This is a genomic window from Methylophilus rhizosphaerae, assembly GCF_900100975.1.
In the GTDB taxonomy this organism is placed as follows: domain Bacteria; phylum Pseudomonadota; class Gammaproteobacteria; order Burkholderiales; family Methylophilaceae; genus Methylophilus; species Methylophilus rhizosphaerae.
In genome coordinates this window covers 170198-400883 of sequence record NZ_FNFX01000003.1, presented here as the reverse complement: position 1 = coordinate 400883, position 230686 = coordinate 170198, and the positions used below count along the sequence as shown (strand labels likewise).

General features: G+C 50.9%; 231 protein-coding genes, 1 other RNA gene and 1 pseudogene (2 of these 233 cut by a window edge). 106 read left to right on the top strand and 127 right to left on the bottom strand.

Translation table 11 applies throughout. The annotated features are described in order from the left end of the window. Both pcnB and BLP53_RS08825 read right to left on the bottom strand, forming a co-directional pair. On the bottom strand, nucleotides 1–65 hold the start of the coding sequence (gene pcnB / locus BLP53_RS08830; protein ID WP_091471782.1) for a polynucleotide adenylyltransferase PcnB. Its footprint begins 1288 nt before the window's first position; 65 of the gene's 1353 nt are visible here — the first part of the coding sequence; its start codon is at nucleotides 63–65; its stop codon lies off the left edge, out of view. Between the two features lie 32 nt (nucleotides 66–97). After that, nucleotides 98–649, bottom strand: a complete 552-nt coding sequence (locus tag BLP53_RS08825; protein WP_176755241.1) for a cob(I)yrinic acid a,c-diamide adenosyltransferase — start codon at nucleotides 647–649, stop codon at nucleotides 98–100. Nucleotides 650–711: 62 nt separating this feature from the next. On the opposite strand from BLP53_RS08825, the gene murI reads away from it, so the two are divergent. Then, nucleotides 712–1494, top strand: coding sequence for a glutamate racemase (gene murI / locus BLP53_RS08820; RefSeq protein ID WP_091471780.1), 783 nt, complete (start codon nucleotides 712–714; stop codon nucleotides 1492–1494). 51 nt (nucleotides 1495–1545) lie between these two features. Here murI and BLP53_RS08815 read toward each other — a convergent pair whose 3' ends face one another. Together BLP53_RS08815 and BLP53_RS08810 are read right to left on the bottom strand one after the other, a co-directional pair. After that, nucleotides 1546–1734 (bottom strand): zinc-finger domain-containing protein, encoded by a 189-nt coding sequence (locus tag BLP53_RS08815; protein ID WP_091471779.1) that lies wholly within the window; start codon nucleotides 1732–1734, stop codon nucleotides 1546–1548. Nucleotides 1735–1766: 32 nt separating this feature from the next. Beyond that, nucleotides 1767–2684, bottom strand: a complete 918-nt coding sequence (locus BLP53_RS08810; RefSeq protein ID WP_091471778.1) for a branched-chain amino acid transaminase — start codon at nucleotides 2682–2684, stop codon at nucleotides 1767–1769. A 128-nt stretch (nucleotides 2685–2812) separates the two neighbouring features. On the opposite strand from BLP53_RS08810, the gene BLP53_RS08805 reads away from it, so the two are divergent. From BLP53_RS08805 to BLP53_RS08785, 5 genes are all read left to right on the top strand, one after another. Further along, nucleotides 2813–3406 (top strand): SCO family protein, encoded by a 594-nt coding sequence (locus tag BLP53_RS08805; protein ID WP_091471931.1) that lies wholly within the window; start codon nucleotides 2813–2815, stop codon nucleotides 3404–3406. Nucleotides 3407–3570: 164 nt separating this feature from the next. Then, on the top strand, nucleotides 3571–4062 hold the full coding sequence (gene bfr / locus BLP53_RS08800) for a bacterioferritin (RefSeq protein WP_091471777.1): 492 nt from the start codon (nucleotides 3571–3573) through the stop codon (nucleotides 4060–4062). Nucleotides 4063–4071: 9 nt separating this feature from the next. Next, entirely contained in the window at nucleotides 4072–4548 is a 477-nt protein-coding gene (bfr, locus tag BLP53_RS08795; RefSeq protein ID WP_091471776.1) for a bacterioferritin, read from the top strand. 132 nt (nucleotides 4549–4680) lie between these two features. Beyond that, complete coding sequence (locus tag BLP53_RS08790) at nucleotides 4681–4908, top strand: (2Fe-2S)-binding protein (protein ID WP_091471775.1); 228 nt, start codon at nucleotides 4681–4683, stop codon at nucleotides 4906–4908. A gap of 118 nt (nucleotides 4909–5026) precedes the next feature. Then, a complete protein-coding gene (locus BLP53_RS08785) occupies nucleotides 5027–5962 on the top strand; it encodes a DMT family transporter (RefSeq protein ID WP_091471774.1) in 936 nt (311 codons plus the stop codon). Nucleotides 5963–5965: 3 nt separating this feature from the next. On the opposite strand, the gene BLP53_RS08780 is transcribed toward BLP53_RS08785, so the two are convergent. Genes BLP53_RS08780 through glyQ form a run of 5 tightly spaced genes read right to left on the bottom strand, consistent with a single transcriptional unit; the run spans nucleotide 5966 to nucleotide 10994 of the window. After that, on the bottom strand, nucleotides 5966–6679 hold the full coding sequence (locus BLP53_RS08780) for a M48 family metallopeptidase (protein ID WP_091471773.1): 714 nt from the start codon (nucleotides 6677–6679) through the stop codon (nucleotides 5966–5968). Next, complete coding sequence (locus BLP53_RS08775; protein ID WP_091471772.1) at nucleotides 6676–7389, bottom strand: lysophospholipid acyltransferase family protein; 714 nt, start codon at nucleotides 7387–7389, stop codon at nucleotides 6676–6678. The genes BLP53_RS08780 and BLP53_RS08775 overlap by 4 nt, the downstream gene beginning before the upstream one ends. Continuing rightward, nucleotides 7389–7931 carry a D-glycero-beta-D-manno-heptose 1,7-bisphosphate 7-phosphatase gene (gmhB, locus tag BLP53_RS08770; protein WP_091471771.1) on the bottom strand — a complete coding sequence of 181 codons (543 nt, stop codon included), beginning with the start codon at nucleotides 7929–7931 and terminating at the stop codon, nucleotides 7389–7391. The genes BLP53_RS08775 and gmhB overlap by 1 nt, the downstream gene beginning before the upstream one ends. 25 nt (nucleotides 7932–7956) lie before the next feature. After that, nucleotides 7957–10056 (bottom strand): glycine--tRNA ligase subunit beta, encoded by a 2100-nt coding sequence (glyS, locus tag BLP53_RS08765; protein WP_091471770.1) that lies wholly within the window; start codon nucleotides 10054–10056, stop codon nucleotides 7957–7959. Then, nucleotides 10053–10994 (bottom strand): glycine--tRNA ligase subunit alpha, encoded by a 942-nt coding sequence (gene glyQ / locus BLP53_RS08760; protein ID WP_176755257.1) that lies wholly within the window; start codon nucleotides 10992–10994, stop codon nucleotides 10053–10055. The genes glyS and glyQ overlap by 4 nt, the downstream gene beginning before the upstream one ends. A 153-nt stretch (nucleotides 10995–11147) precedes the next feature. On the opposite strand from glyQ, the gene BLP53_RS08755 reads away from it, so the two are divergent. The 4 genes from BLP53_RS08755 to BLP53_RS08740 all read left to right on the top strand — a co-directional run bounded on the left by BLP53_RS08755 (nucleotide 11148) and on the right by BLP53_RS08740 (nucleotide 17094). Then, nucleotides 11148–11579, top strand: coding sequence for a hypothetical protein (locus BLP53_RS08755; protein ID WP_091471768.1), 432 nt, complete (start codon nucleotides 11148–11150; stop codon nucleotides 11577–11579). A 143-nt stretch (nucleotides 11580–11722) separates the two neighbouring features. Continuing rightward, nucleotides 11723–12919: a TolC family protein gene (locus BLP53_RS08750; protein WP_245652738.1), complete on the top strand. Its 1197-nt coding sequence runs from the start codon at nucleotides 11723–11725 to the stop codon at nucleotides 12917–12919. Continuing rightward, on the top strand, nucleotides 12916–14004 hold the full coding sequence (locus tag BLP53_RS08745; RefSeq protein ID WP_091471766.1) for an efflux RND transporter periplasmic adaptor subunit: 1089 nt from the start codon (nucleotides 12916–12918) through the stop codon (nucleotides 14002–14004). Before BLP53_RS08750 ends, BLP53_RS08745 begins: the two co-directional genes overlap by 4 nt. A 3-nt stretch (nucleotides 14005–14007) precedes the next feature. Next, nucleotides 14008–17094 carry an efflux RND transporter permease subunit gene (locus tag BLP53_RS08740; protein ID WP_143001360.1) on the top strand — a complete coding sequence of 1029 codons (3087 nt, stop codon included), beginning with the start codon at nucleotides 14008–14010 and terminating at the stop codon, nucleotides 17092–17094. 487 nt (nucleotides 17095–17581) lie between these two features. Here BLP53_RS08740 and lnt read toward each other — a convergent pair whose 3' ends face one another. From lnt to phoB, 6 genes are all read right to left on the bottom strand, one after another. Continuing rightward, entirely contained in the window at nucleotides 17582–19135 is a 1554-nt protein-coding gene (gene lnt, locus BLP53_RS08735) for an apolipoprotein N-acyltransferase (RefSeq protein WP_091471765.1), read from the bottom strand. Then, the gene (locus BLP53_RS08730) at nucleotides 19057–19890 is read right to left on the bottom strand and encodes a ChbG/HpnK family deacetylase (protein ID WP_091471764.1); all 834 of its coding nucleotides are present in this window, start codon (nucleotides 19888–19890) and stop codon (nucleotides 19057–19059) included. Before BLP53_RS08730 ends, lnt begins: the two co-directional genes overlap by 79 nt. A gap of 8 nt (nucleotides 19891–19898) precedes the next feature. Beyond that, nucleotides 19899–20273: a GtrA family protein gene (locus tag BLP53_RS08725; protein ID WP_091471930.1), complete on the bottom strand. Its 375-nt coding sequence runs from the start codon at nucleotides 20271–20273 to the stop codon at nucleotides 19899–19901. Between the two features lie 7 nt (nucleotides 20274–20280). Continuing rightward, nucleotides 20281–21297, bottom strand: a complete 1017-nt coding sequence (locus tag BLP53_RS08720; protein ID WP_091471763.1) for a glycosyltransferase family 2 protein — start codon at nucleotides 21295–21297, stop codon at nucleotides 20281–20283. Between the two features lie 47 nt (nucleotides 21298–21344). Further along, nucleotides 21345–22973 (bottom strand): ArnT family glycosyltransferase, encoded by a 1629-nt coding sequence (locus tag BLP53_RS08715; RefSeq protein ID WP_091471762.1) that lies wholly within the window; start codon nucleotides 22971–22973, stop codon nucleotides 21345–21347. 122 nt (nucleotides 22974–23095) lie between these two features. Continuing rightward, the gene (gene phoB, locus BLP53_RS08710; protein ID WP_091471761.1) at nucleotides 23096–23800 is read right to left on the bottom strand and encodes a phosphate regulon transcriptional regulator PhoB; all 705 of its coding nucleotides are present in this window, start codon (nucleotides 23798–23800) and stop codon (nucleotides 23096–23098) included. Nucleotides 23801–23973: 173 nt separating this feature from the next. Here phoB and BLP53_RS08705 point away from each other — a divergent pair, with 173 nt between their 5' ends. The 3 genes from BLP53_RS08705 to nusB all read left to right on the top strand — a co-directional run bounded on the left by BLP53_RS08705 (nucleotide 23974) and on the right by nusB (nucleotide 26717). Then, a complete protein-coding gene (locus BLP53_RS08705) occupies nucleotides 23974–25638 on the top strand; it encodes an OFA family MFS transporter (RefSeq protein WP_483819045.1) in 1665 nt (554 codons plus the stop codon). Nucleotides 25639–25782: 144 nt separating this feature from the next. Beyond that, nucleotides 25783–26232, top strand: coding sequence for a 6,7-dimethyl-8-ribityllumazine synthase (gene ribH / locus BLP53_RS08700; RefSeq protein WP_091471760.1), 450 nt, complete (start codon nucleotides 25783–25785; stop codon nucleotides 26230–26232). Then, complete coding sequence (gene nusB, locus BLP53_RS08695) at nucleotides 26229–26717, top strand: transcription antitermination factor NusB (RefSeq protein ID WP_091471759.1); 489 nt, start codon at nucleotides 26229–26231, stop codon at nucleotides 26715–26717. Before ribH ends, nusB begins: the two co-directional genes overlap by 4 nt. Before the next feature lie 62 nt (nucleotides 26718–26779). On the opposite strand, the gene BLP53_RS08690 is transcribed toward nusB, so the two are convergent. The 5 genes from BLP53_RS08690 to BLP53_RS08670 form a co-directional block, all read right to left on the bottom strand. Beyond that, nucleotides 26780–27523, bottom strand: a complete 744-nt coding sequence (locus tag BLP53_RS08690; RefSeq protein ID WP_091471758.1) for a UDP-2,3-diacylglucosamine diphosphatase — start codon at nucleotides 27521–27523, stop codon at nucleotides 26780–26782. Between the two features lie 3 nt (nucleotides 27524–27526). Then, nucleotides 27527–28021: a peptidylprolyl isomerase gene (locus BLP53_RS08685; RefSeq protein WP_091471757.1), complete on the bottom strand. Its 495-nt coding sequence runs from the start codon at nucleotides 28019–28021 to the stop codon at nucleotides 27527–27529. A 32-nt stretch (nucleotides 28022–28053) separates the two neighbouring features. Beyond that, entirely contained in the window at nucleotides 28054–28623 is a 570-nt protein-coding gene (locus BLP53_RS08680) for a peptidylprolyl isomerase (protein WP_091471756.1), read from the bottom strand. Continuing rightward, nucleotides 28623–29870 carry a L,D-transpeptidase family protein gene (locus tag BLP53_RS08675; protein WP_091471755.1) on the bottom strand — a complete coding sequence of 416 codons (1248 nt, stop codon included), beginning with the start codon at nucleotides 29868–29870 and terminating at the stop codon, nucleotides 28623–28625. The genes BLP53_RS08680 and BLP53_RS08675 overlap by 1 nt, the downstream gene beginning before the upstream one ends. A 69-nt stretch (nucleotides 29871–29939) precedes the next feature. Further along, nucleotides 29940–31019, bottom strand: coding sequence for a tetratricopeptide repeat protein (locus tag BLP53_RS08670; protein ID WP_091471754.1), 1080 nt, complete (start codon nucleotides 31017–31019; stop codon nucleotides 29940–29942). 254 nt (nucleotides 31020–31273) lie between these two features. Between BLP53_RS08670 and cysS the strand changes: the two genes are divergently transcribed. Together cysS and argJ are read left to right on the top strand one after the other, a co-directional pair. Beyond that, nucleotides 31274–32635 (top strand): cysteine--tRNA ligase, encoded by a 1362-nt coding sequence (cysS, locus tag BLP53_RS08665; RefSeq protein ID WP_091471753.1) that lies wholly within the window; start codon nucleotides 31274–31276, stop codon nucleotides 32633–32635. Between the two features lie 60 nt (nucleotides 32636–32695). Next, entirely contained in the window at nucleotides 32696–33922 is a 1227-nt protein-coding gene (gene argJ / locus BLP53_RS08660) for a bifunctional glutamate N-acetyltransferase/amino-acid acetyltransferase ArgJ (protein WP_091471752.1), read from the top strand. 156 nt (nucleotides 33923–34078) lie between these two features. On the opposite strand, the gene arfB is transcribed toward argJ, so the two are convergent. Continuing rightward, nucleotides 34079–34480 (bottom strand): alternative ribosome rescue aminoacyl-tRNA hydrolase ArfB, encoded by a 402-nt coding sequence (arfB, locus tag BLP53_RS08655; RefSeq protein WP_091471751.1) that lies wholly within the window; start codon nucleotides 34478–34480, stop codon nucleotides 34079–34081. 9 nt (nucleotides 34481–34489) lie between these two features. Then, on the bottom strand, nucleotides 34490–36445 hold the full coding sequence (gene yoaA, locus BLP53_RS08650) for a DNA repair helicase YoaA (protein ID WP_091471750.1): 1956 nt from the start codon (nucleotides 36443–36445) through the stop codon (nucleotides 34490–34492). A gap of 182 nt (nucleotides 36446–36627) precedes the next feature. On the opposite strand from yoaA, the gene BLP53_RS08645 reads away from it, so the two are divergent. Further along, the gene (locus BLP53_RS08645) at nucleotides 36628–37173 is read left to right on the top strand and encodes a C40 family peptidase (protein WP_091471928.1); all 546 of its coding nucleotides are present in this window, start codon (nucleotides 36628–36630) and stop codon (nucleotides 37171–37173) included. Nucleotides 37174–37185: 12 nt separating this feature from the next. Here the strand turns inward: BLP53_RS08645 and BLP53_RS08640 are convergent, their stop codons facing one another. Then, complete coding sequence (locus BLP53_RS08640; protein WP_091471749.1) at nucleotides 37186–37482, bottom strand: Rdx family protein; 297 nt, start codon at nucleotides 37480–37482, stop codon at nucleotides 37186–37188. 178 nt (nucleotides 37483–37660) lie between these two features. Between BLP53_RS08640 and BLP53_RS08635 the strand changes: the two genes are divergently transcribed. The 3 genes from BLP53_RS08635 to BLP53_RS08625 all read left to right on the top strand — a co-directional run bounded on the left by BLP53_RS08635 (nucleotide 37661) and on the right by BLP53_RS08625 (nucleotide 40152). After that, entirely contained in the window at nucleotides 37661–39088 is a 1428-nt protein-coding gene (locus BLP53_RS08635) for a S41 family peptidase (RefSeq protein WP_091471748.1), read from the top strand. A 67-nt stretch (nucleotides 39089–39155) separates the two neighbouring features. Then, nucleotides 39156–39809: a 2-polyprenyl-3-methyl-6-methoxy-1,4-benzoquinone monooxygenase gene (coq7, locus tag BLP53_RS08630; protein ID WP_091471747.1), complete on the top strand. Its 654-nt coding sequence runs from the start codon at nucleotides 39156–39158 to the stop codon at nucleotides 39807–39809. Nucleotides 39810–39834: 25 nt separating this feature from the next. Further along, a complete protein-coding gene (locus BLP53_RS08625; RefSeq protein ID WP_091471746.1) occupies nucleotides 39835–40152 on the top strand; it encodes a DUF2322 family protein in 318 nt (105 codons plus the stop codon). A gap of 70 nt (nucleotides 40153–40222) precedes the next feature. On the opposite strand, the gene BLP53_RS08620 is transcribed toward BLP53_RS08625, so the two are convergent. From BLP53_RS08620 to bioA, 5 genes are all read right to left on the bottom strand, one after another. Further along, nucleotides 40223–40645: a VOC family protein gene (locus tag BLP53_RS08620; RefSeq protein ID WP_245652732.1), complete on the bottom strand. Its 423-nt coding sequence runs from the start codon at nucleotides 40643–40645 to the stop codon at nucleotides 40223–40225. Between the two features lie 18 nt (nucleotides 40646–40663). Next, a complete protein-coding gene (locus BLP53_RS08615; RefSeq protein ID WP_091471745.1) occupies nucleotides 40664–41089 on the bottom strand; it encodes an OsmC family protein in 426 nt (141 codons plus the stop codon). A 78-nt stretch (nucleotides 41090–41167) separates the two neighbouring features. Continuing rightward, entirely contained in the window at nucleotides 41168–41599 is a 432-nt protein-coding gene (locus BLP53_RS08610; protein WP_176755255.1) for an FKBP-type peptidyl-prolyl cis-trans isomerase, read from the bottom strand. 102 nt (nucleotides 41600–41701) lie between these two features. Beyond that, the gene (dacB, locus tag BLP53_RS08605; protein WP_091471744.1) at nucleotides 41702–43111 is read right to left on the bottom strand and encodes a D-alanyl-D-alanine carboxypeptidase/D-alanyl-D-alanine endopeptidase; all 1410 of its coding nucleotides are present in this window, start codon (nucleotides 43109–43111) and stop codon (nucleotides 41702–41704) included. After that, complete coding sequence (bioA, locus tag BLP53_RS08600) at nucleotides 43111–44427, bottom strand: adenosylmethionine--8-amino-7-oxononanoate transaminase (protein ID WP_091471743.1); 1317 nt, start codon at nucleotides 44425–44427, stop codon at nucleotides 43111–43113. Before bioA ends, dacB begins: the two co-directional genes overlap by 1 nt. 86 nt (nucleotides 44428–44513) lie before the next feature. Between bioA and BLP53_RS08595 the strand changes: the two genes are divergently transcribed. From BLP53_RS08595 to BLP53_RS08575, 5 genes are all read left to right on the top strand, one after another. After that, on the top strand, nucleotides 44514–46448 hold the full coding sequence (locus tag BLP53_RS08595) for a peptidase U32 family protein (RefSeq protein WP_091471742.1): 1935 nt from the start codon (nucleotides 44514–44516) through the stop codon (nucleotides 46446–46448). Between the two features lie 71 nt (nucleotides 46449–46519). Then, nucleotides 46520–47158, top strand: coding sequence for a YchE family NAAT transporter (locus tag BLP53_RS08590; RefSeq protein WP_091471741.1), 639 nt, complete (start codon nucleotides 46520–46522; stop codon nucleotides 47156–47158). Between the two features lie 100 nt (nucleotides 47159–47258). Next, nucleotides 47259–47744, top strand: coding sequence for an NUDIX hydrolase (locus tag BLP53_RS08585; protein WP_091471740.1), 486 nt, complete (start codon nucleotides 47259–47261; stop codon nucleotides 47742–47744). Continuing rightward, nucleotides 47741–48835 (top strand): tRNA 2-thiouridine(34) synthase MnmA, encoded by a 1095-nt coding sequence (gene mnmA, locus BLP53_RS08580; protein WP_091471739.1) that lies wholly within the window; start codon nucleotides 47741–47743, stop codon nucleotides 48833–48835. Before BLP53_RS08585 ends, mnmA begins: the two co-directional genes overlap by 4 nt. 76 nt (nucleotides 48836–48911) lie before the next feature. Continuing rightward, nucleotides 48912–49244 (top strand): hypothetical protein, encoded by a 333-nt coding sequence (locus BLP53_RS08575; protein ID WP_091471738.1) that lies wholly within the window; start codon nucleotides 48912–48914, stop codon nucleotides 49242–49244. A gap of 3 nt (nucleotides 49245–49247) precedes the next feature. Here the strand turns inward: BLP53_RS08575 and BLP53_RS08570 are convergent, their stop codons facing one another. Next, nucleotides 49248–49871, bottom strand: a complete 624-nt coding sequence (locus tag BLP53_RS08570) for a glutathione S-transferase N-terminal domain-containing protein (protein ID WP_091471737.1) — start codon at nucleotides 49869–49871, stop codon at nucleotides 49248–49250. A gap of 149 nt (nucleotides 49872–50020) precedes the next feature. On the opposite strand from BLP53_RS08570, the gene nadC reads away from it, so the two are divergent. Further along, nucleotides 50021–50893, top strand: coding sequence for a carboxylating nicotinate-nucleotide diphosphorylase (gene nadC, locus BLP53_RS08565; RefSeq protein ID WP_091471736.1), 873 nt, complete (start codon nucleotides 50021–50023; stop codon nucleotides 50891–50893). 774 nt (nucleotides 50894–51667) lie between these two features. Beyond that, entirely contained in the window at nucleotides 51668–53458 is a 1791-nt protein-coding gene (tfpB, locus tag BLP53_RS08555; RefSeq protein ID WP_091471925.1) for a type IV pilus assembly ATPase TfpB, read from the top strand. 35 nt (nucleotides 53459–53493) lie between these two features. On the opposite strand, the gene BLP53_RS08550 is transcribed toward tfpB, so the two are convergent. From BLP53_RS08550 to BLP53_RS08535, 4 genes are all read right to left on the bottom strand, one after another. Further along, the gene (locus BLP53_RS08550; RefSeq protein WP_091471735.1) at nucleotides 53494–54717 is read right to left on the bottom strand and encodes an ABC transporter permease; all 1224 of its coding nucleotides are present in this window, start codon (nucleotides 54715–54717) and stop codon (nucleotides 53494–53496) included. Nucleotides 54718–54786: 69 nt separating this feature from the next. Beyond that, complete coding sequence (locus tag BLP53_RS08545; protein ID WP_091471734.1) at nucleotides 54787–55506, bottom strand: ABC transporter ATP-binding protein; 720 nt, start codon at nucleotides 55504–55506, stop codon at nucleotides 54787–54789. A gap of 8 nt (nucleotides 55507–55514) precedes the next feature. Then, entirely contained in the window at nucleotides 55515–56852 is a 1338-nt protein-coding gene (locus BLP53_RS08540) for an efflux RND transporter periplasmic adaptor subunit (RefSeq protein WP_091471733.1), read from the bottom strand. 41 nt (nucleotides 56853–56893) lie between these two features. Beyond that, nucleotides 56894–58351 (bottom strand): TolC family protein, encoded by a 1458-nt coding sequence (locus tag BLP53_RS08535; RefSeq protein WP_425412902.1) that lies wholly within the window; start codon nucleotides 58349–58351, stop codon nucleotides 56894–56896. Between the two features lie 424 nt (nucleotides 58352–58775). Here BLP53_RS08535 and BLP53_RS08530 point away from each other — a divergent pair, with 424 nt between their 5' ends. The 8 genes from BLP53_RS08530 to BLP53_RS08495 all read left to right on the top strand — a co-directional run bounded on the left by BLP53_RS08530 (nucleotide 58776) and on the right by BLP53_RS08495 (nucleotide 67686). After that, on the top strand, nucleotides 58776–60995 hold the full coding sequence (locus tag BLP53_RS08530) for a catecholate siderophore receptor Fiu (protein WP_091471732.1): 2220 nt from the start codon (nucleotides 58776–58778) through the stop codon (nucleotides 60993–60995). 65 nt (nucleotides 60996–61060) lie between these two features. Next, the gene (locus BLP53_RS08525; protein ID WP_091471731.1) at nucleotides 61061–61738 is read left to right on the top strand and encodes a Fe2+-dependent dioxygenase; all 678 of its coding nucleotides are present in this window, start codon (nucleotides 61061–61063) and stop codon (nucleotides 61736–61738) included. After that, entirely contained in the window at nucleotides 61738–62835 is a 1098-nt protein-coding gene (locus BLP53_RS08520) for an alpha-hydroxy acid oxidase (protein WP_091471923.1), read from the top strand. The genes BLP53_RS08525 and BLP53_RS08520 overlap by 1 nt, the downstream gene beginning before the upstream one ends. Before the next feature lie 212 nt (nucleotides 62836–63047). Further along, on the top strand, nucleotides 63048–63671 hold the full coding sequence (locus BLP53_RS08515) for a PepSY-associated TM helix domain-containing protein (protein WP_091471730.1): 624 nt from the start codon (nucleotides 63048–63050) through the stop codon (nucleotides 63669–63671). A 20-nt stretch (nucleotides 63672–63691) separates the two neighbouring features. Next, on the top strand, nucleotides 63692–64222 hold the full coding sequence (locus BLP53_RS08510) for a DUF2271 domain-containing protein (RefSeq protein WP_091471729.1): 531 nt from the start codon (nucleotides 63692–63694) through the stop codon (nucleotides 64220–64222). A gap of 73 nt (nucleotides 64223–64295) precedes the next feature. Continuing rightward, nucleotides 64296–65096, top strand: coding sequence for a DUF4198 domain-containing protein (locus tag BLP53_RS08505; RefSeq protein WP_091471728.1), 801 nt, complete (start codon nucleotides 64296–64298; stop codon nucleotides 65094–65096). A gap of 3 nt (nucleotides 65097–65099) precedes the next feature. Further along, entirely contained in the window at nucleotides 65100–66107 is a 1008-nt protein-coding gene (locus tag BLP53_RS08500) for an FAD:protein FMN transferase (protein ID WP_245652728.1), read from the top strand. A 58-nt stretch (nucleotides 66108–66165) separates the two neighbouring features. Next, a complete protein-coding gene (locus tag BLP53_RS08495) occupies nucleotides 66166–67686 on the top strand; it encodes a flavodoxin domain-containing protein (protein WP_091471727.1) in 1521 nt (506 codons plus the stop codon). Here the strand turns inward: BLP53_RS08495 and BLP53_RS08490 are convergent, their stop codons facing one another. From BLP53_RS08490 to BLP53_RS08440, 11 genes are all read right to left on the bottom strand, one after another. After that, a complete protein-coding gene (locus BLP53_RS08490; protein ID WP_091471726.1) occupies nucleotides 67687–68001 on the bottom strand; it encodes a PepSY domain-containing protein in 315 nt (104 codons plus the stop codon). It abuts the gene before it with no gap. A gap of 90 nt (nucleotides 68002–68091) precedes the next feature. Beyond that, nucleotides 68092–70173 (bottom strand): TonB-dependent siderophore receptor, encoded by a 2082-nt coding sequence (locus tag BLP53_RS08485; RefSeq protein WP_091471725.1) that lies wholly within the window; start codon nucleotides 70171–70173, stop codon nucleotides 68092–68094. Between the two features lie 333 nt (nucleotides 70174–70506). Then, complete coding sequence (gene azu / locus BLP53_RS08480) at nucleotides 70507–70980, bottom strand: azurin (RefSeq protein ID WP_091471724.1); 474 nt, start codon at nucleotides 70978–70980, stop codon at nucleotides 70507–70509. Nucleotides 70981–71063: 83 nt separating this feature from the next. Further along, complete coding sequence (locus BLP53_RS08475) at nucleotides 71064–71279, bottom strand: hypothetical protein (RefSeq protein WP_245652726.1); 216 nt, start codon at nucleotides 71277–71279, stop codon at nucleotides 71064–71066. A gap of 9 nt (nucleotides 71280–71288) precedes the next feature. Further along, nucleotides 71289–72437, bottom strand: coding sequence for a PepSY-associated TM helix domain-containing protein (locus tag BLP53_RS08470; RefSeq protein WP_091471722.1), 1149 nt, complete (start codon nucleotides 72435–72437; stop codon nucleotides 71289–71291). A 24-nt stretch (nucleotides 72438–72461) separates the two neighbouring features. Beyond that, the gene (locus BLP53_RS08465) at nucleotides 72462–72881 is read right to left on the bottom strand and encodes an ExbD/TolR family protein (RefSeq protein WP_176755239.1); all 420 of its coding nucleotides are present in this window, start codon (nucleotides 72879–72881) and stop codon (nucleotides 72462–72464) included. Next, nucleotides 72878–73615: a MotA/TolQ/ExbB proton channel family protein gene (locus BLP53_RS08460; RefSeq protein ID WP_091471721.1), complete on the bottom strand. Its 738-nt coding sequence runs from the start codon at nucleotides 73613–73615 to the stop codon at nucleotides 72878–72880. Before BLP53_RS08460 ends, BLP53_RS08465 begins: the two co-directional genes overlap by 4 nt. A gap of 26 nt (nucleotides 73616–73641) precedes the next feature. Beyond that, a complete protein-coding gene (locus BLP53_RS08455; RefSeq protein ID WP_091471920.1) occupies nucleotides 73642–74502 on the bottom strand; it encodes an energy transducer TonB in 861 nt (286 codons plus the stop codon). Between the two features lie 198 nt (nucleotides 74503–74700). Continuing rightward, a complete protein-coding gene (gene hemP, locus BLP53_RS08450; RefSeq protein ID WP_245652725.1) occupies nucleotides 74701–74925 on the bottom strand; it encodes a hemin uptake protein HemP in 225 nt (74 codons plus the stop codon). Nucleotides 74926–75130: 205 nt separating this feature from the next. Next, nucleotides 75131–75748: a 30S ribosomal protein S4 gene (rpsD, locus tag BLP53_RS08445; protein WP_091471719.1), complete on the bottom strand. Its 618-nt coding sequence runs from the start codon at nucleotides 75746–75748 to the stop codon at nucleotides 75131–75133. An 80-nt stretch (nucleotides 75749–75828) separates the two neighbouring features. Further along, a complete protein-coding gene (locus BLP53_RS08440) occupies nucleotides 75829–76137 on the bottom strand; it encodes a hypothetical protein (RefSeq protein ID WP_091471718.1) in 309 nt (102 codons plus the stop codon). 208 nt (nucleotides 76138–76345) lie between these two features. On the opposite strand from BLP53_RS08440, the gene ilvB reads away from it, so the two are divergent. The 4 genes from ilvB (at nucleotide 76346) to asd (ending at nucleotide 80767) form a co-directional block, all read left to right on the top strand. Beyond that, complete coding sequence (gene ilvB / locus BLP53_RS08435; RefSeq protein ID WP_091471717.1) at nucleotides 76346–78109, top strand: biosynthetic-type acetolactate synthase large subunit; 1764 nt, start codon at nucleotides 76346–76348, stop codon at nucleotides 78107–78109. Further along, nucleotides 78109–78600 carry an acetolactate synthase small subunit gene (gene ilvN, locus BLP53_RS08430; protein WP_091471716.1) on the top strand — a complete coding sequence of 164 codons (492 nt, stop codon included), beginning with the start codon at nucleotides 78109–78111 and terminating at the stop codon, nucleotides 78598–78600. The genes ilvB and ilvN overlap by 1 nt, the downstream gene beginning before the upstream one ends. Before the next feature lie 56 nt (nucleotides 78601–78656). Then, entirely contained in the window at nucleotides 78657–79673 is a 1017-nt protein-coding gene (gene ilvC, locus BLP53_RS08425) for a ketol-acid reductoisomerase (RefSeq protein ID WP_091471715.1), read from the top strand. Nucleotides 79674–79918: 245 nt separating this feature from the next. Further along, the gene (gene asd / locus BLP53_RS08420; protein ID WP_091471714.1) at nucleotides 79919–80767 is read left to right on the top strand and encodes an archaetidylserine decarboxylase; all 849 of its coding nucleotides are present in this window, start codon (nucleotides 79919–79921) and stop codon (nucleotides 80765–80767) included. 79 nt (nucleotides 80768–80846) lie between these two features. Here asd and BLP53_RS08415 read toward each other — a convergent pair whose 3' ends face one another. Further along, entirely contained in the window at nucleotides 80847–81695 is an 849-nt protein-coding gene (locus BLP53_RS08415; RefSeq protein ID WP_091471713.1) for a LysR family transcriptional regulator, read from the bottom strand. A gap of 97 nt (nucleotides 81696–81792) precedes the next feature. Here BLP53_RS08415 and BLP53_RS08410 point away from each other — a divergent pair, with 97 nt between their 5' ends. The 5 genes from BLP53_RS08410 to BLP53_RS08390 are packed head-to-tail and all read left to right on the top strand — an operon-like array spanning nucleotide 81793 to nucleotide 86381. Beyond that, nucleotides 81793–83526: a diflavin oxidoreductase gene (locus BLP53_RS08410; RefSeq protein WP_091471712.1), complete on the top strand. Its 1734-nt coding sequence runs from the start codon at nucleotides 81793–81795 to the stop codon at nucleotides 83524–83526. Nucleotides 83527–83532: 6 nt separating this feature from the next. After that, nucleotides 83533–85233, top strand: coding sequence for an NADPH-dependent assimilatory sulfite reductase hemoprotein subunit (locus BLP53_RS08405; RefSeq protein WP_091471711.1), 1701 nt, complete (start codon nucleotides 83533–83535; stop codon nucleotides 85231–85233). Nucleotides 85234–85248: 15 nt separating this feature from the next. Next, the gene (locus BLP53_RS08400) at nucleotides 85249–85578 is read left to right on the top strand and encodes a DsrE family protein (RefSeq protein ID WP_091471710.1); all 330 of its coding nucleotides are present in this window, start codon (nucleotides 85249–85251) and stop codon (nucleotides 85576–85578) included. A 10-nt stretch (nucleotides 85579–85588) separates the two neighbouring features. After that, nucleotides 85589–85999, top strand: coding sequence for a DsrE family protein (locus BLP53_RS08395; RefSeq protein ID WP_091471709.1), 411 nt, complete (start codon nucleotides 85589–85591; stop codon nucleotides 85997–85999). A gap of 1 nt (nucleotide 86000) precedes the next feature. Next, nucleotides 86001–86381 (top strand): hypothetical protein, encoded by a 381-nt coding sequence (locus BLP53_RS08390; RefSeq protein ID WP_091471708.1) that lies wholly within the window; start codon nucleotides 86001–86003, stop codon nucleotides 86379–86381. A gap of 121 nt (nucleotides 86382–86502) precedes the next feature. Here the strand turns inward: BLP53_RS08390 and BLP53_RS08385 are convergent, their stop codons facing one another. Continuing rightward, on the bottom strand, nucleotides 86503–87246 hold the full coding sequence (locus tag BLP53_RS08385; protein WP_091471707.1) for a hypothetical protein: 744 nt from the start codon (nucleotides 87244–87246) through the stop codon (nucleotides 86503–86505). A gap of 48 nt (nucleotides 87247–87294) precedes the next feature. Further along, nucleotides 87295–87834 (bottom strand): DUF4755 domain-containing protein, encoded by a 540-nt coding sequence (locus BLP53_RS08380; protein WP_091471706.1) that lies wholly within the window; start codon nucleotides 87832–87834, stop codon nucleotides 87295–87297. A 119-nt stretch (nucleotides 87835–87953) separates the two neighbouring features. Here BLP53_RS08380 and BLP53_RS08375 point away from each other — a divergent pair, with 119 nt between their 5' ends. Beyond that, nucleotides 87954–88133, top strand: a complete 180-nt coding sequence (locus BLP53_RS08375; protein WP_091471919.1) for a helix-turn-helix domain-containing protein — start codon at nucleotides 87954–87956, stop codon at nucleotides 88131–88133. Between the two features lie 97 nt (nucleotides 88134–88230). Here the strand turns inward: BLP53_RS08375 and pepN are convergent, their stop codons facing one another. Then, a complete protein-coding gene (pepN, locus tag BLP53_RS08370; protein ID WP_091471705.1) occupies nucleotides 88231–90837 on the bottom strand; it encodes an aminopeptidase N in 2607 nt (868 codons plus the stop codon). 167 nt (nucleotides 90838–91004) lie between these two features. Between pepN and BLP53_RS08365 the strand changes: the two genes are divergently transcribed. Together BLP53_RS08365 and BLP53_RS08360 are read left to right on the top strand one after the other, a co-directional pair. Beyond that, on the top strand, nucleotides 91005–91292 hold the full coding sequence (locus tag BLP53_RS08365; protein ID WP_091471704.1) for a BrnT family toxin: 288 nt from the start codon (nucleotides 91005–91007) through the stop codon (nucleotides 91290–91292). Further along, entirely contained in the window at nucleotides 91258–91536 is a 279-nt protein-coding gene (locus tag BLP53_RS08360; protein WP_091471703.1) for a BrnA antitoxin family protein, read from the top strand. Before BLP53_RS08365 ends, BLP53_RS08360 begins: the two co-directional genes overlap by 35 nt. A 72-nt stretch (nucleotides 91537–91608) precedes the next feature. Here BLP53_RS08360 and BLP53_RS08355 read toward each other — a convergent pair whose 3' ends face one another. From BLP53_RS08355 to tkt, 4 genes are all read right to left on the bottom strand, one after another. Next, nucleotides 91609–91947 carry a zinc ribbon domain-containing protein YjdM gene (locus BLP53_RS08355; RefSeq protein WP_091471702.1) on the bottom strand — a complete coding sequence of 113 codons (339 nt, stop codon included), beginning with the start codon at nucleotides 91945–91947 and terminating at the stop codon, nucleotides 91609–91611. A gap of 121 nt (nucleotides 91948–92068) precedes the next feature. Next, complete coding sequence (locus tag BLP53_RS13925; RefSeq protein WP_091471701.1) at nucleotides 92069–92332, bottom strand: type II toxin-antitoxin system RelE family toxin; 264 nt, start codon at nucleotides 92330–92332, stop codon at nucleotides 92069–92071. Further along, the gene (locus BLP53_RS08345) at nucleotides 92319–92552 is read right to left on the bottom strand and encodes a CopG family transcriptional regulator (protein ID WP_091471700.1); all 234 of its coding nucleotides are present in this window, start codon (nucleotides 92550–92552) and stop codon (nucleotides 92319–92321) included. Before BLP53_RS08345 ends, BLP53_RS13925 begins: the two co-directional genes overlap by 14 nt. Before the next feature lie 212 nt (nucleotides 92553–92764). Continuing rightward, a complete protein-coding gene (gene tkt / locus BLP53_RS08340; RefSeq protein WP_091471699.1) occupies nucleotides 92765–94747 on the bottom strand; it encodes a transketolase in 1983 nt (660 codons plus the stop codon). Between the two features lie 273 nt (nucleotides 94748–95020). On the opposite strand from tkt, the gene fae reads away from it, so the two are divergent. Further along, nucleotides 95021–95572, top strand: coding sequence for a formaldehyde-activating enzyme (gene fae / locus BLP53_RS08335; RefSeq protein ID WP_091471698.1), 552 nt, complete (start codon nucleotides 95021–95023; stop codon nucleotides 95570–95572). Nucleotides 95573–95610: 38 nt separating this feature from the next. Here the strand turns inward: fae and BLP53_RS08330 are convergent, their stop codons facing one another. Then, nucleotides 95611–96531, bottom strand: coding sequence for a LysR substrate-binding domain-containing protein (locus tag BLP53_RS08330; RefSeq protein WP_091471697.1), 921 nt, complete (start codon nucleotides 96529–96531; stop codon nucleotides 95611–95613). Between the two features lie 55 nt (nucleotides 96532–96586). Here BLP53_RS08330 and BLP53_RS08325 point away from each other — a divergent pair, with 55 nt between their 5' ends. Both BLP53_RS08325 and BLP53_RS08320 read left to right on the top strand, forming a co-directional pair. After that, entirely contained in the window at nucleotides 96587–97066 is a 480-nt protein-coding gene (locus tag BLP53_RS08325) for a VOC family protein (protein ID WP_218119031.1), read from the top strand. Then, nucleotides 97053–97649, top strand: a complete 597-nt coding sequence (locus BLP53_RS08320) for a glutathione S-transferase family protein (RefSeq protein WP_091471696.1) — start codon at nucleotides 97053–97055, stop codon at nucleotides 97647–97649. The genes BLP53_RS08325 and BLP53_RS08320 overlap by 14 nt, the downstream gene beginning before the upstream one ends. A gap of 24 nt (nucleotides 97650–97673) precedes the next feature. On the opposite strand, the gene BLP53_RS08315 is transcribed toward BLP53_RS08320, so the two are convergent. After that, nucleotides 97674–98687, bottom strand: coding sequence for a Gfo/Idh/MocA family protein (locus BLP53_RS08315; protein WP_091471695.1), 1014 nt, complete (start codon nucleotides 98685–98687; stop codon nucleotides 97674–97676). Between the two features lie 140 nt (nucleotides 98688–98827). Here BLP53_RS08315 and BLP53_RS08310 point away from each other — a divergent pair, with 140 nt between their 5' ends. Then, complete coding sequence (locus BLP53_RS08310) at nucleotides 98828–100042, top strand: NnrS family protein (RefSeq protein ID WP_091471694.1); 1215 nt, start codon at nucleotides 98828–98830, stop codon at nucleotides 100040–100042. Nucleotides 100043–100065: 23 nt separating this feature from the next. On the opposite strand, the gene BLP53_RS08305 is transcribed toward BLP53_RS08310, so the two are convergent. Next, a complete protein-coding gene (locus BLP53_RS08305; RefSeq protein ID WP_091471693.1) occupies nucleotides 100066–100617 on the bottom strand; it encodes a thioredoxin family protein in 552 nt (183 codons plus the stop codon). 98 nt (nucleotides 100618–100715) lie between these two features. Between BLP53_RS08305 and BLP53_RS08300 the strand changes: the two genes are divergently transcribed. From BLP53_RS08300 to BLP53_RS08250, 11 genes are all read left to right on the top strand, one after another. Continuing rightward, nucleotides 100716–101450 (top strand): 16S rRNA (uracil(1498)-N(3))-methyltransferase, encoded by a 735-nt coding sequence (locus tag BLP53_RS08300; protein ID WP_091471917.1) that lies wholly within the window; start codon nucleotides 100716–100718, stop codon nucleotides 101448–101450. A gap of 32 nt (nucleotides 101451–101482) precedes the next feature. Next, nucleotides 101483–101950, top strand: a complete 468-nt coding sequence (locus BLP53_RS08295) for a nuclear transport factor 2 family protein (protein ID WP_091471692.1) — start codon at nucleotides 101483–101485, stop codon at nucleotides 101948–101950. A gap of 20 nt (nucleotides 101951–101970) precedes the next feature. Next, nucleotides 101971–102888 (top strand): AEC family transporter, encoded by a 918-nt coding sequence (locus BLP53_RS08290; protein ID WP_245652724.1) that lies wholly within the window; start codon nucleotides 101971–101973, stop codon nucleotides 102886–102888. A 144-nt stretch (nucleotides 102889–103032) separates the two neighbouring features. Then, nucleotides 103033–104205 carry a cyclopropane fatty acyl phospholipid synthase gene (gene cfa / locus BLP53_RS08285; RefSeq protein WP_091471690.1) on the top strand — a complete coding sequence of 391 codons (1173 nt, stop codon included), beginning with the start codon at nucleotides 103033–103035 and terminating at the stop codon, nucleotides 104203–104205. A gap of 114 nt (nucleotides 104206–104319) precedes the next feature. Beyond that, on the top strand, nucleotides 104320–105891 hold the full coding sequence (gene argA, locus BLP53_RS08280; RefSeq protein ID WP_091471689.1) for an amino-acid N-acetyltransferase: 1572 nt from the start codon (nucleotides 104320–104322) through the stop codon (nucleotides 105889–105891). Between the two features lie 253 nt (nucleotides 105892–106144). Next, nucleotides 106145–107029, top strand: a complete 885-nt coding sequence (argB, locus tag BLP53_RS08275) for an acetylglutamate kinase (protein WP_091471688.1) — start codon at nucleotides 106145–106147, stop codon at nucleotides 107027–107029. Between the two features lie 33 nt (nucleotides 107030–107062). Further along, complete coding sequence (locus BLP53_RS08270) at nucleotides 107063–107734, top strand: pyrimidine 5'-nucleotidase (protein ID WP_091471687.1); 672 nt, start codon at nucleotides 107063–107065, stop codon at nucleotides 107732–107734. 48 nt (nucleotides 107735–107782) lie between these two features. Beyond that, nucleotides 107783–108376, top strand: coding sequence for a nucleoid occlusion factor SlmA (gene slmA / locus BLP53_RS08265; protein ID WP_091471686.1), 594 nt, complete (start codon nucleotides 107783–107785; stop codon nucleotides 108374–108376). Nucleotides 108377–108415: 39 nt separating this feature from the next. Beyond that, a complete protein-coding gene (locus BLP53_RS08260; RefSeq protein ID WP_091471685.1) occupies nucleotides 108416–108640 on the top strand; it encodes a DUF2788 domain-containing protein in 225 nt (74 codons plus the stop codon). Nucleotides 108641–108660: 20 nt separating this feature from the next. Then, nucleotides 108661–108996 (top strand): excalibur calcium-binding domain-containing protein, encoded by a 336-nt coding sequence (locus BLP53_RS08255; protein WP_091471684.1) that lies wholly within the window; start codon nucleotides 108661–108663, stop codon nucleotides 108994–108996. A 130-nt stretch (nucleotides 108997–109126) separates the two neighbouring features. Continuing rightward, nucleotides 109127–110071, top strand: a complete 945-nt coding sequence (locus BLP53_RS08250; protein WP_091471683.1) for a sensor domain-containing diguanylate cyclase — start codon at nucleotides 109127–109129, stop codon at nucleotides 110069–110071. 4 nt (nucleotides 110072–110075) lie between these two features. Here BLP53_RS08250 and BLP53_RS08245 read toward each other — a convergent pair whose 3' ends face one another. The 22 genes from BLP53_RS08245 to rnpB form a co-directional block, all read right to left on the bottom strand. After that, nucleotides 110076–111284, bottom strand: a complete 1209-nt coding sequence (locus BLP53_RS08245; RefSeq protein ID WP_091471682.1) for a multifunctional CCA addition/repair protein — start codon at nucleotides 111282–111284, stop codon at nucleotides 110076–110078. 14 nt (nucleotides 111285–111298) lie between these two features. After that, nucleotides 111299–112258, bottom strand: coding sequence for a complex I NDUFA9 subunit family protein (locus BLP53_RS08240; protein ID WP_091471681.1), 960 nt, complete (start codon nucleotides 112256–112258; stop codon nucleotides 111299–111301). A 61-nt stretch (nucleotides 112259–112319) separates the two neighbouring features. Continuing rightward, nucleotides 112320–114308, bottom strand: a complete 1989-nt coding sequence (locus BLP53_RS08235; protein WP_091471680.1) for a lytic transglycosylase domain-containing protein — start codon at nucleotides 114306–114308, stop codon at nucleotides 112320–112322. Between the two features lie 46 nt (nucleotides 114309–114354). Further along, on the bottom strand, nucleotides 114355–114537 hold the full coding sequence (locus tag BLP53_RS08230) for a hypothetical protein (RefSeq protein WP_091471679.1): 183 nt from the start codon (nucleotides 114535–114537) through the stop codon (nucleotides 114355–114357). 22 nt (nucleotides 114538–114559) lie between these two features. Further along, nucleotides 114560–115498 (bottom strand): UDP-3-O-acyl-N-acetylglucosamine deacetylase, encoded by a 939-nt coding sequence (lpxC, locus tag BLP53_RS08225; protein WP_091471678.1) that lies wholly within the window; start codon nucleotides 115496–115498, stop codon nucleotides 114560–114562. 55 nt (nucleotides 115499–115553) lie between these two features. Next, nucleotides 115554–116711 carry a cell division protein FtsZ gene (gene ftsZ, locus BLP53_RS08220; RefSeq protein ID WP_091471677.1) on the bottom strand — a complete coding sequence of 386 codons (1158 nt, stop codon included), beginning with the start codon at nucleotides 116709–116711 and terminating at the stop codon, nucleotides 115554–115556. A gap of 83 nt (nucleotides 116712–116794) precedes the next feature. Beyond that, a complete protein-coding gene (gene ftsA, locus BLP53_RS08215) occupies nucleotides 116795–118033 on the bottom strand; it encodes a cell division protein FtsA (protein WP_091471676.1) in 1239 nt (412 codons plus the stop codon). A gap of 39 nt (nucleotides 118034–118072) precedes the next feature. Continuing rightward, entirely contained in the window at nucleotides 118073–118777 is a 705-nt protein-coding gene (locus BLP53_RS08210; RefSeq protein ID WP_091471675.1) for a cell division protein FtsQ/DivIB, read from the bottom strand. After that, nucleotides 118767–119756 carry a D-alanine--D-alanine ligase gene (locus tag BLP53_RS08205; RefSeq protein WP_245652722.1) on the bottom strand — a complete coding sequence of 330 codons (990 nt, stop codon included), beginning with the start codon at nucleotides 119754–119756 and terminating at the stop codon, nucleotides 118767–118769. Before BLP53_RS08205 ends, BLP53_RS08210 begins: the two co-directional genes overlap by 11 nt. After that, nucleotides 119753–120658 carry a UDP-N-acetylmuramate dehydrogenase gene (murB, locus tag BLP53_RS08200; RefSeq protein WP_091471674.1) on the bottom strand — a complete coding sequence of 302 codons (906 nt, stop codon included), beginning with the start codon at nucleotides 120656–120658 and terminating at the stop codon, nucleotides 119753–119755. Before murB ends, BLP53_RS08205 begins: the two co-directional genes overlap by 4 nt. Continuing rightward, nucleotides 120655–122049, bottom strand: a complete 1395-nt coding sequence (murC, locus tag BLP53_RS08195) for a UDP-N-acetylmuramate--L-alanine ligase (RefSeq protein WP_091471673.1) — start codon at nucleotides 122047–122049, stop codon at nucleotides 120655–120657. The genes murB and murC overlap by 4 nt, the downstream gene beginning before the upstream one ends. After that, the gene (gene murG / locus BLP53_RS08190) at nucleotides 122046–123146 is read right to left on the bottom strand and encodes an undecaprenyldiphospho-muramoylpentapeptide beta-N-acetylglucosaminyltransferase (RefSeq protein ID WP_091471672.1); all 1101 of its coding nucleotides are present in this window, start codon (nucleotides 123144–123146) and stop codon (nucleotides 122046–122048) included. The genes murC and murG overlap by 4 nt, the downstream gene beginning before the upstream one ends. Continuing rightward, the gene (ftsW, locus tag BLP53_RS08185) at nucleotides 123143–124309 is read right to left on the bottom strand and encodes a putative lipid II flippase FtsW (protein ID WP_091471671.1); all 1167 of its coding nucleotides are present in this window, start codon (nucleotides 124307–124309) and stop codon (nucleotides 123143–123145) included. Before ftsW ends, murG begins: the two co-directional genes overlap by 4 nt. After that, a complete protein-coding gene (murD, locus tag BLP53_RS08180) occupies nucleotides 124303–125664 on the bottom strand; it encodes a UDP-N-acetylmuramoyl-L-alanine--D-glutamate ligase (protein ID WP_091471670.1) in 1362 nt (453 codons plus the stop codon). Before murD ends, ftsW begins: the two co-directional genes overlap by 7 nt. Before the next feature lie 28 nt (nucleotides 125665–125692). Further along, entirely contained in the window at nucleotides 125693–126796 is a 1104-nt protein-coding gene (gene mraY, locus BLP53_RS08175; RefSeq protein ID WP_091471669.1) for a phospho-N-acetylmuramoyl-pentapeptide-transferase, read from the bottom strand. Between the two features lie 7 nt (nucleotides 126797–126803). Continuing rightward, nucleotides 126804–128174 carry a UDP-N-acetylmuramoyl-tripeptide--D-alanyl-D-alanine ligase gene (locus tag BLP53_RS08170; RefSeq protein WP_091471668.1) on the bottom strand — a complete coding sequence of 457 codons (1371 nt, stop codon included), beginning with the start codon at nucleotides 128172–128174 and terminating at the stop codon, nucleotides 126804–126806. Next, nucleotides 128171–129598: a UDP-N-acetylmuramoyl-L-alanyl-D-glutamate--2,6-diaminopimelate ligase gene (locus BLP53_RS08165; protein WP_091471667.1), complete on the bottom strand. Its 1428-nt coding sequence runs from the start codon at nucleotides 129596–129598 to the stop codon at nucleotides 128171–128173. Before BLP53_RS08165 ends, BLP53_RS08170 begins: the two co-directional genes overlap by 4 nt. Further along, complete coding sequence (locus BLP53_RS08160) at nucleotides 129595–131322, bottom strand: peptidoglycan D,D-transpeptidase FtsI family protein (RefSeq protein ID WP_091471666.1); 1728 nt, start codon at nucleotides 131320–131322, stop codon at nucleotides 129595–129597. Before BLP53_RS08160 ends, BLP53_RS08165 begins: the two co-directional genes overlap by 4 nt. Nucleotides 131323–131346: 24 nt before the next feature. Then, complete coding sequence (gene ftsL, locus BLP53_RS08155) at nucleotides 131347–131625, bottom strand: cell division protein FtsL (RefSeq protein WP_091471665.1); 279 nt, start codon at nucleotides 131623–131625, stop codon at nucleotides 131347–131349. An 8-nt stretch (nucleotides 131626–131633) separates the two neighbouring features. Further along, complete coding sequence (gene rsmH, locus BLP53_RS08150) at nucleotides 131634–132620, bottom strand: 16S rRNA (cytosine(1402)-N(4))-methyltransferase RsmH (protein WP_091471664.1); 987 nt, start codon at nucleotides 132618–132620, stop codon at nucleotides 131634–131636. Then, nucleotides 132617–133063, bottom strand: coding sequence for a division/cell wall cluster transcriptional repressor MraZ (mraZ, locus tag BLP53_RS08145; RefSeq protein ID WP_091471663.1), 447 nt, complete (start codon nucleotides 133061–133063; stop codon nucleotides 132617–132619). Before mraZ ends, rsmH begins: the two co-directional genes overlap by 4 nt. A gap of 612 nt (nucleotides 133064–133675) precedes the next feature. Further along, an RNA gene (gene rnpB, locus BLP53_RS08135) (RNase P RNA component class A) lies at nucleotides 133676–134018 on the bottom strand. 67 nt (nucleotides 134019–134085) lie between these two features. Between rnpB and ung the strand changes: the two genes are divergently transcribed. After that, nucleotides 134086–134772, top strand: coding sequence for a uracil-DNA glycosylase (gene ung / locus BLP53_RS08130; protein WP_091471661.1), 687 nt, complete (start codon nucleotides 134086–134088; stop codon nucleotides 134770–134772). On the opposite strand, the gene BLP53_RS08125 is transcribed toward ung, so the two are convergent. Genes BLP53_RS08125 through rsmI form a run of 3 tightly spaced genes read right to left on the bottom strand, consistent with a single transcriptional unit; the run spans nucleotide 134773 to nucleotide 137200 of the window. Beyond that, the gene (locus tag BLP53_RS08125) at nucleotides 134773–135270 is read right to left on the bottom strand and encodes a BON domain-containing protein (protein ID WP_091471660.1); all 498 of its coding nucleotides are present in this window, start codon (nucleotides 135268–135270) and stop codon (nucleotides 134773–134775) included. A gap of 24 nt (nucleotides 135271–135294) precedes the next feature. After that, complete coding sequence (pyrC, locus tag BLP53_RS08120; RefSeq protein WP_091471659.1) at nucleotides 135295–136329, bottom strand: dihydroorotase; 1035 nt, start codon at nucleotides 136327–136329, stop codon at nucleotides 135295–135297. 22 nt (nucleotides 136330–136351) lie between these two features. Beyond that, complete coding sequence (rsmI, locus tag BLP53_RS08115; protein ID WP_091471658.1) at nucleotides 136352–137200, bottom strand: 16S rRNA (cytidine(1402)-2'-O)-methyltransferase; 849 nt, start codon at nucleotides 137198–137200, stop codon at nucleotides 136352–136354. A gap of 82 nt (nucleotides 137201–137282) precedes the next feature. Here rsmI and BLP53_RS08110 point away from each other — a divergent pair, with 82 nt between their 5' ends. The 3 genes from BLP53_RS08110 to BLP53_RS08100 all read left to right on the top strand — a co-directional run bounded on the left by BLP53_RS08110 (nucleotide 137283) and on the right by BLP53_RS08100 (nucleotide 138619). Then, entirely contained in the window at nucleotides 137283–137639 is a 357-nt protein-coding gene (locus tag BLP53_RS08110) for a YraN family protein (RefSeq protein WP_091471657.1), read from the top strand. A 69-nt stretch (nucleotides 137640–137708) separates the two neighbouring features. Then, nucleotides 137709–138293, top strand: coding sequence for a BON domain-containing protein (locus tag BLP53_RS08105; protein ID WP_091471656.1), 585 nt, complete (start codon nucleotides 137709–137711; stop codon nucleotides 138291–138293). 38 nt (nucleotides 138294–138331) lie between these two features. Continuing rightward, nucleotides 138332–138619 (top strand): DUF3579 domain-containing protein, encoded by a 288-nt coding sequence (locus tag BLP53_RS08100; RefSeq protein WP_091471655.1) that lies wholly within the window; start codon nucleotides 138332–138334, stop codon nucleotides 138617–138619. A 7-nt stretch (nucleotides 138620–138626) separates the two neighbouring features. Here BLP53_RS08100 and BLP53_RS08095 read toward each other — a convergent pair whose 3' ends face one another. Next, entirely contained in the window at nucleotides 138627–139115 is a 489-nt protein-coding gene (locus tag BLP53_RS08095; protein WP_245652721.1) for a TlpA disulfide reductase family protein, read from the bottom strand. A gap of 244 nt (nucleotides 139116–139359) precedes the next feature. On the opposite strand from BLP53_RS08095, the gene trxA reads away from it, so the two are divergent. From trxA to BLP53_RS08075, 4 genes are all read left to right on the top strand, one after another. Then, nucleotides 139360–139686: a thioredoxin TrxA gene (gene trxA / locus BLP53_RS08090; RefSeq protein ID WP_019883507.1), complete on the top strand. Its 327-nt coding sequence runs from the start codon at nucleotides 139360–139362 to the stop codon at nucleotides 139684–139686. Between the two features lie 77 nt (nucleotides 139687–139763). Then, entirely contained in the window at nucleotides 139764–141023 is a 1260-nt protein-coding gene (rho, locus tag BLP53_RS08085; RefSeq protein ID WP_091471653.1) for a transcription termination factor Rho, read from the top strand. A 103-nt stretch (nucleotides 141024–141126) separates the two neighbouring features. Beyond that, nucleotides 141127–141327, top strand: a complete 201-nt coding sequence (gene rpmE, locus BLP53_RS08080) for a 50S ribosomal protein L31 (RefSeq protein ID WP_018987393.1) — start codon at nucleotides 141127–141129, stop codon at nucleotides 141325–141327. 121 nt (nucleotides 141328–141448) lie between these two features. Next, complete coding sequence (locus tag BLP53_RS08075; RefSeq protein WP_091471652.1) at nucleotides 141449–143116, top strand: ArnT family glycosyltransferase; 1668 nt, start codon at nucleotides 141449–141451, stop codon at nucleotides 143114–143116. Nucleotides 143117–143151: 35 nt separating this feature from the next. On the opposite strand, the gene BLP53_RS08070 is transcribed toward BLP53_RS08075, so the two are convergent. The 5 genes from BLP53_RS08070 to BLP53_RS08050 are packed head-to-tail and all read right to left on the bottom strand — an operon-like array spanning nucleotide 143152 to nucleotide 149248. Then, nucleotides 143152–143370: a formate dehydrogenase subunit delta gene (locus BLP53_RS08070; protein ID WP_091471651.1), complete on the bottom strand. Its 219-nt coding sequence runs from the start codon at nucleotides 143368–143370 to the stop codon at nucleotides 143152–143154. A 20-nt stretch (nucleotides 143371–143390) separates the two neighbouring features. Further along, a complete protein-coding gene (gene fdhD, locus BLP53_RS08065) occupies nucleotides 143391–144299 on the bottom strand; it encodes a formate dehydrogenase accessory sulfurtransferase FdhD (RefSeq protein WP_091471650.1) in 909 nt (302 codons plus the stop codon). After that, nucleotides 144299–147190, bottom strand: a complete 2892-nt coding sequence (gene fdhF, locus BLP53_RS08060; RefSeq protein ID WP_091471649.1) for a formate dehydrogenase subunit alpha — start codon at nucleotides 147188–147190, stop codon at nucleotides 144299–144301. Before fdhF ends, fdhD begins: the two co-directional genes overlap by 1 nt. 20 nt (nucleotides 147191–147210) lie before the next feature. Then, entirely contained in the window at nucleotides 147211–148776 is a 1566-nt protein-coding gene (locus tag BLP53_RS08055) for a formate dehydrogenase beta subunit (protein WP_091471648.1), read from the bottom strand. Then, nucleotides 148769–149248, bottom strand: a complete 480-nt coding sequence (locus BLP53_RS08050; protein WP_091471647.1) for a formate dehydrogenase subunit gamma — start codon at nucleotides 149246–149248, stop codon at nucleotides 148769–148771. Before BLP53_RS08050 ends, BLP53_RS08055 begins: the two co-directional genes overlap by 8 nt. A gap of 121 nt (nucleotides 149249–149369) precedes the next feature. Here BLP53_RS08050 and moaA point away from each other — a divergent pair, with 121 nt between their 5' ends. From moaA to lplT, 8 genes are all read left to right on the top strand, one after another. Then, nucleotides 149370–150380, top strand: coding sequence for a GTP 3',8-cyclase MoaA (moaA, locus tag BLP53_RS08045; RefSeq protein ID WP_091471646.1), 1011 nt, complete (start codon nucleotides 149370–149372; stop codon nucleotides 150378–150380). Then, nucleotides 150380–150940: a molybdenum cofactor guanylyltransferase MobA gene (mobA, locus tag BLP53_RS08040; protein ID WP_091471645.1), complete on the top strand. Its 561-nt coding sequence runs from the start codon at nucleotides 150380–150382 to the stop codon at nucleotides 150938–150940. Before moaA ends, mobA begins: the two co-directional genes overlap by 1 nt. A 74-nt stretch (nucleotides 150941–151014) precedes the next feature. Next, nucleotides 151015–152274, top strand: coding sequence for a molybdopterin molybdotransferase MoeA (gene moeA / locus BLP53_RS08035; protein ID WP_091471644.1), 1260 nt, complete (start codon nucleotides 151015–151017; stop codon nucleotides 152272–152274). Between the two features lie 88 nt (nucleotides 152275–152362). Further along, nucleotides 152363–153130, top strand: a complete 768-nt coding sequence (locus tag BLP53_RS13875) for a TonB family protein (protein ID WP_091471643.1) — start codon at nucleotides 152363–152365, stop codon at nucleotides 153128–153130. Nucleotides 153131–153148: 18 nt separating this feature from the next. Next, entirely contained in the window at nucleotides 153149–154609 is a 1461-nt protein-coding gene (locus tag BLP53_RS08025) for a sensor histidine kinase (protein ID WP_091471642.1), read from the top strand. 98 nt (nucleotides 154610–154707) lie between these two features. Further along, nucleotides 154708–155169 carry a peroxiredoxin gene (locus tag BLP53_RS08020; RefSeq protein ID WP_091471641.1) on the top strand — a complete coding sequence of 154 codons (462 nt, stop codon included), beginning with the start codon at nucleotides 154708–154710 and terminating at the stop codon, nucleotides 155167–155169. A gap of 11 nt (nucleotides 155170–155180) precedes the next feature. Next, on the top strand, nucleotides 155181–156575 hold the full coding sequence (locus BLP53_RS08015) for a PhoH family protein (protein WP_091471640.1): 1395 nt from the start codon (nucleotides 155181–155183) through the stop codon (nucleotides 156573–156575). Between the two features lie 21 nt (nucleotides 156576–156596). Then, nucleotides 156597–157763, top strand: coding sequence for a lysophospholipid transporter LplT (lplT, locus tag BLP53_RS08010; protein ID WP_091471639.1), 1167 nt, complete (start codon nucleotides 156597–156599; stop codon nucleotides 157761–157763). A gap of 66 nt (nucleotides 157764–157829) precedes the next feature. Here lplT and BLP53_RS08005 read toward each other — a convergent pair whose 3' ends face one another. The 5 genes from BLP53_RS08005 to BLP53_RS07985 form a co-directional block, all read right to left on the bottom strand. Then, a complete protein-coding gene (locus BLP53_RS08005) occupies nucleotides 157830–159155 on the bottom strand; it encodes an NAD(P)/FAD-dependent oxidoreductase (protein ID WP_091471638.1) in 1326 nt (441 codons plus the stop codon). Between the two features lie 71 nt (nucleotides 159156–159226). After that, complete coding sequence (locus BLP53_RS08000) at nucleotides 159227–159736, bottom strand: c-type cytochrome (RefSeq protein ID WP_176755253.1); 510 nt, start codon at nucleotides 159734–159736, stop codon at nucleotides 159227–159229. A gap of 142 nt (nucleotides 159737–159878) precedes the next feature. Beyond that, nucleotides 159879–160361, bottom strand: coding sequence for a c-type cytochrome (locus BLP53_RS07995; RefSeq protein WP_091471637.1), 483 nt, complete (start codon nucleotides 160359–160361; stop codon nucleotides 159879–159881). Between the two features lie 230 nt (nucleotides 160362–160591). Continuing rightward, on the bottom strand, nucleotides 160592–161470 hold the full coding sequence (locus BLP53_RS07990; protein ID WP_091471636.1) for a quinoprotein dehydrogenase-associated putative ABC transporter substrate-binding protein: 879 nt from the start codon (nucleotides 161468–161470) through the stop codon (nucleotides 160592–160594). Between the two features lie 245 nt (nucleotides 161471–161715). Next, on the bottom strand, nucleotides 161716–163581 hold the full coding sequence (locus BLP53_RS07985) for a PQQ-dependent dehydrogenase, methanol/ethanol family (protein ID WP_091471635.1): 1866 nt from the start codon (nucleotides 163579–163581) through the stop codon (nucleotides 161716–161718). 295 nt (nucleotides 163582–163876) lie between these two features. On the opposite strand from BLP53_RS07985, the gene pip reads away from it, so the two are divergent. From pip to BLP53_RS07955, 6 genes are all read left to right on the top strand, one after another. Further along, nucleotides 163877–164824 (top strand): prolyl aminopeptidase, encoded by a 948-nt coding sequence (gene pip / locus BLP53_RS07980; protein WP_091471634.1) that lies wholly within the window; start codon nucleotides 163877–163879, stop codon nucleotides 164822–164824. A gap of 26 nt (nucleotides 164825–164850) precedes the next feature. Beyond that, nucleotides 164851–166149: a YhjD/YihY/BrkB family envelope integrity protein gene (locus BLP53_RS07975; RefSeq protein WP_091471633.1), complete on the top strand. Its 1299-nt coding sequence runs from the start codon at nucleotides 164851–164853 to the stop codon at nucleotides 166147–166149. 97 nt (nucleotides 166150–166246) lie between these two features. Beyond that, entirely contained in the window at nucleotides 166247–167752 is a 1506-nt protein-coding gene (locus tag BLP53_RS07970) for a tetratricopeptide repeat protein (RefSeq protein ID WP_091471632.1), read from the top strand. A gap of 573 nt (nucleotides 167753–168325) precedes the next feature. Beyond that, nucleotides 168326–170404: a bifunctional diguanylate cyclase/phosphodiesterase gene (locus BLP53_RS07965; RefSeq protein ID WP_091471631.1), complete on the top strand. Its 2079-nt coding sequence runs from the start codon at nucleotides 168326–168328 to the stop codon at nucleotides 170402–170404. Nucleotides 170405–170460: 56 nt separating this feature from the next. Continuing rightward, entirely contained in the window at nucleotides 170461–171729 is a 1269-nt protein-coding gene (locus tag BLP53_RS07960; protein WP_091471630.1) for an OmpP1/FadL family transporter, read from the top strand. 119 nt (nucleotides 171730–171848) lie between these two features. Continuing rightward, complete coding sequence (locus BLP53_RS07955; protein ID WP_091471629.1) at nucleotides 171849–173324, top strand: porin; 1476 nt, start codon at nucleotides 171849–171851, stop codon at nucleotides 173322–173324. A gap of 80 nt (nucleotides 173325–173404) precedes the next feature. Here the strand turns inward: BLP53_RS07955 and BLP53_RS07950 are convergent, their stop codons facing one another. From BLP53_RS07950 to BLP53_RS07930, 5 genes are all read right to left on the bottom strand, one after another. Next, nucleotides 173405–174064: a pyridoxamine 5'-phosphate oxidase family protein gene (locus tag BLP53_RS07950; RefSeq protein ID WP_091471628.1), complete on the bottom strand. Its 660-nt coding sequence runs from the start codon at nucleotides 174062–174064 to the stop codon at nucleotides 173405–173407. A gap of 129 nt (nucleotides 174065–174193) precedes the next feature. After that, nucleotides 174194–175537 (bottom strand): diguanylate cyclase domain-containing protein, encoded by a 1344-nt coding sequence (locus tag BLP53_RS07945; RefSeq protein WP_091471627.1) that lies wholly within the window; start codon nucleotides 175535–175537, stop codon nucleotides 174194–174196. Nucleotides 175538–175883: 346 nt separating this feature from the next. After that, on the bottom strand, nucleotides 175884–176048 hold the full coding sequence (locus BLP53_RS07940) for a DUF3309 family protein (RefSeq protein WP_091471626.1): 165 nt from the start codon (nucleotides 176046–176048) through the stop codon (nucleotides 175884–175886). Nucleotides 176049–176230: 182 nt separating this feature from the next. After that, on the bottom strand, nucleotides 176231–176665 hold the full coding sequence (locus tag BLP53_RS07935; protein ID WP_091471625.1) for a DUF6496 domain-containing protein: 435 nt from the start codon (nucleotides 176663–176665) through the stop codon (nucleotides 176231–176233). A gap of 56 nt (nucleotides 176666–176721) precedes the next feature. Next, on the bottom strand, nucleotides 176722–177153 hold the full coding sequence (locus BLP53_RS07930; RefSeq protein WP_091471624.1) for a CBS domain-containing protein: 432 nt from the start codon (nucleotides 177151–177153) through the stop codon (nucleotides 176722–176724). A gap of 219 nt (nucleotides 177154–177372) precedes the next feature. Between BLP53_RS07930 and BLP53_RS07925 the strand changes: the two genes are divergently transcribed. From BLP53_RS07925 to BLP53_RS07915, 3 genes are read left to right on the top strand one after another with little or no spacing between them, the layout of a single operon-like run. Next, the gene (locus tag BLP53_RS07925; protein WP_091471623.1) at nucleotides 177373–177552 is read left to right on the top strand and encodes a hypothetical protein; all 180 of its coding nucleotides are present in this window, start codon (nucleotides 177373–177375) and stop codon (nucleotides 177550–177552) included. 22 nt (nucleotides 177553–177574) lie between these two features. After that, entirely contained in the window at nucleotides 177575–178852 is a 1278-nt protein-coding gene (locus BLP53_RS07920; protein WP_091471622.1) for a cytochrome P450, read from the top strand. Beyond that, a complete protein-coding gene (locus BLP53_RS07915) occupies nucleotides 178842–179264 on the top strand; it encodes an HhH-GDP family DNA glycosylase (protein WP_218119030.1) in 423 nt (140 codons plus the stop codon). Before BLP53_RS07920 ends, BLP53_RS07915 begins: the two co-directional genes overlap by 11 nt. A gap of 40 nt (nucleotides 179265–179304) precedes the next feature. Here BLP53_RS07915 and BLP53_RS07910 read toward each other — a convergent pair whose 3' ends face one another. Together BLP53_RS07910 and BLP53_RS07905 are read right to left on the bottom strand one after the other, a co-directional pair. Next, nucleotides 179305–179604 carry a hypothetical protein gene (locus tag BLP53_RS07910; RefSeq protein ID WP_091471620.1) on the bottom strand — a complete coding sequence of 100 codons (300 nt, stop codon included), beginning with the start codon at nucleotides 179602–179604 and terminating at the stop codon, nucleotides 179305–179307. A 2-nt stretch (nucleotides 179605–179606) separates the two neighbouring features. Continuing rightward, on the bottom strand, nucleotides 179607–179759 hold the full coding sequence (locus tag BLP53_RS07905) for a DUF3309 domain-containing protein (RefSeq protein ID WP_091471915.1): 153 nt from the start codon (nucleotides 179757–179759) through the stop codon (nucleotides 179607–179609). A 234-nt stretch (nucleotides 179760–179993) separates the two neighbouring features. Between BLP53_RS07905 and BLP53_RS07900 the strand changes: the two genes are divergently transcribed. From BLP53_RS07900 to BLP53_RS07885, 4 genes are all read left to right on the top strand, one after another. Further along, the gene (locus BLP53_RS07900) at nucleotides 179994–180476 is read left to right on the top strand and encodes a DUF421 domain-containing protein (protein WP_245652719.1); all 483 of its coding nucleotides are present in this window, start codon (nucleotides 179994–179996) and stop codon (nucleotides 180474–180476) included. Nucleotides 180477–180770: 294 nt separating this feature from the next. Further along, complete coding sequence (locus tag BLP53_RS07895; RefSeq protein WP_245652718.1) at nucleotides 180771–182417, top strand: EAL domain-containing protein; 1647 nt, start codon at nucleotides 180771–180773, stop codon at nucleotides 182415–182417. 250 nt (nucleotides 182418–182667) lie between these two features. Then, nucleotides 182668–183120 carry an RrF2 family transcriptional regulator gene (locus BLP53_RS07890; RefSeq protein WP_091471619.1) on the top strand — a complete coding sequence of 151 codons (453 nt, stop codon included), beginning with the start codon at nucleotides 182668–182670 and terminating at the stop codon, nucleotides 183118–183120. Between the two features lie 74 nt (nucleotides 183121–183194). Then, a complete protein-coding gene (locus BLP53_RS07885; protein ID WP_091471618.1) occupies nucleotides 183195–184376 on the top strand; it encodes a globin domain-containing protein in 1182 nt (393 codons plus the stop codon). 169 nt (nucleotides 184377–184545) lie between these two features. Here the strand turns inward: BLP53_RS07885 and BLP53_RS07880 are convergent, their stop codons facing one another. Then, nucleotides 184546–185472, bottom strand: coding sequence for a hypothetical protein (locus BLP53_RS07880; RefSeq protein WP_245652717.1), 927 nt, complete (start codon nucleotides 185470–185472; stop codon nucleotides 184546–184548). A 242-nt stretch (nucleotides 185473–185714) separates the two neighbouring features. On the opposite strand from BLP53_RS07880, the gene BLP53_RS07875 reads away from it, so the two are divergent. Then, entirely contained in the window at nucleotides 185715–187574 is a 1860-nt protein-coding gene (locus tag BLP53_RS07875) for a GGDEF domain-containing protein (RefSeq protein WP_245652716.1), read from the top strand. 44 nt (nucleotides 187575–187618) lie between these two features. Here the strand turns inward: BLP53_RS07875 and BLP53_RS07870 are convergent, their stop codons facing one another. Further along, complete coding sequence (locus BLP53_RS07870; RefSeq protein ID WP_091471617.1) at nucleotides 187619–187996, bottom strand: hypothetical protein; 378 nt, start codon at nucleotides 187994–187996, stop codon at nucleotides 187619–187621. Between the two features lie 319 nt (nucleotides 187997–188315). On the opposite strand from BLP53_RS07870, the gene BLP53_RS07860 reads away from it, so the two are divergent. Then, nucleotides 188316–189545 (top strand): EAL domain-containing response regulator, encoded by a 1230-nt coding sequence (locus BLP53_RS07860; protein WP_091471615.1) that lies wholly within the window; start codon nucleotides 188316–188318, stop codon nucleotides 189543–189545. A 112-nt stretch (nucleotides 189546–189657) separates the two neighbouring features. On the opposite strand, the gene BLP53_RS07855 is transcribed toward BLP53_RS07860, so the two are convergent. Continuing rightward, entirely contained in the window at nucleotides 189658–190254 is a 597-nt protein-coding gene (locus BLP53_RS07855; RefSeq protein WP_091471614.1) for a short chain dehydrogenase, read from the bottom strand. A gap of 110 nt (nucleotides 190255–190364) precedes the next feature. Here BLP53_RS07855 and BLP53_RS07850 point away from each other — a divergent pair, with 110 nt between their 5' ends. After that, nucleotides 190365–191255, top strand: a complete 891-nt coding sequence (locus tag BLP53_RS07850) for a LysR family transcriptional regulator (RefSeq protein WP_091471613.1) — start codon at nucleotides 190365–190367, stop codon at nucleotides 191253–191255. 66 nt (nucleotides 191256–191321) lie between these two features. On the opposite strand, the gene BLP53_RS07845 is transcribed toward BLP53_RS07850, so the two are convergent. From BLP53_RS07845 to BLP53_RS07835, 3 genes are all read right to left on the bottom strand, one after another. Continuing rightward, complete coding sequence (locus BLP53_RS07845) at nucleotides 191322–193889, bottom strand: bifunctional diguanylate cyclase/phosphodiesterase (RefSeq protein WP_091471612.1); 2568 nt, start codon at nucleotides 193887–193889, stop codon at nucleotides 191322–191324. Continuing rightward, nucleotides 193873–194292 (bottom strand): hypothetical protein, encoded by a 420-nt coding sequence (locus tag BLP53_RS07840; RefSeq protein ID WP_091471611.1) that lies wholly within the window; start codon nucleotides 194290–194292, stop codon nucleotides 193873–193875. The genes BLP53_RS07845 and BLP53_RS07840 overlap by 17 nt, the downstream gene beginning before the upstream one ends. 106 nt (nucleotides 194293–194398) lie before the next feature. After that, nucleotides 194399–194749, bottom strand: a complete 351-nt coding sequence (locus tag BLP53_RS07835; RefSeq protein ID WP_091471610.1) for a helix-turn-helix domain-containing protein — start codon at nucleotides 194747–194749, stop codon at nucleotides 194399–194401. A 189-nt stretch (nucleotides 194750–194938) separates the two neighbouring features. Here BLP53_RS07835 and BLP53_RS07830 point away from each other — a divergent pair, with 189 nt between their 5' ends. Further along, the gene (locus tag BLP53_RS07830) at nucleotides 194939–195703 is read left to right on the top strand and encodes a S24 family peptidase (RefSeq protein ID WP_091471609.1); all 765 of its coding nucleotides are present in this window, start codon (nucleotides 194939–194941) and stop codon (nucleotides 195701–195703) included. A gap of 487 nt (nucleotides 195704–196190) precedes the next feature. On the opposite strand, the gene BLP53_RS07825 is transcribed toward BLP53_RS07830, so the two are convergent. From BLP53_RS07825 to BLP53_RS07810, 4 genes are all read right to left on the bottom strand, one after another. After that, on the bottom strand, nucleotides 196191–196382 hold the full coding sequence (locus BLP53_RS07825) for a hypothetical protein (RefSeq protein ID WP_091471608.1): 192 nt from the start codon (nucleotides 196380–196382) through the stop codon (nucleotides 196191–196193). A gap of 90 nt (nucleotides 196383–196472) precedes the next feature. Further along, nucleotides 196473–196709 (bottom strand): DUF2171 domain-containing protein, encoded by a 237-nt coding sequence (locus BLP53_RS07820; protein WP_091471607.1) that lies wholly within the window; start codon nucleotides 196707–196709, stop codon nucleotides 196473–196475. Between the two features lie 343 nt (nucleotides 196710–197052). Continuing rightward, a complete protein-coding gene (locus BLP53_RS07815) occupies nucleotides 197053–198150 on the bottom strand; it encodes a mechanosensitive ion channel family protein (protein WP_091471606.1) in 1098 nt (365 codons plus the stop codon). Nucleotides 198151–198427: 277 nt separating this feature from the next. Next, on the bottom strand, nucleotides 198428–199462 hold the full coding sequence (locus BLP53_RS07810) for a sulfite exporter TauE/SafE family protein (RefSeq protein ID WP_091471605.1): 1035 nt from the start codon (nucleotides 199460–199462) through the stop codon (nucleotides 198428–198430). 532 nt (nucleotides 199463–199994) lie between these two features. On the opposite strand from BLP53_RS07810, the gene BLP53_RS07800 reads away from it, so the two are divergent. The 5 genes from BLP53_RS07800 (at nucleotide 199995) to BLP53_RS13905 (ending at nucleotide 205074) form a co-directional block, all read left to right on the top strand. Further along, the gene (locus BLP53_RS07800) at nucleotides 199995–200513 is read left to right on the top strand and encodes an RNA polymerase sigma factor (protein WP_245652713.1); all 519 of its coding nucleotides are present in this window, start codon (nucleotides 199995–199997) and stop codon (nucleotides 200511–200513) included. A gap of 50 nt (nucleotides 200514–200563) precedes the next feature. Continuing rightward, complete coding sequence (locus BLP53_RS07795) at nucleotides 200564–201418, top strand: FecR family protein (RefSeq protein ID WP_245652711.1); 855 nt, start codon at nucleotides 200564–200566, stop codon at nucleotides 201416–201418. An 82-nt stretch (nucleotides 201419–201500) separates the two neighbouring features. Then, the gene (locus tag BLP53_RS07790; protein ID WP_091471603.1) at nucleotides 201501–203876 is read left to right on the top strand and encodes a TonB-dependent receptor; all 2376 of its coding nucleotides are present in this window, start codon (nucleotides 201501–201503) and stop codon (nucleotides 203874–203876) included. A gap of 98 nt (nucleotides 203877–203974) precedes the next feature. Beyond that, nucleotides 203975–204835: a PepSY-associated TM helix domain-containing protein gene (locus tag BLP53_RS07785; RefSeq protein WP_342670210.1), complete on the top strand. Its 861-nt coding sequence runs from the start codon at nucleotides 203975–203977 to the stop codon at nucleotides 204833–204835. Continuing rightward, the gene (locus BLP53_RS13905; RefSeq protein WP_342670209.1) at nucleotides 204814–205074 is read left to right on the top strand and encodes a PepSY domain-containing protein; all 261 of its coding nucleotides are present in this window, start codon (nucleotides 204814–204816) and stop codon (nucleotides 205072–205074) included. The genes BLP53_RS07785 and BLP53_RS13905 overlap by 22 nt, the downstream gene beginning before the upstream one ends. Before the next feature lie 143 nt (nucleotides 205075–205217). Here BLP53_RS13905 and BLP53_RS07780 read toward each other — a convergent pair whose 3' ends face one another. From BLP53_RS07780 to BLP53_RS07765, 4 genes are all read right to left on the bottom strand, one after another. Further along, a complete protein-coding gene (locus tag BLP53_RS07780; RefSeq protein ID WP_091471602.1) occupies nucleotides 205218–206324 on the bottom strand; it encodes a PepSY-associated TM helix domain-containing protein in 1107 nt (368 codons plus the stop codon). 53 nt (nucleotides 206325–206377) lie between these two features. Continuing rightward, nucleotides 206378–208813 carry a TonB-dependent receptor gene (locus BLP53_RS07775; protein ID WP_091471601.1) on the bottom strand — a complete coding sequence of 812 codons (2436 nt, stop codon included), beginning with the start codon at nucleotides 208811–208813 and terminating at the stop codon, nucleotides 206378–206380. Between the two features lie 85 nt (nucleotides 208814–208898). Next, entirely contained in the window at nucleotides 208899–209879 is a 981-nt protein-coding gene (locus tag BLP53_RS07770; protein ID WP_091471600.1) for a FecR domain-containing protein, read from the bottom strand. A gap of 2 nt (nucleotides 209880–209881) precedes the next feature. After that, nucleotides 209882–210397: a sigma-70 family RNA polymerase sigma factor gene (locus BLP53_RS07765; protein WP_091471599.1), complete on the bottom strand. Its 516-nt coding sequence runs from the start codon at nucleotides 210395–210397 to the stop codon at nucleotides 209882–209884. A 915-nt stretch (nucleotides 210398–211312) separates the two neighbouring features. On the opposite strand from BLP53_RS07765, the gene BLP53_RS07755 reads away from it, so the two are divergent. From BLP53_RS07755 to BLP53_RS07740, 4 genes are all read left to right on the top strand, one after another. Continuing rightward, the gene (locus BLP53_RS07755) at nucleotides 211313–212041 is read left to right on the top strand and encodes a DUF5131 family protein (protein WP_091471598.1); all 729 of its coding nucleotides are present in this window, start codon (nucleotides 211313–211315) and stop codon (nucleotides 212039–212041) included. A 21-nt stretch (nucleotides 212042–212062) separates the two neighbouring features. Then, nucleotides 212063–213322 (top strand): three-Cys-motif partner protein TcmP, encoded by a 1260-nt coding sequence (locus tag BLP53_RS07750; protein WP_091471597.1) that lies wholly within the window; start codon nucleotides 212063–212065, stop codon nucleotides 213320–213322. A gap of 88 nt (nucleotides 213323–213410) precedes the next feature. Further along, nucleotides 213411–213935 (top strand): hypothetical protein, encoded by a 525-nt coding sequence (locus tag BLP53_RS07745; protein ID WP_091471596.1) that lies wholly within the window; start codon nucleotides 213411–213413, stop codon nucleotides 213933–213935. Continuing rightward, nucleotides 213928–214818: a Kiwa anti-phage protein KwaB-like domain-containing protein gene (locus BLP53_RS07740; protein ID WP_176755238.1), complete on the top strand. Its 891-nt coding sequence runs from the start codon at nucleotides 213928–213930 to the stop codon at nucleotides 214816–214818. The genes BLP53_RS07745 and BLP53_RS07740 overlap by 8 nt, the downstream gene beginning before the upstream one ends. A gap of 316 nt (nucleotides 214819–215134) precedes the next feature. On the opposite strand, the gene BLP53_RS07730 is transcribed toward BLP53_RS07740, so the two are convergent. From BLP53_RS07730 to BLP53_RS07675, 12 genes are all read right to left on the bottom strand, one after another. Beyond that, entirely contained in the window at nucleotides 215135–215689 is a 555-nt protein-coding gene (locus BLP53_RS07730) for a hypothetical protein (RefSeq protein ID WP_091471593.1), read from the bottom strand. Beyond that, nucleotides 215689–216267, bottom strand: coding sequence for a ComF family protein (locus BLP53_RS07725; RefSeq protein WP_091471592.1), 579 nt, complete (start codon nucleotides 216265–216267; stop codon nucleotides 215689–215691). The genes BLP53_RS07730 and BLP53_RS07725 overlap by 1 nt, the downstream gene beginning before the upstream one ends. A 218-nt stretch (nucleotides 216268–216485) precedes the next feature. Then, nucleotides 216486–217673 (bottom strand): site-specific integrase, encoded by a 1188-nt coding sequence (locus BLP53_RS07720; protein WP_091471591.1) that lies wholly within the window; start codon nucleotides 217671–217673, stop codon nucleotides 216486–216488. 118 nt (nucleotides 217674–217791) lie between these two features. Then, complete coding sequence (locus BLP53_RS07715; RefSeq protein ID WP_091471590.1) at nucleotides 217792–218142, bottom strand: DUF1413 domain-containing protein; 351 nt, start codon at nucleotides 218140–218142, stop codon at nucleotides 217792–217794. 107 nt (nucleotides 218143–218249) lie between these two features. Beyond that, on the bottom strand, nucleotides 218250–219728 hold the full coding sequence (locus BLP53_RS07710) for a hypothetical protein (RefSeq protein WP_091471589.1): 1479 nt from the start codon (nucleotides 219726–219728) through the stop codon (nucleotides 218250–218252). 115 nt (nucleotides 219729–219843) lie between these two features. Next, nucleotides 219844–220485 (bottom strand): hypothetical protein, encoded by a 642-nt coding sequence (locus tag BLP53_RS07705; protein ID WP_091471588.1) that lies wholly within the window; start codon nucleotides 220483–220485, stop codon nucleotides 219844–219846. 123 nt (nucleotides 220486–220608) lie between these two features. Continuing rightward, nucleotides 220609–221019, bottom strand: a complete 411-nt coding sequence (locus BLP53_RS07700) for an antirestriction protein (protein WP_091471587.1) — start codon at nucleotides 221017–221019, stop codon at nucleotides 220609–220611. A 147-nt stretch (nucleotides 221020–221166) separates the two neighbouring features. After that, nucleotides 221167–221322 carry a hypothetical protein gene (locus tag BLP53_RS13655; protein ID WP_176755237.1) on the bottom strand — a complete coding sequence of 52 codons (156 nt, stop codon included), beginning with the start codon at nucleotides 221320–221322 and terminating at the stop codon, nucleotides 221167–221169. A gap of 322 nt (nucleotides 221323–221644) precedes the next feature. Next, on the bottom strand, nucleotides 221645–222115 hold the full coding sequence (locus BLP53_RS07695; protein ID WP_091471586.1) for a hypothetical protein: 471 nt from the start codon (nucleotides 222113–222115) through the stop codon (nucleotides 221645–221647). 96 nt (nucleotides 222116–222211) lie between these two features. After that, nucleotides 222212–222682, bottom strand: a complete 471-nt coding sequence (locus BLP53_RS07690; protein WP_091471585.1) for a hypothetical protein — start codon at nucleotides 222680–222682, stop codon at nucleotides 222212–222214. Between the two features lie 76 nt (nucleotides 222683–222758). After that, complete coding sequence (locus BLP53_RS07685; protein WP_091471584.1) at nucleotides 222759–223154, bottom strand: hypothetical protein; 396 nt, start codon at nucleotides 223152–223154, stop codon at nucleotides 222759–222761. Between the two features lie 514 nt (nucleotides 223155–223668). Continuing rightward, nucleotides 223669–224310: a hypothetical protein gene (locus BLP53_RS07675; RefSeq protein WP_091471582.1), complete on the bottom strand. Its 642-nt coding sequence runs from the start codon at nucleotides 224308–224310 to the stop codon at nucleotides 223669–223671. Between the two features lie 129 nt (nucleotides 224311–224439). Between BLP53_RS07675 and BLP53_RS07670 the strand changes: the two genes are divergently transcribed. After that, a complete protein-coding gene (locus tag BLP53_RS07670; RefSeq protein WP_091471581.1) occupies nucleotides 224440–224757 on the top strand; it encodes a helix-turn-helix domain-containing protein in 318 nt (105 codons plus the stop codon). Nucleotides 224758–224780: 23 nt separating this feature from the next. Further along, a pseudogene (locus BLP53_RS13900) lies at nucleotides 224781–224945 on the top strand (helix-turn-helix domain-containing protein); the annotation flags it as partial. Nucleotides 224946–225244: 299 nt separating this feature from the next. Here the strand turns inward: BLP53_RS13900 and BLP53_RS07660 are convergent. The 3 genes from BLP53_RS07660 to BLP53_RS07650 form a co-directional block, all read right to left on the bottom strand. Next, the gene (locus BLP53_RS07660) at nucleotides 225245–226657 is read right to left on the bottom strand and encodes an argonaute/piwi family protein (protein ID WP_091471580.1); all 1413 of its coding nucleotides are present in this window, start codon (nucleotides 226655–226657) and stop codon (nucleotides 225245–225247) included. Then, on the bottom strand, nucleotides 226654–228318 hold the full coding sequence (locus BLP53_RS07655) for an SIR2 family protein (protein WP_218119029.1): 1665 nt from the start codon (nucleotides 228316–228318) through the stop codon (nucleotides 226654–226656). Before BLP53_RS07655 ends, BLP53_RS07660 begins: the two co-directional genes overlap by 4 nt. A gap of 146 nt (nucleotides 228319–228464) precedes the next feature. After that, nucleotides 228465–229349 carry an FRG domain-containing protein gene (locus BLP53_RS07650; protein ID WP_143001359.1) on the bottom strand — a complete coding sequence of 295 codons (885 nt, stop codon included), beginning with the start codon at nucleotides 229347–229349 and terminating at the stop codon, nucleotides 228465–228467. 292 nt (nucleotides 229350–229641) lie between these two features. Here BLP53_RS07650 and BLP53_RS07645 point away from each other — a divergent pair, with 292 nt between their 5' ends. Continuing rightward, on the top strand, nucleotides 229642–230686 hold the 5' portion of the coding sequence (locus BLP53_RS07645; RefSeq protein WP_091471578.1) for an HNH endonuclease signature motif containing protein. It continues 239 nt past the right edge of the window; only the first 1045 of its 1284 coding nucleotides appear in the window; the start codon lies at nucleotides 229642–229644; the stop codon falls past the right edge of the window.

Here is a 230686-nt window from a genome sequence, read left to right as displayed (position 1 = left end):
GAAGGTGTTTGCGCATTGGCAGCGCCACGACGGCGAAATACTTTGTTCAGTAATTGTTTAATCATTGGTCAATATTCAGGCGCCCACTACTACGGCGCTACAGTTTATGTTGGTTATTCCACAGCACATCAGGAACGCCGGCATGCTGATTGAGGGTACGACAGAGGACAAACAACAAGTCCGACAGGCGATTGAGGTATTGCAGGGAAATCGGTGTCACCGGCGAATGTGCATGCAGGGCATGTAACGCACGCTCGGCACGGCGGCAAACCGTACGTGCCAGATGGCAGACAGCCGCCGCGCGGCTCCCGCCAGGCAGAATAAACTCTTTCAGCGGGCTGAGTGCCTCGTTCCATGCATCCAGCGTCAACTCCAGGAATGTCACACGTCCGGCCTGGATGAAATGATGCCCAGGCATGCACAACTCACCGCCCAGGTCGAACAAGTCATGCTGGATCGCCAGCAAGCTGTCACGCACATCGTCGTCCAGTTCTTCCACCAGCAGCATGCCGAGCACCGCATTCAGCTCATCGACATCACCCATGGCTGCCACACGCAGGTCGGATTTCGCCACGCGCGAGCCGTCGCCCAGCCCGGTCGTGCCGCTATCACCGGTACGCGTGTAAATCTTGCTCAGCCGATTGGCCATTCCTGATACCTGTATAAAATCCGATATAATCCGGTCATTATAAATCATACCGTGCCATTTCGATGTGCCCAGCGATTGCAGTCAATGCCCCGGTCGGGGTGATGGATTCCGGGGTTGGCGGCCTCAGCGTGCTCAAGCACTTAACCCGCCAGCTGCCACACGAGCATTTCCTCTATTTTGCTGACAGCGCCCATGCGCCCTATGGCAACAAATCTGCCAGCGAAATCCGGCAGCGCTGCTTCACCATTGCCGACAGGCTGATCGTCCAGGGTGCCAAGGCGCTGGTCGTTGCCTGCAACACGGCCACTGCCGCCGCCATCGGCGCCATGCGCGAGCATTACACTTTACCCATCATCGGCATGGAACCCGCCGTCAAACCCGCTGCCGCGGCCAGCAATAACGGCATCATCGGCGTACTCGCCACCACTGGTACCCTGAAAAGTGCCCAATTCGCCGCCCTGCTGGAGCACTACGGCCAGGGCGTGCAAATCGTCACACAAGCCTGCGTTGGATTAGTGGAATGCATTGAACAAGGTCAACTGGATACGCCGCAAACACTATCCCTATTACAACAATACTGCCAACCGCTGATGGCAGCCGGCGCGGACACCATCGTGCTCGGCTGTACACACTACCCGTTTGTGCGTAAATATATTCAGGAAATAGTGGGGCAGAATGTGATATTGATCGATACTGGAGCAGCAGTGGCGAAGCGCCTGCAGCAGATATTGGAACAACGGCAGATGCTTAATGCCGCCAGCGAAACTGGAGATTATGTGTTTCTAACGAGTGGGACGGAAGAGACGCAACGGGTTATGCAGCAGTTGTGGGCATTCGCTAGATAGCATTGCCGCTAATCATCAACAAAAAACCCACGCTTTGCGTGGGTTTTCTACTTAATGATGATGCACCTGCGTCCCAGGCTTCAACCTGTATTTCGTCCCGCAATACGGGCACGAAACTTCACCCGTTTTTACTACATCCAGGAATACCCTGGGATGTGAGGCCCACAATGCAACTTCATTTGTCGGGCAATGCAATGGCAAGTCTTTGCCGTCTACTTCAAACACTTTGACATCAGACATTCAAATTCTCCCGCAAACCGGCACACAATCGATTAAACCAACGTCAGCCAGTGCTGGTATTTGGCGTTTTTACCTTTAACCACATCGAAATACAGGCTTTGCAGTTTTTCGGTGATTGGACCACGTGAGCCCGCGCCAATCGCACGGTTATCCAACTCGCGGATAGGCGTGACTTCAGCCGCAGTACCGGTGAAGAAAGCTTCATCTGCACTATATACCTCATCACGCGTGATACGTTTTTCAATAATTTCCAGGCCCAGTTCTTCTTTCGCCAGGTGAATGATGGTATCGCGGGTAATACCTTCCAGTGCCGATGTCAGGTCCGGCGTAATCAATTTACCGTTACGCACGATAAAGATATTCTCGCCAGAGCCTTCAGCCACAAATCCGTCTACGTCCAGCAGCAATGCTTCCTGGTAACCATCCTGTGCCGCTTCCTGGTGGGCCAGGATACTGTTCATGTAGTTGCCGTTAGCCTTGGCTTTACACATGGTGATATTTACGTGGTGACGTGCGAAGGAGGAAGTTTTTACGCGGATACCTTTGGTAATCGCTTCTTCGCCCATGTAAGCGCCCCAGCTCCAGGCACCGACGATCACATGGGTGGACAAGGTCTTGGCAGAGATACCCATGGCTTCGGCACCGTAAAATGCCATCGGGCGCAGGTAAGCCGATTCGAGGTTGTTTTCGCGTACCGCTGCTTTTTGTGCCTCGGAAATGGTCGCTTTATCAAATGGCATTTTCATGCCCAGGATATGCGCACTGCGGAACAGGCGGTCTGTATGCTCCTGCAGGCGGAAAATCGCGGGACCCTGCTCGGTTTTGTAGGCACGCACCCCTTCAAACACGCCCATGCCATAGTGCAGGGTGTGGGTTAATACGTGGGTGGTGGCATCACGCCAGTTGACCATTTTGCCGTCGTACCAGATAACGCCGTCACGGTCTGCCATCGAACTCGGTATTGCCATTTAAACTCGCCTCAATCCGTCAGTCATGAAAAACTGGTATTGTAAACCAAACTGCGTCTTTTTCGCCTATGCTAGAATTCATTTCAATGCTGATTTACAAGGATTTTTATATGCGTGCACATTTTATGTGGCGATGGGTCATGGGATTTATGTTGCTAGGACTGCTGGCTGGCTGCCAACCTGGCGGCTCACACGCCAGTTTTATCGGCACCGACCTGACCGGCACCCATTTTGGCAAACCGCTGACATTGACCGACCACACCGGAAAGTTACGTAGTATCAATGATTTCAAAGGCAAGGTGGTTGTGCTGTTTTTCGGCTACACGCATTGCCCGGACGTGTGCCCCACAACCATGAGTGACCTGAAGCAAACCATGAAATTGCTGGGTGATAAGGCCGATGATGTACAGGTATTGTTTGTGACTGTCGATCCTGAACGTGATACGCAGGAAGTGCTGGCACAGTTTGTACCTGGCTTCGATGCACGTTTTATCGGTTTGCGCGGTACGCCAGCTGAAGTGGCTGCCAACCTGGCCGAGTACAAGGTATATGCCGCCAAAGTCACCGAACCTGGCCAGTCGGGCTATACCATGGATCATAGTGCAGGCCTGTATGTGTTTGATAAAACCGGGGCACCACGTATTTATCTTGGTTATGGCGAAAAGCCGGCAAACATTGCACATGACTTGAAACTGCTGATGTAAACACGTTTGTACCGGTCACCGGCGCTTGTAGTCAAGAACGATTTTCATTTATGTTACTATTTAAAATATCATTTTAAATCAATAAGTTACATTAATTTTATTATTGCACTCCTTGCTATTTCCTGTATCATAGCCAGCATCAAAACTGCATACAGGAGCCGGCAATGAGAGGCGATAAGAAAATTATAGATATTCTGAATGATTTACTGGCAGGCGAGCTCACCGCCACCGACCAGTACCTGATTCACGGCGAAATGTATGCCGACATGGGACTAGGCACGATTGCGCAACACATCTTGCACGAATCCCTGCACGAAAGAGAACATGCCCGCGCGCTCATTCAGCGTATCCTGTTCCTGGAAGGCACACCCAACCTCGCCAAACGCGATCCTATCCATATCGGCAAAGACGTTAAATCCATGCTGGAATCAGACCTGGCACTGGAATACACCGTGGTCAAACACCTGAAAAGCGCTATCGAAGCCTGCGAACAGGCGCAGGATTTTGTCACACGCGAAATGCTGCTGGTGCAACTGGATGACACCGAAATGGATCATGCCTACTGGCTGGAAAAACAACTGAACCTGATCAAATTGATCGGCATTGAAAACTACTGCCAAAGCCAGATGGGCGACAGCCCGGCGGCAGCCGTATAAGGAGCTGCTATGAAAGGCGGAAAACATATTATCAGCACACTGAACAAGGTGCTCAAAAACCAGCTGACATCTATCAATCAGTACTTTCTGCATGCGCGCATGTTCAGGAAATGGGGCCTGGAAAGACTCAACGACTACCAGTACAAACAATCCATCCGCGTCATGAAAGAAGCGGATGAGGTGATTGAGCGCATCCTGTTCCTGGATGGCCTGCCTAACCTGCAAAACCTTGGCAAGCTACTGATTGGCGAAGATGTAGTGGAATGCCTGCAAGGTGACCTCAGCTTTGAAAAAGAGGTGCAGCGCCCGCAACTGGTGGAAGCGATTGCAGAAGCCGAAAAACTGCAGGACTATGTCACGCGCGACCTGCTGACCGAATTGCTGGAAGCCTGCGAAGAGGCCATAGACTGGCTGGAGACCCAGCAACGCCTGATTACAGACGTCACCTTGCCGAATTACCTGCAATCCCAGATTGAATCCGACTAATCCCGGTACCCACATCAACCGTTGAATCAAGCCGCGAAAGCGGCTTTTTTCTTGGCTGCAGGGAACCAGTTTAACCTTGACAAGCTCTCAATAAATGATAATAATTATCATTAGTAACTTTAGAGAGGCAATATGTACGTTTGCGTGTGTAATGCAGTCACTGAGCGTCAAGTTCACCAGGCGGTGAGAAATGGTGCAAAAACCGTGAAGGACCTGAAAGAACAATTAGGTGTTGGCGCGGAATGCGGCAAATGTGCCAGCTGTGCCAAAGCCTGCCTGAAAGAAGCACACACAGAACAACATCCTGGCCTGGTGAAAAAACTGATCCAGTTAACACCGGTACAATTAGGCGCCGCCTGATCACCTCCAGTTTCAAAAAAAGGGGCTATCAGCCCCTTTTCTATTTCACAAAACATGCTTTGCCGGTAGCTGCATTGCCTACTACAATCATGCGCTTATCCCTCATTCATCCATCGGCATGGCAAATCACTCAAGCACCAAACCAGACTGGCACATCTTAGTATTACTGCTGCTACCGCCGTTGCTCTGGGCCGGTAATTTCATCGCCGGGCGCGCCGTCAGCGCCTCGGTACCACCCGTGGCGCTATCGCTTATCCGCTGGGGGCTTGCCACGCTCTGCCTGCTACCGTTCGCACTCAAGCCTTTTTTGCGTGACCGCGCCCATTACCTGACTTACCGCTGGCATGTGCTAGGCACGGCCATTACCGGCGTGGCTACATTTAACCTGATGGTGTACTGGGGCTTACACACGACCAGTGCGACTAACGGTATCATCCTCAATTCCTTCATCCCCTTTCTGGTCGCGATCTTCGGCTTTTTGTTTTATCGCCAGCGACTAGCTGTTTACCAATTGCTGGGGCTGCTGGTTTCGCTCGCAGGCGTCCTCACAGTCGTCTCGCGCGGGGAATTGCAGGTGTTGCTTACGCTGGCTTTCGCTCCGGGTGATGTGATTATTTTCCTGGCCATGATTTGCTGGGCCTTGTTTACTTTGTGGACCAAGGAGATTCCGGCCACGATAGACCGCACAGGACTTATGCTATGCCAGGTGCTGATTGCATTATTATTCCTGCTGCCACTGTATGCCTGGGAAAGCCAGGTCAGCACGATACATATCACAGACACCCGGACCTGGTGGATATTGGCCTATATCGGGATTTTCCCTTCCGTGATTGCCTTCCTGGCCTATTCAAAAGCCGTCACACTTGTAGGCTCGGTGCGCGCGAGCGTATTTATTCATGCCATGCCCGTGTTCGGCTCGCTGCTTTCCAGCCTGCTGTTACGTGAAGCATTGCATGCCTACCAGTTGCTGGGCATGCTGACAATCTTCACCGGCATCTGGTTAGCCAACAAAGCGATGCATCAGCCAGTGGTGACACCCACTTCCCGGCGTTAGCGGTCAGGCCATGCGATGCAAAATCGCAGACAAGGCCTTGAGTTCTTTTTCGGCTTGCAGGTGATGGGGAAACAGGCTTTCCTGTACGGCATAGAACCTGGCGGAATGGTTCATTTCCCTGAGATGGGCCATTTCGTGGCAAACCACATATTGAATGATATGCGGCGGTGCTTGTATCAGCCGCCAGTTGAGGCGGATTTGCTTGCGGCTGTTACAGCTACCCCAGCGCGATCTGGCATTAGAAAGCGCAACAGAAGTAATCTTTTCGCCCATCTGCGCAGCGATCAACTCAACCCTGCGCTTAAAATCCGGCAACGCCTGCTGCGCATACCATTGCAGCACTTTGCGTGCGACGAACGCTGGCTGGTCGCTCTGCGGCGACCGGACCAGCAACTGGTTGCCTTGCAGTGTCACCGCTTTATTGGTGGCATGCTGTTGCAGCGTCAGCACAATATCCTGCCCCATAAACAGCAAGGGTTCACCATCCAGCCACTGCATGGGCGCCACCTGGTTCGCTTCACGCAAAGCCAGTTTTTGCTGTATCCAGCCCGATTTTTCCAATAAGACTTGCTGTAGCTGCGTGGCTGAAATACGTTTGGGGGCATGCACCACCAGGCCATTGGCCGTGATTTTAAGGCCTATGGTTCTGCGTGCACGCAGGTCGAGCAGGTATTGGATGCTTTGCCCATTGGGCAATTGCAAGCGTTGCTCGATCACAGGTTTAACATCTCGGCTTCAATCCAGTCTTCGACCTGTTTATTGATAGCATCTGGCTTGAGGCCTTTGGTATCAATGGGCTGGCCAATGACCACCTGGATGACGCCTGGATATTTAAGGATGGAATTTTTGCGCCAGAAGCGGCCAGCATTATGCGCCACCGGCACCACGGTAGTTTCGCTATGCGATGCCAGCCAGGCACCACCGATGTGATACTTGCCACGCTGACCAGGCGCCGTGCGGGTGCCTTCCGGGAAAATCACCACACTTAATCCCTGTCGCAATCTGTCTTTGCCATTGTTGACCAGTTTCTTCAATGCCTCGCGACCAGCACTGCGATCAATCGGAATCGCATCCAGCGCCCAAAATGCCCAGCCCAGGAAAGGAATCATCAGTAATTCTTTTTTCATTACCCAGATTTGCGGCGGGAAAATACACTGCAACCCTATGGTTTCCCAGGCCGACTGATGTTTCGCCAGGATAATATGCGCACCGGCAGGAATATGTTCACGCCCGGTCACCTCATAACGCAGATTGCACGTCACTTTGAGCCACCACAACACGCCATACGCCCAGCCACTGACCCAGCGCGAACGCGTCACTGCCGGTAGCGGCGTCAGCAAAATCGCCAGTAAGGAAAATGGAATCGTCAGTGCAACCAAGCCGGTATAAAACAGCAAAGCCCGCACATACAACACGGCTTTCTGCATTATCTGTCACCTGCAATAATGTCTTGCACAGCCGCTGCCAGATCGGCAACCACGATGGTATTCTCGGGGACGTCAGACAGGTTATAGGTTTCTTCACCTTTCCCAGTACGCACCAGATAAGGCTGGCAGCCGGCGTTGGCAAATGCCTGCAAGTCACGCAGTGCATCGCCTACACCGGGCACTTTATTCAACTCGATGTTAAAACGGCGGCTGATTTCTTCCAGCATGCCAGTTTTTGGCTTGCGGCAACTACAATGATCATCGGCCGCATGCGGGCAATAAAACACCGCATCAATACGGCCACCTACTTGTGCCAGCGCTTTATGCATTTTGTCGTGAATGGCATTCAGCGTGGCCATATCGAAATAGCCACGCGCAATGCCCGATTGATTGGTCGCCACTGCCACGCGGTACCCATGCTGGTTGAGCAGCGCAATCGCTTCCAGGCTGCCAGGAATCGGAATCCACTCATTGGGATTCTTGATAAAGGTCGCGCTGTCGCGGTTAATCACGCCGTCACGGTCAAGAATGACTAATTTCATGCATAAACTCCTGACGGCAACTTGATCAACTTGCCAGTTTGGACAAATCTGCCACGCGGTTCATGGCCTGGTGCAGGGTTGCCAGCAGGCCCAGGCGATTGGCCTTGAGTGCAGGATCATCGGCATTCACCATCACTTCATCAAAGAAGGTATCAACCGGTGCCTTGAGGTTTGCCAGTGCCTGCAATGAAGCTGTGTAATCGCCAGTTTCAAACAGCTGGTCGGCTTTAGGCTTGGTTGCAGCCAGCGCCTGGTGCAGGGCCTTCTCGGCAGGCTCTTGCAGTAACTCAACCTTTACTTCGGCTTTTACTTCGCCTTCCACTTTTTTCAGGATGTTAGATACGCGCTTGTTGGCAGCTGCCAGCGCAGGTGCTTCCGCCAGGTTGGCAAATGCCTGCACTGCGCTTAAGCGGCGTGGCACTTCGGCTAATTGATTCGGTGACAATGACAGTACCGCATCCACCTCTTGCGCGCTCGCCCCCTGGTCACGCAGGTTCACGGCCAGCCGGTCAAAGCAGAATGCCTTGATGGCTTCAGCTACTTCCTGGCCACCATTAAATACGCTCAGTGTTTGTGCGATCAACTGGTCAAAGGCCAATGGCAAGTCGGTTTCCATCAGCATGCGCAAAATGCCCAGTGCCTGGCGACGCAAGGCAAACGGATCCTTATCCCCAGTCGGTTTTTCACCGATGCTGAACAGGCCCGCCAAAGTTTCCAGCTTGTCCGCCAAGGCCACCACCACACCGACCTGGCTACGCGGCAGTTCGTCACCGGCAAAGCGTGGACGGTAATGATCTTCAATCGCATACGCCACGTCATCAGCCATGCCTTCGTGCTGGGCGTAGTAACGACCCATGATGCCTTGCAGCTCCGGGAACTCACCGACCATATCAGTCAGCAAGTCAATCTTGGACAAACGTGCGGCTTGCGCCACTTTGGCGACAAAACCGTCACCACCAATGTGCTGGGCAATGGCAGAAGCAATCGCCACCACGCGCGCATTGCGCTCCCCTTGTGAACCCAGCTTGTTGTGGTAAACCACTTTACCCAGGCCAGGCAAACGGCTTTCCAGCGTCTTTTTACGGTCCTGGTCAAAGAAGAATTTGGCATCGGCCAGACGTGGACGCACCACGCGCTCGTTGCCACCAATGACCTTGCTGGCATCGGCCGGGTTGATGTTGGATACAATTAAAAACTTATTAGTCAGTTTGCCGCTTGCATCCAGCAACGGGAAATATTTCTGGTTGGCCTTCATGGTCAGAATCAGGCACTCTTGCGGCACCTGTAAAAACTCTTCTTCAAACTGGCCCAGCAATACGTTAGGGCGCTCCACCAGCGCAGTCACTTCGTCCAGCAAGGCATCGTCATCAATCGGTTTCAAGCCTTGCTTGGCGGCCGCAGCTTGCAGTTGCTTCACAATCTCGGCACGACGCGCATCAAAACCGGCAATTACGGCACCTTCATCATTCAATTGCTGCGCATAGGTGTCGGCAGAAGTAATCGTGACCACTGGATTTTTTGCTTCAAAACGGTGACCTTGTGTCGTATTTCCAGCCGTTAAACCCAGCGTGGAAACAGGCACGATTTCGCTACCATGCAAAGCCACCAGGCCATGCGCCGGACGCACAAAGTTCACGCTCTGCCAGCCATCATTAATCTGGTAAGTCATGACCTTGGGAATAGGCAATTTGGCCAGCGTCTCATCCAGCGCTTTTTGCAGGCCTTCCTGCAAGGTGGCACCTGCTTGCGTCGCATCCAGGAACAACACATCCGCCTTGCCATCATTTTCTTTGCGCAGTTTGGCAACGGCACTTTCATCTTCGCCCAAGGCCTGCAATTTTTTCAGCAAGGCTGGAGTGGCATGACCATTGGCATCCAGGCCAACCGTCGCTGGCATCAGTTTTTGCGCGACTTGTTTATCGGCCGCTTTTGCAGACACCTGCGTGATATGCGCCGCCAGACGGCGCGGGGATGCAAAAGTAGTCACCGCGCTGCCATCCGCCAACAGGCCGGAGGCTTGCAGGCTCTCAGCCAGCACACCACTGAAAGACTCACCCAGCTTTTTCAATACCTTGGGCGGCAGTTCTTCTACAAATAATTCAACTAACAGGTTGCGGGTACTCATGCGGCGGCTTTCTTGTTTTGTTCGGCTTGTTCGCTCTCAAGTTTGGCGATAACTTCATCAGCCCATTCTTTTGGCGCCATCGGGAAGCCCAGGCGGGCGCGGCTATCGAGGTAGCTGGCAGCCACGGCGCGGGCCAGGGTACGGATACGGCCAATGTAGGCCGCACGCTCGGTGACGGAAATCGCACCACGCGCGTCGAGCAGGTTAAAAGTGTGTGCCGCTTTCAGCACTTGTTCGTAAGCAGGCAAGGCCAGCTTCACTTCCATCAGGTGCTTGGCTTGTTTTTCGTGCGCATTAAACGCCGTGAACAGGAAATCGGCATCGGAATGCTCAAAATTATAAGTCGATTGCTCAACCTCATTCTGGTGGAACACGTCACCATACTTCACACCCGGCGAATATTCGAGGTCATAGACATTTTCCACGCCTTGCAGGTACATGGCCAGGCGCTCCAGGCCATAGGTGATTTCACCGGTGATCGGTTTACAGTTGATGCCGCCCACTTGCTGGAAATAGGTGAATTGTGTCACTTCCATGCCATTGAGCCAGACCTCCCAGCCCAGGCCCCAGGCGCCCAGTGTCGGGTTTTCCCAGTCATCCTCTACAAAGCGGATATCGTTTTCCTTGAGGTTAAAGCCCAACGCTTCAAGCGAGCCGAGGTACAGTTCCAGGATATTGGCCGGGGCCGGTTTGAGCACTACCTGGTATTGGTAGTAATGCTGCAAGCGGTTAGGGTTTTCGCCGTAGCGGCCATCTTTGGGGCGGCGGCTGGGTTGCACATAGGCAGCCTTCCAGGGTTCAGGGCCCAGTGCGCGTAAAAAAGTGGCGGTATGGCTGGTGCCTGCACCGACTTCCATATCGTAAGGTTGCAGCAACGTGCAGCCTTGTTTGTCCCAGTATTCCTGAAGCTTTAAAATAATCTGTTGAAAGGTCAGCACCATGACGCCTGATCGGATTGATTGTAAAACGAATATTTTACCTGATTCAGACTAGGTTAAGAAATCGCATTGCTGTCCCGTTAAGAGCATGAGATGGGTTTTTTACGGTTTTTTGCGATTGTGGCATCCCGCAAAATTTGATAGATTAGGCGCATGAAATCCTACCGCACATGGGTGTTGTTGCTGACGTTATGGTTTGCCTTGCTGCAAACCATTGCGCCACTCTTGCATGCCCATGCTGCAGGCGATACCGCTGCCGATGATGGCCCGCACATGCATATGGTCGATATTCCGGCCTTGCATACAGAAACGGAAGCATCCAGGCATCCGTTTCACTGGCATATGCACTCAGGAAAATCGCATGGGCAGATCATAGAGTTGGGCCAGGCCATCAGTGAAAGCAATACCTTATTATCGCTGATTGATGCGCACGCCAATTTTTTCGTAGCCATCCTGCCCGGCCTGCTCTTGCTGTCATTGTGCCTGCTGCTGCCACGCCGCCAGTGCCAGCGACCGCAGAACGATCACCCGCAACACGCCTTTCCCCTCACGCGCCACAGCCCGCGCGGCCCTCCACACGCCTGAACATTCACCTGTTGCACCGGCGGCATTAGCCATCGGTTTGCCTGTTTTGTTCAGGAGTATGTATGTTTCATTTATGCAGGGGGGCGTATCGCTTCCTAATCATATGGTTTGCATGGCTCACGGTTTGCCATGTAGTGCCTGTCATGGCCGAAAGCATGAGCCAGCAGGGTAATGACCATAACGATACCGTTTCAGCCAATCCACATTTAAGTTTGCACCAAGTATTGCAGCAGGTAGTGGCTATCCATCCGCAGCAAGCCTTGCTGGCCGCGCACCAGCACATGGTGCAGGCACGCAAGATTATGGCCAACAGCTGGCTGCCACAAGCCCCTTCGGTGGGATTCTCCCACCAGAACGACGCACTGCTCAGCAACCGCGACGAGCGTGAGTGGCAGGCGCAGGTACAAATCCCCATCTGGCTACCCGGGCAGCGGCAGGCGCGCGGTCAGGTGGCCAGCCTGGCCGATGACAGCCTGTCGCAAGACCGCGCTGGCTTGCAGCAACTGGCCGCAGACCTGTTACGCAATGCCGTGTGGGAGATTGCCATGCGCCGCAACGATGTCGGGCTGGTTGAAAACCGCCGTAACACCATGCGCAGCATTGCCGAAGATGTGCAGAAACGCTTTAAGGCAGGCGAAGTGGCCCGGCTGGATATCATGCAGGCCGAGCAGGAAACCCTGCAGGCCGAACGCCAGCGCGTCACGGCGCAGGCCGAACTCATGCATGCGCAATTCCGTTACCAGCAACTCACGGGGCTCAACGAAATGCCAGCCAGGCTGGAAGAGCCGCTGTCCACTCGCGAAGATTATGCCGACTCGCCTTACTGGCAAGCCGCGCAAGCCAGGCTCAAGCTGGCAGAAGGCCAACGCGACCTGACCATGATAGAGCAGCGGCAGAATCCGCAACTCACGCTCAGCACGCGCACTATCCAGGGTGGTTTTGACTATGCCTATAACGCCAGCATGGGCGTGGCTATCAATATTCCGCTGCAAAGCGAAGTGCAGCGCGCGCCCTTGCTGGCCAATGCCGAGCAAAACATAGGCGATGCGCGTACCCAGCTGGAAACCTTGCGCCGACAGTTGGAGAACAACCTGCACGAAGCCGAGCATAACCTGCATGTCAGCCGCCAGGAACTGACACTGATCCAGCAACAGCAAGCCATCGCCAGCGAGAATGCCAGCCTGGCCCGCAAAGCCTATCGCCTGGGCGAACTCGATCTCAACCAATTATTACGCCTGCAATTACTGGCCTTTGAAGCTGAACGCAGCTTGAGCAGCCAGCAGCTACAAGTGCAATGGAACATTGCCAGATACAACCAGGCCGTAGGAGTCCTGCCATGAAAAGAATTCTTTTTTTAATCAGCTTGTTTTGCCTGTCGCTGAACACCTCAGCAGCCACCCTGTTACCGCTCTCACCGGCACAATTGAAACAGATGCAGGTGCAATGGGGTCATTTACAACCCCAGCAAGAGGGCCTATCCGCCAGCTACCCGGCAGAAGTGGTGTTACCGCCGACGCAAACCCGCGTCGTCACGGCGCCACAGGGCGGCTTGATTACGCGACTCACCGTCAGCGTGGGCGACACCGTCAAACAAGGCCAGGTCATCGGCCAACTCAGCAGCCCGGACCTGGTGGCCTTGCAAAGCAACTATTTGCAGAGTGACACCCAAGCCAGGTTGCACGAGCAGGCGCTCAAACGCGATCAGGAATTGTTTAAAGATGGCATTATTGCCCAGCGCCGCCTCCAGGAAACACAAAGCGCGTATGAAACCAGCCAGGCGCTGATGCACGAGCGCAAACAGACCTTGAAACTGGCGGGCATGAGTGAGCGCCAAATCCAGCAACTGGCGCAAAGGCGCAGCATGCAAAACGGCATGGCGATTATCGCGCCTATCAGCGGCCAGATTATGGAGCAACAACAGCCAGTCGGCGCGCGTGTGGATATGGCGATGCCGATCTACACCATCAGCAACCCGACACCGCTATGGCTGATGATACAAGTGCCGATCGCACAGGCACAGCAACTAAGCCCCGGTGCCATGGTGCGCTTGCCCAAACAAAACCTGACCGCCAGGGTCGATACCGTGTTGCGGCAGTTGAACAAAAACAACCAGACCACACAAGTGCGGGCCTCTATCAGCCAGGGCGCCGAACAATTATCCGTCGGGCAGATGGTCGATGTGGCGCTGGTCGAACAGACTACGCAAGGCAGCTTTGCCGTGCCCAGAAGCGCGGTCGCCAGGCAAGGCGAGCAAGCGGTGATATTTGTGCAGCAGGCCAGGGGGGTGGCCGTGACGCCGGTGAAAGTCATGCTGGAACAAGACCAACAATTAACCGTACAAGCAGACTTGCGTGGCAATGAGGCCATCGCCGTGCAAGGCGTGGCCGCCTTGAAAGGCCACTGGCTTGGCTTGGGCGGGGAGTAGCACATGCTAAACTGGCTCATAGAAACCTCACTCAAGCAAAGGTTGCTGATCTGCGTATTCGCCATCGGTTTGTTGTTCGCAGGCTGGACCGCTTATCAAACCATCCCGATTGACGCTTTTCCGGACGTCTCGTCGACGCAGGTCAAAATCATCATCAAATCACCAGGCATGACGCCGGAAGAAGTTGAGGCGAGGATTACCGCACCGGTTGAGGTCGAGATGCTTGGCATCCCCAAACAGAGCAGTTTGCGCGCAGTCGCCAAATACGCGCTGACTGACATCACCATCGACTTTGAGGACGGCACGGACATTTACTGGGCACGCCAGCAAGTCACCGAGCGGCTGAATAACGCCTGGCCCAATTTACCCGACCAAGTATCGGGCGGCATTGCGCCCATGACCACACCGCTGGGTGAGATGTTTATGTTCACCATTGAATCAGACAGCCTCAGCCTGCAGGAAAAACGCTCCCTGCTGGACTGGGTCATCCGTCCGCGCCTGCGCACGGTGCCCGGCGTCGCCGACGTCAATGCGCTGGGCGGGCTGGTGCGTAGTTTTGAAATCGTGCCCGACAATGCCAGACTGCAGGCACGTGGCATCGCCCTCAGTGAGTTACAACAAGCCATCAGCGACAATAACCACAATGATGGCGCAGGCCGCCTGCAAGATGGCGAAGAGTCATTGCTGGTGCGCGCCGAAGGCGCCTTCAAGACGCTGGACGATGTGCGCAACACCGTCCTCAAAGGTCACCAAGGCAGCCCGGTACGCATAGGTGATGTAGCGGAAGTACGTATCGGCGAACTAACGCGTTATGGCGCCGTCAGCCGCAATGGCAAAGGCGAAGCTGTCGAGGGCCTGGTGTTGGGCCTGCGTGGTGCCAACGCACGGCAAGTGGTAGAAGGCGTGCGCGCCAAGCTGGCGGAAATCGCGCCAGCATTGCCCAAAGGCGTCAAGATTGAAGTGTTTTACGACCGCGGCGACCTGGTCGAACGTGCCGTACACACCGTGAATAAAGCATTGCTGGAAGCCATCGTGCTGGTGCTGGTATTACTGGTATTGTTCCTGGGCAACCTGCGCGCAGCGCTCACCGTGGCCTGCGCGCTGCCATTGTCCATGCTGGCGACGTTCTGGCTGATGCAGCGATACGGCATGTCAGCCAACCTGATGTCATTGGGCGGCCTGGCGATTGCCATCGGCATGCTGGTCGACTCTGCCGTCGTGGTGGTGGAAAACATCGTCGAGCATCTGGTCCACGCGCAACAAACACCTGCCCAAGGCAAGCTCAGTATTATCCTTGCCGCCATGCGTGAGGTCAGCGTCCCCGTCAGCGCAGGCATCGTGATTATTATTACGGTGTTTTTACCCTTGCTGACCTTGCAAGGACTGGAGGGCAAACTGTTCGCGCCGGTTGCGTTGAGCATCATGTTTGCGCTGGGTTCCTCGCTGCTGCTATCGCTCACCATCATCCCGGTGCTGGCATCCTTCCTGATCCAGGGCCATGCCGCTGAAGAGCCATGGCTGATCCGCCACCTCAATTGCTGGTATGCCCGCAGCCTGAGCACCACCATGCAACACAAACGTCCCGTGCTACTGGTAGCGGCCATCCTGCTGGCGCTGACAGTCGTGGTCTACCCACGCATAGGCAAAACCTTTATGCCGACCATGGACGAAGGTGATGTCATTATCGGCACCGAAAAACTGCCGTCTATCGCCTTGTCGCAAAGCGTGGCCACGGATAGCCATTTGCAACAAACCCTGTTGCAACAAGTACCGGAGATCCAGGGCGTATATTCGCGTGCCGGGTCGGATGAGCTGGGGCTGGACCCCATGGGCATCAACCAGAGTGATAATTTCCTCGTCCTCAAACCCCGCGACCAATGGCAGGTGCCAGACAAGGCCGCCCTGATCGAAAAACTGCGCAAAGTCATGCAGAGCGTCCCCGGACTGGATTACAACTTCACGCAACCCATCGAAATGCGCGTGAATGAAATGATCCTTGGCGTACGTGGCGACCTGGCGTTGAAAATCTTTGGTGCCGACCTCAATGTACTTAACCAGAAAGCGCAGGAAATCATCAAGGTGCTGGAATCCGTGCCCGGCAACCAGGATGTCTACACGCCGCAAAACAGCGGCGTGCAATACCTGCAAATCAGGATAGACCGTGTGGCCGCTGGCAGGCTGGGACTCAGTGTGGCCGATATTAACGCCCTGCTGCAAAGCCAGCTCGAAGGCAAACCGCTGGGCATCGTGCTAGAGGGCAACCGTCGCACCCCGGTATTGCTGCGCGGTAGCCAGGTTGTACGCGAATCCGCCTCGGACTTCAGCCAGCTCGTGCTCACGCTGCCGCAAGGTGGTACCGTGCCGCTCTCCAGCGTCGCCAATATCGTCCGCGAAGAAGGCCCGGTCAAGATAGACCGTGAACGTGGCAATCGCATGGTCGTCGTCACCGCCAACGTCAAAGACCGCGACCTGGTCAGTTTTGTTGAAGAAGCCCGGCAGAAAGTCGAGCAACAAGTCAAATTGCCAGAAGGCTACTGGCTGGTCTGGGGTGGCCAGTTCGAGAACCAGCAACGCGCCGCGGCACGCCTTAGCATCGTCATCCCGATCGCCATCGTCCTCATCGCCCTGCTGTTATTCATGACTTTTGGCTCCCTGCCCAAAGCGTTACTGATACTGGCCAATATCCCGTTCGCCATGATAGGCGGCGTATTTGCGCTGTGGCTGTCAGGAGAATACCTGTCAGTGCCTGCCTCGGTTGGCTTTATAGCGCTGCTAGGCATTGCTGTGCTCAATGGCGTGGTCATGGTGAGCCATTTCCAGCATCTGGCAGCACAAGGCATGCAAGCCAGCAACATTGCCTATGAAGGCGCCAGGCGACGGCTGCGGCCCGTGCTGATGACAGCCAGTATTACGGCATTTGGATTGATTCCATTGCTGTTTGCCACGGGGCCAGGGGCGGAGATTCAACGGCCACTGGCGATTGTGGTGATTGGTGGGTTAATTACGGCAACATTTTTGACGTTGTTTGTATTGCCGATTTTGTATCAGCATTTTTTTGGCAATGAGGAAACGGAACCCGTCAGAAAATAATTCTTCACTAACAACATCAAAGTTTGCAAGGTCTCAACCTGTGGTTTGCTGCTAACAACCAAAAATGGTGGCGCTCACTGGGTTTCAGGGGCCCCATCTGCCGCGCCGAGTAGCGCAGGCAAAATAAGGTGAAGGGAGCGTCTGTCCGAATCCCGCGGTGGGCTGCGGGGTGGGCAGCCCGCTAGGTTGAGTTTCGCGACCGCTTATTTTGACGGGCAACGCAGGGAACAAGCGGAAGTTGGGGTGTCCTGTTCTTTGCCTTCTTTCTTATGGACAAGCATAAGAAAGAAGGTCGCCTACAGACGAAACGCATGCTCTCAACAACAAAAACCAATTCTATTAGCCGCCGATGAACGCAAATACACGCAGATAAAAACAGATTCAAAAAACCTAACAATCAACCAGTGGTTCAATTGCACCCTGCCTGGATTCTGGCCTGCGCCAGAATGACAGGCTTACCTCACAAAGCAATCACAAATAAAAAGAATTACCTTCTAAACCCAATCCACAACAACCCACCAACACTCAACACCAGAAACGCCCAGTTCCTCCACCAAACATAAGGCGTCTGTCCACGATAACTCTGCGCTTCACCCGTTAATATCACCGCCTGGTCATGTACCGCATGCTGCAATACCTGGCCATTCTTATCGATAATCGCCGTCGCCCCGGTATTGGTACTGCGTAACACCATACGCCCGGTTTCCAGCGCGCGCACCTGGCTGAACTGCATATGCTGCTCTGCCGCAAACGATTGCCCGTACCAGGCATCGTTGCTGATATTCACCAGTAACTCGGCCTGCGGCAGTTGCCGGGCAATCTCCTCACCGAATACATCCTCGTAACAGATATTCACACCAACTTTTTGCCCGGCGATAAGCAGGGGCTCTTTGGAAGTACCGCGGGATAAATCACTAAGCGGCATATGCAACCAGTCGCGGTAAATCCAGCCGAATATGCTTTTAAGGGGGATATACTCCCCAAACGGCACCAGGTGGCTTTTAGAATAGGCTTGCGAAGGTGATGCCCCCAGGCTCAGCGCACTATTGAAGTATTCACCCTGCCTGGATTCCACGACCCCGACCAGCAAATCACCCTGCTGCTGCCGGGCATGTTGCTTGAGCGCATCCAGGTACGCTGGGGCCAGTTGTTCCACCAAAACGGGCAGCGCGGTTTCGGGCAATACAATCAATTGCGCCTGCGCCTGCCTCACCATATCCAGATATTGTTTCAGGGTCTGCTCGGCATGCTCGGGAGACCATTTGATGGTCTGGCCGATATTGCCTTGCAATAACGCGACGCTGACAGGCGGGCCGACGGGTCGGGTCCATGGCACCATGGTCAGCGCGCTGCCCCCTATCAGCAAAACAGCCAGGATAACCGCAGCAGGTACACGGTCACGCTGCATGGCAATCGCTACGATATTCGCCGCAACCAGCATGACCAGGGCTGAGACACCGTATACGCCCATCACCGGCAAAAAACCCGCTAGCGGGCTATCAGGCGCCTGGCTATAGCCCAGCGTGAGCCAGGGGAAACCGGTGAAAATCCAGCCACGCACCCAGTCTGAGAGTGCCCACAGCACGGGAGCCGTCCACAACAGCTTGCCCAGGCGTGTTGCCAGGTAACCGGCCAATGCCGGGAACAATGCCATAAATGCACACAGGCAGAAGGTACTAAATCCGGCAAACCACCATGGCATGCCACCAAAGGTATGCAGGCTGATGTAGATCCAGTAAATGCCTGCGCAATATAGACCAAGGCCGAAGGCGAAACCTAATTTAAAGACTTGCCCGGCGGTACTGGCGTGTTGCCATAGCCATAGCAATATAGCCAAAGACAGCCATGGCAACCAGAATAAATAATAGGGTGCGAAACCCAATACCGTGAGTGCGCCGAGCAAGACGGCGAGGATGGCACGCTGCCAGCTTGGCGCAGATTGCGCCCAATGAATCCACTTGTTCAATGCGACCCTTTCACTGCTTGAATATCGGCTTGCGACAGCCAGGTAGCAAAATCCGCAGATTGCATCACTTGCCATTCAATCACCCTGGCATTGGCAATCGCATCCTGCTCATCCACCCCATTTTCAGGGTTGGATGGGTGGCACATTAGTACTGGCGGCAGACTGTTCCCCTGTGCATGCACATATTGATGCAACTGCCTGGACCAAGTTGCCCAATGCGCCTGGTATGCAGTCATATCCCCCTGGAAATCGTACACCCCCAGCAAACACGGTGAAACGCGGAAACCGGCAGCCGTGGCTGCGCGCTGTAAAGCACTGGCACCCAGCCAGTGAATCATGCGCGCCTTGAAACCACTCCCAGCCGGCGGGCTGGAGATACGTAACCACGGCCGTTGTGATGCAGGCATCGCCCCATAGCGCTGCTGCATTTCCGTTAATAGCGCATGCCGGATGACAGGCAGCTGATGCACATGCAGGTGGCCATCGACATAATCGGGTGGCGTGCCGGTCGCCTGCTCAAAGGCATCCAGTTGCTGCCGGATATTGGCACGTATCGCGCTTGCATCGAGTAACCGCAATAAACTGCGTAATACCAGTTGTGGATGCGGCAAGCGGATAGTGCGGGAGAACTGGGTGAAGTCCAGGTGCAGGCCGATATCGGCTCGGGCACGAATGCCCGCGGTTAGCTGTCCGGCGCTTTGCCGCCATGCAGGACTCAGCGTCATGCAGGAGGTGGCGGTGACGATACCTTTTTCAATCAATGCAAGAATCGCGGCATTGATCGCCGCAGATTGCGCAAAGTCATCCGCACAGATAATGACCTTAGCCATGGCATCCTTTAAACATGGTGAAACGCCCAGAATCGACTTAATAGCCAGGTGCTGGCTGCCACTACCACCATAATGGCGCCTAACACAAGCCAGAACGGCAGTGACGTGTAAGTAAGCACCAACCACAATAATGCCTGGTTCCCGAGGAAGCCCAGCAAAGCAACGCTAAAAAACCTGGGAAAGGCTTGCTGATGGCTGGCTTGCGTGCCGCGGAACGACCACACGCGATGCCCGCTATAGCTGACGGGGAATGCGCAAAAGAATCCCAGCCAGTTGGCATTGGCCGGTTGCAACCCCAGGCCATGCGCAAGTAATGCCACCACATAATGCACACCCGCGGCCAATGCGCCGACACCGATAAAACCCAGGACCGAAGCACGCATGGATGGCTCAGGCATCAGTAGCCGGTTTGCGGCGACGTGCAGGCCTGACGGCTGGTTGGGCAGCCTCCTCCGGCTGCACTACTTCTGCCACGATATAGGGCGGGCGGCCTTTCACCTCGTCATAGACACGTGCCAGGTATTCGCCCAGTACACCAATAAACAATAGCTGTACGCCAGCAAAGAACATCATGCTCGCCACCACTGTCGGCCAACCGGGCACGGACTCATGAAAGAACAAGGTATCAATCACCACCACTGCGCCATAGGCAAAGGCAATGATCGCAAGAATGGCGCCGGTCAGGCTGGCCAGGCGCAAGGGCAAGACCGAGAATCCGGTAATGCCGGTCCAGGCCAGGGCAATCAGCTTGAGTTTGGAATAGGCACTTTCGCCATGCAATCTGGGTAATGGAATGTAGGGAATACCTATCGATTTGTATCCCACCCAGGCATAAATGCCTTTCATAAAACGGTTGCGCTCGGGCAATGCGCACAAGGCATCCACCACTTTGCGGTCCATCAGGCGGAAATCGCCGGCATCACGTGGAATATCAATATGGCTGCTGGCACTCATCATGCGGTAAAACAGGCGGGAACCCCATAACTTGAAGGAAGATTCCTGTGCCCTGTCCTGGCGTACCGCGTACACCATGTCATAACCTTCACGCCATCTTTTCAGCATGGTCAGCATCAACTCTGACGCGTGCTGGCCATCGGCATCCATGCAAATCACCAGATCACCTTTGGCGTAGTTAAACCCGGCACTGATGGCATTTTCCTTGCCGAAATTGCGCGAGAACCTGACCAGTGTCACACGGCAGGACGCGACCAGCGACTGCACCACGTGCGCCGTCCGGTCATGGCTGCCATCGTCGACCACGACAATATCCCAGTGCGATGACATTTGCTGCAATACGTCGCAAATATTCCGCAATGTCTGCGCAATGTTTTTTTCCTCATTGTAAGCCGGCACCATGACCGTAATATGTGGCTGGGCGGTTAGGCGGGCAGAATCGGTAATGGTCATGGCATGACGTCCGGCAGTGAACTGATTGAGATTGTAGCGGATTGCGCTTAATTTTTGGCAGGGGTTGCCGAACGATCTGCACCATTCAGCATGCGGCGGTCTTTCACCACGGCCAGTGACATGCCCTGCCGCTGGATATTGATGATTACTTTGCCCTGCATGACTTCATGGCAATGCATATTGGTGGTAGACAGGTAAAAATCGGCTTCATCCCATTTGCGCGTGACACTGAAGCGCCCGTCAAGATAAGGTTCAATTTGCGGCGTATCCACGCATGCACCCACCCAGTAAGGCTGCGAGCGCACAGGTAACTTCATCTCCAGCAACTGGTCGGTGGCTTCACGCAAGGCGCTGGACCAGTAATCGCCCTCCCACTTGAACTGAGCCTGTTTCTGGTCACCCGCCAGGCGGTTGAGTCGCACGTATTCATAAGGATGTAACTGGATAATATCCACCAGTGTCACCAGCATCAAACCAGCCACAATACCAGCCCACACTGCCCGATAAGCCAGACGGCCATGCAGGCGGCTATTGGTCAATGCCTGCCAGGTGGCCAACACCCCCCAGGCAGACAATATTGCCAGTAATGGCAGCAGGAAGGTGAAGTGTCGCACGCCGTTATAAAGCGCAGGCCTGTCTTCCATGACAAACAGTAACGGAAACAGGATGCCCAGCAATAGCGTATGCATGGTCATGCGCGTTTTCATGTCTACCAATGCCAGGCATCGCCTGCAGGCCAGCCACAGCACAGGCAGGCTAGCCAGGCCTAACAATCCCGCTTCCGGCAGCTTCACGGCTAAATACTGAAGCAAATAAGTGCGCGGCACATCACTGATGTTGTACACCACACCATTCGCAATGGTCTGCATATTAAAATCAAAATGCGAGAAGGACTTGGCTGCTTCCAGCAGGTTATCGGCTTCAATCACGCTCCATGGCCAGCAGATGGCCATAAAGACAAACGCCAGCACCGCAGCTGGCAACAATATCAGCACCATGCGAAACAAGCGTGACCATACGGGGGAACCGGTATGCCGGTGATCCAGCCACACCCGCCACATCACCAGCAGGATAAGATAGATGACGGCAAATGCGCCACCGACCCGCAAACCCAGTGCGCCGCCGACAGAAAATCCCAGCAGGACAATCGCCTTGCCACTGACATTTTCCATCTCGCGCACCACGAGTGCGGTCGCATACAGCGTCCATAGCATGCATGCAGCAAATGGCACGTCTTTGGTGTGTGTAAACATGGTGCCAGACCACGAAACCGTCAGGAACAGCATCCACATGGAAAGCAAGGCCAGGCGCTGGCCGCCTAACAGGCTGGCAAAACGGGAAACGCCATAAAAACCGAGCAAGCCAAACAAGGCTGACAACAGGTGACGGATATCCCAGATCATGATGGGAATATAAGGATCCAGCGCGGCGGCAATAATATCGAACAGGCCGCCATAGAGATGCAGGTTACGGTAGTGGAATGCATCCTGGTCGGTAAAACCGGAGTGGTACCAGTCCAGCAGCATCTGCCCGTAAGTATGCTGCACATACTCGTCATTACTGATACCGTGCTGGCGGAAGGTCAAAGCAATCCACACAATCAGTCCCAGCCAAAAGCAGCGCATCGCCCATGGCAGGATGGCAGCAGGAAAAGACCGGGCAGGAGGAGGCATCATAGGCAGTGTGATCGTGAAAAACGAATTCGGAAGCGTATCACGACACCACACCAGTAAGATAGGTGTGCGAACGCCTCCTGACAAAAAAATTATGTCACTGCCGGAGGCGCCTCAACAAATGGCTAACTGGCCGGATCTGTATGCACTGAAAATCGGTAACCTGAACCACGTACCGTCTGGATCATGTCCTGGTGGCTGGAGGCAATCAGCGCATTACGCAAGCGGCGGATATGCACGTCCACCGTACGGTCTTCCACAAAAACGCGATCACCCCAGACTTTATCCAGCAATTGTGTGCGGCTGTGTACACGTTCAGGATTGGTCATAAAAAAGTGCAGCAACTTGAACTCGGTGGGTCCAAGCGGAATATGGACATTATGACCGGTCACGCGGTGTGTCGTAGGATCCAGGTGCAGCCCAGCCACCTCAATCGGGTCATCGGTCATTTGCGGCGCACGACGACGCAATACGGCCTTGATGCGTGCATTCAGTTCACGCGGACTGAATGGCTTGGTCACATAATCATCTGCGCCCACTTCCAGGCCGCGCACTTTATCGAATTCGTCACCCCGGGCGGTCAGCATGATAATCGGGACTTCTTTGGTCAAGCCATCGGACTTGAGGCGGCGGGCAAACTCAATGCCACTCATCCCTGGCAACATCCAGTCCAGCAAGATCAGGTCCGGCATGGTTTCGCGCAATAGCATTTGCGCATGCTCCACACTGGTGGCACGGATAGCATGGTGCCCCGCCTGTTTGATGTTCAATGCCAGCAATTCCTGAATGGCCGGCTCATCTTCTACTACCAAAATATTTGCTGCTGCCATGAGACTCCTTTTAAGCAATATTCACACAATGTGCTTTTGTATTTGCTCGCCAGTTTATGAATGTATTATGACATTTTCATGACAAGCTCACATAAATTTAAATTTGTGTACATTGCCTTTTGCAACAAATTGTAACAAGATGTTACAGCATAAAAATAAAGGGGCAGAGCATCTTGTTTAACTTATCAAAAGAACATATCACAGCAGGCAAGAACTTTAACCGCTGGCTGGTTCCGCCAGCGGCACTGGCCGTGCATTTATCCATCGGCATGGCCTATGGCTTCAGCGTGTTCTGGAAACCGCTGGGCACTGCGCTCACCAATGCGGATGGGTCGCCAGTCGCAACCTGCGCCGCAGGGGCAACCACGTTCAGCGAAAAGATCGCCGGCACCGGCACGGCCCTGTTCGCCACAGATTGCAACTGGACCCAGTTCGACCTGGGCTGGATGTATACCTTATTCTTTGTATTACTCGGCTGCTCGGCAGCACTGTGGGGAGGTTGGCTGGAACGCGCAGGTCCGCGCAAAGCCGGCCTGGTCTCCATGCTTTGCTGGTGTGGTGGCTTGCTGATTTCAGCGCTGGGCGTTTACCACCACCAGCTCTGGATGATGTGGCTGGGTAGCGGTGTCATCGGTGGCATCGGCCTCGGCCTCGGCTATATCTCGCCGGTTTCCACCCTGATTAAGTGGTTTCCCGACCGGCGCGGCATGGCAACCGGCATGGCAATCATGGGATTTGGCGGCGGCGCCATGATAGGCTCGCCGCTGGCGACAAAACTGATGAACCTGTTTGCCACGCCGACTGAACCCGGCGTCTGGCAAACGTTCGTGGTACTGGCCATCGTCTATGCCATTTTCATGACCTGCGGCTCATTGGGTTACCGTATTCCGGCAGCCAACTGGAAACCGGAAGGCTGGACACCGCCAGATCAACAGCACCATCGCATGGTCGTTAACCGCCATGTACATTTGGACAAGGCACATAAAACGCCGCAATTCTGGCTGCTATGGCTAATGCTTTGCATGAATGTGTCCGCGGCGATTGGTATTATTGGTGCGGCGGCCCCCATGCTACAGGAGACCTTTGGCGGGCAACTGGTTGGCCAACCGGCACTGGGGTTTGCCGATATCAAGGCGGATGAGTCTTTGACAGTTGCCGCTGCAGCCATGGGTGCAGGGTTTGTTGGACTGGTTTCCGTCTTCAATATTCTCGGCCGCCTGGGGTGGGCCACTTCGTCAGACAAACTGGGCCGCCGCAATACCTACTTCATATTCTTCGTGCTGGGTGCCCTGATGTATGTCACGGCAACCTATGCGGCGAACCAGCAGCATCTGGGACTGTTCCTGGTCGTCCTCTGCGTGATTGCTTCCATGTACGGCGGGGGATTTTCGACCATTCCCGCCTATCTGGCCGACCTGTTTGGCACGCAGTTTGTCGGCGCCATTCACGGCCGCATCCTCACCGCCTGGTCTACCGCCGGTATTGTGGGGCCAGTCATCGTCAATTACATGCATGATATGCGCCTGGAGGCAAAAGTCCCTTTCGCTGACATTTATGGCCCTATCTTTCTGACTCTGGCAGGATTGCTGGGCATCGGATTTATCGCCAACTTGCTGGTGAAGCCGGTGGACAGTAAATACTTTATGACCGATGCCGAACTGGCAGCCGAGCAAGCGGCAAGCAAGCCTAAAGAGGCGAGTGTCAAGGTAGCCAAACCCCTCAATGGCGCACCGCAAGGCACTGACTGGCTGGTCAGGTTCGCCTGGCTGGCGGTGCTGATCCCCATTGCTTATGGTATCTGCATGACCGGGCAGAAAGCCTGGGCATTATTTGCCTGACAGGCACCGTGCAGGCAAATGATGGTTTTTAACCACTCATTTGCCTGTACCCCCTCCCCTTTTAGCTGACTCTGCACCCTCAGGCGCGGGGCAGGCCGTTTTGAGTTAAAATAGCGGTTTCAGTATTAGCCCACGGATTCCCAAGTGAACAAAATCTCCCCCAACCTGGATGGTACCGGCAAAAAAATCGGTATCGTTCTTTCCCGCTTTAACGACAATATCGGTGCCGGCCTGCTGCAAGCCTGTGAACAGGAACTGTTGAAACTGGGCGTCAAAGCCGACGATATCACGCTGGCGACGGTACCAGGTGCGCTGGAAAGCCCCCTGATTTTGCAACACATGGCGCTCAGCGAATCCTATGATGGCCTGATTGCCCTGGGAGCGATTATCCGTGGCGAAACTTACCACTTTGAAGTGGTCGCCAACGAATCTGCGCGCGGCATCTCTGAAGTGCAACGCGATACCGGCGTACCGGTCGCCAATGCTATCCTGACCACTGAAAACGACGAACAGGCAGAAGCCCGCATGGCCATCAAAGGGGCGGAAGCTGCGCAGGTCGCCATTGAAATGGTTAACCTGGTGAACGCACTATGAGCCAGGACCAAGCGGCTGACAAAAGCCAGGCCTCGCCGGCAAAAAACAGGGGCAGCAAAAACCGCCGTAAATCGCGCGAACTTGCGCTAAAGGCGCTGTATCGCAACCGCATGAATGCCGGCGACGTCAAGCAACTGCGCCTGGATAGCCTGGATGATCCGGATTACTCCAAGGCGGATGAAGCCTACTTCAAACAGTTGCTGACAGGCGTACTGGATCATACCGCCGACGTCGATGCCATGATCGGCCAGTTTATAGATCGCCAGCTGGACGAACTGAGCCCGATTGAACATGCGGTGTTACGCATTTCTGGCTATGAATTAATGTTTGATGTCAGCATTCCATACCGCGTCGCCATTAACGAAGGCGTGGAACTCGCCAAATCCTATGGCGGTATTGACGGTCACAAATACATCAATGGCGTCCTGGATAAAATTGCGGCGCAGGTACGTCCGCACGAATTCGGCAACCAGGCCAAAAAGTAATACGGATCATGTCTGATAATAAAAAAGCGCCTGTGGGCGCTTTTTTATTATCTTTTCATGGCTTAATTCAACGGCAGGGTAAGCAGTTGGATATGTTCAGCATCTAAACGACACACGACTGCTGTTTCATGCCAGTCTCCCAGCACCCAGCGCTGGCAAACATGCCTGTCAATCTCCAGTGTATGGATATATGGCCTATGCGTATGTCCATGCACCAGAATTTCAGGATAGCCATTATCCCGAATCAGCGCTGCAACAGCGTGTGCATTCACATCCATAATTTCCATGGATTGCATGGCTTTATTTTCTGCGCTTTGACTGCGCGCCTGTTCGGCAAAGGCAATACGCGCAGCCAGGGATTGTGCCAGAAATGCTTGCTGCCATTGTGGATCGCGTACCTGTTGGCGGAACTGCTGGTAAGCAATATCGTCAGTACATAGCGCATCGCCATGCGCCAGGAGAATGCGTTTATTACCTGAGACCAGCATGGTTGGATCAGCCAGTAGCTGCAAGCCACAAGCCTGTGCAAACCGTTCGCCAATCAGGAAATCCCGGTTGCCATGCATGAAATAAAGCCTGACACCGCTGTCTGACAATGTGCGCAAGGCGTGCACCACAGACTGGTACTCAGCGCCATACTGCGCGTCGCCCAGTACATCATCCCCTACCCAGGCTTCAAAGAAATCGCCCAGGATATACAGTGCTTCTGCCTGGCTGGCTTCGGTTTCCAGCCAATGCAAAAAAGCCTGCGTTACCGCAGGCCTTTGCGCACACAAGTGCAGATCGGAAATGATCCAGGTGGTCATGCCTTAAGCGACAACAACCGCTTTTTCAATGATGACCGCATCAACAGGCACATCCTGGTGACCCGCACGGCTGGTCGTCGCCACGGCCTTGATCTTATCGACTACCTCAGTTCCTTCCACCACTTTACCAAACACACAGTAGCCCCAGCCTTGCGTGGTGGGGGCAGTGAAGTTGAGGAAGTCATTATCTTTCACATTGATAAAGAATTGGGCAGAAGCAGAATCCGGGATCATGGTACGCGCCATGGCAAGCGTGTATTTGTCGTTGGACAAGCCATTGTCGGCTTCATTCTTGATTGGCGCATCAGTCGCCTTTTGCTTCATATTGGCATCAAAACCGCCGCCCTGGATCATGAAGTCGTTGATGACGCGATGAAAAATCACGCCATCATAAAAACCTTTTTCCACATAGCTCAAAAAGTTGGCTACGGTCACTGGGGCTTTATCCGCATACAGTTCGATAGTGATATCGCCAAAATTGGTCGTGAGTTTTACCAAAACATTCTCCGTTTATTTAAGGACTGCAAAAATTACTTACCGCTGACAATGGTGGCGCGTTTGATGATCACGCTACGAATCGGTACATCAGACATGCCACGCTGAGTATTGGTCGGCAGGTTACTGATTTTGAACACCACATCCATGCCGGAAATGACTTTGCCGAACACGCAGTAGCCAATCATGTCCGGCTCCGGGCTGGTGTAATTCAGGAACTGGTTATCCGCCACGTTGATAAAAAACTGTGCAGTGGCCGAGTTAGGGTCCGGCGTACGTGCCATGGCAATGGTACCGGTCTGGTTGATCAGGCCATTATTAGATTCATTGATAATGGCGGCGCGGGTTGGCTTCTCATTCAGTTCACGGTCAAATCCGCCACCCTGGATCATGAAGCGACCAATCACGCGGTGGAAAATGGTATTGGTATAAAAGCCGTCTTTCACATATTGCAGAAAGTTCTCCACCGTCTTGGGTGCCTTATCGGCGTAAACTTCCACCGTAAAACTGCCCTGGTTGGTTTCAAATGCTACCTGGGTCGCGGCATTGGCTGCCGATACCGCCAGCAACATGCTCGCGCCGATGGCCCATGTCAATAATTTCATCAAGCTGATCCTTCGTATAAAATTTTCCATTGCCCGTTTTCCTGCACCCAGTACTGGCGTTTTTTCATTACATTGCGTAAGGCAGGGCTGATATATTCCTGTTCGAAATCGACCACCACCATGTTCTGTTTGGCATTGGGGTAAGTGAACATGCTGATGTCGGCCAGGTTAATGCTCACCTTGGGTTTGGCTGCCTGTATCTGGCGCTTGTAACTGGACCACTTGGCCAGGTCGCCTTCCGAATAGAAAAAGTCACGGGTGTAATGCGACAGGTATGCATCCGTATTCTGCGATACCCAGTCCCTGCGCCAGCTTTCCAGCGCATTTGAAAGTTCAGCCTTGGTTTGCGCCTGCTGTTTGAGTGCATCGGCCCCTACCCACTGGAAATTGACCCCAATCACCACCGGCGTGCCCCCTGTTTGCAGGATATTCTGCAAGGCCTGGACATCCGGGTTGGACAAGACCACGCATCCATCGCTGGCGCGTGGCGGGCGGCTGTAGGTATCGCGCGGAGTGCCATGAATCCAGATACCGGAACCGGTTTTGCGCTCATAGCTGTCGATTTCGTTCGGGTAATTGAGCGGATAAGCCGCATCCCCATACAAATCAGGCAAAGGACGATTGAGTTTGCGGGCAGCAAAATAAACACCTATCGGCGTACGTTTATCACCCTGGTCCTTTTTGCCAGTGCCGTTTTTGCCAATGGTGACATAATAATCGGCAACATATTTCAATGTATCCCGCTGGCTTTTCTCATATACATACAGGCGGGAGCGCGCAGTATCGACAAACAGGACATGATTTTGCTTTTCAGACAGCTCGACCAGCAGGTTAGGCTGAGTCAGGCCGCGATTACGGTCGAAGTAATTGCGGATACGGGTTTCCGCTTCATCCTTGAAATCCTGGATCCTGGTCACATCTGCGGCATTCACATCACCGAATCCATGCAGGATACGCGTTTTGGCAGACAACAGATCGCCGTGAATCAAGTGCGCCAGTGCAAAATTGGGGGAAATCGTCAGTAATTGATTGACATAATCCAGCGCCTGTTGCAGGCGCCCTTCCTTAATGGCTTCCAGGGTTTGCACCAGCATGCGCTCAACCGCGTTGGTGTTTTTATTTTGCACAAACAACCGGGCGGTTAACGCATCCTGGTTAACCGCTGTGGCATTCCAGGGCAGTAATGCCATGCTGACAAATGCAATACAGCAGTATTTTCTCAAACTTCTCATACCCATATTATACATTTGTTTCAATCAAACCCTGTGCCGCCACTCCACCCCTTTTTAGCAACGGCGCCATCCAGATGAAGCAGATTAAAACTTGCCAACGCGCTCCTGCTTGATCAGCCAGCGCGAACCTTCCTTGACCATATTCAATGTCTTGTTGGAGTTGGCATCCAGGCCCGTGGCTTTATAGACTTGCCGGAAAGTCACCTTCGCCGCATTGTCGCCTTCCATCTTCACGACCATATTATTCAAGGTCACCGAAATTTTGGATGGCTTGCTCACACGATCACGGCGGGTAGATTCCCATTGCTTGCGGGACTCACCGCCTGGTGTCTTGAAGTCTTTGGCATAACTCGCCAGATAGCGATCTACATTCTGTGCAGCCCAGGCATTTGCCCAGGCATTCACGGCATCCGTCACCGCTTGCTGCTGATTGTCGGCCGCAGGTTTGGATTCAGCGATTTTGGTTTCCGCTGGCTTGGCCTCTGCGGGTTTGCTTTCTACCGTCGCCGGTTTTTTCGCTTCCACGGCTGGCGGTGTAGAAGTAGCAGGCGGCGTGGTTGCTGGCGGGGTTGCCGGCATCGTTGTTGCTGGAGAGCTTAATGCCCCCGTCGCCACGGATTGGGAAACAGTTCGCTTGCCGCCAAACAGATCGGTAATCATTGCCAGTTTATTTTGCGCACGGCTGTTGGAGGTATCCAGTTTCAATGCCTTGTCATATGCTTCCGAAGCCAGGCGGGCATAAATATCGCCCAGGTTTTCATGCGCTGTCGCATAGCTTGGATGTGTTTTAATCGCGGCTTCCAGCGCTTTTCTGGCTTTGTCATACTGGCCTTGGTCTGCATACAACACAGCCAGGTTATTGTAAGGCTCCGGCAAATTCGGGAACTTCTCGGTCAGGTCGGTAAAGGCTTTAATTGCGTCATCACGCTTGCCCAGTTCGACCAGGATCACGCCACGCATGAACATCGCTTCCGCATTCTTGGGATTGGCCGACAGATAGCTGTTAATTTTGTCCAGTGCCGCTGCCTGATTACCCTGTTCCGACAGCTGGTTGATTTCGCGCAACTCGACGTTTGTTTGTTCGGCGATTGCCATGTGGGGGAGCGCAGCCTGAGTGAAAATGACACCTAAAACCAGCAAATATTTTTTTAATGTTGCGTTCATGAGTTTATGACCTGAGCAATCGTTGATTTTTAGCAATATGTTATACTTGGATTGTACAAGAGAGCGTACATAATTAGGTGAATATTACGCAATGATTTGCATATCAATGTGCGTTTTACAGCAGTTACCTGACAACCAATAATTCGGATTCATCACGACCAGCCGCCAGCTATTGACAGCATCACCTTCACATTCGTCAATCATTACACTACTTCTGCTAATTTTATCACGCATTAATCCACATCTTTATTAGCATGTTAAAACTATACAATACCCTGACCCGCAGCAAACAAGATTTCCAGCCCATCCAACCGAATAAAGTGCGCATGTATGTCTGCGGCATGACAGTCTACGACTTTTGCCATCTGGGGCATGCCCGCGTGATGGTGGTATTTGACATGGTCGCCCGCTGGCTTCGCACCAGTGGCTATGACGTCACTTATGTGCGAAACATCACCGATATTGATGACAAAATCATCAAACGTGCCCAGGAAAACAACGAATCCATCCAGAGCTTGACCCAGCGTTTTATTACCGCCATGGATGAGGATTCCGCCAAACTCGGCATTATCCGGCCGGATCTGGAGCCACGTGCGACCGAACATATACAGGGCATGCTGGATATGATCGGCACACTGGTCGCAAAAGGCTTTGCCTACCAGGCCGGCAATGGCGACGTGTTTTACAAGGTACGCAGCTTCAGCGATTACGGCAAACTCTCGGGCAAGAGCCTGGATGACCTGCGCGCAGGGGAACGGGTGGATGTCGATAACCACAAGCAGGACCCGCTGGACTTTGTGCTGTGGAAATCGGCCAAACCCGGCGAACCTTACTGGGAATCGCCGTGGGGCAATGGCCGCCCAGGCTGGCACATCGAATGTTCAGCCATGAGCGCCGAACAGCTGGGTGAACATTTTGATATTCATGGCGGTGGCCAGGACCTGCAGTTCCCGCACCATGAAAACGAAATCGCACAATCCGAAGCCACGCATGGCTGCACCATGGCCAACTACTGGATGCATAACGGTTTTGTGCGCGTGGATGACGAAAAAATGTCCAAATCACTGGGCAACTTTTTCACCATCCGTGAAGTGCTGGAAAAATACGATCCGGAAGTGGTGCGCTTCTTTATTCTGCGTGCCCATTATCGTAGCGCGCTGAATTATTCGGACAAACACCTGGATGATGCCAAGGCATCGTTAACGCGCTTGTATACCGCATTGCGAGGTGTAGGCAGCCCTGAAATTGCCATCGACTGGCAGGACCCGCATGCAGCCAAATTCCAGGCAGCCATGGATGATGACTTCAATACCGCCGAGGCATTAGCTATCCTGTTTGAACTGGCCAGCGAGTTGAACAGGGATAAATCCCCGACCACTGCCGCACTGCTGAAACAATTGGCCGGTATTGTAGGCCTGTTACAGCGTGACCCGGAAAGCTTTATGCATGGCGAAACCAGCGCAGGTGGACTGGATATCGAAGTCCTGATTGCCGCGCGTATTGCAGCCAAAAAAGCCAAGGACTACGCTGAAGCTGACCGTATCCGCCAAGCACTGGCTGATGCCGGTATAGTGCTGGAAGATACGCCACAAGGCACGACCTGGCGCCGCGCCTGAAGTATTCCCCATCTCATAGTCATACATTGAAATAACAATTTAAAAATCAAAGGAAAACGGATGCCCGTCAAATTGTCTGCTCCCGCTGCCGAAACATTACTGCCTGTCAAAGGCGTACAACTGGGGTACGCGCAAGCGCACATTCGCAAACCTAACCGCAAAGATGTGCTGGTCATGACTTTGCCCGAAGGCAGCAGCGTTTCCGGCGTATTCACCCTGAATCGTTTCTGCGCCGCACCCGTGACCGTGTGTAAGGAACACCTGCAACAAGGCAAAGGCATACGCGCGCTACTCGTCAACACCGGCTGTGCCAATGCAGGCACAGGCCAGCAAGGCCTGGACGATGCACGCGCCAGCTGCATAGCCGTGGCACAGGCATTGAACATCAGTCCCGAACAAGTGCTGCCGTTTTCCACCGGCGTGATTCTGGAAACCTTGCCTATGGAAAAATTACTGGCGGGCATTCCTGCCGCGGTGGCCAATCTGCAAACCGACAATTGGCTGAATGCGGCGGAAGCCATCATGACCACCGACATCGTAGCGAAAGGCACCTCACGCACACTAACCATTGATGGCAAAACCATCACCATTACCGGCATCAGCAAAGGCTCCGGCATGATTCACCCCAACATGGCCACCATGCTGGGTTATATCGCTACCGACGCGGCAATTGCGCAATCCGCACTCGACGCCATCATTCAGCACGCCGTGAATAAATCTTTTAACTGCATCACGGTCGATGGCGACACCAGCACCAATGACAGCCTGATCCTGATGGCGACTGGACAGGCGGGCAATACGCAGATTGACGAGAAAAGTGCTGGTTTTGTTGCGCTGCGTGACGCATTGACAGAGGTCGCCATTGAACTGGCGCAAGCAATTGTGCGCGATGGCGAAGGCGCCACCAAATTCATGACTATCCAGGTAGAAGCTGGCAAGGATGAAGAAGAGTGCCGTAAAGTGGCTTACGCAATTGCGCATTCACCTCTGATTAAAACTGCCTTCTTCGCTTCTGACCCTAACCTTGGCCGCATTCTGGCGGCGATTGGCTATGCAGGCATTGAAGATTTGGATGTGAACACCATGCAGCTTTACCTGGGCAATGTACTGGTGGCGGAAAAAGGTGGCCGTGCCGCCAGCTATGTCGAAGAGCAAGGTGCGGCAGTCATGAAAGAAAGTGATATTCTGGTGCGGGTGGTGCTGAATCGCGGAGCGGCCAATGCGACAGTTTGGACTTGTGACTTCTCGTATGATTATGTGAAGATTAATGCGGACTACAGGTCATAAATAAATTTTAGTGCGTTGAAATTACGCTCCTTTTCGCCTCTCTTTGGTTACTTTCTTATGGACAAGCACCAGAAAGTGACTCGCCGAGAGGCGAAACAAAACGCCACATCAAAACACAAGCATCCGCCAAGCTCTCAAAACCTAAAAGCTCCTCTCCTACTCATCCCCCACCACTCTCCCGCGTCCCCGCTTAATCACTCCTCGCTGCATCTTCCCTGTCACACGACGTTTCTTGGACGCTAACGTCGGCCTGGTCGCATACCTCACCGCATGCACTTCCCCGGCAGCTTCCACAATGGCATGTAATCTGGCAATGGCATCCCGTTTATTGGCTTCCTGCGTACGATATTGCTGGGCCTTGATCACCAGCACACCTTCCGCGGTAATGCGCTGATCTTTGCTATGCAGCAATCTGGATTTAATAAACTCACCCAGGCTGGAAGCCCGGATATCAAAACGCAGGTGAATGGCGGAAGAGACTTTATTGACGTTCTGGCCGCCTGCGCCTTGCGCACGGATGGCTGTCAGGGTGTACTCATACTCGGGAATCATCACCATTTCAATGACTTAAAGTGATGCACTGCTCTCGTCGGCATGCTGAAAGAATGCCTGCACCTCATCCAGTTTTCGTGTGCGTTTAAAGGGAGGCAGGCTTTGCCAGATGCGCCTGCCGTAAGGTTTATCCACCAATCGAGGGTCGCAGATCATCAGTACACCGGAATCGCGTTCATCTCGGATCAAGCGTCCTGCACCCTGTTTCAGGGTAATGACGGCATACGGCAACTGGTATTCCATAAAAGCATTTTTGCCTTCGGCATTCATTTTGTCGATGCGGGCAGCCAGTACCGGATCATCTGGCGGTGCAAACGGCAATTTATCGATAATGACACAGGAAAGTGCTTCGCCGCGTACATCCACGCCTTCCCAGAAACTTTGCGAGCCGACCAGTACCGCATTGCCGTGGGTACGGAACCTATCCAGCAATTCGGTACGGTTACTTTCTCCCTGCATGAGCAAAGGATAATCCATACCCTGCTCTTCAAACGCCTGTTTCAACAAGGCATGCACTTCGCGCATCGCTTTCAGCGAAGTGCACAACACAAATGCGCGGCCGCGGCTGGCTTGCAATACCGGCAATGCCACGGCGGCAACAGCGGCCGGATAAGCAATACTATTGGGTTCCGGCATGCCTTCCGGTACATACAGCAGGGCTTGCTGCCCGTAATCGAACGGACTTTGCCAATGCCTGGTTTCGGCTGCCAGCAAACCCATTTGCCCCTGGTAATGACTGAAATCACTTTTGACTGCCAATGTCGCCGAGGTGAAAATCCAGGCGCGCGGCTGCGCACTTAACTGCTTGCCAAAGCCATCGGCCACGCTGAGTGGTGTGGCATGCAATTGCACGCTCTGGCTGAACACTTCCACCCAGCGTACCAGGTTGGCATGATCGCCCTTAAGCCAGGCCGCCAGCAGCATCAGCAGGCTTTCACCGCGCTGCCAGCACTTTTCCAGCATGGGATCGCGCCCGGCCTGGGTTTCCAGCACTTTGGCCAATACCTCCAGCGTTTCCAGCATGCGCTGATAGGCTTCGTTGAAGTTTTTCAATGCCAGCGCTTTCTGCGCGGGCATACGCGAACCTTCAAACTGGAAAACCAGGCGAAAATCGCGACAGGCCTTTTCCAGTGGCGGTACTGCTTCGCTAAGTGCGACGCAATCTTTGGCCAGCGTCAGGTAAGCCATCTGGCTATCTCGTGCCAGGTCCATCAATTGCGAAGTGGAAATATCTTCACCGAAAAACAGGCCAGCCACTTCCGGTAGTTGATGCGCCTCGTCAAACACCACCGTGTTGGCACTGGGCAGCAGCTCTGCCACCCCTTCATCACGTAACATGACATCAGCAAAAAACAGGTGATGATTGACCACCACCACATCGGCTGCCAGTGCCTGCTTGCGTGCCTCCATGACAAAGCATTGCTTGTAAAACTGGCAATCCTGGCCGACGCAATTATCGCGGGTGGAAGTCACCTGCTGCCAGACCGTGGCCTGTTCCGGCACTTCCACCAGTTCGGCTTTATCGCCGGACTGGCTATTTTCGGCAAAGCTTTGCAGAATGGGGATATATTGCGCATCTTCCCGTGACTGGAAGCGACCTTCCTGGCTGGCACGTTGCAAGTGGTAGTGGCAAATGTAATTGGCACGCCCCTTGAGCATCGCTACCGAAACCGGCACCTTGAGTGCTTCACGTACGGCGGGTAAATCACGTTGATACAGCTGGTCCTGCAAGGTCTTGGTGCCGGTCGAAATAATGACTTTACCGCCGGACAACAACGCAGGCACCAGGTAAGCGTAGGTTTTACCTGTGCCCGTGCCTGCTTCGGCCACCAGTTGCTGCTGGCTATTGATGGCTTCGGCAATCGCCTGCGCCATGGCTTGTTGTTGCGGGCGGCTCCTGAAATCAGGCATGGCCTGTACCAGGCACCCGTTTTCTGAAAATGCTGAACTGACTTGCTGCACTAAAGACATCCGGCAATTATCCCATGTCCGCATACAAAGTACAGCGACAAAACCGGCAGCTTTCTGCTAATCTGGCACGTTCATCGGCCTCAGAATGGCGTCTATGCTTGCATCTGCCGTTAAAATATGGCAAGGTTTAGGTCGCCGTCGTCCATGCAACCGCCCATTTAGTAACCAACCTTTTGATTATGATGAATAAATCAGTGATTAAAATTGCTGCATTAGCAATCAGCGTACTGCTTTTTCCATACAAAAGCATGGCTGCGCCTACCGATGATAACCGTTTGCAAACAACCTATACGCTCTCTCAGCCAGAGGCGCAGGAAAAACCTGCTGATACATGGTCAGAGAAAGTGGAAGAGATCATGATTCGCGCGCTCAGCCTGACTGGCGTTGGCTACAAATATGGCGGCCGCAGCCCTGAAACCGGCTTTGACTGCAGCGGTTTTGTGCAATATGTGTTCAAGCATGCAGCGCAGATTTCCCTGCCACCATCCGCGCGCACCATTAGTGAGATGGGCGATGCCGTCAAACGGGAAGACTTGCAGCCTGGCGACCTGGTTTTTTTCAACACGCTGAAATCCACGTTTTCGCATGTCGGCATCTATGTCGGCAACAACCAGTTTATCCATGCACCGCGTGCCGGATCCAAAGTACGCGTAGAAAGCATGGATGAGCGCTACTGGAAGACGCGCTATAACGGTGCCAAACGCCTGGAAGCCGAAGCAGGCAACTAAGCGAATAGCACTCTACCCACCTGCTCCCTTGACCGGACTATCACTGTGCCCCAGTGAGCGTTCAGGGTCGATCAAATCCCGGATGAGCTGTTTCAACTCTTTGGCTTCAGGAAAACGCCCGGCCTGTTTGCGGGAAAAAATCACGACCCCATTGCAGCGTACCTCCAGGATGCCGCCGGTGCCCGGCACCAGGTTCACTGATCCCAGATCGGCTTCAAACGTCGTCAACAGCTCCTGCGCCAGCCATGCAGCACGCAATAACCAGCGACATTGTGTACAAAATTCAATTTCTACGATAGGCTTTGGCATCTACTCATTCTTCCGTTAAATTTGTATGAAAAGTATAGTCAATTTTACCGAAATAGCGGAAAATGAACTTAAGGTAATATTGCCTACTCTCTAAAACAGATTAACCTCAATAGAAGCTTTTTTGGCTCTAATACACACCATCCTTAAATATCGCTTTATCGATCACACAAGGCATTTTATGCGCTCCAAATTAGAAAAATTCAGCTTGCTTGCTGCAGGCATCTTTGTTGGCATTCTGGTTAGCATCAATATCTCTGCCTGGGCAGACAGGACTTCTGTATCCCAGTTGCCGATTGACGAATTACGTGTGTTCGCCGAAGTATTTGCCAAGGTCAAATCCGACTACGTCGAACCGGTGGAAGACAAGAAGCTGATTAATGAAGCCCTGGCCGGCATGTTGCAAGGCCTGGATCCGCACTCCACCTTTATGGATGCCGATGCTTATAAGGAACTGCAAGCCGGTACACAAGGCGAATTTGGTGGCCTGGGCATAGAAGTGGCCATGGAAGACGGCCTGGTAAAAGTCGTCACGCCGATTGAAGACAGCCCCGCTTACAAGGCTGGCCTGAAATCCGGTGACCTGATCATGAAACTGGATGACGCCCAGGTACGTGGCATGACATTGAACGACGCAGTGAAACGCATGCGCGGCACACCTGACACCAACATCACACTGACCGTATTGCGCAAAGGTGAAGACAAGCCACTGACATTCACGCTGACCCGCGCCATTATCAAAGCACAAAGCGTGAAAAACAAATGGATTGAACAGAACTATGGCTATGTGCGTATTACTCAGTTCCAGGAACGCACCGGGGAAGACCTGGCCAAAGCACTGAAAAGCCTGCGTGCCGAAAACAAAGGCCCGCTCAAAGGCCTGGTGCTGGACCTGCGCAACAACCCTGGTGGCCTGCTGGATGCAGCGGTGGGTGTTTCTGCAGCTTTCCTGCCTAAGGATGATCTGGTGGTGTATACCGAAGGCCGCGTCGCCGATTCGAAAATGCGCCTGACCGCGACGCCCATGGATTACGCCCGCCGCGGCAAGTCCGACTACCTGAAAGACCTGCCGGAAGAGTTCAAATCGGTGCCGATTGTGGTACTGATTAATGCAGGCTCTGCTTCTGCTTCAGAAATCGTGGCTGGCGCATTGCAAGACCACAAACGCGCGACCATTATGGGCATCCAGAGTTTTGGTAAAGGGTCTGTGCAAACCATCCTGCCAATGAACAACGGTAGTGCCATTAAATTGACGACAGCACGCTACTTCACGCCTAATGGCCGCTCTATCCAGGCAAAAGGTATTGTGCCTGACATTACGGTGGATGATGGTTCGGATCCAAGCTTGAGCCTGCATGAAGCGGACCTGAAGCGTCATTTATCCAATCCGAATGATGCCAAAGCAAATGCCGATAAAGCGACCGAAGAGGCGAAAGCACGTGTGGGCGGCGAGAAGGCCAAAGATGAAAAGTTTGCGGAAACCAAAGGCCCGATTGAGCCAACCAGCAAAGATGACTTCCAGTTCCAGCAAGCCATGAACCAGCTTAAAGGCTTGCCAGTGCAAAAAGTACCTGAAACCGCTAAAGTAAGCGAGGCAGTAAAACCATGATGCATTCCCCCCTGTCTGCACGATTAACCGTTAACGGCAGCCAGGGGTGTTTCACAGGGAGCACACAATGTTGACACTACCGCCACTGACCCTGGACAAGGTAATTGCCGTCATAGATATGGGCTTGCGTACAGTATTCAGCCCGGCCGTGGCCAGCCGTCCCTATCCCCGACCCGAAACACCCGCTGCAAGCACGGACACAACATTGTCCGAGCAGGAGCGCAGGCATGCGGCCGCACTGATGCGTATCAACCATGTTGGTGAAGTCTGTGCCCAGGCCCTGTACAGCGGCCAGGCACTGGTATCGCGTGACCCCCCCAATGTAGAAGCATTGAAACAGGCATCCCGCGAAGAAGTAGATCACCTGGCCTGGTGTGAAAGGCGCATGACCGAACTAGGCGGCCGCAAAAGCCTGCTTAATCCTTTGTGGTTCGGGGCAAGCTTTGGCCTGGGGGTCACCGCCGGCCTGCTGGGTGACAAGTGGAACCTGGGGTTTCTGGCCGAGACCGAACACCAGGTATCTTCACACCTGAATAGCCATTTACAGCAGCTGCCTGCACAGGATCACGCATCTCGTGCTATCGTGGCGCAAATGAAGGAAGATGAAGAGCAGCATGCCCGCACGGCTGAACAACTTGGCGGCGCAGCCTTGCCTGCCCCAGTCAGGCTGGCGATGCGGCTTGCTTCCAAAGTGATGACGCAAACAGCCTATCACTTGTAAGATTTGTAGTAACCTAGAGTCAACCATGCAAAAATTTAGTGACAACTTACTCGCGCTGGACAGTGCCGATCATGTGAAACGCATTGAACTGTATGATGAAAAACATCAGTCAGCCGGTGTCCTTGAAAACAAACCCGGTACACAGGGTTCCATCAAGGTCTACCACCATCTGTTCAAGGTCTATGGCGAAATCAACAGTGATGCCGCAGTGGAAGGCCTGGCGCTGTATGCGGAACACACCGAAGATGCCGAGAACCATCCGGGCAAGCACCCGAACATAGACCGCCTGCTCAATGTGCTGGACAGGGAGCAAACGCTTTCCATGAAAGTGGTGACCGAGTAAATAAATTACTTTACCCAAACAAAAAAGCCTCCGTGATGGAGGCTTTAATTTTTCATGCGCGATATTCCCGCTATGAAGCTTCCAGGTGCCGGGCGATAGGCGGATGATAAATGAACTCCAGCAAATGCCCGACACTGTCCAGGCAATAAAACCCGCGCGAGCCATCCCTGTGCGTTTTAGGGGCCTCCGTAATCCGCACACCATTCTCCATCATATGTGCATACCAGCCATCGACTGCTTTTTCGTCAGTCAAGGCAAAGCCAATATGATCCAGGCGCTGCAAAGGATCAGCCTGGTAATTCACACGGTGCAGTGCAAATACGTCGCCATGATTGCTTAAATAGACATTATCCGGGTCCGGCTGCCATTCAATATGCATGCCGACAATCCGTGTGTAAAAATCGATCGCCGCTTCCAGGTCTTTGATAAACAAGGCCACATGGCGGATGCCTATCATGCCTGCCGGAATACTTGTCTGCATTTGCTCCGACATCTCAACCCCTCAACCACATTATTCGAAACTGGGTGCCTGAATGGCAAAATCATGCGTAATTTCACAAGCTTTTTGCAGCATGATGCTGGCCGAGCAATATTTCTCCGCCGACAGTTTCACCGCGCGCTCTACTTGTGACTCGTTCAGGCCTTCACCAGTGACCACGAAGTGCACATGTATTTTGGTAAATACCTTGGGAATGGTATCGGCGCGCTCGGCAGATATCTCGGCCACGCAATCCACAATCGGCTGGCGTGCTTTTTTAAGAATGGTCACCACATCAAACGCAGTACATGAACCCATGCCGATCAGCAGCATTTCCATGGGGCGCATGCCAATATTGCGGCCGCCATTTTCAGGTGCGCCGTCCAGCACGACAGCATGACCAGTCTCAGACTCACCGACAAAACTGACGCCGTCTATCCATTTCACTTTGACTTGCATCGTGACTTTCCAATCAATGATTTAATTCATTAAAAAATCTGTTGGGCGCAGCACTTAACTGCCCCTGATGAATAACGTTTATTTGACGTTCAGCAGTTCAACATCAAACACCAGCGCCGCATTCGGTGGAATCACGCCACCAGCACCACGCGCGCCATAACCCAGTTCGGAAGGGATAATCAGCGTACGTTTACCACCGATTTTCATGCCCTGCACGCCTTCGTCCCAACCCTGGATCACCTGGCCGCCTCCGAGAAAGAAATTGAATGGGGAGTTGCGATCCAGGCTGCTGTCAAACTTTTTGCCTTTGTGATCTTTGGCATTGGCATCATATAACCAGCCGGTGTAATGCACGGTCACGTTAAATCCGATCTCGGCTTCGCGGCCTTCACCCACCACGGTATCAATTTTTTGCAGTTCGGTGACATTGGCAGACATCTGTGTATTTTCCTTTGCATTGGTAGCATTTGATTGCGCCTGGCAACCGGCAATCGCCAGCAGTAATAGCATGCCCAGGCTGAGTTTCCTGATTCCGAATTTCAATTGTGCTCTCCTTGAAAACGCCCGTTATGATACGCGTTTTTTATTAAAAATGCCTGATTCAACCGCCACTCAGCGGCCTTCGACAATACCTTTAATCAAGCCGTCCTGCACGGCGCGCGCGGCTGAGGCATGCGGATGATTCACCATCATGACCAGCACATAGCGTTTTCCCTGCCGGTCCTGCACATAGCCGGCAATACTGCTGACACCTTCCAGTGAGCCGGTTTTCAAATACGCCATGCCTTGGCTGGGAGGCTCCGGCAACCGCTTTTTCAGCGTGCCATCCAGGCCCAGAATCGGCAACGACGCCATCAACACCGGCATCACCGGGCGCTGATAGGCTGTGACGAGTAACTGTGCCAGATGTTCCGCACTGATACGCTCGTTGCGCGACAATCCGGAGCCATTCTCCAGTACCAGTTCGGGAAAAGATAACCCGCGCATACGTAAGGTATTTTTCAGTGCCAGTGCCGCAGCGTTTTCATCCACTGGTGCCAGCCCTGCTTCCAGCCCGATGGTCAGCATGACCTGGCGCGCCATGACATTATTACTCCATTTGTTAAGGTCGCGGATGACCGCATCCAGCGGCGCTGACCACCAGGTAGTGACCAAATTGGCATTGGGGGGCGTTACGCCAGTGGCAGCCTGGCCGTTAAACTGCCCGCCCAACTGTGCCCACAGTTTTCCAAAAGTAAACAAGGTGTATTGCGTGTCATTGAGTACACTCAACTCTAAATAGCGTTCATCACATTGCTCCGGCAAAGTCCCGCTAAATGTGACAGTAGCGCCTTCTGCCGTGGGCGACACGGCATAACGCAAATCACTGCGCCAGTCTCCGCAGGCGCCTTTACGCACCTGCATCAAGTTCACAATGCTGATTTGTGACAACTCAAATTCCTGCGCAATGTTGACGGCAGGCTTGATGCTCGTTGTGGATACACCGAACCGGAAACTGGTATGACGGCCATTAATCAGCAAGGCATTGGGATTCGCGTTATAGGCACGCCATGGCTCATCATCCAGCACCGGGCGCTGGCTGACTTCAGGTGCATACACCGAGGTATCCAGTATCAGATTGCCCTTGATCTGGCGAATGCCCTGCTGCTGCACCTGTTGCAGCAGTTGCCAGAACTCAGCGACATTGAGTGAAGGATCACCATAGCCTTTAAGGATAATATCGCCATCCAGCACGCCCTGGCTGACCGGCCCGTTGCGATATACCTCGGTTTTCCAGCGATAGGCCGGCGTCAATGCTTCCAGTGCGGCATAAGTGGTGACCACCTTCATCACACTGGCCGGATTCATGGGCTTGCTGGCATTGTGACTGATCAGCGGTACGTTGCCGTCCAGTGGTTGAATCACAATCGCCACACTCTCAGCGGGCAATTGCGCCTTGGTGAGCGCTTCCTGCAGGGAAGCCGGCAAAGCCGCGTGTGCCAGTGATACACACAAAAACAAGCCAGATAGCAGCCAGCGCATTACATACTCTCCGCAACAGCCATGTACGTCGCTTTCGTTAAATGCGCAATATCGGCTTCATTTAAACAGTACGGCGGCATCCAGTACACGGCATTAGCAATTGGCCGCAACAATAAACCATGCTTCAAGGCGGCTGCATAACAATCACGTGCGAATTGCGGATTAACCGTTTCCACCTCAAAAGCGGTAATCATGCCGCGCTGGCGCAGATACTTTAGCGGCAGGTCGTATGCCTGCACAGTTGACCAAAGCTGCTGCGCAATCTGTTGGTTATGGCCTAATACATCAGACGCTTCAAATAAATTAAGCGTTGCCAGTGCCGCGCTACAGGCCAGCGGATTACCGGTGTAACTGTGGCTATGCAAGAAACCTTTCACGGTCTGGTCATGGTAAAACGCCTGATACACCTCGTCCGTCGTCAGCACGACAGACAATGGCAAATAACCGCCGGTAATACCTTTGGACAGGCAAATAAAATCGGCAATATCACTGACTCTCCCGCCAGCCTGCTCACACGCAAACAGGGTACCGGTACGGCCAAAACCAACCGCGATTTCATCAGCGATTAAATGTACCTGGTAGTGGCTGCAAATCTCGCGCGCACGCTGTAAATACACTGGGTGATACATCGCCATGCCTGCCGCGCCCTGCACCAGCGGTTCGATAATAAATGCAGCCAATTCCGCATGATGTTGTGCGATATAAGTTTCCAATGCCGCCGCACAGCGCAAGGCATAAGCTTCTTCTGATTCACCCGTCTCAGCCAGACGGCTATCCGGGCTAGGCATTTGTGCCGACTGCAAAATCAGCGGTGCGTACATATCTTTAAAAATGGCCACATCCGTCACACTGAGCGCACCCAATGTTTCACCGTGGTAACTGTTCTGCAGGCTGATAAACCTGGTTTTTTGCGGCTGCCCGATATTGCGCCAGTAATGAAAGCTCATCTTGAGTGCGATCTCGGTCGCACTGGCCCCATCGGAACCGTAAAACGCATGACCCAAACCCGTCAAAACAGAAAGCTTTTCCGACAACGCTACGACTGGTTCATGCGTAAATCCGGCCAGCATGACGTGTTCCAGCTGGTCGAGCTGAGCTTTAATCGCGTTTTTAATGTCTGGCTGGTTGTGTCCAAACAAATTAACCCACCAGCTACTGACCGCATCCAGATAGCCTTTACCTTCGCTATCGAACAACCAGGCACCTTCGCCGCGTGTGATAGGCACCAGAGGGTAACGTTCATGATGTTTCATTTGTGTGCAAGGGTGCCACACGCTGTGCAAACTGCGTTGCAATAAATCCTGACTTTCACTCATAGCGCTATTTTAAACCAAGCGCAAACTACACGCTTCGTTTAAAATAGCGTCTTAAATCAAGTTGTTATACGAATATACCTTCTGGCATGCAAAAAAACCGCAAACACCTCGAACTGCTCGCCCCCGCCAAAAATGCCGATTACGGCATTGAGGCCATCAATCACGGCGCCGATGCCGTGTATATCGGCGGCCCGGCCTTTGGTGCGCGTGCCAAGGCACCGAATACCGTGCAGGATATTGCGCGCCTGGTGCAACATGCGCATAGGTTCCATGCTGAAGTGTTTGTGGCGCTGAATACCATTTTTCATGACAACGAGCTTGAAGGCGTGCGCCAGCTCGTGCACCAGCTTTACGACAGCGGCGTCGATGCACTGATTGTGCAGGATATGGGTTTGCTGGAACTGGATCTGCCACCGATTCAACTGCATGCCAGTACGCAAACCGATATCCGGACTGCCCAAAAAGCACAATTCCTGGATCAGGTTGGCTTTAGCCAGATCGTGCTGGCGCGCGAACTGGATATTGCCACGGTGAAGAAAATCGCCGATGCCACCACCGCCAACCTGGAATACTTTATCCACGGTGCGTTGTGCGTCGCTTTCAGCGGCCAGTGCTTTATCAGCCATGCGCATACCGGTCGCAGCGCCAACCGCGGTGAATGTTCGCAGGAATGCCGCCTGCCTTATACGCTGGAAGACCAGAAAGGCCGCATTATCGGCAAAGACAAGCATTACCTGTCCATGAAAGATAATGACCAGAGTGCCAATTTGCGCGCATTGATTGCGGCAGGTGTCAGCAGCTTCAAGATTGAAGGCCGCTACAAAGACCTGCCCTATGTGAAAAACGCCACCGCGCATTACCGGCAGTTGCTGGATGAGATTCTGGAAGAGTTACCGGAATACGCCAAATCCTCCGCCGGACATGCCAGTTACACGTTTACGCCACAGCCGGAAAAAACCTTTAACCGCAGTGCGACAGATTATTTTGCCAATGGCCGCCAGGCCGATATTGGCGCATTTGATACACCGAAGTTTTCGGGGGAGGCGCTGGGGAAAGTACGCAAGGTCGGCAAAGACTTTATCGATGTCGCGACGGATATTGAGCTGCACAACGGAGATGGCGTGTGCTTTTTTGATGTGCACAAAGAGCTGGTCGGCTTGCGTATCAATACCGTGCAGAAACTGGATATGCATACCCAGCGCCTGTTCCCGAACGAAATGCCGGCCGATATCCGCAATAACACGCAGCTGTACCGCAACCGTGACCATGCATTTATGCGCTTGCTGGAGAAAGATTCGGCTTCACGCAAAATCGTGCTGGATGCCGTGTTGTATGAAACACCTGATGGATTTGCACTGACGCTGACCGATGAGCAGGGGTTTAGCGCCACAGCACAAATCGCGGCAGAGAAACAACCAGCCAATGATGTGCAAAAAGCGGAAGCTTCACTCAGGGAAAACCTGGCCAAACTTGGCAATACCGATTTTGTCGCGCGTGAAACCAGCCTGGAACTGACGCAATTCTGGTTTTTACCAGCCTCTGTCGTCAATCAACTGCGTCGTGATGCGATAGAACAATTAACCGAAGTCCGGACACTGGGTTATGAGCGTCCCGCATTACGTGCGGCTGCGGAACCAGCCGCCATTTATCCGCAAGACACCCTGAGCTACCTGGCCAATGTCTATAACCAGAAAGCGCGTGATTTCTACCACAAACACGGCGTAAAACTGATTGCCAGCGCCTATGAAGCGAACGAGGAACTGGACGAAGTGCCCGTGATGATCACCAAGCACTGCCTGCGTTTCAGCCATGGCTTGTGCCCCAAGGAAGCAAAAGGCGTGATTGGCGTGCAAGGCACGGTGACTGCCGAACCAATGACACTGATCAGCGGCAACGACAGATACACGCTCAAATTCGACTGCAAACCGTGTGAAATGCATGTGATGGGCAAGGTACGCAAACATATCCTGCAGATGCCGCCTCCGCAACCCATCGCTTTCTTTGATAAACGCCCCGCCTAGTTCAGCCTGACCTGGAATTGCCAGGGCCGCTCTTTTCAGGCAAGCTGGAGCCTGTCGTACTGGACGCAAACATGACTGAATACACCTACCTGCTCAAAGTCGCCATCGCCCTGCTTGCGATTGTCAACCCGGTTGGCTGCCTGCCTATCTTCATGAGTGCAACCAGTGGCTGGAAAAAAGCAGAGCGCGCGCGTACCGCACGCACGGTCGCAATTACCGTGCTGATTGTATTAAGCGTGTCAGCCTTTATCGGTGAGAGTATCCTCAACTTCTTCGGCATCACCATTCCCTCCTTCCAGGTGGGTGGCGGCATTTTGCTGTTACTGATTTCCATCTCCATGATGCACGGTAAACAGGGCGGTACCCGCCAGACGGCTGAAGAAGCACATGACATGGCTGAACGCGAAGTCATTGCCATTGTGCCGCTCAGTATTCCGCTGCTGGCCGGCCCTGGTGCGATTTCCAGCATGATTCTTACTGCGCAGCAACATCCCGGGTTCTGGGGGCATATCAGCCTGGTAATTCCGGTGGCATTGATTTCACTGTTTATCTGGGCCTTGCTGCAGTTAGCCGATGGCATTACCCACTACCTAGGCACCATAGGCATCAACGTCGTCACGCGCCTGATGGGGCTGGTGCTGGCGGCGATGTCAGTAGAGTTTATTGCACATGGATTGACAGGGTTATTTCCGCAACTGGCAGCAGCCTGAAGCCACTTCCGCCGGGCGCCGCATATCCCTTTTAAAAAACGATCTTTTCCCCAATCAATCACTTAGCGGTAAAATAGCGTTTTTACTGAAACCCGTTATTTTGAATACATCTGCCTCTTCTACCGCCTCCCGACACTGGAAACCAAACGTCACCGTCGCTGCCATCATTGAGCAGGATGGCAAATTCCTGCTGGTGGAAGAAACCACCGATAGGGGCAACCGTTTCAACCAGCCAGCCGGACACCTGGAAGAAGGCGAGACGATTATCGACGCAGCCATCCGCGAAACGCTGGAAGAAACCGCTTATGATTTCACCCCGCAAGCCCTGGTCGGCATTTACCACTGGCAACATCCGCTGAATGGCGTGACTTACCTGCGTTTTGCCTTTAGCGGCATACTGGGGGCACATCATGCCGAACGCGCGCTGGATACGGGCATTATCCGCACGGTATGGAAAACCGAAACAGAGATCGCCACTGAAGGTGAGCTGATGCGCAGCCCGCAGGTCTTGTTGTGCGTGCAGGATTACCTGGCGGGAAAACGTTATCCTTTAGATATTTTGAAGCATTTGGGCCAAGCATTATGAGTAAGCCACATGTCATCGTCGGGTTGTCCGGCGGTGTTGATTCCTCCGTCACCGCCTTGCTGTTGAAGCAGCAAGGCTATCACGTCACCGGTCTGTTTATGAAAAACTGGGAAGATGATGATACTGATGAGTATTGCTCTTCCAAGCAGGATTTGATTGATGCGGTTTCTGTCGCAGATAAAATCGGTATTGATATCGAAGCCGTGAATTTCAGCGAAGAATACAAAGAGCGCGTATTCACCAACTTCTTGCAGGAGTACCAGGCCGGACGCACACCCAACCCGGATATCCTGTGTAATGCCGAAATCAAATTCAAGGCGTTCCTGGATCATGCCATGAGCCTGGGTGCAGACCTGATTGCAACCGGCCATTACGCACAAGTGCGTGAAAACCCGATTCAACCAGGTAATTACCAGTTGCTGAAAGCCGATGATGGCAGCAAGGACCAGAGTTACTTTTTGTCCCGCCTGAACCAGGCGCAACTGTCAAAAACGCTGTTTCCGCTGGGCACATACCTCAAACGCGAAGTGCGTGAGATTGCACGCGAGCATGGCCTGATCAATGCCGAGAAAAAGGACTCCACCGGCATCTGCTTTATCGGCGAACGGCCGTTCCAGGAATTCCTGCAACGCTACCTGCCACGCCAGCCCGGCATCATGCGCACACCGGAAGGCAAAGTGGTCGGCGAACACGAAGGACTGATGTACTACACCTTAGGTCAGCGCCAGGGCCTGAAAATCGGTGGCAGCCGCGATAGTAATGGCGAGCCCTGGTTTGTCGCCGCCAAACATATGGCGAGCAATGAACTGATTGTGGTGCAGGGCCACGACCATCCGTTGCTGAAAAGTGATGGCCTGAAAGCAGGGCAACTGCACTGGATCAGTGGGGAGCAACCGCGTACCAACTGGGTCTATGCCGCAAAAACGCGCTACCGCCAGCCGGATGCGCCATGTGAAGTCGATGCGATTGATGACGAAGAAGTCACCATCCGTTTTGGCCAGCATCAGTGGGCCATTACGCCCGGCCAAAGTGTGGTGGTGTATGAAAGCAACGTCTGTTTGGGTGGCGGCATTATCAACGGGGCAATTTAGCCCCTGAGGCATGGTTATTGCTTGCGCTTGCCTGATAAAGACAATACTCACGCAAAGTGACAAGGAATGACACCTGATGGCCTACATCTTAAAAAATAAACAAGGGACAATTATTGCAGCCAGCCCGGATACACCAGTCTCCGACGAGTGGGAGCTGATAGAAAATACGGATACGGACTATCTGAATTTTCTGGATGAGGAGTTGAAAAAACACCACACTTTTCGCGAGAGTGATATCCAGCTGGCACGGGTGCTGGAGGATTTAATCGGCATCCTGATTGACCGCAGCCTGATCAGCTTTACCGACTTCCCCAGCGCGGCACAGAAACGCCTGAACGAACGCCAAACGCTACGCCACAAAAACAATCTGCACAGCCTGCTGGGAGACGATGACGTCACACCGCTTTAAGAATCAGGGTTGCGGCATGGTTTGCTTGAAACTGGGCCGCTTGACCAGCACGCCATAGTGCTTGGCCAGGTTGGGAAATTTCTCCTGCCAGTATTTGCCATCCCATTGCGCACTTTTGAAGCGCAGGTCGATATAACCCAGGGTCGTGCCCAGTGCGATATCCGCCAGGCTGAAAGTTTCATTCACACACCACTTTTTCTTGAGCAGGTCATTGTCCAGCACCGTCAAACCAGCCGTTACCTTGGCCATCTGCTTTTCAATCCATGCAGCAGATTGCTGCGCTTCCGGTTTACGCTGTTCCTGCATCACGGCTACCGCCGCATCACACACGCCATCCGCCAGCGCTTCCCAGCGACGCACTTTAATTTTGGCAGAATGATCCTGTGGGATTAAATGCGCCACCGGCGTACGGTGGTCAAGATATTCCACAATCACGCGTGAATCGTACAAATCCTCACCATCATCCAGCACCAGCACAGGCACTTTGCCCAGCGGATTGTGCTGATTCACGGGACAATCCGCCGCCGACAGCACCACTTCAGTCAACGTGAGATCAATGTGTTTTTCAATAGCGACAATGCGGACTTTGCGCGCATAAGGACTGTTGACCGTATAAAGAAGCTGCATAGTGTGATGTTAGCCAGAATGAAGGGGTTACTTGTTCCGAAAAAATGCCCCGCAACGAAAAGCTGATGTCCGGGGGCACTATTTATTATAATAGCTTTTGGCATGGGCTTAGTGGCACATGCAGAATTTTTAATCATGCAGACAACCGGATGACTCAATCAACACTCTACCAGGGCCTGCCCGCCTATTTAACCGCCAGCCAGATTGCCGAACAGGTCAAAGCCACTTTGGCTGAAGATATTGGCAAAGGCGACCTCACCGCTGCCCTGATTCCCGCTGGCACGCGTGCCTCCGCCACCATTATCAGCCGTGAAGAAGCCATTGTGTGCGGCTACGCCTGGGTACAGCAATGCTTCGAGCAACTGGACCCAGGCGTTGTATTGCACTGGCAGGTCAAAGACGGCGACCGCCTCCAGCCGAACCAAACGCTGGTCACCATTGATGGCGATGCGCGCGCCATGCTCAGCGCAGAACGTCCTGCACTCAACTTTATCCAGACTCTATCGGCAGTTGCCACGCATACGCGCCGCTATGTCGATGCCATCACCGGTTTGCCCGCAAAAATACTGGATACCCGCAAAACCATGCCGGGGCTGAAACTGGCACAGAAATATGCCGTCCTGGCAGGCGGCGGTGCCAACCAGCGGCTGGCGCTTTATGATGGCATCCTGATCAAGGAAAACCATATTGCTGCCGCCGGTTCGATTGCTGCCGTTCTCAAGGCCGCATTTGCCATGCAGCAAACCGATAATATCCAGATTGAAGTCGAAACCCTGGATGAGTTACAGCAGGCGCTGGAGGCAGGGGCAAAAAGCATCTTGCTGGATAACTTTACCCTGGATGAACTGCGCAATGCCGTTGCCATCAATCAGAAACGTGCCTTGCTTGAAGCATCCGGCAATGTGACCCTGACCACGGTCCGGGCAATTGCAGAGACGGGCGTGGATCGTATTTCAGTGGGGGCGTTGACCAAGCATATACAAGCGACAGATTTTAGTATGCGGATTCAGATGATTTTGTAATCATCAAACTAAATTGTTATTGCTAAATACATTAGCGGGTGAATGTAAATGCGTATTTTTAAGGGACGCTTTGTTTCGCCTCTCGGCGAGTGACTTTCTGGTGCTTGTCCCCCAGAAAGTCACCAAAGAAGAGGACACCCACCATCACGGCCTGCAGCTGCCTTGCGTTGCTCAACAAAGTAAGCGGTCACGAAACTCGCCCTAGCAGCTTGCACACTTCGCAAGCTGCTGCGGAACTCAGACAGTCGCTCCCTTCTTCCTTACTTTGTTTCCGCTACTCAGCGTGATGGGATGGGATTTGTCTCATCTAACCAGCAGCGCAGAAATTTAATCAGTTCAAAAAGCAAAATGGTTTATTAAAAGCACTAACCGTGGCGCTCATTGGTGTTTGGGGTCCCCATCTGCCGCGCCGAGCAACGCAGGGTTGACGGGAGTTTTCGGCCATCGCTTGTTTGAGCTCCGCAGCAGCTTGCGGTGTGTGCAAGCTGCCAGGGCGAGTTCCGATGGACGCCCGGCAAGCCGAGTAGCACAGGAAACAAGCGGAAGTTGGGGTGTCTTGTTCTTTGCCTTCTTTCTTATGGACAAGCATAAGAAAGAATGGTCGCCTAAAGGCGAAACAAATCTCCACATAAAATCACTAAAATCTCATATCCTCCCCCACTTCACAGTTCACCCTTACCAAAAACCAAAAGTTCACTGGTTAAGTGACCATTTCTGCCACTTCCCAATGGCATGAGTTTTGCATCATCCCCAAACTCCCTGCCCATATATGCCATGAACACCCCTAGCCAATTCCCACTGCCAAAAACCATACACACGCTACGCTTGTCAGACCTGCTGCGCCTGCTGCTCACCCATGGCCGTGTAGACAAATCCCTGGCAGAAAAACTGCATCAGGACCGCAAGCGCGACACTTCCAGAATTCACCCGATTGTGATCGTGGCAGAACAAAAATGGCCAGACCTGCAAGCGCCAACGCAACTGCTGACGGTGGAGTCATTAAGCCGGTTCGTTGCCGAACAGGCGGATGTGCCTTATTACCAGATTGACCCGCTGAAACTGGATTTCAGCACGGCGGCGCAAATCATGTCGCAGGCATATGCCGAACGTTTGCGCATTATGCCAATTACCGTGAAAGACGGCGTGGCGACCATTGCAACAGCCGATCCGTTTCACCAGGAATGGTTGCCAGACCTGGAGCGCATGCTGAAATTGCGCATTCAGGTGGTAATGGTGAATCCGCTGGATTTACAGCGCTACCTGCCGGAGGTTTACCAGCTTTCTGCTGCCATCCAGTCTGCCAATGCCGCCAAGGCCGGGCAGATTGTCGGCGTACAGAATTTTGAACAGCTGATTGAGCTGGGCAAAGACCGCCAGCTAGACGCCAATGAGCAGCATGTGGTCAATATTGTCGACTGGTTGTTTAAATATGCGTTTGAACAACGCGCCAGCGATATCCACCTGGAGCCACGCCGCAGCCTGGGCTTGATGCGTTTCCGCATCGACGGCGTATTGCACCAGGTCTACCAGCTACCCGGCAATATCATGAACGCCATCACCAGCCGTATCAAGTTGCTGGGACGTATGGATATGGTAGAAAAACGCCGTCCGCAGGATGGCCGTATCAAAACCGTCAGCAGTGATGGCAAGGAAATCGAATTACGCCTTTCCACCATGCCGACCGCCTTTGGCGAGAAACTGGTGATGCGGATTTTCAAACCGGATATCCTGGTGCAGGATTTCCAGTTGCTGGGGTTTTCCAAACGCCAGAGTGAACAATGGTCGCAATGGACGCACCAGCCGAATGGCATCATCCTGGTCACCGGTCCGACCGGCTCCGGTAAAACCACGACCTTGTACACCACGCTCAAGCAGTTAGCGACCAGCGAAGTCAACGTCTGCACCGTGGAAGACCCGATTGAAATGATAGAACCTGCTTTCAACCAGATGCAGGTGACGCAAAACATAGGTTTGGGCTTTGCCGAGGGTATACGCACGCTAATGCGCCAGGACCCTGACATCATCATGGTGGGTGAGATCCGCGACCAGCAGACGGCCGATATGGCGATCCAGGCAGCCTTGACCGGCCACCTGGTACTGTCTACCCTGCATACCAATGATGCGCCTTCCGCTATCACCCGTTTGCTGGACCTGGGTGTGCCGGCCTACCTGATTCACTCCAGCCTGCTGGGGATTATGGCGCAACGCCTGGTGCGTACCCTGTGCCCGCATTGCAAAACCGAAGCAGAAATTTCAGACGCTGAGTGGGCCAGCGTCACGCGCCCGTTCAAGGCCACCAAGCCAGCTAAAGTCATGCAAGCCGTTGGCTGCCAGGAATGCCGTCACACCGGCTATCGTGGCCGTACCGGCATTTATGAAATGCTGACGCTGACATCGGCAATCCGCAAGTTGATTACGCCGGAGACGGATTTGCTGCAACTGCGCCAGGCCGCCACCCAGGCGGGTATGCAGCCATTGATGCTGAATGGTGCAGAAAAAGTGGCTGCCGGGCTGACCACGGTGGAGGAAGTGTTAAAAGTCGCCCCTCCACTGGAAATGGACTAATAACTCGACTTCCCGGCAAGGGGTTCAATTATCAGTTACTGGTAGCGTAACGCTTCAATCGGGTTAAGTTTGGCCGCTTTCCTGGCCGGGTAAAAGCCGAAGAAAATACCTATCGTGGCCGCAACGCTAAAAGCAATCAGCATCGAATCAGTGGAGACAATGATTTCCGCCTGCGTCAGGAAATTCACCAGGATCGCACCACCCACGCCAATCACAATACCGATCAAACAACCGACGATGGAAATCATCACCGCTTCCAGTAGAAACTGCAGCAGGATATCGCGCTCGCGGGCACCAATTGCCATACGGATACCGATTTCGCGTGTACGTTCGGTCACCGAAACCAGCATGATATTCATGATGCCGATGCCACCAACCAGCAATGATACCGATGCAATCGCCCCCAGCAGCAACGACATGGTGCGGGCGGTTTCCGCCGCCGAATTGGCAATCGCAGTCAGGTTACGTACCGAGAAATCACTGTCAGTGCCTTCGCGGATATTGTGCCGCTGGTTCAGCAAGCCATTCATGGCCTCTTCCACCATACCCATCACTTTATCCGAACTGGCCTGCACAATGATCTGCCGCACACTGCCGGGCAACTGGTTGCCAAACAGTTTCCGCTGCGCGGTCGTCAACGGTACGATAATGGTGTCATCCTGGTCGCGGCCATCCAGCGTCTGGCCTTTGGTTGCCAGCACGCCCAGCACAACGAAAGGCCGCTGGTTGATACGGATGGTCTGGCCGACCGGGTCCACATCATCGCCAAAGACATTCTGCACCACCGTTTTGCCGACCAGGGCGACGCGGGTGGCAGAGCGCACGTCAGAATCGGAAAATGCGTATCCTGCCGTCACACTCCACGAACGCACATCAAAGTAGCTAGGCGTGGTACCGATAATATCCGTGTTCCAGTTATTGCTGGCATACACAATCTGCGCCTTGCCCATGGTGACAGGCGCTACGCCCGCCACATCATTCAGCTCGGCAATCGCGTCGGCATCTTTCACATTGAGCGAAGGCGCATTGCCGGTCGCCGAGCGTACACCGGCCACTCGCGGCGGGCCGGACAGCACCACAAACAGATTACTGCCCATGGCACTGATGGAACGTTTCACCGAGGCTTCGGCCCCCTGGCCAATCGCCATCATCAGCACCACAGCCCCTACCCCGATCACCATGCCCAGCATGGTCAAAAAGGTGCGCAGGCGATTGGCGCCCATGGCATGCCAGGCTTCCCCTAACATGGCGCTAAACATGGCGAACTCCTGCTATGTCCAACGGTAATTCACCGCGATGGCAATTTTGCCCATCCTTCATGAAATCTGTCATTGCGCCACCCCATCCACTGGCACTGCAGCGCTCAGCGTATCCTGCACAATCTCACCATCCAGGAACCGTACCTGCCGCTTGGCATGGTCGGCGATGTCATGTTCATGCGTGACCAGCACAATGGTGATCCCTTCCTTATTCAACTGGCCAAACAGCGCCATGATTTCTTCACTGGTCACACTGTCCAGGTTACCGGTCGGTTCATCTGCCAGGATCAGGCGCGGGTTATTCACCAGCGCACGCGCAATGGCGACGCGTTGCTGCTGGCCACCGGAAATCTGGTTGGGATGGGAATGCAAATGCCTGCCCAGCCCCACTTTTTCCAGCAGCACTTTGGCGCGCGCATGCCGTTCGGCTTTTTCAATGCGCGAATACACCAGCGGCAAGGCCACGTTATCCAGCAGGCTGGAACGTGCCAGCAGGTTAAAGCCCTGGAACACAAAGCCTATGGTCTGGTTGCGCACGCCGGCAACCGCATTCGCTTCCATACCAGCAACCGCATGCCCATCCAGCACATAGGTGCCGGAAGTAGGCATATCCAGGCAACCCAGGATATTCATAAAGGTGGATTTCCCTGACCCTGACGGCCCCATGATGGCGACATATTCCCCCTGGTTGATACGCAGGTTGACATCTTTCAGCACCGGAAACGGCCCTGCGGCCGTCTGGTAGGCTTTGTAGAGGTGGCTGACCTCAATCACACTTTTCTGTGTCATGGCATGCCCTAGAACATTCTCGGACCACGGCGGTTATTATTGCCACCCGCATCGACCGGGCTGCCCGGCAGCAACTCGCTGACGATCACTTTATCTCCTTCAGCCAGGTCGCGGCTGTGAATGGCAGTTGAGCGGCCATCCGTAATCCCCACGCGCACACTGACAAGCACGGGTTTACCATCCCTGAGCACATACACTTTGCCCATATTGCCGCCGCCGGCACGTGGCCCGCGTCGCTGGCCTTTGCCAGCTTCTGCGCCGGTATGCTCTCCGCCATTTCCGCTGGCATGGTCACCACGACGGGCACCATTCCAGTTACCGCGCCCTTCGCTACGAGGGCCGTGTTTTTCATCGGCCGCACCTGCTTTCGCTTTGCTATCACCTGCATTATCTTTTGACTGTTCTTCCTTGCCAGTATCCACCGCCTGTTTCGGCTTGTAGCGCAAGGCGGCATTCGGCACCAGCAAGGCATGTTTCGCCTGCTCCACCGCAATATTCACATAGGCCGTCATACCAGGCAGCAATGTCAGGTCCTCGTTATTAACGGATACCACCACGTTGTAAGTCACCACATTCGAGGTATTGGTTGAGTTCAGGCGCACCTGTTTCACCACACCTTCAAAATTACGGCTGGGGAAGGCATCCACATTAAAGCTGACCTGCTGGCCCTCCTTGATTTTGCCGATATCCGCCTCGGCAAAACTGGTATCAATCTGCATTTTGGATAAATCCTGCGCAATCTGGATCAAGGTCGGGGTCTGGAAACTGGCGGCCACGGTTTGCCCCACATCCACCACGCGGTTGACCACCACGCCGGATACAGGTGAACGGATAATGGTGAAGTTCAGGTTGGTCTGGTCACGCGCCAGCAAGCCGCGCGCACTTTCCAGTTGTGCCTTGGCCGACTTCAGCACCTGCACGGCGGTATCCAGCTCCTGCTTTGAAACATAATCCTGTTCATACAGTTCACGCATGCGTTTTTCATTGGCCACCGCCAGCTCAAGACTGGCCTGGTTATTGCGTACGCTGCTTTGCGACTGGGTGATCTGGGCATTGAACAGGGCACTATCCAGTTCCAGCAGCACCTGGTCCTTCTTCACCTGGTCATTAAAATCCACATACAATTTGCGCACAATGCCGGACACCTGCGTACCCACGCTGATCAGGCTGACCGGGTTCAGCGTGCCATTGGCTGACACCGACTGCTCAATATCGCCACGCGTCACCACATCCAGCCGATACATATCCTCCGGTTTGAGCTGATGCGTTTTCTGGTAATAGTAATAAGCGCCTGCAGCTGCGGCCGCCACTACAATGAACACAATAATTTTTCTGAGTAGTTTCATAATGAAAGTCGGGCGTTCTGTTGAGTTGCTGAATGTTCGGTTTAATTGTTGGATGAGGCGGTAGCGTTAGGCAAGGACTGGATCATGGCATTATCCAAAGCCCCCATGGCCTGCGCCAGCGTCGCGCGCGCAATGTTGGAGCCCAGTGCGGCCTGGATATGTTGCTGGCGTGCGGTAGCCAGTGCGCTTTGTGCATTCAGCGTATCAATAATATTGCCCACGCCCGCTTTATAACGCCCCAATGCCACGCGATAAGACTGCTCTGCGCTGTCCAGCAACACTTTGGTCGCGGTAATCGACTGCAAGGCCGTGCGTAAACTCTGGTAAGCATTCCAGACATCCAGTGAAATCTGCAAGCGTAACTGGTCACGCTGCGCTGCGCGTAAATCTGCTGTGGCTTCTGCCGCCCGGATGCGGTAAGTCGGCGCATAACCGGCAAATAGCGGAATGGATACCGTGAACCCCACGGTAGAACTATTGCTGGAACTGAGTTGTGAGCCATCCTGTACGCTATTCGACATGGAGACAGAAATAGTCGGTTTCGTCGCCGCCTTGCTGGCATCAATGCTGGCCTGTGCGGCTTTCACCTGTGCTTCGCTCGCTACCAGGTCCGGCCTGCGCATCCCGGCCTGCTCAATCAGCAGGCTGACATCTTCCAGGATGGATGGCGGCGCCTCATGCGCAGTGTTGACCACTTCGACTTTTTGCTGTGCGGGCAGGCCCATCACGTTCCCCAGGTTGCCATAGGCGATCTGCAAATTGCCCTCGCTGGTAATGCGTGCCAGCGTAAATTGCGCAAAGGCAGTTTGTGCCTGCAACATGTCTGCCGGCGTCGCCACACCGGCGCGGTAACGCGCACTCGCCGCCTTGAAACTCTCTTCCCCCGCGCGCTCGGTTTCACGCGCCGCATTCAGGGCCGCGATATTGGCCTGCACCTGGTAATAAGCCACCGTCGCATTCAGCAACACATTCTGTATCACGCTACTCTGGCTGGCGCTGGCGGATAGCAGTAACTGGCGCGCATTTTCCAGGTTGGCCCGGCGGTTACCAAAGTCATACAACAGATAGCTGGCCACCAGGCTGTTGCCCAAATTCAGGGAAGGATTCCCGCGCGTGGCGGATTCCGGATGCAATACATTAAAACTGGTAGAGACATTATCCGTCACCGTCGGCAGGTAGGCAGATTTGGCAACGCCCAGTTGTGCAGCCTGCACGCGTACACTCGCCCAGACTTCACTGGTTTGCGGGTTATGGCACAAACTGGCATCTGCCACCTCTGCCAGTGTCAACGGTTTACCCAGGTCAAGTTGTGCACACGGCGACCCCAGACCACGGTAACCATCAGGAATCCGCGGCATCGTCTCCAGCCCGGTATCCAATGGATCACCATCCTTATACCAAAGCGATTCCGCAGCTTGTGCGCCCAGAGATAACTCAAGGCACAAGCCAAGACACAGCCATTGGCACAGCATGGCAATTAAACGCAAACGCTTGTTCATTTAAACTTATTCACCCTGTTAAACGCTAAAACAGCCAGCGCAATCACGCCAGCTGCAAATTCATATCATACTAATTATCATACCGAAGGCTTGTAATTATAAATGAGAACTGTTATCATTCGCATGCCTTGATACATATTTATACATTTCGATACGTTTTGAAAAACTGCACTTTCCCGCAATGTGCTAGCTAACAAAACAAACCGTAGCAAATTAATCACAGCCCCCGAAAAGGCTGAAAGCAGTCAAACCAATTAACAATTTGCAAGCAATAGGGGCTGATGCAGCCTCCCACGCGGAATGATGCACCAGGCAACACGATAAATATATAAATATTCATCTAAACATTATTAACAATCCATCAAGCAAGCCAACGGACACTCCTTGTAGCCAGCGAGATATCACTTTAATAGAGGAAAGAACCGTGAGTTATATTCGCAGTCGCAAGCACAACCCCGTGCGCATTGCAGCCCTGGTAGCTGCCACTTTTTCCATGACAGCCATGGCCGCCGATGAGGTATCCCAGCTTCCTGAAGTTGCCGTCAAATCCAAAAAAGAAGTTGAAAGCTTCAAAACGGACGAATCTGCCAACACCAAATTCACCAAACCGTTGCTGGATACCACGCAAACCGTACAAGTGATTAAAAAAGAACTGCTGCGCGATCAAGGCGTATTTACACTGACCGATGCCTTGCGCAACACACCCGGTATTACCATGCAGTTGGGTGAAAACGGCAACACCTCCGCCGGCGACACTTTCTCCATGCGTGGTTTCAATGCCTCCAACCAGTTGTTCGTGGATGGTATTCGCGATCTCGGCGCCGTGACAAGAGACGTGTTTAACACTGAACAGGTAGAAGTGGTCAAGGGCCCTGCCGGTAGCGACATCGGTCGTGGTGCAGCGTCCGGTTATATCAACCTGATTACCAAATTACCAACCTTGACCAACAGCAACTATGCGACTGCCGGTTATGGTACAGGCAACAAGAAACGTGCCACCCTTGATATGAACCAGGCACTCAGCGATACTATCGCCGTGCGCTTGAACGGTTTAATCACCGAAAGCGACGTCCAGAAACGCGATAACGTGGATAACCAGAACTTCTCGATTGCACCTTCGATTGCCTTTGGTTTGGGTACTGACGCACGTGGTTATTTCTACAGTCAGCATATCCGTCAGGACAATACACCGGATGGCGGTATTCCTTCGATTGGCATGAGTGGCTTTTATAACTCCAACGCGAACTTGAATGCAGGCCGCAAAGTAGACCGCAGTAACTTTTACGGTAGCAAAAATGACTACGAGCGCGTCGATGCGGATATGTTTACTGCCAAACTGGAATATGACTTGTCTGACAAAACCACTGTTCGCAATATTACGCGCTATGGCCGCTCCTCCATTGACCGGGTTTTAACAGGGATCAATGGGCTCAATCCGGCAGGGTCAGGCGCGGTTGCTACAGACCCAAGTACATGGACTGTGGCAAGAACTCGCCAGCGCATTGACCGTGATGACCAGATTCTGATTAACCAGACCAGCCTGAATAGTATTTTTGATATTGGTGGTTTTAAGAACTCATTTACAGGCGGTATTGAGCTGATCCACGAAGAACAAAAGAACAGAACATTTGCGGCCGCAACGCCTATCACAGCAGCTAATTTGTACAATCCTGATGACAATGATTACCTGCCCAAACCTACGGCAACAGGGGCTAAAACCGATGGCCGTACTGCAACGATAGCAGCATATGCATTTGATACAATAGATTTAACCGATAAATGGCAAGTGAATGGTGGTGTGCGCTTTGAGCGTTATGATACAAGAGCGAATGCATTGGCAGCCACCGGTGTCAGAACTTCCCTCAGTGATTCAGACAACCTGAGCAGCTACAAAGCTGGCATATTGTATAAGCCAGCGACTAACGGCAGTGTGTATCTGGCCTATGGCAGTTCATATACCCCGCCAGCCAGTGCAAACTTTGCTTTATCTGCTGATCCGGATAACCAGAACAGTGGCGCACTGGATCCACAAAAAACGGATAATGTGGAACTTGGCACCAAGTGGAACCTGTTGAACGACCAGCTGAATGTCACTGCAGCATTATTCAGGACTGAAAACGATAAACAGACTTCATTTGACCCTGTGACCGCCCAAGCCACGCAAATGGGTAAAACCCGCGTCACCGGTTATGAGTTGATGGCAGTGGGTAACCTGACCGAGTATTGGCAAGTGTCTGCTGGGTTGACCAAAATGAATGCGAAAGCGCTTGACCAGAACAGTCAAAACAATGCAGGTGTAGTATCAACTTCAACAGGTGTACGCTGGATTCCTGAATACAGTGCAACCCTGTGGACACAATATTCGTATAACAACTTCACCATTGGTGGTGGCGCACGTTATATGGGTGAGCAGAAACGCCTGGTGACCACGGTTGACCCGTCTATCAACAATATGCCGGAAATCCAGTCTTACACTGTATTCGACGCCATGCTGGCCTATGCCGTGAACAAGAGCGTGAACCTGCGCCTCAATGTATACAATATCTTCAATAAAGAATATATCAATACAATGAACAACAGCGGTGCCCGTGTACAAATGGGCCTGCCACGTGCTGCGATGGCAACTGCAGAAATTAAGTTCTAAATGCATTAAACTAAACGCCCGCCAGTTGATTCTGGCGGGCTTTTTTATTGGTTGCGAGATCACCCATGCTGCTACATATCCCTGAAGTATTCACACCAGAACAAGTACAGACACTACGCCAGACGTTACAGGCCGGGCCGTGGCTGGACGGGGCTGTCACGGCCGGGCCACTGGCGGCGGAAGCAAAACGCAATCTGCAATTTTCCACCGAAGCGGCTGAATACCCATCGCTCGCGCAAGCCGCTGCTACCGCACTGGAACGGCATCCGCTATTTCTCTCTGCCGCGTTACCGCAGTCGATACTGCCGTTCATGTTCAACCGCTACACCGATGGCGGCACCTATGGTGACCATATTGATAATGCCATCCAGTTGAACAAATATAGCGGGCAGCGGGTACGCACGGATATTTCGGTCACGGTATTTTTGTCTGACCCCGACAGTTATGAAGGGGGCGACCTGATTATTGAAGATACTTACGGCAGTCATGAAGTGAAACTGCCGGCAGGAGATGCGATTATTTACCCTTCTTCCAGCCTGCATCGCGTGGAACCGGTCACTGCGGGTGAGCGTATCGCGGCTTTTTCCTGGGTGGAAAGCCTGGTGCCCGACGCCTGGCAACGCAGCATGCTGTTCAACCTGGATATGACGCTGATCAAATTGCGTAACCAGCTTGGCAATTCGGAAGAAATCGTGGCCTTGACCGGCCACTACCATAACCTGTTAAGGCAATGGAGCCGCTGATGGCAGCCGCGCCTTTAACTGCGATTCCGGCAGATATTGTCTGTGCCGCCGACTATGAGCGTTATGCCAGGCAACACCTGCCAGAACAGGCCTGGGCCTATCTTCAGGGCGGCGCAGCCGATGAACTGACCCTGCAAGCTAACCTGGCAGCCTGGCCAGCGTTGAAACTATGGCCACGTGCGCTGACCGATGTGCGTGGCGGGCATACTCGCTGCACCCTGTTTGGCGATACGCTGGCCCACCCGATTCTCCTGGCCCCCGTGGCCACCCAGCGTTTATTCCACGAGCAAGGCGAATTGGCGACCACGCTGGCAGCCAGCGTGATGGGCGGCGTGGCGGTGGTTTCTACCCAGGCCTCTCTCCCGCTGGAAGACATTGCCAGCCAGGCACAAGGCCCGTTATGGTTCCAGCTCTACTGGCAAGGCAATCGCGATGCCACACTGGCGCTGGTCAAACGCGCAGAAGCAGCAGGCTACCATGCACTGGTACTGACCGTAGATGCACCGGTATCCGGTGCGCGCAACCGTGAGCAGCGCGCCGGGTTTAGCGTGCCTGCCGCGGTGGCGCAAAGCAATGTTGCCCCCATCGCCATGCCAGCGTTGCAGGAACACATGAGCCCGGTTTTCGACGGCCTGATGACTCTGGCCCCTACATGGGAAGATATTGCCTGGCTCATCCGTCAAACATCGTTGCCATTACTGTTCAAAGGCGTAATGCACCCTGATGATGCTGTGAAAGCCGTGGATAGCGGCGCTGCAGGCGTGGTGGTTTCCAATCATGGCGGACGCGTACTGGATTCTGCACCAGCCACACTCTCCGCATTGGGCGAGGTAGTGGCTGCCGTGAATGGTACAGTGCCTGTGCTGGTCGATGGCGGTATCCGTCGTGGTACTGATATCCTCAAGGCACGCGCACTGGGCGCAACTGCGGTGATGATAGGCCGCCCTTATATTCATGCCCTGGCAACTGCCGGAGCACTGGGTGTGGCGCATTTAATCCGCTTATTGCGCGAAGAACTGGAAATTGCCATGGCGCTGACCGGTTGCCAGACGCTGGACACCATTCATCCCGGTGTATTGGCAGAAAACAAAGACTAATCAGCGAAATGCAACGTTTTTTTGCAAAGACAGGATTCAGCAAACCGTATGGCAGATACAAAAAGATACACAGCCGCCAGGTCTTCACTGGTGAGCGTACCCCTTAATTCTGCTATAATGATATTGGTTCTCATTTACACAAAGACTGTTTTGTGACTGCCTGGTTAATCCGCAATCACATTTAACCGGGCTCACACTCAACATTGCCAGAGATGCAAACACAATTTAATTCCAACCGGGCATTCTGGCTCAAGCATTTATATCGCTGGCACTGGATCAGTTCCGCCGCCTGCCTGGTTGGCATGCTGTTATTTGCCTTGACCGGCATCACCCTGAATAACGCAGGCCATATCGAATCTTCGCCAGTCGTCTCCAAAAAATCGGCTACGGTACCTGCTCCGTTACTGAAACAGATCCAGGCCGAACCGGCTGACGACAAGGCGCCCTTGCCTAAAGCGACGGCTGACTGGATAAGCAATGCCTTGCAGGTGGAACTGGCAGGGGTTCCGGGCGAATGGTCCGACGCGGAAGTGTATGTCTCGCTCCCCCGCCCTGGTGGCGATGCCTGGCTGGTGGTAGACCGCAATAGCGGCGAAGTTAACTACGAGTTAACTGACCGCGGCTGGATTTCCTATTTCAATGACCTGCATAAAGGTCGCAATACCGGCACCGCCTGGAGCTGGTTCCTGGACATTTTTTCAACGGCTGCACTCGTGTTTTCCATCACAGGCCTGTTCATGTTGAGCATGCACGCCAGTAACCGGCCATCGACTTGGCCGCTGGTTGGCCTCGGCGTTGTGATTCCACTGGTGTTGGTCATTTTATTTATTCATTAAGTTATTAGGAGAATTCGTCAATGCGCAAGTGGGTTCCTGCTCTTATTCCGGCACTGGTGGCCGGTTTGTTCAACAACCAGGCAAACGCCGGTGAAATCAATATCAAGGCGACAATTCCGCAAATCAATACTGCAGAATACCATCGTCCTTACGTGGCAATCTGGATTGAGAAACCGGATCAAAGTGTAGAGAAAAACCTGGCAGCCTGGTACAGCCAGAAAAAAGCGGCCAACGGTGACGAAGGTAACAAATGGCTGAAAGATTTACGCCAGTGGTGGCGCAAAAGTGGCCGTGAACAGTCGCTGCCGATTGATGGCGTATCAGGTGCGACCCGGCCAGTTGGTGAGCAATCACTGACTTTCACGGAAGGCAAGGCCCCGCTGGGAACCTTGCCGCCAGGCCAATACAATATTGCGGTGGAAGCCGCGCGTGAAAAAGGTGGCCGCGAGATCGTGCGCGTGCCATTCACCTGGCCGGTACAAAAAGCAGAGCAGGTCAAAGCGGCTGGCCAGCAGGAGTTGGGCGACATTATCATTGACTTGAAACCCTAAGTCTTGAAACCCAGGGCCTTGAAACCTTGGGCCCTGAACCCCTGATTAAAAAATACTCATGAGGAATACACCGATGAAAAAAATGCTTGCTTTAGTTTCGCTGGCGCTGGGCATGTCCGCGCCTGGTGCACAGGCGCATGGTTTCTGGATTATGCCATCCAGTACCGTATTGTCTGCCACGCAGTTTGTGACATTTGATGCCGCCACTTCCACCGAACCGTTCCAGATTGACCATCGCCCGCTGGCGATTGATGGACTGGTCATCCTGGCGCCAGATGGCAGCCAGATGACGCCGGTGAATGTGCTGAAAGGCGAATTGCGCACCGTGTTTGATGCCAAGTTCGACAAAAAAGGCACTTATCGCGTGGAACTGGTACGCTCCGGGTTCCGTGCCAGCTGGAAAGACAGCGACAACAAGCCCAAACGCTTTATGGGTACCGCAGAAGCGCTGGCCAAAGAAGTCCCTGCCGATGCCAAAGACCTGAATATTTCTGAAACCGAAAGCCGCCTGGAAAACTATATTACGCTGGGGAAACCGTCAGCTCTCAAGCCATCCAACAAAGGGCTAGAACTGGTAGCGAGCACTCACCCCAATGACCTGGTGACCGGTGAGCCTGTAGAGCTGACCTTCCTGGTGGACGGCAAACCCACGGCAGACGTAGAGGTTGCCATTGTGCGCGGCCAAATCCGCTACAGAAACAATCCGGAAGAACAAAGCTACAAAACAGACAAAAACGGCAAAATCAAAGTGACCTTTGACCAGGCCGGCATGTACTGGCTGGATGCCGATTTCAAAGACGGCCATGTATCAAACAAGATCGCCAAAGAGCGTACCTTGTCGTATGTGCTGACCCTGGAAGTCTTGCCGCAATAAGCAATGCGCCGTGTCCTGATTCCCCCACACCTGCACACGCTGCCTCCGGCGCTACCCAGCGGGGAGCAGGCCACTTTAAGCGGACAGTCCATGGGCACGACCTGGACTGTCCGTTACATTCATACACCGCCGCACGCGCCAGAAACAGTGCGCGCACTGATACAGAACGAGCTGGATCTCGTGGTCAGCCAGATGAGCACCTGGCAGGCAGATTCAAACCTGAGCCTGTTTAACACCGCCGCTGCCGATACCTGGCACACACTGCCTGACGCATTTTTTACGGTCATGGATTGTGCCCTCCGCATCGCGGCAGACACCCACGGTGCCTTTGACCCGACCATAGGCCCGCTGGTGAATTTGTGGGGCTTTGGCCCGCACGGCCAGCGTACCGTACCGCCCGATACCAGCGAGATCAGCGAAACACAAAGCCGCTGTGGCTGGCGACGCCTGCAGCTGGATCGTGATGGCAAACGGTTGGGGCAGCCAGGTAACGCCTATGTGGATTTTTCTGGTATCGCTAAAGGTTATGGCGTGGACAGGGTGGCCAACGCGCTACGGCAGGCAGGGATAGAAAATTACCTGGTGGAAGTGGGTGGCGAGTTGTATGGAACCGGCCTCAAACCAGATGGCCAGCCATGGTGGGTGGCCCTGGAAACACCGCCTGATATAGCACAGGCCACGGAATCCATTGTGGCATTGCATGGCATGGCCGTCGCAACTTCCGGTGATTACCGGCGCTATTTCACGCACGACAACCAGCATTACGCGCATACCATAGACCCCAGGACTGGTTATCCGGTAGACCGTAGTGTCAACGCACTGATCTCGGTCACAGTGATGCACGATACCTGCATGCAGGCAGATGCGTTAGCCACCGCTTTCACGGTCATGGGCGTATCCGCAGCGCTTGATTACGCCAGCAGGCACAATATTGCCACGCTGCTAACCGAGCAACAGGCAAACGGTCCGCAAGAACACCTTTCCCCGGCGCTGAAAGCCATGCTGGAATAAATAGCGGTCATTCAGGCAGCATGTTTATCCTGATATTTTTTATGCACACCCTCTTCAAATGACTCATACGTCAAAAGCACTTGGCATTATTTTCCTCTACCTGTTGTTTTGCACCTGGATATTCTGGCGCCATCAGAAGAAAAACATGGCTTCCGGCACGGGGCAAACAGATAACCGCTTGCGTGATCACAACAGCCTGCTGGTGGCTTATGCCAGCCAAACCGGTCACGCCGAGGCGCTTGCCAGGAAAACTGCCGAATCGCTCAAGTCGGCAGGGGTTGACACCGAAATATTGCCGCTCTCCGCTATGGAGGCTGCCACCTTGCAGACGTTCAACCGTATCCTGTTTGTGGCCAGCACTACCGGCGAAGGAGATGCACCGAATAATGCGGCCGACTTCCAGCAAAGCGTGATGCAAAGTGACATCAAGCTCCCTCACTTGCAATACGGAATACTGGCGCTGGGGGATTCTGGCTATAGCTTTTTCTGTGGCTTTGGCCATGCGCTGGATGCCTGGCTGCAACATGCGCATGCCATGCCATTATTCGACCTGATTGAAGTCGACCACCTGGATGATGGTGCACTGCGGCACTGGCAATACCAGTTGGGTTTGCTGGCGCACAATACGGAGATGCCGGACTGGGAAGCACCGGCTTACCAGCCATGGTCGCTGACCGCACGTATACTGGTCAATCCGGGCAGCGCCGGCGCACCAGTGTTCCACTTAACCTTGTCGGCACAGCCTTCTGTCATGCAATGGCAGGCGGGAGATATTGCGGAAGTCGGGCCGCGTAACTCGCCACAGGCAGTCGCGCAGTTTCTGGCAACACTGCCCCTGGATGGCAATGTACCCGTCAACGGCGAAGGCTTACCGCTGAAGGAGGCATTGCTGGATAAATTATTGCCACATGACGAGGCTGACTGGAAAATGCTGTCTGGCCTGGATGCTGCGACCATTGTGCAAACTCTCAAACGGCTACCACATCGCGAATATTCGATTGCCTCTATCCCGCAGGATCAACAACTGGAATTACTGGTTCGGCAGACACATTACCCGGATGGCAGGTTAGGCATAGGTTCAGGCTGGTTGACCAGTTATGCGGACATAGGCAACGAGGTTGCGCTGCGTATCCGTGAAAACAGTGCGTTTCATGCACCAGCCACCGATATGCCGTTAATCCTGATCGGTAACGGCACCGGGATCGCAGGGCTCAGGGCTCACCTCAAGGCACGGATTGCACAAGGCCATCACCGGAACATGCTGATTTTTGGTGAGCGCAATGCCGCCCATGACTTTTACTTTCAGGAAGAACTGCGCCAATGGCAGGCACAAGGCGTACTCACAACATTGGTCACGGCATTTTCGCGTGACCAGGCAGAACGTGTTTATGTGCAGGATAAGGTAAAATCACTGGCAGGAGAGATCAGGCAATGGGTACAACAGGGGGCGGCCATTTACGTGTGCGGCAGCGCCAGTGGCATGGCGCCTGCTGTCCATCAGCAATTGCTAGAAATACTGGGTGACGCGACCATGGCAACGTTAACAGCTTCTGCCCGTTACCGTCGCGACGTCTACTAATCACTTCACCAAAGGCGTGCTCTTTCTGGCAGCCTGCCAGAACATCATGGCCGCAGATATCTTTCTGGCTTTGCGCTTCTTCCACCACAGATAGAGACCTGTGACAGACAATATGGCCACGACCAGGCCCATGACAGAAATCAGGATACGCCCCGGCAGCCCAAGAATCCTGCCCGAATGTAGCGGGAACTGCGCCTGCACGATAAGATCACCGGCCGTCCCTTGCCAGGGAATGCGCTGCCCCAGAAACCGCGCATCTGTCGCATCATAGTAAAGACGTTTATGTAATGAACCAAGAAAATGGATTGCGCTCATCAAGCCAGTCAGTAACAGAAAGACGAACGCAAATCACATTATCCTAAGAACCAAGATAAGCACCCACTTGCGTAGGGTGGGTGCTCTGAGTTACCACAAATAGCTTAACTGCGCATCGACAGTACGGGAAGTACCGTAGTAGCAATAAAAGTCACACGCACTGAGGTATTCTTTGTTGAATAAGTTAGTCGCATTAACCTGCAAGTTCCAGTGTTGTGAAACTGGATAACTTGCCATGGCATCCACCAGGGTATAAGACGGTACTTTCTGACCAGGATAATAGCGTTGATCCTCGGTACTTCCATTGTAGCGAATACCAAACGTCAACTTGAGACCATTCAATATATCGCTCTGAAGGCGCTTATAACTGATTTTGACAGCCGCCTGGTTATCAGGGATGAGTGGGGCTCTCACTGTTTGGGTTACACTGAGATCCTGTTCAGCATTGTTACGCGTATAACTTACTCTGGCAGAAACGCTATCACTAAGCAGCCAATCAGACTGTAGTTCTATACCGCGGTTACGTCGCTCACCTGCTTGTATCTGAATATTTGACGCATCTGCAATCAAGGCATTTTTTTCTGTTAAATCAAACAATGCCAGATTGAAACTGGCCTTCATCCAGGTGGGCTCATATTTCATCCCGACTTCCCATTGCTTCCCTTCAAATGGTTTGTATCCTCGGCCATATCCATCTGAGCCCAATTGTGGGTTAAAGGAAGTTGAGTGACTAACATAAGGGGATAAGCCAAGCGGCGTGCGTACCATAATGCTGACATTATGAGTATTCTTGTCGCCGTCATCAGCATTACGCACTAATCCAATATAGGAGCTATTGTCATAGCGATCGTGTCGAAGACCTAAATTGACTAAAACCGTATCGTTCCAATCTAGTTTATTGAATATATAGGTACCCTGTTGCTTCAAACTGAGATCATATGGATTGCCAGTAACGGTAAAAGGTGCACCGTAAACAGGATTAAACATGTCAATATCCGGCACAAACCCAAAGCCGTTATTCTTTGCGTCCGCTTTGCTGCGCTTATAGTCAAGCCCGACCATAAAAGTATCTATAAATTCGCCAAAGGCAAATGTTTTGCTTAGGCGATTATCTATACTATGAACTGTTGAGTTCCCATTGAGATAGGAATAACCGCGATGGGCAAGCCTATCATTATCTGACCCCCAGGCAAATACTCCCACGAAATCATGATCCATCTTGCCATAGCGATAGTTTTGCGTAAATTTGAACTGTTGCCCGAAATCGTGACTAAATTCATAACCAAGCGAATATTGCTTGCGGTCAAAATAATCGCGGTCAGGTTCCCCAAGATTGGTGTGGTAACCGATTTTGCCGTATGGTGTTCCAGTTAGAGAACCATAAGCTGGCATAAAGCCATTGGTCGGCGTGCCCTTTTTCTTGAGCATGCTTGCTAAAACGGTGAGGCTAGTGTGATCTGTAATATCCCAAGTGAGGCTAGGTGCAAAATAAAATTGCTCCATCCCAGTATAATGGATTGGAAAGTCGCCTTTGGAATAGAGACCAACTAAGCGATAACGTACCGAGTCATTAATAATGCCATTGTAATCACCACTGACTGTTCTTCTGTCGAAATTACCAACACTGACATTGAGTTCACCTGCAACATCTGTCATAGGACGCTTGGATACCAAGTTAATAGTGCCGCCAGCATCCGTCGCGCCATAATTGAAAGAGTTAGCTCCTTTAAGAACCTCCACCTTCTCCAACCCGTAAATTTCCTGTTCCCAAACGAAGAATCCATTGTTCGATATGGAAGTGCCATCTAATGTGGTATTGGCATCAAAACCTCTGACCTGGAACCAGTTGGATTTGTTATCAGCACCAAACTGTTTTGATAGCACCCCCGCCTCATAACCCAGCAAATCATCCAGTTTTTTATTGGCACCAATGCTTCTAATATCTTGCTCATTAATGATAGAAACAGATTGGGCAGATGATTTGAAATTGTCTCCGGATTTATCTGCTGACCCGACGACAGCCACCTCATCCAGGGTCACAGTTCCTTTTTGTTCTGCTTCCGCATCCGCCGCGAGTACCGGGCTTGCTGCAAAAGCCAGTAACACCGCCACTACACTTCTCTTGGGTAATAAATATGTGCCGGATTGTTTATTTTTATTGATAAAAGTCATTGAGATCCTCTGCATTCAATTGAAGGTCAGGGTTAACAGGAAGGCCACTATTTTTGTAGTCATTTAATTGCTCTAATTGACTTTAATGATAATAATTATCATTCGTGAAATCAACCGATTTTACACAAAAATACTGTCTTGATATGGATTCGCCACGTGTACTGTTATTCGCAACATCCCCGTAAAGCAATGCTGGCAGCCTGACTGGCCAGCGTATTCAATAATAGTCATTATTGTTAATAAGGAAGTGGCACCTCCCCAAAGCAAATGGCCGGCACAGAAAAATCCATGCCGGCCATTCACTTCAATCTCGTTTATATGATCAGATCAGACTTAAATGAGTTTGAGGGTACCCTTCATCATGGAAGCATGGCCAGGGAAGGAACAGAAGAACACATAGCTACCGGCGGCGTCTAGTTGCGATGGCGCAAATGAGGTACTGGCACTTTCACCACCACCCACGATGGTCGTCGCAGCGACTACACGCGCATCTTGTGGTTTGACAAATGACTGTGTAACGCCTACTTTACTGCCGTCTTGCAGCACCGCTTGTTCATCGGCTTGTTTGCTGATGACCAGGTTATGGCCCATGATGTTTTTGCTCATCTTGCCAGTGTGCTTAAGATTGACCGTAAAAGCCTTGCAGCTTTTGGGCACCGAAATTTCTTTGGTGTTGAAGGTCATGGCATCCGTGGCTTCTACTGTCACATCACAGCGGTCTGCTGCATGTGCGGTTGCTTGCATCAGACACATTGTGCTTGCCAATATTGCCAGCCCTTGTGACCATTGTGTTACTTTTTTTCGCATGATTTCTCCATTTCGTCCAGATGAAAATATTGGCTAGCTACTGGAGTGAAACACTCGATGGCTGGCTGGGTTAAAAAGCGATCTTACTGTCTGTTCTTTAGCGCTGATTTTGGGGTTGATTGACGGTCAGGCTTTAAGTAATAGTAATAAAAAGCCACGGCAACGGGCAGTGCTACAGCGGCATTGGCCACTATTTCCAGGCCGTCATCATAAACGAGCGCGAAGATCAGCCCAGCCAGTGAAATAACAGCGATCACGGCTGGCCAGAAAAATATTTGGGTGAGGGATTGATGTTTCATACGGATCATTTACCCCTGATGCGGCTGCATCCTGTGCGCCATGCTGTCAACATAAATGGCCGGCATGACCTGATGGCGTTTTTTCCACCAGATTTTGAGGCCGGTCCATAACACCACGATACTCAGGATATCGAGCACCAGCCATATCCACTTCAACGACATGCCACCGTAATCACCAAAATGCAAAGGCTGTGAAACCAGCAATGCCACCAGGTACCACGGTAAAGGTCGGCTGTCAGTCAATGTGGCCGTTTGTGCATCAATTAACACGGGTTTGAACAAGCGTTTGGTCAACGGCGTATCCCCGCGCATAAAAATGCCGTAATGATGCTGGCTGGTATAACCGGTACCGGGAAATGCAATAAATCCCAGTTGCATATCGGGCTCAGTTTTTTGTGCCACATCCATGGATTGTTGTAGTGATGCAAACTGTGTCGGTGGCGGTAAATTCTTATAAGGCGCAATCATTTGCGCCATCTGGTCGGACTGCCAGTAGGTCACCAGCAGGTCTGCCCAGGTATTGATCACACCGGTAGCCCCCACCACGAAAAACCAGCTCAGGGTAACGATGCCCAGCATATTATGGATATCCAGGCGCTTCAGCTTCTCCCCGCGCTGATGCCGTATATCGCCAAAAGACAGTTTGTGCATAAAAGGCGCGTACAGCACCACACCGGAAATAATGGCGATCACCAGAAGAAGCCCCATTACCCCCAGAAATAGCATGCCCGGCAACCCAGCAAATAAATCGGTATGCAGCTTGAACATCACATACATAAAGCCTTGCTCTGCCGGCGGCTCACCCAGTACCTGCGCAGTGCGTGCATCCATGACCACATACCGGATGCCAGTGGTGGCATCGGCTGTTTTGCCCATGCTGATGGTCCATTGCAAAGGCTCGTCTTCGTCACGGAACATATACAGCGGCACGTAGCCAGGATTCCGTGATTTTGCAGCCGCCAGCAAGGTATCCATGCTGGCCATAGGGCCGGTATGCTGAATCTCGGGTGTGGCAATATGATCACCCACCCAGTCATGAATTTCGTCACTGAAAACGAGTGGCAGGCCGGTCAGGCACAACAGCAGCATGAACACGGTACAGACAAGGCTGGACCATTTGTGAACCCATGCCCAGCGCCGGATGGTTTTCCGTTGCATATGTGTGACTACCTGCGAATTTATTTATGGCTGTGGCTGGCTGACAAAGCCGACTTTTTTCATACCAGCAGTTTGCGCTTTTGCCAGCACGTCTGCCAATACCTGGTAGCGGGTATTTTTATCGGCACGGATTTGCAATTCAGGTTGCTGCTGTTTGGCGCTCTCATCCTGGAAGCGTGCAGCCAGCACATCGTTAGCGACTTCCACATCATTCCAGTAAAGCTTACCATCAGCATCCACGGCCAGGTCAATCACTTCCGGCTTCTCTTCCAGCGGTTGTGAGGTGGCTTGTGGCAGGTCAATTTTGACTGCATGCGTCAACAAAGGCGCCGTAATAATGAAAATAACCAGCAGCACCAGCATGACATCGACCAAAGGGGTCGTGTTGATCTCGCTCATCGGTTGGGTGTGCTCACCCGCGCTGAATGGGTTGCTGCCTATCATACGTTGCCTTTACTCATCACTTTGGCGTGGATATCCGTCACGTTAGATTTCTGGCCAGGCTTTATCATTAAAGGCGCACCGGTTGTCAGCAGCGTATGCAGATCCTGGGCAAAGCTTTCCAGCTCGGCCATCACGCTACGGTTGGCCTTGATATAAGCGTTATACGCCAGCACGGCCGGAATCGCCACTGCCAGGCCAATCGCAGTCATAATCAAGGCTTCACCGACCGGGCCGGCCACTTTATCAATGGTAGCCACGCCAGACTGGCCAATCGCAGTCAGCGCATGGTAAATCCCCCATACGGTACCGAACAAGCCAACAAAAGGAGCCACGCTGCCCACGGAAGCCAGCACAGACAAGCCGCTTTCCAAACCGGCTTGCTCTTGTGACAACGTGCGGCGCAATTGGCGCGCTATGAATTCATCCTGGCTGCAGGCCGCGCCTAAAGACTGGCTGGCATATTGCTGGTGGTGCTGGGTGGATTCGACCGCAGTCAGTACCAGCCTGAATGCCGGAGATTGCAGCTGTGCATCCTGCAAAGCTTCCTGCAGGGTGGATTTACGCCAGAACTGGCGCACATAGGCTGTCACCTGGCGCTTGTTCTTGAGTACTTGCCAAGCCTTCACCAGGATAAAATACCAACTCAAAACTGACATGGTCAGCAACGTTAGCGCCACAATGACTGAGACTGCACCGCCTCCGGTGATAAATGCCAAACCGCTCGTAGATTGCATGTAAAAACTTCCTTTCCTGTTAAATCTTAATTCAATGTGAATGTCAGTGGCACAATCACGAAAGCACTTAATGCCTTACCACCCTTACGCGCCGGCTCAAACCGCCATTGCCTGACCGCATTCAGGGCAGCCGTATCCAAACGCTCAAAACCACTGCCTTTTGAAATTTCCACCGAATCCGGGCGGCCTTCAGCGGATACCAGGACCTTTAACAACACACGGCCTTCCTCGCCTGCACGCCTGGATAATCTCGGATATTCCGGTGGGGGGTTCTTTAAATAGGCGACACCGAACTTGGGTGGCTCCTCTTTTTCCTCCACGACTTCCTGCTTGGGTGGCGCTGCCGGGACTGGTGCAGGGGTGGCGGATGCCGCTGCCGGCGCTTCCATCGGTGGTGGTGAAGATTGTGTACTTGCCTCAAAACGTGGCTGGTCTGGCGCAGGCTCTACAATACGCTCCACCACAGGCGCAGGCCGCTCAACAGGTTTCATCGGGGTTTCTTTAGGTTTGACGACAGGTTTAATGACTGGTTTTTGCTTGATTATCGGCACAACCTCAGGCGCAGGTGCTTCTTCTTTCTTGGCTGGCAGGGTAATCAAAGATACCGTCATCGGCGTCAGTTCAGGCGGTTTAATCAATGCTTCATGATGTGCAAACACCCACCATACCAGTGCAGCATGCAGAGCGACCACTGCCAGCATACCCACCCCATACCAGCGCTGGCTCCGGTTTTGCAGGAGCCACTCTTCCGTGGCCAGCACGGACCAGCGGAACGCCCCCGCCAGTTGCCCAGGCTGCTTGTGATGCAGGCTCAGGGGCGGCACGGGCGAGCTGTGTGGCACAGCAGGCTTTAACGACAACGCATTGATTGATTCACGCGGCAACATCAGCACAAACCTCGCTCATTTCTGTTAGGGAATCATTCACCTAAAGGTGAACGATTTTCATTACACTTCTTTTCGACAGTTGTTGATTGTTCATATAACTTTCGTAAAGGCAGGTAGTGATTATTTCGTAAAGATTTCCGGCAAAACCGGATTCAATTGCCCGGGGGCATCAAACAGCCCCAGGAGCACATGGATAAATCATGGATGCGGATCAAGCTTATGCGTACTCTCAAATGCGCTGATATTGCGGCATTTTGTCAGCAGCAACTTATTCTGCTTGGTACGCGTTAACCTATATGTTTCGCCACCATGCAAAATGGCCAGCTCACCGGCATCTCCCAACAGGTGGGCTGCATCGACCACAGAGACATCAGCACGTGCAACACTTGTCACTACGTCCGTCTCGTTTGATAACGATTGCAATTTGCCACCCATCCTTATATCATTCAGACTTAGAAAAAAGCCGACTTACATGCAGAAGCAATGCGGCATCAGATTTCAAGGAACACCCTTACCAGGGGTATTTGGCGTCTAAATAAAACAACGCCTATTTGAGCAATGACATGTTGGGGTTAGGAGCATTGCTCAAATTCTTTACAAGCAGCCAGATGGCTGCTTTTTTCATGCATTAAACGCGGTTAGCGTAATATTCAACCACCTGTTGCACATCCAGCGGGAACGGCACATCTTCAATCGAAGGCAAGTGACCGACTTTCACGCTCGCTGTTGTGCTATCCACGGACAGCCACTCAGGCTGAGTCAGGCTTGGTGTTGCCAGTGCTTCAACCACGATAGGAATCTTGCGGCTTTTCTCTTTCAAGGTCACCACGTCACCCACTTGCAAACGGATGGATGGAATATTGGCCGATTTACCATTCAGCAGGATATGTCCGTGATTAACCAGCTGGCGGGCAGAAATACCTGTTGGTGCAAATCCGGCCCGGAACACTACGTTATCGAGGCGGCGCTCCAGCAAAGACATCAATTTTTCACCGGTTGGCTCGCTACCTTTACGGGCTTCCAGCATCAAGCGACGCATTTGCTTTTCGCTCACGCCATAGTTAAAACGAATTTTTTGCTTTTCCATCAACTTCACGGCAAAGTCCGAACGACGACGACGCGATGCCTGGTTGCCATGCTGGCCTGGTGGGTTTGGACGATTTTCAATCGATTTGCGTGACAAGCCTGGCAGCTCTACGCCTAAAGCGCGCATAATCTTGAGTCTTGGTCCCGTTGTTCTTGCCATTTGTGTTAAAACCTTTCCTTAAAAATCCTGCAGTTAAATATTTCGCTACTTAATATCAGTAAACCCTATATTGTAACGCATTATTGTATGGTTGAAGAAGGCTCCAAAAAATCCGTCACTACCTGCTGCATGGCAAATTCGCGGTGCGCCTGCAACAACGCCTGCCAATCCTGCAACAACTGCCTGGCCGCCGATTCAATCAAACCGTTTTCCGCATACTCCGGCGCAGTCAATGTTTGCGCCAGACTGCACCCCAGTAACGCCAGATCCTCGGAAGGATTGGTCGCATACCGCGTCGCCACGCAACTCAGCGACACCAGCACAGCGCTCGCAGTCGGCAGGTCCGGGTCAAACAGATCACTTTCTTTCACGGCGAAATCGGCTTGCATTGTGGACTGACCTTCATTCAATCAAGTTTTGTAAATGATAATGTTTCTCATTTATTAAGTCAACCCTTATTTGAAATTATTTTCATCCGGCAAGCGACGGTTTCACTCCTTATAAATAGTGTACGTTTTCCGCGACAATCTTGACCAAATTAGTAAAGCAAGTTAATGTATAGGGTTCAACATTAATTAGCATAATAATCAAGATTTTATGGATTCTTCAGCCCACGCCGCGACCGACTCTCAAGCCAAATCGATGACTGGTGCAGACATTGTCATCAACTGTCTGAATGAAGAAAAAGTCAAATTTGTCTTTGGCTATCCGGGCGGGGCTGTCTTGCATATTTATGACGCGCTCTACAAGCAGAATGGCTTCAAGCACATTCTGGTGCGCCATGAGCAGGCGGCAGTTCATGCCGCCGACGCCTACTCCCGTGCAACGGGCGATGTAGGCGTTGCATTGGTGACCAGCGGTCCTGGCGCGACCAATGCCGTCACCGGCATTGCAACAGCTTACATGGATTCCATTCCACTGGTAGTGATCAGCGGCCAGGCCCCGGTGCCGGCCATTGGCATGGATGCGTTCCAGGAAGTCGACATGGTCGGCGTTACCCGTCCCTGTGTGAAGCATAACTTCCTGGTGAAGCATGTCAAAGATATCGCACCCACTATCAAGAAGGCATTTTTTATTGCCAAAACCGGCCGTCCAGGTCCTGTGGTGGTGGATATTCCCAAGGACATTACCGCGCATGTGGCAGATTTCATCTACCCGAAAACGGTAGAGATGCGTTCGTACAGCCCGATCCTGAAAGGCCATAGTGGCCAGATAAGGAAAGCGGTGAAATTGCTGCTGAATGCCAAACGCCCGATGATTTACACCGGCGGCGGCGTAGTGCTGGGCAATGGTTCAGCAGAGCTGATCAAACTGGCCAAGGCGCTTAACTTCCCGGTCACCAATACCTTGATGGGCCTGGGTGGTTATCCAGCCACCGACAGGCAGTTTGTTGGCATGCTGGGCATGCACGGTACTTACGAAGCCAATATGGCCATGCAACACTGTGACGTGTTATTGGCGGTGGGCGCACGCTTTGACGATCGCGTGATTGCCAATACCAAACATTTTGCCAGCCAGAAGCGCACCATTATTCATATCGATGTTGACCCATCCAGCATCTCCAAACGCGTAAAAGTGGATGTGCCCATTGTCGGTGATGTTCAGTCTGTACTGTCCGACATGCTGGACATTCTGGCACAGGAAGAAAGCCAGACCACAGATACCGCTGACTGGTGGACGCAGATTAACGAGTGGCGCGGTATACAGTCACTGGATTACGCTTACTCGGACACCGTGATCAAACCGCAATATGTGGTGCAAAAGCTGTGGGAAGTCACCAAGGGGGAAGCCTATGTGACCTCCGACGTAGGCCAGCACCAGATGTGGGCTGCGCAATACTATAAATTTGACAAGCCACGTCGCTGGATCAACTCCGGCGGCCTGGGTACCATGGGTGTAGGTTTGCCGTATGCCATGGGCTGCCAGTTTGCCGACAAGAATGCGCAAGTGGCCTGTATTACCGGCGAAGGCAGCATCCAGATGAATATCCAGGAACTGTCGACCTGTGCGCAATACAGCCTGCCAATCAAGGTGATCCTGCTGAATAACCGCTACCTGGGCATGGTGCGCCAGTGGCAGGAGTTCTTCTACGAAAACCGCTACTCCGAGTCTTATATGGACAGCCTGCCCGACTTCGTCAAATTGGCAGAGTCTTATGGCCATGTCGGCATGCGCATCACCAATCCTGCCGATGTGGAAGGCGCGCTAAAAGAAGCATTCGATAAAAAAGACAAATTTGTGTTTATGGATTTTGTAACCGATCAAAGCGAAAACGTATTCCCCATGGTTGAGAACGGCAAAGGCTTGTCAGAAATGGTACTCAGCCCACTGTCTACCAGCCGCCTGAAAGGGGAACAATAATGCGTCACATTATTTCCCTGTTGATGGAAAACGAAGCCGGCGCGCTGTCACGCGTGGCTGGCCTGTTCTCTGCCCGCGGTTACAACATTGAATCGCTCACAGTCGCCGTGACTGAAGATCCTACCCTGTCGCGCATGACCATTGTGACGACGGGTTCCGATGACGTGATCGAACAGATTATCAAGCAACTCAACAAGTTGATTGACGTGGTCAAAGTGCTGGACCTCAACGATGGCAAGCACATTGAGCGCGAACTGATGCTGGTCAAGGTGAAAGCCACCGGCGTTTATAAAGACGAAATGAAGCGCATGTGCGACATTTTCCGCGGCCGTATTATCGATGTGGCCGACAATAGCTACACTATTGAGCTTACCGGCTCTTGCAGCAAACTGGATGCATTTATTGAAGCCCTAGACCGCAGCGCGATTCTGGAAACCGTGCGTACCGGCGCGTCCGGCATTGGTCGTGGCGACCGCATCCTCAAAGTTTAATTGATACTATTTTTACTTATATACCCAAGCATTTGTATTGAAAGGCAAAAGCAGACATGAACGTTTATTACGACAAAGACGCCGACTTAAGCATCATTAAAGGCAAAAAAGTAACCATCGTGGGCTACGGCTCCCAGGGTCACGCCCACGCAGCCAACCTGCGTGACAGCGGCGTAGAGGTCACGATTGGCTTGCGTAAAGGCGGCGGTTCATGGGCAAAAGCTGAAGGCGCTAACCACAAAACCATGGAAATTGCCGCAGCAGTTAAAGATGCTGACGTGATCATGGTATTGCTGCCAGATGAAAACATGGCAGAAATCTACAATGCCGAAATCGCACCTAACCTGAAAAAAGGCGCTGCGCTGGCATTCGCCCACGGTTTCAATATCCACTACAACCAGATCGTGCCACGCGCTGACCTGGATGTGATCATGATCGCCCCTAAAGGCCCAGGCCACACTGTGCGTTCCGAATACCTGAAAGGCGGCGGCGTTCCTTCACTGATCGCTGTTTACCAGGACACTTCCAGCAAGGCCAAAGACATCGCATTGTCTTACGCAGCGGCTAATGGCGGCACCAAAGGTGGCGTGATCGAGACTGACTTCCGTGAGGAAACTGAAACTGACCTATTCGGCGAACAGGCTGTGCTGTGTGGTGGCGCGGTTGAACTGGTGAAAGCCGGTTTCGAGACTTTGGTTGAAGCGGGTTATGCGCCTGAAATGGCCTACTTCGAGTGCCTGCACGAACTGAAACTGATTGTTGACCTGATGTACGAAGGTGGTATCGCCAACATGAACTACTCCATTTCCAACAACGCGGAATATGGTGAGTACGTCACTGGTCCACAAGTGATTAACAGCCAGTCCAAAGATGCAATGCGTCAATGCCTCACTAACATCCAGAACGGTAACTACGCTAAACAGTTCATCCTGGAAGGCCGTACTAACTATCCAGAAATGACTGCACGTCGTCGTTTGAACGCTGCTCACCCAATCGAGCAAGTAGGTAACAAACTGCGCGCCATGATGCCTTGGATTGCGAAAAACAAATTAGTAGATCAATCTAAAAACTAATGTTTTTGGTGAATTGCTCGGCAATTAAAGACTCAATCTAAAAACGAATTGTTTTTGATAAGCAATCAAAGCCTCACGGTTTCATCAAAATTCTGATGAAACTGCCATAGGCAAAAAGCACAGGTCGATGTAATATCGCCTGTGCTTTTTTTATAACTAAATCATTGAATTAAGACGTTACTCCCCCTTTGCTGGAGTGACGATCAGGCCTGATAATGGACTGAGACTAGAAGAGGATATTCAGAGTGAAACTCGCCATTCTGCTGCAATACATCGCCCCCAAACAATTGCTGACCGCTGCCGCCGGAAAACTGGCGCACTGGCAAGCTGGCCGCCTGACCACCGCCTTTATCGGCTGGTTTGTGCGCAAGTATCACGTCAATATGGAAGAAGCACTCAATGGCGATATTGCGAGCTATGCGAGCTTTAACCTGTTCTTTACCCGTCCATTGAAACCGGACGCCAGACCACTGGAGAATAATGCTTTTGTCTGCCCGGTAGACGGTGCCATCAGCCAGTTTGGCAAGATTGCAAACGGCCAGATTTTCCAGGCCAAAGGCCATCACTACACGGCACACACGCTGGTCGGTGGCGATGCGGCATTAGCCGCTAATTTCGACAATGGGGCTTTTGCCTGCCTGTATTTAAGTCCCAAGGACTACCATCGCATCCATATGCCCTGCGCTGGCAAGCTGTTGCATATGACTTATGTGCCGGGCGATTTATTCTCGGTGAACCCGCTGACTGCCGCCAATGTGCCCGGCCTGTTTGCGCGTAACGAGCGCGTGGTGTGTACGTTTGAATCTGCCCAGCACGGCAAGTTTGTCATGGTGCTGGTCGGTGCGACGATTGTCGGCAGTATGGCCACCGTCTGGCACGATGCCAAAGACCACATTATTAACCCGCCACGCCCGGGCAAGCTCGTGCATTGGGATTACAGTGACCGCAATATCCATCTGGAACAAGGTGAGGAAATGGGCCGTTTCCTGTTAGGCTCTACCGTGGTGATGCTGTTTGAAAAGGGCGTACTGGACTTCAATGCCAGCTGGCATGCAGGCAAACCTATCCGCCTGGGCGAAGCAATGGGAAATTAAAGATCAGTCATCTGTTATTTTTCCATTTCCACCACTGTTCGAGACGGCCCTTTCCTCCGCCCTGTCATCTGGACTTTACTTAATGTTGCGACCAGTCAAAGTCTTTTTTCGATGACTCCCTGAGTTTAGCCAATACTTGTGTCATGACTGCGTTTTTACTATTCCGGGGATACATCAGGTAAATCGGGTAAGAGAACTCCGGTGCTGTCTCCACCTTTTCCAATTCACCGTTTTCAATATAGGTTTGCACCACACGGCTGCGGAAATAGCCACTGCCGCCATGTTCCAGGATATGATTCAAGGCCAAAGGCCCCAGATTGATCGACAGGCCAGGTTTGGTAAACTCGACTAAAGCGGAATCATGTTGCTGCTTGAAATAATCACCCCAGTCTATATAGATATAGGGTTGCGGATTCTGGCTGGACCTCACCATAATCAGCTTTTCCTCAAGTAACTCCTCAATCTGCATGCCAGACCAATAGTCGGGCCTGTGTACCAGCGCAGCATCCATCACTCCTCCTTCCAGTTGCTTATGCAGGGTAGCCGCTTCACTGACTTCCACCCGGATGGCAATAGAGGGAATTTCCACTCGCAAAAAATTAAACCATTGCAGCAGAAGCGGATTCCAGAGGCTGATCTCGCCGCCGATGGTGATGGAATTGGCCGTGCCTTCGGGCAGGGGAAGATCCCGCCTGGCGGCGTGCCAGGTTTGTACCAGCTGCTGCGCATAAGCAGTAAACCGGATGCCATTATCTGTCAGTTTGGCGCCGCTCCGGTTACGCACAAAGAGCTGGCAGCCAAGTAATTCTTCCAGTGTTTTGATACGGGTAGTGATGGTGGTCTGGGTGACATGCAAGCGCTCGGCTGCCGCAATAAAACTGCCTGACTGAATGATTTCGAGAAACGTTCTAGCAAGTGTGATATCCATATATCAATATTTTTCATATTAACTGAGATTAAATTTCATTATTAATTAATTTTATCTCAGTTCATAATGCGCCATCAATTAATTTAATAAATCCATAATGAGTGTGAAAAGCAGGCCGGAAATATTCAAAGAAGCGCATTGGAAAGAAATTATAGAACTCACCAGCCGCCTGGATAAAACGCAGAGCCTCTGGCTATCGGGTTACCTAGCCGGGCGTGTGGATAGTGAATCAGCAGCGGCAGACTCAGGCAACCCCGGTGAAATCGTGGTATGCCATGGCGGAGAAACAGGCAATTCCAAGAAAATCGCCTTGCAGCTGGAAAGTACCATGCTGGGCCTTGGTTACCAGGTCAAAGTAGTCGATCTTGCCCAGATGACCTTGCGCCAGTTTGCAAAATTTAAACAGGTCATCATCATTTGCAGCACGCACGGAGATGGCGACCCTCCCGAGCCTATGACCGCTTTTTACAATAGCCTGATGTCGTCCACTCTCTCCCTGGAGGATATGCGTTATGCCGTGCTGGCGCTGGGAGACTCTTCGTACGAGCACTTCTGTGTCACCGGCATCAATATTGATGAGAAACTGGCTAAAGCGGGTGCCAGCCGGATACTGGAAAGACAAACCTCCGACACGGACTTCCAGAAAGTGGCCGACCCCTGGATAGAGAAGCTCCTATCCAAACTACCGGCTGCAACCAGTGAAACGAGTACTTACACGCCGGCAATCAGCAAAGCGGATGCAAAAGAGGTCGACCGCAACAACCCGGTCAGCGTCAAAGTGATAGAAAATATCCGGCTGTCGGCGGCTACGCGGCCAGATGCTATCTATCACCTGGTGCTGGATATGGAAGATGTTTCCCTGCCATTATCTGTCGGCGATGCCGTAGGGGTATTCATCAAGAATCCTGCTGCAATGGTGACAGAATTATTGCAGGATGCGCATCTCAAGCCTGAGCAAATGGTGAGCCTGGACGGCGTCAACCTGACGCTGGAAAACGCGCTCACGAACAAACTGGACATCACGATTCCCAGCAGGAATTTCGGTCAGTTGTGGGAGTCACTGGATACCACCGGCACATTTCATGCCGCGATGGGAGAGTCGGAAAAAAGCAAGAAAGACTTCCTTAAAAGCAAACCGTTGTTGCAGTTGGTGAAAGAGTTCCCGGTCACCGTGAATGCCCAGCAGCTGGTGGATGTGCTACGCCCCTTGCAACCGCGGCTTTATGATATGACCAACAGCTGGAAGCAGTCACCTGATGAATTGCATCTGTGCATCAAAAAGTACCACTATGCCAGCGGGAGCGAAACCTACCAGGGCGTTGGTTCAAATTACCTCGCGTCTCTGAATGAAAATGATGCGGTGGCAATATTTCCGCATAAACACCAGCGATTCCACATGCCAGAGAGTCCTGAAGTACCGTTGATTCTGATTGCAGACAGTACAGGTATTGCCCCCTTCATCGCATTCCTCCAGGAAGTTGCATGCGGGGAAAGAAGTCATGACTGCTGGCTGATATTTTCTGAGGCCGTATTCGAGGATGATTTCCTATACCAGTCAGAACTGATCCAGTTGATGCAGTCAGGCGTTTTGAAACATCTGCATCCGGTGTTCTATGGCGATCACAGTGGAAACAAAATCTTTGAAACCATTGAGAACCACCAGGATATCTTCAAGGCATGGGTAAACCAGGGCGCGCATGTATATCTCAGTGGCGATAAAGCCATCCTGACCAAAGCCGAAGAGTCCCTCAAAGAATGGGCCAAGTCCCGGCAGGAACTCCATTTTGATGCGCTGATCGCAGAGAAGCGTTTGCATAAAAACTTATATTGAGCCGGTATGAAGAATAAATTTGAAAGCCTAGTAAACAGACTCGATGAGTTCAATAGTAACGAGCTGGTCAAATACGAGAGTAATTACCTGCGCGGCAGCATTAGCGATAGCTTGCAGGATCCAGTGACCGGTAGCGTCGTATTCAACGACACGTTGCTGCTCAAGTTTCACGGTATTTACCAGCAGGATGACAGGGATCTGCGGGCAGACCGGCAGAAAAGATTCCTGGAGCCCAATTACCAGTTCATGGTGCGTATTCGCATTCCCGGCGGTTTGTTAAGCCGGGAGCAGTGGCTGGGGCTGGATGATATTTCCAGAAAATATGCGGAAAGAGGTTTGCGGATTACGACCCGGCAAACCATACAGTTTCACGGCGTCAGAAAAGGCAAGCTAAGAAAGTTCATGCAGGCCCTGAGAGACATTGGCCTGGATACCATTGCCGCCTGCGGCGATGACAGCAGGGGCGTGGTGTGTGGCGGCAACCCCATGATTTCCAGTATTTCCAGAAGCGTACAGGAGCTTGCCCAGAAAACCTCGCAACGGCTGATTCCCAAAACAGCGGCCTACCAGGAAATATGGTACGAGGAAAAGCCGCCAGTGCAGCCTGTCAATGCTGAGCCGGTGTACGGCCCGTTGTATTTGCCGCGCAAATTCAAGGTAGGCTTTGTAATTCCTCCCATCAATGATATTGATGTCTATGGTCAGGATGTGGGATTCATTGCCATTGTCGAGAAAGGCAAATTGCTGGGCTTCAACCTCTGTGTCGGCGGTGGCATGGGCCAGATTGATACCCGGGAAGATAGTTACCCTCGCCTGGCTCAGGAAATCGGGTTTGTGCAGGCTGACGAAGCAGCAGAAGTGGCAGAAATCTGCATGGAAATACAACGCGATTTTGGTGACCGCCAGGACAGGCATCGCGCGCGCTTCAAATACACGCTGGATCGCCTTGGCATACCGTGGTTTCTGGATGAATTGCAAAAGCGCCGTGGCAAGCCATTAGCAGCAGCAAAACCTGTTGCATTTACACAAAATGGCGACGAGCTAGGCTGGAAATGCGGTGATGACGGCCTCTGGCAATGCACGCTTTATATTGAAAGTGGCAGGGTCAACAAAGCCCTCAGAGATCAACTGGCCGGACTTTTCCAGGTATTCGGTGGCCGGGTCAGACTGACAACCAACCAGAACCTGCAACTGATCGACATACACGATTATGAATTAAAGCAGCTCAAGACCAGGCTAGCAGATCTGGGACTGGATGTTTTGATAGACCCCAACCGGCAGGCAGCCAATACCCTGGCATGCGTGGCATTACCTACCTGTGGCCTGGCCATGGCGGAAGCGGAGCGTTATATGCCGGCCTTCCTACAGAAATTCAATCAGCTAAAAGCAAATTACGAACTGAGCCACCTGCCTATCACCTTGCGCATTACCGGTTGTCCCAATGGCTGTGCACGGCCTTATATCGCAGAAATCGCCCTGACCGGCAGGGCGCACGGTTTGTATAACTTATATCTGGGAGGAAGCCATACCGGGAACAGGCTGGCGAAACTATATGCGAAAAACGTCAATGAAGGAAAAATCCTGGGCATTCTCAACGACCTGCTGCAGCGCTACAAATCATTAGCGCATACAGAAGAAATGTTCGGCGATTTTCTGGTCAGGACAACATTAATTGATGAAGTTACATCAGCCAAGGAACATGCGTAAAAAAAGGAAGGTAAAGTGAAGAAGAACTATTTATTTATTCAAAGCCAGGACCTGTTTTATGAGGCAAGAACCAGCACTCAATACAAGCTGGCCATTGCCTTGGCCGAAGCGCAAGGAAATGTCAGTATCCTGCTGGTGCAAAATGCCGTGCTGGCCACAAGAAAAGGCGTGAATCCTGCCGTGTATGCTGATCTGCACCGGCACAATATCGATGTCTATGCCGATGAGCTGTCCTTAAACCAGCGTGAAATATCTGCAGATAACATTAATGAATTTGTGAAACCCGCACCGCTAAACATTGTGATTGACGCCATGTTGAACGGTGACAAAGTTGTATGGTGGTAATGGAGTAATCATGGAAAATAAAAAACTGACATTCGCCTTTATGGACCCGCCTTTCGAAAACGAAAGAACAATTACATTTTTCAGGCTTGTAGATGCAGCGCTGGATGCCGGTGCCGATATACAGGTGTTCGCCTATGAAGGCGCCGCAGCCCTGGCCTTCGCTTTGCAGAAAGCCCATGGCAATTCTGTACACCACCGTGATACAGAACAGGAAGCACACCCCCTAACCAAGGATTGGGTAGCAGCTTTACAGAAAAAGGCCGAGCGACTGGGCCGGCAACTGGATTGGGTGAACTGCGGCCTGTGCGTGGATGAGCGCGGCGTCAATGAAAGTATCCCCGGTTGCAAACGCGGCTCACCGGCAGACCTCTGGCGCTATGCTGACAGCTCATTCAATACTTTGGTCATTGGGACACGATAATATGAAAATTCTACAAATTGTTGAACAGGCATTCAGGACACTGGTTGAAGAACAGGATGACACCATTCTCTGGTTAACCCAGTCCATGGCGGGCGCCGGCGCAAACGTGGAAGTGCTGTTGTCGGGTAATGCCGTCTATTATGCCGTGATGAAAAACAGGCAACCTGTCATCAAGATTGGCGACTGGGTACAACAGGAACCCGCCGATATCCCCAGCGATATTGACAGAATGCTGGCGCAAAATATTCCGGTATATGTCTTGAATAGCGAACTGGAAGAGCGCGGCTTGAATGCCAGCATGCTGAGACCGTCAATCAAGTCTATCAATCAGGTGCAACTGGTGGATATCTACCACCAGGTTGACCAGGTTTGGCAATGGTAGATGGCTGACATAACATCAAGAAAAAGGAGGCAAACGCCTCCTTTTTAAATAAACTAGTCTCAATCTCTGACAGACATCCTAAAAATTCGGTAATGTCAGATCAGGTCTGAGCTAGGGCAAGTTAGTTGATAGAAATTTGTTCAGCAACAATATCGCCAGAACCTTCACGTAACCTAACAACGCCATCAATACGAATACCATCACAGCGGTTATTACAGTTTGTCAGTAATAGCTTTCTATTCTCTCGTGAGAGTTTTGATATATCTACACCCACCGTAGAGGTATCGTTTCTACTGGTGCCAAGTAATCCTATTTCACCAATGATGGATAAAGCACCAACAACTGAAACTTTTTTCTTGTTAAATGAAGCCATATCAAGCTTAAGGTCTACCAAATCCACATCTTGATATTTAGAATTTACAGGTTGTTTTGCAATTGATTTTTTGACTTCTACTAACCCGTCATTTTCACGACACGTTTTGCCGTTGCCAGAAGGAATTTTTCTTGCGATTGCTTCATCTTCTGGAATTGACACAATATTACCGTCGCCTCTATCCATATAAATATAGAATTCTTTTGTGCCACGGCAGTAGTATTTATTTAGTTTTTTATTCCAGGTAACTTTGTAGTGGAATCCGTCTGGTGTTTCTGATTCCGTATATTTAAAACCATCAGCTGCTGTTATTTCTTTGCTATTAGATTGTTGTTGGGATGTACCCACTTGCTGCCCAATATTTGAAACAGCATTTTTTGCGGAATTTACTGCGTTACCCAGAAGGTCAGAAAAGCTATCTTCTGCAACAACTGGTTGCGATACACCAATTAAAAATAGTGCACCTGTTAGTAATAAATAATTCTGTTTCATAAAAGCCCCAAAAATCAATAGTTATAAATAGGTACCTAATTAACGGGATTATTGCTCGCCAACAAATTGCGCGAAAATTTCCATCCAACGTTTCATCTCTTTTTCAGAACTCATACCAGCGCGCCATTCAGGATTATCAATATCTCTAACCGTGACAAAAAATCCAGATGCTTTTTTATTTTCTCGATTAACGCGTATGTTTTCACCTACAGCTTGCATCCCTGCCTGAAGGCCGACATTGCCGTATGTTCTGATGTGCCCACCTGTGCTTAGGTGATAGCGCCAGCTTCTAATTTCTGAAAACGGGTAGCTTTTAAACAGATTGGGATGCCTTAAATGCAAAACCCTCTCTTTTGTATCAATTGCGATTCCTGAGCAATCAGATTTATTGGTGTATTGGTATTGAGTATTGGCAATTAAACTAAGCCATTCATCTGTAGAGGCTGATTCATTTCTCATTTTTTTGATACCACTCCAAATCAACCACGCCCCCAAACCCATGAATGCCAATCCAAGCAATCCCTGATTTTCTCCAAATAAAATGTATCCAATAAATATTGCGATAAGACCCAAAAATATCTTCAGCACAATTTCCCCCTATAAAAATTTGTATAATATGTGACGATTAGTCCGTGGTCAATTAGTATTCAAAATAGCTTAATTGCTATGTGAATAAAACTGACCTAACAATTAAATTTGGTAATAGGATGAGAGAGCTTCGTAAAGCTAAGGGGCTATCTCAAGAAGATTTTGCAGACTCATGCGAGTTTGATCGCACGTATATAAGTGGGATAGAACGTGGAACTAGAAATCCAACTTTAAAAGCCCTGGAAATTTTAGCTAATGCTTTAGATGTATCTATTGAGAGTTTATTCAAAGGTCTTTAAATTCGCTTGAGGAAGCAAGCTATTACAAACCCGGCTCAAGCGTTACGCAAAAGAAAGGGAGGCAATTGCCTCCCTTTGTTAAACACCTTACAACGCTCTAGCCGTTAAGACTCTTGCTCACTACCTCAAACACATCACTGGATAAATCAGGCGTATCCAGTACGGCCTGTAGCGCTGCTTTCATATGTGCCTGCAACGCCGGTGTGTAGCGCTTCCATTCACGCAATGGCATCACCATACGCGCCGCGATCTGCGGGTTAATCGCATTGAGCTCAATAATGGCATCACGCAGGAAAGCATAGCCTTTACCACTTGGGTCGTGGAATTTCACCGGGTTGTTGATCGCAAATGCGGTATACAACGAACGCACACGATTAGGGTTCTTGATATTGAAATCCGGATGACTACGCAACATGGCGAGATCGTTAAAGATCTGTTCACGGTTGGCAATTGCTTGCAGCGAGAACCATTTATCTACCACCAGCGGATAATTTTTGAAGCGCGCATAGAAATCAGCAAATACCTCTGCACGTTGTGGCTGGCCGCTATCCGATAAACAAGCCAGTGCTGTCACGCGATCTGTCATATTATCTGCCGCATCGTAATGCGCTTTTGAGCGTGAGGCACAACCGGTACCGTTAGTGGTTGTCAGGATTTCCAATACCGCGTGTTGCAAGGCACGGCGGCCCATGGCTTCCGGCGTAATAGAGAAGCTGCCAGTGTTTCGGTTGGCGTCGTACAATGCAGCCAGCGCCTCTTTATGTGCGCTCTTAATCTGTTTGAGGACGGAGGTACGTGCTGCATCAATGGCAGCCGGATCAATCACCGGTAAATACTGACCGATCACGCCTATCATCGGCAAGCTAAGCGCACGTGCCAGCAAGGCTTTATCACCCCGCCCCGCCAAACCCTGTTCAATCAAGATGCCGACATCTGCAATAAATTGGCTGATATCAGCTTGTGAATCAGCCATCACGCGCTGGATAGTGCGCAAGGCCAACGTCTGGCCCGCTTCCCATTTGTTAAAGCCGTCAGTGTCATGCACTTGCAGTAAACGCAGATCATCGTCACTCAAATCGGTTTCCAGTTTCACAGGAGCTGAAAAACCACGCAGGATAGAAGGCACAGGCTTGCCAGGCAAATCAATGAAAGTGAATGTTTGCTCTCGTGCAGTGACTTCCAGCACGTGGGTTGGCAGAATCTCTTTACCATTGGCATCCAGCAAACCTAGCGCGACAGGAATATGCAGCGACTGCTTGTCGGTTTGCCCCGGTGTATCCGGTTGTGACTGCCTGAAGGTCAGGGTGTAGCTTTGCTGCGCAGCGTCATACTGGCTGCTGACTTGCAGTGTCGGCGTTCCGGCCTGTTTATACCAGCGGAAGAATTGCGACAGATCGCGACCAGACGCATCGGCCATACATTGCACAAAATCGTCGCAAGTCACAGCGTGGCCGTCATAACGGTCAAAATACAAATCAGTGGCTTTGCGGAAAGTCTCTGCACCCAGCAAAGTATGTTGCATGCGGATCAACTCGGCGCCTTTGTCATAAATGGTCTTGGTGTAGAAGTTGCTGATCTCGATAAACTGATCAGGCTGCACCGAGTGCGCTAGCGGGCTGCCATCTTCGGGGAATTGCAAGCGACGCAGACTATTCACATCATCAATCCGCAACACCGCGCGCGAATTCAAATCGGCGCTGAATTCCTGGTCGCGGAATACTGTAAAACCCTCTTTAAGTGACAATTGGAACCAGTCACGGCAAGTCACGCGGTTACCGGTCCAGTTATGGAAGTACTCGTGACCAATCACGCCTTCCACACTCATAAAATCGCTGTCGGTCGCGGTTTCCTGATGCGCCAATACCAGCGCTGTATTGAAGATATTGAGCGAGGTGTTTTCCATCGCGCCCATATTAAAATCGCTCACCGCGACAATATTAAACAGCTCCAGCTGATATTCGCGGCCATAGACTTCTTCGTCCCACTTCATGGACTTTTTCAGTGATTCCATGGCATGGCTGCATTGGCTTTCGTCGCCCGAACGCACATAGATATGCAAATCTACTTTGCGACCCGTCATGGTCGTAAACGTATCCGCCACGCGCTCCAAATCACCTGCCACTAGCGCAAACAAATAACAAGGTTTGGGGAAAGGGTCATGCCAGACGGTGTAATGACGGCCATCGGCCAACTTGCCAGAGTCCTGCAAATTGCCGTTAGAAAGCAATACCGGATACGCCTTGGCATCAGCCTCAATGCGCACGGTAAACACGCTCAATACATCCGGGCGATCCTGGTAATACGTAATGCGCCTGAAGCCTTCCGCCTCGCACTGCGTGCAGTACGTGCCCTGTGATTGGTACAAACCTTCCAGCGCCGTATTCGCTGCTGGGTCAATCTCGCTGATGATGGTGAGCGTGAACTCATCACCCGGATTAGCGATGGTCATTTGCCCATCAGCCACGGTGTAATCGCTCAATGGTTGACCATTCTTTGCCACGGACAAAATAGTCTGGTCTTCACCATCCAGTACCAAATCATGAGAAGCACCCGCCGAATTTTTCACATACTTCACTTCAGACGTGACAATGGTTTTTCCCGGCAACAGGTTAAAACTCAAATTCACCTGCTTGGCCAGGTATGGTGCTGGTGTGTAGTCTTTGAGATAAATGGTTTTTGGTGCAACAGCGTTTTCGGTTCGCATGGATTTACCTGAGATTTTTAGAGTTAAGTAGCGATTATATTTGAGAGTGGCAGTTGTGGAATTGGTTTAGTCCCACGCCTATCAAAATGTTTTAATAACATATATTAATTTATGTTATTTTCATTCATACTCCCCCTTGACTAATAATTTATTGTAATTACAATAATATGAAATTTAGCTACTCTAGACTCAAAAATCTGTCCAATATCCAAAAGCATGGCATCTCTCTAGAGAATGCGAGACTACTAGATTGGAGCTTGATTTTAATTACTGAAGATGCACGAAAGGATTATGGCGAAGTTCGTTTAATTGGATACGCGCCATTAGCCAAGCGTCTTTATTGCATCGTTTATACAGAACGTAGCGAAGTCACTCATATAATCAGTTTGCGAAAAGCAAATGCTCGCGAAGTAAGTAAATATGTCAAAACACGCCAAAACATTAAAAGTAGATAACCTGGAGCTTGAACTGCCCGATGCCGCAGAGGATGCACGTATCAATGCTGGTATTGCAGCCGATCCTGACACGTTTGAATTGAGTGAAGCCCAATTCAAGAAAATGCGCGGCCGACCAGCCGGCAGCAATAAAACATTAGTGCATATCCGGCTGGATAATGATGTGGTGGAGAAATTTAAAGCCACAGGCACGGGATGGCAAACGCGGATTAATGAGGCCTTGAAAAAAGTGAGCCCCGTTTAAATTTACTCTGACCCTAATATTAATTAGGGGCATGGTCTTATGATTACTTTTAATTTATCAATTCTGTAGTCACTAAGCCTTTTTCACAAACTCTGACTTCAACTTCATTGCGCCAAAGCCATCAATCTTGCAGTCGATATCATGATCACCATCGACCAGGCGGATGTTTTTCACTTTAGTGCCCACCTTTACCACTGACGAAGAGCCTTTCACTTTCAGGTCTTTAATCACGGTAATGGTATCGCCGTCTTGCAGCACGTTACCGTTGGCATCTCGTACGACTTTCACCTCTTCTGAATCTGCTGCGGCAACTTTGCTCCACTCGTGCGCACATTCTGGGCAGATATAGTTATCGCCATCTTCGTAGGTGTATTCGGATTGGCATTGTGGGCAGGCTGGGAATGTAGACATGCGGACTTTCTTGTTGCTGATAATAAAACCATATATTCTACATGGTTATTATTAAATGGCCTAGTTAGCCTATTTCGCAGCTACAACAGATGTAAAAAACCGCTTCACAAGGAAGCGGTTTTTAAACCTGGTCATAGACACTTGACCGGTGACCGACTTTGATCACCAGCACTACCAATCTATCATCATGAATTTCATAAACAATACGATACAACCCTTGCCTGACACGGTAACACTCACTCCCTGTTAACTTGATGCATCCCTCCGCGCGAGGACTCTCAGCCAGAGCATTGATACGACTCATGATACGAGCAACATCTTGCCCGGGAATTGTGCGTAAGTCTTTGGCAACAGAAGACTTGAAGCTGACGCTATATTTTGCCATCTTGCTTTAACACTTCGAGCATGGCTTCATAGCTCATTTCCGGCTCATTGGCACGCGCACTAATCGCGGCCAAATCCTCCTGGTCTTCACGCATCAACAATCTTACCGCTTCATCAACCAACTCTGAGAGTGAGCTATGATTGGTGGCAGCTTTAAGGCGCAAAGCTTGATGAATGGCAGGATCAAAATATACCGTTGATCGTTTGGATAATTCAGCCATATTTACTCCTGTCATCATTGAATAGTGACGACATTATAGCATCATAACGTTATAATGCTATTTAAATAAACAGGCGTAAAAAAACCGCTTCACAAGGAAGCGGTTTTTTATGCAGCTACTGTTCTAAATTACAGAACAGATTTCACTGTGTTCACAACATTTTAGCTCCAGCATCACCTAGAGGTTAGCCTTCACTGAAACTTCGTCAACAATTACAGTACGGACTTAACTGTGTTGACTACGTTCTCAACTGTGAAACCGAAGTGTTTGAACAGTGCGCCACCTGGTGCGGATTCGCCGAAGGTATCGATACCAACAACTGCACCTTCCAGACCGACATACTTACGCCAGAAGTCTGGGTGAGCAGCTTCAACAGCCACGCGTTTAACACCTGGAGTCAACACGCTGTCTTTGTATGCCTGGTCTTGGCGGTCGAATACGTTAGTGGATGGCATTGAAACCACACGCACTTTAGTACCGGCTGCGTTCAACTCAGCAGCAGCTTTCACAGCCAGATCCAGCTCTGAACCGTTAGCGATGATGATCACTTGCGCACCAGCAACGTCGGAGAATACGTAGCCACCCTTACGGATTGCATCGAAGTCTTTCGCGTCGTGTTTGATGCCTGGCAAGTTTTGACGAGACAGAACCAAGCTAGTTGGGCCGTCTTTCTTCTCAACTGCAGCAACCCAAGCAACTGTTGTTTCAGTTGCATCAGCTGGACGCCATACGTCCATACGTGGGATGTAACGCAGACCAGAAGTGTTTTCTACTGGTTGGTGAGTTGGGCCATCTTCGCCTTGACCGATAGAGTCATGGGTCAGCACGTAGATCACACGTTGATGCATCAACGCAGACATACGCATACCATTTTTCATGTAGTCAGAGAACATGTGGAATGTACCGCCGAATGGCAAGATGCCACCGTGCAATGCCATACCGTTCATGATGGCTGCCATACCGAATTCACGTACACCGTAAGAGATGTAGTTACCTGGTTTTTTCGCATCTACGTGCACGAAGCTGCCAGTGGAAGTCAGGTTGGAACCAGTCAGGTCAGCGGAACCGCCAACGAATTCTGGCAACAATGGCGCCAAAGCGCCGATCGCGTTTTGTGAAGCTTTACGTGAAGCAACACCTTCCGCTTTTTCGTTGATGGCAGCGATGATCTTGTCTGTTTCTGCCTTCCAGTTAGCTGGCAGTTCGTTGTTCATGCGACGCTTGAACTCTGCAGCTTCAGCCGGGAATGCTTTTTCGTAAGCTGCGAATTTTTCGTTCCAGTCAGCTTCGCGTTTAGCACCCTTCACTTTTTGATCCCAGCCAGCGTATACGTCGGCAGGAATCACGAATGGCTCGTGTGGCCAGCCGATTTCAGCACGTGTAGCAGCAACTTCTGCGTCGCCCAGTGCGGAACCGTGGCAGTCGTGTGAACCGGATTTGTTTGGTGAACCTTTACCGATGATTGTTTTACAGCAAATCAATGAAGGCTTGTCGGTCACTTTCTTGGCTGCGTCGATAGCAGCCTGGATGGCAGCCTGGTCGTGACCGTCAACAGATTGCACGTGCCAGCCATATGCAGTGAAGCGACCTGCTGTGTCGTCTGTATACCAGCCTTCGATGTGGCCGTCGATAGAAATACCGTTGTCATCCCAGAAAGCTACCAGTTTGCCCAGGCCCCATGTACCAGCCAAAGCACAAGCTTCGTGAGAAACGCCTTCCATCATGCAACCATCGCCCAGGAACACGTATGTGTAATGGTCAACGATGTCGTGACCTGGCTTGTTGAACTGGTTAGCCAGCAGTTTTTCTGCCATGGCGAAACCAACGCCATTAGCAATACCCTGACCCAATGGACCAGTCGTGGTTTCAACGCCTGGTGCGTAACCGTATTCCGGGTGACCGGCACAGCGTGAATGCAATTGACGGAAAGTCTTGATGTCGTCAATCGTAACATCGTAACCTGTCAGGTGCAGCAAGGAGTAAATCAGCATGGAGCCATGGCCGTTAGACAACACGAAGCGGTCACGGTTAGCCCATTGTGGGTTGGTTGGATTGTGGCTCAGGTTGTGGTTCCACAATACTTCAGCAATTTCCGCCATGCCCATAGGTGCGCCTGGGTGACCGGAGTTTGCTTTTTGTACAGCGTCCATGCTCAAAGCACGGATGGCATTGCACAAGTCGACACGAGTTGCCATTGTTTTCTCCCAAATGAAAATAAGAGCGGTCTTACACAAAAAGCTGCAAAACCTTGATTGAATTCTTTAAAAAGGGCGCAAAACCTACCCTTTTACGGAAAGGGTAGATTATTCCTGAGAACCCGTTTTTCATCAAGGGTTATGACTATTTAATTCTCGCTACCAGCGGTGGCAAAGACCTGCCAAACCTGGTAAATACCAGCCGACGGATAGCCATGGCCGGCATTTTCCCCTAACATGTAAAAAATACATTGATCCCAAAGGAGTTTGTAAATGTCTGACGATAGAATCATTATGCGTGTCGGTGAAGCCCTGGTAGCAGGCGGTCCTCCCGGTACAGCCGCCGAACCAGAAGTCGCGATTGGTGAAATGAATGGCCCCATGGGTACTGCATTTGCCAACCTGCTTGGCGACCAAGTCAAAGGCCACACCCGCGTACTAGCGATTATGAATACTGATGTCATGGTGCGCCCGGCGACGTTGATGGTCAGCAAGGTCACCGTGAAAGACCCGCGCTATACCAATATTCTGATGGGCACCGTGCAAGGCGCGATTGCCAACGGCGTGCTGGATGCGGTGCGTAGCGGCGATATCCCGAAAGAGAAGGCTAATGACCTGGGCATTATTGTGTCCGTCTGGCTCAGCCCAGCGATTCTGGAACAGGAGAAAATCGACCACAAAGCGCTGTTTGACATTCACCGCGAAGCCACTTTCAAGGCTATCCAGAAAGCTTTGCGCAATGAGCCTAGCATAGACTGGCTGCTGGAAAACCAGGAAAAAATTGTGCACAAGTATTACCAGATGGGCCTCGACGGCAAAATCTAACCGCCATGCGCTCTGCGGGTGTCCCCACTGCTTGCCGGTCAGCGAAATACCAGCGCTGACCGCGCAAACTGGATCAGGGCATGAGTGCGTGCCAGGTAGCGCTTGCTTTGCGGGTAAACAATAGACACCGGCAGGCCCGGCCTCTGGTAATCGGCCAATAGCGTGACCAGCCGGCCAGACTGCAAATGTGCCGCGACCTGATAGGATAAAAACACGCCTACGCCCAATCCTGCCAGGCAATGCTGGATCGCGGCATCAATATCGTTGGTAGTAAAGCGGATCGGTGGCTGCACTTGCACCATCTGTCCATGATCATTAAATTTCCAGTGCTGGCCTTTATTCAGAGCAGTATTCTTGATCCCCATGGCATGGTTTAAATCCGCAGGCACCTGAATCGCCGTATGCTGAGCCAGATATTCCGGGCTGGCGCACACCACGCGCTGTACTTCGCCAATTGGCAGCGCCACCACATCAGGCAAACCGACTCCCCCTATCCTGAAGGCAATATCCACACCGGTTTCCACCAGGTCGGTCAGCATATCCTGTAATAGCAACTGCACAGTCACTTGAGGATGTTGGGCCATAAATGCATTGATCATCGGCATCACGTGCATGCGGCCAAACTGCACGGGCGCAGTGATGACCATATGCCCGGACAACGCCTGCGTACCGCCCTCTTGCGGGTATCCCTTGCGCGCATTCAGGTTCAATGTGAGCGCATCCAGTTCTTTGAGTATGCGCCTGGCATATTCAAGGTAGAGTTCGCCTTCGTTCGTGATATGAATTTTGCGCGTCGTCCGTGTAAACAGCGCAACACCGAGTGTGGCTTCCAGCAAAGCCAGTTGCCTGACCACTGTGGGCGGGGAAACGGACAGCACTTCAGCCGCCGCGGTCAGGCTGCCTTTCTCATGTACCGCCAGCACCAGTTTCATCATGGCAACCTGATCCAATTGCGCCATCCATTACTCCGAAAAATGAATAAATGAACTAATTTATAGCGCATTTATTGCTTATATGGAAGCAATTACACTGGGCAGCATGCATCCAATCACGCCTATGCCCGCCCCTCAAATCACGGATATTGACCATATTGGCATCCGCGTGTCTGACCGCGACATTGCCAAAGCATTTTATGAAGCACTGGGCTTTGTCGAAACCGCTTATTTCAGGGACGGCCAGGCCAATGAAATGGTGAATGCGTCCGGCTTGCGCATCAACCTGATCCTCAATGGTGCCAAACAGCCGCAACGACATAATATCCTGCTGGACGCGCCGGTAAAATATTGTGGCTATACCCATGCCGCCTTTGTCGTGCCCAGTTTGAGTACATTACAGCAATGGCTGGCACAACACGGCATTGCCATTACCGAAGGACCGGTACGTTACGGCCAGCGCAGAATCACGCTGTTTATACGTGACCCGGATGGTAACGTGCTGGAATTTAACGAACTACTGAACCCGACTGATCAGGAGAATCCTCATGAAACTGTATGACCTGGAACTATCCGGCAACTGCTACAAGGTACGCCTGTTTTGCGCACTTGCCGGCATTCCCGTCACCTTGCATCCGGTGGACTTTATGGGGGGCGAACATAAAACTGCCCCGTTCCTGGCCATGAACCCGTTGGGTGAACTACCGATTCTGCAAGATGGTGATGTGCTATTGCGAGACTCGCAGGCGATCCTGGTATACCTGGCAACACAATATGGCGGTGAGGCCTGGTGCCCCAAAGACCCGGCACACTTGGCTGAAGTGATCGCGTGGCTATCTACCGCCGCCAACAATATCCAGCACGGGCCTGCGGACGCCAGACTCATTGAGCTGTTTGGCTATCCGCTGGATAAGGCATCCACCGTGGCGCAAAGTGATTTTATCCTGCCGGTGTTTGAAGCACAGCTCAGCCGGCATGACTGGCTGGTACTTAACCGCCCCACCATCGCCGACATTGCCAACTTTCCCTATATCGCCCTGGCACACCAAGGCGGCATTTCACTGGCAGCCTATCCGGCCATCCGTCAGTGGATGACACGCATCCAGGCACTGCCTAACTTTATCGGTATGCCTGCGATCGATTAATCACCCAATCGGGTACCAGCCAAATCATTCGCTCAGTGCCGATATCACGGCTTCGATGGTGCGGCAATTGCCTTTTGCATCATCGAAAGTGAGTAATGGCGCTTTGCCATTGAGCACACAATCACTGAAATGTTCGATTTCAAGATTAAAGTGGTTGGCTTTGGGTAGTATCAGTGTTTCTGACTTACCGCCCGCCTCCCAGCTGATGACAGGGTCATCACCGGGGTACGCCCACATATTGTGGCATTTGATCCAGCCTTTATCGCCGATGATTTCATATTCGGCTTTACGGCCACGTTCAAAGCTCACGTCAAAATGGCCAAAACGCGCACGACCTTGTGCATCCGGGCCGAAATCGAGGATACCGCTGGCGACCACATCCGCACCATGGTCATTCAGCTTGCCATACGCCACTACATTTTTTGGCTCAGCGGGCACGCCATTATTCTGGAAACACCAGCGCAAGGCGTGAATCGCATACGGGCCGATATCCCACATCGCGCCACCGCCATGCACCATATCGCGGTTAATGCGGTACATGCGCGCAGGCGCCATCAGGAAGGAAAAACTGGCGCGACAGGACAATACATCACCAATCAAGCCGCTATCAATCAATTGCTGGACTTTGGCGTGCTGGGGATGGAAACGGTACATAAAGCCTTCCATCACCTTCACGCCTTTGGCTTTTGCCGCAGCTTCAATCCTGGCAATCTCCGCCAGACTGGTCGTCATCGGCTTTTCAATCAGGACATGCTTGCCAGCACTAATCGCTTTAAGCGCCCACTCAGCGTGTTCCTCATTCGCCATCGGGCAATACACGGCCTGTACGTTTTCGTCGTGCAGCAGGCTTTGCATATCGTCGTAACAAGTCACGCCGCTGATATTAGGGGCATATTTATCCAGTGTCGCTTTAGCAGCACCGGGACGGCGGCTGGCAATCGCTACCAGTTGTGCATTCGTGGCTTCAACAATCGCTGGTAACAACCGTTCATTGACGCGGGCGGCACCTAAAATGCCCCAGTTAAGTTTTGCAGTCATCGCTCTCTTCCATTTCTGAGTATTTTAAATTGTACGTATTCGGCGCATGATGTCTACCTGATTTGCGCTAGCGCAAATGCGCTGGCATGGTTTGCCGCTATTATTTGTGACGTTTGCCTGCAAAGTTAGAAAGGAGTCGCATGCAGCAGTTCATCCAGATTTCCCCGCCCAGCCATAAAGCACCACCACATGGCTTTGCCTTGCTGAATCTCGGCTTTCGTCCTTTCTTCCTGTTCGCGGCAGCGTTTGCCGCCATTTCCATGACTGTCTGGATGTGGAAGTATCTTCATTTTACCTTGCCGCCACTGTTCTATGTATCGGCGTCCCAGTGGCATGCACATGAAATGCTGTACGGCTTTGCGTTTGCTGTCATCGCCGGCTTCTTGCTGACGGCAGTCAAGAACTGGACCGGGGTCGCAACACTGCAAGGCTGGCCTTTACTGGGCCTGCTTCTCTGCTGGGCCGGTGCGCGCAGTCTGATGCTGTTCGCCCCCGAATGGGCCCTGATCGCAGCCGGGCTGGATATGCTATTCAACCTGTGGCTGATTCTGGCCGTCGCACTGCCCATTATCAAAGTGAAACAGTGGCGGCAACTGGGTGTCCTGTCAAAAGTGATATTCCTGACCTTGGGTAATATGGCGTTTTATGCACAAGCACTTGGATGGACAGCCAGCGGCGCGCGTGCCGCATTGTGGGTTGGCCTGTTGCTGAATATCAGCCTGATCATGGTCATCAGCCGCCGCATCCTGCCGGGATTTATCGAACGTGGGGTGAAAGCAGACGTGACGCTGAAAAACGCCAGTTGGCTGGATAACTTGTTAATGCTGGCGCTGGTAGTGCTGTTACTCAATCTGCTGACGGTTGAATCCGCCACCACCAATATCATACTGGGCCTGGCCATTGGCATGGGCAGCAGCCTGCGTCTGTGGCGCTGGCACACGGCGGGACTCTGGCAAGTGCCGTTGCTGTGGAGCTTTTACTGCGGATTATGGCTGATCAATGCCGGATTTTTCATGTTTGCGCTCAGCGCAATGGAAAATAGTATTTCCCCCATTTTTGCCATTCATTGCTGGGCCATTGGTGGCATAGGCGTGATTACCCTGGCGATGATGGCACGCGTATCCCTGGGGCACACCGGCCGCAATATTCACGCGCCACCCCGCAGCGTTTCCTGGATATTTGGCCTGTGTATCGCCGCCGCACTTTGTCGGGTGTTCCTGCCTTTGCTGCTACCCGAGAGCTACCGCTTGTCGGTGATGCTGGCCGCCACCTGCTGGATTGCCGCGTTCACGTGGTTCTGTATCGTGTACTGGCCGATACTGAGCAAGTCACGGATTGATGGCTCACCAGGTTAATGATGATCAAATGGAAAGTGCAATCATGCTTTCCATTTAATGGAGCAACCAATACTTGCCACCTGCGACTGAGGCCCCTGCCCGGTTTCAGCGACCTGTTTCATTGCCTTGAATAAATCGCGTGTGCTTTCCGGTGCCGTCTCCTTGCGGCTTTCATCAAAACGGCCACGGTATTGCAGTTCGAAGTGTTGATTGAATCCAAAGAAATCCGGCGTACACACCGCATCATAGGCTTTGGCAACTTGCTGCGTTTCATCCAGCAGGTACGGAAACGGGAAGGCCATTTCCTCCGCGATTCTTTTCATGTTTTCCGGACTGTCTTCCGGGTAATCGGCAGGATCGTTGGACATAATGGCGACCGTGTTCACACCCAGCGCCTTCAACTCCTCTATATCATCAATCAGGCGCGGCAGGATCGCTTTCACATACGGGCAATGGTTGCAGATAAACATCACCAGCAAGCCATTGGGGCCCATGCTGTCTTTGAGGTTGACCCATTTGCCATTGACGTCGGGCAGGTTGAATTCAGGCGCTTTCCAGCCAAAATCACATACCGGGGGACTAATACTCGCCATTGCATTTACTCCAGCAGATAAACATCAAACCAGTATGGTACGCCATTAAGTCACAGGCGTGAATGTCAGCCGCCGGCCATTTTGGTTACAATGCCAGCATGAGTAATTTACGATTTTACAGCCCGGCACAGCTCAATATCGGTGACACGGCCGCCTTGAGCGAAAATGCCTCTGCACATGCCATCCGGGTCATGCGCCTCAAAACAGGAGATACGCTGACCTTGTTTTGCGGCGATGGCTTTGACTACGAATGCGCGCTGACGCATAGCGAGAAAAAAGTCACCTATGCAAAAGTATTAAGCCGCACCGCCGTGAATAATGAATCGCCCCTGGTTATCCGCCTGTTGCAAGGTATTTCCAGCGGTGACCGCATGGATTACACCATCCAGAAAGCGGTCGAACTGGGAGTGACAGAAATTTACCCGCTCAGCACTGAGCGCTGCGTGACCAAACTCAGCGGGGATCGTGCCGAAAAACGTGTAGAGCACTGGCAAGGTGTCGCGATTGCTGCCTGTGAGCAAAGCGGACGTACCATCGTACCGCAAGTGCATCCCCCACTTACCCTGGTGCAATGGCTGAACCAGCACACGGTATCCGGGTGCCTGAACCTGTTACTCAACCCGGTGGGTGCCAAACGGCTGGCAACGCTGGACAAACCTGAGCACCCAATTCATTTGCTGATTGGCCCTGAAGGCGGGTTAAGCCCGGGCGAGATTGAACTCGCAACACAACACCATTTCCAATCCATCGTGCTCGGCCCGAGAATCTTGCGTACTGAAACTGCCGCGCTCACCGCCATCGCCAGCATGCAATCATTGTGGGGCGATTTTTAAGCTATCTCATTCATTAGCCAAGGAGTCTTCAAATGGAAGCCAAACCACCGTTGCCACCTTTCACACTCGCAACCGCCATACAGAAAGTACGCATGGCAGAAGATGCCTGGAACAGCCGCGATCCGGATCGCGTGATCCAGGTATATACCGAAGATACCATCTGGCGTAACCGCGCCGAATTCCCAAGCGGACGCCAGGAGGTACATGCTTTCCTGGCACGCAAATGGGTACGGGAACTGGATTATCGCCTGATCAAGGAAATCTGGGCATTTCTGGATAACAAAATCGCCGTGCGTTTTGCCTACGAATGGCACGACGATGCCGGACAATGGTACCGCAGCTACGGCAATGAAAACTGGATGTTCAATGATGCCGGCCTCATGATGCGGCGTCATGCCAGCATCAACGATTTACCGATCAGTGAAGCTGACCGCAAGTTTTTCTGGCCACTGGGCAGGCGCCCGGATGACCATCCTGGCCTGACCGACCTGGGGCTATAAACCAGTCCATGATTGAAGTGATGTTACAAATGGCGCTGCTGATCGCCGCCGGCATTCTCTGGCAGCGCCTGGCGCCCGGCCATATGCCGGCACTTTCACACCGCAAGGCACTCACCGACCTGGTGTTTTATCTGCTGCTACCGGCCATGGTCGTCAATATTCTCTGGCAGGCACCCCTGGATGCGGATACCTTCAGTATCCAGCTGACTGCCCTTTCCAGGCTGGCCACGGCAGCGTTGCTGATGTGGCTAGTCCTGCAGGTTCTCAAGCGCTTCCTGCTCCTCTCACGCGCGCAACAGGGCGCACTGATGCTGGCGGCCACCTTTCCCAATGCTACCTATCTGGGCCTGCCGGTCACCAGCGAAGTGCTCGGCGACTGGGCGCAGGAAATGGTACTGAAGTTCGACTTGTTCGCCTGTACACCCGTTTTATTATCGCTGGGCATGCTGATGGCCCAGGCTTATGGTCAAAACGAAAAGCGTTTAAATCCATGGCGTGAGCTGGTACGCGTGCCACCACTGTGGGCACTCGTGATTGCCTGCATCCTCAACCTGGCACAGGTACCGCAGCCCGAAATGATAGGCCATGCACTGCATACCCTGGCAGGTGGCGTGGTACCGTTGATGCTGATTGCATTAGGCATGAGCATACGCTGGGATACCTTTAAGCTGGCGTTACTACCTACCCTGCTACCGGTATGCATCATAGGCTTACTGCTGGCGCCTCTTGTCGCCATGATGGTGGCACAAGGATTGGGGCTAGGTGGCCACACGCTGACGGCAGTGACGTTGTTAAGCGCCATGCCAACCATGGTATTTGGCGTTATCATCTGCGAACGCTACCAGCTGGATGGCGCACTCTACGCAGCGGCGGTTTTCTCTACCACCCTGTTGAGTATCGCCACCCTGCCAGCCTGGCTCCAGATACTCTCCCGCTAAAAAGGCCGCCGCGCGCCACCAGCGTCCGGAACCTTTGGTCAACGCTGATATCTGTTATATGATAAGAGTTCAGTCATTGGCCATTGCCTTTAACATGGCTAATCCTTTGTGATCTGTATGCGTTTTGGAGGAGTCTTACCCGCGATGCCAAAAACTACCATCAATCATTACGCGGAGCACCCGCCGGCACCGCCGGAAACCCTGGTCAGGCTGCTCGCCACCACCGGCATTACCATTAACGGCGATGCACCATGGGATGTACAGGTGTACGACGAAAGCGTCTACCGCGACGTCTTGACCCGTGGCACGCTCGGATTCGGGCAGGCTTACATAGAAGGCCGCTGGGACTGCAACAGGCTGGACGAATTTTTCCACCGCGTCATGCGGGCCGATATCGACGAACAACTCGGTGGCTGGGGCAAACTGCAATTACTTGGCGATGTCCTGCGCCATGCCCTGTTCAATCTGCAAACAAAAAAACGCGCCTACCAGGTCGCACAACAGCATTACGACATCGGCAATGACGTGTTCGAAGCCATGCTGGATTCCAGCATGAGTTATTCGTGTGCTTACTGGGAACATGCCCGTACCCTGGAAGAAGCGCAGCAAGCCAAACTGGAGATGATCTGCCGCAAACTGGATCTGCGGCCCGGTGAACGTGTGCTGGAAATCGGCTGTGGCTGGGGCGGGCTGGCGAAATACATGGCACAACACTACCAGGTTGAGGTTGTCGGCATTACCGTCTCCGTGGAGCAACAGGCCCTGGCCAGGGAGCGCTGTGCCGGTCTTTCTGTCGATATCCAGCTGATGGATTATCGCGAACTGCAGGGTAAGTTCGACAAGATTGTCTCGGTCGGCATGTTCGAGCATGTTGGCCCGAAAAATTACCCGGTGTATTTTGAAACCGCCCACCGCCTGCTCAAGGATAACGGCCTGTTTTTACTGCACACCATAGGCAACCACAAAACCGCGCTGTATACCGATGCCTGGATAGACCGCTATATTTTCCCCAATGGCAAACTGCCTTCCGCAAATGAGATTACCCACGCCATTGAGAAAAAATTCCTGATTGAAGACTGGCATAATTTCGGTCCGGATTATGACCGAACACTCATGGCCTGGTGGGATAAATTCAACCGCGCCTGGCCAGAACTGCAGTTCAAATACGATGAAAGTTTTTACCGTATGTGGCGCTATTACCTGATGTGTTGTGCCGGCTACTTCCGCTCGCGGCAAGGCCAGTTATGGCAAGTCGTACTGAGCAAACGGCAGAGCAACCGTCTTTATCGTTCAATACGCCCAACTTCTGCCCACTGACGGGGCGCTGACCACAGATATTTTGTTATGACGACTTCGGTCGTCATTTTTTTAATTTGCACATTAAATATAAAATGATTTATTATTTTGCGAAATAAACTGATAAATAATTAAATGATCGGCTCAAATATAAGAAATTTGCGTAAATCGCAAAATTTAACCCTGCAACAACTGGCCGCTCGCATAGGCACGGATACCAGTAACCTCTCCAGGATTGAGCGGGGAGAAATAGGCATTTCCGAAACACTGCTACGTGCCACCGCCCAAGCACTAAGTACAACGCCAGGACGTTTGTATGATGCCGATCTCCCCCCCAGCAACCTGACCAACACGCCACCGGCCATTATTTCCAAAGCCAACAGCAAAGAATTCGTGCACTGGTTCCGCTCTGCCGCGCCCTATATCCATGCGTTCGGTGGCAGTACTTTCGTGATTGCGTTTGGCGGGGAAGTGGTCAGTGAACAGCAATTCGTCGCGTTATCGCATGACCTGAACCTGCTGGCCAGCCTGGAAGTCCGCCTGGTACTGGTACATGGTGCCCGTCCGCAAATCGAGCAGCGGTTAAAACGCGATCACCTGGTGCCAAAAATGCACAATGGCTTGCGCATCACTGATGACACGGCGATGGAAGCCGTGAAAGAAGCCAATGGCACCGTCCGGGTCGAAATTGAGTCACTGCTCTCCATGGGCATTGCCAATTCGCCCATGGCAGGCAGCGATATCCGGGTGGCCAGCGGCAACTTTGTCACGGCAAAACCCCTGGGCGTACGCGATGGGGTTGATCTGCAACACACCGGTGAAGTGCGCAAGATTGATGCCATTGGCATCCAGAAGCGGCTGGATGATGGCGAGTTAGTGCTGCTGTCGCCCATGGGCTATTCGCCGACCGGCGAAATCTTCAACCTGACATTGGAAGATGTCGCGGTCAGTGCCGCCATTGCGCTGGATGCAGAAAAACTGATTTTCCTCATGGGTTCGGAAGGCGTGCATAACCTGCGTGGTGAGCTATTGCGCGAGATGACCTCGGCCAAAGCCAAAAACCTGCTGCGTAACGTGCAGGAAAGCGATGAGCCCATCCACTTCTCCGAAGATGTGAATTATTACCTGCCCGCCGCCGTACGCGCCTGCGAACATGGCGTAGCGCGGACCCATTTAATTTCCAGGCATATTGATGGCGCCATTATCCAGGAGCTGTTCACGCTGCAAGGCATAGGCACCATGATTACCGAGTTGCCGCTGGAAACCATGCGCCAGGCCAATATCGATGATGTCGGCGGCATCCTGATGCTGATAGAGCCGCTGGAAAATGAAGGCATCCTGGTACGGCGCGGGCGCGAACGCATCGAAATGGAAATCAACTATTTCTATGTCATGGAACACGATAACCGCGTCATTGGCTGTGCCGCGCTTTACCCGTTTGCCGGCGACAAAATGGTGGAATTTGCCTGCCTGGCGATAGACCCGGCCTATCGCGGTGGCGGACGCGGTGACAAGCTGTTCAATTATTGCCAGGAGCAGGCAAAAGCCATGGGCTACAAACGGCTGTTCTGCCTGACGACGCGCACCGAACACTGGTTCCTGGAGCGCGGCTTCACCGAACAGAATGTGGACCAGTTACCACAGGAAAAGCAGCAACTGTATAACTTCCAGCGCAAGTCCAAGGTATTCGCAAAACCACTCGCCTGATGCTGCTGGTGGCTGGCACATCCTCAGCCACCAGCATCCCCTGTATTGCACAGGCATTCAGTGTATCCAAGTAGCTTTGACATAATAGCCACGCCTCCCTGGCAACGCCTGCTTCCCCCACCCGCCATCAAAAATTTGAACAAAATCCGCAAAAGCACTTCTTACTGGTCATCTTAAGTAAAATTAAACAGCAGTCATTCACTGTTTAAGTCCCAACGGATAGAATAGTCACATTATCAACAGCCAAACTCCTATGATGAACATCTCGAAAGCCGCCCATAAAGCGCAAACCCTGTCCGAAGCCCTGCCGTACATCAAACGCTTTTTTGATAAAACCATCGTCATCAAATATGGCGGCAATGCCATGACTGATGAGCGCCTGAAGGAGTGCTTCGCACAGGATGTTGTTTTGCTGAAACTGGTCGGCATGAACCCTGTGGTGGTCCATGGTGGCGGCCCGCAAATTAACGAGATGCTGGATAAACTGGGCAAAAAAGGCGAATTTATCCAGGGCATGCGCGTGACCGATGAAGAAACCATGGACGTGGTGGAAATGGTGCTAGGTGGCCAGGTCAACAAGGAGATCGTCAACCTGATCAACCGTCACGGCGGCAAAGCGGTTGGCCTGACTGGGCAAGATGGTAATTTTATTCATGCGCACAAGCTGCTGATGGAAGACCTCAAGGATCCGACCAAGATGATTGATGTCGGCCAGGTGGGTGAAATTTCCGGCATAGACCCGAGCATCATTACTTTCCTTGATAGCGGCGACTTTATTCCGGTGGTAGCCCCGATTGGCGTCGGCAAAGATGGGGAAACCTACAACATCAATGCCGATGTGGTGGCTGGCAAGCTGGCAGAGATCCTGAATGCAGAAAAACTGATCCTGCTGACCAATACGCCAGGCGTGCTGGATAAAGAGGGCCAGCTGCTGACCGGCCTGACGCCGAAACAAATCGACGACCTGGTGGCTGACGGCACCCTGAGCGGCGGCATGTTGCCAAAAATCGCTTCTGCGCTGGATGCCGCCCGCAGTGGTGTCAAATCCGTCCATATTATCGATGGCCGCGTTGAGCATGCCTTGTTGCTGGAAGTCCTGACCGATGAAGGCGTAGGGACTTTAATCAAAGCCAAATAAACATCAAGCCAGTCATTACGCTCAACTAACAGCATGTCTCGCAGGGTGTGGATTTTCGATCTCGACGACACCCTGCACAACGCCTCGGCACAGATATTCCCCACCATGAACCAATCCATGACGCGCTACATCATGGATTTTCTGGCGCTGGAAGAACTGGCCGCACATCAGTTACGCCAGTATTACTGGCAACTGTATGGCGCCACACTCAAAGGCCTGATGCGCCATCATGGTGTCAATCCGCACCATTTCCTGGCCGAAACGCATGCCTTCCTGACCGATGACATGGTACAAGCCACCAAGCAGCTACGCCAGTTGCTGCAAAAACTGCCGGGACGCAAATGCGTATTCACCAATGCTCCGCGCAGCTATGCATTGCGCGTACTGGAAGTGCTGGGCATTCTTGATTGCTTCACACTGGTCTTCAGCGTGGAATCTTCCGGCTTTCATGCCAAGCCATCGGTACGCGGATTCCGCAAATTGTTGCGCCAGTTACATTGCCGTGCGACCGATTGCACCCTGTTTGAAGACAGCCTGCCTGCACTGATGACCGCCAGGCGGCTAGGCATGCGTACAGTGTGGATCAGCCGTCGCCTGCATAAACCGAACTTTGTGCAATATCGGTTACCGCATGTGTTGGCACTCACTCACAGTGCATTGAAAAAAGGCGCGTCATGCATTCCCGCTGGTGGAGAATGCGGTTAAAATAGGGCCAAAATAACAACACCGCATTATCTGGATCAGGGACGCACCATGGCCACCATCAACAAAGAAGCACGCGCAAACCGCAAACAACAAATCTTGGAAACGCTGGCGGGCATGTTGCAAACACCCAAAGGTGAAAAAATCACTACCGCAGCACTGGCAGCCAGGCTGGAGGTTTCCGAAGCGGCGTTATACCGCCACTTTGCCAACAAGGCCAAAATGTTCGAAGGTCTGATCGAGTTTATTGAAAGCGCGCTGTTTGGCGTCATCAATAAAATCACCAGCGACGAAACCGATGGTCTCAAGCAAGTGCAACTGATGCTGCAAACCATGCTGAAATTTGCCGAGCGTAATCCCGGCATGTCACGCGTACTGATCGGGGATGCCCTGGTGAACGAGGATGAGGTTCTGCAAGCACGTATTAACCAGCTGATTGACCGCCTGGAAGCCAGCGTCAAGCAATCCCTGCGTATTGCCGAAGCCCAGGGTAACAAAATGACCGATGCCGGCATTGCGGCCAATACCATGATCAGCTTTGTGGTCGGGCGCTGGCACGCATTCGCCAAAAGCGGCTTCAAACGCAAACCCAGTGACAATCTGGAACAACATATCGCCCAGCTGATGACCGGCAGCCTGCAATAATCTTTTTACCTCATTTCCGGCCACAGGAAGTTTGTAATTATGGAAACCACTATTTTTGGCATGAATGAAGCGCAGCTGACCGAATTCGGCATGACCTATGGCCTGGCGGCGCTGATCCTTTTTCTCTTCTTTATCGTCGGCAACCTGGCTTGGAAATCCAAGGCGGGAAAAACCGGCACTTTTGCCTTGTTCCTGGCGCTTACATTAGGCATGGTGGGCTTTCTGGCCAAACTGCTGATTGAGCATTACCTGAATATTAATTAACACACTGTCCGAACCGGCCCATGAATATTCTTAAAATGTTTGGGCTGGTACTTCTGGCCTGCGGTGCTTACTGGTTGCTGGATCAAGTGATCTCGTCAGGATGGCTAAACCGTTTTCAGCACTCCAGTCATGCAGTCACTGCCACAGTTATTCATACCGTGGAACAGCTGGAGTCTGTCCCGCTGCCCGCTTCAGGCCCCAGTCCATCCGATAGCCGTTGTGATGGCCGACGATACTGCTCCCAGATGACTTCATGCGCGGAAGCGCAATATTTCCTGTCACATTGCCCCAATACGGAAATGGATGGCGACCACGATGGCATCCCCTGCGAAAAACAGTGGTGCGGACGTCGCTGAGAACGTCATCTTCCCGTGCAGCCAATCAATATTAATACTTTCTTACGCAAAATGCGGCTTGCAGGCTATTGCACATAGCAGGTAGCTTCGGTAACCTGCATTCACACGCAGTGATCAAGAGTTGCGCCATATGCATAATCCACCCGCCGATAACGACAGCACCATTTATAAAACCTTACTGGAATCCACCAAGGCAATCCCATGGAAAATTGACTGGGCCAGCAAACAGTTTACCTATATCGGCCCGCAAATCGAACGATTGCTGGGCTGGTCCCAGGATAGCTGGCAGTCGGTAGAGGATTGGGCTGCCCGCATACACCAGGATGAACGTGAGAGTATCGTCAATTTCTGTGTGGAAAGATCATTGCATGGCGCAGACCATGAAGCGGATTATCGCGCATTGACCCAGGACGGAGGCTATGTCTGGATCAGGGATGTGGTGCATGTGATCCGCACGCCATCTGGCGAACCGGAAGCCCTGATCGGCTTTATGTTTGATATCAGCGAGCGTAAAAAAACCGAAGAACAATTATTACAGCTGCAAAAGCAACTGGAAGAATATTCTTACAAGGACGGTCTGACCAATGTCGCCAACCGCCGCATGTTTGACCGGGTACTGGAACAGACGTGGCTGGATGCCAAACGCAACCAGCAGCCGCTGTCGGTGATTATGATCGATATTGATTTCTTCAAGCAGTACAACGACTTTTATGGCCACTTGCAGGGCGATGAAGTATTGAAACGCGTGGCACATACACTCAATGGCGCCGGCCTGCGGGTCAAGGATTTCTTTGCCCGTTTCGGCGGCGAAGAGTTTGCCCTTATCCTGCCCGAAACCAGCGAAGCATCCGCCATTAAAATCGCCGAACGTTGCCGCAACCTGGTGTTCAAGGAGCAAATCCCGCATGCTGCCTCAAAAATTGGCCAGATACTGACCATCAGTGTCGGCGTTGCCAGCACCATTCCGGTCAGCAACCATGAATCAAAGGTGTTCGTGGAATTTGTGGACAGTTTGCTGTACCAGGCCAAAAAGGCCGGACGCAACCAGATCGTACAAGGGGCGAATCAGGGTTAAGTCCCTATAAAGCGGCCTGGATTGCCTGAATCCTGGCATCGGCGACCGCCTGTTTAATTTGTGCAGGCGAAGTGCAGCTTCTGGCAATTGCGCCAGCATCCACTAACAAGGCCGCCTGCAAGGCCTTGCGCAGATGTTCCGCATCATCCAGCGGACAATCTTCCAGGCCCAGGCGACCGCGGCTGTCACACTCGCAGGCCAGCAGGAAATCCTCAAAGCGTGCCCGTTGGCGGAAAGCATCCAGTTCTTCCAGGAAATTGAGCAAGGTGCTGGCTTTCATTTCCCTGGCGGCATGTAATTTACCGTGGAATTTGGCGACGACCAGCGCCAGGTCTTTGCAATCATTAGGTACTTTGAGCCGTGCCACCACATCGCGGATCAGATCCACACTGCGTAATTCATGCCCGATATGGCGCGGCAATACTTCTTTGGGGGTGGTACCTTTACCCAGGTCATGCGTGAGAGCCGCAAAACGGACTGGCAGGCTGAAGCCTTGCCTGGCAGCATAATCGATCACCATCATGACATGCACGCCAGTATCGATTTCAGGATGGTAAATAGCCGTTTGCGGCACCCCCCACAGGCGCGCGAGCTCAGGCAAGATCACCTGTAATGCACCGCAGTCACGCAGCATGTCAAACATGCGGCTAGGCTGTTTTTCCATCAGGCCCCTGGCAATCTCCTGCCAGACACGCTCCGGTACCAGCGCATCTACTTCACCGGCGGCCACCATCTCGCGCATCAGCACCAGGGTTTCGGGGGCCACGGTAAAATCGGTGAAACGTGCCAGGAAACGCGCTGCCCGCAGGATACGCACAGGATCCTCACCGAACGCAGCCGTGACATGCCGTAATACTTTTCTCTGGATATCAGCTTGCCCATGAAACGGGTCAATCAGGCGACCATCTTCGGCCTGCGCGATGGCATTGATGGTAAAGTCACGCCGGGCGAGGTCCTCTTCCAGCGTCACTTCCGGCGCGGCATACACGCTAAAACCTTTGTAGCCTTTGCCGGTTTTGCGCTCGGTTCGCGCCAGCGCATGTTCCTGCTGGGTTTGCGGATGCAGGAAGACCGGAAAATCCTTGCCTACTGCCCGGTAGCCCGCCGCAATCATTTGCTCAGGTGTCGCGCCGACCACCACATAGTCCCTGTCCTTAACCGGCAGGCCGAGCAAACCATCACGGACGGCACCTCCTACCTGGTAAATCTGCATGCCATTCCCAATAATTAACGCCTGGCGTTAATCACACGTCCTGCAGCGGCACGAAACCGGTCGTACGCGCCACGCGGGTTATTTTTGACCAGGTAACCGGAAATCACCGCGAACATATCGGTAGGCACCACACATAATTCGTTCGCCATCGGCTGCTGGCAGACATTATCCACCTGCATGGATTTCACATTGTCACGCGACAGCAATTTAATCGGCAGCCATTGCATGAAACTGCCTTGCAACAGGGACATCCGCGTACTTAAACCGATGATGGGCCGCTGCACGCCTATGGTGTTCATCACGGCTTCCATGATCTGTTGCAAGGTCATAATAGCCGGTCCGCCCAGCTCATAAATCTTGCCGTAGGTGGCAGTTTCATTAATCGCATTGACCATGGCAGCTGCCACATCCTCTACCCAGATCGGCTGGAATTTGGCTTTAGGCATGGCCAGGACCAGTACCGGAATGTACTGTATCAGCTTGGCGAACAGGTTGATAAACCGGTCGCGTGCACCAAACACCACGGACGGACGGAAGATTGTCACATGCAGTTTCTTACTGTGTTCCATCACGGCCAGGTCACCTGCCGCCTTGCTGCGCAAATAGGCGCTGGGTGCGCTGACGGCAGCCTGCAAGGCACTCATATGCAATAACCGCGGGACACCCAATTCCACACACAGTTGTGCAACGCGACGGGGAAACTGGTGATGCATTTTCTCGAAATCATTGTCATGGGCCGGATGCAGGACGCCAATCAGGTTAATCACCACGTCACTACCGGCCAGTTGCGTGCGCAAGGCCGCCTGGTCATTGACATCGCATTCAACCACTTGCACCTTGGGCAGAAGAATCAGGTGCTTGGCGGCTTCGCGGCGACGCGTCAGGACTTTGACCTGGTATCCCGCCTGATCCAGCCTGGCCACCACGCTGCTACCGACAAACCCGCTACCGCCCAATACTGTGACTGTCTTCATATTGCCTATTCCTGATACGTTGCATATTTCAACGATATTGTACCGAAAAACCACCCGTCATTTACTCTTGTTCCAGGATACGGATTGTCGTGGTCACGCTCTCCGTCTCTGTCACACTGGCGCTACCACGTGCCGGAACGGTTCCTAGCCGCTTTTTAAGCGTGATGACCGGCAAACCTAGCCTGGAGGCATACATATGCGCATTCGCCAGCACTTTCTTTACATAATTGCGTGTCTCGCTGAACGGGATGGTTTCGGCATAAATCGCGCCTTCCAGCGGCATATCGGCTGCCCAGCGTTTGGCGCGGCCCGGTCCGGCATTATACGCAGCCGTCGCCATGGCTTCCTGGCCGTTGAATGTGTCCAGCGTGTAGCGCATATAGTAAGTGCCCAGATTCACGTTGGTATCAATATCATGCAACATGCCATCGTGATAAGTGGTCCATCCCAGTTTTTTGGCGATCCATTTGGCTGTCGCCGGCATGACTTGCATCAAGCCACCAGCCCCCACCGACGACTTGGCATAATGCATGAATCGGCTTTCCTGCCGGATAATGCCATATACCCAGGCCTCATCAATCTCCCGTGCCTTGGACGCTTTCTGCAGGTAATCCCGATAGGGGGTCGGATAACGCAATGCAAAGTTATGCGTACGGCTGGTTTTATCTGCAGCCAGTACCGTTAGATCATACCAGCCTTTCAGTAATGCATATTGCGCAGCCACAATCCGTGTAGGATCATCCAGCGCATCGAGCAAATATAACCATTCCAGCCTGGCTTCGTAGCGTGCCTCCACATCAAACAATGCTTCAATCCGCTTGATAACCGGCTGCCTGGCAAACTGCCGCACCTCTTCATCTGTCGGCTGGTAAGTCGCCATGGGCTCACCGGCCACGGGGCCTAATTCCTCAGCAGCCAGCCAGCCATAAAAATGGCGTTCCTGCGACAATGGCGCCAATAGCAGATTTGCCTCCGTGGTTTGCCCTTTGGCTTTGAGCGCACGTGCCTTCCAGTAACGCCAGGCATGTTCGTCGGCCAGGGAGTTTGGCATGGCATTAATGACTTTCAGCAATGTCGCCCAGTCCTGTGCCCGCAGCGCGCTACGGGCATACCATTCCCATTGCTCGGTACTGAAAACAGCCGTGTCCAGCTTGCTGAATGCTTTCAGCGCTTCAGGTTCATGCTTCCTGGCAGACTCCAGCGCCATATAGGCCTGGACAAGCTGCTTTTCCTCGTTGCTCAATATTCCGCTATATTTCTGGTAGCTGGTTTGCGCCAGCGCACCATCCGCTTTCGCCTGCCGGTCAATGGCATACAGATACAGTGCCCGGCCATAAGCGGTTTTATCCTGGATATTGCCTTTTTTCAGCGCCAGCGCCGGGTTCTGCGCCACATCATCCATCTGCTTGAAAAATGCAGGATCCGTTTTTCTGGCGCGCTTGGCCAGCACCTTGGCTAACGCCGGTTTATTGGCAAACAAGGCATTGCGATAAACAGCCAGTAGCAGGCTCTCATCCAGTACACCCACTTCCTGCAACGCCTCCAGCATACCCTGGCAATCGGCCGGTAATTCCTTGCCGGATAACAGCAGGCGTTTGCCATCTTCATAAGCCGCTGGATCATCCAGCGCAATGCCAGCCTGCACCTGGAAACACTGGTTGCCGGTATCGTTCAGGCTGTAATAACTGGGGATTTGCGCGCGGATCTCGACAAACTGGTCCCAGAACTGTACGCGTCCCAGCCGTTTGAGCCATAATTCACGCACGCGTTGTGCCAGCAGGGAGTCGTTGTTCTCCTGCAAGAAAGCCTGTACCTGTGCATAGGACAGTTGGTCCATGGTCAGGATCATTTGCCAGTATTGCAAATAAGACACCAGCGGAGAACGGCGCTGCCTGAGTGTCTCCAGCGCCTCGTTGAGTGCAGGCAGGTTTTTGCTTTGATAGGCCTGTTTGGCTTGCTGGTAAGTTTCAGGTTCACCTGCAAACGCTGATTGAATCAGGCTTAAACAGCAGGTGGCCAGGAAAAGGAAATGAACGAATCTAGTCTTCATGTAGCATCAACTCACGCGTACTGACGTATGCTGCACGCGCCGGCAATTAAATTCTGGCCAGTCGGCTGAGGAAGAAAAACAGCAGCAATAACAGGACAACGACAAACCCTGCCCGCCAAACGCGCTTCAGCCATTGCCAGTAGCGCGGGTTACCCGTTTGCCAGCCCAGCAAGGCAAATACCAGCGTACTGAGCACCAGTACTACAAATAATATGCGTATCCACCACATGATCTTCGTCTGCTTCCAGGGTTCAGGCGGCCGGCAGCAAGGGCGCAGGGTTAAAGTAGTCACGCTGGCGGATAAAACCAACCGGCGCTTGCGTATCATCTTCAAAACTGCAGTATTCCCAGGCAGTGTCATCAGCCAGCAAGGCGCGCAATAACTGGTTATTCAAGGCATGCCCGGATTTGAAGGCGGCAAATTGCCCGACAATCGGGTAACCCAGGATATATAAATCGCCAATGGCATCGAGTACCTTATGTTTGGCAAACTCGTCGTCATAGCGTAAACCGCCGCCATTCAGCACTTTATATTCGTCTAGCACAATCGCGTTATCCAGGCTGCCGCCTTTGGCCAGGCCATTGGCGCGCAGGTATTCCACCTCGTGCATAAAGCCAAAGGTACGCGCGCGGCTGATTTCATCGACATAGCTTTGGCTATCGTAATCAATGGTCACGGTTTTACCTGAGAACTCGAACACGGGATGTGCAAAATCGATAGTGAATTCGGCCCTGAAGCCGTGATGTGGCGTAAATTTTGCCCATTTGTCGCCATCCTGGACTTCGACCGGCTTCAGGATGCGCACAAATTTTTTCGCTGCATCCAGTTCGGCCAGCCCAGCCGTTTGTAGCAGATAGATAAACGGCCCCGAACTGCCATCCATGATGGGGACTTCGGCGGCCGTCAGTTCTATCAACACATTATCCACCCCCAGGCCGGCGAGGGCGGACATTAAATGCTCCACGGTGGCAACGCGCGCACCTGAAAACTCTAGGGCGGAGCTCAGGCGGGTATCGTTCACTGCTGTCGGGGTGACCCGCATGGCAGGCGCATCGGGCAAATCGATACGCTTGAACACGACACCGTGATCAGCAGGCGCAGGTTTGAGCGTCAGGGTGACTTTCTCACCGCTGTGCAGCCCAACGCCAGTCGCGCTGATAGGTTGTTTAAGCGTGCGTTGCTTTAACATGGTTTTCTCTTTTATCAGTGATTGACGTTATTATAAGCCAATCAAACGCTGGCCACTAATCAGCCTGCTTGCGCAAAAATGCCGGGATATCGTATTCCTCAATACCGGAATTCTTCATGGCTTCCACCTGGGCGCGACGGCTGTTGCTGGTGAATACCGCTGGCTCATCTTCCTCCACCGCGAAAATCGGCTGGTTGGTCGTACCGTCACGCAGTGTCGTCATCACTTTCAGTTCAGGTTTGGCCTGGCGCTTGCCGACGGAACCGTTCAAGCCGGTCGCTACCATGGTCACACGCAGGTTATCACCCATGTTTTCATCCATCACGTTACCGACAATCACCGTCGCTTCTTCGGCAGTGAATTCCTTGATGGTGTTCATCACATCGTAGTATTCACGCATCTTGAAGCTGCCGCTGGCGCTGATATTGACCAGTACGCCACGTGCATTGGCCAGGTTGACATCTTCCAGCAATGGACTGGCAACAGCCTGCTCGGCAGCGATACGCGCACGGTCAGGGCCACTGGCTTCGGCAGAACCCATCATGGCCATACCCATTTCAGACATCACGGTGCGTACGTCGGCAAAGTCGACGTTCACCAGGCCTGGGCAATTGATGATTTCAGCAATGCCGGACACGGCGTTATGCAACACGTCGTTGGCGGCACGGTAAGCTTCCACCACGGTCACGTCTTCACCCAACACATCCATCAATTTCTCGTTAGGAATCACAATAAGAGAATCTACATATTGTGAAAGTTCTTCCAGGCCTTCTTGTGCAACCTTGGCGCGCTTGCCTTCAAAACCGAATGGTTTGGTGACTACGGCCACGGTCAGGATACCCATTTCACGTGCGACTTCTGCAATGATAGGCGCCGCACCGGTACCGGTACCTCCACCCATGCCTGCCGTGATGAACAGCATGTCGGCGCCATCAATGGTTTCCGCAATGCTGTCACGGTCTTCCAGCGCAGCTTCACGGCCGATTTCAGGCTTGGCGCCCGCGCCCAGGCCTTTGGTGATATCGGAACCAATCTGCAACACGACTTTTGCATTGCTCTTTTTCAGCGCCTGCATATCCGTGTTGGCGCAAATAAATTCCACGCCGGTCACGCTCTTGGTCATCATATGTTCCACAGCGTTACCGCCGCAACCACCGACACCGATCACCTTGATTACGGCGCCGTCATTCTCTTTGTCAAATATCTCAATCATACTAACCCTCCATTTGCCTATTATTGAGTGATTGGTTTGCCCCGCACACTCGCCCTAACACACATTAAAAAAACTACAAGAAACTAGAAATTACCGGTAAACCAACTCTTCATGCGTTCCAGCAACCTGCCAAACGAACCTGACTGCAAATTGCCTACCATTTGCTTTTCGACCTGCTGCTTGGCCATCAGCAACAAGCCTATGCCAGTGGCATAACGTGGATTGCCCACCACTTCGGACAACCCTTCCACACCTCTGGGTACGCCCAGGCGTACCGGGGTATGGAAAATTTCTTCACCCAGCTCAACCATGCCGCGCATCTGTGCCGCGCCACCGGTAATCACGATGCCGGAAGCAATCATGGATTCCATACCGCTACGGCGCAGTTCCTGCTGTACGAACTCATAAATTTCTTCCACGCGGTCTTCAATGACTTCGGTCAGCGCCTGGCAGGACAACTGGCGTGGCTCACGGCCATCCACCGCGGGCACATCCACCACTTCGCGCGGATCGGCCAGCTGGCGCAAGGCACAGCCATGCTTGACCTTGATTTCTTCGGCTGACTGCGTCGGTGTGCGCAAGGCCACCGCGATATCATTGGTAATCTGGTCGCCGGCAATCGGGATCACGGCGGTGTGACGGATGGCGCCATTCTTGAACACCGCCAGATCGGTGGTACCGCCACCGATATCCACCAGGCAGACACCAAGTTCTTTTTCATCTTCGGTCAGCACGGATTCACTGGAAGCCAGCGGTTGCAGAATCAGGTCGCTCACTTCCAGGCCACAACGCTTGATGCATTTGACGATATTCTGTGCTGCGGCAATCGCACCAGTCACGATATGCACGCGCACTTCCAGGCGGATACCGCTCATGCCTAACGGCTCGCGCACATCTTCCTGGCCGTCGATAATGAATTCCTGGGTCAGGATATGCAGAATCTGCTGGTCGGCTGGCAGGGCAATGGCGCGGGCGGTTTCCACCACGCGATCGATATCCATCTGCGAGACTTCACTCTCTTTGATTTTCACCATGCCGTGTGAATTGAGGCTCTTGATATGGCTGCCGGCGATGCCGGAATACACGGTATTGATTTTGCAATCCGCCATCAGCTCGACCTCTTCAATCGCGCGCTGGATAGCTTGCATGGTGGAGTCAATATTCACCACCACCCCCTTTTTCAGGCCACGGGAAGCATGCTGGCCAACGCCGATTATTTTCAGCGTGCCTTCCGGCAATATCTCTGCCGCGATCGCCACGATCTTGGAGGTGCCGATATCCAGCCCCACAATTAAATTCTTATCTTCTCTGACTCTACTCATGTGTTTTCCTTGCACAGCCTGCTCATGGCAATCTGTTGTTTAGGCTCCGTTACGCGCCATACGCAACGCGAATCCATTGGGATAGCGTAAATCTGCATAACGCCAGTCACTTTCCGCAATTGTCTGTTGCTGGCTGTAAGCCGCCACAAACTGTTGTAACCGCTGCCTGGCCGTTTCGCGCCCCAGCATCATCTGCCGCTGGTCCGCGGTTTTGATCTCCCAGGCGCGGCGTGAAGACAAGCTCAGTTGCTGAATCTGCAACGGGGTCTTCGCCAGGATCTGCGCAAAACTCACATAGCCTTGTGCCAGCTCCTTTACCGCATCGCCTGGACCATAAAACACCGGCAACTGCTCATCCGAAGCTGCCTGGAACAACTCGCCATGACGGTTGACCAGGGCGATTCCCCCCCAGCGGCCCAGCGCCTGGTGCTCTTCAACCTGCACCACGATGGTGTCCGGCCACTGGCGGCGTACACTGACCTTGCGCGCCCACGGCAACTTCTCAAACGCGGTGCGGGTGCGCTGCAAATCCAGCGTATAAAAATTGCCTTTCAGGTACTTGCTGACAATCAGCTGGATCTGCTCGTGGTTGACATGATCCAGGTTGCCTTCCACCTGCACGTGCTTGACCGGGAACACTGGCAGGTGCAGCACCACAAACAACAAGGCGTACAACAGCATCACCGCCACCAGTGAAAACAGCAGGTTGGCAATCCAGTTCAGCAATGTCGGTTTATGCCACATCGTTTATTCCGTTATCCCTGTACCAGGGCTTGCTGCAAAAAGGGTTTGCTGCAAAAAGGGTTTGCTGCAAAATACGGACAACCAATGCATCAAAATCCAGCCCTGCCGCTTTGGCTGCCATCGGCACCAGGCTGTGGTCTGTCATGCCCGGGCTGGTATTTACTTCCAGAAAGTAATGCCTGCCTCTCTCATCCATCAGGAAGTCCACGCGGCCCCAGCCTTTGCAACCCAGCACGTTGAAGGCCTGCAGGGCCTCTGCCTGGATCTGTTTTTCCTGCTCGGCCGATAATCCGCTGGGGCAACGATACTCAGTGTCATCCCGCAGGTACTTGGCTTCGTAATCGTAATATTCATTTTTAGGCACAATGCGCACGATGGGCAGCGCAGTCTCACCCAGGATACCCACGGTATATTCACCGCCACCGACAAACTGCTCGACAATCACCAATGGATCGGACTGTTTGGCCAGGGTATACGCAGTGACCAGATCGCTAGCCTGCTTGACCTTGCTCACGCCTATGCTGGAGCCTTCATTGGCCGGCTTCACGAACAAGGGCAAACCCAATGCAGTCACCACATTCTCGGCATGTGTGCTGTCATCCATCAGCACATAGTTAGGCGTGACCACACCTGCCGCTGTCCACAACAATTTGGTACGCCATTTATCCATCCCCAGCGCCGATGCCATCACACCGCTACCGGTATACGGGATATCCATCAACTCCAGCGCACCCTGGATAGTGCCGTCTTCGCCATAGCGGCCATGCAGGGCAATAAAGGCGCGGTCAAATGCTTTCAGCGCAGATAAATCCTCAGTGGCAGGGTCAAACGCATGTGCATCCACGCCCTGGCGTTGTAATGCCGCCAGCACGGCTGAACCACTCTTGAGTGACACTTCACGCTCGCCTGAACGGCCGCCAAACAGCACCGCGACCTTGCCAAATGCTTGCTGTGCCATATTTACACTGTTAAGACTCATGCTTTTAAAACACCTTCCCCTATCACTTTTACTTCCTGTACCAGTGCCACGCCCTGCTTGGCACGCACCGTCGTTTTGACGTGCTCGATCAGCGCTTCAATGTCGGCAGCACTGGCGCTGCCCAGATTCACAATAAAGTTGGCATGCTTTTCCGATACCTGTGCGCCACCTATGGTGGTGCCTTTTAAACCTGAGGCTTCAATCAGGCGGGCGGCAAAATCACCTTCAGGATTCCTGAAGGTCGAACCGGCGCTCGGCATATTCAGCGGCTGGCTGGCCAGGCGCTTTGCCAGCAACTGTTTAATCTGCTCCGCTGACGCTTTGCCATCCCCCGCAGGCACGGTAAACCAGCCGCCCAGAAACCACTCATCTGCTACCGGATGCGTCACATGGCGGTAAACCGGCTGGTATTCCGCTTTGTTTCGCACCTGCACCTTGCCGTTGCGATCTATGGTTTTCAGCTGGTCCACCCATTGCCAGGTTTCACCACCATAGCAGCCGGCATTCATGGCCAGCGCCCCACCGACCGTGCCCGGAATACCCGCCATAAACTCGGCCCCGGCGCGGTTCTGGCTGGCGGCAAAACGTGCCAGTTTGGCGCAGGTGACGCCGGCATCGGCATAAATCCGTTCGCCCTGCATTTCCAGCGCTTGCAAGGCCTGGTGCATGACCACCACGGTGCCGCGCACACCACCATCACGCACCAGCAAATTACTGCCCAAGCCAATAAAGGTCAGTGGTTCACTGGCAGACAATTGCTGCAGGAACTGCTGCAAATGCTGCACGCTATCGGCCAGCACCAGGCGGTCGGCCGGGCCGCCGACACGCCAGCTGGTGTAACGTGCCAGCGGCTCGTGATGCAGCACTTGCAAGCCTGATGCTTTTACACCCGATGCAGTCATACGCTGGCCAGCTCCCGGGTTTTGGCCGCCACACTGCCAATGTTGCCGGCACCCATCACCACAACCACATCGCCTGCCTGCACGCTATCCAGTATCGTGGCAGGCAATTCGTCGGTGGTTTCCACAAAGCGTGGCTCCACCTTGCCGTTGACACGGATGGCGCGAATCAGGCTGCGCGTATCTGCGGCCACGATAGGCGCTTCACCGGCGGCATACACCTCGGTCAACAACAAGGCGTCCACGGTGGAGAGCACTTTGACAAAGTCTTCAAAACAGTCACGCGTACGCGTGTAGCGGTGCGGCTGGAAAGCCAGTACCAGGCGGCGGTCAGGGAATGCTCCGCGCGCCGCCGCAATCACCGCTTGCATTTCAATCGGGTGATGGCCGTAATCATCGACCAGTGTGAAATGGCCGCCGTTCACCGGGATTTCGCCATAACGCTCAAAACGGCGACCTACGCCGCCAAACTCAGCCAATGCTTTCAGGATGGCGGCATCCGGTACATTCAGCTCGGTGGCAATGGCAATCGCAGCCAGTGCATTCAATACATAATGATGCCCCGGCAGATTTAACGTGACTTCATTGCGCAAGGTCTTGCCATTTTTGCGCACCAGCGTGAAATGCATCTTGCCGTTATCTGCCACGATATTTTCCGCGCGTATGCTGGCGTCTTCATGCGTGCCGTAAGTGGTCACCGGACGCGTCACACGTGGCAGGATTTCGCGCACATTGGCATCATCCACGCATAGCACCGCCATGCCCCAGAACGGAATCTGCTGCAAAAATTCCACGAACGCGGTTTTGAGCTTGTCAAAACTGTGCTCGTAAGTATCCATATGGTCCTGGTCGATATTGGTGACCACGGCCAGGATGGGCGTCAGGTGCAGGAAAGAGGCATCCGATTCGTCAGCTTCGACCACAATCCACTCGCCGGTACCCAAGCGGGCATTGGCACTGGCCGCTTCCAGCTTGCCGCCAATGACAAAGGTCGGGTCCATGTCTGCCTCTGCCAGGATGCTGGCAATCAGGCTGGTAGTCGTGGTTTTACCATGCGTACCGGCCACGGCAATGCCCTGCTTGAAGCGCATCAGTTCTGCCAGCATCACGGCACGCGGAATCACCGGCACCTTGCGTGCTCTTGCGGCAATGATTTCCGGGTTCGCCTCGTTAATGGCACTGGACACCACGACGACATCGGCATCACTCAGGTACTCGGTGGCATGCCCCTGAAACACAGTGGCACCAAAGTCTTGCAAGCGCCTGGTGGTCGCATTGCTGGCCAGGTCAGAGCCGCTGACTTCAAAACCCAAGTTGAGCAATACCTCGGCGATGCCGCTCATGCCGGAACCGCCGATGCCGATAAAGTGAATCTTTTTGACTTTATGTTTCATGCTGAACCTGGGGTTCCTTTTTTATTGCCTGCCGCCAGCTGCCGGCAAATATCTGCGACTTGTTGCGTGGCTTGCGGCCTGGCCAGCGCACGTGCTTTTTGCGCCATGGCCAGGCAGGTTGGCCTGTCCAGGGTTTTCAATGTGCGCACCAGCTGCGACACTTCCAGCGCCTGTTGCTGTATCAGCAAGGCTGCACCTGCCTGTTGCAAATAAGCAGCATTGGTCGTTTGATGGTCATCCACCGCAAACGGGAACGGCACCAGGATACTGGCAGCCCCCACATTGGCTAGCTCCGCCACCGTCAAGGCACCCGCGCGGCAAATCACCAGGTCAGCCCAGTCATACACTTCATCCATCTCGTAAATAAAGGCACGGCAATCTGCCGCCACGCCCGCCTCGGCATAATTCTTCTTAAGTGCTTCGATCTGCTTTTCACCTGCCTGATGAATGATCTGTGGCCGCTCATTGGCTGGCAGTTGCGCAAAAGCCTGGGGTAACAAGGTATTTAAAGCCACCGCCCCCAGGCTGCCACCAACGACCAGTATGCGTAACGCACCATGATGGCCAGCAAATCGCACTTCCGGTACGGGCAAGGTTGTAATCACTTCACGTACCGGATTGCCCACCATTTCACCTTTGGTGCCCAGGGCATTCGGAAACCCGGTCAGCACGCGGTTGGCGATCCTTGCCAGTACCTTGTTGGTCAGGCCAGCAATCGAGTTCTGCTCATGAATCACCAGCGGCACGCCGGCCAGCTTCGCCATCACACCACCCGGAAACGCGGCAAAACCGCCCATGCCAAGCACAACATCAGGTTGATACTGGCGAATCGCTGCCCTGGCTTGCGTAAATGCGCGCGCCAATTTCACTGGCAAGGTCAGCCAGCCCAGCAGGCCTTTGCCACGCACACCTTGCATGGCCATCATGGCTTTGTCGTATGGTTTATCTGCAATCAGGCGATTTTCCATCCCGCCCTCCGTCGCCAGCCAGACAATTTTCCAGCCTTGTGCATGCAATGCATCTGCAACTGCCATGGCCGGATAAACGTGTCCACCGGTACCGCCCGCCATGACCATTAATGTGGTTTGGCGGCTCATGTTTGCAAGCCTTTCTGCAAGCGGCGATTCTCAAAATCAATGCGCAACAGCACAGACAGCGCAATGCAATTGGCCAGGATGCCGCTACCGCCATAAGATAACAATGGCAAGGTCAGGCCCTTGGTTGGCAACAGACCCATGTTCACGCCCATATTGATAAAACCTTGTACGCCCATCCAGACGCCTATGCCCTGCGCCAGCAAGGCAGAGTAGTAACGCTCATTGGCAACAGCCTCCTTGGCGATGCTGAACGCGCGGATCACCAGCCAGGCAAACAGCAACACCACGACCATCACGCCGACATAACCCAGTTCTTCGGCGACGACGGCCAGCAGGAAGTCGGTATGTGCTTCCGGCAGGTACAACAGTTTTTCCACGCTGCCGCCCAGGCCGACGCCCCAGAATTCACCACGGCCAAATGCGATCAGGGCGTGGGATAACTGATAGCCGGTATCAAACGGGTCATCAAATGGATTCAAAAAACCTTTCATGCGCTCCAGGCGGTAGGGTTCCATCACCACTAGGCCGATCACCGCCAGTGGCAAGGCTCCCAGCATGGCCATAAACACTTTCAGGTTCACGCCACCCAGCCACATAATGGAAAATGCTATCGAGGCAGTGACGGCAAAGGCACCGAAGTCCGGCTCTTTCAGCAGCAAGACACCGACAAACACCATCACACCCAGCATGGGCAAAAACCCTTTTTTGAAGCTGTGCATGTTGCTGGCCTTGCGCACGGCATAATCCGAGGCGTACATGGCGATAAACAGTTTCATCAACTCCGAAGGCTGCAAATTCATGACCAGCAGGGAAATCCAGCGGCGGCTACCGTTGACCACTTTGCCGATACCGGGAATCAGTACCAGGATCAGCAGCACGATGCCGATAATAAACAGGTAAGGCGACATTTTCTGCCACCAGGCCATCGGAATCTGGAACACAATCACGGCAGCAATCAGCCCAACTACGATATAAAGTGCCTGGCGCACCAGGAAATAGGTGCTGTTATGGCCGAACATTTTGCTGGAGTCAGCATAGGCAATCGAGGCGGAATACACCATGACCATGCCGAAGGCCAGCAAAGACAACACCACCCAGATCAGCGACAAGTCGAGGCTGGGCGAGTTATAGCGCTCGCGTGTCATCATCAGCGGGCCTAGCATGCTGCCTCCATCGCCCTGATTGCCTCAACAAACACTTGCGCCCTGTGCTCGTAGTTCCTGAACATATCGAAGCTGGCACAGGCCGGAGATAGCAGCACGGCATCCCCTGCTTCCGCCAGTGTTTTTGCAATATGTACGGCAGCGGTTAAATCCACGGCATCCACCACGGGCATCTGGATGTTCTGCAATACCTGCTGGATTTTTGGCCCATCACGTCCAATCAGCACCACCGCCCTCGCATGCTGCTCAATGGCTGCGCGCAGGGGAGTGAAATCCTGCCCCTTACCATCGCCACCAGCAATCAGTACCACCTTCTGTGGCTGGCCATGTTTGAGCATGCCGCTGATTGCTGCGCAGGTAGCACCAACATTGGTACCTTTGGAGTCATCGTAAAAATCGATTTCATCAATCGTTGCCACCCATTCCACGCGATGTGGCAAACCGGTAAAAGATTGCACCGTATGCAGGATAGAGACTTTGTCTATACCTATGGCCTGTGTGAGCGCAATCGCGGCCAGTGCATTGGCAATATTGTGCTTGCCGCGGATATGCAGGCTATCGGATTCGATATAGTGCCGGTGACCGGCACATAACCAGCCCATTTCATTCAGGCCGTAATCATTGATGCCAGGCGCCGGATTCACACCGAACGATACCTGTGGCAACTGACCGGCCAATGCCGCACTGCGCGGATCATCACGATTAACGACAGCAATGCGCGCATGCTGGTAAATGCGCGCTTTGGACTGTGCGTACTCCTCCATATCGTCGTACCTGTCCATATGATCTTCAGACAGGTTCAGCACCGTCGCCGCATCCACTTGCAAATGATGCGTCGCTTCCAGCTGGAAACTGGAAAGTTCCAGCACATATACATCCGGTGCTGTCATCTGCAAGGTATCCAGCACCGGCACCCCGATATTGCCAGCCACAATGGTGTTCAATCCAGCCTGCTTGCAGATCTCCCCGACCAGCGTTGTCACGGTGGTTTTACCGTTAGAGCCGGTAATCGCAATCACCTTGGCATACGGCGCACGGAAACGTGCAAACAGCTCGACATCGCCCACCACGGGTTTGCCCTGCGCCATCAATTGCGCAATCACCGGCTCCTTGAGTGAGACACCAGGACTGGCGACTATCATGTCCATCTCTGCCAGTAACGCTGCGTTGAATGGCCCCAGATGGTATTCCACTTCCGGAAACTCTTCATGCAGCCTATCCTGGCCGGAGGGATGTAAGCGCGAGTCGAACATCACCACTTCCGCGCCCATCTGGCGCAGCCAGCGCAAGGCAGAGAAGCCGGTGTCACCCAGCCCCAGCACTGCTATGCGTTGTTGTTCGAAGTGTTTTTTCATGTTCGCATTCAACTCGTCATTTCGTGTGTTATCTCAACTTCAGCGTTGAAAGTCCCACCAGTACCAGCATCATGGTGATGATCCAGAATCGCACCACCACCTGGGTTTCTTTCCAGCCTTTTTGTTCGTAGTGATGGTGCAATGGCGCCATCAGGAAAATACGCTTGCCGGTGCCGGTCATTTTTTTGGTGTATTTGAAATACAGCACCTGCGCGGCCACCGAGAAAGTTTCAACCACAAACACGCCCCCCATGATGAAGAGTACGATCTCCTGGCGCACAATCACGGCCACCACCCCCAGCGCTGCACCGAGTGCCAGCGCACCGACATCGCCCATAAAGACTTCTGCCGGATAAGCGTTAAACCACAGAAAACCCAACCCGGCACCGACCATCGCCGCACAGAACACCATCAGCTCACTGGCACCCGCAACATAGGGAATACCCAAATACTTGGAAAACACCACGTGCCCAGCCACATAGGAAAATATAGCCAGTGCCGCTCCCACCATCACGGTAGGCAAAGTTGCCAGCCCATCCAGGCCATCCGTCAGGTTGACCGCATTGCTGCTGCCGACAATCACCAGGTAGGTCAGCACAATAAAACCCACCGCACCCAGCGGCAGTACCAGGTGCTTGAAAAACGGCACGATCAGCGTGGTTTCGACCGCAGTGGTCGAGGTCGCGTACAGGAAACCAGCCACCCCAAAACCAATCAGGCTTTGCCAGAAATACTTTTCCCTGGCGGACAAGCCTTTGGGATTTTTGTACACGACTTTGCGGTAATCATCGACCCAACCCACGGCACCAAACCCCAGGGTCGTGATCAACACCACCCAGATAAACCGGTTATGCAGATTGCCCCATAACAGGGTAGAAACCGCAATTGCCACCAGGATCAGCGCCCCTCCCATGGTTGGCGTGCCGGCTTTCACCAGATGTGTTTGCGGACCATCGTCACGCACCGCCTGGCCTACCTTGTATTCGGTCAGCTTGCGTATCATGGCTGGCCCGACCATAAATGAAATGGCCAGCGCAGTGAGCGTCGCCAACACGGCACGTAATGTGATGTAATCAAATACATGGAATCCACGCACATCTGTCGATAACCACTTTGCCAGTTCCAATAACATAAGCTTCCTATTTCCCCACCGGTCCGGCGGCTTGTGTTTCCACCAAAGCACTCACGACACGTTCCATCTGCATAAAACGCGACCCCTTCACCAGCACCACATCATCCGCAGCGAGATTTTTCTTCAAGGCAGAAGCCAGGGTTTCCACAGAATCAAAATACTGCCCCTGGCTGCCAAATGCCTGCACGGCGAACTGTGACTGTGTGCCCAATGCATACAGATTGTCGACACCGCTCTCTTTGGCGTAGTGACCCACCATGGCGTGCATGGCCGCTGCGTCAGCGCCCAGTTCACCCATATCGCCCATCACGAACCAGGTACGCTGGCGATAATGCTGTAACACATCCAGCGCGGCTTTCATCGAATCAGGGTTTGCGTTATAGGTGTCATCAATCACGGTCGCGCCATTGGCCGCCGTTTTCAGTTGCAGGCGGCCTTTGACACCGCCGAAGCTTTGCAGGCCCTGTGCCACCTCTGGCAAGCTTGCGCCTGCCGCCAGGCTGGCCGCCGCCGCTGCCAATGCATTCATGACATTGTGCGCACCTGGGACAGCCAGTGTGAGCGCCACTGAAGCGCCCTGGTAATGCAGCGTGAACGATGACACCGGTTCGCAGGCAACGATGCTGGCGCGCACCTCGGCATCGACACTTAATCCAAAAGTCAGTACACGGCGATGGGCATTCAGGCTGCGCCAATAGCCAGCGAACTCGCTGTCCGCGTTAATGACGGCAACCCCGTCATCCGCCAACCCGGCAAAAATTTCGCCTTTGGCTTTGGCGATGTTTTCACGTGAGCCCAGTTCGCCAATATGCGCTGTGCCGGCATTGTTAATCACCGCCACATTGGGACGGGCCAGGCGTGTCAGGTAATCGATTTCACCCAGGTGATTCATGCCCATTTCGATCACGGCACAGCGATGCGTGTCGCGCAGGCGCAGCAAGGTCAATGGCATGCCGATATCGTTGTTAAAGTTACCCGCCGTTGCCAATACCTGGCCGGCACCGCCAACATGCACCTGCATGATGGCGGCAATCATTTCCTTGGTCGTGGTTTTGCCATTGCTGCCGGTGACGGCAATCACAGGCAAACCGAGATGCTGGCGCCAGTAAGCAGCCAGTTGCCCCATGGCCAGGCGCGTATCGCTGACCTGAACCACGGGCAAGGCGGTGTCAACCGGACGCGACACCAGTGCCGCCGCAGCGCCTTGTGCGACCACTTGTGGCAAAAAGTCATGGCCGTCAAATTTCTCGCCCGGCAATGCCACAAATAGCTGGCTTGGCTGCACGCGACGGCTATCGGTATCGACGGAGGTCACCAGCACATCCGTGCCATGCAATGTACCGTGCAGGACATCTGCAATATTCTGCAAGGTCATCATGCCGGCACCCTTTTTTTCAATGCATTCAGCGCCCATTCGGCATCGCTGAAGGGATAACGGATGCCCTGGATTTCCTGGTAATCTTCATGGCCTTTGCCTGCGACCAATACCACATCTCCTTTGCCTGCCAGCGACACAGCCTGCGTGATGGCTTTGGCACGGTCGGTTTCCATCGTGAATTCACGGGTCAGGCCTTCCGCAATGGTGGCGATAATGGCATAAGGGTTTTCACTGCGCGGATTGTCATTGGTGACGATGACACTGTCTGCCAGTTCACCGGCAATCCGTCCCATTTCACTACGTTTGCCTGGATCCCGGTCGCCGCCGCACCCGAATACGCAACTCAATTTGCCACGCACCTGTACCCGCAGGGTATGCAAGGTTTTCTCCAGCGCGTCCGGCGTATGGGCATAATCGACTACCACCAGCGGCAAATCGCCACCACCCAGCATTTGCATGCGACCGGTCACAGGCATCAAACCAGAAACAGCCTGCAACGCCGCCGGTAACGCGATGTCGTGTACCAGCAGGCAGCCCAGCACGGCCAGCATGTTATGCACATTGAACTGACCCAGTGCATGCAGTTGCACAATGCCATTCCCTTGTGGCGTACGCACCTGCACTTCGAAACCGGTGGCATGCATGGTCACGGCTGTCGCACATACGTCCGCATCCTGCATGCCATAACTCATGACCCGTTTGCCTTGCTCGCGCAAGCGTCTAATCATGGCGGCACCGAACGCGTCATCCGCATTAATCACAGCAGCAGACAAGGTCTGCCAATTGAACAGTTTTTCCTTGGCTTGCTGGTATGCTCCCATGGTCAGGTGGTAATCCAGGTGGTCGCGGGTGACGTTGGTAAACACCGCCACATCAAAAGCCACCCCGTTGACCCGCCCCTGGTCCAGCCCGTGTGAAGACACTTCCATGGCCACCGTTTGCACATCCTCCAGGACGAAATTGGCAAGCAGCTTTTGCAACGCCACCGGCCCTGGTGTCGTATTCTGTGTCGCCTGCAGGTCATCCAGCGTGCCATTGCCCAGCGTGCCGATCACGGCAGCTTTACGCTGCAGGAAACGGTATGCCTGCGCCAGCCAATGCGTCACCGTGGTCTTGCCGTTGGTACCGGTCACGCCTATGCACCACAACTGCTCGGTAGGGTTCTTATAGAACTGGCTGGCAATATGGCCGACCTGGAATTTCAGGTCAGGAATGGCAATATTGTGCACCGTCCATTGCGGATTCCAGTCAAAGCCCAGGCTGTCCCAGATCACCGTGTTGGCACCTTTGGCAATCGCATCCGCAATGTAGTCCCGGCCATCGCCATGCTGGCCCGGATAGGCCAGGAACAGGTCATGTTTTTCCACCTGGCGGCTATCCGCAGTGATGCCATGGACGGGCGCTGGGATGATGTATTTACTCACATTGCCTCCGGAGCTGCATCCATCTCTGCTGGCGTGGTGGCAGGAATGGCAGCGCCATCCTGCGGAATCACCAGCATACGCAGTACATCGTTCATCACGGCGCTGAACACCGGCGCTGCCACGCTACCGCCGTAATATTCACCATTACTTGGCTCATCTATCATCACGGCCATGATCAGGCGTGGATTAGACGCGGGCACCATACCGACAAAAGAGCCAACATATTTGTCGTGTTCATAACCACCGGGGCCCAGTTTGTGCGCCGTGCCGGTCTTGCCTGCCACACGGTAGCCGGTCACTTGTGCTTTCAGGGCGGTACCGCCTGGCTGCACCACCAGTTCCAGCATATCCTTGACGGCATTCGCTACCTTGGCAGAAAACACCTGGCGCCCCACCGGCGGCTCAGACAGTTTGGTCAGCGTAACCGGCAACAGCTCACCTTCATTGGCAAAAACAGTATAGGCACGCGCCAGTTGCAGCAAAGTGACACTGATCCCATGCCCATACGACATGGTCGCCTGCTCAATCGGGCGCCAGGTTTTGTAATCGCGCACCTTGCCGGAAGCCTCGCCGGGGAAACCGATTTTAGTCGGCGAGCCGAACCCGAGCTGTATGTAGGTGTTCCATAATTGCTCGCGGTTAAGTTCCAGCGCCATTTTGGCCGAACCCACATTGGAGGATTTCTGGATCACCTGCGAGACGCTCAATATCTGGTTAGGATGTGAATCGTGGATAGTGGCAGTGCCTATACGCAAATATCCCGGTGCCGTCTGGATTTTGGTGTCCGGCTGGAAAGGGCCGAATTCCATCGCAGCCGCTGCGGTCACCGGTTTCATGGTGGAGCCTGGCTCAAAAATGTTCACAATGGCCGAATTGCGCAACTTGCTGGCGACATTGACCGGGCTATTCGGGTTATAAGTAGGAATATTCACCAGCGCCAGCACTTCACCTGTCTTGGCATCCAGCACCACCGCAGCAGCAGCCTTGGCTTTATGTTTTTCTACGGCGCGGGATAACTCGCGATGCACCACATATTGCACGGTACGGTCTATGCTTAACACCAGGTCCTGGCCATCATGTGGCAGCTTAACCGCCACCAGGTCTTCGATCACATGCCCTTTACGGTCCTGTACAAAGTCGCGCTTGCCTGCCGTGCCCGACAATACGCTGTTACGGTACAGCTCCATGCCTTCCACGCCGGTATCATCCACGCCAGTGAAACCGACGATATGGGCCGCCACTTCTGCCGCCGGGTAGAAGCGTTTGTATTCTTTCTGACTGAATACGCCGGGCACTTTCATCGCCATCACCTGTTTTGCCACATCGGGCGCCACTCTCCGTTTGATATACACAAATTCTTTTTTCTTTTGCTGCACTTTCTGCTGCAAGTCTTTCGGCGCCATATCCAGCAATTTGGCCATTTGCTTTAATTGCGCCGCCGATACCTGCACATCGGTCGGGTTGACCCACAACGACTCCACCGGCAGGCTGATGGCCAATGGCTTGAAGTTACGGTCGTAAATCTTGCCGCGATGCGGCATCAACACCACTTTGCGTCGCGAGAACGCCTCACCTTTTTTAATCAGGTAATCCTTGTGCAGGGTTTGCAGGTAAAGCCCGCGCCCCAGCAACAGGGCAAAACTCAGCAACAGCAACACCAGCAGCGCCCTTCTGCGCCAGGCCGGCAGTTTCACCAGCTTATGTTGACTTTCCTTCAACAACATACGTCTACTTTCGCCCTGTCCCGCTTAAGGGATAGCAGGCATATCCACTGCGATGACTTGTGTCTGCTGCATGCTCGGGCTGCGCATATGCAAGCGCTCGGTAGCAAATTCTTCCAGCCGGGAATGCATGGCCCAGGTGCTTTGCTCAATCTGCAACTGGTCATATTCCGTCATATACTGCTTGGTCAGCATCTCCTGCCGATCCAGTTCAAAATACAGCTTGCGCGCCTTGTACTGCGCCGTGACTACGCCCAGTGCCATCGCAATCGTTACCGCAAACAAAATCAGGTTCAGCCGTATCATTGCCACCCTTACTGCACACCGGTACGTTCGGCCACCCGCAACACTGCACTGCGTGAACGCACATTGGCTGCCACTTCGGCCTTACCTGGCTTGATGGCTTTACCAATGGCCATCAACCGCGGCTGCGGCAGATCCCTGGCACGCACCGGCAAACCGGCCGGCAAGTTATCCCGATCCATTTCCGATTGAATAAAGCGCTTCACAATGCGGTCTTCCAGCGAATGAAAGCTGATCACCGCCAGGCGGCCATTCTGGCGCAGCAACTTTAAACAATCCGGCAACACTAGCGAGAGCTCCTCAAGCTCTTGATTGACGAAAATCCGTAGAGCCTGAAATGTGCGCGTTGCTGGGTTCTGGCCCGGCTCAACCTTTGGGATGGCGCCTGCCACGATCTTGGCAAGTTGTCCCGTAGTGGTGATGGCATGCCCATCTTCGCGCTCCTTAACAATCGCCCTTGCAACCTGCTTAGCAAACCGTTCTTCACCATAATCCCTTATCACCTCACCCAATTGCTTCTCTGAAATTGTGGCCAACCACTCTGCGGCGGTTTTGCCACGGCTTTGGTCCATACGCATATCCAGCGGCCCGTCAAAGCGGAAGCTGAAGCCGCGCGCACCTTCATCAATCTGCGGTGACGAAATGCCCAGATCGAGCAAAATGCCATCCACCGCATCCACACCCAACCCGGCCAGCACCTCTGCCATGCCTGAGAAATGGGTATGCGAAATAGAAAAACGCGCATCCGCAATCGTTTGCGCATGCGTAATGGCCGCCAAATCGCGATCAAGCGCGATCAGGCGACCCTTAGTGCCCAGTTTGGAAAGTATGAGGCGGCTGTGGCCACCACGCCCGAATGTGCCATCCACATACACGCCATCCGTGCGTATATTGAGCGCATCAACCGCTTCATGCAGCAACACCGTGACATGGCTGGCGGCTGGCGGCACAGACGTTTCCGTCAAAGACGCGGGCGCTGACTTCGCGCCCGGTATCATAGCGAGAATCCCTCTAGCTCTTGCGGGATCTGCAACTGGTCAGCAGCCATCAGTTTTTCCAGCTGCTGATCCCAGGCGGCCACATCCCATAATTCAAAATGACTACCCTGCCCCACCATCATCACCTCTTTATCCAGATGGGCAAACTTGCGCAACACGGCATTGACTAACAGGCGACCGGCAGAATCCAGATGCATCACATCCGCCTGACCCACGATCATGCGCTGGATACCACTGGTTTGAGGATTGAAACTGGACAGGCTGGTCAGCTTGGTTTCGATCGGCTCCCAGGCGGCTTTCGGGTACAGGATCAGGCAACGGTGCGGATGCGCGGTGACCACCACTTCACCCTGGCCGCCTTCAGTCAGGGCGTCACGGTGCTTGGCCGGCACACTGAGCCGTCCCTTCGCATCCAAACTTAACTGTACCGCCCCGCGAAACATGGTTACCTGATCACCTTTTTTGTTCGTTTATGAGAAAATTTCCCACAATTCAACACAAAATCACCCTTTTGCACACTATAGATAAAAAAAAAGTGCTTGGCAAGCACTTTGGAGGAAAAAATCTCTTTTAAAGACAAAGACTTAGAGCATTTTAACAAAGCAATTCAAATCAATATATTGGCGCAACAAACACATAAAATTGTTTAATAAAAATAGATATCTCATTGAAAATATTGAACAATTTAAAAACATCATTTTTTGCTGAACTTTTTCCTATTTGGCCCACCGGTTTTTGAAACCACATCATCCGTCTTTCACAGCCCTTCTCATGCATAGTTATGGTGAAGTTCGAAATCTTGAAACACCTCGCCGCAAGACCTTTCCCCACCAGGATTCGCCTGCCACAACCTTACACAATGCGATCAATCAGCTCCCCCCCAACAGCGGGCTTACCTACACCGATGCAGCAAAAATATATTCGAGAAGGCAGTTAGCGAAATGCCAAAGGAAGATAGCCACAACAAGCAGTGCAGCCGATACTGCAGCAGGAAGCAAGTAAAGGGATGACGACAATGGCAGTGCAGGATTAGTCCGGCAGCCGGAAAAAGAGGAAAATAAAGCCAACCGGTAAGCCGGGTTCTGTAACTACTTGCGTAGCTGACAGTCATTCCTCTAGGCGTGCAATTACTCACACGCTCAAGCTATCTACCCGCTGGCAGCGCGAGCCACGCCTTATTACTTGCGTAAAATGCCAGCCTATTTGATATTGCTGCAGATGGAGGTTACCGCGTTTCACATCCACTGTCCGAAAACAGTTTACTCGTCTCTGTGGCCCTGTTCCTCGCCTTATACTGTTACCAGCTTTCAGCGTACGGCCGTTAGCCGTCATCCCGCTCTGTGCAGCCCGGACTTTCCTCTCCCTGTTTGCACAGGCAGCGACTGTCTGGTTGGCTTCACCGCCATTTTACCATGCCGACCGTAACACTCTATAATGCACAGGAGCCATTATTTATTGACGCATCATGACCACACACGCAAAACCCGGCCAACTGGACCCCTCGTGGCAAGCTGTGCTTGGCGCAGAGTTTGACAGACCTTATATGCAATCGCTCAAAGCGTTTTTGCAGCAGGAAAAAGCTGCCGGCAAAACCATCTTTCCTCCGGGGCCGCTGATTTTCAATGCTTTCAACCATACACCTTTTGACAAGGTACGCGTGGTGATTATCGGGCAAGACCCTTATCACGGCCCTGGGCAGGCACATGGGCTGAGTTTTTCAGTGCAAGCGGATGTTGCATTACCACCATCCCTGATCAATATTTTTAAAGAAATCCAGTCTGACTTAGGCATACGCATGAGCGGTAGTGGTGATTTAACGCCATGGGCAGATCAGGGCGTATTGTTGCTGAATGCGACGCTCACCGTGCAACTGGCCAATGCCGGCTCGCACCAGAACCGTGGCTGGGAAACATTTACCGATGCCGCCATTGCTGCGCTGAATGCAAAGCGGGAGGGGCTGGTATTTGTGCTGTGGGGCAGTTATGCGCAAAAAAAAGGGGCCATGATAGACCCGCATAAACATTTAATATTGAAATCACCGCATCCATCGCCATTATCTGCACATCGCGGCTTCTTTGGCACACGCCAGTTTTCCAGAATCAACCAGTATCTGACCGCGCACGGGCAGACACCGATCAATTGGCAGCTTTGATTAAGGCTTAATCACCAGGGCGTTGTTGACAGATTTCACGCCTTTCACGCTGCTGGCAATTTTGCCGGCTCGCGCTTTCTGGTCAGCTGTATCGACAAAACCGCTCAGGATCACCACATTATCCTTGGTTTCCACGCTGATTTTAAAACTGCTGAGGTTCTTCTCAACCAGGTATTTGGACTTGATTTTGGCGGTAATCGCACTATCTGATGCGGCCTGCTTGTTTTCTGCAGTATCCACTTTGGATTTATAAGTGGCAAACTCGTCCTGATCCAGGCTGCCGTTATGGTTTTTATCCGCCTTGGCAAAAGCACCCTTGGGAAAATCCTTATCCTTCGCCACTTCTTTCGCGGATAATTTACCATTAGCATCGGTATCCAGCGCCTGAAAAGCTTGCTCATAAGGCGCCTGCTGTCCGTGCATTTCATCAATGGTGACCGCGAACACCTGTGTACTCAACATCACACTCAACCCTGCAATCCAGCATTTTTTATTCATCACTTGTTCTCCAATGTCAAAAGTTTACGCTAACTTCCAGGCAATGGTTTGCCCGGCACGCAATGGCACCAGCACATCATCCGCAAATGGGATGCTTTCCGGCACCAGCCAGCTCTCCTTGCGTAAAGTGATGGTGTCCGTGTTGCGCGGCAGTCCGTAAAAGTCTGACCCGTAAACGCTGGCAAAGTTTTCCAGCTTATCCAGCGCCCCTGCCGCTTCAAACGCTTCGGCATACAACTCAATCGCGGCATGGGCGGTATACATGCCGGCACAGCCACACGTTGCCTCTTTGGCTGATTTGGGATGTGGCGCGCTATCGGTTCCCAGGAAGAACCTGGGCGACCCGGAGATGGCCGCCTTCACCAGCGCCTGTCTGTGCGTTTCGCGCTTGAGAACCGGCAAGCAGTAATGGTGCGGTCGGATACCGCCGGTGAACATGGCATTGCGGTTCATGAGCAAATGATGTGCAGTAATGGTTGCAGCCAGGTTAGAAGGGCCTTGCGTGACAAATTCGGCCGCATCTTTGGTGGTGATATGCTCAAACACGACTTTCAGCCCGGGGAAATCTTTCAGCAGCGGCTGCAGGTGACGTTCAATAAACACTTTCTCGCGGTCAAACACATCAATCTCGGCATCCGTCACCTCACCATGAATCAGCAGCGGCATGCCCTGCTTCTCCATTTCGGCCAGCACGGCAGCACATTTGGCCAGGCTGGTCACGCCGGAATCACTATTGGTCGTCGCCCCGGCCGGATATAATTTGACTGCTTGCACCACGTCATCCTGGCGCGCACGCACGATTTCTTCAGCCGCCATATTATCGGTGAGGTATAAGGTCATCAGCGGCTCAAACGCCACGCCGGCAGGCAGTGCCAGCTTGATGCGGTTGTAGTAGGCACGTGCCGCCTCGGCAGTGGTGACAGGTGGTCGCAAGTTAGGCATCACAATCGCACGTGCAAATTGCCTGGCCGTATCAGGCAAGACCGCTTTTAGCGTTTCGCCATCGCGCAGGTGCAAGTGCCAGTCATCGGGACGAATTATGGTCAGTTGAGTTGTCATGAATCGTATATCTTTCAAAAAATCATGAAGCCGCTTTGATCGCAAGCGCGGCTTCATACAGTTCGTTCTTTTTGTGGCCGGTAATCTCAGTCGCCAAAGCAACCGCCTGTTTCAATGGCAGCTCCTGCAACAAGCGCACGAGGACACGCTGCGTATTGTCATCCAGCCCTTCAGCTTTCTCAGCCGGCGCAGGATGAATCAGCAGCACGAATTCACCGCGCTGCTGATTACTGTCAGCCTGTAACCAGTGTACAGTGTCTGTCAAACTGGCCGTATGTATGGTTTCAAAGGTTTTGGTCAGTTCGCGCGCAATGGTCAGCAAGCGCCCGCCACCGAATACGGTTTGCAGGTCCTGCACACACTCCACAATACGGTGTGGTGCTTCGTAAAACACCAGCGTCACCGGAATACCTTTTAATCTATCCAATCGCTTGCGGCGCTGCGAACCACTGGCAGGCAAGAATCCCTCGAAGCAAAATCCCGGTTCAACAATCCCCGCTGCAGACAACGCAGCAATCACCGCGCTGGCACCGGGAATGGGGACTACCTTGACGCCGGCATTACGCACCGCCTGCACCACCACCGCGCCGGGATCACTCACGGCAGGCGTACCGGCATCCGTCACCAGTGCAATCGACTCGCCCGCCTGCAAGCGCTTCAGCAGCCCTTCGGCAGCCTGCTGCTCATTATGTTCATGGACCGCAACTAACGGTTTACTGATGCCGAAATGCCGCAGCAACCCAACCGTATGCCGGGTATCTTCAGCGGCAATGGCATCCACCTGTTTCAAGGTTTCCAGTGCGCGCAAGGTGATATCGCCCAGATTGCCGATAGGCGTTGCCACCACATATAATGTACCGATTTCGCTCATGCGCACATTTTAAGTCATCGCGCCGGTTTCGCTAAGATTTATCGGACAAATAACCTGACATCCCGAACACGCTGTTTTCATCATGAAGCTTAACCAGAATAATCAAGGCCTGGCTGCCGAAAGTGCAGCGGCTGCATTTTTGCAGCAACAGGGGCTGACACTGATTGTGCAAAACTACAGTTGCCGCTTTGGTGAGATCGACCTGATTCTGCGTGAAGGTAAAACACTGGTGTTTGTCGAAGTCAGGCTGCGCAGCAACCACAAATTCGCCAGCGCCGCATACAGTATAGATCACCACAAACAGCAGAAACTCATCCGGGCGGCGCAATACTACCTGCAATCGCACGACCTCAACACGCCTTGCCGCTTTGATGCCGTACTGTTTGATAACGCGCAGTACCAGTCACCCGACTGGATTCGTAATGCAATCGACACATAAAAAGCGTAGAATTTTATTTACTTCCTGCTGTCACATCAGGCATCGCTTACTACATCACAAGGAAACTGCATGACCTCAAAAATTTTCACCAGAAAACTCTCCGCCATCGCCCTGCTCCTCATCAGTACGCAATTGAGTGGTTGTTTTCCGGCCGTCGTGGGTGGCGCAGCAGCGGGTGGCGCAATGGCAGCAGATCGCCGCTCCTCTGGTATTTATGTGGAAGATGAAAATATCGAACTCAAAACCCTGAAGCGCCTGTCACAATATATGGACAAGGCTTCACATATCAATGTGACCAGCTACAACCGCATTGTATTACTGACAGGGGAAGCGCCAAACGAAGGCCAGCAGTCCCAGGCAGAAACGCTGGCCCGTGAAATTGCCAATGTACGTGACATCCATAACGCCATCACGGTTGGACCGGCTTCCTCCATCGGCGACCGCAGCAACGACACCTACCTGACCACCAAAGTGAAAACCCGCTTCCTCAGCGAGAACCTTTTCCCGGCCAATGTGGTAAAAGTGGTGACTGAAGCCAGCGTGGTATACCTGTTGGGTATCGTCTCCGAAAAAGAAGCCAACGATGCGGTAGAGATTGCCAGGACCACTGAAGGTGTGACCAAAGTGGTTAAAGTGTTTGAATACACCAATTAATTTTTAGAGTTTTTTAATTTTTGCTTTAAGGAATCCGAATGGAAAGCCAGGAGATTATTATTCAGGGGATTACGCTTGCTGGTAAACCCTTCCGCCCCAGCGACTGGGTGGACCGTATGTGCAGCACTTATGCCAGTTTTGGTGTCGACAAGAAATTACGCTACTCACCCTATCTCAAGCCCAAACTGGTCAACAATGTCCGCAGCCTGTCTGTGGACATGAAACTGAAACAGGTCAACCCTGAAGGCTTTGAGCAGTTGATACAGTTCGCCAAGGAAAACCAGCTAAGCGTGATCAACCCGGCCGGTGAAGCGGTAGCGATCTAGCTCCCGTTTATCTGGGTCCTGACGCGGCTTCTGTAAGCAATTGCTCCAGCCAGTGTTTGCTTACGGTGCCGCGTTTGACTTGATACAAGTGCCCGTCAGGATGATAAATATACGTGGTAGGTAATACTTCAGGCCGTGGCAGCGGTGTTTTCTGCGCATCCCCCAAAATCACCGGGTACGAAATCAGCATATCCTCGGCAAAATCCCGCACCGACTTCTCGCTCTCGTAGCGGACAGCGACCCCCAGCACCATCACATGCTGTTGATGATGCTCATCATAGAACGCGACCAGTTCAGGGATTTCTTCCAGGCAAGGCGGGCACCAGGGCACCCAGTAATTCACCACCAGCCAATGTCCCTTATACCGGGATAATTGATGGGTCTTGCCGGCCATATCCTGCATTACCCAGTTGGAGGTAGAATCCGCGATTACACCACTTGCCCAACATACGCAGAACAAGCCTGCCATCCATTGCCCAAAGTCTCTGCGTGTCATAAACTCCCGCCGGTTGAATGCATATAACTTGTTATTGTAAAACCACAAGTCGCAAACATCACGCAAGCGGGTTCGAAAAATACTTGATTCTGCCGGAATTGTGTTGCTATACTAATCGCCAACATTTCTGGTAATTTCAAGTCTTCGGCAAATTACTACTTCCAAATCAATTTTAGCCCTGACAATCAGAATTTTTCTGTTTAATTCCAGTCAATAACTCTTCATCCATTCTTACGAGGCAATAATGAGCGATAACATTACCCATTTAAGCGATGCCAGCTTTGAGCAAGAAGTTTTACAATCTACCGTCCCGGTACTGGTTGATTACTGGGCTGAATGGTGTGGTCCTTGCAAAATGATCGCCCCTATCTTGGATGATATCAGCAAAGAATATGCTGGCCGCCTGAAAGTTGCCAAACTGAACATTGATGATAACCAGAATACACCGCCTAAATATGGTATCCGCGGCATTCCTACCCTGATGCTGTTTAAAAACGGCAATGTAGAAGCCACCAAAGTCGGCGCATTGTCCAAGTCTCAACTCAGCGCGTTTATCGATAGCAACATTTAATAACTCCACCCGGCTTTTTTCCTGAAGCCGGGTTTCTTTTCATCTTCTCCGACGTCTCTCAATCTAGCGAGTCACTCATGCACTTATCCGACCTCAAACACCTCCCCGTCACCGAACTGGTAGAAATGGCTATCAGTAACGAAATCGAAAATGCCAGTCGCATGCGCAAGCAGGACCTGATTTTCGCCATCCTGAAAAACAAGGCCAAGAAAGGTGACAGCATCTTTGGGGACGGTACACTAGAAGTGTTACCGGACGGCTTTGGCTTTTTACGCTCGCCAGATACTTCCTACCTGGCTGGTCCGGATGATATTTATGTCTCACCTTCGCAAATTCGCCGTTTCAACCTGCATACCGGCGACAGTATCCAGGGTGAGATCCGTACGCCAAAAGATGGCGAGCGCTACTTTGCCCTAGTCAAAGTTGATAGTGTCAATGGTGAAGCACCTGAAAACACCAAACACAAAATCCTGTTTGAAAACCTGACACCGCTGTTCCCGACCGTGCCGCTGACACTGGAGCGTGATATCCGCGGTGAAGAAAACATCACCAGCCGTATGATCGACATGATCGCACCGATTGGTAAAGGCCAGCGTGCGTTACTGGTGGCCAGCCCGAAAAGCGGTAAAACCGTGATGCTGCAAAACGTGGCGCATGCGATTACTGCCAACCATCCCGACTGTATCCTGATTGTGCTGCTGATTGACGAACGCCCGGAAGAGGTAACGGAAATGACACGTTCCGTACGCGGCGAAGTGGTCGCTTCCACGTTTGATGAACCGGCAACCCGCCACGTGCAAGTAGCCGAGATGGTGCTGGAAAAAGCCAAGCGCCTGGTGGAACACAAAAAAGATGTCGTGATTCTGCTGGATTCCATCACCCGCCTGGCCCGTGCTTACAACACAGTCATCCCATCATCCGGCAAGGTGTTGACCGGCGGTGTGGATGCTAACGCGCTGCAAAAACCAAAACGTTTCTTTGGTGCGGCCCGTAACGTGGAAGAAGGCGGTTCACTGACGATTATCGCCACTGCGCTGGTGGATACCGGTTCGCGTATGGACGACGTGATTTACGAGGAATTTAAAGGGACCGGCAACATGGAAATCCATCTGGATAGACGCATGGCCGAGAAACGTATCTACCCAGCCATCAACGTGAACAAGTCCGGTACCCGTCGTGAAGAGTTACTGCTAGACAAAGATGTACTGCAAAAAATCTGGGTATTGCGCAAACTCCTGTACCCGATGGACGACCTGGAGGCGATGGAGTTCCTGTTGGATAAAATCAAGGCGACCAAGACCAATAACGACTTTTTTGACAGTATGCGCCGTGGTTAATCCCTATGGTAACGGAGTTATTTATCAGAAAGTTATTGATAACTCAGAAAAATTAGCGGATAATCGCGCGTTTACTGCAACTGCTTAAGATTAGAGAGAAAGCATGAAAGCTGACATTCACCCAAATTATCCTGAAATTAACGTCACCTGTAGTTGTGGCAATAAATTCAAAACCCGTTCTACCAATGGTAAAGACCTGAACATCGAAGTATGTTCACAATGCCACCCCTTCTACACAGGCAAACAGAAGATTGTAGATACCGCTGGTCGCGTTGAGAAGTTCCGCCAGAAATACGGCATGTAATTGGGTGGAATCTGTATAAAAAAGGCAGCATGGCTGCCTTTTTTGTTTTTGCCGCATGGTAGTTATCATTGTTTGCGCTAATATGCGCATGACAGGTCTTATTTGAGCACGCACTTACCACATGCAGTTTTTCATTGATCACGACTGGCAGGAGAACATGGCCACGCCGCGCGCCAAAGTAGGCGAGCGTGCCAAGACGCACCTGCTTATTTTATTGTGCGCCATCTGGCTGTGTGTCGGCCTGATTGGCCATTCCCCCTGGAAACCACTGGAATCGCAATCTATCAGCATTATCCAGGGACTGATTGATCATCCCTTCCTGTCCCTGCAAAGCTGGACTGGCGGTCACTGGATAGCGCCCATATCTGCAGGCCATCCTGCGCTGGATACACCGCCTCTGTTTTACTGGGCCGCCACCGGTTTTGCGCATGCATTTTCTTTCTTGCTACCAACCCATGACGCAGCTAGGCTGAGCGTAGGCGCCTGGATGCTGGTCACTTTGCTGATGATGGGCTTAAGTGGCCGTGAATTATGGAACCCGGGGGTAGGACGCCAAACCAATTTCATTTTCATCGGGTGCCTGGGACTGGTGGTGAGTGCCCACACCTTGATGCCGGAAGTGGCAGCGCTCACCGGGATCAGCATGGCGTTTTATGCCCTGGCACTCGTGGTGCGCAAGCCGCTACGCGCAATGTGGCTGCTTTGCGCCGGCCTCCTGACTGCATTTCTATCCACAGGCTTATTGCCTGCCGCCACCATTATCAGTGCCACCATTGGCGTTATTTTCCTGCCCGCCATCCGGCAACAGGCAGCAGCAAAACGTGCCTTGATACTGGGGCTGCTGCTTGCATTACCAGGTATTCTGCTCTGGTGCTGGTTATGCCAGTCATGGGCAGCAGACTTATGGACTGGCTGGTGGTATAACCAGCAAAACATACAATCGCCTAGCATGCACTTATACTTTATCCGCACACTGGCCTGGTATGCCTGGCCGGCATTACCGTTCGCTTTCTGGGGTCTGTGGCGATTCAGGCAGGTTGTGTTACACACCTACCGCTTCCAGCTCTGCCTGATTTTTTTCGTGTGCGCCTTTTTGCTGATTGGCTTCTTCAGTGATCGCAGCGAAGTCAACGCCTTACCGCTACTGGTACCACTCACGGCACTGGCCGCAGGTAGCATAGAGACCCTCAAGCGCGGCGCAGCCGGTGCGTTAAACTGGTTCGGGCTGATTTTATTCGGCTTGCTGATTGCCATTGCCTGGCTAGGCTGGTGGGCCATGCTGAATGGCACACCCGTTAAGTTGTACCATCGCCTGAGCTATTTATCCGGCCTGCAAACCATTCCATTCAACGTGTTATATGGTGTGATTGCCGTCGCAGTCACCCTCATCTGGCTCTCCGGTGTCGTGCGCTCCAAACACTCCAATCGCTCAAGTGCCACCAACTGGGCGATTGGCATGACCTGCGCCTGGACAGTGTTCATGAGTTTATGGCTACCGATGATTGAGGCCGCGCGCACGTATCAGCCTATTTTTGAAGATTTACGCAAACACCTGCCCAAACAGCGCCATTGCATCAGCAGCCATAATATAGGCTCCTCACAGGCAGATTTACTGCATTATCATGCCGGCATTCATCTGCAACCGGACAATTCTGCTTGCGACCTGCTGTTAATCGAGGATCAACCGGGCAAACGACATGCGTTGCCCGGCAATGACTGGCAACTCATCTGGGAAGGCGAGCAAAGCCGCCAAAGCAAAGAGTTTTTCAGGTTGTTCCAGCGTCACTAATAAGCCTGCACGCTGGACGGAGGGATGGAGTGAGGCTAGGCCTGAATATGTTGCTGAATGGCCGCAATCACTTGGGGATGTAAGCCAGCGCCTTGCTGCTGCTGGACATGGGCCACAATTGACTTAATCATAATGGAATTCCAGAACTTCTTCAGGTGGCCGGCGATTTCTACTTTTGCCTCTTCCTCGTCTGGTACTGCTTCAAAAAAGTCACCAATCTGGTTGGCCATGTGGATCAGTTTTTCGACTTCCATCTTATCTATTTTCCCATCAATTAAAACGACACACTGTCAGCGAGTGCGCCGTGATACACCACACATTGCCCTGGCCTGGCGAACCCCACCAGCAGGAAATCATAGTCCTTTGCCAGATTAACCGCCAACGCAGTGGGCGCAGAAATTGCCACCAAGGCCTGCCCTCCTACCATCGCCACTTTCTGCACCATTTCGTAACTGGCCCGGCTGGTGGTCAATACCCAGTGTTTCCGCCATAAGGTTGTGAAATCATGTTCCTGCCGTAGTAGTGCGCCCAGCAGCTTATCCAGCGCATTATGGCGCCCCACATCTTCACGCACATGCAATACCTGTCCCTGTTCACTCACAATGGCACAGGCATGGGTTGCTCCCGTCAGTTGCTGCAAAGGCTGCTGTGCTTTCAATTGCATCATCGCATGATCAATCGAGGTCACAGACAATGCAGGAGCCGGTATGTTTTGCCGGACGGGCGTTTTGAATACCTGCTGCAAGCTTTCCGCCCCACACAAGCCACAGCCGGTACGCCCGGTTAAATTACGCCGCTGCTCCTTGAGGGCTGAAAATTGTGCCGTTGCCAGGTCAATATGCAATTCGATACCGCGCAAACAGCCATCCGCAGCCTGTACGGCTTTGGCCTCTATGCCGTAGATTTGCCTGCGCTTGCTGATAATGCCTTCGGTATAAGAGAACCCATAGGCAAAATCTTCGAGATCTGCCGGGCTGGCCAGCATCACCACATGCGAAATGCCGTTATACACCAGCGCAACCGGTACTTCCTGTGCCAGCACATCTTCCACCTGTTGTGGCTGGCCATGCTGCCAGCGTGTGACGGTTAATGCAGTAGCAGCCTGCTCGGCCGCAATCGCCTGCCAGTCACTACTGGGCTCAACAAGCTGGCAAGCCGCGCACTCAACGGTTGAATGCACCATCAGAAAACAACCGTATGCGGATCCATGCCTGACAACTCAACCTGGGTATCACTGAACGTACGGTACTCTTTTTGCCAGTCCGACAGCTGGTTTACTTTCGTCAGTTGCACTGCTGTCACTTTATATTCAGGACAATTGGTAGCCCAGTCCGAGTTATCTGTCGTAATCACATTGGCACCAGATCCCGGGTGGTGGAACGTGGTATAGACCACGCCCGGTTGCACGCGCTCGGTAACTTTGGCGCGTAACACGGTCTGGCCAGCCCGGCTGGTGATGTCTACCCAATCGCCATCTTGTATGCCACGGTCTTCAGCATCGTGCGGATGAATCTCAATTCTGTCCTCAGCATGCCAGACCACATTGTGGGTACGGCGTGTCTGCGCGCCCACGTTGTATTGCGACAAAATACGCCCGGTGGTCAGGATTAGCGGGAATTTGGTATTCACACGCTCTGTCGTAGGCACATATTGCGTGATAAAGAACTTACCTTTGCCACGCACAAACTCACCCACGTGCATGGTCGGCGTGCCTTGCGGTGCTTCGGCGTTACATGGCCACTGGATACTGCCCATCTCATCCAGCTTCTTGAAGCTGACCCCATGAAAGGTCGGCGTTAAGGCGGCGATCTCGTCCATGATATCGCTGGCATGGGCATAGTGCATAGGATAACCCAAAGCCTCTGAGAATTTGGCCGTAATTTCCCAGTCTTCCATACCATTCTTAGGGGTCATCACTTTACGCACCGGCGAGATACGACGTTCGGCATTGGTAAAGGTGCCGTTCTTTTCCAGGAAAGAGGCACCAGGGAAAAAGACATGCGCAAATTTGGCGGTTTCGTTCAGGAACAGGTCCTGCACAATCACACATTCCATGTTTTCCAGGGCATGGATTACATGCTGTGTATCAGGATCTGATTGTGCAATATCCTCGCCCACGCAATACACGGCTTTGAAACTGCCTTCTGCCGCCAGGTCCAGCATATTGGTGATACGCAAACCCGGATCGGCGCTTAGCTTGACGCCCCACGCCGTTTCAAACAATGCGCGGGTCGCCTCATCCGACACATGGCGGTAACCTGGATACTCATGCGGCATGGAGCCCATATCACAAGAGCCCTGTACGTTATTCTGGCCGCGCATCGGGTTCACACCTACCCCTTCACGGCCAATATTGCCAGTCGCCATCGCCAGGTTGGCAATGCCCATGACGGCTGTGGATCCCTGGCTATGCTCAGTGACACCCAGGCCGTAATAAATGGCCGCATTGCCGCCGGTGGCAAACAGGCGTGCCGCCTCGCGTACTTTCTGTGGATCCAGTCCCAGGTCTTTTGCCAGTGCTTCGGGAGAGTTTTCCGGCTTGGCGACGAAATCACGCCAGGCGACAAAAGACTCCCATTCACAACGGGCTTTGACAAACTCCTCTTTGACCAGTCCTTCGGTGACAATTACGTGTGACATGGCACTGATTAATGCCACGTTAGTGCCTGGGCGCAGGTTGAGGTGGTAGTCCGCACGCACATGTGGCGAATTTTCCACCAGGTCGATGGCGCGCGGATCGGCCACAATCAATTTGGCACCCTCACGCAGTCTGCGCTTCATAATGGAGCCGAATACCGGATGACCATCCGTAGGATTGGCGCCCATGACAAAAATCACGTCGGACTTCATCACGGAATCAAACGTCTGCGTACCGGCAGACTCACCCAGTGTTTGCTTCAGGCCATAACCGGTCGGGCTATGGCAGACACGGGCGCAAGTATCCACGTTATTCACGCCAAATACGGCGCGGATCAGCTTCTGCGTCACATAGACTTCTTCATTGGTACAACGGCTGGAAGTGATCCCTCCGACCGCCTCTTTACCATATTGCGCCTGGATACGTTTAATTTCACTGGCAGCATAATTAATGGCTTCATCCCAGTCCACTTTCTGCCATGGGTCATGAATGCTTTTGCGTATCATGGGCGTGGTAATGCGGTCGGCATGCGTCGCGTAGCCCCAGGCAAAACGCCCTTTCACACAGCTATGTCCATGATTGGCACCGCCTGCCTTGCTGGGCGTCATGCGAACAACTTCCTCACCTTTCATTTCAGCGTCAAAACTGCAACCGACACCGCAATACGCACAAGTCGTCGTGACTTTATGTTCCGGCGTCCCCGCATCAATCACGGTTTTCTCCATCAGGGTTGCAGTCGGGCAAGCCTGGACGCAGGCACCACAGGAGACACATTCGGAATCAAGGAAATTGTGGTTACCCGCTGCGACTTTGCTTTCAAAGCCGCGCCCCTGGATGGTCAGGGCGAAGGTGCCCTGCGTTTCTTCACAGGCACGCACGCAACGTGAACAGACGATACATTTTGAAGGGTCAAAAGTGAAGTAGGGATTGGATTCATCCTTGGCCTGGCCGAGGTGGTTTTCACCTTCATAGCCATAGCGCACTTCACGCAAGCCCACGGCGCCTGCCATATCCTGCAGTTCACAATCGCCATTGGCGGCGCAGGTCAAGCAATCCAGGGGATGGTCGGAAATATAGAGTTCCATCACGCCACGACGCACATCGGCCAGTTTTGGCGTCTGGGTTTTGACTTTAATACCAGGCGCCACCGGCGTAGTACATGAAGCCGGATAACCACGGCGGCCTTCGATTTCGACCAGGCATAAGCGGCAGGAACCAAATGGTTCCAGTGAGTCGGTCGCACACAGTTTAGGCACCGTCACACCACTCAACTGGGCGGCATGCATGATGGAAGTACCTTCTGGCACGGTCACATCCACGCCATCAATATTCAGCGTCACCATCACGCTGCTGTCAGATTTCGGCGTGCCATAATCTTTGTCAGCATCGTATTTCAGTACTTGCGGCTGGGAAGGGGTGTATTTGATGTCATCCATAATGTCGTCCTTCACTGCACTCAGGCAGCAGCTTCCTTATGACTCAGGCCAAAATCTTCAGGGAAATGATTCAGTGCGCTCAATACCGGGTAAGGTGTCATCCCACCCAGGGCGCATAAAGAACCATTCAACATGGTATCGGACAAATCGCGCAACAGCTGCACATTCCTGGCGTGATTCTTACCTGCAATCACCTTGTCCATGACCTCTACACCACGTGTAGAGCCAATGCGGCAAGGCGTACATTTACCACAGCTTTCTTCAGCACAAAACTCGAACGCATAGCGGGCCATTTTCGCCATATCTGCCGAGTCGTCAAACGCGACAATGCCACCATGCCCCAGCACGGCCCAGATCTTGCCGAATTCTTCATAGTCCAGCGGTGTATCAAACTGGCTTTCCGGTAAATAAGCGCCTAACGGGCCACCTACCTGTACTGCGCGAATCGGGCGGCCTGTTGCCGAGCCACCGCCATAGTCATACAGTAACTCACGTAAAGTGGCACCAAATGCCAGTTCCACCAATCCGGTTTGCTTCAGGTTACCTGCCAGCTGGATTGGCAACGTGCCGCGCGAACGGCCCATGCCGTAATCGGCGTAATACTGCGCACCTTTGTCCAGGATAATCGGCACGGTAGCCAGCGAAATCACATTATTGACAATGGTAGGTTTGCCAAACAGGCCTTCAATCGCCGGTAATGGCGGTTTAAAGCGTACCAGGCCACGTTTGCCCTCCAGGCTTTCCAGTAAAGAAGTTTCTTCTCCGCAAACATAAGCGCCTGCTGCACGGCGGACTTCCAGATGGAAGGTTTTACCAGAGCCTAAAATATCCTCACCCAGGTAGCCAGCCAATGTCGCCCGACGGATGGCTTCATTCAAGGTCTGCAACGCATGCGGGTACTCACTGCGCAGATAAATATAGCCCTGGGTAGCGCCTACCGCGATACCTGCAATCGTCATGCCTTCGATCAGTACATAAGGATCGTCTTCCATGATCATGCGGTCGGAATAAGTACCGGAATCCCCTTCATCCGCATTGCAAACAACATATTTCTGCTCGGCTGGCGCATTAAGCACGGTGTTCCATTTGATCCCCGTCGGGAAAGCCGCCCCACCACGGCCACGCAAGCCGGAATCCGTAACGGCTTTGACGATATCAGCCCCGCTTAATGCCAGGGCATTTTTCAGGCCTTTATACCCCTCATGGGCCAGGTAATCTTCCAGCGAAACGGGGTCAGTAATGCCCACCCGCGTAAAAGTCAGGCGTTGTTGCTTTTTCAACCAGGCCAGTTCATCTGTCAGTCCTAAATAAAGCGGATGCGCCTTGGCTTTATCAGACAAGGCATTAGTAAAGTCGGCCGCAAACAAACCTGGCACATCTTTGGGCTGTACCGGGCCAAACGCTACCCGGCCTTGCGCAGTGTCAACTTCGACCAGTGGCTCCAGCCAGAATAATCCACGCGAGCCGTTGCGGACCAACTCGATCGCAATACCACCGGCCTGTGCTTCTTTCACAATTGCCTTTGCCGTGCGTTCAGCACCTAATGACAAGGCAGTGGAATCTATGGGCACATATACCTTAACCATGACACACCTCGTCAATCAATTCAGACACTTTTTCAGTATCCATGCGGCCATATACTTCATCATCCAGCATAACGGATGGCGAACAGCCACAATTGCCCAGGCAGTAAACAGGCAGCAAAGTAAACTGGCCATCCTGCGTCGTTTGATGGTAATCCACTCCCAGCCTGGATTTAAGCTCAGCTTCCAGCTTGCCGCAACCCATGGCCTGGCAGGATTCGGCACGGCAAATCTGCAGCACATGTCTGCCTATCGGATGGGTACGGAAATGATGATAGAAGGTGACAACGCCATGGACCTCAGCGACGGATAACGCCAGTGCCTTGGCAATATCAGGATAAACAGCGTCCGGTACATAGCCAATATCATCCTGGATTGCATGTAGCAGCGGCATCAGACCGCCCGGCACATGCTGATGTGCTTGAATATGCGCTTGAATGAGCATCTGCTGCTCTGGGCTTAATAGATGGTCCAAACTAACCTCTCAGTTACAATTCAGTTACATTCTGCCACCCTGAAATCATACGCCTTATTCATCCCTTGTGAAACCATAAAAAGGGCATAGAATATTGATTAATTTAAAATTCCTGTTAAGCATGAATCACCCAGCCAACATACCGCAGATGCTTGTTGACCAGTTTGGACGACGCGTGGACTACATTCGCCTGTCCATGACCGATCGCTGCGACTTTCGCTGCCAGTATTGCATGGCGGAAGAGATGACTTTCCTGCCACGCGACGAAGTACTGTCACTGGAAGAGTGTGCACGCCTGGTTAAATTGTTTGTGCGTCTGGGCGTGCGTAAAGTTCGATTTACCGGTGGTGAACCCCTGGTCCGCAAAAACGCACTCTGGCTGTTTCAGGAGGTTAACCGGTTGCCGGGGCTGGAAGAAAGTGTATTAACGACCAATGGCAGCCAGCTGAGCAAATACGCAACGGCACTGAAAGCTGCCGGTATCAAGCGCATCAATCTCTCGCTGGATAGCCTGGATCCTCAGCGTTTCAAAGCCATCACTCGCACGGGTGATCTGGGAAAAGTGCTGGCTGGCCTGGAAGCCGCTTTAAAGGCAGGTTTTGACAACATCAAACTAAACACCGTCCTTATGCGGGGCCTCAATGAGGATGAAGCAATTCCATTAGTCCAGTTCGCGATTGATAAAGGCATTGATATCAGCTTTATTGAAGAAATGCCCTTAGGTGAAGTGGATCATGCCCGCAAGCAAAGCGCTGTCAGCAATATGGATACTTTAGCCCGCCTGAGAAACACATTCTCGCTCATCCCCAGCACGTATCAAACCGGCGGCCCAGCCCGTTACTGGCAAGTGAATGGCGCACCGAGCCGTATCGGGTTCATTTCGCCACATAGCCATAACTTCTGCGAAAACTGCAACCGGGTACGCATTACCTGCAAAGGCGAACTTTATCTATGCCTGGGCCAGGAAGACAAAATTGATTTATTGCCGTTACTACGCCAGTATCCTGATGACGACACGCCGCTCATCGCCGCGATTTTGCATGGCATGCAGATCAAGCCTAAAGGCCATGACTTCGATTTACAGCGCGCGCAACCAGCTGTTATCCGCTTTATGTCGCATACTGGTGGCTGATGCAGGTCACCGCAGTCATTCTGGCAGGTGGGCGCGGCACCCGCATGGGCGGTATCGACAAGGGACTGGCGCCATACCAGGGTACCCGCATGATAGACCATGTATTACTGCGTTTGCAGGCGCAGGTAAACACCCTGTTGATTAATGCCAACCGTAACCTGGATATCTATCGGCAATTGGGTTTTCCAGTGATTGCCGACTTCAACCAGCAATTCGATGGCCCTCTGGCCGGCATACAGGCAGGGCTGCACCACCTGCAGGACTCGGAATGGCTGCTCACCGTACCGTGTGACTCGCCCCTGCTTCCGCTAGACCTGGTGCAGCGATTAAGTGAGGCAGTCGTCAGCAACCGCGCCAGCATTGCGATTGCCCGCAGCGCCAGCGGTAACCATCCGGTATTCAGCCTGTTGCATCGTGATCTGGCGAAAAACCTGGATGCATACCTGGCGAGCGGGGAGCGCAGAGTCAGCGCCTGGCAGGCACGGCATCCGCATGTATTTGTGGATTTTGCGGATGATACGGCATTTACCAATATCAATACTTTGCCTGGTGAGCCCTGACCAAAACTGTTCCCGGCCCTATTTTCAGGGAAAAATATGCAAGAATGACTATTTCTCTTTCATTGTGACGAGCTATGCAACACCATCTTTCAGACTTGATAAGCAATCCTTCCTGTGTCGATGATTATGACCCGAATGCTATGTCAGTGACACAGGCGCGCCATTATATCGAACAGTTTTTAGATCCTGTCCGGGAAACAGAGTCCATTGGTATCAAGGACGCATTAGGGCGTGTGCTGGCAGCGCCCATCATTTCCGGCATCAATGTTCCCGGTCACAACAATTCTGCCATGGATGGTTTTGCCTTCAGGCATGCCGAGGGCGACCAGCCGCTCACCATCATTGGCACCGCCTTTGCCGGCCAGCCTTTTAATGCCGCCCTCCCGGCCAATTGCTGTATCAAAATCATGACAGGAGCCGTCATGCCGGCGGATGCAGATACGGTGGTCATGCAGGAGCATACATCTACCACTGGCCAAACAGTGAGTATTCACAAACTTCCGGCATCAGGCGCCAATATCCGCCTGGCAGGGGAGGATATTGCCATGAACCACACCGTACTCCCCGCCGGTCATCGCATACAAGCGGCAGATATGGGCCTGGTCGCCTCCCTCGGTATTCCAGTCATCCAGGCATATCGAACACTGAAAGTGGCATTCTTCAGCACCGGGGACGAACTTGTCAGCATTGGGCAACCACTGCAACAAGGGCAGATTTATGACAGCAACCGCTACAGTTTATGGGGGATGCTGCAATCGCCAGGCATCACAGTCACCGACTTAGGCAATGTGGCGGATGATCCGCAACAACTAGAAAACGCACTCCTGCAAGCAGCCAGTACGCATGATGTTGTCATCACCACCGGCGGTGTTTCCGTAGGCGAAGCAGATTATATGAAAGCGTTACTGGCAAACCATGGCCAAGTATTGTTCTGGAAAATTAACATGAAACCTGGCCGGCCACTGGCATACGGCAAGATTGGTAATGCACATTATTTTGGCCTGCCAGGCAACCCGGTGTCTACCATGGTCACCTTTTACCAGTTCGTGCAGCGTGCGCTCAACTCCCTGATGGGTGAAACCCAACGAGAACAGCCGTCCTTCCAGGTTGAGTGTAGCAATGCCATTAAAAAAGCGCCTGGCCGTACGGAATTCCAGCGCGGCATCTTATTCAAAGAAGGCAGTATCTGGAAAGTGAGCACCCTGGGGCAGCAGGGTTCAGGTATCCTCAGCAGCATGAGCCAGGCAAACTGCTTTATCGTGCTGGATGAACAAACCGGTGCCCTGGAAGCAGGCGCCATGGTCACCGTTCAGCCTTTTTACGGCACATGTTAAATACCCAGGCCCGCCAGAGTGGCGTGAATACCAGAAAATAGCTTATAGTGTCGGGTCGTGATGGGGGTTTTATAATAAGGATGTAGGCGTGCAAGCCGAGTTACAGGGATCAAAACAGTTCAAACATGCATTAGAGTGGTGGCTGCTTGCTTCATTGCTGATTCATGCATTGCTCTTGCTTTTCATTCCCAAGCCCACATACGAAAACCGTCCGGCCAAAAAACAGGAAATCCACATCGAACTGGTCAAACAAGAGGCACCGGCAGCAAAACCCGAGCCGGCCCCGGACAAGCCACAGGCCGTAGAACCACCACCCAGGCCGGTGGCACCCAAACCTGTCGTGACCAAACCAGCAGAACCCAAGCCAACACCACAAAAAGTGGCCCCCATGCCCGAAACGCCACGGGAGCCAACCCCTCCTGCGCCTGAAGTCACGTCACAACCGGTCATCACCGCCTCACCGGCTCCCAATGCAAGCAAATCTGAATTGGTGGTACCGCCCCCTCCTGCCCCGCCGCCGGAGCCTCCCAAAGTAACCGGGCCGAGCGAAGGTGACATTGATGCTGCCCGTAATGCGTTTAGAAGTGCGGCGCATAGAGAGCTGAAAAAGCACCAGCGCTACCCACGTATTGCACAGGACAGAGGCATAGAAGGAGAAGTCAAATTAAGCATCAACCTTGATGACCAGGGTAATATTACCGGCATAGAAATTATGGAATCGAGTGGCAACCGGGCCCTTGATGATGCAGCCACAACGGCCGCGCAGAAATCACAACTGAAGCCTTACTTTCACGAAATACTGCGCGGAAAAATCAACAACATTGTGGTCACAGTCAGCTTTAAGCTGGCAAGCTAGCCCGCGTTGCCCAGACACATGCTCAACGCTTTCTTTTCACGCAAACCCCATGGCAAACCGCTCAGGCATTTGCTGCTCTTTCATGACCTGTACTTTATTATCCTGATTATCCTGGCTGTCGCGAGCGGTGCTTACGGGATTTACCTGTGGGACAAGGCCTCCCAGCAATCCCAGCGCATCAATATCGTGATCCAGGAAATCTACCTGGTCAGGGGGGATTTATATCGCCAAATGAAAGAATTGTTTGATGCCTTCCTGTTGCAGGAAGATACGGCATTGGATGAATATGATGAATATACGGCTTCCATTTTGTCGCATTTACGGCAATTGAGCAGAATTACGATTGATGCCGAGGAAAGAGAAGCGCTCAATGATATTGAACGCAAATACCAAAAGCTGGTGAACGAAGCGCCGAAGTTATTTTATCGGTATAAAAACAATCCGGACCAGCAAGCCAGGAAATCCATTTACCACGATATTGAGATCGGGATCTTCACGCAGTATGAAGAGGTTTCCAAACGGGCAGAGCACTTGCTCATGATTAAGCAGGGCGACATCAAAAACCGCCTGAATGATGCAAAAAACAACTCTATCGCTGTCCTCTCCCTGCCTATTCTGCTGGCCTGCATCTTGATCATCTACTCACGCCGGATTTTAAAAAACGCCATCCTCAGCCCCATTAATGACATCATGATTGCCACCAATGCGATCAGTACAGGCAATCTTGACCACCAGGTTCCAGAAGCCGGTGCGGAGGAACTGGCGATTCTGTCGAGAGAAATTAATAAAATGGCCGAAGATCTCGCTGCCAGTCGGGATGCCCTGGTCAAAAGCGAGAAACAGGCAGCATTGGGCCTGCTGGGCCCCATGCTGGCGCATAATATCCGCAACCCCCTGGCCAGTATTCGCGCCACCGCCCAGGTGATTGACGCGCAGGATAAAGATACACAAGAATCCGTACAGGGCATTATCCACACGGTGGACCGGCTGGAGCGCTGGACTGGCAGCCTGTTGTCCTACTTGCATCCGATCAAACCCATGCTGAACCAGTTGCTGCTGTCATCCATCGTGCAAGGCGCCATCATGACACTGCAGCCCAAACTCAACGAAAAGCACCTCAAGGTCATTGAAAACAGCGCGCACATTAAACGCCTGATCCTGACGGACGAGCACTTGCTGGAGCAAATGCTGTACAACCTGCTGCTGAATGCTGCCGAAGCCTCCCCCAGAGGCGCGGAGATTCAGGTGCAATGTGCATTGTCAGACAATACATTAACACTGGCCATCAGTGACCAGGGCTCAGGCATGCCGTTTAAACCTGACCCTCATGCCATTACACCGGGACCGACCACCAAACGGTTCGGCACTGGCCTGGGCATCCCGTTCGCCTTCAAGGTCTGTGAAGAACTTGGCGGTACCATGCAGTTTGAGAGCGAAGCCGGCCGGGGAACGCTTATCACGATTACCTTTCCACAGTAAGTCTTTTCACCTGATTTTTGCATCTAAATTTTTCTTTTTCTGCTTGCTTAATTTTGTTTTTTTATCAACAATGTAACTAAGTGATTGCCATGAATACTATGTTGAATTCGCCTGTTCCCGCGTTAACCTTGCCAGCAACTTCCGGCCTTCAGTTCCAAACCAGCGACTATTTGGGAAAATTTCTTGTGCTGTATTTTTACCCAAAAGATGCAACGCCCGGCTGTACCACACAAGGTACGCAATTTCGCGACCTGCATGACCAGTTTACTGCGGCCAATGCCGTGATTTTCGGTATTTCACGCGATAGCCTCAAATCGCACGAAAACTTCAAGGCCAAATACAGTTTCCCGTTTGAATTGATCTCTGACAGTGATGAGCTGGCCTGCCAGACATTCAATGTCATCAAAATGAAAAACATGTATGGCAAACAGGTGCGTGGCATTGAGCGCAGCACTTTCCTGATCAACCCGCAAGGCACACTCATCCGCGAATGGCGTGGTGTTAAAGCCGACGGTCACGCCGCAGAGGTGCTGGCCAGCATACAGTCTTTCCACTCGTAAAGTGACTTTCTATGGCACGTGCTCCACAAACCAAACTGTTCGTTCTGGATACCAATGTACTGATGCACGACCCCTCGTCGCTATTCAGGTTTGAAGAACATGACGTTTACCTGCCCATGGTCACCCTGGAGGAGCTGGACAATAATAAAAAGGGGCTGACCGAAGTTGCCCGCAACGCCCGCCAGGCAAGCCGTTTCCTGGAAGAAATCATCGCCGGTATAGAAACCGACAAACTGGAAGAAGGCTGTCCGCTCGGCATCCAGGGCAATCGCCACCTGACTGGCAAGTTGTTTTTCCAGACGGAACATGTCCCCACAGATTTACCAGGGCTGGCTGGCAGCAAGGCAGATAACCAGATTATCAGTGTCGCACTGTCCCTGAAAAAAGCAGCGCCGAAACGCAACGTTATCCTGGTTAGCAAGGATATCAATATCCGTATCAAGGCGCGCGCCATGGGCGTACCATCTGAAGATTACTTCAATGACAAGGTGCTGGAAGACAGCGATATGCTGTACACCGGTGTGCGCGAATTGCCAGAGGATTTCTGGGAATCCCACAGCAAGGACATGCACTCCTGGCAGGAATCTGGCCGCATGTTCTATAAAATCACCGGCCCGGTGGTGAAATCACTGCTGATCAATGAATTTGTATTCTATGAATACAACAAACCGTTTCATGCCATTGTACGCAAGCTGGAAGACAACTCGGCGGTGCTTGAAGTCGTCCAGGATCATATGAACCCCAAACACAGTATATGGGGCATTACGGCACGTAACCGCGAGCAGAACTTTGCCCTCAACCTGTTGATGGATCCCGACATTGATTTTGTCACCCTGTTAGGCCAGGCGGGCACGGGTAAAACATTACTGACGCTGGCAGCCGCCCTCACACAAACCCTGGACAAAAAACGCTACTCGGAAATCATCATGACCCGTGTCACTGTCCCGGTCGGCGAAGATATCGGCTTTTTACCAGGCACTGAAGAGGAAAAAATGGCGCCATGGATGGGTGCCCTGGAAGACAACCTCGATGTGCTCAACAAAACGGATGAAGACGTTGGCGAATGGGGTCGCGCTGCGACACAGGACCTGATTCGTACCCGCATTAAAATCAAGTCATTGAACTTTATGCGTGGCCGCACTTTCCTGAACAAGTTCCTCATCATTGATGAGGCGCAGAACCTGACGCCGAAGCAAATGAAAACCCTGATTACCCGTGCCGGCCCCGGCACCAAGGTAGTCTGTTTGGGGAATATTGCACAAATTGACACACCTTACCTGACTGAGGGTAGCTCGGGGTTGACGTATGTCGTTGACCGCTTTAAGAGCTGGCCACATAACGGCCATATTACGCTGGTACGTGGTGAACGTTCGCGCCTGGCAGATTTTGCGGCTGAGATTCTGTAGACATCCGTCTACGCTGTTGTCATGGTCAAAGGTTTTTATACCCTTTTAATTGCCCAGTTTTTATCGGCGATTGCCGATAATGCATTACTGTTTGCCGCCATTGTATTGCTCTCCAAACTCAATGCGCCCAGCTGGCATGAGCCATTACTGCGTGAGTTCTTTGTTATTTCCTACATTGTCCTGGCCCCTTTTGTAGGGCCTTTTGCTGACGCGCTACCCAAGGGGCGCGTCATGTTCATGAGTAACGGCCTGAAATTTGTTGGCTGCCTGCTGGTACTGGCAGGTGTACCCCCACTGTATGCCTATGCAGTTGTCGGCGTAGGTGCTGCCGCCTACTCGCCAGCCAAATATGGCATTCTGACCGAAATGCTGCCGTCCCATTTGTTGATCAAAGCCAATGCCTGGATGGAGGGAACCACAGTGACCGCCATTATTCTCGGCCCCGTATTAGGAGCGACGATGGCGGCCAGTAACCCCTACCTCGGTATTGCGTTTATTACTGCACTGTACCTACTGGCAGCCGCCTTCAACTATTACATTCCCAAAGTCCCCATTGACCACCAGGTGGAGCAAAAAACACTGCGGTTCTTGCTCAAGGACTTCTGGCATGCCTTTATTACTTTGTGGAAAGATCCGCAAGGACAAGTCTCATTGGCTGTCACGACATTGTTCTGGGGGGCAGGGGCAACCTTACAGTTTGTCGTATTGAAATGGGCGGATATCCGGCTCGGCTTTTCCCCCCAGCAGGCGACCTACCTGATCGCTATTCTGGCTGTTGGCGTGGCTGTCGGATCAGTGATTGCTTCACGCTACGTTCAGTTGGAAAATGCTGTCAAAGTCTTGCCTGCCGGCATTTACATGGGCATTCTCGTCATCAGTATGATCCTGATCCACAGCCCTGTACTGGCAGGCATTTTATTATTCGTGATAGGGATATTGTCAGGTTATTTCCTGGTCCCACTGAACTCCTTGCTGCAACACAGAGGGCATCATTTGCTGGGAGCTGGTCACTCGATCGCCGTGCAGAATTTTAACGAAAATATTGGCATATTGATTCTGCTTGGCGCTTACACCTGGATGATAGGAGCGCACTTCAACATCAATACCATCGTGACAATCTTTGGTGTTTTCATTATCCTGAGTATGGCACTGATTACCTTTGTGTATCGCAAACATTTACAGCGTTAAGCCAGCAGAAACCTAAATAAAAAGGGCGCTTTATGCACCCTTTTTATTCTCTTATACGCTACGCGCTTAATGCAACTTGACGTGCGGTTCCGTACGGCGGGAAATGATACGCCCAATCGTATGTACAATCACGGCAAGCACGCCATGCAAGGCCATCAAATGCATTTTGTACAAACTGCGGTACATGACCCTGGCAAACAAACCCTGGATGTACATACTACCGCCGGCGACTGCCCCCATCAGGCTTCCCACGGTGGAATACTTGCCAAGATTTACCAGAGAACCGTAATCGCGGTAATGGAATTCAGGCAGGTTACGTTTGCCGGCAACACGCGCCTTGACTGTCTTGATTAACAGTGATGCCTGCTGGTGAGCAGCTTGCGCACGCGGAGGCACTGTCGTGTCATGCCCCAGCCAGGGGCAAGCCGCACAATCGCCAAACGCAAAAATATTTTCATCACGCGTGGCTTGCAGGCTCTGATTCACCACCAGCTGATTAATCCTGTTTGTTTCCAGTCCATCGATATCTTTCAGGAAATCCGGCGCTTTAATCCCCGCCGCCCACACCACCAGCTCTGCTGGAATAGTACGGCCGCTATGCGTAGTAATTCCTTTAGGGGAAACCTCGGTCACACGCTCACCGGTAAATACATCCACGCGCAATTTACGCAGTTCTACATCTACCGCATAGGATAACTTGGGCGGTAAAGCAGGCAAGATGCGATCACTGGCCTCAATCAGCGAAATCTTGACATCACGATCCGGGTCAATCTTGTCCAGGCCGTAAGCCGTTAATTCGCGTGTCGTATTGTGCAACTCGGCTGCCAGCTCAACGCCTGTGGCACCGGCGCCCACAATGGCGACCTCCAATTGGCCAGGTTTTAATGGCTCAGGCTGGGTTTGTGCTCGCAACAAGGCATTGTGCAGATAACGATGGAATTTCTGTGCTTGCGCCTGTGTATCCAGGGCAATCGAAAACTCACGCGCACCTTTAATGCCAAAATCATTCGTGGTGCTACCCACCGCAATAATCAAGGTATCGTATTTGAATGAGCGACGCGCAATAATTTCATTACCGTCTTCATCGTGTACCGGTGCCAGCAAAACCTCGCGCGTACTACGGTTCAGGCCATCCATGCGGCCCAGACGGAATTTGAAATGATGCCAGTGCGCCTGTGCCAGATATTCCAGCTCGTGACGGTCAGGGTCCATACTGCCTGCTGCAATTTCATGCAGCAATGGTTTCCACACATGGGTTCTTGTTGCATCAATCAGGGTAATACGGGCCTTTTTCTTTTTACCCAGAGAGTCACCCAGTTTGGTTGCCAATTCCAGGCCACCAGCACCGCCACCTACAATGATGACATGATGCAAATCATTTTCGTCTGTCACACTCTATCCTTCAAATAAAAAAGCGCGCCTGCCGTACTGCCAAGCGCGCACAACATTACATTATTATACCGCTATTCGTTGCCTGTAATTTTGGCATGGCTGCGAATAAAAGCGATGACTTTCAATACATCATCCGGCTTCAAACCGTCATCCGGCGCCATCAGGCCAAAACCTTTAGCGCCCATACCGCCATTGGTGCCATGCCAGATGGTTTCAAACATGCCTTTGTTGGTGGCATTCTTGGCATAACGGAAATTCTCACCGGTCAAACCGGGACCGACAGCACCTTCACCATGGCCACCATGGCAAGCGACACAAGAAAACAGGTTGAATTTTTTCTTGCCTTCCTTAATCGCCTCTTCGTTACCGATATAAGGATTTTTGCCTGTACTTAAAAATTCTTTTGCAGCCGGCGTATCAAACATCTTAGTGTCAATTTCCATCGGCTGACCATCTTGCGTGGCCACAAATTGAATGGCCTTGATATCCTCTGCCGATGCTGAACCTGTGGCTGACTTATCAGTATTCCCACACGCGCCCAATAATATCGCCAATCCTGATGCTAACAACAAACCTTTCATAATTCCCCCTATCTTTCCATCCCTCAAAACACCCTGAATTGAAACAGTTTTTATTATTCTTATTATGAGTAAACCGCTTGAATCATTGTGCCATAAATACAAAAAACGGTCACCTGGGTGACCGTCTTATCTATACTGGATATTACTCGTTACCAGTCATTTTCACAGTGCTGTTGCTACGCACAAAAGAAATCACTTGCAACACTTCGTCTGGCTTCAAACCATCATCTGGAGCCATCAAACCAAAACCTTTAGCGCCCATACCACCATTGGTACCATGCCAGATAGTTTCGAACATACCTTTGTTAGTGGCATTTTTAGCATAGCGGAAGTTAGCACCGATCAAGCCTGGGCCTACAGCACCTTCACCATGGCCACCATGACAGGCAACGCAGGAGTACAGATTAAAAATCTTTTTGCCTTTTTTGATGGCATCTTCGTTACCGATATAAGGATTTTTGCCTGTTGCCAAAAACTCTTTAGCGGCTGGTGTATCAAACATCGCCTTATCGATATTGAGAGCAGATCCGTCCTGAGTCGCTGAAAAAGTAACATCAGCCACTGCGCCTGTGGCAAATGCCAACAGTGAAATCATCAATGCTGATTTAAGTGTGTTGCCTAACATGTTTTCTCCTAATTCTAAACAAAATGAGCGGCGCCAACTGGAAATCTGAACAATCGACGCATGCCCATTTAACGAATCGTTCCATAAACGGTTGACGAATACTTCTGAATAATTTCAGAATGTTTCACAGAGCCATTTCAAAACAAGTCCCAGATTTTACTGAGTTTTTTTTTCGCTGTCATTGAGTAATGTACTGTTTATAAAATTTTTTCATATCTTTCTATGAAGTGTTAGTTTTTATACACACTATCCCCCTCAACCACCGGGACAGTAGGAATACCGTACTCTTTCAGGATTGCATCAATCTTGCTTTTATTGCGTTCCAGCGCTTCATTAATCACTTTGATACGGTCTTTATCTTTCTTCCTGACAGCCACTGAGATATTCCAGTACTCCTTACCCTTCAGGTTGACCTTGTTATATTCGGGAATCAACCGCACTTCCAGTGGCACTTTGGATTGTTTGGCATAATAACCGGCAATCGGACCCCACATAATGGCGACATCGATCTTACCGGCGACCAGGTCATCAATGATAAAGCTGGTAGGCAAATTCAGGTCACGTTGCAAACGATAAGGCCTGGCATTGGTCATCAAATCATGATCATTGAGAGGAATCGTGGCCGGACTCTTATCCACAATGCCGATGATGCCCTTTTTCAGGTCTGGAGAACTCCAGTCCGTGATGTTGTAGTTGCTATCCTTGCGCCAGACAAACACATGGCCTGAACGATAGTAAGGTGTAGAAGTGCGCAAAGCATCAAAGTCCGAGGTCATGCCCATGATGACATCACAGCGCATGGCGTTAATCGTATTACGCAAAAAACCCTGGCGATTATAGGCATATTGGAATGTCAACTTTTTGCCGAGGTCATCAGCCAGGATTTTGGCGATTTTATCTTCAAACCCCTCCAGCTTCAGATTGGAGAAAGGCATATTATCCGGGTCAGCACACACTTTAAACTCCGAATCATCTGCTACACGACGTACTTCACCGATCCGGCCTTCGTCGGGGTTAATAGATGGAATGTCTATTTCTTCTGCAAATACCGCTGTTTGCGTTACCCACAAAAATCCAATCGCACCCAATATATTCCATGTAATTTTCATCTTGACTTCATCCTTTATTGTGGTCATTACCTGTCGCGTTTGGAGTATTTAATTACTGCAAAAGTTCTGCCAATTCACGACAACCGCAATCATCTTATCTTGAATGCGTTTCTATTTGTAGCCAAAACGCAGTTTAATTTCTTTTGCTTTTCCAGAATCATGAATTTCATGAAAAAAAACACCCTGCCGAAGCAGGGTGTTTAAGGTTAATGTATTTCTACAAGTAACTTGAAATCAATTTCAAATTACAGTGAGAACACATTCAGTGCGCCACCGCCAGGAGCAGCGTTGTACTTGGTCAGTTCTTTGTAACCACCAGCAGCACCCAGTGCGTCTGTGTCGTTAGTCATACCCAAGTTCATCGCAACACCAGCCCAACCGCCGATACCGGACAGTACGCCAACGTATTGCTTGCCTTTGTGGCCGTAGGTGAATGCGTTACCGATCACACCGGAGCCAACCTGGAATTTCCACAGTTCTTTACCGTTTTGTGCATCAACAGCCTTGAACCAGCGATCCAGGGTACCGTAGAACACCAGGTCAGACGCTGTAGTCAGAGCACCGCCCCAAGCAGAGAATTTCTCTTTGTTGTACCAGACTTTTTTGTTGGTCATTGGGTCGTAAGCACCGAAACCACCCATCACGCCGTCAGGACCAGGGAACATGGTCAATGTTGCACCCACCCATGGTTGACCAGCAACGTATTTGGACTCAACTGGCTCATATGTCATACATACGTGGTTCAATGGTGTGTACATCAAGCCTGTTTTTGGAGAGTAGGCAGCTGGCTGTTGGTCTTTAGTACCCAATGCAGATGGGCAAACACCCTTAGCGTTGTAGTCCTGGTGAGTAGAAGCAGATGCCAGTTTGTCAGGTACCCCTGTTTTCAGGTCTACACTGTTAGCCCAGTTAACGAATGGGTGTACTTTTTGAGCAGCAACCAATGTACCGTTGTTAGCTTGCCATGTGTAGATGAAACCGTTGCGGTCATGGTGCCATGCGTATGTTTTGCCACCTTTGTCGAACAGGATCACTTCGTTAATACCGTCGTAGTCCCACTCATCGTGTGGTGTCATTTGCATGCCCCATTTAGCCACGCCAGTGTCCAAATCACGTGCAAAAATAGTCATGGACCATTTGTTGTCGCCTGGACGTACGTCTGGGTTCCAAACAGATGGGTTACCTGTACCGTAGTAAACCAGGTTGGTACGGGCATCATATGGCCACCAGCCCCATACGGAACCACCACCATGTTGCCAGCCATCTTTAACAGCCTGTGGTTTCAACCAGGTACGTGTACCCAATTCTTTTTCGCCAGTTTTCAGCTGGTCGTTAGGGATTTTCTTGAAAGAACCACCCTCTTTGTTACCGCCGTTTACGTCTTGGTAAACAGACAGTGCATTGTATTGAGGATTGTCTTTGTTGAAGTCAGCACCAATCAGTACTTCAGCGTCAGGACCTGTTGAGTAGGCTTTCCATGCCAAAGAACCGTCTTTGATGTTGTATGCAGCGATAAAGCAACGTACGCCGAATTCAGCACCTGAACAACCGGTCAATACTTTGTCTTTGTAAACGTGTGGAGCGTTAGTGTTAGTAGCACCGACTTTTGGGTCAGTGTTTTTAACATCCCAGACTTTAGCACCGGTTTTTGCATCCAGAGCGATCAGAACGCCATCGTTCTGTTGCAGGAAGATTTTACCGTCGCCGAAACCCAGACCGCGAGAAACGTTATCGCAGCACAGAACTGCTTGAACGCTTGGGTCTTGTTTAGGGAAATAGGACCATACGATTTTCTGGTTGTCGTTCAGATCCAGAGCGTATACGTTGTTTGGGAAAGCAGTGTGAACGTACATCATGTTGCCCACAACCACTGGCGAACCTTCGTGACCGCGGTTTACACCGGTTGCGAATGTCCAGGCAGCTTTCAGGTTTTTAACGTTACCCTTATTCACTTGTGCCAGGGTGCTGTAACCTTGGTTTAAATAATTACCACGTGGGTGGGTCCAGTTGTTTGCATCCTTCATCGCAGCTTCTTGGTCAGCAGCGGCGAATGCAACCATTGGCAGCGCAGCAACCAGGCCCAAAGCCAGTTTGATTTTATTAACTTGCATATTGATCTCCAAAGTTAGTACTAAGGGTTTAATATTAAGTACGCGTCCATCAGGGAAACCTGAATTAATCCGCGCACTTTACACACCACCGACAAGGGAAATTTTCCTGAACTACACTAAAAATTTCTCACTTGTCGCACGTGAGGATTGCAATATAGAACAATTTGTTTTCAATTGCAACAGTTTGGTTACAAATTGGTTACAATTTTTTCGACTTTGTTTTTGTTATTTTTTTCGTCTAATATTGCCCTGAAAAAATATTTTTTAAATCATATAGTTAAAAAGAATAGATACTATGAGCACCTTGAGTCTGTATCCGGAATGCACCCCCTTTCATCACGAGTTATTCGCTGTCAGTTCAGGGCATACGCTGTATGTGGAACAATGCGGGAATCCGGCAGGCGTTCCAGTGATTTTCCTGCATGGCGGCCCCGGTAGTGGCTGTAATCCCGCGCAGCGACGTTTTTTCGATCCGGCGCATTACCATATTATCCTGTTTGACCAGCGCGGCTGTGGCCGCAGCCAGCCAGCGGGTGAAACGCAAGACAATACCACCCAGGCACTAGTGGCGGATATCGAAGCCATTCGCAAACATTTAAATATTCAGCGCTGGCATGTATTTGGCGGCTCCTGGGGAAGCACACTGGGGCTGGCCTATGCCACGCAACATCCTGAACCGGTCATCAGCCTCACATTAAGAGGCATATTTCTTAGCAGGCCACATGAAATCAACTGGTTTCTGGGGCAGGTCGCGATCTTTTTTCCGGAAGCCTGGCAAAAGTTGTTACAGGATGTTCCGGCAGATCAGCAGGAACATATCCTCGAATACTACGCCAACCTGGTATTCCAGTCAGATACGGCTATCAGCATCCCGGCCGCCATTCGCTGGAATGCATTTGAATCCAGTATTATGAGCTTACACCCCAAGGAAGACAGTTCAACCATAGATGGACCAACAGAATTAGCACGTGCGCGCGTGCAAATTCATTACATCCGGCATTTATGCTTCGTGGATGGCGATCAATTGTTACAACTTGCTGCATCAACACTACGCCATATTCCAGCCACCCTCGTGCAAGGCCGTTACGATATGGTATGCCCGCCACAAACGGCCTGGGAATTGGCACATGCCATGCCACAGGCGCAATTTGTCATGGTGCCGGATGCCGGTCACTCGGCGATGGAGCCTGGTACATGCCAGGCGTTGCTGGCGGCCACAGAACAATACAAGACGCTGGCATAACCGGCGCCGGGCGGAAATATCCGTTGATGTCGATCAATATTCTGCGGCAAGTAAAGCGCCCCTGGGAGGCACTCAGGCAGCAGCTGATGGCCTATGCATACTCAACACCTTTATTTGTGATCAACACCACGATGAGAGGCGTCAGCAAGCACAGGCTGATGGGGCTTTCTGCCGCGTTATCCTTTTATGCCTTGTTTGCACTGATCCCGCTGATTATCCTTATCTTCTTTTTAATCAGCCACCTGGTGTATTCCTCTGATTACGCCATTGTGGAGTTGGCCATACTCACCAGTAATTTGTTACCGGAGTTCAGCCAGCGCATCATGATTGAGGTATATAACAACACGCAAACCAAGGCAGCCTGGGGCGCACTCGGCTTTATCATCCTGTTATGGACCATCACGCCACTGGCAGCAAACATGCGCTCCAGTTTTTACCTGATTGCCAGCCGCTACGATGTGCCCTCGTTCTGGAGCAAGAAATTTCGCGACATCATGGCAGTACTTGGCGTATTACTGGTTTTTTTCCTCTATACCGCCGCCGGGTTTGTACTGGAATCGGTGATTGTATTCCTCGCGACCCACCTGCCATCCTCTTTCACCAATATCGTTGGCGGACTGCTCTCGTTGCTCCTGACCACGGTACTGATTGCCGGCTTTTACAAAACCTTCTGCCCCTTGGCCGTGCACTGGCGCCACTTACTGTTATCCGCATTCTTAACTGCATCCGTGTGGTTACTGATGCGTCCGGCCTTCGGTCTGTTCCTGAGCATGAATAAAAACTTTGGCGCGGTGTTTGGCAGCATGAAAGCCATGTTTGTATCGATCAGCTGGCTATATATCAATTTTGCCGTGTTCCTGATCGGCTTTGAACTGATGGTCACTCTCAGGCAAAAAGATGTACTCCTGCTTAAAGGCTTGTTTGATGACATGCCGAACCAACAGCACTATTTGCAGGCGCTGATGTACAAATATGGAAAAACCTACCCGCAAGGCAGCTATGTTTTCAAGCAAGGCGAGGCCAATCATCACTACTATATGGTGACAGAAGGCACCTTGCACCTGACCCAGCGCCTGCCGGATGCGTCGGAAAGAACCGTACGCATTGTACAGACAGGAGATTTCTTTGGTGACATTGCCCTGTTTTCCACACAGCCGCTGTATGCAAGTGCAACCGTGGTCTCGCCACAGGCGTCCCTGATTGAAATTGACACAGAATGCCTGGAAAACCTGATTCAGGAAGAGCCCGGCATTGCGGTGCGCCTGCTGAAACAACTTTCCAATCATGCGCAAATCAATGGCATGCTTCCCCTGGCCAGCGCATGACGCTGCATTTGAAGAATCATTTGCGCCAAATCAAGGCAGGCATTGCAGAATTACCCTATATGTTACAAAATTGTAACCTTCGAAGAAACTCCGCATCATGGCTACCCCTCTCCCACAAGAAATCAATACGCTGATACAACAGCTCAACAACCAACAATTCGCCAGCGTGGCAAAACGGGCGGGGCAGCTTGTGGCGCAATATCCACGCGAATTTGTGTTGCACCATCTGCTGGCACTGGCGCTGGATCAGGGACAGCAATATCCGCAAGCCGCACAGGCCTATGCACAAGCATTGAAGCTGCAACCGAATGCGGTGGAGCTTTGGTTCAACTATGCCATCGTGCTCACACACCTGAATCGGCTCCCAGAAGCGGAACAAGCCTATCGCAAAGCGATCGCACTGAACCCGCAGTTTTTTGAGGCGCATGGCAACCTGGGCACCTTGTTACAAAAGCAGGGCCGCCTGGATGAAGCCATTGCGAGTTACCAGCAGGGTCTGCGCATACAACCGCAGGATGCACGCGGCCATTTCAACCTGGGCACGGTCTTGCGTGATAAAGGCCAGTTGCCAGAAGCCGTCCGCAGTTACGAACAGGCGATTGCGCTGTTTCCCGATTACACCGACGCCTACAATAACCTTGGGGAAACCTGGCGCGACCAGGGTGATATGGCCAAAGCGGTGCAGTATTACCAGCAAGCCTTGCAACGCAATCCGCAACATGCGGTTGCCAATTACAATATGGGAGAGTTTCTTTACCTGGCAAAGCGCTTTGAAGAAGCGATCCCTTACTTCCAGGCCTCCCGGCTGGATGACTGGCAATCCAGGGTTTTATACTGTTTATACCAGGCAGGAAAATTCGAGGATTTTAAACAGCTACGCAATGAAGTCATGCAGCAAGGACCGCATACGGCACCATTTATTGCGACCTTATCTACCCATTACAGCCTGAACCATGGCGAAGCAGACCCCTACCAGTTCTGCCCGGACGGACTTGAATTCGTCTATCACCGGCGCATTCCCGAACTGGCACCAGGCAGCCCGTTGCTGGCAGAGCTGCTGGACAACATTGCGCAGGCAGACATCGCCGAGCGCAAACAGGCTCGGTTGACCAACGGCAAGCAATCGGCAGGCAATTTGTTCAAGCGCCCGGAAGCAGCTTTCCGTACTTTAGGTGAACTGGTCAAGCGCGAGTTCAAGTTGTACCGGCAACACTTCCAACAGGCATCATGCGCATTGATCACGCACTTCCCGGAAGAACTGGAATTCACCAGTTCCTGGTATGTGAAAATGCAGAACGGCGGCCACCTGGATGCGCATATCCATGAAATCGGCTGGATCAGTGGGGCAGTCTACCTGGCGATGCCCACCACTGAAGACCAGAAAGAAGGAGCTTTTGAATATGGTACGCACGGAGACCAGTATCCAAAATTACAGGACAACTTCCCCACCCGTTTCATCAAGCCTGAAGTGGGTGATATTGTACTGTTCCCTTCCTCGCTGTTTCACAGGACCATCCCGTTCAATGCAAACGCGGAACGTATTTGTGTCGCATTTGACTTGAAACCCTCCCCACACCTGCAAACCGCACACAGCCAGTATTGAAGTGACTGCCGGAAACGGCTGCAACACACGCCGGCGCAGCATCGCGCCACTTCATAAACATATACAGAATTTATCAGCTTTCCGGATTGTAGATTTTGTGGCAAACGGTATGATATTCCCCTATCAGCGCTCGTTGTCTGCACCTGTTTCCCGTGTATGGCCGGTGGCGCTCCATGGTGACATCACAAGGGAGCTCAGTTTCACATGCAATCAATCGTGTGCAAGAGGCGGGTATTATCGGTGCGGCATGCTATCCACACGCCCTGGTCTTGTAATATCCCTGCCGGGCGTGCAGCCTGCCTGAACCTGTTTAGCCTGTCATCACAAAGAATACGGAATTTTCAGCGCCTCCTGCGGTCACTGAAAGCAGCCACTGACGTTCACCGCTCAATCTGCGATATGCCCCACAAACACTGCTGCAACTGCAACAGCGCATTCAAGAAGAAACAGTATTCACCGTTATTCATGTTGGTAACCGGTTTTCTGTCTATGCCCGCATTGTGTTATGGGCGGCATGGTGTTTGATACACGACGAATGTAACTGGCAATCAAGATCATTACCGGTTAATTTATATGCTGACACTGTTTCGCAACCTGAAAATCGCTGAAAAATTACTGCTGACGGAACTGGCCATGACCTTAAGCATGCTGCTGGTGTTCAGCATATTCGCCCTTGGCAACCACTATCACAACCTGCGTTCACACCTGACACAAAATATTCTGCTGCAAATGAATGTAGTAGGCACATCCATTGGCCCCGCCGTGATGCTTGGCGAGCTGGGTTCTGCCGCCAATACGCTGGCCCCCCTGTCAGATAACGAGAATATCCGCACCATCATCCTGCTGGACCAGCAACAGCACACGCTGGAGAGCCTGCATCCGCAACATGACCCCATGACTTCCGCCTGGCAGTGGCTGTACCCTTTTTTCAGGGACATGGAACTCAGCACGCCGATCTCCGTGGATGAAAAAACAGTGGGCACCCTGCGCGTCATTATCAAGCAGGAGCAGGTTGTCGACATGCTGGTGAGCTTTGCCTGGTCCAACACAATTGCCGCCATTGCGGCCGCCTTATGCGGCTATTTCATCATGTGGCGCCTGAACCGCTATATTGTGGATCCTATCCACGCCCTGCAAAGATTCGTCAGCAATATCACGCAGAACCATCATTATGACCAGCGCGTCGCCGTCACCAGTGATGATGAAATTGGCCTGCTGAGCAAAGACATCAACAATATGCTGGAAAGCATCAACCAGCGTGATATCCGGTTACAAACCGAACTGGACCATCGCAAGGAAATTGAAGAAAAACTGCAATTCCTGGCGCACTATGACAAAAACACCATGCTGCTCAATCGCCATGCATTTGAAGAAGCGATCACCAAGAAAATCACCACACAGCCGCCGGATGAGCGCAACCATATTTACCTGCTGCTGCTGGACCTAGACCGTTTCAAAATCGTGAATGATTCCTTCGGGCACCCGACCGGCGACAAACTGCTGCAACAGGTCGCCCACCGCCTGCGTGGTAACCTGTCCCAGGAAGATGCCATTTTCAGGCTGGGCGGCGATGAATTCGCCATCATCATTGATGCGTCAGGACACAGTACCATTGAGCAGGTCTGCAAACGGGTTATCCAAACCATCTCCTCGCCGTTTATTGTCGATGACCATGAAATTCATATCGGTATCAGTATCGGTATTGCCACCCTGCGGCCGGGGTTCGACTCCAAAATCGAAGTGATGAAAAATGCCGATATGGCGCTGTACCAGGCGAAAGATGCCGGGCGCAATACGTACCGTTTCTATAGCGAGGAAAATGAAACCAGCACTTCGGAACTGCGCACCCTGCGCGAAGAGTTGCATTTCTCCCTGCAAAACCAGGAGTTGGAGTTGTATTACCAGCCCATCATCCATACCCAGTTACTGAAAACCATTGGTTTTGAAGCACTGCTCAGGTGGCGTCACCCGACCAGGGGCGTGCTCACGCCCGACCAGTTTATCCACCTGGCAGAAGGTTCCGGGCTCATCATCAGCATTGGCGCCTGGGTGATCCACCAGGCCTTGAAGCAACTGGCGATGTGGCAGCAGACGTTTGACCAGGACCTGTTCATGAACGTCAATATTTCCTCCCGTCAACTGGATGACGACAGCCTGTCAGATACTATCCGGCATGCACTGGACTTTTACCAGGTGGCACCACGCACACTCAACCTGGAAATCACCGAATCCATGGTGATGCGCAATATTGAATCTGCCAAGCATATTCTTTATGCCCTCAAGCAACTAGGTATAGGCATTGCCATTGATGATTTCGGCATCGGCCACTCTTCCATGAACTACCTGAAACAACTGCCAGTCGATGTGCTTAAAATTGACAAGCAATTCACGGCAGGCATTCCGCATGACAAAGTAGATATCGCTATCGTGGATGCGCTGGTCGCATTAGCCGTCAGCCTCAACCTGAAAGTGGTTGCCGAAGGGGTGGAGAATGCGATTCAATTCGAATACCTGCAATATAAACTCTGCCATCATGTACAAGGCTATTTGTTCAGTGCGGCATTATCCGCGAGCCAGACCACGGCATTTCTGGCTGATTTCCCGGAAAGTATTCCGGCGGTCTTCCGCAAGATAATGCAGCCGGAATCATAATCAGTTGTTACCATTAAGCATTTAAAAAAGAACGATCACGCAGTTAAGGGGGAGTTATGTCACGTTTTTCATCACCATTAGTGATTGGCCTGGCTTTGTCAGGCTACCAGTTAAGCAGCCAGGCTGCCGGCTTTGCCTTGTCCGAACAAAGCGGTAGTGGCATGGGCAACGCCTATGCCGGTGCGGCAGCTGTGGCCGAAGATGCCAGTACCATCTTTTTCAACCCGGCTGGCATGACCTATCTTGAGGGCAGCCAACTGGTGGGGGCCATGCATGCGATCAAGACATCGGGTGACTTTGACAACCAGGGTAGCACTGCAGCCGCTGGCCGCTCTTTAGGCGGCGAAGGGGGCGACTTCGGCAGTTGGGCATTTTTACCCAACCTCTATTACAAACAAGACCTGACAGAGCAACTGAAGTTTGGTATCGGCATGGGCACCCCTTTCGGCCTGAAAACCGACTATGACAAAGGCTGGCTGGGCCGTTTCCAGGCTGTGAAATCTGAGCTTAAAACCGTTAACATCAACCCTTCGCTGGCCTGGAAAGTGAACGAGCAGTGGTCACTGGGCTTCGGGGTTTCTGCCATGTGGGCAGAAGCTGAACTCACCAGCGCAGTGAACCTGGGTGCAGGCGGAGAGTCTTCGATTAAGAATAAAGGTAAGGATTGGGGCTTCGGCTACAATCTGGGGGCCATTTACCAGATCACCCCAGCTACCAGGTTAGGATTGGCTTACCGCTCAAAAGTAGAGCAACACCTGAAAGGGAGTGCCCACTCCCCTTTCACTGGATTAAATAGTATCCCTGGCTCTACCTTAAATACGGATATCACAGCAGACCTCACCTTACCGGAAACACTCTCTCTCAGCAGTTTCAGCCAGTTAGATGATCGCTGGGATTTACTGGCCGATATTACCTGGACGCGCTGGAGCCAGTTTAAAGAACTGACCATCATGCGCGACAACAGTACCGACACGATCCTGGGTTCGACCCTGGAGCACTGGAACAATACCTTGCGTTATTCGGTCGGCCTGAATTATCGTTATTCCCCCACCCTGAAACTACGCACCGGCGTCGCTTACGACAATGAAGCGATTGACAACGAACATCGCACCGCCCGTATTCCGGGCAATGACCGTATCTGGTTATCTTTTGGTGCCAGTTGGCAATATACGCCCGCCACCAAACTGGATTTCGGTTACTCGCACCTGTTTATCAAGGATGCGAATATTGATGATGACCAGCGCGCCACCGGTAAAGGCCTGATTGCAGGCCAATACCAGGGAGATGCCAATATGTTAAGCCTCCAGCTGTCCCACCAGTTCTAGCGCGCTGCTCTCTACCAGGATTTGACAGCGCCTACCTGCAGGATAGCCCTTATAACCAGAAGGCATAGTCATTAAAGATTAACCATCCATTTCCAGCCAACTCTCAGCAGAGAGACCATATGACAAAAAAACACTTCACCAAACTTGCATTACTATCATTAGCCATCACGCAGGTGGCCACTGCTTATGCGAAGAACCCGGACCAGCCTTCCAACAAGGATACGCCAGAAACAACGCCTTCTTTTCTTGCCAGGTTCATGCAGGACGACAACCCGCTACGCATCGATTTCAATATGGGCGACCATCCGGCATATGCCCAGGTTTACGGCGTGATTGATATTGCCCTCTCCAGCATCAACCACTCATTGCCGAGAAACTATACGTTATCGAATAACTTTTATCCTTATGCCGGGGCAAAAGTCACCAGCAGGGTAACCTCCAGGACTAACTGGGTGAATGGCGGTTTACAAGACTCCCGCCTGGGGTTACGTGGCGAAGTTGCGCAATTGAAATGGCGGGATAATGACTTCAAGTTTGTCTACCAGTTTGAAGCCGGCTTTAACCCGCTGACCATGAAGCTGCATGATGCCGCACAAACGCTGGCCGATAACTCCGGCACCCGCGCCAACTCCAGCGTGAATGGCGACTCATCCATGAACGGTGAACTGTTTACCCGCCAGGCATGGATAGGGTTGGACGGCAACACATTGGGGCGCGTATCTTACGGCACACAATATAACCCGTTCTTTGAAATTACCGCCACTTATGACCCTAACAATAAAACGGATACATTCTCTCCCTTTGGAGAAAGCGGGGCCGTGGGTGGCGGTGGTGGCATTTCGGAAAACGCCAGGCTGAAAAACTCGATCAAATACGACAATACCTACGCAACCAATGGTCGCGGAAAATTGAATTATGCCGGCATGTACCAGTTTGGCAATGCTGCAGGCAGCGCTCACGGCAGCGGGTTCACTGCACAGCTGGGCTACGAAGAGGCATTGTTCGGGGTCCAGTTGGCCTACAATAAATTTACCGACACGGTCAAAGCCGTCACTGCCCCTGCCGGGAATCCATTAGCCAACGATACCATCGCAGCCACGCTCTACAACACTGAAGCCGCCCTACTCACCTTGAAATGGACGCCCAGCCAGGACCTGAGAATCTCCGGCGGCTGGGAATGGTTCCAGCTCAAGCCTTCCTCAGACAAATCCATCGACTACCATAACCTGTGGGGGCAAACGGTATTTAATGGCGTGGCGACTTCCGCCCTGAAACCGGGCGAAAAACAGGATAACCATGTCACGTTTATCGGGGCCAGTTTTGATTTTTCACAACGTTTGCCGACACTGGCAGGGCTAAGTACCTCCATTGGTTTTTACCAGACCCAGTTTGATGCCATTGATGGCCCGACGATTTCCACGTCCTCAGAAGGAAAGATTGATACCTGGACATCGATTATCGATTACAAATTCAACAAGCGCTTTGACGGCTATATGGCTTATACCACCAACCATTTCTCCGGGGACAAATACCCCCGTGCCCAGAATTATCATGAAGTCAGCAATATAGGTGCCGGCCTGCGCCTGCGTTTCTAAGGCTAAGTGCGCGTAAAAAGACTATCTTTGCCTGGAAGGCAGGCTCTCCACAAGCGGTGGCAACTGTGAATGGGGAGTCCTTATACATCGGGGGCGCCTGCCTTGATTTTTTCCACCCAGTCTTCCACCTGGATAAACCCTGCTGCCTGTGCTTTTTTCGCGTCGGACTCAGACAAGACATCCTGCATGAACTCAAAGCGCTTCCACTCAGCCAGCGGTGTCTGGCACTGCTCACCCGGCACGTAACGGGAATGGCTTTCACGGGTGTAGCGATGAATGTAGCGCGGGCAATTCTGCCACAATTCTGACAACGTCACCTTGACCACGAACTCGGCCTCTTGATACAACGATAGCCACGCCGGATCCCTGGATACACTGCTCACCCCTTGCAGCCGGATACGGTGCGGTTTGTCAAATGCAATAAACAGCATCCCAATGTCAGCATTGCCGATCATATTGCCGACAGACAACTGCATGCCGTTACCGTTGTAAAACGGAAAAATCAACGTTTGCGCATCCATGACTTTGACAAACCCGGGCAAGCCGCCCTTGTAAGACACAGTAGGCCGGCCATTGTGGTCAACCGTCGACAGGAAAAACATATCCAGCGACTCAATAAACCCTTTGGCATCCGCATCAATTTCAGTTTTACAGGCGATCTCTTCAATTCTGTCTGCCAGCTTCCTGGTGTCCTGCTCATCCTGCACCTGGCGATGTACTTCCCCAAACAAGCGACTCATGGTTTCCCTCCATCCTCTGTAACCTAACATATCTTGCACGCCTTTATGCAACAGAAAAAGCCCGCGCGAAGCAACCTTATGGCAGTCACGCAGCGATACCGCACTTTTCCGCCTTTTCTGCCAAGCATCCTATTGCCAGAAGCTATAAGTATTACGCCCTTTCTGTTTGGCATGGTAGAGCGCAATATCCGCCTGCTTGGACAGTTGTTTTAACGACACACCTGCAGCGGGGTCAAACAAGGTCAATCCTATACTCAGATGTACGGTCACTTCCTGACCATGGATCAGCATCGGCTTTTTAAATACCTGTAGAATTTTGCCGGCAATCTTGATCAGGCTTTCCCGGGAATGCTGGTCCTTCACCACAATCACAAATTCGTCGCCACCCAGCCGGCTGACCGTATCCACATCGCGGATACTGGCTTTTAGCGCATTTGCCACCTGTTTAATCACTTCATCACCGACATCATGCCCATAGTTATCATTGATGCTTTTAAAGTGGTCGACATCCAGCGCCATCAGGCCAAACATTTTATTGAAGCGCTCCGCCTCTGCATGCACATAATTCAAGCGGCTTTCCAGCAACCGGCGGTTGGGCAAACCGGTCAGACTATCCATCAAGGCACCTTCAGACAGGTAATAACGCTCCTTGGCGAAAAGATAAACAAGCCAGCCGGCCAGTATACTGAGCAGCAAACTTAACAGGACACCAAACCTGCGGTCACGCAAATCATGGATCTTCCTGTTCTCGATGGCCCACTCCCATTTGCCATTGGGCACGATGCTTTCCTGGATATAAATATGTTTCTGCTGGAACAATGCCGGATTGCCATAAAACACATGCCGGTTATCTGCCGTTCTGATCGCAAAATCAAACTCCTGGCGCTGAACAGTCTTAAAGGTATCCTTTAAAAAAGCATCGGTATCAATGACCGTTGACAGCATGCCCCAATACTCGCCATCAATAAAAATGGGAAAACGGTAAATCATGCCGCTGCCGCCCTGCATCAGGTCTAGCGGGCCATCCAGCACGCCTTGCCTATGTTGAATCGCCAGCTTTACCTTGGGCCATTGCGCGGGCACCTCACGGTAATCGACACCGAGGATTTTTTCATTGGGTTTTTCAGGATACACATACCGCAGTTTATAACCGACGGCAATCGCCAGGTTTCTGACATGGCGTGCCTGTATCCAGAGGTCAGCCAGGATGGCCTGCATTTTGTCGGTCTCCAGCGTATGCCGGTAGACCTTGATAAAACTGGATAGACCGTTCGAGATAAATAACAGTGAGTTCAGTTCACGATCCACCTCTGCACGCAGGACGCTCCCATACGCCGTTGCGTCCAGGTAAGCGTTACTCTCATCCTTCTGGCGTTGATATTCGAACAGGGAATACAAAAATACAAAAGCGATCAGTGCTGCCACCAGGGCGATCAGCTGGCTTTTCAATTTTTGGTTGGCTTTATATTGCACTGCCTGACTCTTCCTTAAACGACTCACCCGCTACAGCACTCACCCATGCTGCAACAGTAGCATGCTCCCTGTATACAACTTAATCAAGCGTCCACCCTCTCTGCAGCAGACCCATTGATGAAGATATGAATCAGTGTTGCCCTATTCATACATAGATGATTTGACCATATTTATCGCAACAGAAGATAACTTTGTCGCCAAACCGCCAGGGAAGTGGTATTTGCGTGGAATACTTAAAGGCAGTAAGGAACAGAGGAGTGATGGCAGTCACAAGCCGTGCGCGCCACGATAAAAGAATGGAGAAATGGCGTGTTTGCAATCAATAAGCACTGACAGTCGCTACTATTTACAGGTCGATAAATCCAACCATAAACGCCATCATCACCAGTACGGCAATCACCAGGCCCAATACCCTGCCAGGATGATATTCCCCTCCCGTACTGTACACATGTGTACGGTATGCACCGATTAACGCCAGGACAAAAAGCACAATTAGCAAGGTACTAAGCATGACATTCTCCTGCAATCAATCCATTCACTCGCGGCCTGCCTGTTGAGTGATCTGGCTATTGAATAATGGTCTAGAAGTGGAAGTTAATCATGCAGATTAATGAAAAAACACTCCAGCCTTGCCAGGCTGAATTTCTTGTAGGAATGCTCGGACACTCCCGTTCTCCGCCCCTAGGCGTGGCCCTAAGATGTCTGCTGAAGTTTGTTCCGTTTGCGTGTTTGTGCAGCTTTCTTTGCGGATTGACTACGCTGTTCGGCAGTACGCTTGGCGGCGCTTTCGTGGCCTTGTTGTGATAAAGCCGCTTTCGATACACTTGTTTTGGACTCCTGACGCAAGACATGTGTGGTCGCGGCAGCGCGTTTGGCTGAAGGCGTGGCAGAGTGGCGTCTGGAATGAGCCGTTTCTTGCGGGGTATTGGGAGGTGGCGGTAAATCCACCCCCGCTTTACGTGCTTTGGATAAGCCGATGGCGATGGCCTGTTTGGCAGAACGCACCCCGTGTTTGCCTTCGCGCACGTGCCTGATTTCTTCGCGCACAAACTCTCCCGCCTGTGTGGTGGGCGCCTTGCCCTCCTTCGCGTCACGCTTCGCGCGGGCGATGGCAGATTTTTCCGGCATCCGATCCTCCTTTCATGATCCAGTTCTACTCAGTACAGCAGTCTATAGCCTCATGGCTAGAGATAAGCATCCGTGCCCACAGGTTGAGAAATGGAACTCAGGGCGGCACTAGCACAGTCTTCTTCACTCAGGGACAAATCCCCCAGCGAAACAATCCCGACCAGGCGGTTGTCACGGTCTACCACAGGCAACCTGCGCACCTGCAAGTCGCTCATATTACGTGCCGCTTCCTCTACCGATTCATCGTCATGGATATATTTGACGTCGGAAGTCATCACATCCCGCACTTTGCCCTCCAGCGGCGAAACGCCTTGCGCGACAGCCCGTATCGTAATATCACGGTCAGACAGCATGCCGATCAGGCGGTCATTTTCCCCGACTGGCAACAAGCCGAAATCATACTCATCCATCAACCTGGCCGCGCTTTGCAAACTGTCAGTGGGGGCTGCCACCCTGACATCACGCGTCATTACCTCGCTAATATTCATGGTAAAGCTCTCCTTCATTGCATTGCAAAAACCCAGACTACGCCAGAGGGATACGGCAGGCTGTCGGTAGCGGGAGGAAAGCAGCGTAGGAATTTCTACAGGGCATTTCCAGGCAAAACGGCAGGGAATTCTGACAGGACTATCAGGCAATACCCGATAAAAAGAGCGGTGCGGCAGACGTATTGTGGACGTTTTCATGGAATTGCAAAGGAGCTCCACATGCCGTGTATTTCTACTCACCATGCAGTTGATTATAGTTTCGCCCAGCCACACGAAACCACGCATCCGGTATTTCCAGAAGAAAGCCACAAACCGGTGAAACCCGATCCTGATACGCCTTACCAACCGACCGAGCCGGATGAGCCGGACGTCCAACCGGAAATTATCGGGGATAACTGAAGTGATCAAGGACGATTAGGCGTTGGCTACTTTACCGCAGGATCCCGCGCTGGATAGTGCGTTCTCACTATTGCGGCACGGTTACCGTTTTATTTCCGGCAAATGCCGCACATTGCATACCGACGTGTTCAGGACGCGTTTGCTGTTGCGGCCTGTCGTGTGCATGCAAGGCGCAGAGGCCGCCCGGCTTTTTTATGAGCAGGACAAGTTCCTGCGCCACGGTGCCATGCCGGCCAGGATACAGAAAACCCTGACAGGCGTAGATGGCGTACAAAGTCTGGATGGACAACCCCACAGGCACCGGAAACATTTATTTATCCGGCAACTCATGTCCCCCGCCAGGATTGAAGCACTGGCAACGCTGCATCAGGCACACTGGCATGCGGCCATGGCACAGTGGCCGCTTAATCGCCGCATGGTCCTGTTTGACGAGGCACAAAAAATATTGTGCCAGTCGGTATGTGCCTGGGCAGGCATACCTTTGCCCGCAAGCGAACTTAATCAGCGTGCACAAGCATTCGGGCGGATGATTGATAGCGGTGCCCGTCTTGGGCTGGCCCACTGGCGGGGACGCCGGGCGAGAAAATCTGCTGAGCAGTGGATCAGCGCAGAAATCAAGAAAACCAGGGCCACAGGCCCGGAAAACAGCGATAGCCTCTTGCAGGCTTTTGCCTGGCATCGCGATGAACAGGGCCATTTGTTACCGGCAGGCGTCGCAGCCGTGGAACTGATCAATGTGCTACGCCCCACCGTCGCCATTGCCCAGTTCATGACATTCAGTGTTCTCGCCCTGCATGAATACCCGTATGTCCGCGCACCACTGGAAAGCAGCCATCCAGATTACCTGGACTGGTTTGTACTGGAAGTACGGCGTTTCTACCCGTTTTTCCCTTTTCTCGCCGCGTATACGCGCCAGGCATTTACCTGGCAGGGATTTGAGTTCCAAAAAGGCATGCTCACCCTGCTGGACATTTATGGTACCAATCATGACCCGCGGTGCTGGTACCAGCCTGACACATTCAATCCGGAACGTTTTAGCAACTGGCCCCAGGATCATTACACCTTGCTGGCCAATGGCGGGGCGACGTATGAACATCACCACCGCTGCCCTGGCGAATGGATCACCCATCGTTTAATGAAAGTCATGGTGCGCTTTCTGGTCGATAACCTGCACTATGAAATACCGGCGCAGGACTTGAGTTTCTCCCTGGCAGACATGCCTGCATTACCCAAAAGCCGCATGATTATCCGGCCGGTTGCCTACCAGCCAGTCCCAAGAAAGGAAATGCATGATGCGTAAAAAAATCAGTGCAAAGGATCTCAATATTAAAGTGGACTCCGGCAAGGAGCAGGCACTCTTTAAATGGTTTCTTGCCAGCTACCTGTTCGGCCATCGTATTTCACAACAGATTGCCGTACGGACATGGCAGGTGTTTATGGATAACGGGTTGACCTCCGCACAGAAAATAGCCGGCCAATCCTGGCAACATCTGGTAGATCTGCTGGGAGAAGGCCATTACAAACGCTATGATGAATCAACCGCCCGCAACCTGCTGGAAATGGCAACCTTTCTCCAAATCCGCTACCAGGGGAAGATTTCTCACCTGATTCAAACGGCTGACAATAAAAACGCCCTCAGCGCAAAATTGCAGGAAATTAAAGGCGTGGGCCCTAAAGTCAGTGAGATATTTTTAAGGGAAATCCGGCTATAACCGCCTTAACCCCTACTCCCTCTTGCGCCTGCAACCTGCATTAGCAGGCAGCGGTATAACCGGCTTCAGTAAGCCGGAAGGCCTCGCCGAGAGGGGTCAGCCATTCCTGCATTTTGGCATAAGCCAACCCCTGCACCAGATCTTGCGGACTCCGCTGCTTCTCATACCATATCGCACTCAGTTTGCTCGTTAGCAGCGACTCGCCAGTCAGCAATTTGAAATGATGGACAAAAATCCCGACTAGTAATCGCGCGTCCGCTTCAGCGGAATGGAATGTATCTACAGCGGTGTCGTGGTTGGGTACCGCCTGGTTGAGTTGTGTTTCAGTTTCCACGTGCATGTTTACTTCCCGCTGATGGCCAGCACGATTAAAATAACCAGCACCAGTCCCAGCCCGCCACTTGGGTAATAACCCCAGTTTGCGCTATAAGGCCATGTTGGCAAAGCGCCGATTAAAGCCAGTATCAATACCACCCACAAAACTGTACCCAGCATCACGACCTCCTTGATCAATCGGATTATCAATACATCGAAGAACAAAAATGCGCCTGGCCCCATCATCTCGCGTTGCCAGGAAAGCGGCTAGACCACTCGTGCTGAAACGCTTGTAAGAATGTCCAGACAAGCATGCATCCTCAGGCATTTCCTACACCGGTTTACGCCGTATCCGATAACCCTGCAGAGGGCTTTTTTGTAAGATGCAGATACCCTTCTAGCAGGTAGCCGGAAATGGATCTTTCTGTATTTTATTTAACCGTTCCCCTCTGGGAAATCATCCTGCGTGGCACTATTGTTTTCTGGTTCCTGTTCCTGATTTTTCGATCCATCCTGCGCCGCAGCATGGGTGATGTCAGCATTGGTGATTTCCTGTTCGTAGCTATCATGGCCGATGCCTCGCAAAATGCCATGAGTGGCGATGCAAAATCGGTGGCAGACGGGTTGGCACTGGTATCCGTACTAGTCTCCTGGAATGTGCTGATTGACTGGCTCAGCTACAGAAGCCCATGGGTCAGGAGAATCATGGAAGCACCGCCGATTGTGCTGGTGTGCAATGGTATCCTGCAAACCAGAGCCATGCGGCGGGAATTTATTACCAGGGAAGATATCATGGCAAAGCTGCGGGAAAGCGGCATGGACAACCTCGCGGATATCAAACAAATGCAGCTGGAAACAGATGGCCAGATCAGTGTGATTCCCGCAGATAAAACATGATCTCTTACCGCTGACCCTCCCTCAAAATCACCGGTTGGCACGGCCCAATAGCCGGGTGAGCGGCCATAAAGAATACATAAGCCTGCAGCCGGTAAAATTACGTTAGACATCTATCGCATCAGGCGTTAGAGTATCTTCGTCTTCACACCTTTACTGGCAAGCCTCAAGAACAATATTCAGATATATCCATAAATACCATGCTGACCATGCTTGTACCCCCTCTACATTTGCTGCCTTGCAGGCAGGCACCCCTTCCCTTATGACGATACAGGCTGATTATCCGGAAGCTGGCCGATGCTACGCCAGTTCGCGACCAGGCTGGCTTTGCGGGAAGGTGGGTATATGTACCACATATTAAAAAAGGACTGGCGGAACAAAAAAGTATTGACCGGCATGACGCTCCTGCTGGTCATCGCCACCGCATGCATTTCCATTTTGTTATCGCTAATGATTGCCAGGAACCAGGCCATCTCCCAGGAAACAAGCCGCCTGCATGAAATCACCAGTGATGTACTGGCGCGCATGCACATGTCACGTGAGCAGCATGCCAATATCGTGCGCTACTTTGCGGCGGTAGCGGATAGCGATGCCTGCCTGCCCGAAAATATCCGGAAAATGCAGGAGTTTAATGTTTCCAGCCCGTTTTTGCAGGCGGTGGCCCATGTCCGGGATCAGCGCATTGCATGCTCGTCCACGTCGGAAATCTTTGACAACCTGAACCTGGGCAGCCCCTATCGCATCGAGCCAGATGGCACCCGCTTCTGGAACCACATCACAGTACCCAACTGGCCAAACCGGTTAGTGCTGATGGAAAAAGCCGGCTGGGCCATTATGTTTGTACCCGCGCATGTACTGGAAGCGTTAGGTAACGCCGAAGTGGCCGTCGGGGTATTCAATATCCAGTCCCTGGCAATATATACCGCCAGAGGAGAAATCTTCCCTGAGTGGCTGGAAAAATACCAAGGTAAGCAAGCGCTTACATTTGTCGACGACCAGCGCAGGATGCTGGTGCATATTGCACCCAACCATGTGGGATTGACTGGCGTGGTCGCAGCTGCGCCCTTGCAGCAAGTGAATGATGTGATGACCTTCATCCAGATTCTCATTCCCCTCGCTACCGTAGTCAGCCTGTTACTGGGCGGCCTTTTTTTCTATGTGCGGAAAACCAGGTACTCCCCTAAATTTGCCATTCTGCGGGCCCTGGCAAACCATGAGTTTTATATGGAATACCAGCCTGTCATCAATCTGCATCACAACCAGTGCGTTGGCGCTGAAGCCCTGGTCAGGTGGCGCACATCGGATAATACGTTTATCAGCCCGGAGCTGTTTATTCCCGCAGCAGAGGCCTCCGGTGTCATCTGCCAGATCACGCAACGGGTGTTTGAATTAGTGGCAAAAGATATGCGGCATGTATTTAGCCAATATCCGGATTTCCATGTCGGCATTAATATTTCATCCCATGATATCCGCTCCGGTGCTTTACTCTCCTTGATACAGGCCTTTAAGGAATCGAGCGGTGCGCACGACCACCAGATATTGATAGAAGTCACTGAGCGGGGTTTCCTCGATGACGACGAGGGCCTCACTGCCATCAGGAATATCCGCGAATGCGGGGTTCGGGTAGCGATTGATGACTTTGGCACCGGCTATTCCAGTTTATCTTACCTGACCAAGTTCCAGCTGGATTACCTCAAAATCGACAAGACCTTTATTGACTCTGTCGGTACCGACGCCGTGACCAGCCATGTAGCATTTCATATTATTGAAATGGCCAAAACGCTGAAACTGGACATGGTGGCAGAAGGTGTCGAAACGGCGGAACAGGCAAAAATCCTGCAGGAACGTGGCGTCCACCATGTCCAGGGCTGGCTATTTTCAAAATCCCTGAAGGTCAATGAATTTTATCGTTACCTGGCAAACCATGCGCCTCCTGCCTCTTAAGTGGACAGGCACTCTCCGAAGGCAATCACGTACTGGTTCGATAAACTGTTGTGCCCATTGTCACTGACCGTATGACCGGGGAAGCGCTGGTAAAACCTGGCATATCAGCCAGAAATAGCAGCGCCGGCGAACAACCTTGCGGGTCAGCCAAACCGCATGTATACAGGATGAATACTGTCAGCCGTTAAAATAAGTATTTACGTTTTATTAATATGCATTTAAAATGCATATTAATTATTGAAAGTGTGATGTGCAACTTACCCGTTTTTCAGACCTAGGTTTACGCCTGTTGATGTACCTGGCAGTGAATGAGCGCGAAGCCCCGCCCGTGACCGTGGCAGAAGTGGCGCAGCAGTTCAACATAGCGCGCAACCACCTGGTGAAAGTCTCTGCCACCCTGACGAAATATGGCTATATCCAGTCCATTCGCGGACGTACCGGCGGTATCGTGCTGGCCCGTGCGCCAGACCAGATCAGGATAGGTGATGTGGTACGCCTGCTGGAAGGGTCCGAACAGCTGATTGATTGTGACGCCCTGCATTGTGTATTGAATCCGGCATGTGGCCTCAAGGCAGCCCTGCACCACTCATTGATGGTCTTTTATGAAACATTGAACACCTATACGCTGACCGATGTCCTGAAAGGAAAATCAACAGGGTCGATACAGCAAATACAACGGAATTATATCCGGCTTGCCGGATAAAAACAGAGGGCGTGATCGCCCGTTTTTTTGAAGTAAAACATGCATCTTATATGCATATTAAAAGGAGTTGAGTCATGTTTTCCGAAGCAGCCGTTCCCTATATCAAAGCCAGTGTGCCTGTATTACGCGAGCATGGTGTAAAAATCACCACCGTGTTCTACAACAGCTTGTTTAATACACACCCGGAATTACGCAACGTTTTCAACATGCGCAACCAGGCAGACGGCACCCAGCAACAGTCACTTGCGGCGGCCGTATTTGCCTATGCCGCCAACTTTGAGAACCCTGCCGCCCTCGCACCTGTGGTCACCCGCATCGTGCACAAGCATGCCTCGCTGGGCATTGTGCCGGAGCACTATCCTATCGTGGGGACGCATTTGTTAGGCGCCATCAAGGAAGTCCTGGGCGATGCTGCGACACCGGAACTGATAGATGCCTGGGCAGAAGCTTATGGCGCGCTGGCCAATGCCTTGATTACCGAAGAAAAAAACCTGTATGCCAATACTGTCATGGCGGGTGATTTGACTGACATGCGTGTGGCAGAAGTGATTGAACAGAGCCCGACGGCCAAAACCCTGAAATTACAGCCGCTGGGCAATGAGGGAGTTCCCAGCTACAAACCGGGACAGTATGTCAGTGTATATATCACGTTTGCCGATGGCCATCGTCAACCCAGGCAATATAGCTTGTCGGATGCGCCAGGTACGCCCTACCTGTCAATCACTGTTAAAAAAGAACCGGCTTCCGGCAAGGCAGACGACAAATCAGTATCCAACTGGATCCATGACCATGTTGCCGTGGGAGACACATTGCAAGTCAGCCATCCTTATGGCGAATTTGTGATAGATACCCGCAGCAAGAAACCATTGGTCATGCTGGCGGCAGGCGTCGGCATTACACCCATGATGGCAGCACTGAACCAATTGGTACGCACCAATCCAAACCAGGCGGCACATCTGTTGTATGCGGTCCGTTCGGAAGCAGAATACCTGCATCGCAGCGAAATTGAAAAAGCCATTAAAAACATGCCAAACCTGACATTCAAACTGTATATCAGCCAACCGGAAAACGGTGCAGCCAACAGACTGACCGTCAGCGATATTCCTGCTGAGACCCTGGCAAATGCAGATATCTACCTGTGCGGCCCGGCAAGTTTCATGGCAGCGCAAAAAAGCGCGCTACTGGCAGCGGGTGCCCATGAAGACAGTATCCGCAAGGAAGTCTTCGGGCCAGATTTATTGGCAGATCTGGTGTAATAAAAAACAGGCCGGTCACCGGCCTGTTTTTTAATGGTTACCTCGTCGGCAACCAGCTAACGTACAAACAGGGCAATCAGGATAATCAATGGAATAGGAATCCCTAGAAAATATAACAGCAATGAGCGCATATCGCCTCCAGAGTTAACAAGAAATCAAGTGAAGAATATTAAGCATCACGGCAACGGCCACCCCAGGTCGCGGCTAAACTTGCTGAGAAGGCACCCACCAGCAAAGAAACAAACAGCCACAGCGTGATATAAATGGATGCTTTGCGTGCCTGGTCAGCAGCTTCTTTCGCCTTGGCCACTGCCTCTTTGGCGGCAGAGCGCATGTTGGCATATACCTCGTTCACCCGTTGCTCAGCCTCAGGCTGGCTCAAACCGGTATGGCGGGAGACCAGTTGGGCAAGATAAGCCGCATCCTCAGCAGGCAACGTGTCCGCAGCACCGGCATGTGCAAAAATACGCGTCACTTCGGCAGCCGGTAGTTGTGCTGGAGAAGCAGAACCGCTTTCTGCATTTTTACGAAATAACGTATCAACAAAATAACCAACCTCCCCTTTTGCTTTCTGCCCTTCACGCGACTGACCGTCATGTGCGCCAGCCACTGCAACAGCACCCGCTTTGGCAGCGCCACCCGCCAGGCCGGCAGTGGCATGTACGCCACCATGCAGCGCAGCGCCTATGGTGGTTGTCAGCAGAACAGCCATGGCCAGCGTCGCCAGCGCCCACGCCAGGAAACCATGCGCAGTGTCGCGAAAATATACTTCATCCAATTGGGTGTCTGGCCACTTCACGCGCAACCTGCCAGCCAAATAACCTCCCATGCCTGAAGCAAGTAGCTGGGTCACGGTGATCCAGACGATGGCCGACACCCCAAATGTAGCAGCCTCTACACCATGGCGCGCCCAGGGGGAAATAGAGGACAGGCCTAATCCCATGCCGAGCAATAGCAGGATCAGTGACAATGCTGCGGCCGCCACGGCCCCTGCCAGTATCGCCGCCCACGAGATGGCTCCCGTATGTATCGCATCCAGAGGGCTCTGGTTTGTACGGTGTACTGCAGCCTCATTCGATAAAATCGCTTGTGCCATGATCAAACTCCTTTTTATACATGATGTGGACGCCAGTGAAAGGATACGCTGCCATCATGCGGAGTTGCCAGAAAACGCCCTATACCATTTACACTGAATTTCTTGTAGGAATTGACGGACGCGTCATTCATATACAAGTCATTTGAAATTTTTGTGACACCCTGCCTAAACAGCCATTTGTCATTCAAGTTAGGAGACAATGCTTACGTTATTGCAACAATAGAACCTCCATGCTTGCACACATGAAACATGAATTGATCGAAAGCACTTCTTCAATCACTAACCTTGCCTATAGCTGGGGTGCCCAGTGGGGAGATGCGCAGTACATGTTATTTGAGAAAAATCGGGCCACTGATGCGCAGCTGGTCACCAATATTTTAAAAAACCGCCAGTTAACCTCGGTTTACCAACCGATTGTCTCCTTGCAGAATGCAGACATTTATGGTTTTGAAGGGCTGATCCGCGGGCCGGCTGAAACACCGCTGCACTCGCCCCTGGGTTTGTTCGAGGCCGCCAAGGCCTGCCAGTTGCTGACAGAGATGGAGCATCTCAGTCGCCAGGTCGTCCTGGAAAATTATGCCGCCACCTGCAAAACACGCAAGCTGTTCCTGAACAATACGCCGGAAATGCTGTTGCTGGCCACGCCCAATAAGGGCGAGACACTGGCCTATCTGGCCAGGCTGGGACTGGAACCCAAGCAGATTATCATCGAGATCACCGAACAGACACGCAATATGGATTACAGCCAGTTGCGTAAAGCCGTGCAGTATTATCGCGACATCGGCTTTGAAATTGCCATGGACGACCTGGGGGAAGGATTTTCCAGCCTGCGCCTGTGGTCAGAGCTGAAGCCGGATTACGTCAAGATTGACAAGCACTTTATCCACCATATCCACGAAGACCAGGTCAAATTCGAATTTGTCCGCTCCATTCAGCAGATTGCCCGCAACGCCGGGGCCAAAGTCATTGCCGAAGGCATAGAATGCCATGAAGAACTCAGCATTATCAAGGACCTTAAAATTGACTTCGGCCAGGGTTATTATCTGGGCCGGCCTGAAGCGAACCTGATTCAGTCCGTGGCTGCCGAGGTCAGGAAACAGCTTTCCAGGAACACGCTGCACCTTTACCAGAACAGCTATATTGCGCTCGATCACCGCTCCAACGTGAGCAAGCTGCTGAAGTACATCCAGCCTATTCCGGCAGCCATGTCCAATAACGACGTCATGCGCCTGATAGAAGCGGATAGCAGCATCCATATGCTGCCCGTCGTGAATGGCGAAACGCCCATCGGTTTGATTACCCGCTATGCCATGATAGACAATCTGGCGCGACCCTTCCGCCGGGAGTTATATGGTGCCCGCCGCTGCGCAGAGACATTTATGGACAAAAATCCATTGATTGTCGATAAATCCATGAGCTTAAAAGCCTTAAGCGACATTATTGCCGAAGAAGCTCATCATTTCAGTAACGGGTTCATCATTACCGATAATGGCCGCTATCTCGGTATAGGGCGTGGGCAGGATTTGTTGCGCGAAGTCACGCAAATGCAGATCAATGCCGCACGCTACGCCAACCCGATCACCCTGCTGCCCGGCAATGTGCCTATCAATGAGCAACTGGATCGCCTGCTGGCCTCTGAATGCTTCTTCAGCGTCTGTTACTTTGACCTGGATACCTTCAAACCCTATAACGATACCTATGGTTTCCGGCGCGGGGATGAAATCATCAGCTATATCGCCAGGTTACTGATGAATCATGTAGACCAGAGCCTGGACTTCGTCGGGCATATTGGCGGCGATGATTTCATTGTGATTTTCCAGAGCGACGACTGGCAGGCACGCTGTTCACGAATCCTGGAAACCCTGAAGCAGGACGTCATCGGATTTTACGATGAAACCCACCAGGTCGCAGGTGGTATCATTGCCGAAGACAGGCAGGGCAATGTTGTGGAGTATCCTTTTGTCAGCCTGTCTGTGGGTGCGGTGCAGGTCAGTCCCGGCCAGTTCAGCTCACAGCACGAATTGTCTTCTGCCGTCAGTCTCGCCAAAAAAGAAGCCAAAAAAACGCCAGGCAACAGCCTGTTTGTTGAGCGCCGGCGTTAAGCCTGCAACGCGATGCCTCTTACCAGGCAGCGATCATTGGCTGCCTAGGCAAATACATGTGTCACGCTGGAGATGGGTGCTGGTTTGGGAGGCACTTTACGATCAGCCGTGGCTGGTGCAGAAGAATGTTCGTCTTCCCGCAACACTGCATCCATCAAGTAATTCGCTTTGCCTTGTTTAAGCTTCACCATATGGGCCTTATCAATGTGCGGACTCAACTGTGCGACAGCGCGGGCCTTGACGTGATGGTGGACACCCGTTTTTGCCGCCGGCATGCCGCCATTAGAAAGGGTGCCCAGCGAAATAATGGCCATCATAAACCCTACCGACATAATGGGCAGGGCTGCTGCCACTGCACCGGCCGTAATCGCGGCCAGGGAGGCCGCGCTGGCCGCTTCGTTCAGTGTATTGGATGGTGTCATGATGCAATCTCCCTGCCTGGTCAACCGGATACCTTATTGGAGACCCTGGCCTTAATTTTATAAATCAGTGAGGCTCCATCATGCTGGTTTATGGCGCACGCCTGTATACCACTTTTGCTGAATTGCATGTAGGAATTATCGGACAAGCGCCTCTCCCTGCGCGCATCTGGGTGGCGACAGCCTGATGCATCGTTGCCAGGCAAGCTGGTTGCACTGAACTTTCCCGGCCAGGAAATCACTAACCACATTTAGTGATCATTTGTTCTCGATCATCTCAGGCAATACATAATGATTCAAATAATGAAAAGGGAGTCATGCCATGAAGACACAAAGCCTGTTGGTCCTGGATGGGGATGCCAGTGTGGCAAACACCATTGCACACGAAGCCCGGTACCTTGGATTCGAGGTAAAAATAGTTGATGATCCCCACTTATTTATTGATGAGTTCCATACTTGGCAACCTTCCCACTTAGCCATTGATTTACTGCTGCCGGCCATTGATGATGCGGAATTACTCGCCCATCTGGGCAGGCTGCATTGCCAGTCCACTATTATTTTTACCAATGGCACCACAACGCCCATGCTGCCTGCCGCACAGTTGATCGCCAGTGAAAACCGGCTTAGTGTGGCCGGTGTGTTGCCTAGGCCCATTGACCCGCAAGCCTTAAGAAGCCTGTTATCCGGCACCCCGGCGACATCATCACCGCCGACCCATACCGGCATGAGCAGGGAACAGTTTATTGCGGATGCTGCCAGCATTGCCCATGCCCTGCAACACAAACAGTTTATGTTGTATTACCAGCCGCAGATTGATTTGCCTAGCGGAAAAGTCACGGGACTGGAGGCCCTGCTCCGGTGGCGTCACCCCACCTTTGGCATGAAGTTGCCTGCATCATTTATACCGACAGCTGAAAAAACCGGGCAGATCACCCAGTTAATGCAGCTGGTGGTCACCAGTGCTTTTGACTTCCTGCAAACACTGGCGGCTGATCTGTCCCTCTCGTTCAATGTGTCAGTGAACAATATCCGGGATCCTGCTTTTGCAGACGCGTTGCATCACGCCTGCCAGACATTCAATATCGCCCCGCCAAGAGTGGTACTGGAATTCACTGGCGCCACCAGCCTGGCTAATCTATCGCAGATTGAAGCCCCGCTTAAGCATTTAAGCCATCTGGGCTTCAAACTCGGCATGGAGAATTTTGGCACAGACTACCCGTCGACAGCCCAACTGGCAAAACTGCCCCTCTCCGAACTGATCATTGATAAATCACTGGTGGCGAGCATGGAGCATTCTGCAACATCCAGGAAAGTCATTGCTTCCGCCATTCAACTGGCTGAAAAACTGGGGTTATCCACGCTGGCAGAGGGTGTGGAGAATGACATAGTTGCAATTGGCTTGCGAGAACTGGGCTGCCAGTCGGGCCAGGGGTATTATTTTGCCAAACCCATGGACAGGGAAACCACAGCCGCCTGGCTGCAGCACTGGAATCAGCAATTGATCGGCACCGGCCGCCCTCAACCTGAGGCGGAGAAAGTACCGCACTCATGAAACCAGGGGTAGAAAGTCATTTCTCCCTTCACTGAAACACCTGCCTGACTGTAATATCGACAATACGTACGCGCACCGCCCATGCACGATCTCGCTGGCGCAGTGATGACGATTACCAGACTTTATATGTCTGGCCGGTCTGGTGACCTTCCACACTCTTGCGGTACGCTTTCGCCACCAGGGCTGACGGGACAGGTGTTGCGCCAGGCACGCCGGCGCCATACAGGTGCCAGGACTCTTCCAGCACATTGGGGCTGACCGCGTTGATACGGCGCCCACCATCCAGTTCGACGGATACCCCTCTGATAAATCCGTCAACAGATGCATTCACCGTCGAGAAGCTGGCACCGCCACGATGCGGATCATGACTCAGGCTACCACTGGTTAAGGTGATGGAGCCGCCTTCGTTGAGGAACCTCTGCCCGACCAGGGCCAGGTTCACCTGGCCCATCAGTTTCTCATTGAGGCCAAGTTTGAACTCTTCCGCCGTCATGTCCTTGAATACGCCCCAGTGCACGTTACCGGCAGCGGCAATAATGGCATCGACTTTTCCCACCTGGCTGAACAGTTTCTCCACGCTGGCGATGTCTGCCAGGTTTACCTGGTATTGGCCGCTGGTTTTACCGGCAGTAATGATTTCGTGCTGCTGGCCCAGCTCTGCAATAATGGCTTTACCTATCGTCCCTGTACCCACTAATAAAACTTTCATCTCGTTCTCCTGAATATGTTGAATGGGGTGTCACTGGTAGAAATTATGTAACTTTAATTAAGCGCGATAAATCCTGTAATATTAAAAATATATTTTACCTGGAGTAAAAAATGGATCGTTTGCGCAGCCTGGAGGTATTTGTTTCCGTGGTGGAGCTTGGTAGCTTCTCATCTGCTGCCAATGGGTTTGGCATCACACCGGCCATGGTCAGCCGTCATATCACCGGCCTGGAAAAACAATTGGGCGGCACCTTGCTGGCCAGAACCACCCGCAGTATGAAACTGACAGAACTAGGGGAGAATTATTACAAAAACTGCAAACACATCCTGGGCCTGCTCAGCGCAGCTAACCTCGGTGCGGAAGCACTCACCCGCAGGCCGCAGGGCAATTTGAAAGTCAGCGCTTCCCTGGGGTTCGGTGCGCTGGAACTGTCGCCCAAAATCAGCCAGTATTTAACCGGCTACCCGGAAGTCAATATCGAACTCTCGCTCACCGACAGATATGTCGACATTATTGAAGAAGGCTTTGATGTGGCCATCAGGATAGGCGAATTGAAAGACTCTTCGTTAAAAGCCAGGCGTATTGCTGATTTCGAACTGGCCATCTGCGCAGCGCCGACCTACCTGGCAAAAGCGGGTTATCCGCGCACGCCCGATGACTTGCCGCATCATGAGTGCCTGGAATTTGCCAGCTGGGGCAATAAAGCGGGCTGGCAATCGCTGACCAAGACCAGTAGGCAAACACCTGCCCGGGCACCGCGATATACAGCCAATAATGGCCATGCCCTGCGCGATGCTGCCCTGGCGGGTATCGGGTTAATCATGATGCCGCGGGCACTATTGCAGCAGGATATTGAAAGTGGCGCCCTGATCGAAGTGATGGCGGACTATCTTCCCAGGCCAAGGCCCGTCTATGCCGTGTTTCCCGGTGAAAAACAACTGGCTCCAAAACTCTCTTCTTTTATCGACTTCCTGGCTGACAGTTTCAGCATCAGGCACTAGCGCCCTGCTCCCTGCAGCGCAGTCATATACGCTGGCTACCTGCCAGATTCACTACCGGGGCAGTTATTAAACCACTTGCTTAGCCTCATGCGCCTGTAACCAGGCTTCAAAAGCCGGCTTGGGTAAGGGTTTCGAATACCAGTAACCTTGGATGTAATCGCAACCGATACGTGCCAGCAAGGTCAGCTGCGCTTCGGTTTCCACCCCTTCGGCAACCACTTTCAGGCCCAGTTTATGGGCCATCATGATAATGGCTTCCACCAGCGGATAATCGGCAGCGTCAGTGGCAATATTGGCGATAAATGTGCGGTCAATTTTCAGGTAATCCACATCAACATGCTTGATATAGGCCAGTGAAGAATAACCGGTGCCAAAATCATCAATCGCCATTTCCATGCCTGCTTCGCGGAAACGCCACAGCTGGGCTGCGGTTTTTTCCGAGGCATCAAGCAACACACCCTCCGTGATTTCAACACATAAGCAGTTGTGACTATTGGCAGCAGAGGCCAGCAAGGTGAACCAGCGATCAAAATAAATGCTGTTTTTAAATTGCACCGGCGAAAGATTGACGCTGATCTGGAAATCGGGATGAAAGCGCGCGCGCCATTTCAGCGCCTGCTCCAGGCACTCCATAAACACCCAGCTGCCGATTTCATGAATCAAACCGGTTTCTTCTGCCAATGGAATAAACTCTTCGGGACTGACTATGCCCATGGTGCGATGCCGCCAGCGAATTAACGCTTCCGCCTTGGTCACGGTGCCGGTGTTCATATCCACTACCGGCTGATAATGAATCTCCAGCTCTTCATTGATCAGGGCATTACGCAATTCACGCTTTTGCTCGGAACGCCGGTGCGCTACATATTGCATGTCCTGCGTATAAAAAGAGTACTGGTTACGGCCCAGTTTCTTGGCTTCATACATGGCCTGGTCAGCGTTTTTAATCAGGTTAGCCGCGTCTTCGGCATCGTCAGGGTACACCGTAATGCCAATGCTCGCCGAAATATATGTGGCATAACCATCAATCATGATGGGTGCCTGTAACAGCTCCAAAATAGAGGCTGCGACCTTGATCGCCGGCTCGAAATCCTGTACATCCGCCAGGATCACGGTAAACTCGTCTCCGCCCAGGCGCGAGGTGCAATCAGTCACGCGCACCACTTCCTTCAACCGCCGTGCAACCTCGACCAGCAACTGGTCACCACCCTGATGCCCCACCGCATCATTGACCTCCTTGAAACCGTCCAGGTCTAGATATAGCAAAATGATCTTGGTACCTGTGCGATTGGCACGCAGCACGGCCTGTTGTAATCTTTCCTGGAACAGGCGGCGGTTGGGCAAATGTGTCAGCGCATCATAATTGGCTTCATACCAGATACGCTCTTCGTGCTTCTTCTCCTCGGTGATATCGGAAAGCAGCACCACCCACCTGAATGCCCTTCCCCTATCATCATTGATAGTATTCACCTTGACCCAGTTGATATATTCTTCACCGGTTTTCTTGAGGCCGCATACTTCCCCGCGCCAGGCGCGACTCCCCTGCAATGTTTGCCGGATGACATCATAAAAATCCTGGCCGTGCCGGGGAGCACCAAAATCGGCGGGATGATGCCCGATCACTTCTGCAGCACTATAGCCAGAGATCCTGGTAAAAGCGGGGTTGGCTGCGATGATCTTGCCATTGATATCCAGCACCAGCATGGCTTCACTGGTATTTTTGAAGATAGCATCCGATAACCTGAGCTCTTCGGCGGTATGGTGGCGCTCAATCGCGATACGGGCCAGGTTGGAAAGATATTCCAGCTGCTCAATATCGGCTGGCGAAGGCTTCTTGGGTGTCCGGTGATAAATGGCAAACGTGCCCACCACCTCATTGCCATCTACCATAATCGGCACAGACCAGCAGGAAGCCAGGTCATTATCGGCCGCCAGTGCCCTGTATTCGGCCCAGAGCGGATCCGTCTGGATATCCTCCACGATCACCGGCTGGCCTTTAAAAGCCGCCGTACCGCATGAGCCGGCATTGGGGCCAATCTGCAGTTTTCCTATCGCCCGGGAATACGCCGCCGGCAAGCTGGGAGCGACATAACTTTTCAGGAAAAGCCCGGATTTATCCAGTAAAAGAATGGAACACAGGCGTTCGGGAGTTTCCTCCTCCACACCACGCGCCAGATAGCCGAGAATATCTTTTAACGGCGCATTATGTGCCACCAGGGCCAGCACCTGGTTCTTGATATGCTCTCGCTGCTCTGCCCGCTTGCGATCCACAATCGGCCGGACAATGACACAGCTAAAGGCCTGGCCGTGATGCTCTACATAATTCGCATTGACTTCCACTGGCAAGAAACTGCCATCTTTTTTGCGGTACTGTGTTTCAAACGTCCTGAAACCTGTCATCCTGGTGCGGTCAAAATACGCATGCCTGCTACCCGGCGAATAACTGGTATGAATCGCGGCAATATCAAGCCCGCACATCTCCTCCTGAGTGTAGCCCAATGCCTTGCAAGCTGCGTCATTTACATACACAACCTCGTCCGCCGCATTGATCCAGATAATCCAGTCCTGGATTTTGTTCAGGGAGAAACGTGAAAATAAAGCGAACTCCGGAAAATTCTGCTTACCCGCCATTGGCATGCCAGCCCCTCCAACGCAAACGCTGGTAACGACGCATCTGCACGTGGTCGCTATCTTCGCAAGCCTCCATTTTACTAGACCGCATGGGGAAAAAGGAGCCAGCTTGCAAAGCGATGCCTGCGTTCGGGGCAAGATGGAATGCAGCCGATGCAAACAGCCTCAGGGCCTGCATCATATGGATCAGCAGGTAGCGCGTAACACTAAAGGAGCGCACATACGGGTACAAACAAAAGCAGGCGTTCATATGCTTATCCATACCAATACCGTGTTCAAACAGGTTTTTACCCCGGTCTTCCGAAGAATGATTGTGCCCATTGCCAAGGTAACATAGTGCATCGGCCACATAAAACCCAGGCCGGTGATAGCCCCCCTGATTAACCTGTACCGCAAGAGCATCCCCCATGAAATGGGCGGTTTGTGCCTTGCAAGCCGGCACCTCAGGGACGGATGCACTGGTTGAGAAGACTCAACCAAATCGCCTGAAAGTGTGGCTATCTCTATCATGCGGCTTATTTAACCTTTGGGTTGGCATTTACATTGCCATTTACAGTGGATGGCGTAGAATTTTGGCTGTTCTTTGCAAGATTGCTTGGATGCCTGCCCAGGCCACGTTCGCCCCGACCACTTTTAGGAGAACCGTCTGCATGATAGCGACTGGGCCAAATAGTTTGGGGTGTCACACCCAGAAACTCGGCCAGCATTCTCTCTGCTTTAGGGTAGGGTTTATTTAATGCGCCTAACAGGTATGAGTTATTCATACCTTTTTCGCGGGCAACACGAGTAATGGATGTGTCGCGCTTCTTGAATGCGGCAATCACATCCGCACGATGCCAGTCCGATGAGGCTGGTTTTTTTGGCATGTTTAATAACCTGTTTCGTTTATACACAGCCAAACTGTAAACCTGTAAACATTATTTGTCAACAATAAACACCAAGGTAACAGTTGATCTTTCTTTGGATTTGCCGGTGACTTTAGAAAAGTATTCATCAATCATTCACTTAATAGATGCTGTTATCTGCAATACAGGTAACAGTAAGAGGTAACCATCATGCAAGAAAAAGTGTTACCTGTCATTAGGTATGAAAATATTGGCGCCATTGCGAAAGGAATCGCGGTTACAGATCAGGGTAGCTATTACAGTGCAACGGCAATTGCCTCACTGGGTGGACGTTTTCCAGGCAGCAGGATGGGCGTCTACAAAATGGCCGAGCGTGAGGAATGGGATCACATCAATTTGCCAGGAAAAGGCGCGAAGGAAGGCGTTAAATATTTCAGGCTACCCGAAGGAGATACCCAGTATTTAACGGGTGAGACGTTTTATGTTGATAAAGCCGCCCGGCAAGATCCAAACAGGAAATACCAGCGTCCGGCAAAGCTGGATACGATACAAATTGAATCCCTCCCTGATGTGTATGGCCCAACCGGGTCCGGCCTGGCCACTCAAGCTGATCAGGTATCGGTGGCCCTCACCATCAATGCTGCAGACTGGAATCGCTACGTTGGCCTGGACTCCCGATATATCAAGATGGCCAAAGTATATGGCGACAGCATGAAGCCCACACTTAGTCATGGCGACCAAACCCTGGTAGATACGGCCTGTAAACAGTTTATTGATGACGCCATCTACTGCATTATGCAAGGCGGGTTCATGCGCTTTAAGCGTATCCGCTTAAATCTGGATGGCTCTATTACCGTCAAGAGCGACAATGAAAAAGATGGATTTCCTGCGGAAACGTATACTGCCGAGCAGGCCGCGCAGTTTCATGTAATTGGACGTGTGATTCCACTCAAGTTCGGTTTGTTTGAAATTTAACGATTGCTACCCGCTCATGCACAAATTTGAGCAGGTTTACGCTCAGGTTCTGTTTACCCCTGTTCCAAACACGATTTGATGGCAATGCGGCAAAGCCTTACTTCGCCCCATTAATTAGAAGCGCTGTTTGCTGCCAACTGTGATGCAGACGTTGATAAGTGGGCATAGCGCGGGATTACTGATGGATCACTGTGCCCTAAGTATCTGCTGCCAAGTGTAAAGCGATTGACCATCATTCACCAGGAAACTCGTAACAGGTAGGCCGGTTGAAATAAAACTCGATATGACTATTCGTCAACAGACCTATACGGTTGATTCTTCCTTCGTGGCATTTCTAACCCTATCATAAGCGCTGATATAGTACGGTCATCATTCCCACCTTCAGTTTTTGCGACACCTGCTTGAAAGATGAATCAAAGGAATAGTTCAATAAAGCATGGCGATTAAGACCCCGCAAACCTAGCCTGCGCCAGCTTTTTACCTGGGCTTATTTTGGGGCGAATTTACTATCTTCCAGCCTCTTTCCAGGTTCCACTGCCGGTGTATTTTCGGGATCAATTTCTGTGGGTGGGCTACCCGAGTTTCCGTCATTGCTACGGTTAGGATTGATATCCTGATATTTGTTATGGTCAACCGGCTGTTCACTGGCACTTGCAGCTCCCTTATTGAGGTCTGCCATGAGCTTCTCCTTTCCAGGTTTGTCATTACATGGGAAACAGACATACAAAAGTAAACAAAAAGGGGCCTGAGCCCCTTTTTGTTTACCTGGCTAGTGATGGGTGGGAGTATTACTCCAATCCTTCATGGCCTGCTCTCCAGGCCTGTCTACCACCACCTTGCCGCTTTCAATGCCGGTCACCCAGCTGGTAGGGATATAGTGGTGCTGGCCCTGCGCATCTTTTTTCAACTTAATGGAATCGCTACCCTCCATATGATCGACCGTAGCGAACTGGCCGCCCTGTGAACAGACCACTGGCATTTCTGGAACAATCTGACTGGTATTCATATACTTCTCCTGTGAAAAGCCGGCAGTTCCGGCATACGCATAGAGTAGTGTGAATATATTTATGCGGTTATAAGTGATTTCTGATACTGGCGTAGGAATAAGACGATAGGAAGAAACACCCTGGGCCAACAGCTGAGGAACAGGTTCACGCGAAGCAAAAACATCGTACAGCAATCAAATAGAGACTGACTCTCTATCGAAAGCAAGCAATTTCGGCCAGATACCCGCTCTTTAATCAAACCTAGCGAGAGCAACCCCGGCAGCGATTACTCGTCGCAGCTGCCGGCTCCTGGTTGGCTGACTATGGCCCAAAACCTGTGACCAAGGAAAGAACTTGGAACTGCTAGTGGTATTTAGCAACATCCACTTCTGGCATCACCACTTTCAGGTCGGAATCTTTAGCAAAGTTAAGCGTCATCGTCGGGAAAGCAAAGCTGACTTTCATCGCCTCCAGCTCTTCCATCAAATATAAATTGATGGCTTGCTGTATATCCATATAGACGTTGTAACTGCTATCAAGCACATAATAAACAACTTCAAATTCAAGAGAGCTCAGGCCAAACCCCTTGAAGTGCGCACGGTCAAACCTGGCCTTGGATTGCGCAGTAATGGCATGTTTAACGACCTCGGGAATTTTTCTTACGACTTCCGCCTTGGTCTCATAAGTCACGCGGAACTCAAAAACAACCCGCCGCTCTGCCATGCGCTTGTAGTTATGAATGGTATTTTTCAATAACTCGGTATTCCCGCACACAATCTGCTCGCCACTCAGGCTGCGAATGTGGGTAGTCTTCAAACCGACGCGCTCAACCGTGCCTAATACATTACCGAAAATAATAAAATCGCCAATCACAAAAGGCTTGTCCAGCCCGATCGCGAGTGATGCAAATAAATCACTGAGTATATTCTGCACGGCTAGCGCAACAGCGACCCCGCCAACCCCCAGACTGGCAACGAAAGCGGTGATATTGACGCCGGTATTCGCAAGGATACTCAGCAATGCAATTGACCAGACGATTGTTTTAAAAATCCATGACAGCATGGTGGTCAGAACGGCATTTTCGGCGGCCCCATCAATGGCGACCACTTTGGCCCTGGCCCATAGCGTGATCCCTTTGCTCAACCAGATGGCGACCTGAATACCGATGACCAAAAAGGAAAGATAATCAAGACGAGTGATCCACCTCGAATTCAGCTCAAGGAAGTGCATGGCAAACAGCACTGAAAACAAGGCGAAAGTGAGCTGATGTGTACTACGCATGACTTCGATGACCAGATCACCCAGTTTCGTCGGGTTTCTCGCAGTGAAATTCGAGATTTTGCTGATTGCAAACTTCCAGACTATCAGCAGCCCACCATAGGCAAACATGAAGATGAACAATGTGTAAAGCCACTCATTCATGGTGAAACTGAGAAACTTGTATTGAAGCCAGCTATTCATTTTTATCCTTTATAAAAGATTAGATGATTAGTCAGGATATAGTTGGACTTACAGGGAGAACCACACGAGATTTGAGTAATAACAAGGTGAAACAAACAAGCAAACCACTTCCCAACAAAGACAAAATAAGACGGAAACTGACACGTTAAGTTCATTAATTAATTTCTGCATCCATGCCCTCATGTTGCCAATCAACCGCTGAACACCATGCATCCGGCACGGAAATCGCCACTCCCCGACGCGTACACCGGGCAAACACCTACTAACCTATGACGGGTTAGCGAAACTTGATTTTCTTGATTAACTGATTGCGAGCGTCGTAGTAATACGCTTCGTATGACACTTTTTTCAGAGAGTAGACCTTTTCAATCACCACCTTGTCAGCGGCAACGTCCTGCTTATGCACATACGCCTGCCTGACCTGGTCAAGCTGCGAAAATGGAATGATTCTCTCGAACTCGAAGCCTTCACCATACTTAAATTCAATGGTATAGATTAAATCGTCCCAATTGAAAGTTGCATCATAGCCTTTTGACAGCCTGACAATATGGACGTTAGGATAATGTAACTCTTGAATACTGATGAGCGCACTGCTCAATAAGATAAACCCTGACAGTACCATGGCACTATAGCCAATCTTGCTAAAGATGCTGATTGATATTTTGGGGAGCACGTATTTCATTAAATAAGTAGCAGCGACAGCAGCAACGGCAACCAACAGGCCGATATACAGCGCCTGCAGTGTCAACAATCCGAATGAAGTATATAAGCACAACTTGACGATATGCAGGCAAATCTCATTGGCTGCCCGTGTCGCCACAATTTCTTCCTTGCTCAAGCCATAACGTAGATACACGCCATTAAACAAGACGCCCACCGCACCTGTTAAGGCGGAAATAAACCCGGCCAGAAATCCAACGAACTTCATGAAACGATTTGAATGCAAAGACTTTTCAGGGCTTGAGACAGCCTGTTTCTTGAATACATAAGGCAAATTGGAAACAAGAAATAATGCCATGCATAACTCTATGTACACCGGCGCCAGATAACTCAATAGCCATGCCCCAATCAATACACCAACCAGGGCGGATGGCAAAAAATGTTTCACGATGTTCCAGTTGATTTGCCGGAAAAACAAATACAGCCGGGTCACTGAACTAACGGATGTCCCGACTGATAACGCGGCAGGCACCTGGGCGGCAGGTAACGCATAGCCAAGCACCGGAATCAGCAGCAGTCCGGCACCACCTCCGCAAATCATGCTTAACATGAACGCAATAAAAGCAACGAGGAATATATTGAGATAAATCATGAGTAGCGCTTAATGAGTGAAGAGAAAACCAGATGGTTACCAGGGCAAATGACTTGCATGATTAACGTGCTTACCTCACTCGGAACCAAAAGACCCAGCACGTTCAGCTTGGGTCTTTATCAATGATGGTGTGCCCCTCCGTGGGCTGATCACAGCACCAAGGGAGCGAGTACAGATGAGTTTGTGATCGTGACTCAGTCAATCAGAAATTTCCAATGCCTTTTTCACTGCTCACTTTTTTCACTGCGGATAAGTTTAGTCTTAACAAGACCGTCCATGATACCGAACCTTACCGTTTTTATGCCCGAAATTTCAGTACCAGCCTGTCATGCATTGCAATGCGTGACAGGGTTGAGGTTGCCAAAACGAGATCGAACTGGTTTGCCGGTTTCTTGCAGTGATTCTGCTCAATCACTCAGCTTAACATAGCAAGGCTTACAATTCCTGCATCCAACTTGTTGCCAATGAGAATCATTATCAATATAATAAATCAACTTCCATTCAACTACGTTAGTTTGTAGAAATAATTTCCTTGCAGATTGATCTTACAAAAAGTCGGCTGCTGTCATCATTAGTTTTACATTATGGTGAGCTAGTCAATCACGTCAATCGGCACTTTGGAAGTCGTCACTTTGCTGAAGATGTCGTGCATGACGTATGCATCCAGCTCATGGAAAATCCTCCCGCTGCAGAGATAAGAGCGCCACTGAGCTATCTTAGAAAAGCAAGCATGAACCGTGCGATGGATAGAAGCCGGCACGAGAAAGTCAGCGGAAATTATATTGCAGGCTTATCATCGGATGAAGGCGAAGGTATCCATTTTTACGATGGCGCTGCCGCCCTGGAATTTGCGCAGAAAATTGAGCAAATCAAGAAAATGATTGATGCCCTGCCTAAAAAGCAGAGACAGGTATTTCTTTTGCACCAGTTATATGAGATTCCCCAGCACGAAATAGCCATAGAAATGGGCATTTCAGCCAACATGGTTTCCCGACACTTCATTAAAGCACTGGAAAACATCACCATAGCCAGGAAACAGCTATCCATTTAAAATGGCTCCACTATGTCTGCCTGACAGATGACTTTTCGACACTCAATGAGATGACTACTCAACAGCAGCAAAATCCTGATATGCACGCCGAAACTGAATCCAGTATTGCGGACCTGATGCCATATATCAAAGCTGCGCAGAATAGATTTCCATCCAAAGAGGCGCTATTTGCAGAAGTGAATAAGGAGAGGGACGGTCGTAAAAAAAGACTTAAAGCCCTGCAATATACGTCTGCGTTTATTTTTTGTGCCCTGGGTATCTGGGCGGTCAACCCGACTATTTCCAGCAAAACATATACCACCAATTACGCGCAACATGACAGTATTTCGCTTTCGGATGGCAGCACGGTTCAACTCAATGCCAACTCGACACTCACTGCCAATTATCGACTTCGCTCAAGAGAAATATATCTGGAAAAAGGTGAAGCCTCTTTCACTGTGAAGCATGCGTTACGCCCTTTTACGGTGGCAATTAACACTTCCATAGTACTGGATATTGGCACGGTATTTAATATCGCAAAATGGGATCAAAGCTTTATTGCGACCGTCATGGAGGGCGAAGTTGAACTGCAAACGGGTGACAACAAAACGAGGTTAGTCACTGGCCAGTCCGTAAAAGTCACTCAGCTGGAAGTTGGCTCGCCTTACAGAGCCAGCATGGATGAAGTCACTGCCTGGCAAACGGGAAAAATACTCTTCAACAAAACCTCGCTGAAAGATGCCATTAACAGCATTCAGCGCTACCGGGAAGCCCCTATTGCGCTAGACCCCAGGCTAGAGAATATGCTGATCACCGGCATCTATGAGATCAGTAAAATCGAACAACTACTGGACAGCATGGATTCAATGTTTCCCGTGAAAGTTACCCGGTTAGACCAGGGTGAAATCAAAATCCAGAAAAAATAATTCATGACGTGCTAATTTCACCCTGGCAAATCGCCTTATGAGTATAGCGGTAATTTGATCGCTGATATTTTTAAGGACAATCATGACAGCACGTTTCAGTTCCCAACCCAGTGCCCAAGCCAGGCTGAGGCATTTATCCATTGCAGCATTGCTCTCCATCAGCATCAATGTCTATGCTGCCTCCAGCAATCTGGATATTGCTGCGCAATCACTTGATCAAGCAATTTTGACGTTGGGCAAGCAAAGTGGCGAGAACATCGCCTTTCCCTCTGACCTGGCGAGCAAATTTAATGCGCCAGCGATTAAAGGCAATTACAGTGTAGAGCAAGCGCTGGAGAAGCTGTTAAAAGGTACCGGGTTAGTCACACAAAAAACTTCTGCCGGCTATTCCGTCGTCAAGGCGCCTGAAGAAAAATCCCAGACCTTGCCCGAAGTTGAAATCACCGATGCGAAGGAAAATTCCAAAAATTTGCCAGAACCTTATGCAGGCGGTCAGGTAGCACGTGGCGGGAAAGTAGGTGTATTAGGTGACAGGGATTTCATGGACACGCCATTTAACATGACCACCTATACTTCAACGATGATTAAAAACCAGCAGGCAACGTCTATGGCGGATGTACTGGATAATAATCCCGCTTTCAGATCTATCTATCCCAGTAATGATGTCATCATGGATTTCAGCGTAAGGGGTAACAGAGTCAAAGCCCTGGATGCGGCCTACAATGGCATGTACGGACTCATGTCGCCCGGTGTCGAATCCATGGAACGGATTGAAGTCATCACTGGCGCCAATGCATTGCTGAATGGGCTTGGGCCGGTTGGAGGCGTGGGCGGAAGTATTAATCTCGTTCCTAAACGCGCGTTAGATACGCCATTGACCCGTATCACCACCCAGTACATTTCCGAATCCCAGCTTGGCGTAACCACGGATATCAGCCGCCGGTTCGGCCAGGATGACAGGTTCGGCATTCGGGTCAATACGGTCTACTCAGATGGGGATACGCCGGTGAACGATCAGTCAAAGAGAGTCACCATGGCAACGATGGCGTTTGATTATCGCGGCGATCAATTAAAACTGACTACGGATTTTGGCTACAGAAAGAATGACGCATACGTTCCTTCCCGTACGACTTACCTGTTAGGTACCTTTAATATTCCATCCCCGCCTAGTTCGGGTAAAAACTGGCAGCAGAAATGGTCATATGATAAGTCAGAGGTGCTGACTGGGGCTATTCGTGGCGAATATGAAATCACGCCAGATTTAACCGCCTATGGTGGATTAGGGCTGTCCAGATTCCGCGAAGAGGAGTTATTCGCTAATGCATTCTTAACGGGTTCAAATGGGGCAACTGGCGCACGTCAAGTCTATTGGCCGCTATACCGCAACAATAAAACAGTGGATGCCGGCATTCGGGGCAAGTCAGAGACCGGACCGCTCAAGCATAACTGGTCAGTTTCGGCGTCAGGCTTATGGGTTGAGAATGGAATTCAGGCCACTACGCTCGCGACGACATTCTCTAATATTTATGACCCTATATTCTTTGATAAATTGAGTATTGATGGCTTGGCTTCTGCTGGACACGTACCGAAAACAGGTTCCACAACGCTTTCGGGAGTGGCTGTTTCAGACATCATCTCCGTTCTGGACGACCAGCTTCAAGTCATTTTAGGAGTACGTCACCAAAATATCCTTGCCAGAAATTATGACGTGACCACTGGCGCACTCACCTCCCAATACGATAAATCTGTCACTACTCCTGGTGTGGGTGTGGTATTTAAACCCCAGAATAATATATCGCTATATGCTAACTACATTGAAGGGCTACAGCAGTCTATTGCGGTCGGTGGCAATAATACTGGCCAGAACTTCGCCCCGTATGTATCCAAGCAATATGAAGCAGGTATCAAAGTTGATTGGGGGCGTTTAGCCACGACTTTAAGCCTCTACCAAATAACAACCCCCAATGGCTCCGTTAACCCCCTGACAAATTTATTTGCAGTAAATGGTGAGCAACGCACGCAGGGGATCGAATTAAACACCTTTGGCGAGATTGTGGATCATGTACGATTACTGGGCGGGATTGTGTTTGTCAATGGCAAACAGACAAAAACGGTCAATGGGGCAACTGATGGAAACCAGGTCACTGGTGCTCCCCACACGCAAATGAACCTGGGTGCAGAGTGGGATGTTCCGGCAATTGAAGGCCTCACCCTCACTGCCCGTGCCATTTACACCAGTAGCCAATATGCTGACTTGGCAAACCTGCAATCCATTCCGTCCTGGAGGAGATACGATGCCGGCGTGCGCTACCAAACGCACTTGAGCAATGTACCTACTACTTTCCGCTTAAACGTTCAGAACCTTCTCGACAAGAGTTACTGGGCGGCAGCGGTCGATGGCTATCTAGTTCAAAGCATGCCTCGTACAGTGATGCTGTCAGCAACCTTCGATTTTTAATTAATGCTTCCCTGCATTCAAAGTGCAGTTATCCAAAAAACTCTAGCCTGATTCAGGTTAGAGGTTTTGGTTTTTGAATGGATGCTCCAAGGCGAAATATGAACATTCAATTCTGGTCTTTTACCCACAAGTGGAGCAGCCTCATCTGCACACTATTTTTGCTGATGCTGTGTATCACAGGGTTGCCGCTGGTATTCCATGACGAAATAGATGCGTGGAGGGGAGAGGTTGAAGCACCTTACATGCCGCCTGGAACACCTAAAGCCAATCTGGACAACGTTGCAGAAGCGGCTCGCAAACAACGGCCCAATGATGTGATACGTTTTATGTCATGGAACGAAGCTGAAAGCCCCAACCAGATATTTGTCACGATGGCGCCCAATATGGATGCTCCGCCACAAGCATCAAAATCTGTCGTCATCGACTCACGGACTGCAAAAGTTCTGGATGCACCAGAGCCAACAAAAGGCCTTATATACTTTCTGTTTTTTATGCATTCTGAAATGTTTGCAGGCTTGCCTGGCATGCTGTTTCTTGGCTTGATGGGATTGGTCTTTGTCATTTCAGTCGTTTCAGGTGTTGTGCTGTATAGACCATTTATGCGCCGAATTGATTTTGGCACCATCAGGCGCAACAAAGGGCTACGTACAACATGGCTGGATTTACATAATCTCCTGGGGGCGACCACGATCTCCTGGGTGCTTGTGGTTGGTTTCACTGGTACGATCAATACACTCAATAAAGTCATCATCAATATCTGGCAAAAAGACCAGATGGCCCAGATGATTGCACCATACCAGAATGCCCCCCCTTTACAGCATCTCGGATCAATTCAAGTCGCGGTGGACGCAGCAGTAAAAGCCATCCCCAACATGACCCTTGGCTTTGTTGCTACCCAGGCAGCAGGCTATCAAGCCCTCATCATTACACAGTCTTCATGCGGGGCAACACGCCAGTGACATCAAAATTAGTACAACCCGCGTTGATTGATGCAGAAACTGGCAAATTGACCGAGACGCGTGCGCTTCCCTGGTATGCAAAAATGCTGCTTCTCTCTCAACCCTTACATTTCGGGGATTACGGCGGATTAACGTTAAAGATCATTTGGGCGTTATTGGATATCGTGACGATGATTGTTTTAATGAGTGGTTTGTATTTGTGGTGGGATAAACGTAAGCTCCACCTCAGCCCAGCGTAACGCTCTCAGTATACGCCCGGACTATGTTGGCCCTGATGATCTGGCTAGATTTGCGCATTATTTGAACAATTTAATCAGCAAAATAATTAAAGGAATGGATAGGGATGCCCAGGATAACGCTGGCTTAGGTTTCATATTTATCCCTATCGCGGGAGTTGTGACTTACTCTTTTTTTCAAACCATAAATACAGGCCACTTAACAAGACAACAATGGTGACCAGGTCAAACAACAACCACAAGCATTTCAGTGGCAACCCTGCATAATCTCCAAAATGCAATGGTCTCGATAACTCCAGGGTTTTCAAGTACCAAGGTAGGTTGGCTCTTTCTGCTATAAAACCAGTGTCAGCATCTACAAGTAGCGGCGTAAACAGCCTGGAGGTCAAAGGGCTATTACCTTTTACCCAAACCATATAATGATGAGCGCTGGTCGCAACTGGATCAGGGTAAATGATGCTGAAAATTGCCTTGTCGGGCATTGCCGATTGGATGGTCTCATACACTTTTCCAACCGACACTGTTTTCGAAGGTAACGGTTTTTGTTTATAAGGCTCCAGCAAAGAAGAAACTTCTGTTTTGCTCCATAGTGAAAAAAGTGGCGTCGATAGCTCATTAATCACGCCAGTTGTACCAACGATAACGGCCCAAATGATTGTGGCTACCCCAAGCAAATTATGTAAATCCAGCCATCTGATCCTGCGTCCTTTGTTTTTACGAACAGCGCCAAAGTCTAGTTTACGCATGAACGGGCGGTATAACACGCCTCCAGAAATAATAGCCACCAAGAATAACAAGCCCATAAACCCAAGAAATAACTCACCTGACAAACCTCCAAATAAGTCGGTATGAAGGTGCAGAATAATTTTCATAAACGAAGATCTCTGCTTCTTGTTACTCAGGGAGTTTTCAAGAATATCCGTTTTACTTTGGCCAAATCTCATCCAGTGGTTAAGCATTGGAGAGGCAGCAAGACTGGGAGCCATGGTAACCAATACATGCCCTTGATCACTGAACACAACCCACCTGAATATTTCCCTCGGGAACATCTGCTTTGTGGTATTGACCATTCCATCCAGGTCTTGTGCTGTCACCACTTTACTATTTGAGATTTCTGAATATCCGTCTTGCCACTGCTGAATTTCATCCGAAAAAATCAATGGCAAGCCGGTGATACAAATAATCAACAGGAATAACGTACACAGTAAGCTAGACCAGCGATGAATGATTGTCCAACTGCGCAAACTAACCATGAAAGTTTTGATCAGAAATACACTGGCCTATCGCTGAGGATAGGCCAGGGCAATTAGAAATTAACGGTCGCCGAGAGTGTTAATGTTCTCGGATTGCCTCTATATAAAGAGGATGACATCCAATAACTACGGTCAAATACGTTTTCAATATTGGCTCGAATAACGACAGGTTTTTCGCCTGCCTTGAAGTGATAACGTGCCCCTAAGTCAAACCTGGTCCAGCTTGGTATCTTTTGCGTATTTGCGGCATCGATGTAGGCAGCATCGGTATATACAACACGTGCATTCACTGTAAAACCGTGAATAAATGATGTGTCCCATTCCGTACCAATATTTGCAGTGAATTTGGGAGAATTGACTGCATAATTGCCATCAAATGTACCGCCTTGTGTTTTGGTCTGCTTGGCATCAAGCAACATGCCTCCAGCAAGCAATCTGACATTTTCAGTAATTTCACCGAACACATTGAGCTCAGCTCCGCGATTGCGTTGTTCGCCATCCACTCCAAAAATATTTGTAGCCGGATCAGTGAATCCACTGGGGCGTTTGATTTCAAATAGGCTAATGGTTGCCATTAGTTTACCGAAGTCATATTTAGCCCCAACTTCAAACTGTTTGGATTTAATCGGCGCAAAGACCTGCGTATTGTTGAAGGCAGTTGGCGTTGGAACGGGGCCTTGGCTAAGCCCCTCGATATAGTTGCTGTACAGGGATAAATTGCTGACAGGCTTTAGAACAACTCCAACCGCAGGTGTCACAGCATCTCTGGAATAGCTGGCAGTTTTAGCACCTGTTGTTATATCCCACGCATCTACATCGACTTGCTGTTTTCTTGCACCAAGGATTAACTGAACGCTATCGTCAAACATCGACAATGTATCTGCAATCGCCATGCTCACAAGGTCCAGTTGGCCAGTCTTCGGGATATGCCCTAAACTTGCCATGGTTGGTTCAGCAATATCCGTAGGGTTATATATATTTGACGCATGAGTCGGTACAACACCACTTTTAACACCGGAATCCTGGTTGAAACTAGTCAAGCCAATATTCACACGATGTTGCACAGATCCAGTTTCAAACTGACCACGCAAGCCAACCTCACTGCTGGTGTTATCGTACCAGCTTGAAGCTCTTGCAAAGCCCTCGGTGAAGCTTCCTTGATTAGTTAATCCAAAGCCGAAAGGGAATAAATAATTGTCTCTGAAATGTCGTTGCCCTGCTGCCGCATACACTGTTAAATTGGGTTTCACATCATATTCACCATGTACTACACCATAAGTGGTTTCGTTCTTCCATGTGGTCCAGGACTGGTAATAAAACTTGCTTGCAGATGGTGGACTAGGTACGGATGCGTTTGTCGCCAACCCCATTAATCCCTCAACTTTATCTGTTTGAAGATTCTGGTATCCAACGTCAATCCAGGCTCGCCCTCTATCCCCTCGATAATCAAGTGCAATTGCAGTCTCGCCCAGCTCCTGAGAAGTACGATTCGTATCACCATCCCGATAAACGCCATTCACACGGATGCCAACACTATTGTCTGGACCAAACCTTCTGCCAAAATCAACTTGCCCGCCAAAATTCGAGCCTGAAATATAACTGGCTGAGAGTTGGGTGAGTGGCGTATCTTCAGCACGTTTCGGTACTATGTTAATTGCCCCGCCGACACTGCCACTTGGTGCCATACCATTCAAAAATGCATTAGGCCCCTTAAGAACTTCAACACGCTCGGCCGCAGCGACTGACCCTCTCCAGTAGGGCAAAATACCATACATGCCATCAAAAGAAATGTCTTGATTACTGACAGAGAACCCTCTGATATAGAACACCTCACTGCCATTACTTTGCGGTGATACGACTCGCACTGATGCATCATTTTGGACAACATCTAAAACACTTCGCGCTTGCTGGTCTTGAATTGTTTGCGATGTGTAACTGGTGCTATTAAATGGCGTGTCCATGATACTTTTATTACCCAAGAACCCTGCTTTCCCGCCTTTAGCTACCTGACCGCCGGCATAGGCTGGCTGCAGGCCACTCCCAGAATCAGCCTTTGATTTAACAGCGACCTCCGGTAACGTAGCTGGCTTTTCTGTACTAGATGATTTGCTGCGCTTCTTGATAATGTAAGTGCCATCATCACTCTTTACAGCCTGCAGTCCATTTTCACTCAGAAGTTTTGAAAATCCTTGTTGAATAGTGAATTGACCATGCAGCCCCTGAGATTGGATATCTTTGAGGGTATCTGCCTCGAAAGTTAGCGCCAGGCCTGAAGCACTGGCAAATAAATTGATGACCTCAGCTAATGGGCCTGCATCAATATTGTACTGATACACCTGTTGCTGTATGTTTTGATCTGCAGCCAAAGCCGTTGAGGCATGAGCAACTGATAATCCGGTGAACGCAATTGAAATTGCAATTCGAAGAGGAGGCAGCTGAAATGTATGACGATTGACCGGTAATAGCTTGCTTGAACGAAGATGATGCATATTTCCCTCTGCTGAATAACCTGAAAAGAAGTTGTTCAATGGGGGACGAACAAGCAAATGGCAAAGTGCAAAGGTGGGGATTTTTCTACGCAGTAATTGATACGATAGTTATCCAATACCGGGTGCGACTCACTATATTCACGGGCAATGCATTCTTAATTGCCAGCAATGCACGGTCAGTATCATCAATCGGGAAAGTACCTGATACTTTAAGAAGCGCTATCTTTTCCTCACATCTCAAAATGCCCGGCCTATATCGTGAAAGCTCTTCAACGAGTTCGCCTAAAGGCATATCAATCACAGTGAGGCTTCCCGATTTCCAGGAAATTGACAAGGGATTGTAGCGCTGAGCTTGGCTGAAAGAATTGGAAGTAAAGTCGATTGTTTGACCTGCATTTAAAACTACCCCAAGAGAGGATGAGCTCCTTGGTTTAACCCTAACGGCCTTCTCAAAAACAGAAACGGATGATTTATGACTAGAAACAACTACATTGAAACGCGTGCCTAAAGCCAAAATTTCGCCGTGATTAGTTTCAACAATAAAAGGTCTGGAAATTTTGTTAGGATCGGGTGAAGTCGTGATAAAGATTTCTCCTGAATGTAACTTAACTCTCCGATGACTTTCATCAAAAATCACATCGACTGATGTTCTGGTATTGATGGATAAGATGGACCCATCCGCTAACTTGATGTCCATCCTTTCACCAGTCGCAGTATGGTAATCTGCCGTCCACTCTTCCCAGGGAGCTATCTTGTATGAAAGAAGCCCTGCGGAACCCACCGACATTAAAACGACTAATCCACGTAATATCGTTCTGCGTGATTTTGAAGGTGCGTTATTCAAGACTGAGGACGATATTTCATTGTTAACCTTCGAAAATTGCGCTTTCACTGCTTCAACTTCTAGCCATGCCTGTTCATGAAGTACATTTTCTGTGCGCCAACTTTCCCATGCTTCACGGTCACTTGGCTTGGCACTTTCTGAGGAGAGAATTGAATACCAAGTTGCCGCCTGACGAATGGCATTCACTTCGTCTGGACTAGGTGAGTGGAGTGCTTTAAGCATGACTAATCCCTATTCATCAGCCTGTACATACAAAAATGCTCCATTGCTTTAGCCATGTAATTATTGACAGTGCGGAGGGAGATATCTAGTTTCTCAGCAATTTGTGTGTAACTTAACTCATCAAATTGCGAAAGCATGAATGTTTGCTTAACCTTCGGCCCCAAACCATTCAGCATTGCATCCATTTCAAACAATGCTTCCATGACAACCAATTGTTCTTCAGGAGATGGCACATAAACCTGAGGCATTTCCGCGATGGCTTCAAGATAAGCTCGTTCAAGGGTTTTACGTCGAATAAAATCTATCAGAATTGATTTAGCAACTGTTGCTAAATAAGTACGAGGCTCCTGTATTTCAGCAGCATTTTGCAATTTAATGATGCGTACAAAAGTATCCTGCGCAAGATCTGCTGCATCTGATGTATTGCCAAGCTTCTTACGTAACCACTCTTTTAACCAACCCTGATGATTTGAGTAGAGTGCAGTTACAGCTAGATTATCCACTGATTTAAATTGCATTTAAGTTGCAAATACCATTATGAGAATGGTTCTCATTCTAAAACCATATTAACCATTTTGGATATTTTTATCATATTTAAACAACTTGGATACATTTGGTCAGCTGCGGTAGTCAATCCAAACAGGCTTGATTGCATAGACCTTCACGTCGACCAGCGTACCCTCTAAATCAAAAATTACACAAAAATACTCATTGAATATCCAAAAAGATATCTTGCCCATAATGCCACGCCAAGCCAACATAACTGCCAACGACCTCAGTCGGAATCAGCTAGCCCATGATTGTTGAACTGCAACTCATAGTCGCATGCCCTGAGATTTAAATGATCAAGGCAATTGCTGAACACGAATTAAATTACCTGCCGGATCGCGAACTGCACAATCTCGAATACCATACGGCTGAACTGTAGGTTCCTGGACAATTTCTGTTTATCTTTCCTGTAGTTTACTCACCAAAAAACAAAAAAGACCCAAGGCGTTAACCTTGAGTCTCTGTAAATGGTGGCCCCTCTGTGAGTCGAACACAGCACCAACGGATTATGAGTACAGATTTCTTTCGTGGTCGTTGCTCTGTAAGTCAAAGATTTTTAATTCTTTTCCCACATCTCAAAACCTTGCCTGAACAATACCGATCTTAATACCGAACCTTGCTAATTGATTGTTTCCGAATTTCTGCTCAAACTTCGATGCATTTCAATGAGTTATAAGTTTGGAATTACCGAAACTGTACCGATCCGATCATTCAAGTTCATTAAGTGAACATAATCGAAAATAAAGTGCTAAGTTTGTATTAAACTCACCATTTTCAATGAGTTATATTAAAAATTGCAGCAATATTCTCATGTTCAACTTGTTATTAATCATAACTAGTAATATGGTTCAGAAACGTATTCAGAAGTAAAAAGCGATATTGGTATGAGCAAAATAGAATGGACAGAGTTAACTTGGAACCCAGTAGTTGGATGCACCAAAATTTCGCCTGGCTGTAAACACTGCTATGCAGAGACCATGGCCGGTAGGCTCAAAGCAATGGGAACACCTGGGTACGAAAACGGTTTCACTTTGACACTACTGCCTAATAGATTGAATGATCCCTTGAACCGTAAGAAGCCAACAGTGTATTTCGTAAATTCGATGTCAGATTTATTCCATGAAAATGTACCATTTGAATTTATAGACAAAGTTTTCGAGACAATTAATAAAGCTACGCAACATCAGTTTCAAATTTTAACCAAACGCGCTGAAAGATTAGCTGAGTACTTTTCAGATCGCACTCCACCAGAGAACGCATGGATTGGGGTGTCGGTGGAAGATAAAAAGTACGGGGTTGAGAGAATAGACCATTTACGTAAGGTGCCCGCACAAATTCGCTTTCTGTCTGTGGAACCCTTACTTGAGGACGTTGGAGAGCTTAACTTAGAGGGAATTCATTGGGTAATCGTTGGTGGGGAATCCGGCCCTAATGCGCGTCCGATGCAAATTGAATGGGTTGAATCAATTAGAGATCAATGCGACGAGGCTGGAGTTGCTTTTTTCTTTAAACAATGGGGTGGTTGGGGTGCTGATGGAAAGCGGCGAGCCAAAAGTGCTAACGGTAGGGAATTAAGAGGTCGTACTTGGGATGAAATGCCTGTTCAACTTTAACAATTGTTCTAAACAAACTAAATGCCAAAAAATCAATATGATTACAAGAATCAACCTCTGATCGGCTATCACAGTGTCATTAAGCACAAAATTCTTCGCGACTACCTCAAGGCATACATTGAAACACTTACAAGAAATGTACGCATTGATAATTTCAAATTAGCAGTAGTAGATGGCTTTGCGGGGGGCGGCAAGTATAGAGCGGATTGGGGCTCGGAGACAGTGTACGGTTCTCCAATTAATATCCTAGAAGCCTGCAATGAGGCAGCTATTAAAGCTCAAAGCATAAGGCTAAAACCGTTTTTATTAGATACGAAATTTTACTTTGTAGAAGAGGACAAAGCTGGCTATCAATTATTGAATAGCACATTGATTGAAAAAGGATATGCTGAGAGAGTAAATAACGATAGTGACATCTATCTTTTTAATGACGACTTCAAATTAAAAGTTTTTGAGATTGTAGACGACATCAAAAAACGATCAGCAACTGCAAGATCATTCTTTTTACTTGATCAATATGGCTATTCGGACGTTCCATTTAGCCAAATCAATCACATTTTTTCTGAACTGCCTGGTGCAGAAATTTTATTAACCTTCAATGTAGATGCGTTATTAAATTATTTAAACGAGAAAAACTTAAGAGACTTTCATCGGAATACTGGCTTTAACATAGAACCGCTATTAGACAGCGGTCTTCATAACAAAGATACCAGACCTCACGATTGGAGACTTGCTGCGCAGGCAATATTACATAAAAATCTAATTAACGGTTGCTTTCCAGACGGACATGGACATCACACAACATTCTATATCAGGTCGACTGGCGGCCACGGCGACTATTGGTTAGTGCATCTTTCTAGAAATATTACTGCAAGAAATGTGATGGTTGATATTCATTGGTTACATGGAAATCATTTCGTCCATTATGGTAGTTCAGGGTTGGATATGTACAATCTGAGAGGGTTTAACTTAAAAGCAGACTCAGATTTCTTTGGTTTTAATGCTGATGCAAGGACCTCAACATTAAATAATTTATATTGCCAAATCCCCAAATTGATTCACGACCATCACCGCGACGGAATAACCTTTCAAAACCTTCAAATTGAACAAGCCAACTACACTCCTGCTAGATCGGCTGATATATTAGAAGCTTTCCAAAGTTACGATGTTCGTAGAGAAATACTGGTTATGTCACCAGATGGTAAGCTTAGGGGGAGTAAAACTTTACCTAAACCTAGCGACATTATTTTGCCAAATCCTCAGTTGCATTTCTTAATATGAAGTTAATCCCAAATTAATAAAATACGTCATTATGCTTCGTTAACGATTAATAGAAATAGACTTTACTACTTTATAAAGAAATACATTTATGCTGAATAAAGTTGCCAAATTATCTCTAGTTGCAACATCCATGGCTCCAATTTTTCTCACTCTTTGGTTTGTGAGTTTCAGCCAACAATGGGATTATCGTGCAGGGTTAAATTACCTTTCTGCTGCAGTATTGATGGCATTACTTTGTTATGGAATTATCTGGTTATCTGGCAAGAAACTTGAAAAGCTGCCTGTGAAAATTAAAACCGTCAAGACTGTTGATAAAGAAGTAGTGGGATTTTTGCTCGTCTATCTTTTGCCACTAATCAATCAAACTAACAAAGTTATTAGCATGCCTGTTTTAACATTCGTTGCGGTTATCTTCTTTTTCATTGTGCAAAATTCACATGCTTATCATTTCAATCCTTTGTTAGGTTTTTTTGGATATCATTTTTATGAAGTAGCTATTGAAGGCGGTATTACATACGTATTAATTACCAAACAAAACATTTCCGACAGCAAAAGCATTACTAGAGTAGTTCAACTAACTGAGTACATGATAATGGATGTCACACATGGCTAATAACGATACAACTAATTTGTTTGCACTACTTGATGACGCAGAAGCACCTATAAGGCGTATTCCGCTCACAAATGATTTAAGCATTTCTATTAAAGATATGTTTAGCCATCAACTGGCTACATTGATTGAAAATAAGCAAAATATTGAATTCACAGGTAGTTACAACGTAGATCTAGGTGAATTATTTACCATTACTGACTACCCTTTACCCGAAAATATTCCAGCTGCTTTGAGCAATCCATTAGCATGTCCCGTATTAAACCTTACCGAGGAAACTCACCAAATAAAATCTCTGTTTACCGGGGTATGGGCTAAGCACGACAATCAAGTCAGTTTTCAGGTATTTGATGCAGGCAAGTTGCTTAGTAAGGGATTAACTATCATAGGCTCAGGGAATACATTTAAGAAGCTTGAAGACCCAGGGTTGGTTTTACAGGACAAACTGACTGCTCATTACAATAACGGAACTCTATATTTCGCTTCATATCACAATACAAAACGCTTTTTGGATTTGACTAACTACTATAAAGAAGCAACGGATTTAGACCTTGATACGTTTGCATCAAGTACATTATTTGAATTTGAGAATGAAGTACTTTTCAAAACAAATGCCGATTCAATTATTCGCAAAAAAGTAGCGCTGCTTCAAAAAAATAATGTGCTTCAAAACTTATCTATTGAAGACATTCAAACCGTGGCCAATTCTCTTAATCAGGACCTACCCGAGCAATACCATATTAAAATCTCAATCAGTAATGGCAAGCTTGTCATTCCAACTGATAGAAAGCACATCAAAGACTTATTGCGATTCTTGGATGAAGATTACGTGACAGCACCATTAACAAAGCGTAAGTGCCTCACCAATTCGAAAAAGTATCTGTAATTTATTATTAAAATTGAATTAAAACTTTGCTATCTGTATGTAGCATATAAATTACTTACACAAATGCCGCATACAGAGCGGCCAATTTCAGCACACTTCACCCTAGCTTCATCCTCCGTCAAGCAGGTGAATTCATTAGACTTGCTATCACTTTTAGACATTTTTTCGCATATCGACAGGCTCGATGAAGTACATTTGAAGTCTGATTTTGGTGGATTAAAACGACCAACAAAAAGATGAAGTTCGCCAGTAGATTTATGCTGCTTTAGTGTGTACGCCTCCATTACATTCCCCTATGTAAGATGAATCATAAAAATTAAAACATTTCAGACTGCACAAACTTAAGTCTATCTATCTCAATATTTAGCTTCAGCTTTTCTTCTGCCTTTTTTAGTGAGCTTTCGCTCATTATTTCGAGCAAATTTTGGAAATCTTCTACATTTTTTATTGCTTTAAAAGTTTTTTTCTTATTGATGAAAACTAAGGAGTATTTACTCTGCTTCAGTAACTCAAGAATGTTAGCCAGCGTTCCAGTACTTTTAGTATCCCAAATCATGAGTCCATAATCACAAACTTCAGCCATCTTCAAATCTTTAGATGTAAAAAAGGCTCGGCTACCAGGTTTAGCAAAAGTAGAAATCCGTTCCACTATCCAATTACCCAAATTGTTTCGTGGCTCTTCACCTGCACAATAAACTACAACGTTATTGGTTTGCCTTGAAAGCAAGTGTTTTTGAATTGCACTATCAACACCTCCAGCATCACCAATAAGCACTTGATAATTTGATTCAACAATATTTCCTATGCGTTCAATGACTTTTGCGTCAAGATTATCGATACTTATTGATCCAGAAATGAAAACTTTGTGCATTAGCGCCTCGTTACTGTAGCTACGTAAATTTGACCCACACGTGGATATGACCTTAATACGCGTGTAGCCGCTTCAAGAGATGCCCCTGTGTCATATAAATCGTCAATGATTAGTACATTATGAGTACCTTCAACAAGAACATTGTTGCAGGTAAAAGCATTCAATAACGCAGCCTCCCTTTCCTCTTTTGTTCGCATGTCTTTTAAAGCCGCTGTTGGAGTAGTTTTTACCAATAAATTCTCAATGCAAGGAAGTCCCATAATTCGTGCATACTCTCTTGCAATTTCTGCAACAGGCTGTCTTGCGCGAACTCTGGAGGCAGGCATTGGAATGACTAAAGAGGTGTTTTGAAAGCGTTCTGCGAGTGTTGTGGCCATTTGCGCGGCAATCAATGGAATTTGCGAGTAGTCAGAGCGATATTTTAATTGAAACAGAGCCTCGCCAATCGGAGGGCGTGTAGTTTCGTATTGCATATAACCATACGCATTATGCCCAATCGGAATACTACTCAATGTTTGCCAATCTAAGGAATAACCTAAGTCCCACTCCCCAGGTATATCTTTCACATTGACATCCATAATCCACCCTATTCTTTTATTCGAGCAAAATATTATGTTATTTGCTGAATATATCACCATACTATGTGAAGTTAAATTTTTATTTTTAATACCAATTAATAGGTCAAAACAGTCTACGATACAATCATCCGTCGCACCCGACGACCTGCCGCAATCCATATACTGCAAGGAAAGGCGACAAGTCGTCGAGTCGTCAGGTGGCTTTCAAAAGTTTTTTCTTAAGCCGCTTTTGACACCTTCGCCGATTGAATCTGCTTAGATGCACTGTTAGCTGCGTTCTGCAAAGCAGTGACTGACAGATGCGCATAACGTTGGGTCACTGATGGATCACTGTGACCTAGGATTTGCTGCACCGTGTATAGCGACTGCCCATCATTTACCAAGAAGCTTGCGAATTGATGCCTGAGGTCGTGCAGCCTGAGCTTTGGTAAACCTGCTTTCTCTCGCAGGTCTTCCCATACTTTGGCAATATTCACATAAGGCAACTTGGTACGTTTGTTGATAAAAAGATGCTCATATTCACCTTTAGTATCTAGCGCACTAATCTCAGCCATTGCAGCATCGTTAAGCGGGATTGCACGCATCCTCTTTGACTTGCTGTTAGTCGCTGGAACACGCCAGATACGTTTCTCAACATCTACACGCTCCCATTTCGCTGATAACGCTTCATTAAGACGCGCACCAGTAGAAAGTAGGAACAAGGCGATCCGGCACACACCTTGGCGTTTATCGGTACGTAATACTTCTAATAAACGCTGTAACTCAGCTTCACCCATGTAACGTTCAATCTGGTTATCTTCAGCGAACATCTGAATACGTGAGGCGGGATTAGGGCCTGAGATGATGCTCCACTCAATAGCCAGATTAAGCATGCGGCGAATTAGCTTAATGTGATGGTTAGCAGTGGCTGCAGCTAGCCCTTCATTCATCAGCTTTGCATGGAATTTCTGGATCTGTAGACGAGTAACATCATTCAACCTGCGAGTTCCAAATGCTGGTTGAATGCGTAACCGGTAAAGCTCTTCATCCCGACCCCAAGACCGTTTATGGGTCTTCGCATATGGCAGATAATACTCATCAAAGAATGCATCATAAGTAATCACAGCCAAACGTGATTTTTCTTCGGCACGTGGATCAGCACCTAACGCAATCTCAGCTTTAAGCGTTTTGACTGCTTCTTTTGCTGCAGCCAAGGTCATATCACTGGTGCGCCCAATCTTCTGGTGACAGGACTTATTGTTAACGTCTTTATAACGTAAGAAATATGTCCCTACCCCATTACTGGCCTCATTCACTGAAATATACAGACCAGATCTATCACTGCTGACCAGTTCAATCTTTTTCTTACCTTCTGGGCAAAATAGATTTGCATCTATCCATGCCTGAGTTAATTGCACTACTGCCATTTATAACCCTTTCAGATATGCCGGAGCCCTAAGACTCCGGAAATTTAAAAAATCTCCCACCGGGACACATGGCCCCGGCATAAGTTAGTTAGTGTTTATCCATGCCGCCTTGGATAAACTATGCGCTGATTACCGCTACATCCCAATCCTGCCAACCCGGCACTAACTTTGACTCAATTACTTTGTACCGCTGAGCCTCTTTGCTGGGCTTAGAAACAACTTCAATCGATACCGCATCATTTTCAACAATATATTTGAAACAACGCCCGGCACTTTGCAGTTGATCCCTAGCTGCCAAATAACGCCAGGTTTCTTCGCCAAGTAAGTGGCTTAAATTAAACCAATCCAGATGGCGGACACGATCCAAATTTTCGTGAATAGCGTCTTTAATTAATTGATAGACCCAGAACTTTTCTGATCTGCCATTTACTTGAATCAGAATTAAGTGATTGCCTACAAAAACGTCCATATTTCTTCCTTTAAATGATTTGATTAATGAGTAATTTTTTATTCTGCGGTGACCGCCTTAAAGCCACCGCGCAATGTTTAGTCACTTACAACTTCAACAGCACCTATTTAGTAAAGCTCGTTTTCAACATCCAAATTCTTAATGATGATCTGCCGCTCTTTGCCGCGCTTCATCTGTAACCTAATCCCTTGTGCCTCCAGGGAAGCCATCAGAGAGACTAAGCGCTTCGACATCGCTATTGGGTTATCCGGCCAATCACGGTAACGGTTACCATCACATACAACACCGTCAGATAATGCTCGGTAAAGTTGGGTGGGGGTACCTATCCAATCTCCCACCTGTGCCTTTGCGAAATTCAATAATTCACTCGTAAATACGCTATCCTGCAAAGCATCCAATTGACCTTCTACGACTTGGTCAGAGTAGTACTTCTGATAAGTACCCTCTGGAGCACCCTGCACCACTTCCATTGCCGCCAACCATTTAGAGAACTCCGCCATACGCTCCGCTTCTTTAAGCTTCACGTTAGGCAACACCGCAAATACTTTCGAAATCAGGTCTAATAACCCAAAATAAATATCTACAAAGTCAGCCTTTAATTGCTGCTGGAAATCTGCATCTGCTTTACGGTTAGCCTTGCTGATAGGCAGCAATTCGATCGTTACGCAGCGTTGAGCCAAATCGCTCTGGCTGATGAATGGGTGCAGCCCGTTCAGAATGACAGCGCCATGTAATGAGATGACCATGACATCAGCATCGGTATACAGCTGACGCGTGGTAATTGCTCCACCTGTAGCAGCAATGCAGAGTGCATCAGCCATTTTGTGTGAAAGAAAGCGCAGATTGTCATAAGCCAGCACGTGGCTAGACTGACTAGCAATCGCTAACTCTTTGCGGGTACTTGGAAATGTACGAACCCCAATACTGCTTGGGTCAGCAAACTGCAACAGCAATTTTGACATCACCGTTTTGCCAGTCCCTTGTGAGCCACTTAAGACCAGAATAGGAAACTTGCTACTGTCCACTTTTGGTTGTGCTATTGAGAATGTGAGCCAAGCTAAGGCCAATACTTTGGCTTCAGGACTCATATTCAAATACTGGTCCAATTTCGACACATCACCAGCTGTGACTTCTTGAGGCAATGAAATAGCTCCCATATGTTGGTTACGCGTGAACATGGACTTAGAGTCTGCATCAATAAACGCAACTTGATTAGGTTGCACAGAGATGCGTCTTTGATATTCATCGCCCAGATCAATTTCAATACCGGCTTCTGTTTTTGCCACGCGATAAAAGGTATTCGCTTGCAGCCCTGAAATCTGAGCAGCCCCTTTCAATCGCTCGTTGATATCCTCGAGGTCTTTAGCTTTTAGCACTTGCCCTACTGCCGCATACTTCTGACGGATATGGCCATTGAGGTATTTGGACCCAATTTTTTCGGAATACGCATTTGGCATATCGAGCATCAGTGCGCACTCATTCCTGTGTTGGTCCATAAACACTTGAATGTTTACATTGGCTTTTAATATTGTATTGAGTAGCCCTTGAGAAGCTGGGCTGGAGATATTGCTGATTGGATTTTGCATCCTAACTCCTTAATGAAGTTGTTGAAGGGATGCGCACTTTAAGACCGGGGGTGTCCTCCCCCGCAAGTATCCCCTCTAAACTTTTTTTGGGGATACTCCAGAATAGAACAAGAATTTAATTGGTAGCTTCAGCGATGATGTCCTCGTCCCGCATTTGTTGCCATGCATCATCAAAGGTTTTAGTCGATTTGAAGATTGCTTTTTTCTTTAGCACTAAATCTTTGACAGCCGCTTTAACGCCCCTATGTCCCTGTGCTTGTCGCGGAAGTTGCTGGGGATTTTTATGACCTAACTCAGTCAATGCGTTGAGAATTTCCTTTTTGCGTATGTGATAGATAGGCACACGTCTTTCGGATATATTTGTCAGCGTTTGCACTTCTACCATCAGGCCTTCCAAATTGATGGTATAGCCTTTCTTTTTAGCCCAGGCTACAAGCTTAATTGCTCTTAATTTATGATCATGAAGGTATAGATCGCCACCCTCTATAGCATCCAAAATTTGTTCGTGACATTTGAGTGCATCGCGGACGAAAACGTTATCACGTACTGACTCATCATCTCCCAAACTGTCTAACTCATTGTTTAAATAATCGACTAAAGTGAGTGTGTCCTCATGGTTACCTAGATCATCATAGTAGATAAATGGGTAATTCTTTAAGGGATGACCCAATAAGGCAATCACGGCTTCTTCTATTGTTAAAAGTGGATTCAATAAAACGCGATATCCACCCCACTCCTCGTCATATATCACCGGCATAATTTCCCTTAAGATTTTTTATCAATGCGAACCGACGCACCCGACGATTCGTCGCCAAGCCATATAGTATAAGGCACCTAGGCTAGCGTCGAATACGTCAGGTCGTCGAGTCAGCGAATGGAGTTAGTCCACTGACTCTAAAATCGCCTCCGCCTCAGCATGCTGTAATGCAAAGTCACGTAGCGCATGGAAGTGCTCGCTGCTCATCGCAGCCAGTGCAAAGATTTTCGTAAATGACAAATGACTGTAGGCATACAAGCAAACAATAATGCCGAACGCCTCTTTGGAAACTTGGCCTTCATAACCATTCTCACAAACAATCCTAACTGGCTCATCTATGTCAGGCACCATGAAGAAACCGTTATTGCTTAGCGTATAGAAGTCCCAATAAGCTCCCTGATATCCAGGGCAAAGCATTCTGGCGATGTTGTAAATGGCTGGTTCAATCTTAAATGGGAAATGCTGTTTAAAGTGCTGGGCAGGGATAGTGATGCGTAATGTTTCAGGGACCAATGCGGCGGTGATTTTAGTCATTTAGTACTTTCAAAAAATAAGTGGAGGACCTTCTGCCCCACCAAACCAACAGACGTGACAATGCCTCAGCCAGTAAGCTGATGTTTATGCGTGTCATGGACTGGATGGTTTAGTGAGGCAAGGAGTAAAGAAAAGGTGTCGAGACTTTTACTGCTGTATGTCTAGGTATGACTGCTCGCAATCAAAGCCAGCCATTAACTTGGCCTGGTCAGCCACGGCGGATGAAACAGCGTCGTCTGAAATATCCCAGGTCAGCACAGCTTCAATGGCTTGAATAATGTAATTCTGGTTAGCAATACACATGGTGAATCTCCTTATTTAAATTTGAAGTAACAAAGCAAAAGAATCAGGGCGACAACAGCAACTGCCCATAAGGGGGTTGGATATAGCAATCCAATAATGAACAGGGTGTAAAAAGACATTTGGGTCTCCAAAGTAAAATTGATGTTGAAAGTGGTCTTGCCAGAAAGGCAGGCACGGTAAGATTCCGGCTCGGTATTAAGTCGGTATTAACTTGAATCTTGAGGGTTGTGCTGAATAAGCCTTGTGTGGCTTGGTGTAATGGAAGGGTGTATTGCTGGAGTAGCGGACTTATTCTCCGTCACAGTGGTGATGGTGCTTAAAGCTAGGACTTGTTGGAGTTTTGCTTTTTAGTGGGAGCTGATTTTGATGAAGAGGTTTTGGCACCATCATGGATGTTACTGACTTTGATATCAGTGCCTGCTTTGATAAGTGCCTCTATTACTTCAATAACAGGCTTAGGGTCACAACTGACATAGACACGTGGATTATCCAAGTCACGCTCTACCAGTCCTTCGACATACAGCACTGCAAAAATAAAGCCAGGTGTATTGGCTGATTTTCCCTCAAAGATGCCATGCAGTGAGAATGAGGTGAGTGGTTTTTTCGCTGATTCCAGTTTAGTCAGAATAGTGTCCAGCTTGACCCATTCATCACTGAAATATCCTCCCCCTTCATTCTCTGCGACCCGGATCATGATTGAATCTTGGTCATCAATACCGATGTGATAAATCAGCTTGAATTTAGCGGACAGGTTCAGACATTCGCCCACTTTGACGATACGTTTTGTTTTCATAAAACTATTCCTAAAATTAATGAGTGATTGAATTTGAAACGGGACAATGAAGGCATTGCGCTTTCATATAAGATGCTGGTTTTTCCGCAGTGGGATTTAGCTACAACTTAGCTCGCGGTGTTCATTTACTCTGGCTTTCGCCCATAGTGATTTTGGGATGTAGTAAATATCGCCACCCGCATTGTTCCAGCAATAGCCGAAGACTGCCCAATCACTGTGGAGGATGGTGCATATGTCCCACGCCAAATGTTTATCAGTCACATTCGGCCATCTTCCGTGTTGATCAGCCCATTCTTGATCGAAGGCAACAATAGCTGTCAGGTCAGTCTCAGATTCACAGATAAATGCATCCCCACCGAGATACTCATTAAAACTGAACTTAGCTGATAGTTGACCTGATAGCCAGGTAAGGCTGTCAGTATTAATGTCGGTATAAGTGCTGATGTTAGGTGGGATGTCCTGGCAGGCATTCATGAACATGAAAGCCAGGTATTGAATAGCGACTAGCGGGAACTGGTTAGTTTTGTAGAGTTGATGTGCTTGTTTGAAACTGTTAATTTCGACCATAGGTCTCCTTTGCAGAAATAAAAACCCGCACACCTTTCGGCATACGGGCTGCGATTTTGAAATCCTGAACTGCTGGTTACAGAATGAAGAGCAGGTAAAAGATCAAACCAAACACACTGACAGATACAGCTGCATAAACGAGCGTCATCGCTATTGCATAGATTAATGGGCCAATAAATCCCCAGACCACATCCCAGATAAGCCTAATGACGTCCTTTAACAAACCTGAAGGATCACCTCTTCGCGCAAAATATCTGCGCTGCTGGTAATCAATAATTGCCCCACGAATATCATGCGAAATGCAGTCAGCCATAAAGTGAGCATTTCGACTCACAAATGGACGGTTAGCAGTAGTCAGTTTGTCCAACCCATTATCTGCCATATCGACCGACTTTTTAGCTGCATGGTTGATGATGGAGGTGTAGGTTCTTTTCTTGGTAATAATTAGTCCTTTCTTAAATAAAAAAGCCAACCCCGGGCTGGATTTGGCATTTAGTGTTACCTTTGTGACTAGCTACTCAGTGTAATTTCCACACCATGAGCCATCTACAATTTTATTGTTCTTGATACACTGATATGAAACATCTTTGGCTGTCATGCATGCTGAATATTTTTTTGCACGATCAATAGTGTTCTCGTCTCCTTCAATCATCTCAGGCGGGATCCAAGTTCTATCGGTAGCAGGAGTGTAAATACAATATGTCGTTTTGGAATATTTGTTGTACTGACAACTCGTCGTTGCATATTTAGCATCCTCCCAATACCCTTTCCGAGCTTGAACGTAACCCATTTTCTTGGGATATGCCTTCCAGGCTTCATCCACACATTGATAATGATCTGTTTTGATCATCGCTTGACTGTTCGTTGGATGTGACCATTTTCCAGGTGTTTTGGGAATGAGCCCGCAGCCTGTGAGCATGAACGTAATGGATAAAATACACACTAGTAAAGTGTGTGTTCTTAATAGCGTTGGCACCAATATATTCCTAATCAAATAATTTTCCCTCCTGCTGCATATCAAAAACAATGCCACTGAAGCAAAGAAGATTGGCATATAAAAATAAAGCTGCACCTGTGGGGACATTGAATAGCTGATGCAGCCCTTCCCCTTGAAATTGAATGAAATGGGAGGTGTAAATCATCATTTGCTCAATAAGCAAAAGAAACGAAATGATGTTGAGAAGCAGATAACGTGCAGGCTTTAAGGACTGTCTTAATAAGATTGCCGCTAACGGATAACTCCAGAGCACAGCAATCAGTAATACGCCTCCATAAGACACCTGTAGCCTGGCTGCATAATCGATATTTTCTGTCAGCTGCCAGGGCAATAGAAGTGACAGGAACACCAGAAAAACGGCAGCGGCCATGATTTTTTCACCATGCCAAATCGCTTCCCAATAAGAAAGATACTTATCAAGCAATGGTCGATCATCACGGATTTCATTAGGCTGAGCAGCAAACAGCACTCCACCCAATAAGGTGATAAATGCACCGATCGCGAGATAAGTGTATCGCTCTCCTAATAAAACAATATCAAACAGGTTGCCGGCTAGACCATTCAGCATATTGAACGCTGACACTACAATGATCAGGCCGGAGACAATTAGGCTTGTAGCAAAGATTCTCAATTATTTTTCCTTTCTTTTTAGGTAGGGCTCTATCTTTAATATAAGCCTTAAAACTTAAAGTTAAGTATAACTTAACGAAATTAATAGGCCAACAGTGTAGAAAACTAACTCACCCAAAACAGAGTTAGAATGAAACCAGAACAAGTAATCGCTAAGCGTTTGAGAGAAGCTCGGGAAGAGCTAGGATTGACTCTTGAAGCCGTAGGCGTACTTGCTGGCATTGATGAGGCCACAGCTAAAGTCCGCATGAGCCAGTATGAGAATGCGAGGCATACCCCACCAATATCCATGCTTTTTAAGCTAGCATTAGCACTTAAGAAGCCTCCAGCATGGTTCATAGTCGAAGATGAGCTTAAAGAGCCTCTAGCAATCATCAACACTTTAAATAGCACTGCTAAATCAAAATTTATTGTCGAGTTGCAAAAACAACTCGAAGACTCGAAATAACTTGACTCAAGCGCGAGGCTACCAAAAATTGTTCTCAAGAAGCGCTGGCAGATAAGGCCAACATTGATAGGTCTTACATCGGTGGTGTAAAACGTGGCGAGCATAATGTCGCGGTGATTAATCTGCTGAAGATTGCAGATGCTTTAGAGATAAAACTTAGTGACTTACTGATTAGTTGCGAGATTTGATTTAGTCTCCTTCAATTAATAATTTCTGAATAATAAGAATTACAGTTCCCTGCCTGGACAAGCTCCGACTCCCACGCCAAGCCAACATAACGGCCCACGATCACCGCCGGGATTACCTCGTATCAACCAGCCGCTGATTGCTTGGCTATGGCTCAAAGCGTGCAACCGAGGACAGGATTTGGTGCTGCGAGTGGGTGAGTTTCGGTGTTGGCGTGAGGGTGAGAAGTTGAAAAACCGAAAAAGTAGCGGAATGCTGAAAAACTGAAACTTGGAATGCGACGATTCCAGGCAAGAAAGCTTTACATGAAATTGCGGAAATCATATACGCTATCAATCATATCTGGGTTTTGTTGGATTATTTGTGCGAACGCTTTTGAATAAACAAGCGTGACAGGGAGTTTTTTGTAAAGTGTATTGTTGTTCCAATCCATTTTAGTTAGTCCAATAATGCCTGCACAAGTCTCATGCCAACCACCAGTACCGGTAAAACGACGTAATAAAACGGGAGACGGTGTCGGCTTAAGCGCCCCCTCTTTATAAACATTGTATGATGGGCTTTCAACATGGACTCCTTGCACGCTTCCTTGTGTCCAAAGTAAGGCTTCATTTTGCGATAGTGGTATGTATGTTCCTCGGGCCGTAGGGTAGTTATAGGCATTTGGTGGTGAATTATTATCGAACCTAATACCTTTCCAGTCCGTTGCTTTCACAATTTGTACCAATTCGACTTCTGTTCCATCTCGAAAGCTATCTAATGCGCCCAGAATTTCCTCTTCCTTAAATTCAGTATTTTTATGAATTGTTATTTTTCTGGGAGTACGCCCAAAATGTCCTCTCTGATAAATCTCTAAACTACGAGAGAGTACAGATTGCATTTCGTAATAAGATAAATAAGGATTCTTGCGAGCGTCCTTCGTATACTCCGTTGCATCGTAAGCAACAAACTGAAACCCTGTTCCATCAGGATCAAAAAGCTGGCTGCAACAAGTCGAATATTCGTTTCCTGCTTGATCGGTCTTTATCGCATAGCTGATTCCAATATATGCTTCATCTGGCCGTAGCCCAGCAAGCTTCCAAGGAACTCCGTTGGCTTTCGCGTACAAAGCCACACTCAATCCCCATAAAACATTTGCTCGGCACTTTCGATCAAGACTTGCTTGTCGGATTATTTGAATAGGTATATTTGACGGTGCGCAGAATGCTTTTAAGAAATCATGAAAATCAAAATTTTCTCCCTCAAAGCATGCAGCCCAATGCTCGGGAAGATATAAAAGCGCAACGTCAAAATCACTACGCATCTGTTTAAGTTGACTTAGACACTGAAGTAATTCTTTCGCCAGCTCAAGTTTCGCACCAATACGGGCATGAGCTTCTAAGCTATCTGGGAATGTAAGCTTAAGGCGGCTGTCAATCTCAGCAATAGGTATTCTGAATATATCGGAAAATCCAGGATAATTTGGATAATAATTTTTTGCTTCTTTGGGCTGAGCCTTACCCTTCAACTCTTCGACCAAGGAAAGCAACTTTCCAATACCTAAGCGGGGTTCCACAAGCGCTAGACGCAACTTGCTTGGCATGCCATATTTTAGGCCGAACGGACCATGCTGAATCAATCCCAACAGAGGGTGTTTATGTTTTCCGTTCCCTGCAAAGAGTAAATCCGGTTCGGGTAATGCTGTGTAACCTGATAATTCGCTAAAGTTTGCACTCATTTGGATAGAGCTCTCTGTGAAAATCCGGTTCTTGTGTTAATAGAAAATGACGGATTCTCGGCTTTTTCGCCAGACATGAATGCGGAAAATGATACTGATATATTTTTAGCGTCTGTGCCGAGAATAAGATGAGTCCATGCATTAAGGATTTCATTGTATTTTTTATTGTATCGGTCGCTACGCCGCTGATCCAGAAAATCCACCGCCAAGTGCCTTGCTCGGCTTGGCCAAATCCAAATATCTGGGTCGATAAGAAGCCAATTCCTGTTTTCCTTTCTCTCAAAGGACACGCGTAACGCCTCTGCCCAAAAAACTGGTTCGGACGTATCGTGGAATTGATCTATTTTCGTTTGCAAACCAGGGATTTTTCCATAAACCTGCCCTACAACATTTTTCAACTCATTAAATACAGATTGATCTTCAGTATATGTGTCTACGATAACAAATGAATTTTGTTTATTCGTCCTTGAGATGAGAGGTTTACCGTTAACAATCGCTTTGCTTAATGCCTCTTCAATTATTCCTTTGATGTATAAATTATCCTCTAGATTTTCCAATAGTGCATTGAAATCAAATGGCTCAATAGCTCTGACATCTTGAAAGTTTGCCCGAATATCCGACTCTGTTCCCCAGCACAAAACCTTTTCTGCTTTAGTTAATAGCAATCGCCCTTCTGCTTTTCGTTGAGCATCTTTTAAATCCGACCATTGCTTTGGTGAGTCGAAAGTTAGGCTATTGCATGTTGTCGGAATCTCAGTTAGTGGTAGTGCATTAAGTCTAAGAAGTGGCTTTCCTCCACCTGGGTTTCCTAATGGAATGGATACCTCAGTTACCTCAAATTTTCGGACTTTCTCATCCAGCCCGTGTTTTTTGTTCGGTGTATTACGCCAAAGACGAAGCATAAGGGAGTCAAAAGTTTCGACCTCAACATATGCGGCCTTCACTCCTTTGCTCAGTGCAAATTCAATCAGCTCTTTCACTACGGATGGAGCCCTGGAGCCTTTAATTCCAGTCCAATAGAGGCCATGCGGAAAAGGGTTATGCCCTTCTAATGCTTCTTTAAATAAAGCAATGATACTGGCATCTCTTCCGCTGTAGCCGGCGACTATAAAACCGAAACGACTACTCGCTACCTTCATACATTCCGAGAGGTCATGGTTTTGGTTTGATAAATCCTCTGTAAGATTTTTTATACTGTCATACCTAAAATCACCGTGGAGCTTGCAATAAATTGGATACTCTTCGTTATTCAGTGCCTGTACTGCGGAGTGTGCACCCTCCAAATGGTATGCAGAAATTGAGTTTCCACTGACTTCAGCGACGCTTTTTTCGACAATACTGTCGAAATTCGTAGTGAACACTACTCGAGTGAGCTCAGAGGAGAGAAATGCCCCTAGTACTCTGTTTCCAACTGATAGAGTTGCCTTATCTTCTGCTAGGATTCCGCTAAGGTAGCGCCGTTGACGCTCTTTATCTGTACCAAATATTTTCTCAAAATAAGAAGTGTATTCTTCAGGTGCCCACTCTTCCGGGAATCCTTTGGATATCATATATTGTTGAATACGCGTCCGAATGCCTTCGATCTGTACTTCCTGCCTTGATATGTCCTCGTTTTCTTCACTGCAGTAATACCGACGCTTTAAGTCCCATATGATATCCATGGCTGTTGGCAATCCAGAGGTTCTGGATGAACCCGCTCCGAGAAACCATGCAAAGTTCTGAGGACGCTCACAGAATACTCCAGTCAGTTGTCCCTGATCCACTACTAGCCCCCTTAATTGATTGTTGCGCTGTATATGTTTTAAATTTAATTATTCAGTTCATATGGTTCTAAATTTTTTGCAACATCTAACCAAGCAAACTTAGTAGCTTCACTGATACCTTCGAGACCTGGAAAAAGTTTTTTCGCTGTCATCCCAACGATTACCAGTTGTTTAACTATCTTGTAGTAGTCATCATTCTTATTTTCAAACACAAACTCAACCCAAGGTGATTTATAAACTAGTAGTTTATTAGTTGTTGGTAAATTCTCGCTTAGCCACTCTTCGACATCCAGATCGATCTTGCTTGGCACCATAAATAGACCGTCTTGGGCCTCTTGTCTAGGATTGAGCAAAGAACCATCAATAAACCCTACAAAATCAATTTCAGATGCTTTGGCACCAATGCCATACTCGTCAAGACTGGGATTAAGAGGTACTGTTTTCCCCTTATATTTCTTTAACTTCCCTCTTGCCTCTCTCGAACATTGTCGAACAGTATCAAGATGCAACGAGTGAATACTGAAAGGACCTGAGTTAGGTTTTGCTTCTCGTATAGCAAAGAATAAAGCCGCAGCAGGATTAAATGTGAAGTCTAGTAATCTAGTTGGACTTCCATAATGTTGCATTAACGCCAGCCATTGAAGACGATCAGTTTTTGCTGGTATGTGAGCTAAATGAATATGAGCAGAACCAGAGAATCGATTTAATAGTGCTTTTTCTCGAGGGTACCAGCTTGATGTTTTTAGAATATTTCCTCTGTGATCTTTTAAAAACCTATGCAAACTTGATTGAAGTTTCCAGTCATCCACATGCCCAGGATCAACATTGTATTTAGAATGCCCCCTATAAATCCAATTTCGTTGGCTCATCTTTTCCACCTTTTGAAAGAAATCAAAGGCGCAAGTACATTTAACAATTTTAGGCGACATTTAGAATTATCTTTTTAGATAGTTTAGGGTTTATTGCTTTTGATCTCAATATTGCTAAACAGGAGTATAAGCACTTCAATGTAAAACTCTAAAACCTGAATTTACTGATCACGACTTTTTACCCTGCTATAACTCGTTCCAATATTGTTCATATATGGCTTAATTGCAGATTCAGTATTAGCCATAAGAAACTACGCTTATCTTTAGTAATAGGGAACCGAAAACCTTTATGCTCCTGATATTCAAAGTGTTACATACCTGAATCGAAGTATCAAAATAAGAAAGCACATATATGGCTATCTACGCAAAGCCTGTTAGGGTATTAATCAAAGAGATGATAGCTGACCTCGCTCCTACTCTTAGAGATTCATTTGACAGAGAAGAAGCATTAGCTTGGTTCAAGATTAGATACCCGAAGATCAAAGCAGGTACTATTTCTGCTCATCTCGTTCGCTTCAGTATCAACGCACCAAGTCGGCTGCATCACAATCCAAAGTCAGATGAGGATGTTTTATACCAAATTGATAAGAGTAGGTTTAGATTATTCAATCCAAGCATTGATGGAAAACCTTTTCTTTCCAAAATTGATGAGGAAGAAAATTTATTTAGTTGGAATAAATATGAACTCAGTACAGCCTTAGACGCATACATCGAAATGATTAATCTTGAAGCAGCGCAGCTACCATATTCCAAATTGTCTTTTTACAGGCGCGTGGCTGAAAAATTGGGCCGCTCTGTAAAGTCGATTGAATATCGCATGCAAAATATATCTGCTGTCCTAGATGAAATGAATAAACCCTGGATCACTGGTTTAAAACCTGCCGGAAATGTAGGGACTAAGGTTAAAGCACAAATTGTTGCTTTGATAAAAAAGAAGGAATCTCAAACAAACAAAAAAGACAAAATTTCTTATAAAGAAAAACTACCGTCAATGAGAAATTGGTTAATTAAAATTGCCAAACAACAAAGCGTGGTGACCTACAGTCAAATGAGAGAAGTTTTTGGTGTAGATCGTTTTTCATTAAGGCACGCAATGGATTTCTTAGGTCATCAAGCTGCAGAAATGAATGAACCGATAATTACTGCATTGATTGTTAGTAAAGAAACAGGGTTATGTTCTTCAGGTTTTGCGAAAGAATTTGGTGTTTCTGATGATGAATCAGAAAGGAAGGCTCTTTACAGCTATTGGAGGGAAAATTTTGAAGAGCCTTCGAACAATGAGGCAGAGACAAATGAAATTGAAATTAAAGCTGCAAGATTCGTCACTGTAGAAGCGCGACCAGACCAGGCAGCTTTTAGACGAAGAGTATTTTTAGCATGTAATGGTAAATGTGTTG

Coding starts and splice junctions, on each gene's coding strand:
- phoB (WP_091471761.1), bottom strand. CDS start 23,800: ATGGCAGCAGCAAATATTTTGGTAGTAGAAGATGAGCCGGCCATTCAG.
- bfr (WP_091471777.1), top strand. CDS start 3,571: ATGAGAGGCGATAAGAAAATTATAGATATTCTGAATGATTTACTGGCA.
- BLP53_RS08740 (WP_143001360.1), top strand. CDS start 14,008: ATGCTAAACTGGCTCATAGAAACCTCACTCAAGCAAAGGTTGCTGATC.
- trxA (WP_019883507.1), top strand. CDS start 139,360: ATGAGCGATAACATTACCCATTTAAGCGATGCCAGCTTTGAGCAAGAA.
- azu (WP_091471724.1), bottom strand. CDS start 70,980: ATGCGAAAAAAAGTAACACAATGGTCACAAGGGCTGGCAATATTGGCA.
- BLP53_RS08625 (WP_091471746.1), top strand. CDS start 39,835: ATGCAAAAATTTAGTGACAACTTACTCGCGCTGGACAGTGCCGATCAT.
- coq7 (WP_091471747.1), top strand. CDS start 39,156: ATGTTGACACTACCGCCACTGACCCTGGACAAGGTAATTGCCGTCATA.
- BLP53_RS07695 (WP_091471586.1), bottom strand. CDS start 222,115: ATGAAAACAAAACGTATCGTCAAAGTGGGCGAATGTCTGAACCTGTCC.
- BLP53_RS08775 (WP_091471772.1), bottom strand. CDS start 7,389: ATGCAGAAAGCCGTGTTGTATGTGCGGGCTTTGCTGTTTTATACCGGC.
- BLP53_RS08620 (WP_245652732.1), bottom strand. CDS start 40,645: ATGTCGGAGCAAATGCAGACAAGTATTCCGGCAGGCATGATAGGCATC.
- murI (WP_091471780.1), top strand. CDS start 712: ATGTGCCCAGCGATTGCAGTCAATGCCCCGGTCGGGGTGATGGATTCC.
- BLP53_RS08260 (WP_091471685.1), top strand. CDS start 108,416: ATGGAAACCACTATTTTTGGCATGAATGAAGCGCAGCTGACCGAATTC.
- ilvN (WP_091471716.1), top strand. CDS start 78,109: ATGCGTCACATTATTTCCCTGTTGATGGAAAACGAAGCCGGCGCGCTG.
- BLP53_RS07905 (WP_091471915.1), bottom strand. CDS start 179,759: ATGCTGGGTACAGTTTTGTGGGTGGTATTGATACTGGCTTTAATCGGC.
- BLP53_RS13655 (WP_176755237.1), bottom strand. CDS start 221,322: ATGTGTATTGCTAACCAGAATTACATTATTCAAGCCATTGAAGCTGTG.
- BLP53_RS08000 (WP_176755253.1), bottom strand. CDS start 159,736: ATGAAAGGTTTGTTGTTAGCATCAGGATTGGCGATATTATTGGGCGCG.
- dacB (WP_091471744.1), bottom strand. CDS start 43,111: ATGCGCTGGCTGCTATCTGGCTTGTTTTTGTGTGTATCACTGGCACAC.
- BLP53_RS07705 (WP_091471588.1), bottom strand. CDS start 220,485: ATGCCGGTGATATATGACGAGGAGTGGGGTGGATATCGCGTTTTATTG.
- pyrC (WP_091471659.1), bottom strand. CDS start 136,329: ATGACAACTCAACTGACCATAATTCGTCCCGATGACTGGCACTTGCAC.
- BLP53_RS08390 (WP_091471708.1), top strand. CDS start 86,001: ATGAAAATTCTACAAATTGTTGAACAGGCATTCAGGACACTGGTTGAA.
- BLP53_RS07880 (WP_245652717.1), bottom strand. CDS start 185,472: ATGGCACAAGCGATTTTATCGAATGAGGCTGCAGTACACCGTACAAAC.
- ilvB (WP_091471717.1), top strand. CDS start 76,346: ATGGATTCTTCAGCCCACGCCGCGACCGACTCTCAAGCCAAATCGATG.
- BLP53_RS08745 (WP_091471766.1), top strand. CDS start 12,916: ATGAAAAGAATTCTTTTTTTAATCAGCTTGTTTTGCCTGTCGCTGAAC.
- ftsL (WP_091471665.1), bottom strand. CDS start 131,625: ATGATACGGCTGAACCTGATTTTGTTTGCGGTAACGATTGCGATGGCA.
- BLP53_RS07690 (WP_091471585.1), bottom strand. CDS start 222,682: ATGGTCGAAATTAACAGTTTCAAACAAGCACATCAACTCTACAAAACT.
- tfpB (WP_091471925.1), top strand. CDS start 51,668: ATGAACACCCCTAGCCAATTCCCACTGCCAAAAACCATACACACGCTA.
- BLP53_RS07870 (WP_091471617.1), bottom strand. CDS start 187,996: ATGACACCATCCAATACACTGAACGAAGCGGCCAGCGCGGCCTCCCTG.
- murG (WP_091471672.1), bottom strand. CDS start 123,146: ATGAGCCGCCAAACCACATTAATGGTCATGGCGGGCGGTACCGGTGGA.
- BLP53_RS08125 (WP_091471660.1), bottom strand. CDS start 135,270: ATGAATAAAAAATGCTGGATTGCAGGGTTGAGTGTGATGTTGAGTACA.
- BLP53_RS07740 (WP_176755238.1), top strand. CDS start 213,928: ATGGCTAATAACGATACAACTAATTTGTTTGCACTACTTGATGACGCA.
- BLP53_RS08570 (WP_091471737.1), bottom strand. CDS start 49,871: ATGCAGCTTCTTTATACGGTCAACAGTCCTTATGCGCGCAAAGTCCGC.
- mraY (WP_091471669.1), bottom strand. CDS start 126,796: ATGTTATTGGAACTGGCAAAGTGGTTATCGACAGATGTGCGTGGATTC.
- BLP53_RS07950 (WP_091471628.1), bottom strand. CDS start 174,064: ATGAGTCGCTTGTTTGGGGAAGTACATCGCCAGGTGCAGGATGAGCAG.
- BLP53_RS08355 (WP_091471702.1), bottom strand. CDS start 91,947: ATGTCTACATTCCCAGCCTGCCCACAATGCCAATCCGAATACACCTAC.
- BLP53_RS08510 (WP_091471729.1), top strand. CDS start 63,692: ATGCGCAAGTGGGTTCCTGCTCTTATTCCGGCACTGGTGGCCGGTTTG.
- BLP53_RS08305 (WP_091471693.1), bottom strand. CDS start 100,617: ATGGCGAGTATTAGTCCCCCGGTATGTGATTTTGGCTGGAAAGCGCCT.
- BLP53_RS07925 (WP_091471623.1), top strand. CDS start 177,373: ATGCCGTGTATTTCTACTCACCATGCAGTTGATTATAGTTTCGCCCAG.
- BLP53_RS07935 (WP_091471625.1), bottom strand. CDS start 176,665: ATGCCGGAAAAATCTGCCATCGCCCGCGCGAAGCGTGACGCGAAGGAG.
- BLP53_RS08365 (WP_091471704.1), top strand. CDS start 91,005: ATGAAATTTAGCTACTCTAGACTCAAAAATCTGTCCAATATCCAAAAG.
- BLP53_RS08210 (WP_091471675.1), bottom strand. CDS start 118,777: ATGTGGCATAAACCGACATTGCTGAACTGGATTGCCAACCTGCTGTTT.
- BLP53_RS07840 (WP_091471611.1), bottom strand. CDS start 194,292: ATGGGGGATGCTCTTGCGGTACAGGTTAATCAGGGGGGCTATCACCGG.
- BLP53_RS13925 (WP_091471701.1), bottom strand. CDS start 92,332: ATGGCAAAATATAGCGTCAGCTTCAAGTCTTCTGTTGCCAAAGACTTA.
- BLP53_RS07670 (WP_091471581.1), top strand. CDS start 224,440: ATGAAACCAGAACAAGTAATCGCTAAGCGTTTGAGAGAAGCTCGGGAA.
- BLP53_RS08645 (WP_091471928.1), top strand. CDS start 36,628: ATGAATAAATCAGTGATTAAAATTGCTGCATTAGCAATCAGCGTACTG.
- BLP53_RS07745 (WP_091471596.1), top strand. CDS start 213,411: ATGCTGAATAAAGTTGCCAAATTATCTCTAGTTGCAACATCCATGGCT.
- BLP53_RS08110 (WP_091471657.1), top strand. CDS start 137,283: ATGAAGCTTAACCAGAATAATCAAGGCCTGGCTGCCGAAAGTGCAGCG.
- moaA (WP_091471646.1), top strand. CDS start 149,370: ATGAATCACCCAGCCAACATACCGCAGATGCTTGTTGACCAGTTTGGA.
- rpmE (WP_018987393.1), top strand. CDS start 141,127: ATGAAAGCTGACATTCACCCAAATTATCCTGAAATTAACGTCACCTGT.
- BLP53_RS08240 (WP_091471681.1), bottom strand. CDS start 112,258: ATGAAGACAGTCACAGTATTGGGCGGTAGCGGGTTTGTCGGTAGCAGC.
- fdhD (WP_091471650.1), bottom strand. CDS start 144,299: ATGGTGCATTCAACCGTTGAGTGCGCGGCTTGCCAGCTTGTTGAGCCC.
- BLP53_RS08205 (WP_245652722.1), bottom strand. CDS start 119,756: ATGAGTCTTAACAGTGTAAATATGGCACAGCAAGCATTTGGCAAGGTC.
- BLP53_RS08360 (WP_091471703.1), top strand. CDS start 91,258: ATGTCAAAACACGCCAAAACATTAAAAGTAGATAACCTGGAGCTTGAA.
- BLP53_RS08470 (WP_091471722.1), bottom strand. CDS start 72,437: ATGCAACGGAAAACCATCCGGCGCTGGGCATGGGTTCACAAATGGTCC.
- BLP53_RS07710 (WP_091471589.1), bottom strand. CDS start 219,728: ATGCAAAATCCAATCAGCAATATCTCCAGCCCAGCTTCTCAAGGGCTA.
- BLP53_RS08750 (WP_245652738.1), top strand. CDS start 11,723: ATGGCCGAAAGCATGAGCCAGCAGGGTAATGACCATAACGATACCGTT.
- lplT (WP_091471639.1), top strand. CDS start 156,597: ATGGTCAAAGGTTTTTATACCCTTTTAATTGCCCAGTTTTTATCGGCG.
- BLP53_RS08635 (WP_091471748.1), top strand. CDS start 37,661: ATGCGCTCCAAATTAGAAAAATTCAGCTTGCTTGCTGCAGGCATCTTT.
- mnmA (WP_091471739.1), top strand. CDS start 47,741: ATGAGTAAGCCACATGTCATCGTCGGGTTGTCCGGCGGTGTTGATTCC.
- BLP53_RS08520 (WP_091471923.1), top strand. CDS start 61,738: ATGGCAGCCGCGCCTTTAACTGCGATTCCGGCAGATATTGTCTGTGCC.
- rsmH (WP_091471664.1), bottom strand. CDS start 132,620: ATGATACCGGGCGCGAAGTCAGCGCCCGCGTCTTTGACGGAAACGTCT.
- BLP53_RS07885 (WP_091471618.1), top strand. CDS start 183,195: ATGTTTTCCGAAGCAGCCGTTCCCTATATCAAAGCCAGTGTGCCTGTA.
- BLP53_RS08825 (WP_176755241.1), bottom strand. CDS start 649: ATGGCCAATCGGCTGAGCAAGATTTACACGCGTACCGGTGATAGCGGC.
- BLP53_RS07765 (WP_091471599.1), bottom strand. CDS start 210,397: ATGCAATTTAAATCAGTGGATAATCTAGCTGTAACTGCACTCTACTCA.
- BLP53_RS08015 (WP_091471640.1), top strand. CDS start 155,181: ATGGCACGTGCTCCACAAACCAAACTGTTCGTTCTGGATACCAATGTA.
- BLP53_RS07820 (WP_091471607.1), bottom strand. CDS start 196,709: ATGAATACCAGTCAGATTGTTCCAGAAATGCCAGTGGTCTGTTCACAG.
- BLP53_RS08295 (WP_091471692.1), top strand. CDS start 101,483: ATGGAAGCCAAACCACCGTTGCCACCTTTCACACTCGCAACCGCCATA.
- ftsW (WP_091471671.1), bottom strand. CDS start 124,309: ATGCTAGGCCCGCTGATGATGACACGCGAGCGCTATAACTCGCCCAGC.
- BLP53_RS07835 (WP_091471610.1), bottom strand. CDS start 194,749: ATGCCAAAAAAACCAGCCTCATCGGACTGGCATCGTGCGGATGTGATT.
- BLP53_RS07900 (WP_245652719.1), top strand. CDS start 179,994: ATGGATCTTTCTGTATTTTATTTAACCGTTCCCCTCTGGGAAATCATC.
- BLP53_RS07780 (WP_091471602.1), bottom strand. CDS start 206,324: ATGGTTAGTTTGCGCAGTTGGACAATCATTCATCGCTGGTCTAGCTTA.
- rsmI (WP_091471658.1), bottom strand. CDS start 137,200: ATGAGCGAAATCGGTACATTATATGTGGTGGCAACGCCTATCGGCAAT.
- BLP53_RS08345 (WP_091471700.1), bottom strand. CDS start 92,552: ATGGCTGAATTATCCAAACGATCAACGGTATATTTTGATCCTGCCATT.
- arfB (WP_091471751.1), bottom strand. CDS start 34,480: ATGGTGATGATTCCCGAGTATGAGTACACCCTGACAGCCATCCGTGCG.
- BLP53_RS08715 (WP_091471762.1), bottom strand. CDS start 22,973: ATGATGCCTCCTCCTGCCCGGTCTTTTCCTGCTGCCATCCTGCCATGG.
- BLP53_RS08755 (WP_091471768.1), top strand. CDS start 11,148: ATGAAATCCTACCGCACATGGGTGTTGTTGCTGACGTTATGGTTTGCC.
- BLP53_RS07795 (WP_245652711.1), top strand. CDS start 200,564: ATGACTACTCAACAGCAGCAAAATCCTGATATGCACGCCGAAACTGAA.
- murB (WP_091471674.1), bottom strand. CDS start 120,658: ATGACTGCATCGGGTGTAAAAGCATCAGGCTTGCAAGTGCTGCATCAC.
- BLP53_RS08395 (WP_091471709.1), top strand. CDS start 85,589: ATGGAAAATAAAAAACTGACATTCGCCTTTATGGACCCGCCTTTCGAA.
- mobA (WP_091471645.1), top strand. CDS start 150,380: ATGCAGGTCACCGCAGTCATTCTGGCAGGTGGGCGCGGCACCCGCATG.
- glyS (WP_091471770.1), bottom strand. CDS start 10,056: ATGAGTACCCGCAACCTGTTAGTTGAATTATTTGTAGAAGAACTGCCG.
- BLP53_RS08405 (WP_091471711.1), top strand. CDS start 83,533: ATGAAGAATAAATTTGAAAGCCTAGTAAACAGACTCGATGAGTTCAAT.
- pip (WP_091471634.1), top strand. CDS start 163,877: ATGAGCACCTTGAGTCTGTATCCGGAATGCACCCCCTTTCATCACGAG.
- BLP53_RS08535 (WP_425412902.1), bottom strand. CDS start 58,351: ATGAACAAGCGTTTGCGTTTAATTGCCATGCTGTGCCAATGGCTGTGT.
- BLP53_RS07915 (WP_218119030.1), top strand. CDS start 178,842: ATGATGCGTAAAAAAATCAGTGCAAAGGATCTCAATATTAAAGTGGAC.
- BLP53_RS08790 (WP_091471775.1), top strand. CDS start 4,681: ATGTACGTTTGCGTGTGTAATGCAGTCACTGAGCGTCAAGTTCACCAG.
- BLP53_RS07715 (WP_091471590.1), bottom strand. CDS start 218,142: ATGGACGTTTTTGTAGGCAATCACTTAATTCTGATTCAAGTAAATGGC.
- BLP53_RS07970 (WP_091471632.1), top strand. CDS start 166,247: ATGGCTACCCCTCTCCCACAAGAAATCAATACGCTGATACAACAGCTC.
- BLP53_RS07910 (WP_091471620.1), bottom strand. CDS start 179,604: ATGCACGTGGAAACTGAAACACAACTCAACCAGGCGGTACCCAACCAC.
- gmhB (WP_091471771.1), bottom strand. CDS start 7,931: ATGAAATTAGTCATTCTTGACCGTGACGGCGTGATTAACCGCGACAGC.
- BLP53_RS08495 (WP_091471727.1), top strand. CDS start 66,166: ATGACTCATACGTCAAAAGCACTTGGCATTATTTTCCTCTACCTGTTG.
- argA (WP_091471689.1), top strand. CDS start 104,320: ATGATCGGCTCAAATATAAGAAATTTGCGTAAATCGCAAAATTTAACC.
- BLP53_RS07755 (WP_091471598.1), top strand. CDS start 211,313: ATGAGCAAAATAGAATGGACAGAGTTAACTTGGAACCCAGTAGTTGGA.
- BLP53_RS08815 (WP_091471779.1), bottom strand. CDS start 1,734: ATGTCTGATGTCAAAGTGTTTGAAGTAGACGGCAAAGACTTGCCATTG.
- BLP53_RS08810 (WP_091471778.1), bottom strand. CDS start 2,684: ATGGCAGACCGTGACGGCGTTATCTGGTACGACGGCAAAATGGTCAAC.
- BLP53_RS07700 (WP_091471587.1), bottom strand. CDS start 221,019: ATGACTAAAATCACCGCCGCATTGGTCCCTGAAACATTACGCATCACT.
- BLP53_RS07990 (WP_091471636.1), bottom strand. CDS start 161,470: ATGAAAATTACATGGAATATATTGGGTGCGATTGGATTTTTGTGGGTA.
- BLP53_RS07960 (WP_091471630.1), top strand. CDS start 170,461: ATGTCACGTTTTTCATCACCATTAGTGATTGGCCTGGCTTTGTCAGGC.
- BLP53_RS07750 (WP_091471597.1), top strand. CDS start 212,063: ATGCCAAAAAATCAATATGATTACAAGAATCAACCTCTGATCGGCTAT.
- BLP53_RS08785 (WP_091471774.1), top strand. CDS start 5,027: ATGGCAAATCACTCAAGCACCAAACCAGACTGGCACATCTTAGTATTA.
- ilvC (WP_091471715.1), top strand. CDS start 78,657: ATGAACGTTTATTACGACAAAGACGCCGACTTAAGCATCATTAAAGGC.
- BLP53_RS08020 (WP_091471641.1), top strand. CDS start 154,708: ATGTTGAATTCGCCTGTTCCCGCGTTAACCTTGCCAGCAACTTCCGGC.
- BLP53_RS07655 (WP_218119029.1), bottom strand. CDS start 228,318: ATGGATATCATATGGGACTTAAAGCGTCGGTATTACTGCAGTGAAGAA.
- BLP53_RS08300 (WP_091471917.1), top strand. CDS start 100,716: ATGAGTAATTTACGATTTTACAGCCCGGCACAGCTCAATATCGGTGAC.
- BLP53_RS08075 (WP_091471652.1), top strand. CDS start 141,449: ATGCAGTTTTTCATTGATCACGACTGGCAGGAGAACATGGCCACGCCG.
- BLP53_RS08440 (WP_091471718.1), bottom strand. CDS start 76,137: ATGCAAGCCGATTTCGCCGTGAAAGAAAGTGATCTGTTTGACCCGGAC.
- BLP53_RS08105 (WP_091471656.1), top strand. CDS start 137,709: ATGACCTCAAAAATTTTCACCAGAAAACTCTCCGCCATCGCCCTGCTC.
- BLP53_RS08315 (WP_091471695.1), bottom strand. CDS start 98,687: ATGACTGCAAAACTTAACTGGGGCATTTTAGGTGCCGCCCGCGTCAAT.
- BLP53_RS07825 (WP_091471608.1), bottom strand. CDS start 196,382: ATGGCAGACCTCAATAAGGGAGCTGCAAGTGCCAGTGAACAGCCGGTT.
- BLP53_RS08590 (WP_091471741.1), top strand. CDS start 46,520: ATGACTGAATACACCTACCTGCTCAAAGTCGCCATCGCCCTGCTTGCG.
- murD (WP_091471670.1), bottom strand. CDS start 125,664: ATGAAAAAACACTTCGAACAACAACGCATAGCAGTGCTGGGGCTGGGT.
- BLP53_RS08250 (WP_091471683.1), top strand. CDS start 109,127: ATGCATAATCCACCCGCCGATAACGACAGCACCATTTATAAAACCTTA.
- BLP53_RS07860 (WP_091471615.1), top strand. CDS start 188,316: ATGAAGACACAAAGCCTGTTGGTCCTGGATGGGGATGCCAGTGTGGCA.
- BLP53_RS08500 (WP_245652728.1), top strand. CDS start 65,100: ATGCGCCGTGTCCTGATTCCCCCACACCTGCACACGCTGCCTCCGGCG.
- nadC (WP_091471736.1), top strand. CDS start 50,021: ATGACTCAATCAACACTCTACCAGGGCCTGCCCGCCTATTTAACCGCC.
- BLP53_RS08290 (WP_245652724.1), top strand. CDS start 101,971: ATGTTACAAATGGCGCTGCTGATCGCCGCCGGCATTCTCTGGCAGCGC.
- murC (WP_091471673.1), bottom strand. CDS start 122,049: ATGAAACATAAAGTCAAAAAGATTCACTTTATCGGCATCGGCGGTTCC.
- BLP53_RS08310 (WP_091471694.1), top strand. CDS start 98,828: ATGCAGCAGTTCATCCAGATTTCCCCGCCCAGCCATAAAGCACCACCA.
- bioA (WP_091471743.1), bottom strand. CDS start 44,427: ATGAGTGAAAGTCAGGATTTATTGCAACGCAGTTTGCACAGCGTGTGG.
- cfa (WP_091471690.1), top strand. CDS start 103,033: ATGCCAAAAACTACCATCAATCATTACGCGGAGCACCCGCCGGCACCG.
- BLP53_RS08330 (WP_091471697.1), bottom strand. CDS start 96,531: ATGGCGCAATTGGATCAGGTTGCCATGATGAAACTGGTGCTGGCGGTA.
- ftsA (WP_091471676.1), bottom strand. CDS start 118,033: ATGAGTAGAGTCAGAGAAGATAAGAATTTAATTGTGGGGCTGGATATC.
- tkt (WP_091471699.1), bottom strand. CDS start 94,747: ATGGCAACTCGTGTCGACTTGTGCAATGCCATCCGTGCTTTGAGCATG.
- BLP53_RS08725 (WP_091471930.1), bottom strand. CDS start 20,273: ATGCGTGCTTCGGTCCTGGGTTTTATCGGTGTCGGCGCATTGGCCGCG.
- BLP53_RS07855 (WP_091471614.1), bottom strand. CDS start 190,254: ATGAAAGTTTTATTAGTGGGTACAGGGACGATAGGTAAAGCCATTATT.
- BLP53_RS08415 (WP_091471713.1), bottom strand. CDS start 81,695: ATGGATATCACACTTGCTAGAACGTTTCTCGAAATCATTCAGTCAGGC.
- BLP53_RS07650 (WP_143001359.1), bottom strand. CDS start 229,349: ATGTCGCCTAAAATTGTTAAATGTACTTGCGCCTTTGATTTCTTTCAA.
- lnt (WP_091471765.1), bottom strand. CDS start 19,135: ATGGCAAGTGATGCAATCTGCGGATTTTGCTACCTGGCTGTCGCAAGC.
- BLP53_RS07940 (WP_091471626.1), bottom strand. CDS start 176,048: ATGCTTAGTACCTTGCTAATTGTGCTTTTTGTCCTGGCGTTAATCGGT.
- yoaA (WP_091471750.1), bottom strand. CDS start 36,445: ATGTCTTTAGTGCAGCAAGTCAGTTCAGCATTTTCAGAAAACGGGTGC.
- BLP53_RS08805 (WP_091471931.1), top strand. CDS start 2,813: ATGCGTGCACATTTTATGTGGCGATGGGTCATGGGATTTATGTTGCTA.
- BLP53_RS08540 (WP_091471733.1), bottom strand. CDS start 56,852: ATGAAACTACTCAGAAAAATTATTGTGTTCATTGTAGTGGCGGCCGCA.
- BLP53_RS07790 (WP_091471603.1), top strand. CDS start 201,501: ATGACAGCACGTTTCAGTTCCCAACCCAGTGCCCAAGCCAGGCTGAGG.
- BLP53_RS08235 (WP_091471680.1), bottom strand. CDS start 114,308: ATGAAGACTAGATTCGTTCATTTCCTTTTCCTGGCCACCTGCTGTTTA.
- BLP53_RS07955 (WP_091471629.1), top strand. CDS start 171,849: ATGACAAAAAAACACTTCACCAAACTTGCATTACTATCATTAGCCATC.
- BLP53_RS08545 (WP_091471734.1), bottom strand. CDS start 55,506: ATGACACAGAAAAGTGTGATTGAGGTCAGCCACCTCTACAAAGCCTAC.
- BLP53_RS08485 (WP_091471725.1), bottom strand. CDS start 70,173: ATGACTTTTATCAATAAAAATAAACAATCCGGCACATATTTATTACCC.
- BLP53_RS08230 (WP_091471679.1), bottom strand. CDS start 114,537: ATGTGGTGGATACGCATATTATTTGTAGTACTGGTGCTCAGTACGCTG.
- BLP53_RS08245 (WP_091471682.1), bottom strand. CDS start 111,284: ATGCAGATTTACCAGGTAGGAGGTGCCGTCCGTGATGGTTTGCTCGGC.
- BLP53_RS07815 (WP_091471606.1), bottom strand. CDS start 198,150: ATGAATAGCTGGCTTCAATACAAGTTTCTCAGTTTCACCATGAATGAG.
- BLP53_RS07930 (WP_091471624.1), bottom strand. CDS start 177,153: ATGAATATTAGCGAGGTAATGACGCGTGATGTCAGGGTGGCAGCCCCC.
- BLP53_RS07985 (WP_091471635.1), bottom strand. CDS start 163,581: ATGCAAGTTAATAAAATCAAACTGGCTTTGGGCCTGGTTGCTGCGCTG.
- argJ (WP_091471752.1), top strand. CDS start 32,696: ATGCCCGTCAAATTGTCTGCTCCCGCTGCCGAAACATTACTGCCTGTC.
- mraZ (WP_091471663.1), bottom strand. CDS start 133,063: ATGTTTCGCGGGGCGGTACAGTTAAGTTTGGATGCGAAGGGACGGCTC.
- BLP53_RS07785 (WP_342670210.1), top strand. CDS start 203,975: ATGAACATTCAATTCTGGTCTTTTACCCACAAGTGGAGCAGCCTCATC.
- BLP53_RS08160 (WP_091471666.1), bottom strand. CDS start 131,322: ATGTTGTTGAAGGAAAGTCAACATAAGCTGGTGAAACTGCCGGCCTGG.
- BLP53_RS08720 (WP_091471763.1), bottom strand. CDS start 21,297: ATGACCATTACCGATTCTGCCCGCCTAACCGCCCAGCCACATATTACG.
- BLP53_RS07830 (WP_091471609.1), top strand. CDS start 194,939: ATGCAAGAAAAAGTGTTACCTGTCATTAGGTATGAAAATATTGGCGCC.
- BLP53_RS08465 (WP_176755239.1), bottom strand. CDS start 72,881: ATGATAGGCAGCAACCCATTCAGCGCGGGTGAGCACACCCAACCGATG.
- BLP53_RS07720 (WP_091471591.1), bottom strand. CDS start 217,673: ATGGCAGTAGTGCAATTAACTCAGGCATGGATAGATGCAAATCTATTT.
- BLP53_RS08320 (WP_091471696.1), top strand. CDS start 97,053: ATGAAACTGTATGACCTGGAACTATCCGGCAACTGCTACAAGGTACGC.
- BLP53_RS08515 (WP_091471730.1), top strand. CDS start 63,048: ATGCAAACACAATTTAATTCCAACCGGGCATTCTGGCTCAAGCATTTA.
- BLP53_RS08255 (WP_091471684.1), top strand. CDS start 108,661: ATGAATATTCTTAAAATGTTTGGGCTGGTACTTCTGGCCTGCGGTGCT.
- bfr (WP_091471776.1), top strand. CDS start 4,072: ATGAAAGGCGGAAAACATATTATCAGCACACTGAACAAGGTGCTCAAA.
- moeA (WP_091471644.1), top strand. CDS start 151,015: ATGCAACACCATCTTTCAGACTTGATAAGCAATCCTTCCTGTGTCGAT.
- BLP53_RS08575 (WP_091471738.1), top strand. CDS start 48,912: ATGGCCTACATCTTAAAAAATAAACAAGGGACAATTATTGCAGCCAGC.
- BLP53_RS08410 (WP_091471712.1), top strand. CDS start 81,793: ATGAGTGTGAAAAGCAGGCCGGAAATATTCAAAGAAGCGCATTGGAAA.
- nusB (WP_091471759.1), top strand. CDS start 26,229: ATGAGCCAGGACCAAGCGGCTGACAAAAGCCAGGCCTCGCCGGCAAAA.
- BLP53_RS08325 (WP_218119031.1), top strand. CDS start 96,587: ATGGAAGCAATTACACTGGGCAGCATGCATCCAATCACGCCTATGCCC.
- BLP53_RS07895 (WP_245652718.1), top strand. CDS start 180,771: ATGCTACGCCAGTTCGCGACCAGGCTGGCTTTGCGGGAAGGTGGGTAT.
- BLP53_RS13905 (WP_342670209.1), top strand. CDS start 204,814: ATGCGGGGCAACACGCCAGTGACATCAAAATTAGTACAACCCGCGTTG.
- BLP53_RS07775 (WP_091471601.1), bottom strand. CDS start 208,813: ATGCATCATCTTCGTTCAAGCAAGCTATTACCGGTCAATCGTCATACA.
- BLP53_RS07770 (WP_091471600.1), bottom strand. CDS start 209,879: ATGCTTAAAGCACTCCACTCACCTAGTCCAGACGAAGTGAATGCCATT.
- BLP53_RS08550 (WP_091471735.1), bottom strand. CDS start 54,717: ATGTTTAGCGCCATGTTAGGGGAAGCCTGGCATGCCATGGGCGCCAAT.
- rpsD (WP_091471719.1), bottom strand. CDS start 75,748: ATGGCAAGAACAACGGGACCAAGACTCAAGATTATGCGCGCTTTAGGC.
- fdhF (WP_091471649.1), bottom strand. CDS start 147,190: ATGGATGACATCAAATACACCCCTTCCCAGCCGCAAGTACTGAAATAC.
- BLP53_RS08610 (WP_176755255.1), bottom strand. CDS start 41,599: ATGCTATTACTGCTGGCGATTGCCGGTTGCCAGGCGCAATCAAATGCT.
- BLP53_RS07660 (WP_091471580.1), bottom strand. CDS start 226,657: ATGAGTGCAAACTTTAGCGAATTATCAGGTTACACAGCATTACCCGAA.
- BLP53_RS08455 (WP_091471920.1), bottom strand. CDS start 74,502: ATGTTGCCGCGTGAATCAATCAATGCGTTGTCGTTAAAGCCTGCTGTG.
- pepN (WP_091471705.1), bottom strand. CDS start 90,837: ATGCGAACCGAAAACGCTGTTGCACCAAAAACCATTTATCTCAAAGAC.
- BLP53_RS08675 (WP_091471755.1), bottom strand. CDS start 29,870: ATGTATAATATGGGTATGAGAAGTTTGAGAAAATACTGCTGTATTGCA.
- BLP53_RS08640 (WP_091471749.1), bottom strand. CDS start 37,482: ATGCCAAAGCCTATCGTAGAAATTGAATTTTGTACACAATGTCGCTGG.
- BLP53_RS08680 (WP_091471756.1), bottom strand. CDS start 28,623: ATGAAATTATTGACATGGGCCATCGGCGCGAGCATGTTGCTGGCGGTA.
- BLP53_RS07810 (WP_091471605.1), bottom strand. CDS start 199,462: ATGATTTATCTCAATATATTCCTCGTTGCTTTTATTGCGTTCATGTTA.
- BLP53_RS08525 (WP_091471731.1), top strand. CDS start 61,061: ATGCTGCTACATATCCCTGAAGTATTCACACCAGAACAAGTACAGACA.
- rho (WP_091471653.1), top strand. CDS start 139,764: ATGCACTTATCCGACCTCAAACACCTCCCCGTCACCGAACTGGTAGAA.
- BLP53_RS08670 (WP_091471754.1), bottom strand. CDS start 31,019: ATGAACGCAACATTAAAAAAATATTTGCTGGTTTTAGGTGTCATTTTC.
- slmA (WP_091471686.1), top strand. CDS start 107,783: ATGGCCACCATCAACAAAGAAGCACGCGCAAACCGCAAACAACAAATC.
- BLP53_RS07725 (WP_091471592.1), bottom strand. CDS start 216,267: ATGGATGTCAATGTGAAAGATATACCTGGGGAGTGGGACTTAGGTTAT.
- BLP53_RS07965 (WP_091471631.1), top strand. CDS start 168,326: ATGCTGACACTGTTTCGCAACCTGAAAATCGCTGAAAAATTACTGCTG.
- BLP53_RS08460 (WP_091471721.1), bottom strand. CDS start 73,615: ATGCAATCTACGAGCGGTTTGGCATTTATCACCGGAGGCGGTGCAGTC.
- BLP53_RS08595 (WP_091471742.1), top strand. CDS start 44,514: ATGCAAAAAAACCGCAAACACCTCGAACTGCTCGCCCCCGCCAAAAAT.
- cysS (WP_091471753.1), top strand. CDS start 31,274: ATGTTAAAACTATACAATACCCTGACCCGCAGCAAACAAGATTTCCAG.
- BLP53_RS08070 (WP_091471651.1), bottom strand. CDS start 143,370: ATGGAAGTCGAAAAACTGATCCACATGGCCAACCAGATTGGTGACTTT.
- BLP53_RS08490 (WP_091471726.1), bottom strand. CDS start 68,001: ATGAGCGCAATCCATTTTCTTGGTTCATTACATAAACGTCTTTACTAT.
- BLP53_RS07875 (WP_245652716.1), top strand. CDS start 185,715: ATGAAACATGAATTGATCGAAAGCACTTCTTCAATCACTAACCTTGCC.
- BLP53_RS08730 (WP_091471764.1), bottom strand. CDS start 19,890: ATGGCTAAGGTCATTATCTGTGCGGATGACTTTGCGCAATCTGCGGCG.
- BLP53_RS07995 (WP_091471637.1), bottom strand. CDS start 160,361: ATGTTAGGCAACACACTTAAATCAGCATTGATGATTTCACTGTTGGCA.
- BLP53_RS08095 (WP_245652721.1), bottom strand. CDS start 139,115: ATGACACGCAGAGACTTTGGGCAATGGATGGCAGGCTTGTTCTGCGTA.
- BLP53_RS08100 (WP_091471655.1), top strand. CDS start 138,332: ATGGAAAGCCAGGAGATTATTATTCAGGGGATTACGCTTGCTGGTAAA.
- BLP53_RS08505 (WP_091471728.1), top strand. CDS start 64,296: ATGAAAAAAATGCTTGCTTTAGTTTCGCTGGCGCTGGGCATGTCCGCG.
- lpxC (WP_091471678.1), bottom strand. CDS start 115,498: ATGTTAAAGCAACGCACGCTTAAACAACCTATCAGCGCGACTGGCGTT.
- BLP53_RS07975 (WP_091471633.1), top strand. CDS start 164,851: ATGTCGATCAATATTCTGCGGCAAGTAAAGCGCCCCTGGGAGGCACTC.
- BLP53_RS08690 (WP_091471758.1), bottom strand. CDS start 27,523: ATGACCACCTGGATCATTTCCGATCTGCACTTGTGTGCGCAAAGGCCT.
- BLP53_RS08055 (WP_091471648.1), bottom strand. CDS start 148,776: ATGGTTAAGGTATATGTGCCCATAGATTCCACTGCCTTGTCATTAGGT.
- BLP53_RS08475 (WP_245652726.1), bottom strand. CDS start 71,279: ATGAAACATCAATCCCTCACCCAAATATTTTTCTGGCCAGCCGTGATC.
- BLP53_RS07845 (WP_091471612.1), bottom strand. CDS start 193,889: ATGCCAATGGCGGGTAAGCAGAATTTTCCGGAGTTCGCTTTATTTTCA.
- BLP53_RS08170 (WP_091471668.1), bottom strand. CDS start 128,174: ATGATGACCTTGCAGAATATTGCAGATGTCCTGCACGGTACATTGCAT.
- BLP53_RS07730 (WP_091471593.1), bottom strand. CDS start 215,689: ATGCACAAAGTTTTCATTTCTGGATCAATAAGTATCGATAATCTTGAC.
- BLP53_RS08375 (WP_091471919.1), top strand. CDS start 87,954: ATGAGAGAGCTTCGTAAAGCTAAGGGGCTATCTCAAGAAGATTTTGCA.
- BLP53_RS08615 (WP_091471745.1), bottom strand. CDS start 41,089: ATGCAAGTCAAAGTGAAATGGATAGACGGCGTCAGTTTTGTCGGTGAG.
- ftsZ (WP_091471677.1), bottom strand. CDS start 116,711: ATGATTGAGATATTTGACAAAGAGAATGACGGCGCCGTAATCAAGGTG.
- BLP53_RS07850 (WP_091471613.1), top strand. CDS start 190,365: ATGGATCGTTTGCGCAGCCTGGAGGTATTTGTTTCCGTGGTGGAGCTT.
- ung (WP_091471661.1), top strand. CDS start 134,086: ATGACCACACACGCAAAACCCGGCCAACTGGACCCCTCGTGGCAAGCT.
- BLP53_RS08025 (WP_091471642.1), top strand. CDS start 153,149: ATGCTCAACGCTTTCTTTTCACGCAAACCCCATGGCAAACCGCTCAGG.
- BLP53_RS08270 (WP_091471687.1), top strand. CDS start 107,063: ATGTCTCGCAGGGTGTGGATTTTCGATCTCGACGACACCCTGCACAAC.
- BLP53_RS08385 (WP_091471707.1), bottom strand. CDS start 87,246: ATGAAACAGAATTATTTATTACTAACAGGTGCACTATTTTTAATTGGT.
- fae (WP_091471698.1), top strand. CDS start 95,021: ATGTCTGACGATAGAATCATTATGCGTGTCGGTGAAGCCCTGGTAGCA.
- argB (WP_091471688.1), top strand. CDS start 106,145: ATGATGAACATCTCGAAAGCCGCCCATAAAGCGCAAACCCTGTCCGAA.